General features: G+C 59.7%; 224 protein-coding genes (1 of these 224 only partly in view). 131 read left to right on the top strand and 93 right to left on the bottom strand.

Annotated features, from left to right (window positions below):
• The 3 genes from ACEWMW_RS01120 to ACEWMW_RS01110 form a co-directional block, all read left to right on the top strand.
• Window positions 1-71, top strand: partial view of a sulfite exporter TauE/SafE family protein gene (locus tag ACEWMW_RS01120; RefSeq protein WP_409412050.1) — the end only. Its footprint begins 844 nt before the window's first position; 71 of the gene's 915 nt are visible here — the last part of the coding sequence; the start codon falls outside the window, past its left edge; its stop codon occupies window positions 69-71.
• Window positions 68-820, top strand: a complete 753-nt coding sequence (locus ACEWMW_RS01115; protein ID WP_409412049.1) for a TIGR02186 family protein — start codon at window positions 68-70, stop codon at window positions 818-820. Before ACEWMW_RS01120 ends, ACEWMW_RS01115 begins: the two co-directional genes overlap by 4 nt.
• 103 nt (window positions 821-923) lie before the next feature.
• The gene (locus tag ACEWMW_RS01110; RefSeq protein ID WP_409412048.1) at window positions 924-2693 is read left to right on the top strand and encodes an ATP-binding protein; all 1770 of its coding nucleotides are present in this window, start codon (window positions 924-926) and stop codon (window positions 2691-2693) included.
• Here ACEWMW_RS01110 and ACEWMW_RS01105 read toward each other — a convergent pair.
• Together ACEWMW_RS01105 and ACEWMW_RS01100 are read right to left on the bottom strand one after the other, a co-directional pair.
• The gene (locus ACEWMW_RS01105) at window positions 2690-3427 is read right to left on the bottom strand and encodes a 7-carboxy-7-deazaguanine synthase QueE (RefSeq protein ID WP_409412047.1); all 738 of its coding nucleotides are present in this window, start codon (window positions 3425-3427) and stop codon (window positions 2690-2692) included. The genes ACEWMW_RS01110 and ACEWMW_RS01105 overlap by 4 nt on opposite strands.
• Window position 3428: 1 nt before the next feature.
• The gene (locus ACEWMW_RS01100; RefSeq protein WP_409412046.1) at window positions 3429-6278 is read right to left on the bottom strand and encodes a valine--tRNA ligase; all 2850 of its coding nucleotides are present in this window, start codon (window positions 6276-6278) and stop codon (window positions 3429-3431) included.
• Window positions 6279-6500: 222 nt separating this feature from the next.
• Between ACEWMW_RS01100 and ACEWMW_RS01095 the strand changes: the two genes are divergently transcribed.
• Genes ACEWMW_RS01095 through ACEWMW_RS01080 form a run of 4 tightly spaced genes read left to right on the top strand, consistent with a single transcriptional unit; the run spans window position 6501 to window position 10095 of the window.
• Complete coding sequence (locus ACEWMW_RS01095; RefSeq protein ID WP_409412045.1) at window positions 6501-7613, top strand: ABC transporter permease; 1113 nt, start codon at window positions 6501-6503, stop codon at window positions 7611-7613.
• Window positions 7610-8524 carry an ABC transporter ATP-binding protein gene (locus ACEWMW_RS01090; protein WP_409412044.1) on the top strand — a complete coding sequence of 305 codons (915 nt, stop codon included), beginning with the start codon at window positions 7610-7612 and terminating at the stop codon, window positions 8522-8524. Before ACEWMW_RS01095 ends, ACEWMW_RS01090 begins: the two co-directional genes overlap by 4 nt.
• A gap of 10 nt (window positions 8525-8534) precedes the next feature.
• Window positions 8535-9482 carry an MlaD family protein gene (locus tag ACEWMW_RS01085; protein WP_409412043.1) on the top strand — a complete coding sequence of 316 codons (948 nt, stop codon included), beginning with the start codon at window positions 8535-8537 and terminating at the stop codon, window positions 9480-9482.
• Window positions 9483-9504: 22 nt separating this feature from the next.
• Entirely contained in the window at window positions 9505-10095 is a 591-nt protein-coding gene (locus ACEWMW_RS01080; protein WP_409412042.1) for an ABC-type transport auxiliary lipoprotein family protein, read from the top strand.
• A gap of 12 nt (window positions 10096-10107) precedes the next feature.
• Here the strand turns inward: ACEWMW_RS01080 and ACEWMW_RS01075 are convergent, their stop codons facing one another.
• The 5 genes from ACEWMW_RS01075 to crcB are packed head-to-tail and all read right to left on the bottom strand — an operon-like array spanning window position 10108 to window position 13205.
• On the bottom strand, window positions 10108-10803 hold the full coding sequence (locus ACEWMW_RS01075; protein ID WP_409412041.1) for an ATP12 family chaperone protein: 696 nt from the start codon (window positions 10801-10803) through the stop codon (window positions 10108-10110).
• On the bottom strand, window positions 10800-11009 hold the full coding sequence (locus ACEWMW_RS01070) for a hypothetical protein (RefSeq protein ID WP_409412040.1): 210 nt from the start codon (window positions 11007-11009) through the stop codon (window positions 10800-10802). Before ACEWMW_RS01070 ends, ACEWMW_RS01075 begins: the two co-directional genes overlap by 4 nt.
• A complete protein-coding gene (locus ACEWMW_RS01065) occupies window positions 11006-11656 on the bottom strand; it encodes an HAD-IA family hydrolase (RefSeq protein ID WP_409412039.1) in 651 nt (216 codons plus the stop codon). Before ACEWMW_RS01065 ends, ACEWMW_RS01070 begins: the two co-directional genes overlap by 4 nt.
• Window positions 11653-12798, bottom strand: coding sequence for an RluA family pseudouridine synthase (locus ACEWMW_RS01060; protein ID WP_409412038.1), 1146 nt, complete (start codon window positions 12796-12798; stop codon window positions 11653-11655). Before ACEWMW_RS01060 ends, ACEWMW_RS01065 begins: the two co-directional genes overlap by 4 nt.
• Window positions 12795-13205 carry a fluoride efflux transporter CrcB gene (crcB, locus tag ACEWMW_RS01055; protein WP_409412037.1) on the bottom strand — a complete coding sequence of 137 codons (411 nt, stop codon included), beginning with the start codon at window positions 13203-13205 and terminating at the stop codon, window positions 12795-12797. Before crcB ends, ACEWMW_RS01060 begins: the two co-directional genes overlap by 4 nt.
• Window positions 13206-13408: 203 nt before the next feature.
• On the opposite strand from crcB, the gene rpsU reads away from it, so the two are divergent.
• The 5 genes from rpsU to gatB all read left to right on the top strand — a co-directional run bounded on the left by rpsU (window position 13409) and on the right by gatB (window position 17666).
• The gene (gene rpsU / locus ACEWMW_RS01050) at window positions 13409-13609 is read left to right on the top strand and encodes a 30S ribosomal protein S21 (RefSeq protein WP_409412036.1); all 201 of its coding nucleotides are present in this window, start codon (window positions 13409-13411) and stop codon (window positions 13607-13609) included.
• A gap of 88 nt (window positions 13610-13697) precedes the next feature.
• Window positions 13698-14291 (top strand): FKBP-type peptidyl-prolyl cis-trans isomerase, encoded by a 594-nt coding sequence (locus ACEWMW_RS01045; RefSeq protein ID WP_409412035.1) that lies wholly within the window; start codon window positions 13698-13700, stop codon window positions 14289-14291.
• Between the two features lie 80 nt (window positions 14292-14371).
• Complete coding sequence (gene gatC / locus ACEWMW_RS01040) at window positions 14372-14674, top strand: Asp-tRNA(Asn)/Glu-tRNA(Gln) amidotransferase subunit GatC (RefSeq protein WP_409412034.1); 303 nt, start codon at window positions 14372-14374, stop codon at window positions 14672-14674.
• Window positions 14674-16170, top strand: a complete 1497-nt coding sequence (gene gatA, locus ACEWMW_RS01035) for an Asp-tRNA(Asn)/Glu-tRNA(Gln) amidotransferase subunit GatA (protein WP_409412033.1) — start codon at window positions 14674-14676, stop codon at window positions 16168-16170. The genes gatC and gatA overlap by 1 nt, the downstream gene beginning before the upstream one ends.
• Window positions 16167-17666 (top strand): Asp-tRNA(Asn)/Glu-tRNA(Gln) amidotransferase subunit GatB, encoded by a 1500-nt coding sequence (gatB, locus tag ACEWMW_RS01030; protein WP_409412032.1) that lies wholly within the window; start codon window positions 16167-16169, stop codon window positions 17664-17666. The genes gatA and gatB overlap by 4 nt, the downstream gene beginning before the upstream one ends.
• A gap of 60 nt (window positions 17667-17726) precedes the next feature.
• On the opposite strand, the gene ACEWMW_RS01025 is transcribed toward gatB, so the two are convergent.
• Window positions 17727-18032 (bottom strand): hypothetical protein, encoded by a 306-nt coding sequence (locus ACEWMW_RS01025; RefSeq protein WP_409412031.1) that lies wholly within the window; start codon window positions 18030-18032, stop codon window positions 17727-17729.
• A 74-nt stretch (window positions 18033-18106) separates the two neighbouring features.
• Window positions 18107-20290, bottom strand: a complete 2184-nt coding sequence (locus ACEWMW_RS01020) for an acylase (RefSeq protein WP_409412030.1) — start codon at window positions 20288-20290, stop codon at window positions 18107-18109.
• A 202-nt stretch (window positions 20291-20492) separates the two neighbouring features.
• On the opposite strand from ACEWMW_RS01020, the gene clpB reads away from it, so the two are divergent.
• Window positions 20493-23072 carry an ATP-dependent chaperone ClpB gene (clpB, locus tag ACEWMW_RS01015; RefSeq protein WP_409412029.1) on the top strand — a complete coding sequence of 860 codons (2580 nt, stop codon included), beginning with the start codon at window positions 20493-20495 and terminating at the stop codon, window positions 23070-23072.
• Between the two features lie 11 nt (window positions 23073-23083).
• Here clpB and ACEWMW_RS01010 read toward each other — a convergent pair whose 3' ends face one another.
• The 3 genes from ACEWMW_RS01010 to ACEWMW_RS01000 form a co-directional block, all read right to left on the bottom strand.
• A complete protein-coding gene (locus ACEWMW_RS01010) occupies window positions 23084-24079 on the bottom strand; it encodes a 2OG-Fe(II) oxygenase (RefSeq protein ID WP_409412028.1) in 996 nt (331 codons plus the stop codon).
• A 36-nt stretch (window positions 24080-24115) separates the two neighbouring features.
• Complete coding sequence (locus tag ACEWMW_RS01005; RefSeq protein ID WP_409412027.1) at window positions 24116-25945, bottom strand: tetratricopeptide repeat-containing sulfotransferase family protein; 1830 nt, start codon at window positions 25943-25945, stop codon at window positions 24116-24118.
• A 156-nt stretch (window positions 25946-26101) separates the two neighbouring features.
• A complete protein-coding gene (locus ACEWMW_RS01000) occupies window positions 26102-29092 on the bottom strand; it encodes a TonB-dependent receptor domain-containing protein (RefSeq protein ID WP_409412026.1) in 2991 nt (996 codons plus the stop codon).
• A 493-nt stretch (window positions 29093-29585) separates the two neighbouring features.
• Here ACEWMW_RS01000 and ACEWMW_RS00995 point away from each other — a divergent pair, with 493 nt between their 5' ends.
• Window positions 29586-30296 carry a 2OG-Fe(II) oxygenase gene (locus tag ACEWMW_RS00995; protein WP_409412025.1) on the top strand — a complete coding sequence of 237 codons (711 nt, stop codon included), beginning with the start codon at window positions 29586-29588 and terminating at the stop codon, window positions 30294-30296.
• Here the strand turns inward: ACEWMW_RS00995 and ACEWMW_RS00990 are convergent.
• Both ACEWMW_RS00990 and ACEWMW_RS00985 read right to left on the bottom strand, forming a co-directional pair.
• Complete coding sequence (locus ACEWMW_RS00990; RefSeq protein WP_409412024.1) at window positions 30293-32284, bottom strand: sulfotransferase; 1992 nt, start codon at window positions 32282-32284, stop codon at window positions 30293-30295. The two genes, ACEWMW_RS00995 and ACEWMW_RS00990, sit on opposite strands and share 4 nt — an antisense overlap.
• 128 nt (window positions 32285-32412) lie before the next feature.
• Window positions 32413-35493: a TonB-dependent receptor domain-containing protein gene (locus ACEWMW_RS00985; protein WP_409412023.1), complete on the bottom strand. Its 3081-nt coding sequence runs from the start codon at window positions 35491-35493 to the stop codon at window positions 32413-32415.
• Window positions 35494-35830: 337 nt separating this feature from the next.
• Between ACEWMW_RS00985 and ACEWMW_RS00980 the strand changes: the two genes are divergently transcribed.
• The 7 genes from ACEWMW_RS00980 (at window position 35831) to ACEWMW_RS00950 (ending at window position 41637) form a co-directional block, all read left to right on the top strand.
• Window positions 35831-37003, top strand: a complete 1173-nt coding sequence (locus tag ACEWMW_RS00980) for an acetyl-CoA C-acetyltransferase (protein ID WP_409412022.1) — start codon at window positions 35831-35833, stop codon at window positions 37001-37003.
• A 27-nt stretch (window positions 37004-37030) separates the two neighbouring features.
• A complete protein-coding gene (locus ACEWMW_RS00975) occupies window positions 37031-37816 on the top strand; it encodes an SDR family NAD(P)-dependent oxidoreductase (protein WP_409412021.1) in 786 nt (261 codons plus the stop codon).
• A 187-nt stretch (window positions 37817-38003) separates the two neighbouring features.
• A complete protein-coding gene (locus ACEWMW_RS00970; protein ID WP_409412020.1) occupies window positions 38004-38363 on the top strand; it encodes a hypothetical protein in 360 nt (119 codons plus the stop codon).
• A 7-nt stretch (window positions 38364-38370) separates the two neighbouring features.
• Window positions 38371-39456 (top strand): alpha/beta fold hydrolase, encoded by a 1086-nt coding sequence (locus ACEWMW_RS00965; protein WP_409412019.1) that lies wholly within the window; start codon window positions 38371-38373, stop codon window positions 39454-39456.
• A 1-nt stretch (window position 39457) separates the two neighbouring features.
• Window positions 39458-40027, top strand: a complete 570-nt coding sequence (locus ACEWMW_RS00960) for a GNAT family N-acetyltransferase (protein ID WP_409412018.1) — start codon at window positions 39458-39460, stop codon at window positions 40025-40027.
• A 205-nt stretch (window positions 40028-40232) separates the two neighbouring features.
• Entirely contained in the window at window positions 40233-41105 is an 873-nt protein-coding gene (locus tag ACEWMW_RS00955; protein ID WP_409412017.1) for a crotonase/enoyl-CoA hydratase family protein, read from the top strand.
• Between the two features lie 43 nt (window positions 41106-41148).
• Entirely contained in the window at window positions 41149-41637 is a 489-nt protein-coding gene (locus tag ACEWMW_RS00950) for a MarR family winged helix-turn-helix transcriptional regulator (protein WP_409412016.1), read from the top strand.
• Between the two features lie 94 nt (window positions 41638-41731).
• Here the strand turns inward: ACEWMW_RS00950 and ACEWMW_RS00945 are convergent, their stop codons facing one another.
• The 7 genes from ACEWMW_RS00945 to ACEWMW_RS00915 all read right to left on the bottom strand — a co-directional run bounded on the left by ACEWMW_RS00945 (window position 41732) and on the right by ACEWMW_RS00915 (window position 49085).
• Complete coding sequence (locus ACEWMW_RS00945) at window positions 41732-42742, bottom strand: type II secretion system F family protein (protein ID WP_409412015.1); 1011 nt, start codon at window positions 42740-42742, stop codon at window positions 41732-41734.
• 18 nt (window positions 42743-42760) lie between these two features.
• Window positions 42761-43732, bottom strand: a complete 972-nt coding sequence (locus tag ACEWMW_RS00940; protein WP_409412014.1) for a type II secretion system F family protein — start codon at window positions 43730-43732, stop codon at window positions 42761-42763.
• Window positions 43733-43810: 78 nt separating this feature from the next.
• Entirely contained in the window at window positions 43811-45088 is a 1278-nt protein-coding gene (locus ACEWMW_RS00935) for an AAA family ATPase (RefSeq protein ID WP_409412013.1), read from the bottom strand.
• Window positions 45089-45091: 3 nt separating this feature from the next.
• Complete coding sequence (locus ACEWMW_RS00930; protein WP_409412012.1) at window positions 45092-45739, bottom strand: CpaD family pilus assembly protein; 648 nt, start codon at window positions 45737-45739, stop codon at window positions 45092-45094.
• Window positions 45740-45753: 14 nt separating this feature from the next.
• A complete protein-coding gene (locus ACEWMW_RS00925; protein ID WP_409412011.1) occupies window positions 45754-47352 on the bottom strand; it encodes a type II and III secretion system protein family protein in 1599 nt (532 codons plus the stop codon).
• Window positions 47353-47393: 41 nt separating this feature from the next.
• Window positions 47394-48506, bottom strand: a complete 1113-nt coding sequence (gene cpaB, locus ACEWMW_RS00920) for a Flp pilus assembly protein CpaB (RefSeq protein ID WP_409412010.1) — start codon at window positions 48504-48506, stop codon at window positions 47394-47396.
• Window positions 48507-48593: 87 nt separating this feature from the next.
• Window positions 48594-49085: an A24 family peptidase gene (locus ACEWMW_RS00915; RefSeq protein WP_409412009.1), complete on the bottom strand. Its 492-nt coding sequence runs from the start codon at window positions 49083-49085 to the stop codon at window positions 48594-48596.
• A gap of 105 nt (window positions 49086-49190) precedes the next feature.
• Here ACEWMW_RS00915 and ACEWMW_RS00910 point away from each other — a divergent pair, with 105 nt between their 5' ends.
• The 3 genes from ACEWMW_RS00910 to ACEWMW_RS00900 all read left to right on the top strand — a co-directional run bounded on the left by ACEWMW_RS00910 (window position 49191) and on the right by ACEWMW_RS00900 (window position 51483).
• Entirely contained in the window at window positions 49191-50147 is a 957-nt protein-coding gene (locus ACEWMW_RS00910; RefSeq protein ID WP_409412008.1) for an alpha/beta fold hydrolase, read from the top strand.
• The gene (locus ACEWMW_RS00905) at window positions 50144-51244 is read left to right on the top strand and encodes an NAD(P)/FAD-dependent oxidoreductase (protein WP_409412007.1); all 1101 of its coding nucleotides are present in this window, start codon (window positions 50144-50146) and stop codon (window positions 51242-51244) included. The genes ACEWMW_RS00910 and ACEWMW_RS00905 overlap by 4 nt, the downstream gene beginning before the upstream one ends.
• 62 nt (window positions 51245-51306) lie before the next feature.
• Window positions 51307-51483: a YegP family protein gene (locus ACEWMW_RS00900; RefSeq protein ID WP_409412006.1), complete on the top strand. Its 177-nt coding sequence runs from the start codon at window positions 51307-51309 to the stop codon at window positions 51481-51483.
• 33 nt (window positions 51484-51516) lie between these two features.
• Here ACEWMW_RS00900 and rnhA read toward each other — a convergent pair whose 3' ends face one another.
• The 3 genes from rnhA to ispH are packed head-to-tail and all read right to left on the bottom strand — an operon-like array spanning window position 51517 to window position 53916.
• On the bottom strand, window positions 51517-51960 hold the full coding sequence (gene rnhA, locus ACEWMW_RS00895) for a ribonuclease HI (RefSeq protein WP_409412005.1): 444 nt from the start codon (window positions 51958-51960) through the stop codon (window positions 51517-51519).
• A complete protein-coding gene (locus ACEWMW_RS00890) occupies window positions 51957-52928 on the bottom strand; it encodes a homoserine kinase (protein ID WP_409412004.1) in 972 nt (323 codons plus the stop codon). The genes rnhA and ACEWMW_RS00890 overlap by 4 nt, the downstream gene beginning before the upstream one ends.
• Window positions 52929-52941: 13 nt before the next feature.
• A complete protein-coding gene (ispH, locus tag ACEWMW_RS00885) occupies window positions 52942-53916 on the bottom strand; it encodes a 4-hydroxy-3-methylbut-2-enyl diphosphate reductase (protein ID WP_409412003.1) in 975 nt (324 codons plus the stop codon).
• Between the two features lie 74 nt (window positions 53917-53990).
• On the opposite strand from ispH, the gene ACEWMW_RS00880 reads away from it, so the two are divergent.
• The 9 genes from ACEWMW_RS00880 to tatC all read left to right on the top strand — a co-directional run bounded on the left by ACEWMW_RS00880 (window position 53991) and on the right by tatC (window position 61305).
• Complete coding sequence (locus ACEWMW_RS00880; protein WP_409412002.1) at window positions 53991-54641, top strand: hypothetical protein; 651 nt, start codon at window positions 53991-53993, stop codon at window positions 54639-54641.
• 62 nt (window positions 54642-54703) lie between these two features.
• Entirely contained in the window at window positions 54704-56464 is a 1761-nt protein-coding gene (argS, locus tag ACEWMW_RS00875) for an arginine--tRNA ligase (protein ID WP_409412001.1), read from the top strand.
• A gap of 2 nt (window positions 56465-56466) precedes the next feature.
• The gene (locus ACEWMW_RS00870; RefSeq protein WP_409412000.1) at window positions 56467-57165 is read left to right on the top strand and encodes an SPOR domain-containing protein; all 699 of its coding nucleotides are present in this window, start codon (window positions 56467-56469) and stop codon (window positions 57163-57165) included.
• A gap of 87 nt (window positions 57166-57252) precedes the next feature.
• Window positions 57253-58272 (top strand): beta-N-acetylhexosaminidase, encoded by a 1020-nt coding sequence (gene nagZ, locus ACEWMW_RS00865; protein ID WP_409411999.1) that lies wholly within the window; start codon window positions 57253-57255, stop codon window positions 58270-58272.
• Window positions 58269-59075 (top strand): segregation and condensation protein A, encoded by an 807-nt coding sequence (locus tag ACEWMW_RS00860; protein WP_409411998.1) that lies wholly within the window; start codon window positions 58269-58271, stop codon window positions 59073-59075. Before nagZ ends, ACEWMW_RS00860 begins: the two co-directional genes overlap by 4 nt.
• Window positions 59072-59740 (top strand): SMC-Scp complex subunit ScpB, encoded by a 669-nt coding sequence (gene scpB, locus ACEWMW_RS00855; protein WP_409411997.1) that lies wholly within the window; start codon window positions 59072-59074, stop codon window positions 59738-59740. Before ACEWMW_RS00860 ends, scpB begins: the two co-directional genes overlap by 4 nt.
• A 60-nt stretch (window positions 59741-59800) precedes the next feature.
• Window positions 59801-60064: a twin-arginine translocase TatA/TatE family subunit gene (tatA, locus tag ACEWMW_RS00850; RefSeq protein ID WP_409411996.1), complete on the top strand. Its 264-nt coding sequence runs from the start codon at window positions 59801-59803 to the stop codon at window positions 60062-60064.
• Window positions 60065-60075: 11 nt separating this feature from the next.
• The gene (gene tatB, locus ACEWMW_RS00845; RefSeq protein WP_409411995.1) at window positions 60076-60501 is read left to right on the top strand and encodes a Sec-independent protein translocase protein TatB; all 426 of its coding nucleotides are present in this window, start codon (window positions 60076-60078) and stop codon (window positions 60499-60501) included.
• A gap of 6 nt (window positions 60502-60507) precedes the next feature.
• Window positions 60508-61305: a twin-arginine translocase subunit TatC gene (gene tatC / locus ACEWMW_RS00840; protein ID WP_409411994.1), complete on the top strand. Its 798-nt coding sequence runs from the start codon at window positions 60508-60510 to the stop codon at window positions 61303-61305.
• A 98-nt stretch (window positions 61306-61403) separates the two neighbouring features.
• Here the strand turns inward: tatC and ACEWMW_RS00835 are convergent, their stop codons facing one another.
• The 4 genes from ACEWMW_RS00835 to ACEWMW_RS00820 all read right to left on the bottom strand — a co-directional run bounded on the left by ACEWMW_RS00835 (window position 61404) and on the right by ACEWMW_RS00820 (window position 64692).
• Complete coding sequence (locus ACEWMW_RS00835) at window positions 61404-61619, bottom strand: hypothetical protein (RefSeq protein WP_409411993.1); 216 nt, start codon at window positions 61617-61619, stop codon at window positions 61404-61406.
• Between the two features lie 188 nt (window positions 61620-61807).
• On the bottom strand, window positions 61808-62023 hold the full coding sequence (locus ACEWMW_RS00830; protein ID WP_409411992.1) for a hypothetical protein: 216 nt from the start codon (window positions 62021-62023) through the stop codon (window positions 61808-61810).
• A 111-nt stretch (window positions 62024-62134) separates the two neighbouring features.
• Complete coding sequence (locus ACEWMW_RS00825) at window positions 62135-63793, bottom strand: amidohydrolase (RefSeq protein WP_409411991.1); 1659 nt, start codon at window positions 63791-63793, stop codon at window positions 62135-62137.
• The gene (locus ACEWMW_RS00820; RefSeq protein WP_409411990.1) at window positions 63790-64692 is read right to left on the bottom strand and encodes an NAD(P)-dependent oxidoreductase; all 903 of its coding nucleotides are present in this window, start codon (window positions 64690-64692) and stop codon (window positions 63790-63792) included. The genes ACEWMW_RS00825 and ACEWMW_RS00820 overlap by 4 nt, the downstream gene beginning before the upstream one ends.
• A gap of 87 nt (window positions 64693-64779) precedes the next feature.
• Between ACEWMW_RS00820 and ACEWMW_RS00815 the strand changes: the two genes are divergently transcribed.
• Together ACEWMW_RS00815 and ACEWMW_RS00810 are read left to right on the top strand one after the other, a co-directional pair.
• Window positions 64780-66033, top strand: a complete 1254-nt coding sequence (locus ACEWMW_RS00815) for a threonine ammonia-lyase (protein WP_409411989.1) — start codon at window positions 64780-64782, stop codon at window positions 66031-66033.
• Between the two features lie 148 nt (window positions 66034-66181).
• Window positions 66182-67027, top strand: coding sequence for an arginyltransferase (locus ACEWMW_RS00810; protein ID WP_409411988.1), 846 nt, complete (start codon window positions 66182-66184; stop codon window positions 67025-67027).
• A gap of 29 nt (window positions 67028-67056) precedes the next feature.
• Here ACEWMW_RS00810 and ACEWMW_RS00805 read toward each other — a convergent pair whose 3' ends face one another.
• From ACEWMW_RS00805 to ACEWMW_RS00790, 4 genes are all read right to left on the bottom strand, one after another.
• Window positions 67057-67626, bottom strand: a complete 570-nt coding sequence (locus tag ACEWMW_RS00805) for a fasciclin domain-containing protein (RefSeq protein ID WP_409411987.1) — start codon at window positions 67624-67626, stop codon at window positions 67057-67059.
• A 17-nt stretch (window positions 67627-67643) separates the two neighbouring features.
• Window positions 67644-68657 (bottom strand): hypothetical protein, encoded by a 1014-nt coding sequence (locus ACEWMW_RS00800; RefSeq protein ID WP_409411986.1) that lies wholly within the window; start codon window positions 68655-68657, stop codon window positions 67644-67646.
• Between the two features lie 118 nt (window positions 68658-68775).
• Window positions 68776-69393 carry a lysozyme gene (locus ACEWMW_RS00795; protein WP_409411985.1) on the bottom strand — a complete coding sequence of 206 codons (618 nt, stop codon included), beginning with the start codon at window positions 69391-69393 and terminating at the stop codon, window positions 68776-68778.
• An 89-nt stretch (window positions 69394-69482) separates the two neighbouring features.
• Window positions 69483-69956: a DUF3592 domain-containing protein gene (locus ACEWMW_RS00790; RefSeq protein WP_409411984.1), complete on the bottom strand. Its 474-nt coding sequence runs from the start codon at window positions 69954-69956 to the stop codon at window positions 69483-69485.
• A gap of 209 nt (window positions 69957-70165) precedes the next feature.
• On the opposite strand from ACEWMW_RS00790, the gene ACEWMW_RS00785 reads away from it, so the two are divergent.
• Entirely contained in the window at window positions 70166-72370 is a 2205-nt protein-coding gene (locus tag ACEWMW_RS00785; RefSeq protein ID WP_409411983.1) for an EAL domain-containing protein, read from the top strand.
• A 117-nt stretch (window positions 72371-72487) separates the two neighbouring features.
• Here the strand turns inward: ACEWMW_RS00785 and glnA are convergent, their stop codons facing one another.
• The 6 genes from glnA to ACEWMW_RS00755 form a co-directional block, all read right to left on the bottom strand.
• Window positions 72488-73897 carry a type I glutamate--ammonia ligase gene (gene glnA / locus ACEWMW_RS00780; protein WP_409411982.1) on the bottom strand — a complete coding sequence of 470 codons (1410 nt, stop codon included), beginning with the start codon at window positions 73895-73897 and terminating at the stop codon, window positions 72488-72490.
• Between the two features lie 80 nt (window positions 73898-73977).
• Window positions 73978-74316, bottom strand: a complete 339-nt coding sequence (locus tag ACEWMW_RS00775) for a P-II family nitrogen regulator (RefSeq protein WP_409411981.1) — start codon at window positions 74314-74316, stop codon at window positions 73978-73980.
• Between the two features lie 298 nt (window positions 74317-74614).
• The gene (locus tag ACEWMW_RS00770) at window positions 74615-75325 is read right to left on the bottom strand and encodes a hypothetical protein (RefSeq protein ID WP_409411980.1); all 711 of its coding nucleotides are present in this window, start codon (window positions 75323-75325) and stop codon (window positions 74615-74617) included.
• A gap of 113 nt (window positions 75326-75438) precedes the next feature.
• A complete protein-coding gene (gene argC, locus ACEWMW_RS00765; RefSeq protein WP_409411979.1) occupies window positions 75439-76365 on the bottom strand; it encodes an N-acetyl-gamma-glutamyl-phosphate reductase in 927 nt (308 codons plus the stop codon).
• A gap of 8 nt (window positions 76366-76373) precedes the next feature.
• The gene (locus ACEWMW_RS00760; protein WP_409411978.1) at window positions 76374-76715 is read right to left on the bottom strand and encodes a hypothetical protein; all 342 of its coding nucleotides are present in this window, start codon (window positions 76713-76715) and stop codon (window positions 76374-76376) included.
• A 77-nt stretch (window positions 76716-76792) separates the two neighbouring features.
• Window positions 76793-78181: a leucyl aminopeptidase family protein gene (locus ACEWMW_RS00755; protein ID WP_409411977.1), complete on the bottom strand. Its 1389-nt coding sequence runs from the start codon at window positions 78179-78181 to the stop codon at window positions 76793-76795.
• A gap of 86 nt (window positions 78182-78267) precedes the next feature.
• On the opposite strand from ACEWMW_RS00755, the gene map reads away from it, so the two are divergent.
• A complete protein-coding gene (gene map, locus ACEWMW_RS00750) occupies window positions 78268-79098 on the top strand; it encodes a type I methionyl aminopeptidase (protein ID WP_409411976.1) in 831 nt (276 codons plus the stop codon).
• A 25-nt stretch (window positions 79099-79123) separates the two neighbouring features.
• On the opposite strand, the gene ACEWMW_RS00745 is transcribed toward map, so the two are convergent.
• Together ACEWMW_RS00745 and ccmA are read right to left on the bottom strand one after the other, a co-directional pair.
• Entirely contained in the window at window positions 79124-79780 is a 657-nt protein-coding gene (locus tag ACEWMW_RS00745) for a heme exporter protein CcmB (RefSeq protein WP_409411975.1), read from the bottom strand.
• Entirely contained in the window at window positions 79777-80355 is a 579-nt protein-coding gene (ccmA, locus tag ACEWMW_RS00740) for a heme ABC exporter ATP-binding protein CcmA (protein ID WP_409411974.1), read from the bottom strand. The genes ACEWMW_RS00745 and ccmA overlap by 4 nt, the downstream gene beginning before the upstream one ends.
• Window positions 80356-80465: 110 nt before the next feature.
• Between ccmA and ACEWMW_RS00735 the strand changes: the two genes are divergently transcribed.
• Both ACEWMW_RS00735 and ACEWMW_RS00730 read left to right on the top strand, forming a co-directional pair.
• Entirely contained in the window at window positions 80466-81803 is a 1338-nt protein-coding gene (locus ACEWMW_RS00735; RefSeq protein ID WP_409411973.1) for an APC family permease, read from the top strand.
• Window positions 81803-82093, top strand: a complete 291-nt coding sequence (locus tag ACEWMW_RS00730) for a 4a-hydroxytetrahydrobiopterin dehydratase (protein WP_409411972.1) — start codon at window positions 81803-81805, stop codon at window positions 82091-82093. Before ACEWMW_RS00735 ends, ACEWMW_RS00730 begins: the two co-directional genes overlap by 1 nt.
• On the opposite strand, the gene ACEWMW_RS00725 is transcribed toward ACEWMW_RS00730, so the two are convergent.
• Together ACEWMW_RS00725 and ACEWMW_RS00720 are read right to left on the bottom strand one after the other, a co-directional pair.
• Window positions 82090-82893, bottom strand: a complete 804-nt coding sequence (locus tag ACEWMW_RS00725) for an SDR family oxidoreductase (RefSeq protein WP_409411971.1) — start codon at window positions 82891-82893, stop codon at window positions 82090-82092. The two genes, ACEWMW_RS00730 and ACEWMW_RS00725, sit on opposite strands and share 4 nt — an antisense overlap.
• 96 nt (window positions 82894-82989) lie before the next feature.
• Window positions 82990-83607, bottom strand: coding sequence for a DNA-3-methyladenine glycosylase family protein (locus tag ACEWMW_RS00720; RefSeq protein WP_409411970.1), 618 nt, complete (start codon window positions 83605-83607; stop codon window positions 82990-82992).
• Window positions 83608-83703: 96 nt separating this feature from the next.
• On the opposite strand from ACEWMW_RS00720, the gene ACEWMW_RS00715 reads away from it, so the two are divergent.
• The 24 genes from ACEWMW_RS00715 to ACEWMW_RS00600 all read left to right on the top strand — a co-directional run bounded on the left by ACEWMW_RS00715 (window position 83704) and on the right by ACEWMW_RS00600 (window position 109394).
• Complete coding sequence (locus ACEWMW_RS00715) at window positions 83704-84021, top strand: 2Fe-2S iron-sulfur cluster-binding protein (protein ID WP_409411969.1); 318 nt, start codon at window positions 83704-83706, stop codon at window positions 84019-84021.
• 75 nt (window positions 84022-84096) lie between these two features.
• Window positions 84097-85104 (top strand): cysteine synthase A, encoded by a 1008-nt coding sequence (locus ACEWMW_RS00710; RefSeq protein WP_409411968.1) that lies wholly within the window; start codon window positions 84097-84099, stop codon window positions 85102-85104.
• 42 nt (window positions 85105-85146) lie between these two features.
• Entirely contained in the window at window positions 85147-85500 is a 354-nt protein-coding gene (locus ACEWMW_RS00705; protein ID WP_409411967.1) for a hypothetical protein, read from the top strand.
• A gap of 7 nt (window positions 85501-85507) precedes the next feature.
• Window positions 85508-86239 carry a Gldg family protein gene (locus ACEWMW_RS00700; protein WP_409411966.1) on the top strand — a complete coding sequence of 244 codons (732 nt, stop codon included), beginning with the start codon at window positions 85508-85510 and terminating at the stop codon, window positions 86237-86239.
• Between the two features lie 345 nt (window positions 86240-86584).
• Window positions 86585-87076: a division/cell wall cluster transcriptional repressor MraZ gene (locus ACEWMW_RS00695; protein WP_409411965.1), complete on the top strand. Its 492-nt coding sequence runs from the start codon at window positions 86585-86587 to the stop codon at window positions 87074-87076.
• On the top strand, window positions 87073-88026 hold the full coding sequence (gene rsmH, locus ACEWMW_RS00690) for a 16S rRNA (cytosine(1402)-N(4))-methyltransferase RsmH (protein WP_409411964.1): 954 nt from the start codon (window positions 87073-87075) through the stop codon (window positions 88024-88026). Before ACEWMW_RS00695 ends, rsmH begins: the two co-directional genes overlap by 4 nt.
• Entirely contained in the window at window positions 88026-88547 is a 522-nt protein-coding gene (locus ACEWMW_RS00685) for a hypothetical protein (RefSeq protein WP_409411963.1), read from the top strand. The genes rsmH and ACEWMW_RS00685 overlap by 1 nt, the downstream gene beginning before the upstream one ends.
• A complete protein-coding gene (locus tag ACEWMW_RS00680) occupies window positions 88544-90265 on the top strand; it encodes a peptidoglycan D,D-transpeptidase FtsI family protein (protein ID WP_409411962.1) in 1722 nt (573 codons plus the stop codon). Before ACEWMW_RS00685 ends, ACEWMW_RS00680 begins: the two co-directional genes overlap by 4 nt.
• Entirely contained in the window at window positions 90262-91746 is a 1485-nt protein-coding gene (locus ACEWMW_RS00675; RefSeq protein ID WP_409411961.1) for a UDP-N-acetylmuramoyl-L-alanyl-D-glutamate--2,6-diaminopimelate ligase, read from the top strand. Before ACEWMW_RS00680 ends, ACEWMW_RS00675 begins: the two co-directional genes overlap by 4 nt.
• Entirely contained in the window at window positions 91743-93191 is a 1449-nt protein-coding gene (locus tag ACEWMW_RS00670; RefSeq protein WP_409411960.1) for a UDP-N-acetylmuramoyl-tripeptide--D-alanyl-D-alanine ligase, read from the top strand. Before ACEWMW_RS00675 ends, ACEWMW_RS00670 begins: the two co-directional genes overlap by 4 nt.
• The gene (mraY, locus tag ACEWMW_RS00665) at window positions 93191-94264 is read left to right on the top strand and encodes a phospho-N-acetylmuramoyl-pentapeptide-transferase (protein WP_409411959.1); all 1074 of its coding nucleotides are present in this window, start codon (window positions 93191-93193) and stop codon (window positions 94262-94264) included. Before ACEWMW_RS00670 ends, mraY begins: the two co-directional genes overlap by 1 nt.
• The gene (gene murD / locus ACEWMW_RS00660; RefSeq protein ID WP_409411958.1) at window positions 94261-95616 is read left to right on the top strand and encodes a UDP-N-acetylmuramoyl-L-alanine--D-glutamate ligase; all 1356 of its coding nucleotides are present in this window, start codon (window positions 94261-94263) and stop codon (window positions 95614-95616) included. Before mraY ends, murD begins: the two co-directional genes overlap by 4 nt.
• Window positions 95613-96845 carry an FtsW/RodA/SpoVE family cell cycle protein gene (locus ACEWMW_RS00655; RefSeq protein WP_409411957.1) on the top strand — a complete coding sequence of 411 codons (1233 nt, stop codon included), beginning with the start codon at window positions 95613-95615 and terminating at the stop codon, window positions 96843-96845. The genes murD and ACEWMW_RS00655 overlap by 4 nt, the downstream gene beginning before the upstream one ends.
• Complete coding sequence (murG, locus tag ACEWMW_RS00650) at window positions 96842-98017, top strand: undecaprenyldiphospho-muramoylpentapeptide beta-N-acetylglucosaminyltransferase (RefSeq protein ID WP_409411956.1); 1176 nt, start codon at window positions 96842-96844, stop codon at window positions 98015-98017. The genes ACEWMW_RS00655 and murG overlap by 4 nt, the downstream gene beginning before the upstream one ends.
• A complete protein-coding gene (gene murC, locus ACEWMW_RS00645) occupies window positions 98014-99435 on the top strand; it encodes a UDP-N-acetylmuramate--L-alanine ligase (protein ID WP_409411955.1) in 1422 nt (473 codons plus the stop codon). Before murG ends, murC begins: the two co-directional genes overlap by 4 nt.
• A 41-nt stretch (window positions 99436-99476) precedes the next feature.
• Window positions 99477-100403, top strand: a complete 927-nt coding sequence (gene murB, locus ACEWMW_RS00640; RefSeq protein WP_409413585.1) for a UDP-N-acetylmuramate dehydrogenase — start codon at window positions 99477-99479, stop codon at window positions 100401-100403.
• Window positions 100400-101395, top strand: a complete 996-nt coding sequence (locus ACEWMW_RS00635; RefSeq protein WP_409411954.1) for a D-alanine--D-alanine ligase — start codon at window positions 100400-100402, stop codon at window positions 101393-101395. Before murB ends, ACEWMW_RS00635 begins: the two co-directional genes overlap by 4 nt.
• Window positions 101388-102296, top strand: a complete 909-nt coding sequence (locus ACEWMW_RS00630) for a cell division protein FtsQ/DivIB (RefSeq protein WP_409411953.1) — start codon at window positions 101388-101390, stop codon at window positions 102294-102296. Before ACEWMW_RS00635 ends, ACEWMW_RS00630 begins: the two co-directional genes overlap by 8 nt.
• Window positions 102296-103576 carry a cell division protein FtsA gene (gene ftsA, locus ACEWMW_RS00625; protein WP_409411952.1) on the top strand — a complete coding sequence of 427 codons (1281 nt, stop codon included), beginning with the start codon at window positions 102296-102298 and terminating at the stop codon, window positions 103574-103576. Before ACEWMW_RS00630 ends, ftsA begins: the two co-directional genes overlap by 1 nt.
• A 131-nt stretch (window positions 103577-103707) precedes the next feature.
• Window positions 103708-105492: a cell division protein FtsZ gene (ftsZ, locus tag ACEWMW_RS00620; protein ID WP_409411951.1), complete on the top strand. Its 1785-nt coding sequence runs from the start codon at window positions 103708-103710 to the stop codon at window positions 105490-105492.
• Window positions 105493-105606: 114 nt separating this feature from the next.
• Complete coding sequence (locus ACEWMW_RS00615; protein ID WP_409411950.1) at window positions 105607-107061, top strand: SPOR domain-containing protein; 1455 nt, start codon at window positions 105607-105609, stop codon at window positions 107059-107061.
• A gap of 140 nt (window positions 107062-107201) precedes the next feature.
• Entirely contained in the window at window positions 107202-107708 is a 507-nt protein-coding gene (locus ACEWMW_RS00610; RefSeq protein ID WP_409411949.1) for a type III secretion system chaperone family protein, read from the top strand.
• Window positions 107709-107734: 26 nt separating this feature from the next.
• On the top strand, window positions 107735-108544 hold the full coding sequence (proC, locus tag ACEWMW_RS00605; RefSeq protein WP_409411948.1) for a pyrroline-5-carboxylate reductase: 810 nt from the start codon (window positions 107735-107737) through the stop codon (window positions 108542-108544).
• A 109-nt stretch (window positions 108545-108653) separates the two neighbouring features.
• Entirely contained in the window at window positions 108654-109394 is a 741-nt protein-coding gene (locus tag ACEWMW_RS00600) for a Bax inhibitor-1/YccA family protein (RefSeq protein ID WP_409411947.1), read from the top strand.
• Window positions 109395-109536: 142 nt separating this feature from the next.
• Here ACEWMW_RS00600 and ACEWMW_RS00595 read toward each other — a convergent pair whose 3' ends face one another.
• Window positions 109537-109737 (bottom strand): hypothetical protein, encoded by a 201-nt coding sequence (locus tag ACEWMW_RS00595; protein WP_409411946.1) that lies wholly within the window; start codon window positions 109735-109737, stop codon window positions 109537-109539.
• Between ACEWMW_RS00595 and ACEWMW_RS00590 the strand changes: the two genes are divergently transcribed.
• The 5 genes from ACEWMW_RS00590 (at window position 109736) to ACEWMW_RS00570 (ending at window position 114206) form a co-directional block, all read left to right on the top strand.
• Window positions 109736-110461 (top strand): hypothetical protein, encoded by a 726-nt coding sequence (locus tag ACEWMW_RS00590; RefSeq protein ID WP_409411945.1) that lies wholly within the window; start codon window positions 109736-109738, stop codon window positions 110459-110461. The two genes, ACEWMW_RS00595 and ACEWMW_RS00590, sit on opposite strands and share 2 nt — an antisense overlap.
• 95 nt (window positions 110462-110556) lie before the next feature.
• Window positions 110557-111615, top strand: coding sequence for a GTPase ObgE (obgE, locus tag ACEWMW_RS00585; protein ID WP_409411944.1), 1059 nt, complete (start codon window positions 110557-110559; stop codon window positions 111613-111615).
• Between the two features lie 45 nt (window positions 111616-111660).
• A complete protein-coding gene (proB, locus tag ACEWMW_RS00580; RefSeq protein WP_409411943.1) occupies window positions 111661-112785 on the top strand; it encodes a glutamate 5-kinase in 1125 nt (374 codons plus the stop codon).
• Complete coding sequence (locus tag ACEWMW_RS00575; protein WP_409411942.1) at window positions 112782-113705, top strand: NAD-dependent epimerase/dehydratase family protein; 924 nt, start codon at window positions 112782-112784, stop codon at window positions 113703-113705. Before proB ends, ACEWMW_RS00575 begins: the two co-directional genes overlap by 4 nt.
• A 111-nt stretch (window positions 113706-113816) precedes the next feature.
• A complete protein-coding gene (locus ACEWMW_RS00570; RefSeq protein ID WP_409411941.1) occupies window positions 113817-114206 on the top strand; it encodes a hypothetical protein in 390 nt (129 codons plus the stop codon).
• A gap of 64 nt (window positions 114207-114270) precedes the next feature.
• On the opposite strand, the gene ACEWMW_RS00565 is transcribed toward ACEWMW_RS00570, so the two are convergent.
• The 9 genes from ACEWMW_RS00565 to ACEWMW_RS00525 form a co-directional block, all read right to left on the bottom strand.
• The gene (locus ACEWMW_RS00565) at window positions 114271-115089 is read right to left on the bottom strand and encodes a phosphoadenylyl-sulfate reductase (protein ID WP_409411940.1); all 819 of its coding nucleotides are present in this window, start codon (window positions 115087-115089) and stop codon (window positions 114271-114273) included.
• A complete protein-coding gene (locus ACEWMW_RS00560) occupies window positions 115079-115507 on the bottom strand; it encodes a DUF934 domain-containing protein (protein ID WP_409411939.1) in 429 nt (142 codons plus the stop codon). The genes ACEWMW_RS00565 and ACEWMW_RS00560 overlap by 11 nt, the downstream gene beginning before the upstream one ends.
• The gene (locus ACEWMW_RS00555) at window positions 115500-117131 is read right to left on the bottom strand and encodes a nitrite/sulfite reductase (protein WP_409411938.1); all 1632 of its coding nucleotides are present in this window, start codon (window positions 117129-117131) and stop codon (window positions 115500-115502) included. Before ACEWMW_RS00555 ends, ACEWMW_RS00560 begins: the two co-directional genes overlap by 8 nt.
• Window positions 117132-117134: 3 nt before the next feature.
• Window positions 117135-117434 carry a DUF2849 domain-containing protein gene (locus tag ACEWMW_RS00550; RefSeq protein WP_409411937.1) on the bottom strand — a complete coding sequence of 100 codons (300 nt, stop codon included), beginning with the start codon at window positions 117432-117434 and terminating at the stop codon, window positions 117135-117137.
• On the bottom strand, window positions 117431-118189 hold the full coding sequence (cobA, locus tag ACEWMW_RS00545; RefSeq protein WP_409411936.1) for a uroporphyrinogen-III C-methyltransferase: 759 nt from the start codon (window positions 118187-118189) through the stop codon (window positions 117431-117433). Before cobA ends, ACEWMW_RS00550 begins: the two co-directional genes overlap by 4 nt.
• Window positions 118190-118310: 121 nt before the next feature.
• Window positions 118311-119384, bottom strand: coding sequence for a mechanosensitive ion channel family protein (locus ACEWMW_RS00540; protein ID WP_409411935.1), 1074 nt, complete (start codon window positions 119382-119384; stop codon window positions 118311-118313).
• Window positions 119381-120595: a cystathionine beta-lyase gene (metC, locus tag ACEWMW_RS00535; protein WP_409411934.1), complete on the bottom strand. Its 1215-nt coding sequence runs from the start codon at window positions 120593-120595 to the stop codon at window positions 119381-119383. The genes ACEWMW_RS00540 and metC overlap by 4 nt, the downstream gene beginning before the upstream one ends.
• A gap of 2 nt (window positions 120596-120597) precedes the next feature.
• Window positions 120598-121443, bottom strand: coding sequence for a sulfurtransferase (locus tag ACEWMW_RS00530; RefSeq protein ID WP_409411933.1), 846 nt, complete (start codon window positions 121441-121443; stop codon window positions 120598-120600).
• 44 nt (window positions 121444-121487) lie between these two features.
• Window positions 121488-122246 (bottom strand): hypothetical protein, encoded by a 759-nt coding sequence (locus tag ACEWMW_RS00525; RefSeq protein WP_409411932.1) that lies wholly within the window; start codon window positions 122244-122246, stop codon window positions 121488-121490.
• An 82-nt stretch (window positions 122247-122328) separates the two neighbouring features.
• Between ACEWMW_RS00525 and ACEWMW_RS00520 the strand changes: the two genes are divergently transcribed.
• The 3 genes from ACEWMW_RS00520 (at window position 122329) to ACEWMW_RS00510 (ending at window position 124013) form a co-directional block, all read left to right on the top strand.
• Window positions 122329-122628: a hypothetical protein gene (locus ACEWMW_RS00520; protein ID WP_409411931.1), complete on the top strand. Its 300-nt coding sequence runs from the start codon at window positions 122329-122331 to the stop codon at window positions 122626-122628.
• 93 nt (window positions 122629-122721) lie between these two features.
• A complete protein-coding gene (queF, locus tag ACEWMW_RS00515; protein WP_409411930.1) occupies window positions 122722-123180 on the top strand; it encodes a preQ(1) synthase in 459 nt (152 codons plus the stop codon).
• 26 nt (window positions 123181-123206) lie between these two features.
• Window positions 123207-124013 carry a DUF1499 domain-containing protein gene (locus ACEWMW_RS00510; RefSeq protein WP_409411929.1) on the top strand — a complete coding sequence of 269 codons (807 nt, stop codon included), beginning with the start codon at window positions 123207-123209 and terminating at the stop codon, window positions 124011-124013.
• A gap of 3 nt (window positions 124014-124016) precedes the next feature.
• Here ACEWMW_RS00510 and ACEWMW_RS00505 read toward each other — a convergent pair whose 3' ends face one another.
• Entirely contained in the window at window positions 124017-126158 is a 2142-nt protein-coding gene (locus ACEWMW_RS00505) for an FAD-dependent oxidoreductase (RefSeq protein WP_409411928.1), read from the bottom strand.
• 237 nt (window positions 126159-126395) lie between these two features.
• Between ACEWMW_RS00505 and ACEWMW_RS00500 the strand changes: the two genes are divergently transcribed.
• Genes ACEWMW_RS00500 through ACEWMW_RS00460 form a run of 9 tightly spaced genes read left to right on the top strand, consistent with a single transcriptional unit; the run spans window position 126396 to window position 132833 of the window.
• Window positions 126396-127562 carry a class I SAM-dependent methyltransferase gene (locus ACEWMW_RS00500; RefSeq protein WP_409411927.1) on the top strand — a complete coding sequence of 389 codons (1167 nt, stop codon included), beginning with the start codon at window positions 126396-126398 and terminating at the stop codon, window positions 127560-127562.
• Window positions 127559-127930, top strand: a complete 372-nt coding sequence (locus tag ACEWMW_RS00495) for a hypothetical protein (RefSeq protein ID WP_409411926.1) — start codon at window positions 127559-127561, stop codon at window positions 127928-127930. The genes ACEWMW_RS00500 and ACEWMW_RS00495 overlap by 4 nt, the downstream gene beginning before the upstream one ends.
• Window positions 127931-127975: 45 nt before the next feature.
• A complete protein-coding gene (locus ACEWMW_RS00490; RefSeq protein ID WP_409411925.1) occupies window positions 127976-128668 on the top strand; it encodes a hypothetical protein in 693 nt (230 codons plus the stop codon).
• The gene (locus tag ACEWMW_RS00485; RefSeq protein WP_409411924.1) at window positions 128668-129810 is read left to right on the top strand and encodes a nitrilase-related carbon-nitrogen hydrolase; all 1143 of its coding nucleotides are present in this window, start codon (window positions 128668-128670) and stop codon (window positions 129808-129810) included. The genes ACEWMW_RS00490 and ACEWMW_RS00485 overlap by 1 nt, the downstream gene beginning before the upstream one ends.
• A complete protein-coding gene (locus ACEWMW_RS00480) occupies window positions 129798-130454 on the top strand; it encodes a hypothetical protein (RefSeq protein WP_409411923.1) in 657 nt (218 codons plus the stop codon). The genes ACEWMW_RS00485 and ACEWMW_RS00480 overlap by 13 nt, the downstream gene beginning before the upstream one ends.
• A 15-nt stretch (window positions 130455-130469) precedes the next feature.
• Window positions 130470-130784 (top strand): DUF1330 domain-containing protein, encoded by a 315-nt coding sequence (locus ACEWMW_RS00475; RefSeq protein WP_409411922.1) that lies wholly within the window; start codon window positions 130470-130472, stop codon window positions 130782-130784.
• The gene (locus ACEWMW_RS00470) at window positions 130781-131257 is read left to right on the top strand and encodes a VOC family protein (protein WP_409411921.1); all 477 of its coding nucleotides are present in this window, start codon (window positions 130781-130783) and stop codon (window positions 131255-131257) included. The genes ACEWMW_RS00475 and ACEWMW_RS00470 overlap by 4 nt, the downstream gene beginning before the upstream one ends.
• A complete protein-coding gene (locus ACEWMW_RS00465) occupies window positions 131257-131706 on the top strand; it encodes a VOC family protein (protein WP_409411920.1) in 450 nt (149 codons plus the stop codon). Before ACEWMW_RS00470 ends, ACEWMW_RS00465 begins: the two co-directional genes overlap by 1 nt.
• A gap of 53 nt (window positions 131707-131759) precedes the next feature.
• The gene (locus tag ACEWMW_RS00460) at window positions 131760-132833 is read left to right on the top strand and encodes a YeiH family protein (RefSeq protein WP_409411919.1); all 1074 of its coding nucleotides are present in this window, start codon (window positions 131760-131762) and stop codon (window positions 132831-132833) included.
• Here the strand turns inward: ACEWMW_RS00460 and ACEWMW_RS00455 are convergent.
• The gene (locus ACEWMW_RS00455; RefSeq protein ID WP_409411918.1) at window positions 132830-133306 is read right to left on the bottom strand and encodes an Lrp/AsnC family transcriptional regulator; all 477 of its coding nucleotides are present in this window, start codon (window positions 133304-133306) and stop codon (window positions 132830-132832) included. The two genes, ACEWMW_RS00460 and ACEWMW_RS00455, sit on opposite strands and share 4 nt — an antisense overlap.
• Window positions 133307-133407: 101 nt before the next feature.
• On the opposite strand from ACEWMW_RS00455, the gene ACEWMW_RS00450 reads away from it, so the two are divergent.
• Entirely contained in the window at window positions 133408-133644 is a 237-nt protein-coding gene (locus ACEWMW_RS00450) for a DUF6356 family protein (protein ID WP_409411917.1), read from the top strand.
• Here ACEWMW_RS00450 and ACEWMW_RS00445 read toward each other — a convergent pair.
• The 8 genes from ACEWMW_RS00445 to ACEWMW_RS00410 are packed head-to-tail and all read right to left on the bottom strand — an operon-like array spanning window position 133641 to window position 140830.
• Window positions 133641-134255, bottom strand: coding sequence for a VOC family protein (locus ACEWMW_RS00445; RefSeq protein ID WP_409411916.1), 615 nt, complete (start codon window positions 134253-134255; stop codon window positions 133641-133643). The genes ACEWMW_RS00450 and ACEWMW_RS00445 overlap by 4 nt on opposite strands.
• 24 nt (window positions 134256-134279) lie before the next feature.
• Window positions 134280-134894, bottom strand: a complete 615-nt coding sequence (locus ACEWMW_RS00440) for a VOC family protein (protein WP_409411915.1) — start codon at window positions 134892-134894, stop codon at window positions 134280-134282.
• On the bottom strand, window positions 134891-136084 hold the full coding sequence (locus ACEWMW_RS00435) for a CaiB/BaiF CoA transferase family protein (protein ID WP_409411914.1): 1194 nt from the start codon (window positions 136082-136084) through the stop codon (window positions 134891-134893). The genes ACEWMW_RS00440 and ACEWMW_RS00435 overlap by 4 nt, the downstream gene beginning before the upstream one ends.
• Window positions 136081-137001 carry a hydroxymethylglutaryl-CoA lyase gene (locus ACEWMW_RS00430; protein ID WP_409411913.1) on the bottom strand — a complete coding sequence of 307 codons (921 nt, stop codon included), beginning with the start codon at window positions 136999-137001 and terminating at the stop codon, window positions 136081-136083. Before ACEWMW_RS00430 ends, ACEWMW_RS00435 begins: the two co-directional genes overlap by 4 nt.
• Window positions 136998-137603, bottom strand: a complete 606-nt coding sequence (gene leuD / locus ACEWMW_RS00425; RefSeq protein WP_409411912.1) for a 3-isopropylmalate dehydratase small subunit — start codon at window positions 137601-137603, stop codon at window positions 136998-137000. Before leuD ends, ACEWMW_RS00430 begins: the two co-directional genes overlap by 4 nt.
• Window positions 137600-138982, bottom strand: coding sequence for a 3-isopropylmalate dehydratase large subunit (locus tag ACEWMW_RS00420; RefSeq protein WP_409411911.1), 1383 nt, complete (start codon window positions 138980-138982; stop codon window positions 137600-137602). Before ACEWMW_RS00420 ends, leuD begins: the two co-directional genes overlap by 4 nt.
• A gap of 4 nt (window positions 138983-138986) precedes the next feature.
• Entirely contained in the window at window positions 138987-139487 is a 501-nt protein-coding gene (locus ACEWMW_RS00415; protein ID WP_409411910.1) for a DUF3598 domain-containing protein, read from the bottom strand.
• Entirely contained in the window at window positions 139484-140830 is a 1347-nt protein-coding gene (locus tag ACEWMW_RS00410; RefSeq protein WP_409411909.1) for an alpha/beta fold hydrolase, read from the bottom strand. The genes ACEWMW_RS00415 and ACEWMW_RS00410 overlap by 4 nt, the downstream gene beginning before the upstream one ends.
• Window positions 140831-140919: 89 nt before the next feature.
• Between ACEWMW_RS00410 and ACEWMW_RS00405 the strand changes: the two genes are divergently transcribed.
• Genes ACEWMW_RS00405 through ACEWMW_RS00375 form a run of 7 tightly spaced genes read left to right on the top strand, consistent with a single transcriptional unit; the run spans window position 140920 to window position 147539 of the window.
• Window positions 140920-141603 (top strand): isochorismatase family protein, encoded by a 684-nt coding sequence (locus ACEWMW_RS00405; protein WP_409411908.1) that lies wholly within the window; start codon window positions 140920-140922, stop codon window positions 141601-141603.
• Window positions 141581-142486 (top strand): polysaccharide deacetylase family protein, encoded by a 906-nt coding sequence (locus ACEWMW_RS00400; RefSeq protein WP_409411907.1) that lies wholly within the window; start codon window positions 141581-141583, stop codon window positions 142484-142486. Before ACEWMW_RS00405 ends, ACEWMW_RS00400 begins: the two co-directional genes overlap by 23 nt.
• On the top strand, window positions 142483-143400 hold the full coding sequence (locus ACEWMW_RS00395; RefSeq protein WP_409411906.1) for a polysaccharide deacetylase family protein: 918 nt from the start codon (window positions 142483-142485) through the stop codon (window positions 143398-143400). The genes ACEWMW_RS00400 and ACEWMW_RS00395 overlap by 4 nt, the downstream gene beginning before the upstream one ends.
• The gene (locus ACEWMW_RS00390) at window positions 143397-144812 is read left to right on the top strand and encodes an aldehyde dehydrogenase family protein (RefSeq protein WP_409411905.1); all 1416 of its coding nucleotides are present in this window, start codon (window positions 143397-143399) and stop codon (window positions 144810-144812) included. The genes ACEWMW_RS00395 and ACEWMW_RS00390 overlap by 4 nt, the downstream gene beginning before the upstream one ends.
• Window positions 144812-145270: a hypothetical protein gene (locus ACEWMW_RS00385; RefSeq protein WP_409411904.1), complete on the top strand. Its 459-nt coding sequence runs from the start codon at window positions 144812-144814 to the stop codon at window positions 145268-145270. Before ACEWMW_RS00390 ends, ACEWMW_RS00385 begins: the two co-directional genes overlap by 1 nt.
• Window positions 145267-146511 carry a cupin domain-containing protein gene (locus ACEWMW_RS00380; protein WP_409411903.1) on the top strand — a complete coding sequence of 415 codons (1245 nt, stop codon included), beginning with the start codon at window positions 145267-145269 and terminating at the stop codon, window positions 146509-146511. Before ACEWMW_RS00385 ends, ACEWMW_RS00380 begins: the two co-directional genes overlap by 4 nt.
• 2 nt (window positions 146512-146513) lie before the next feature.
• A complete protein-coding gene (locus ACEWMW_RS00375; protein ID WP_409411902.1) occupies window positions 146514-147539 on the top strand; it encodes a zinc-dependent alcohol dehydrogenase family protein in 1026 nt (341 codons plus the stop codon).
• A gap of 73 nt (window positions 147540-147612) precedes the next feature.
• Here the strand turns inward: ACEWMW_RS00375 and ACEWMW_RS00370 are convergent, their stop codons facing one another.
• Window positions 147613-148212, bottom strand: a complete 600-nt coding sequence (locus tag ACEWMW_RS00370; RefSeq protein WP_409411901.1) for a TetR/AcrR family transcriptional regulator — start codon at window positions 148210-148212, stop codon at window positions 147613-147615.
• A gap of 50 nt (window positions 148213-148262) precedes the next feature.
• Between ACEWMW_RS00370 and ACEWMW_RS00365 the strand changes: the two genes are divergently transcribed.
• On the top strand, window positions 148263-148988 hold the full coding sequence (locus ACEWMW_RS00365; RefSeq protein WP_409411900.1) for a transglutaminase-like domain-containing protein: 726 nt from the start codon (window positions 148263-148265) through the stop codon (window positions 148986-148988).
• 65 nt (window positions 148989-149053) lie between these two features.
• Here ACEWMW_RS00365 and ACEWMW_RS00360 read toward each other — a convergent pair whose 3' ends face one another.
• From ACEWMW_RS00360 to ACEWMW_RS00330, 7 genes are all read right to left on the bottom strand, one after another.
• Complete coding sequence (locus ACEWMW_RS00360) at window positions 149054-150058, bottom strand: zinc-binding dehydrogenase (protein ID WP_409411899.1); 1005 nt, start codon at window positions 150056-150058, stop codon at window positions 149054-149056.
• A 10-nt stretch (window positions 150059-150068) separates the two neighbouring features.
• Window positions 150069-150791 carry a hypothetical protein gene (locus ACEWMW_RS00355; RefSeq protein ID WP_409411898.1) on the bottom strand — a complete coding sequence of 241 codons (723 nt, stop codon included), beginning with the start codon at window positions 150789-150791 and terminating at the stop codon, window positions 150069-150071.
• A 13-nt stretch (window positions 150792-150804) separates the two neighbouring features.
• Window positions 150805-151896 carry a nitrilase-related carbon-nitrogen hydrolase gene (locus ACEWMW_RS00350; RefSeq protein WP_409411897.1) on the bottom strand — a complete coding sequence of 364 codons (1092 nt, stop codon included), beginning with the start codon at window positions 151894-151896 and terminating at the stop codon, window positions 150805-150807.
• A gap of 65 nt (window positions 151897-151961) precedes the next feature.
• Complete coding sequence (locus tag ACEWMW_RS00345; protein ID WP_409411896.1) at window positions 151962-153512, bottom strand: FAD-binding oxidoreductase; 1551 nt, start codon at window positions 153510-153512, stop codon at window positions 151962-151964.
• Window positions 153512-154780 (bottom strand): MFS transporter, encoded by a 1269-nt coding sequence (locus tag ACEWMW_RS00340; RefSeq protein WP_409411895.1) that lies wholly within the window; start codon window positions 154778-154780, stop codon window positions 153512-153514. Before ACEWMW_RS00340 ends, ACEWMW_RS00345 begins: the two co-directional genes overlap by 1 nt.
• Window positions 154777-155484, bottom strand: coding sequence for a DUF3108 domain-containing protein (locus ACEWMW_RS00335; RefSeq protein WP_409411894.1), 708 nt, complete (start codon window positions 155482-155484; stop codon window positions 154777-154779). Before ACEWMW_RS00335 ends, ACEWMW_RS00340 begins: the two co-directional genes overlap by 4 nt.
• A complete protein-coding gene (locus ACEWMW_RS00330; protein ID WP_409411893.1) occupies window positions 155481-156515 on the bottom strand; it encodes a VOC family protein in 1035 nt (344 codons plus the stop codon). The genes ACEWMW_RS00335 and ACEWMW_RS00330 overlap by 4 nt, the downstream gene beginning before the upstream one ends.
• A 152-nt stretch (window positions 156516-156667) precedes the next feature.
• Here ACEWMW_RS00330 and ACEWMW_RS00325 point away from each other — a divergent pair, with 152 nt between their 5' ends.
• The gene (locus ACEWMW_RS00325; RefSeq protein ID WP_409411892.1) at window positions 156668-157348 is read left to right on the top strand and encodes a hypothetical protein; all 681 of its coding nucleotides are present in this window, start codon (window positions 156668-156670) and stop codon (window positions 157346-157348) included.
• Window positions 157349-157366: 18 nt separating this feature from the next.
• Here the strand turns inward: ACEWMW_RS00325 and ACEWMW_RS00320 are convergent, their stop codons facing one another.
• Complete coding sequence (locus ACEWMW_RS00320) at window positions 157367-158302, bottom strand: DUF1838 family protein (RefSeq protein ID WP_409411891.1); 936 nt, start codon at window positions 158300-158302, stop codon at window positions 157367-157369.
• A 130-nt stretch (window positions 158303-158432) separates the two neighbouring features.
• Between ACEWMW_RS00320 and ACEWMW_RS00315 the strand changes: the two genes are divergently transcribed.
• The 5 genes from ACEWMW_RS00315 to ACEWMW_RS00295 are packed head-to-tail and all read left to right on the top strand — an operon-like array spanning window position 158433 to window position 163301.
• A complete protein-coding gene (locus tag ACEWMW_RS00315; RefSeq protein WP_409411890.1) occupies window positions 158433-159257 on the top strand; it encodes an HpcH/HpaI aldolase/citrate lyase family protein in 825 nt (274 codons plus the stop codon).
• Complete coding sequence (locus ACEWMW_RS00310; RefSeq protein ID WP_409411889.1) at window positions 159250-159759, top strand: MaoC family dehydratase; 510 nt, start codon at window positions 159250-159252, stop codon at window positions 159757-159759. Before ACEWMW_RS00315 ends, ACEWMW_RS00310 begins: the two co-directional genes overlap by 8 nt.
• Before the next feature lie 21 nt (window positions 159760-159780).
• The gene (locus ACEWMW_RS00305) at window positions 159781-160965 is read left to right on the top strand and encodes an acyl-CoA dehydrogenase family protein (protein WP_409411888.1); all 1185 of its coding nucleotides are present in this window, start codon (window positions 159781-159783) and stop codon (window positions 160963-160965) included.
• Between the two features lie 15 nt (window positions 160966-160980).
• A complete protein-coding gene (locus tag ACEWMW_RS00300; protein WP_409411887.1) occupies window positions 160981-162198 on the top strand; it encodes a CaiB/BaiF CoA transferase family protein in 1218 nt (405 codons plus the stop codon).
• Between the two features lie 8 nt (window positions 162199-162206).
• A complete protein-coding gene (locus tag ACEWMW_RS00295; protein ID WP_409411886.1) occupies window positions 162207-163301 on the top strand; it encodes a CaiB/BaiF CoA transferase family protein in 1095 nt (364 codons plus the stop codon).
• Window positions 163302-163306: 5 nt separating this feature from the next.
• Here ACEWMW_RS00295 and ACEWMW_RS00290 read toward each other — a convergent pair whose 3' ends face one another.
• A complete protein-coding gene (locus ACEWMW_RS00290; protein WP_409411885.1) occupies window positions 163307-164101 on the bottom strand; it encodes a GntR family transcriptional regulator in 795 nt (264 codons plus the stop codon).
• A 13-nt stretch (window positions 164102-164114) separates the two neighbouring features.
• Here ACEWMW_RS00290 and ACEWMW_RS00285 point away from each other — a divergent pair, with 13 nt between their 5' ends.
• The 12 genes from ACEWMW_RS00285 to ACEWMW_RS00230 all read left to right on the top strand — a co-directional run bounded on the left by ACEWMW_RS00285 (window position 164115) and on the right by ACEWMW_RS00230 (window position 174464).
• The gene (locus ACEWMW_RS00285) at window positions 164115-165326 is read left to right on the top strand and encodes an MmgE/PrpD family protein (RefSeq protein ID WP_409411884.1); all 1212 of its coding nucleotides are present in this window, start codon (window positions 164115-164117) and stop codon (window positions 165324-165326) included.
• Entirely contained in the window at window positions 165323-166630 is a 1308-nt protein-coding gene (locus ACEWMW_RS00280; RefSeq protein ID WP_409411883.1) for an MmgE/PrpD family protein, read from the top strand. Before ACEWMW_RS00285 ends, ACEWMW_RS00280 begins: the two co-directional genes overlap by 4 nt.
• Complete coding sequence (locus ACEWMW_RS00275; protein ID WP_409411882.1) at window positions 166627-167991, top strand: phenylacetate--CoA ligase family protein; 1365 nt, start codon at window positions 166627-166629, stop codon at window positions 167989-167991. Before ACEWMW_RS00280 ends, ACEWMW_RS00275 begins: the two co-directional genes overlap by 4 nt.
• On the top strand, window positions 167988-169169 hold the full coding sequence (locus ACEWMW_RS00270) for an amidase (protein ID WP_409411881.1): 1182 nt from the start codon (window positions 167988-167990) through the stop codon (window positions 169167-169169). The genes ACEWMW_RS00275 and ACEWMW_RS00270 overlap by 4 nt, the downstream gene beginning before the upstream one ends.
• Window positions 169170-169172: 3 nt before the next feature.
• A complete protein-coding gene (locus ACEWMW_RS00265; protein ID WP_409411880.1) occupies window positions 169173-169481 on the top strand; it encodes an REDY-like protein HapK in 309 nt (102 codons plus the stop codon).
• A 1-nt stretch (window position 169482) separates the two neighbouring features.
• The gene (locus ACEWMW_RS00260; protein ID WP_409411879.1) at window positions 169483-170283 is read left to right on the top strand and encodes an SDR family NAD(P)-dependent oxidoreductase; all 801 of its coding nucleotides are present in this window, start codon (window positions 169483-169485) and stop codon (window positions 170281-170283) included.
• Window positions 170284-170408: 125 nt separating this feature from the next.
• Window positions 170409-171290, top strand: a complete 882-nt coding sequence (locus ACEWMW_RS00255; RefSeq protein WP_409411878.1) for a polysaccharide deacetylase family protein — start codon at window positions 170409-170411, stop codon at window positions 171288-171290.
• Window positions 171287-172042, top strand: a complete 756-nt coding sequence (locus ACEWMW_RS00250) for an enoyl-CoA hydratase/isomerase family protein (protein WP_409411877.1) — start codon at window positions 171287-171289, stop codon at window positions 172040-172042. Before ACEWMW_RS00255 ends, ACEWMW_RS00250 begins: the two co-directional genes overlap by 4 nt.
• Window positions 172039-172935, top strand: a complete 897-nt coding sequence (locus ACEWMW_RS00245; protein ID WP_409411876.1) for a VOC family protein — start codon at window positions 172039-172041, stop codon at window positions 172933-172935. The genes ACEWMW_RS00250 and ACEWMW_RS00245 overlap by 4 nt, the downstream gene beginning before the upstream one ends.
• Complete coding sequence (locus ACEWMW_RS00240; protein WP_409411875.1) at window positions 172935-173696, top strand: hypothetical protein; 762 nt, start codon at window positions 172935-172937, stop codon at window positions 173694-173696. Before ACEWMW_RS00245 ends, ACEWMW_RS00240 begins: the two co-directional genes overlap by 1 nt.
• The gene (locus ACEWMW_RS00235; RefSeq protein WP_409411874.1) at window positions 173693-174004 is read left to right on the top strand and encodes a YciI family protein; all 312 of its coding nucleotides are present in this window, start codon (window positions 173693-173695) and stop codon (window positions 174002-174004) included. Before ACEWMW_RS00240 ends, ACEWMW_RS00235 begins: the two co-directional genes overlap by 4 nt.
• A complete protein-coding gene (locus ACEWMW_RS00230; protein ID WP_409411873.1) occupies window positions 173997-174464 on the top strand; it encodes a hypothetical protein in 468 nt (155 codons plus the stop codon). The genes ACEWMW_RS00235 and ACEWMW_RS00230 overlap by 8 nt, the downstream gene beginning before the upstream one ends.
• Window positions 174465-174479: 15 nt before the next feature.
• On the opposite strand, the gene ACEWMW_RS00225 is transcribed toward ACEWMW_RS00230, so the two are convergent.
• The 3 genes from ACEWMW_RS00225 to ACEWMW_RS00215 are packed head-to-tail and all read right to left on the bottom strand — an operon-like array spanning window position 174480 to window position 177441.
• A complete protein-coding gene (locus ACEWMW_RS00225; protein WP_409411872.1) occupies window positions 174480-175070 on the bottom strand; it encodes a carboxymuconolactone decarboxylase family protein in 591 nt (196 codons plus the stop codon).
• Window positions 175067-176098, bottom strand: coding sequence for a YybH family protein (locus ACEWMW_RS00220; protein WP_409411871.1), 1032 nt, complete (start codon window positions 176096-176098; stop codon window positions 175067-175069). The genes ACEWMW_RS00225 and ACEWMW_RS00220 overlap by 4 nt, the downstream gene beginning before the upstream one ends.
• 8 nt (window positions 176099-176106) lie before the next feature.
• Complete coding sequence (locus tag ACEWMW_RS00215) at window positions 176107-177441, bottom strand: MFS transporter (RefSeq protein ID WP_409411870.1); 1335 nt, start codon at window positions 177439-177441, stop codon at window positions 176107-176109.
• A 272-nt stretch (window positions 177442-177713) separates the two neighbouring features.
• On the opposite strand from ACEWMW_RS00215, the gene ACEWMW_RS00210 reads away from it, so the two are divergent.
• Genes ACEWMW_RS00210 through ACEWMW_RS00195 form a run of 4 tightly spaced genes read left to right on the top strand, consistent with a single transcriptional unit; the run spans window position 177714 to window position 183344 of the window.
• The gene (locus tag ACEWMW_RS00210; protein ID WP_409411869.1) at window positions 177714-180188 is read left to right on the top strand and encodes a TonB-dependent receptor; all 2475 of its coding nucleotides are present in this window, start codon (window positions 177714-177716) and stop codon (window positions 180186-180188) included.
• Between the two features lie 13 nt (window positions 180189-180201).
• Window positions 180202-180762, top strand: a complete 561-nt coding sequence (locus ACEWMW_RS00205) for a cytochrome b (RefSeq protein WP_409411868.1) — start codon at window positions 180202-180204, stop codon at window positions 180760-180762.
• Between the two features lie 21 nt (window positions 180763-180783).
• The gene (locus ACEWMW_RS00200; RefSeq protein WP_409411867.1) at window positions 180784-181857 is read left to right on the top strand and encodes a PepSY-associated TM helix domain-containing protein; all 1074 of its coding nucleotides are present in this window, start codon (window positions 180784-180786) and stop codon (window positions 181855-181857) included.
• Window positions 181854-183344, top strand: coding sequence for a PepSY domain-containing protein (locus tag ACEWMW_RS00195; protein WP_409411866.1), 1491 nt, complete (start codon window positions 181854-181856; stop codon window positions 183342-183344). Before ACEWMW_RS00200 ends, ACEWMW_RS00195 begins: the two co-directional genes overlap by 4 nt.
• Here the strand turns inward: ACEWMW_RS00195 and ACEWMW_RS00190 are convergent, their stop codons facing one another.
• The 5 genes from ACEWMW_RS00190 to ACEWMW_RS00170 all read right to left on the bottom strand — a co-directional run bounded on the left by ACEWMW_RS00190 (window position 183345) and on the right by ACEWMW_RS00170 (window position 187625).
• Window positions 183345-184244, bottom strand: a complete 900-nt coding sequence (locus ACEWMW_RS00190) for an alpha/beta fold hydrolase (RefSeq protein ID WP_409411865.1) — start codon at window positions 184242-184244, stop codon at window positions 183345-183347. It abuts the gene before it with no gap.
• Entirely contained in the window at window positions 184244-184804 is a 561-nt protein-coding gene (locus ACEWMW_RS00185) for a VOC family protein (protein WP_409411864.1), read from the bottom strand. Before ACEWMW_RS00185 ends, ACEWMW_RS00190 begins: the two co-directional genes overlap by 1 nt.
• Complete coding sequence (locus ACEWMW_RS00180) at window positions 184801-185718, bottom strand: DUF1838 family protein (RefSeq protein ID WP_409411863.1); 918 nt, start codon at window positions 185716-185718, stop codon at window positions 184801-184803. Before ACEWMW_RS00180 ends, ACEWMW_RS00185 begins: the two co-directional genes overlap by 4 nt.
• Complete coding sequence (locus ACEWMW_RS00175; protein ID WP_409411862.1) at window positions 185715-186617, bottom strand: DUF1838 family protein; 903 nt, start codon at window positions 186615-186617, stop codon at window positions 185715-185717. The genes ACEWMW_RS00180 and ACEWMW_RS00175 overlap by 4 nt, the downstream gene beginning before the upstream one ends.
• Window positions 186618-186704: 87 nt before the next feature.
• Window positions 186705-187625, bottom strand: coding sequence for a LysR family transcriptional regulator (locus tag ACEWMW_RS00170; protein WP_409411861.1), 921 nt, complete (start codon window positions 187623-187625; stop codon window positions 186705-186707).
• Between the two features lie 102 nt (window positions 187626-187727).
• Here ACEWMW_RS00170 and ACEWMW_RS00165 point away from each other — a divergent pair, with 102 nt between their 5' ends.
• Window positions 187728-188783: an NADP-dependent oxidoreductase gene (locus ACEWMW_RS00165; protein WP_409411860.1), complete on the top strand. Its 1056-nt coding sequence runs from the start codon at window positions 187728-187730 to the stop codon at window positions 188781-188783.
• Here the strand turns inward: ACEWMW_RS00165 and ACEWMW_RS00160 are convergent.
• The 13 genes from ACEWMW_RS00160 to ACEWMW_RS00100 all read right to left on the bottom strand — a co-directional run bounded on the left by ACEWMW_RS00160 (window position 188780) and on the right by ACEWMW_RS00100 (window position 205603).
• Window positions 188780-190240 carry an aldehyde dehydrogenase family protein gene (locus ACEWMW_RS00160; protein ID WP_409411859.1) on the bottom strand — a complete coding sequence of 487 codons (1461 nt, stop codon included), beginning with the start codon at window positions 190238-190240 and terminating at the stop codon, window positions 188780-188782. The genes ACEWMW_RS00165 and ACEWMW_RS00160 overlap by 4 nt on opposite strands.
• The gene (locus tag ACEWMW_RS00155) at window positions 190240-190863 is read right to left on the bottom strand and encodes a maleate cis-trans isomerase family protein (protein WP_409411858.1); all 624 of its coding nucleotides are present in this window, start codon (window positions 190861-190863) and stop codon (window positions 190240-190242) included. Before ACEWMW_RS00155 ends, ACEWMW_RS00160 begins: the two co-directional genes overlap by 1 nt.
• A 29-nt stretch (window positions 190864-190892) precedes the next feature.
• Window positions 190893-192074 (bottom strand): FAD-dependent oxidoreductase, encoded by a 1182-nt coding sequence (locus tag ACEWMW_RS00150; RefSeq protein ID WP_409411857.1) that lies wholly within the window; start codon window positions 192072-192074, stop codon window positions 190893-190895.
• Window positions 192071-192634, bottom strand: coding sequence for a VOC family protein (locus tag ACEWMW_RS00145; protein ID WP_409411856.1), 564 nt, complete (start codon window positions 192632-192634; stop codon window positions 192071-192073). Before ACEWMW_RS00145 ends, ACEWMW_RS00150 begins: the two co-directional genes overlap by 4 nt.
• Window positions 192635-192687: 53 nt before the next feature.
• On the bottom strand, window positions 192688-194397 hold the full coding sequence (locus tag ACEWMW_RS00140; protein ID WP_409411855.1) for a thiamine pyrophosphate-binding protein: 1710 nt from the start codon (window positions 194395-194397) through the stop codon (window positions 192688-192690).
• Window positions 194394-195623, bottom strand: a complete 1230-nt coding sequence (locus tag ACEWMW_RS00135; RefSeq protein ID WP_409411854.1) for an MFS transporter — start codon at window positions 195621-195623, stop codon at window positions 194394-194396. Before ACEWMW_RS00135 ends, ACEWMW_RS00140 begins: the two co-directional genes overlap by 4 nt.
• Window positions 195620-196192, bottom strand: a complete 573-nt coding sequence (locus ACEWMW_RS00130; protein WP_409411853.1) for a cupin domain-containing protein — start codon at window positions 196190-196192, stop codon at window positions 195620-195622. The genes ACEWMW_RS00135 and ACEWMW_RS00130 overlap by 4 nt, the downstream gene beginning before the upstream one ends.
• A gap of 20 nt (window positions 196193-196212) precedes the next feature.
• Window positions 196213-196896, bottom strand: a complete 684-nt coding sequence (locus ACEWMW_RS00125) for a VOC family protein (RefSeq protein ID WP_409411852.1) — start codon at window positions 196894-196896, stop codon at window positions 196213-196215.
• Window positions 196886-198196, bottom strand: a complete 1311-nt coding sequence (locus ACEWMW_RS00120; protein WP_409411851.1) for a spinster family MFS transporter — start codon at window positions 198194-198196, stop codon at window positions 196886-196888. The genes ACEWMW_RS00125 and ACEWMW_RS00120 overlap by 11 nt, the downstream gene beginning before the upstream one ends.
• The gene (locus ACEWMW_RS00115; RefSeq protein ID WP_409411850.1) at window positions 198162-199010 is read right to left on the bottom strand and encodes a cupin domain-containing protein; all 849 of its coding nucleotides are present in this window, start codon (window positions 199008-199010) and stop codon (window positions 198162-198164) included. The genes ACEWMW_RS00120 and ACEWMW_RS00115 overlap by 35 nt, the downstream gene beginning before the upstream one ends.
• Window positions 199011-199034: 24 nt before the next feature.
• Window positions 199035-201239: a TonB-dependent receptor gene (locus tag ACEWMW_RS00110; protein ID WP_409411849.1), complete on the bottom strand. Its 2205-nt coding sequence runs from the start codon at window positions 201237-201239 to the stop codon at window positions 199035-199037.
• Window positions 201240-201315: 76 nt separating this feature from the next.
• Entirely contained in the window at window positions 201316-201978 is a 663-nt protein-coding gene (locus tag ACEWMW_RS00105) for a GntR family transcriptional regulator (protein WP_409411848.1), read from the bottom strand.
• Window positions 201979-202033: 55 nt separating this feature from the next.
• On the bottom strand, window positions 202034-205603 hold the full coding sequence (locus ACEWMW_RS00100; protein ID WP_409411847.1) for a hydantoinase B/oxoprolinase family protein: 3570 nt from the start codon (window positions 205601-205603) through the stop codon (window positions 202034-202036).
• A 112-nt stretch (window positions 205604-205715) separates the two neighbouring features.
• On the opposite strand from ACEWMW_RS00100, the gene ACEWMW_RS00095 reads away from it, so the two are divergent.
• From ACEWMW_RS00095 to ACEWMW_RS00005, 19 genes are all read left to right on the top strand, one after another.
• The gene (locus tag ACEWMW_RS00095; protein WP_409411846.1) at window positions 205716-206141 is read left to right on the top strand and encodes a hypothetical protein; all 426 of its coding nucleotides are present in this window, start codon (window positions 205716-205718) and stop codon (window positions 206139-206141) included.
• Between the two features lie 94 nt (window positions 206142-206235).
• Window positions 206236-206691: a MaoC family dehydratase gene (locus ACEWMW_RS00090; RefSeq protein WP_409411845.1), complete on the top strand. Its 456-nt coding sequence runs from the start codon at window positions 206236-206238 to the stop codon at window positions 206689-206691.
• A gap of 3 nt (window positions 206692-206694) precedes the next feature.
• Entirely contained in the window at window positions 206695-207591 is an 897-nt protein-coding gene (locus ACEWMW_RS00085; protein WP_409411844.1) for an HpcH/HpaI aldolase/citrate lyase family protein, read from the top strand.
• 13 nt (window positions 207592-207604) lie between these two features.
• Entirely contained in the window at window positions 207605-208396 is a 792-nt protein-coding gene (locus ACEWMW_RS00080) for an SDR family NAD(P)-dependent oxidoreductase (RefSeq protein ID WP_409411843.1), read from the top strand.
• Window positions 208389-209444 carry a phosphatase PAP2 family protein gene (locus ACEWMW_RS00075; RefSeq protein ID WP_409411842.1) on the top strand — a complete coding sequence of 352 codons (1056 nt, stop codon included), beginning with the start codon at window positions 208389-208391 and terminating at the stop codon, window positions 209442-209444. Before ACEWMW_RS00080 ends, ACEWMW_RS00075 begins: the two co-directional genes overlap by 8 nt.
• A 382-nt stretch (window positions 209445-209826) precedes the next feature.
• The gene (locus ACEWMW_RS00070) at window positions 209827-210018 is read left to right on the top strand and encodes a Flp family type IVb pilin (RefSeq protein WP_409411841.1); all 192 of its coding nucleotides are present in this window, start codon (window positions 209827-209829) and stop codon (window positions 210016-210018) included.
• A gap of 80 nt (window positions 210019-210098) precedes the next feature.
• A complete protein-coding gene (gene cpaB, locus ACEWMW_RS00065; RefSeq protein ID WP_409411840.1) occupies window positions 210099-210992 on the top strand; it encodes a Flp pilus assembly protein CpaB in 894 nt (297 codons plus the stop codon).
• A gap of 4 nt (window positions 210993-210996) precedes the next feature.
• On the top strand, window positions 210997-212388 hold the full coding sequence (locus ACEWMW_RS00060; RefSeq protein ID WP_409411839.1) for a type II and III secretion system protein family protein: 1392 nt from the start codon (window positions 210997-210999) through the stop codon (window positions 212386-212388).
• Complete coding sequence (locus ACEWMW_RS00055) at window positions 212378-212686, top strand: hypothetical protein (protein ID WP_409411838.1); 309 nt, start codon at window positions 212378-212380, stop codon at window positions 212684-212686. The genes ACEWMW_RS00060 and ACEWMW_RS00055 overlap by 11 nt, the downstream gene beginning before the upstream one ends.
• 29 nt (window positions 212687-212715) lie before the next feature.
• Complete coding sequence (locus ACEWMW_RS00050) at window positions 212716-214326, top strand: TadE/TadG family type IV pilus assembly protein (protein ID WP_409411837.1); 1611 nt, start codon at window positions 212716-212718, stop codon at window positions 214324-214326.
• Between the two features lie 2 nt (window positions 214327-214328).
• Window positions 214329-214850 (top strand): TadE/TadG family type IV pilus assembly protein, encoded by a 522-nt coding sequence (locus ACEWMW_RS00045; RefSeq protein WP_409411836.1) that lies wholly within the window; start codon window positions 214329-214331, stop codon window positions 214848-214850.
• Window positions 214847-215491, top strand: a complete 645-nt coding sequence (locus ACEWMW_RS00040; RefSeq protein WP_409411835.1) for a TadE/TadG family type IV pilus assembly protein — start codon at window positions 214847-214849, stop codon at window positions 215489-215491. Before ACEWMW_RS00045 ends, ACEWMW_RS00040 begins: the two co-directional genes overlap by 4 nt.
• 5 nt (window positions 215492-215496) lie before the next feature.
• Window positions 215497-216705 carry an AAA family ATPase gene (locus ACEWMW_RS00035; protein WP_409411834.1) on the top strand — a complete coding sequence of 403 codons (1209 nt, stop codon included), beginning with the start codon at window positions 215497-215499 and terminating at the stop codon, window positions 216703-216705.
• A complete protein-coding gene (locus ACEWMW_RS00030; RefSeq protein ID WP_409411833.1) occupies window positions 216702-218090 on the top strand; it encodes a CpaF family protein in 1389 nt (462 codons plus the stop codon). The genes ACEWMW_RS00035 and ACEWMW_RS00030 overlap by 4 nt, the downstream gene beginning before the upstream one ends.
• Window positions 218091-218093: 3 nt before the next feature.
• Complete coding sequence (locus ACEWMW_RS00025) at window positions 218094-219098, top strand: type II secretion system F family protein (protein WP_409411832.1); 1005 nt, start codon at window positions 218094-218096, stop codon at window positions 219096-219098.
• A 1-nt stretch (window position 219099) separates the two neighbouring features.
• Complete coding sequence (locus ACEWMW_RS00020) at window positions 219100-220071, top strand: type II secretion system F family protein (protein WP_409411831.1); 972 nt, start codon at window positions 219100-219102, stop codon at window positions 220069-220071.
• 1 nt (window position 220072) lies between these two features.
• Complete coding sequence (locus tag ACEWMW_RS00015) at window positions 220073-220822, top strand: tetratricopeptide repeat protein (RefSeq protein ID WP_409411830.1); 750 nt, start codon at window positions 220073-220075, stop codon at window positions 220820-220822.
• Window positions 220819-221277, top strand: a complete 459-nt coding sequence (locus tag ACEWMW_RS00010; protein ID WP_409411829.1) for an A24 family peptidase — start codon at window positions 220819-220821, stop codon at window positions 221275-221277. The genes ACEWMW_RS00015 and ACEWMW_RS00010 overlap by 4 nt, the downstream gene beginning before the upstream one ends.
• Before the next feature lie 361 nt (window positions 221278-221638).
• The coding region (locus tag ACEWMW_RS00005; RefSeq protein ID WP_409411828.1) for a beta strand repeat-containing protein at window positions 221639-224169 on the top strand (2531 nt) is incomplete at its 3' end.

The following is a 224169-nucleotide window of genomic DNA, read 5'->3' as shown; positions in this document are numbered from 1 at the left end:
TGGTGGCCTTCCGCATGCTCTTTGGCCTGGGCATCCAGCCAGATGAGATTTTCACGGTGGCGCCGCTATGAGGATTCTCCTCGCCATTATTGCACTGGTGTTTCTCACCGGGCAGCGCGATCCGATCCTGGTGCCGGAGGTTTCGCAGCACGAGGTCCAACTTAGGCAAGGCTTCTCTGGAACAGAGCTGCTGTTGTTCGGGGCGATCCTCGATCCGCAAGGCCAGCGCGCAGGGCAGGAATACGACATCCTGGTCGTCCTCAAGGGGCCGTCGCAGCAAATCCGTGTGCGCGAGAAAGAGCGCGTGGGCGGCGTCTGGATCAATGCGGAAACGAGCGATTTTCGCTCGGCTCCGGCGTTCTTCGCAGTCGCATCTTCTCGCCCAATTTCGGACATCGTCGACGACAAGACTGCCGCGATCTACGAGTTCGGGACAGATTACATCCAGCTGTCTCCCAGCGGCGTGATCGATCAGGAAGAGCAGGCCCGTTTTACCAATGGTTTGGTCGACTTGCGCGAGCGGCAGGGACTCTATCAGCAGGATATGCAGGGCGTGAAGATCAGCGAGCAGGTTCTCTACCAGGCCCGCATTGCATTGCCTTCCAACGTGCAAGCCGGGATCTACACTGCAGAAACCTTTGCTGTAACCCGCGGCCGGGTGATTGCGTCCGCAGTGGCCGAAGTAAATGTGCGCAAGGTGGGTTTTGAGCGCTTTGTCGAGGATGCCTCGCGCCAATACGCGCTCATTTATGGTCTTCTGGCCGTCGCCCTGTCGGTCGGCATGGGCTGGATGGCCGGGCGACTGTTCGCACTAATTTAGCGCCTTTCTCCAGCAACTTATTTGCCGCGCCAATCACCATTGACGCGATGTTAACTGTCTCCCGCTATCTCCGCTGAGCATTCAATAGGGGAAGTGCGTCGTCATGACAGAGATGGGCAAACAGTCCTTCGAGAAGACCACACCGGCATCGCCGGACCAGGTTCCGCAGCCGCCGCAAGGTCCACAGGACCTGGCGCCGCAGCAGCCTGCGCCGCAGGCTGAACCAGCTTCCGCAAGCGCAGCTGCACCCCAGGGTGAGCCGGTTTCGGACAATGCCATGCAGCCGATCGGCGTCGTGCTCGAAATCGCAGGTTCGGGCTCGCAGATTGCGCTCGATCTCCAGCGGCTCAACGAGTGCATGGAAGACGACGATCCCTCGATCGCTTTGGCCGGCCAGGTCGGCAGCCAGGTCAAGATCAAGGTGGGCGACAGCTGGCTTCTCGCCAATGTCCGCAACCAGCGACAGGATCGCAAGGCCAGCGGCGGCATCCTCGCGAACATCGATTTCCTCGGTGAGGGCCAGGAAGAGAAGCTGACGGGCCGTGTCCATGGCTTCCGCCGCGGTGTCACGCGCTATCCGGTCCCCGGAGCCTACATCTACCCGGCAACCACGCCCGATTTGCGGCAGATCTACGCCAGCGATGGCCGTGCGAACGTTCAGATTGGTAAGGTCTTCCCGACCAAGGATATCCGCGCCGGTCTCTATGTCGATGCCATGCTGGGCAAGCACTTTGCGCTACTGGGTTCTACCGGTACGGGTAAGTCGACCAGCGCCGCGCTGATCCTGCATCGCATCTGCGAGGCAGCGCCCGAAGGTCACATCGTGATGATCGACCCGCACGGGGAGTATTCGGCAGCCTTCAAGCAGACCGGCATGATCCTCGACGTTTCAAACCTGCAGATGCCGTACTGGCTGATGAATTTCGAAGAGCATTGCGAAGTGCTGCTGACGACCAAGGGCGATGAGCGCCAGGTCGATGCCGACATTCTGGCAAAGTGCCTGCTGCGCTCGCGTCAGAAGAACAGGCTGGCCGAAACGATGGGCAAGATAACCGTCGATTCGCCTATCCCCTACCTGCTTTCGGACCTTTCCGGCGCGATCCAGGATGAGATGGGCAAGCTCGACAAGGCCACTAACAGCGCGCCTTACATGCGGATCAAGACCAAGCTTGAAGAGCTCAAATCCGATCCGCGTTACCAGTTCATGTTCTCGGGCATGCTGGTGGGCGACACCATGGCCGAATTCATCTCAAAGATTTTCCGTATGCCGTCCGACGGCAAGCCGATTTCGATCATCGACGTTTCGGGTGTTCCTTCGGACATCACTTCGACCGTTGTCGCCGTTCTCAGCCGTCTTGTCTTCGACTTCGCGATCTGGGGCCGTGAGGAACAACCGCGCCCAATCCTGCTCGTTTGCGAAGAAGCACACCGCTACGTGCCATCGGAGAAATATGCCGACGATTCGTCGGTGGGCCGGATCCTCGGCCGGATCGCCAAGGAAGGTCGTAAATACGGCATTTCGCTGGGCCTCATTACGCAGCGCCCGTCGGACCTTGCCGAAGGCGTGCTTTCGCAATGCGGCACGATCATCTCGATGCGTTTGAACAACGAGCGCGACCAGGCATTCGTAAAGGCGGCCATGCCCGAAGGCGCGCGCGGATTCCTCGATTCTATCCCGGCGCTGCGCAACCGCGAATGCATCATTTGCGGCGAAGGCGTCGCCATTCCGATCCGAGTGAGCTTCGACAATCTCGAAGAGGCCAAGCGCCCGGCTTCGGAAGATCCGAGCTTCGTTGAGCTGTGGAGCAAGTCTGGCGGCGAAGAAGACATGGTCTACCGCACTGTCCAGCGCTGGAGAAGCCAAGGGGGCTAAGTCCCCCGTGTATCCCCGTAAAGATGGATATGCAGGCGATCCGACATCCGGAATCCATGCTTGAGGCATAGCGGCGCGAGCCATTCCTCCCTTTCGCGCAGCGTTGCACTGTCGGTGCCTTCGGGCATCAGGAAAGTGCGGCTGGCTGGAAAGCGGTAACGCGCTTGCAGCGCGAGCACCTCGTCCACATCCGAGGCTTGAGCGATCACGAATTTGAAGTAGGCCCGCGGATCGGCTGCATAGTCGTCCAGCCGCTCGGGGATCAGCGCGAGTTCGGCAGCATTGCCCGAATGCGCGAGCTTGGGGCTGACATTGTACTGGTCAACCCGAATGTCGACGTGGCTGGGCGGTTTGACCGTACCATTTGTCTCGATCTCGATTTCCATGTCCGGAAGAGCTGCCAGCAAGTCGGCGAGGGCAGCGGCCTGCATCAGTGGTTCTCCCCCCGTGATGACGAGGTGTTTCTGGCCTAGCGCAAGGATACGCTCGGCCACAGCGGTGGCATCGAGAGTTACCTGGTTGGCCTTGCGCCCGAAGGTCTTGCCATCGCGGTGAGGACGGTCATCTCCATCGAAATGCCACGTATAGGCGGTGTCGCACCACACGCAGGCAAGGTTGCAGCGCGAGAGGCGGACGAATGCAACGGGCATGCCCGCGCTCGGCCCTTCGCCTTGCAGGCTGGAGAAGATCTCCGGCCGGCCGGTATCATCGGTGGCAAGGACTAGCTGTGCCACATCATCCCAGCCGTGCCAGCGCCGCTTCTAGCCGCTCGACTTCTGCCGCATGATGCGCGTGATCGGCGCGGGCCTTTTCGACCGCTTCGGGCTTGGCGCGCTCGACGAAATTGGCATTGGACAGCCGCCCTTCGAGCGACTTGGCTTCCTTGGTCGAAGCTTCCAGCGCCTTTGCAAGCCGCGACTGTTCCGCCTCGACGTCAATGACCCCCTGAAGATCGACCAGCAGCACATCTTCGCCTACCGCGATTTCCATCGCCGGCTTTGGCGCAATCAAGGGCGTTTCCTCATCGCCGATCTTGCCGCACATCACGAAGGGACCGACGCGTGAAAGTCGTTCGATTGCTGCAGCCCCATTGCCGGTGAAAACCTTCATCGCAACCGGCGACGGGTTCTGGATCACCGCGCGCATTCGCTTGCTAGGAGGAATGCCTAGTTCGTTGCGGGCTGCTCGCGCATTGGTTGTAAACTCGATCATCCAGTTGACCGGGTCGGTCGCATCCTTGCTCACTTCGGCACGCGGGTTGGGCCATTTTGCTACGATCAGGTCGTAGCTTCGCTCACGCCCGCTTGTTTTGCCCTGGGCATGCCACAGCTCTTCGGTGATGAAGGGCATGAATGGGTGCAGCATGACCAAGATCTGGTCGAGCACCCATCCGGCGACCGTGCGCGTTTCCGCGATAGCTTCAGGCGAGGCGGGGGCTTGCTCGTCGTCATTGATCAGGACGGGTTTGATCAGCTCGAGATACCAGTCGCAGAAGCGATCCCAGGTAAAGTGATAGATTGTGTTGGCGGCGGCATCGAAGCGCAGCTCGGCCATCGCTTTATCGAGCGACTCGACGGTCTGCTGGACCTCGCCGATGATCCACTGGTTGACGGCCATACGCGCCTTGGGTGCGGCCAGCGTGGTGGATGCGCCGATCCCATTCGACTGGCAATACCGTGTGGCATTCCAGAGCTTTGTCGCGAAATTGCGATAACCCTTGATCCGCTGCTCGTCCATCTTGATATCGCGGCCCTGGCTTTCCATTGCCGCCATGAAGAAGCGCAGCGCATCGGCCCCGAACTGGTCGATCAGGCCGAGCGGATCGACCACGTTGCCCTTGGACTTGGACATCTTTTGTCCGTCGGGCGCGCGCACGAGGCCGTGGAGATAAAGCTTCTCCCACGGGCGTTCGCCCATGTTGTAATAGCCCCACATCATCATGCGGGCATCCCAGAAGAACAGGATATCAAAGCCGCTGATCAGAAGGTTATTGGGATAGTGGCGTTCGAGTAGCTCGGTCTTTTCGGGCCACCCCAGTGTCCCGAAAGGCCATAGGGCCGAGGAAAACCAAGTATCTAGGACGTCTTCGTCCTGCGTCAGCGCCACGCCTTCTCCGGCCTGCGCCTGTGCTTCCTCTTGGGTCGGTGCTACGTAGGCCTTACCCTCTTCGTCGTACCATGCGGGTATCTGGTGTCCCCACCACAGCTGGCGCGAAACGCACCACGGCTGGATGTTTTCCATCCAGTTGAAGAAGGTCTTTTCCCAGCTCTTCGGGACGATCTCGATCTCGCCGGATTTGACCGCCGCGATCGGCTTTTTCGCCAGTTCTGCGGCATTAACATACCACTGGTCAGTCAGCATCGGCTCGATCACCACGCCGCCGCGGTCTCCGAACGGCTGCATGATGCGCTTGTCCTCGACCGTTATCATCAGTCCTTCGGCTTCGATGTCCGCGACCACGCGCTTGCGCGCCTCGTACCGGTCGAGCCCCCGATACTCGTCGGGAACGAGGTTCAGCGTGTCGACTTCCTTGGCATCCCACGCAGCCCCGCCGGCAATCTCCTGCGCCCGCGCTGCCGCTTCCGCATAAGGCGCGCCGTCGCTGCGCATGGCGGCGACTTCGTCCATCAGGCGGTACATCGGGATGCCCCCTCGCTGCGCCACGCCGTAGTCGTTCTCGTCATGCGCACCGGTAATTTTCACCGCGCCCGAGCCGAATTCGGGATCGGGATAATCGTCGGTTATGATCGGGATGAGGCGGCGATGTTCCTTGGGGCCGACCGGTATTTCGCACAGCTTGCCCACGATCGGCGCATAGCGTTTGTCATCCGGATGAACCGCCACGGCACCGTCGCCGAGCATGGTTTCCGGGCGGGTGGTGGCGATCGAGATGTAGTCGCGCTCTTCTTCGAGCACCACATTGCCGTCCTCGTCGCGTTCGACATAGGTATAGGTTTCGCCGCCCGCCAAGGGATATTTGAAGTGCCACATGTGGCCATTCACTTCGCGGCTCTCGACTTCGAGATCCGAAATCGCGGTCTTGAGAGCAGGGTCCCAGTTTACCAGTCGCTTGTCGCGATAGATCAGTCCGTCTTTGTAGAGGTCGACGAATACCTTGAGCACCGCCTGGCTGAAATGCTCGTCCATGGTGAACTGCTCGCGAGACCAATCCATTGAGCAGCCCAGTCGGCGCAGCTGGCGGGTAATCGTCCCGCCGGACTGTTCCTTCCATTCCCAGATATGATCGTTGAATGCCTCGCGGCTCATATCGGTGCGCTTCACGCCCTGGCTGGCAAGATTGCGCTCAACCACCATCTGCGTTGCGATCCCGGCGTGATCGGTGCCCACCACCCACAGCGCATCCTTGCCGCGCAGCCTTTCGTAACGGATCACGATATCCTGCAGCGCGTTGTCGAGCGCATGGCCGATATGGAGCGAACCGGTCACATTCGGCGGAGGATTGACGATCGTATAGGGTTCGGCATCGGGCCGTTCGGGGCGGAAAAGGTCGTTTTCTTCCCAATGGGAGTACCAGCGCGCCTCGATTTCGGCGGGGTTAAAGGTGGTTGATAGTTCGTTGGTCATTAACTCGGTTCGCTCGCGCTCCCAGTCGGTGCCGGCCCTCTCCCCCCTTCCAACCATCCGATAGCCTTAAGGTTACCATATCGGGTGGTTGGAAGGGGGGAGAGCGCTGGAGCCGCAAATTACAGGCAAATTCCCATGCCAGCGCCTATTGTGCGATGCAACGAACTATTGTGACGCAAGCGCCTTGTGATTGGATGATTTTGCCAGCATACCTGCGCGATCATGCAAGGCGGGGCCGTATACGATATTGAAGAAACGGGGGATTCGTCCCCTCGACTGGTGCTATCCGGCCCTTACCTGATCTCGACAATCGGCGCGATCGACCAGGATTTGCTGGAGATTGATGCGGCGCTGCGATCGATCGATATCTCCCAGGTCCAGGAGATCGATACGGTAGGCGCCTGGATCATCTGCCGAATGGCGCGTGAGCATAATGCGGAGATCGAAGGGGCGAGCAACCGCGCTTCGCGGCTGATCGAAGCGGTCAGCCAAAGCAAGAGCAATGAGGAAATCCTCCCGCCGCACGTTAATCTGCGCGAGCGCGTGCCGGCCCGTGTCGGTGAACGCGCCTATGAAATGCGCGATGGAACACGCAGCGTCGTCGGGTTCCTTGGTGCGGTACTCATTGCTGCCGGTAGCCTGATCCGCAATCCCCGCCGCTTTCGCGTCAAGGCGCTGGTTCGCCAGATGGAACTAGTCGGCGTCGAGGCGCTCGGAATCATCGGCCTGATGAGCTTCTTGATTGGCATCGTCATCGCTCAACAAGGTGCGGTCCAACTTCAGCAGTTCGGGGCGGAAACGCTTACGGTCAATCTCGTCGGCCGGATCACCCTGCGCGAGTTGGGTGTCTTGATGACCGCGATCATGGTCGCCGGCCGCTCTGGCTCAGCCTTCGCCGCTCAAATCGGCACGATGAAACTGACCGAAGAGATCGACGCTATGCGCACGATCGGCATCTCTCCGCTGGAGGCGCTGATCATCCCGCGGATACTCGCAGTAACCTTCATGATGGTGCTGCTGGGCTTTTATGCTGCGGTTATGGCCATCATTGGCGGGGCGTTCATTTCGGAGATAGCACTGGGAATTCCGTTCTGGAATTTCCTCGAGCGGATCAAGGACGTAGTGCCGATCTACGATGTGTGGGTAGGGCTGATAAAAGCGCCGGTGTTCGGGCTGATTATCGGGCTGACCGGTTGCTACCAGGGCATGCAGGTGAAAGGGAATTCCGAAGATGTCGGCCTGCGCACTACCAAGGCGGTGGTGCAGGCGATCTTCGCCGTCATCGTACTCGATGCGTTCTTTGCGGTGTTCTTCACTGAGATCGGATGGGGATGAATAACGCCTCTTCCCCCTTCGCTGTTCGCGAAGAACACCGGCATGTGGAACGGTATCGCGGCGACCATCCGGTGGTTGTCGAGGGCCTGGTCAACCGCTTCGGCGAGCAGACAGTGCATGAAGATCTCGGCCTCAAAGTCAGGCGCGGCGAGATCCTCGGCGTAGTCGGCGGTTCCGGTTCCGGGAAGTCCGTGTTGATGCGTTCTATCATTGGGTTGCAGATCCCAAACGAGGGAGATGTAGAGGTCTTCGGCCGTTCGATCACCGATGCCGAGCCTGACGAGGTGATTGGTGTGCGCAATCGTTGGGGCGTATTGTTCCAGGGCGGCGCGCTGTTTTCGACGTTGACCGTAGGCGAAAATGTCCAGGTCCCGATCAAGCAGTTCTATCCCGAGATCGAAGACGATCTGCTGGAAGAGATTGCCCGTTACAAGGTTATGCTTTCCGGGCTCCCGGAAGAGGCTGTGAGCAAGTACCCGAGTGAGCTTTCAGGCGGTATGCGCAAACGCGCCGGGCTCGCCCGGGCGCTGGCGCTAGATCCGGAGCTGCTGTTTCTCGATGAGCCGACAGCAGGTCTCGATCCAATCGGTGCAGCCAAGTTCGACCAGCTTACGCGCGAATTGACCGACACGCTCGGGCTTACGGTCTTTCTCATCACGCATGACCTCGATACCCTCCACGAAATTTGCGACCGCGTTGCAGTGATTGCCGATCGCAAGGTGATCGCTATCGACACGGTGCCCAATTTGATGGCTCTCGACCATCCGTGGATCCAGGAATACTTCAATGGTCCGCGTGGTCGAGCTGCGCTGACTGCTCAGGCACTCGACGAATTGCGCCAGCACATGGACAAGCCCATCGCTGCGCAAGCGGTCAAAGCGTTGGACAACCCGCCGCAAGGCAAGGCATAGGGGTAACCGAATGGAAACACGGGCCAATCATGTCTGGGTAGGTGCGGTCACGCTGGCGTTGCTCGCTGCGCTGGCGCTGGCGATCGTATGGATCGCGGGCTGGGGCAAGGGCGCGCAGGACGAATACGACGTATTTTTCAAGCAGTCTGTCGCTGGGCTCGCCAATGGTTCGCAGGTGACTTTCGCGGGCGTGCCCGTGGGGCAGGTCAGCCAGATTCGGCTGTGGGACAAGGACCCCGAATTCGTACGCGTTCGCATGAAAATCGACGATGAAGTTCCGGTGCTGGTCGGTACTACCGCAACGATACAGGGCTCTTTCACCGGCGTTTCGACGATCCTGCTCGATGGCGCGCGCGCCGGAGCCGAGGCGATCACTTGCGAAACGACCGCATGTCCCGAAGGTGTTCCGGTCATCCCGCCCAAGCCCGGCGGCCTGGGTGAACTGCTTTCGAATGCGCCTTTGTTGCTAGAACGGCTGGCGACGCTTACCGAGCGACTGACCGAGATGCTGTCCGATCGCAACCAAGGCGAAATCGCGGGTATTCTCGCGAATACCAACCAGATGACCGCTGCGCTGGCCGATGCCGCGCCGCAGGTCGAACGGACCATGGCCGAACTCCAGATAACCCTGCGCGAGTCGAGCGAAGCGCTCGACCAGTTTGAAAAAGTCATGGCCTCGACTGATCAGATACTTAACGAGGATGGTCAGGCCTTGTCTCGCCAAATGCGCGAAACGTTGAAATCGGCTGATCAGGCCGCGAAATCGCTCTCGGCGACGCTCGAAGATACGCGCCCTGCAGCGCGCCAGTTGTCCGAAAGCACTTTGCCAGCAGCTGATGCTGCATTGCGCGATCTCAAGGCGACCAGCGCTGCGCTGCGCAACGTCACCGAGCGACTTGAAAACCAGGGGGCGGGAGCCGTGCTGAGCGGTCCGGCCTTGCCCGATTATAAGCCGTGATCCGGCAGGAATGGACAGTCCCATGATGCCCAGAGTCAAAACCGTCGTCGCCACGCTCTCGCTGGCTTCGCTTGCTGCTTGTGTCAGCCTGGGTAACGAGCCGCCCGACAGCCTTCTGACGCTGACGGCGAATACCAGCGTGCCTGCAGGGGCGAGCGCTGCGGGTGCGCCGGGCAGCGCTTTGGCCTTGGCCGAATTCGAGGCTCCTGCTGCAATCGACGTCGTGCGTGTTCCCGTAACGGTTAGCGAAAGCGAGCTCGCTTATCTCAAAGATGCGGTGTGGGTTGAGAAGCCCGCACGCCTGTTCCGACGCCTCGTTGCCGAGACGATCCGCACGCGGTCCAACCGTGTGGTGATCGACGGATCAAATCCAGGTTTGGGCGTTAGGGACGGGCTGAGCGGTACGATCCGTGAGTTTGGCTATGATGCGCCGACTTCCAGCGTGGTGATTGTGTTCGATGCTGTACGTCGTGGTTCCGATGCACAGATCATGACGCAGCGCTTTGAATCGCGTGTTTCGGGCATTCCCGCCGAGGTGGAGTTTGTTGGTCCGGCGCTCAACCAGGTAGCCAATGACGTAGCGGGGCAGATCGCCGACTGGATGGGCGAGTAAGCACCTTCAAGGTCAGGCTGTAGCGGCCCGCGCAAATTCCAGTGCTTTAAGAAAATCGGCCTGGCGCTTGGCGCGGCGCGCGGCGGCTTGTTCGTCGACACCCCATTGCTCGGCCTGCCAGTCCTCTTCGAGATTGGCCGCATTCCAAAGAGTTTCACCGTCTGCACCGGGCTCTAACGCTTGCAGCGCAACGCAAAGCGAAGTCGCGAGCGAGGCCATCGCGGTAAGCGCGGCCAGCGTGAATTCGTCCTCCCGCGCCATACGGCCCCGCAAGCGTTCGATGCTATGTTCGGGGTGGGATTTATGGACAATTCCGTGCACGCGCTGGAGCGTTATCCCTTCGCGCGCTTCGAAGGCTTCCAGAACCGGGTCCCACATCTCGCGTTGGCGATGGAAAAGGGGTTCGTCCGGTTCGGCACGATAGCAAAGCGTATCGGTATCGAGGTAGCTCAGTAGTTTGGCTATTGTCTCATCGCGCGAGGCTGAAATAGCGTCAATGGCCAGATCGGCGAGATCGCGAAGCGGCAAATCTGCGGCGCTAAACTCCTCGTCCATTCCTGCCCATTCCTCGGTAAGCAATTTGCCGAGCGCATTACTGGTGACCAGCTGGGGATTGCCCTTCTGGGTCTTCACCGGGCGTCCGTCGAGTGCGACCTGCCAGCCGCCTTCAACCTCGAGCAGTGTAACTTCGCGGTAGAAGCGCTTCATTCCGGCGGGCTCCGCCACCTACGGGCAAGTGTACGCGGAAGGAGGAAGAAGGTCGCGAGGCCGAGCACCGCAAGCAGGTAACCCAGCCAAACCGGAAACTCAGTATTACCGGCTGTAACGATGATTCCGAATATCGCCATCATCGCACCGCCAAAGCGGGCCAGGCTGATCATCAAGAAGCGGCCGGCAGCGGGGTCGTTACTCATCGCAAGAGCTCCATCAAATGGTCCATATCACCCGCCACTTCGCTCGCCCCATACTCGGCCAGCTCAGCAGGCGTGTGATAGCCCCAAGCCACGCCGATCGCGCGCACCGAGGCGTTGCGTGCCATTTCCATGTCGAAGCTCGTATCGCCGATCATTACCGCATCAGCTGCCTGAGACCCTGCTTCGAAAAGGGCGGCTTCCAGCATGGCCGGATGGGGCTTGGAAGGGTGGCCGTCCGAAGTCTGCAAGGATACGAACAGCTCGCGAATTCCGTGGGTTTCAAGGCATGCGTGGAGGCCGCGCTGCGACTTTCCCGTCGCCACGGCGAGCTGCCAGCCATCGGAATGAAGCGCGCGCAGAAGCGCTTCGATACCTTCATACAGCGGTTCGTTCAGGCGACCAGCCTGGCGGCGGGCAAAGAAGGTCTGCTTGTATGCTGCGACCACTTCGTCGGCCTTATCGTCAGCCAGCTCTGGCTCGAGGCGCCGGACGGCTGCAGGCAGGCTCAGGCCCACCAGGCGTCGCACTTCGTTCACGTCCGGTGCGCCCAGCCCGGCTAACGCGAACGCCTCCGCCATCGAATGGCAGACATCGGCCTGGCTATCGACCAGCGTTCCGTCGCAATCGAATACGGCGAGGCGGGTCACTTGCGCTTGCCCGCTGGCTTGCCTTTCGGCTTTGTCGGCTTTGAAGCTGCGCCGCGCGAGCGCCTTTCGCCGCGGCGCCCCTTGCGGACCTGCTTGGCATGCTGGCGCGCCGCCTGCTTCTTTTCCGCGCGGCTTTTCTCGGTTGGCCCGTCACCTGCGAGCGGGCTGGCATCGCTCATGCCCTCATCGAAACCGAGATGCTGCATGGTCTCGGCAAAATGTGAAGGCAGTTCGGCGGTGGCATCGAGCTTTCCGGCGTCCGGATGATCGATGATCAACCGCCGCGCGTGGAGATGCATCTTGCGGCTGACGCTGCCGGTAAGAAATGCGTCCTTGCCGCCATATTTGCCGTCACCGACGATCGGGTGACCGATCGCCTCGCAATGGACGCGCAGCTGGTGCGTGCGCCCGGTGAGCGGCTCCAGTTCGAGCCAAGCAGCGGACTTCCCGGCCTTATCGACCACGCGGTAGCGGGTCACTGCCCGCGCGCCGTCTTCCGTATCGACATGCATTTTTTCGCCGCCTGTGCCCGGTTGCTTGGCAAGTGGTGCGTCGATCGTGCCTTCGCGGACCTCGGGAACGCCCACGACCAGCGCCCAGTAAACCTTGCGGGCCGAACGGCCTGAGAAGCGGCGCGAGAAATAGGCGGCACTGCCCGGCGTGCGAGCGACAAGCAGCACGCCAGAGGTGTCCTTGTCGAGCCGGTGGACAAGGCGCGGTCGCGGATCATCTTCGCCCGGCGCAAAGGCATCAAGCAGCCCGTCGACATGTTTGGTTGTCTTGGTTCCGCCCTGTGTTGCGAGGCCTGGCGGCTTGTTGAGCACGATCGCGGCCTTGTCATCGCTGATCACCATGGCCTGCGCTTCGGCGATCTCGTCTTCGCTCAGCTCGCGGCGCTCACGCGGCTTGCGGCCCTGCTGCTCACCGCCCGGTGGCACCCGCAGCACCTGGCCAGCAACCAATCGATCTTCAGGCTTGGCGCGCCCGCCATCGACGCGGATCTGGCCGGTACGCGCCCATTTCGAGATGGTGCCGAAGCCAATCTGCGGCAGATTGCGTTTGAACCAGCGGTCCAGGCGAATTCCGTCATCGTCGGGGCCGACAGTAAATTGACGGACTTGTGCGGAGGACTTGGCCTTCATGCTGCAAGCCTCATGATGATGAGCCCGATATAGAGCGCGGTCAGCCCTGCGAGGATCGAGACCAGCGCGTAGCTCAAAGCGGTCATCGGCTCGCCGCGTTCGATCAGCATCATCATCTCGAGGCTGAAAGCGCTGAACGTCGTGAAACCGCCAAGGACACCGACTCCTAGCAGCAGCCGCATCTGCTCGCCATCGGTTGGCCCTTGCTTGGCCATCCAGCCGAACAGCAGCCCCATGGCGAGACTGCCGATGACATTCGCCGCGAGCGTCGCCCAGGGAAATGACATTACCGTTTGCGGGCCAAGCCATGCGGTCATCCCGCGGCCGAGTTGGTAGCGCAGGACAGCACCGATCGCACCGCCCAGGGCGACGTGAAGAGTTGCGGCGATCGGGGAAAGTGCGCTCATGCGCGGCTCCTTAGGCGCTTCGGACGCGGCTGGAAAGCCGCCTCGCACTGCCTTCAAAGCCTTGCAATAGCAGCGTTCCAGCGTTATGTGCGCCTCAGTTTCGGCCGATCCGTGACGGATTCGGCTCCTTTTTCGTTGATTTTTAACGGTGTAACCCGTGCGAATGCGGGACCGCGCCGATTGTTTTTAAGGTGTTGGAATTTATGCAAATCATCGTTCGCGATAACAATGTCGACCAGGCCCTGCGCGCGCTCAAGAAGAAGCTGCAGCGCGAAGGCGTCTATCGCGAGATGAAGCTGCGTCGCCACTATGAAAAGCCGAGCGAAAAGCGCGCCCGTGAAAAGGCTGCTGCCGTTCGCCGCGCTCGCAAGCTTGAGCGCAAGCGGTTGGAACGCGACGGCTAACAGCGAGATCGCTTGAACCGACAGCACCGTTAAGCCAAAGGGGCGTGGAAGCGATTCCGCGCCTTTTTGCTATCTAGGATCACCATACATGGCCGAAGTTACCCGCGTTCCCCTCCAGCCCATCGCCAAGGGCTCGCTTACCAAGCTGTGGCTGGGCGTGGCGATCGGCATACTGATCGGCTTTGGTCTGGCCTGGTTTGTGGTTCCCCAGGTCATGGCAACGGTCAACGGCGTGAAAATCGAAACGCTTGCGGAAGGCGTGGGCCCTAATCCCTCGGCTACCGACGTAGTGTTCGTGCGTTACAAAGGCACACTCGACGATGGTACCGTGTTCGACGAATCGCAGGATATCCCGTTGCCCGTCGAAGGTATTTTCCCCGAAGGAAGCCCGCTCCCGCTCGATCGCATGCTGCCCGGCTTCACCGAAGGCGCTCAGAAGATGCAAAAGGGCGGCAAGTACATCATGAAGATCCCGGCCGAGCAGGCCTACGGTGCCGAACCGCCTCCCGGCGCGCCGATCCCGCCCAATGCCGACCTCACATTCGAAATCGAACTCGTCGATTTCATGAGCGAGCAGGATTTCCAGGGGCGGTTGCAACAATTGCAGCAGATGATGGCGATGCAGCAGGGTCTGGGCCAGCAGCAAGGCGCCGAGGGACAACCGCCGGCGCCGGGGCAATAACCCTCTCTTCTTGAAGCCAAACGAGGCCGCTGCTAGCGAGTATTCGCGATTTTTCTGCAATTCTACTGAAGGACGCGGACATGTCCGTCGACAAAACCACCGTGGCGAAGATCGCCTCGCTGGCCCGGATCAAGATGGGTGACGAAGAGCTCGAACGCATGGTGCCCGAGCTCAACAATATCCTCGAATGGGTCGAACAACTGGGCGAGGTCGATACAGCCAATGTCGAACCGATGACGGCGGTAATTCCCAACGCCCTGCGCTTGCGCGATGATGTAGTCGATGCCGATCCCAAGACTGCGGGCGGTCGTCGCGATGATGTTCTCGCCAACGCACCAGCAGCCGAACACGGCTTCTTCGGCGTGCCCAAGGTGATCGAATAATGCCAGAGAACGCAAACGAGCTAACGAATCTTGGCGTCAAGGCGATCCGTGATGGAGTTGCCGGGGGCGAATTCACCGCGCGCGAAGTGGCGGAGGCCTTCAACGCCGCTGTCGCCTCTGCGAGTGAACTCAACGCTTTCATCGTGACAACGCCAGACAAGGCGCTTGAAGCCGCCGATGCCACAGATGCTAAGCGCGCGAAGGGCGAAGACCTAGGCAAGATGGGCGGCGTGCCGATCGGCATGAAGGACCTGTTCGCCACCAAGGGCGTGCAGACCACTGCGGCAAGCCACATTCTCGAAGGCTTCACTCCCCAGTACGAAAGCACCGTCTCGCAGAACCTGTGGGATGCAGGCGCAGGCATGCTGGGCAAGCTCAATCTTGATCAGTTCGCAATGGGCTCCTCGAACGAGACAAGCTATTTCGGCAAAGTCGCCTCGCCGTGGAAGAAGGACGGCACCAATGCCGCGATGAGCCCGGGCGGTTCTTCGGGCGGCTCGTCCTCGGCGGTTGCCGCGCGGATAGCGCCAGCTGCGACGGGCACCGATACTGGCGGTTCGATCCGCCAGCCCGCCGCCTTCACCGGCATTTGCGGGATCAAGCCGACCTATGGCCGCTGCAGCCGCTGGGGCGTCGTCGCATTCGCCAGCTCGCTTGACCAGGCGGGGCCGATGACGCGCAGCGTAGAAGATTGCGCGATCATGCTCGAGGCGATGGCCGGGTTCGATCCGAAGGATTCGACCAGCCTCGAAATGGATGTCCCAGCATGGGAAGCGGGGCTTTCCGCTGATCTCACGGGCAAGAAGATCGGCATTCCGCGCGAATATCGCATGGATGGGACCGATGCGGAAATCCTCGATAGCTGGGAGCAGGGCAAGGAGATGCTGCGCGATGCGGGCGCCGAGATCGTCGATATCTCGCTGCCGCACACGAAGTACGCGCTGCCCGCCTACTACATAATCGCTCCGGCGGAGGCTTCGTCCAATCTCGCGCGTTATGACGGGGTGCGCTATGGCCTGCGCGACCTGCCCGATGGTGCGGGCTTGCAGGACATGTACGCCGCAACGCGCGCCGAAGGCTTCGGCGATGAGGTCAAGCGCCGCATCTTGATCGGCACCTATGTGCTCTCGGCAGGCTTTTACGATGCCTATTACAACCAGGCGCAGAAGGTCCGTGCGCTGGTCGCACAGGATTTCGAGAAGGCTTGGGGCGAGTGCGATGCGATCCTCGCGCCAACTTGTCCGACAGCAAGCTTCCCGCTGGGCTCGCTCGATAAAGACCCGCTGACGATGTATTTGAATGACGTCTTCGCGGTGCCAGCCTCGCTTGCTGGTCTGCCTGCAATGAGCGTTCCGGCGATGGTGAACGGCGACGGATTGCCGCTCGGCCTACAAATCGTCGGCAAACCGTTCGACGAGCAGGGCGTGCTGAACGCCGGTCTCGCGATCGAACAGCGCGCCGAATTCGAGGCTAAGCCGGAGAGGTGGTGGAAATGAGCACGTACCGCATCCAGGGAGCAACGGGCGAATGGGAGGTCGTGATCGGCCTCGAAGTCCATGCGCAGGTCACCTCCAATGCCAAGCTGTTCAGCGGCGCCTCGACCGAATTCGGCGCGGAGCCGAACACGCAGGTCAGCCTCGTCGATGCAGCGATGCCGGGCATGCTGCCCGTGCCCAACCGCGAGTGTATCCGCCAGGCGGTGCGCACCGGCATGGCAATCGAGGCGCAGATCAACAAATACTCGCGTTTTGACCGCAAGAACTACTTTTATGCCGACCTGCCGCAGGGCTACCAGATTTCGCAGCTCTACCACCCGATTGTGGGCGAGGGGCAGCTGGTGATCGAGGCGGACGAGAAGGCCGGTATTCCCGAAGACAAGGTGATCGGGATCGAACGAATTCACGTGGAGCAGGATGCGGGCAAGCTGATGCACGACCAGCATCCGACCATGTCCTATGTCGATCTCAACCGCTGCGGCGTGGCGCTGATGGAGATTGTCTCCAAGCCCGACCTGACTTCGCCTGCCGAGGCCGGAGCTTATGTCCGCAAACTACGGTCCATCCTTCGCTATGTCGGCTCGTGCGACGGCAATATGGAGCAAGGCTCCATGCGCGCCGACGTCAACGTTTCGGTCCGCAAAGTTGGCGATACCGAGCTGGGCACGCGGACGGAGACGAAAAACGTCAATTCGGTCCGCTTTGTGATGGCCGTGATCGAAAGTGAAGTGCGCCGCCAGATCGATCTGATCGAGGATGGCGGAGAAGTGGTGCAGGAAACGCGCCTCTACGATCCGGATAAGAACGAGACGCGATCCATGCGCAGCAAGGAAGACGCGCATGATTATCGCTACTTCCCCGACCCGGACCTGCTGCCGGTCGAGCTGGAGGACAGCTTCCTCGAGGATTGCCGTGATTCGCTGCCCGAACTGCCCGATGCCAAGCGGCAGCGTTACGAGAACGAGCTAGGCCTTACGCCCTATAACGCGCGCGAACTAACTGCCGAGGTCGAGACCTTTGCGCGCTTCGAAACGCTGCTGGGCGTGGCCGCGGCGAAGATCGGCAAACCCGAAGCCAAGGTCGCGACACAAGTGGCGAACTGGGCGCTCTCGGTCGCTCCCGGCGTGATGAAATCGCTGGGCGACGAGGCGAAGGCAGACAACGCCACTGCCGAAGCGCAGGCAAGCATTCTCGCGATGCAGGACACAGGCGAGATATCCGGCGGTCAGGCCAAGGAAATTTACGAGATCGTCCTGCGCGATGGCGGCGACCCGGAGAAGATCGCGGACGAGAAGGGCCTCAAGCAGGTCTCCGACACCGGCGCGATCGAAGCGGCGATCGACGAAATCCTCGCGGCGAACGAGGACAAAGTCGAGCAATACCGCGGCGGCAAGGATAAGCTGTTCGGCTTCTTCGTCGGCCAGACGATGAAGGCGATGCAAGGCAAGGCTAACCCTCAGGTTGTGAACCAGATCCTGAAGGATAAACTGGGGTAAGCAAATCAAAAAGGCCGCCGGATCGCTCCGACGGCCTTTCCGTTTCAGTAACTCTGGCGTTTAGCCTTGGCGCTCGCCCGTGAGCGGCATGGTGCCGAAAGCGCCGGCATTGACGCCGCCGGTCAGCTGGTCACCTTCGACCGTTGCTTCGCAGTCGAGCTTCATCGGCATCGGCACGGTCATGTTCATAACCCAGGTCAGCTTGTTGCCGTCGATCTTACCTTCTTCGACATCCATCGATCCGGTTGCGCCCTGCATCGAACCGGTAAAGGTTTCGCCGTCGTCGCCGGGAACGACAGTGAATGTTCCCTTCTGATCACCCATCGGGCTCTTGGTCACGCAATCATAAGTTCCAGCAACAGACATCGTCTTCTCCTTCAGTAGATATCCTTGCCTGATCAATGGATCAGGTCGGCGTTGAGTTCCTGTTTACACGGGTGTCAGTTGGACTCAACCGTATATCGTCGTGCCGCGTTTGCCAGCACATTCTCGCGCCAGAAGTGCACCGGCTTGAGCTGCTGGTTCACATAAAGCTCCATCTGATCGGTGTAGTGCGGGCTTTCGGGCCGGGTCGTGGCAGCGCCAAAGGGCTGCACGCTTTCGGAGAAAACGCGCTCACCCGGGGGCCATTCGACAAACATGAGAAAGCTGTCGCCATGCACCAGTTGCAGGCGCCCATCGTCATCGACGCGCCAGATCGTCGAGGCCCGCAGCGTGTCAGAGCCACCGATGAGTGGCAGGTCGACATCGCCTTGCCGCAGGCGGAGCAGGTCCGATAATGGCGGATCGAGCCGTCCGAAATGTGTCTCGAGATGCGCTGTAGCCGCGGCGAGCTTCTCGCGCACGTCAGGCAGCGGCTTGTTCTGGTACTCCGCCGACATGAAATCCCTGAGAAGCAGATAGGCAAGCGCATCGGCGCGCCCGACATTGTCGGAGGTCAGATCCCATTCGGCCAAGAGTGCCTGAGCGCGCCCGAGCCCGGGATCATCGGACAAGTCGAGTGCAGCCACGTCGTCGAGCATGTCGGCGATGTAGCCTCGGCGCTCGTACGTCTTGTCGTATTTGATGCGCTCGAGATCTTGCCGATCAATCACCGGCGTTTCGCCCAGCAGCTTGGCAGCGCGCCACGCGCGATTGGTCGTTTTGTTTTCGACCCCCAGTTCCGGCGCGAAATCCTCCGCCCTCAGGTCATCGGCCTCGCCCGCGGCTGACCACGGCGCATTATTGGCATTGAACAGCCAGCCGCTCGCCGGATTGACTTGCTTAGGGACTTCGCTGAAATCGGCCGTGCCCTGCCAGATCAGCGAGCTGTCGTCGCCGGGGAGGACAGTGCGCCAGTTCGCGCCCTTCTTCCGATTCGGGAAGGCAGCATTGTAGATATAGGCGATATTGCCTTCCCTGTCGGCGTAGACCGAGTTAAAGGAGGGGATCTCCATTCGCGCCATAACTGCCTGCCATTGCTCGAAATTTTCGGCTTTCCCGAGGCGATAGAATGCATCTGCATATGCAATACTGTCGATCCCAGCATAACGGATCGCGAACCAGCCCTTGTCGTTCCGGATCACGGGACCGTGCGCGCTGCGAAAGAATTCGCGTTCGATCGGAAGGACGAGGGGGCCCAATTTTACCGGCAATCGCGCGGTCCAGCGTTCGAGCTCGCGCCATTCCCCGTCGAGCAGGTACCGGTATTCGTCACCGTCAATTCCGGGCGAGACCGCCACTTCCAGCTCATAGATATCGATCAGGTCAGGGCGATTGACCGTCCAGGTGAAGCCGAGGGTGCGGTTGTGACCCATGACGGGGTAGGGCGTGCCGACCAGGCTCGCACCGGCGAAATGCCATCCTTGCTCGCTCTCCACGACCAGCTCATACCAGGCGATACCGCCGCGCAGCGGCTGGTGTGTGTTCGAAACGAGCCGCGTGACGCCGTCGCCCGATCTTTCCGGTGCGATGGCGAAAGCATTGGATCCCGATAACGCGGCCATCTCGCCCCATGGCAATGGCCAATCGGTGCGCGCCTCCTTGGCATCCGCCTGCGGGATTGGTGGGCCGAACTCGGGCCGGAGTTCGTTTCCTTCGACAAGATCCAGGATGATGTTGCCGAGACCGTAAAAAAGCGGCTGGCGCAGCGCGAACCCCGCAGCGATGTCTTTGCCGTTGACCGGGAAGAGGTTGGCCAGCTTGATTTCTTCCGGATGGTCGCGGGCGTAGTCGTTCAGCCCGCTGGCATAAGCGTTGAATATCGCCTGCGTGTCTTGCGGCAGGTTGTCATAGTGGCGATCGGCCGTTCCGCGCGCGTCGAGCAGGTGATAAAGGTAATCGATGGCAGCGCCGTCAGGGCCGGCGATGGCTCCATAGCGCCCACGGGTCATTGCTGCGGTGTCCTGGAGCGTGAAGAAATCATCTTCCGCATGCGCAACCGCGATCCCGTAAGCGACATCCGCATCGGTTTTGCCGTAGATATGCGGCACGCCATAGTGGTCGCGCACGATCTCGGCCTTGTAGGCCTGCCGTGGCGGCTCTGCGGAGCGCTGTGCGAAGAAGGGCTCCCAGCTCGCCAGCGCGACAAACGCCGCGATCGCGAGCACGATCAATCCAAAGCCAATTCGACCCACCCAGCGCACTATCGAACCTCCACCCCAATCATTGCCGTCCAGCTTACACGAGCGTAACCGCAAGGGAAGACGCGCATTTTTGGGATCAGCCCTTGTGGTGTTGGCAGTGGGTCCCATATGCGAGTAACACACCGGAAAATTCCGGCCCAAAACCCTTGTGTTGCAGATTTGCAACACCATATGGGAGGTAAATTCGAATGAGGGAATCCAGATGAATCTCGAAAAGTTTACCGACCGCGCCAAGGGCTTCCTGCAAAGCGCGCAAACCGTAGCGATCCGTAATTCACACCAACGGATTACGCCTGTGCACCTACTCAAGGCGCTGCTTGAAGACAATGAAGGCATGGCCGCCGGGTTGATCCAGCGTGCCGGGGGTAATCCCGGCGTCGCGATCACCGAGGTCGACAACCTGCTGTCGAAGGTCCCTGCCGTTTCAGGTGGTGGCGCGCAGCAGACGCCGGGCCTCGACAATGACGCGGTGCGCATACTCGACCAGGCGGAACAGATCGCCGAGAAATCGGGCGATAGCTATGTCACCGTCGAACGGCTTGTGCTTGCGCTTTCGCTGGCGAAGACAACGTCCGCAGGCAAGGCGCTCGAAGCGGCCGGACTCAATCCAAAGGCGCTGGAGAACGCCATTACAGAGCTGCGTGGCGGCCGCACGGCGGATTCCGCCAGCGCCGAAGAGTCTTACGATGCGATGAAGAAGTACGCCCGCGACCTCACGCAGGCTGCGCGCGACGGCAAGCTCGACCCGGTCATCGGCCGCGACGAGGAGATCCGCCGCACGGTGCAAATCCTCGCGCGCCGAACCAAGAACAATCCCGCGTTGATCGGCGAACCCGGCACCGGCAAGACTGCCATTGCCGAAGGGCTCGCGCTGCGTATCGCCAATGGTGATGTGCCCGATAGCCTCAAGGGCCGCACGCTGATGGCGCTCGACATGGGCGCATTGATCGCGGGTGCGAAGTATCGCGGCGAATTCGAAGAGCGGCTCAAGGCGGTGCTCGATGAAGTGAAGGGTGCCGATGGGCAGATCATTCTCTTTATCGACGAGATGCACACGCTGATCGGGGCAGGGGCCTCTGAAGGCAGCATGGACGCTTCGAACCTGCTCAAGCCGGCGCTGTCGCGCGGAGAGCTGCACTGCATCGGTGCCACGACGCTCGATGAGTACCAGAAGTATGTCGAGAAGGATCCGGCGCTGCAGCGGCGCTTCCAGTCGGTCTATATCGATGAGCCGAGCGTTGAAGACACGATTTCGATCCTGCGCGGGATCAAGGACAAGTACGAGTTGCATCACGGCGTGCGCATCACCGATGGCTCGATTGTTGCCGCCGCGCAGCTTTCCAACCGGTACATCCAGAACCGTTTCTTGCCCGACAAGGCGATCGACCTGATGGACGAGGCTGCTTCGCGTATTCGTATGGAGGTGGAGTCGAAGCCGGAGGAAATCGAGAACCTCGATCGCCGGATTATCCAGCTCAAGATTGAAGAGCAGGCTCTCGGCAAGGAAAGCGACCAGGGATCGAAGGATCGCCTCGAAGCCTTGCGCAAGGAGCTCTCGGAGCTCGAACAGCAATCATCCGAGCTGACGACCCGCTGGCAGAACGAGCGCGACAAGATTCACGCCGAAGCGCGGATCAAGGAAGAACTCGATGCTGCGCGGCTGGAACTCGAGCAGGCGCAGCGTGCGGGCGATCTCGCCAAAGCGGGCGAGCTTTCCTACGGCAAGATTCCCGAGCTGGAGAAGAAGCTCGATGAAGCCGCTGGCCATACCGAAAATGCTTTGCTGCGCGAAGAAGTCACCGAAGACGATATTGCAGGCGTGGTTTCGCGCTGGACCGGCATTCCCGTCGACAAGATGCTCGAAGGCGAGCGCGACAAGCTGCTGCAGATGGAAGAAATTCTCGGCAAGCGGGTGATCGGCCAGTCGCAGGCGATTGAAGCCGTTTCCAAGGCCGTACGGCGCGCGCGTGCAGGATTGCAGGACCAGGGCCGTCCGCTTGGCTCATTCCTTTTCCTCGGGCCCACCGGCGTCGGCAAGACCGAGCTGACCAAGGCTCTTGCCGGCTTCCTGTTCGACGATGACGACGCGATGGTTCGCATCGACATGTCCGAATTCATGGAGAAGCACGCGGTTGCGCGTCTGATCGGCGCGCCTCCGGGCTACGTCGGCTATGATGAAGGCGGCGTGCTGACCGAAGCCGTGCGGCGAAGGCCCTACCAGGTCGTGCTGTTCGATGAGGTCGAGAAGGCGCACAGCGATGTGTTCAACGTGCTGCTGCAGGTGCTCGATGATGGGCGGCTCACGGACGGACAAGGTCGCGTGGTCGATTTCTCGAACACGCTGATCATCCTGACTTCGAACCTCGGCAGCCAGTTCCTCGCGAACCTGGGCGATGACGAGAAGGTGGCCGATGTCGAGCCGCAGGTGATGGATGTCGTGCGCGGACACTTCCGCCCCGAATTCCTCAACCGGCTGGACGAGATCATCCTGTTCCATCGCCTGGGCCAGGATCATATGGCGCCGATCGTTGAGATCCAGGTCGGCCGGGTGCAGAAGCTGCTTACGGATCGCAAGATCACGCTCGAGCTGACCGATGCGGCGCTACGATGGCTCGGCCGGGTGGGCTACGATCCGGTCTATGGCGCAAGGCCGCTCAAGCGCGCGGTGCAGCGCTACTTGCAGGATCCGCTGGCGGAGATGCTGCTGGAAGGCAAGGTGCCCGATGGCAGCACCGTGAGCATCGACGAAGGTGACGGCGAACTGGCGATAGTGGTGGGGTAGGAGAAAGCTCTCTAAAGTGGCCGGCCTTTCGGGCCCGAGAGGTCGAGCGGTCTTTCTCGAATCCATTTGGAAAGTATGGCTTTGCGTCCATTGGTCACGGGCAGCCCCGCGTGCCAGGCTTTCGGATTGGCTCGCCCCGAGTCGTCAAGGTTGTGAAAGAACAGAGCTTGCCCAAGCTTGCCGCGAAACTTCAGATCGATTCGGGGGAACTCGGTTTCACCACCCGCGAAATTATCTTCGATTGTTACCAGGAAGGTCATGATCCGCTGGTTGGTGTCGTGTGTCACCGCATCGGTGTGTAGCCTAAATTCCTCGCCGCGCTGATATGAAATAACCTGCAAGGGTTCCCCTTGCTCATAACTTGTTGCAGTCGCCGCGGCTATTCTGCGATTTATGGCATGCACGAAGGGGCGTTCGGCGACAAAGGGAAAACCGGTCGAGCGTGCCCGCCGAACCGGATCGCGCACGATTCTTCCGGTGCGAGGGTCTCCCACAGTAGCCGGCCTAAGCAGTGGATCGGCGAGTGCGTGGAGAAACTGGCATTCCTTTTTCGAGAGGAAATCCGGGATTGTTGCGATCCTGAATTCATTGCTGACCAGTTGACCAGTTGCCGCCTCACGCGGGTGTCCTTGGTCGTCGAGTTTCATATCCGAAATCAGTTCATACTCTCGACTGGCCATGGGATCATGTTTGGCTTCCGTCGAGAGAAGCGACAAGGCTTCCTGCCATCTCCGCCCGGATCCGCCTGCTCCATTCGCCAAGAGAGCCATAAAGCCCGCTGTCGCTTCCTTGCAGCCAAGCGAGGAAGCCTTTCCCAACAGTTCTCTCACGGCAGCCAAGTCTCGACGAATGATCTGACCCGATAGCCGCCAACTAGCAAGCATGGCGGCGGCATCGGCATTGCCGCCATCTATCTCTTTCTGCAGATACTCAACTGCATCAACAGCCTTCCCCGCCCGAGCCAGCGCATTCGCCTCGACAAGAGGGTCTGTAATGGGGCTTCTCATCTGGATGGTGCCAAAGGTTCGATGCGGATTGAAAACCTAGGCCGCATCGTCGGAGGCCAAACTTAACGGCACGTCGGGATAACTCGTGAGCACATCGCCCAGGGCATCCTTTAGCGGGCCGAGAAACGGTTCGTAGTTCTTCCACCGCTCCATCCCCTCACGATTGATGGGCGAGCGGACCTGTTCGGAACTCGGAGTGTAGACGGCGCGTTTTGTCTTGAAGAAGTTCAAACACGCTTCGTCGAAAGGCAAGCCGATATAGTCGAGCAAATCGCGGACAACGGTTTCCGTATCCTGCACCAAATCCTCGTAGATCACTCGATGAATTCGCCCCGGAAGAACCTCGTCAAAGTGAGCCAGTTGCCGGACGTATTCGCGGTAGAATTCGCCAATATGCTCCAGATCATATGAAAAGTTGATGCCCCAATTGAAGTGCTGGGAGAAGTTCGCAAATCCACAACCCAGCGGATGACGCCTGACATCAATGATCCTCGCGTTGGGAAGGATTGTGCGGATCAGTCCAATGAAGACCCAGTTGCTGGGCATCTTGTCGGTGAACATGGGGCGATTGGTGTGACGGACTCGCCTGGTGTATTCAATATAGTGTTCACCCATTTCCCGCGCTTGTTCCTGCGTCAGATGCGGAAGAACGTCTAACCAAGAGCCAGTGCTCCCGTTCGGATCGAGCGAAATCGCCATGCGCTCGATATCGTGCAATTCTTCTGTTCCCTCGATCTGCGGGTGGCTAGCGAGAATTTGCTCAACAAGTGTCGAGCCTGAGCGAGGCAAACTGACGATGAACACGGGATCTTTGGCTTGGGTGCCCCATTCATTGCGTTCGTTGAAGAATGATTTGTTAAAGACCGACTGGTTTTTATCAACGTGCCCCCGAATGCGGGCAGGATCATACGGAACCTGCTCCAATCTCGCTTTCGCACCAATCGAGTAAGCTTGAAAGGCCGAAGCGTATTGCTCCAAGTCGTCTAGCGCCTTTCCTAAGGCAAATTGCAGATGGATACGATCTTCGGCTTCCAGCCCCTCCGACTCCAAGGCCTCGCGAATGGAAGCAACATCATTGTGGTCGAATTCGACGGTTTTGAGGTTCGAGAGGCCCCACCACGCGAGTCCGTTCATGGGTTCTATCCGTAGCGATTTCCGATAGGCTTCGACTGCATCCTCTTGACGACCGATTGTCTTGAGCAAGAATGCGTGGTTTGCGTAACCGCGCGCATCCTCGGGATGGATGCGATGCAACTCTTCAAACGCTCTGTCAGCTTCATCGAACTTGCGTAATTGCTCGCACAGGGCTGCTCTTAGAGACAGGGCTGCAAGATGTTTCTGATCAATATCCAATAAGGACTCAATTGTCGCCAAGGATTCTTCGTATTTCCCTTGGTCTCGCTGGAGTTTTGCCAGGCTCTCGCGCGCCTCAACGTAGGTTGGGACCAAAACTATCGCACGTCGAAAGAGGTTCTCGGCCTCTTGCCGTGCGCCGCAGCGACTAGCAATTTCTCCCAGCATCAATGCAGCGGCGGGATCTTCCGGATCTCGCTTGAGATGCTTGCGGATTAAGACCTCGGCACCTTCCAGGTCGCCGGCCAGAAAATGCTTTTCCGCATCAACGAAAGATTGGCGTAGTAGTCCGTCGCGAACTGCCGCCAATTCAACAGTCGAGGCCTTAGCTGTGTTTCCGATGTGGCGAAGCGCACGCGCTTGCATTCGCCTTGCAGGTAAGAAATCCGGGTACGCCATTGAAATCTTTGCAAGGCGGTTAGCAAGCTCAACGGGCGCGTGGGCAAGCTCCGCAATTGTGCTTTGCAAGTCGCGGACAGCATTTTCATCCCAGGAACCTGCGATCTCGGTCACGATTACTCCTTGTGCGTCTATCCTCTGGCGCTCCGGCCAGGTCTAGAATTTAAATTTGCGCCGAATAAATAAAAACGGGGCGGACATCGCTGCCCGCCCCGTCTGTTGTCAAGTTCCTGATGGAACTGTCTACACCAAGATACAGACGATCTCCGATCAGAAACTGCGCGTCACGTTCAGGAACACCGAGCGGCCTACGATGTCATAGGCGCTCGACAGGAACCGGTTACCGATACGTGTGTACTGGCAAGCCGAGGACGGGCACGAAGAGATAGTCGGAGGCTTGGCATTGAAGATGTTGTTCATGCCAAGCGTGATCTGCGCCACATCTTCCCAGCGGTACTGGAACGAAATACCGTGTTCCCAATACTCTTCCGCCACCAAATCGACGTCTACTTCGCCGAGGAACGGAGCGGTTCTCCTGAAGTCTACGTCTTCACCGTATGCGAACACTTCCGAGTTCTGGCTCCCAACATAGTTTACACCATAGTTGATGACGAACTTCTCATTCGGGAATGTGTAGCGAGCGGTAAAATCTCCTACCCACTTCGGACCAGCGCCGAATCCCTGCGAGCCGAGCGTGCCATTGAAATCGAATGGCTCATTCTCTGCAAACCGCTGATAGATCTGGTCGATCATACGCGTTCCCCGCGCACGCAGCACCAGTTCGCCACCGGCAACGGGGCTAACTAGTCGGCCATCGAAATCGATGCCCACTGCTGCCCGCTGTGAGACGTTCAGATAAGGATTGTCGAAACGGTCGAGGTTCCCCCTCTGAGAGTCTGAAGCTGGAAGGCGCGGCGCGATCAGATCACATTCTGCGGCGTTCGGGAAGTCTGTCGATTCGTAGCAGCGGCTCAGGATCAGGGTCCCAAGCGTGTTAATTTCGCCACGAACCTTGAGATCCCAATAGTCGACCGCGAACGACAGATCTGAACCGCCAACAGGCACTGTCAGAATACCGCCGACTGAGTATGCACGCGAAGTTTCGGCATCAAGTGTCGACACGTTGCCCTTGGTGGTGACTTCCGGACCGGCAGTGGCAGTGAAAGCCAGCGCGGCTGCGTTTCCGAGAATCGGAGCAAGTTCCGACAAGCAGTTGTCATAGATTGGATCGCCGGGATTAAAGCGAGTGCCAAATTCAGAACACGGGTCGACACCAGACGGGAAGAAGCCAGTCTGGTCGGCTACGAACTGCTCGAAGAGGTTCGGCGCGCGGAACGACGTGTTGTAGCTAGCGCGGAACCGAATGAAATCATTCGGTGCCCACTGCCCCTTCACATTGTACGTGAAGTCCGATCCGAATGAACGGTACTTCGTGTAGCGCCCGGAAGCTTCCACCTGGAGCAAACGCGCAAATGGCTTGTCCACTACCAAGGGAATCACAATCTCGCCGAATACTTCGTCAAGCTTGTCCTTACCGGCGGTGATGCCTGAAGAACTAAAGTTGTACAGATTGGAAGTCTGTGCATCGATAGAAGGTACGGCGTTGATTTCATCTTCGCGGTGCTCATAGCCAAGAGCAACACCAACCGTGCCACCACCGGGAATATCGATCAGCGACCCATCAAGAATAATCGAGAAAGTGAGTTGTTCGAACTCGGTATTGCTCTCGTCTTCTTGCCAGAGATAGTTGTACTGGTTGGCCGGAATGGCTCCGTTCTGGAATGTACCGATATCGTATAAGTTGAACGGTACGCATGTCGAACCGGCAATAAATGCACCACCGGCATCGACGTTTGAGGCACATGTATAGGAACCACCTGCCCCTTCCGAATAGTCAGGAGCGACAACGATCAGTTCGCTTGGAGTGCCGGCAGGAGCCAGAGCCGTCTTAAGAGCATTGTTGAGACGGCTAAGCGTAACTTGGCGTTGTGACTGGAACCCCTCCGTTTTCGAGTACTGAAGATTTGCGTCGTAACGCCAATCACCAAGGCCGAGGTTACCTGTAAGTCCGCCATTCCAACGGAAGAAGTCGACTTCTTGGATCGACTTGGTCAGGCGATCGGGCTGAATGAATGGCACAAAAAGGTTGTATTGGTTGTCGGCGAGCGCATTCGGGAAAAACGGGCTTGTCGGGTAGCCAAATGCCGAAAGGGGAAAGCCAGCATAGCTACCGCCATAGATTTCAATATCCGGATCGACCTGTCCGAAGTCAATCGACAACTGTCGAGTAAATGAATAGCTCGACTCGCGACGGGTAAACAGGGCTTCAGTGTAAAGCTCCGCATCACCCAGCGCCCCGATCTCATATCCTGCGGCGAGGTAGCCAGTGTAGGTCTTGACCGGTGCCAAGACATCTTGCTGGAACTGAACCGGGTTCGGCCCAACACGGTCGAGCCCGTTTACTGGTGTGACATTGCCATTAAGGTCCCAGGTTCTGCGATCGAACACGAAGGTGTCGAAACTGAAGGCGAAGCCGTAACCGCTCGCGGTGCCCACGCCGCCATTGGCGGTATACGGGAAACACATGAGCCCAGCATCCTGATTGAAGAAATCGCGCGAACCGACTTCCTCACCTGTAGCAGGGTCGAAATATAGATCGCGAGGGCATTCGCCGAATGCCGAACGATCAGAAAGCTTCATGCCCGTCCGCTCGCGATACTCTGCCGAAAGAGTTACATAACCGCGATCGAAGGTCTTACCGGCAACAACTGAGCCGCGATAAGTCCGTCCGCCGCCGCCGTGGGCAATAGGCTGGTCGGTGAAAAAGTCGAGGCTGACGCCGTCAATTTTCTTGTCGGTGATGATGTTGATCACACCTGCAATAGCGTCTGAGCCGTAAATCGAAGAAGCGCCTTCGCGCAGGACTTCGGTGCGGTTTATAATGGCGCTAGGCAACACGTTGAGATCTGCAGTAACAAGCTCTGGCCCAACACCTGCTGGCGCCAAGCGACGGCCGTTGAGCAGCGTTAGGGTACGTGCCGCGCCGAAGCCGCGCAGACCGACGGTTGCTGCAGCGGTACCGCCCTCGGAAACGAAGCCGAGAAAAGAGCCATTGATCTGCGAAGTACCAGAAGTGACGGTAGAACCTTGCAGGATGTCAGCCGTCGAAGTCGCACCTGCGAGAACCGCATCTTCACGCGTGAAGACGTTAATCTGGCTGGCAGTATCGAAGTTGTCGCGACGAACACGAGAGCCGGTCACCACGATGGTGCCGGTGTCTTCTGATACCTGAGTGTCATCAGCGACCGATACTGGCTGCTCGTCTTCCGCAGCGTCTTGAGCAAGTGCTGGAGACGCGAGCGATAATGCGGCAAAAGTTGAGATGCCGGCGCCCACAAGAAGCTGCGTTTTTGTGCGCGATCCGAGTCTATTGGTATTTTTCATGTTTTTCGAGTCCCCCTCGAACGGCCTCTAACCCCGGGCCGCTGGTTTAAGTACAAATAGCAAGTCCCATCCGCGAAAACGCAGATTTGCTACCTCGCGTGATGGGCAAGGCAGGAAATGATCGCAATTGAAATCTGTTTTGGGCTGCAAACCCCCGGCGGCGTGTGGTGATCTGGCAACACAAGTGCGTAGTTGCGCCTAAGGAACAGTGGATTTTTGATCTGATAGACTGATAAATGACAATTTTTGCCGAGAATGGCCTGCCAACGCGCAATCAGCTTAAATTGAACTATGTGGTGCGAATCGTCATATGAAACTCGCTATACTCGCTAAGTCGCCATCGCCAGATTCGGTATCCGAGTTCGCCAAGACCGGATCGACAGCGATCGATAATTTCCTGACCGATGATGCCGCTGAATCTTTGCTACTAGAACTGCAAAGTGTTGGTCGCTGGCAAGAGATATTCACTGGCAACGGCAAGACTTATGAAATGAGTGCAGCGGATTTCGAGGAGTTATCCGATGAACAGCGAGCAAATATCACGCTGCTGACTCATACCGCGGCCCTGGACGAGTTACAGTACCGTTACCGTTCGATACGGGTATCGGAGGATCCCGCCGAACGCGCCGACAGAGGGCTGGCGATCGATAAGTTCTCAGACCTAATGAATTCTCCGGCCACATTGCAGTATCTAAGGGGGGTGACCGGCCTGGAGGCGATCGATTTCGTCGATGCGCAAGCGACAGCGTATCGCGCGGGGAGTTTCCTCACCAATCACGATGATGACGTTGAAGGGAAAAACCGGCTCGCTGCATATGTGTTCAGCCTCACCCCGCATTGGTCCATGGATTGGGGGGGGCTTCTTCTGCTGGAGAGCGGCAAGTCAGTTTCGGGGTTTATACCCGCATTCAACAGTCTGCGGATTTTCAGCGTCCCGATAAAGCACTGCGTATCAGTTGTGGCGCCATGGGTCGAGGAAACACGCTATTCGATAACTGGTTGGCTGCGATATTCGAGCTAGTTTTCGAGCGACTCGTAGCCGAATTTTTCTATCCAGGGTTCTAGCACCGGCAGGATCGGCTCAAGGTGTTTGCGGTAGTTCTCCCACCGCCCGCTTGCACGTGTGTAGACCTTCTCGGTGACCTGAGAATAACTTGGCGTGCGAATGTACCCGCGGTCTTTTGCTGTCTTCTGATGGTCCAGAAGGTCGTCGGACCATTTTAGGTCAAGGAATTTCATGAGCGGGCGAAGCTCGCTTTCGAGATCTTCGACCATATCTTCATATCGGATTGTGTGAATGTCGAGGGGCATGACCGTGCGGCACTGCTGCCATTGGGCCATTGTCGCGTCGTAGAGCTTTGCTGCGTTTTCCAAAGTTAGGAAGCTCGACATGGCACGCGTGATACGGAAATTCTGCATCCAGCAGCTGAGTACAACATCGCACGGGTGCCTGAGCGTGAATATATACTTTGCGCCAGGGAATGCGCGATGAAGGTATGCTGCTCTGACGGTCATGAGCGGGTATTTGTCTACCAGTATCTGGTCGTGCGGCATGGGAGCGGTTCTCTCCAATTCCGCGAAATAGACCTGCCGTAGGTTACCAACTTCCTGGTGGCTCATTTGCGCTAGGTTTGCGATATCGCCAGCGGCATCTTCCAGTCGCGCAATCATGGCCTCTTCTTCGCGCACATGAAGCGACGAATGGCCCATCAAGATTGTGTCGAGAAGCGTTGTCCCTGACCGTAAAAATCCGCCAAGAAAAATCGGATCTTTTCGGTCTTCTATTCCGGCTAAATCACCCCAAGAATTGAACCATTCACTGGAAACCGTCTCGGTCCGCTTGCGGATGATTGCGCTGTGTTCCGTACCTTCAAATTCACGGGCTTCAGGCCTAAGCGCCATTGCAGCGTTCATTTTGCTGAATGCTTCGAAAGCCATGTCGAATTGGCCGAGCCTGTCAGCCGTCTTGCCAATAAACTCTTGATGCAGGACACCATCCACGAATTCCGGCTCGGACTCCCGCGCAAGTTCGAGTGCTTCCTGAAGCTTACCCTCCCGCTGCAATACGAGAGCTCGCAAATGGTCTACGTCAGGTCCAGAGAGACCTGCTTTATCAGCCTCTGCTATTAATCGCTCAAGGGTATCCAGTCTGTTGTCTTGCTCCATCAACAGGCCCAGATTGAGATACGCACGCAAGTTCTCTTGATCGAGTTGGATCGCCATCCGGTAAGCGTTTTCCGCCTCTTGGCGTAGTTCTAAAGCAGCATAGCAAGTTCCTATTTGATTGAATACTTCCGGATCACGGATGCCCTTGCGAGCGGCCTCGCTTAGCAATGGCAAAGCTTCATCGTGGCACGAGTATCTGACGAGTGATTTGCCGAGCTCGAACAGCACTTCGCCATCGCTTGGATCCAAGGATGCAGCCTCTCGAAACAGTTCAAGCGCCTCCTCAAATCGCTCTGCCGATGTATGCGCCCGCCCCAGGTTCATTGTGATCTGAGCTGATTTGGGTTCATTTTTCTTGGCGGAGGCGAGAGCAGTGATTGCATCATCTGCCCGGTTTGCTGCGATCAATGCGTTACCATAGTTGTTCAGAAGCTGAGCGTCGCCGGGTTGCTGCTTTAGGGCACTTGCGAAAAGCGCAACTGCTGCGTTCACTTTACCCGCCTCTTTCAACGCCAGAGCTCGCAGGTGGAGTGCCGCCGGCTGATCTCCCAACGGTTTGCAAATGGATTCGACTTTGGCGTGTTGCCCCGTCTGAAAGGCAGCTTTCGCGACATTGAAGCGGAGATCGGCATTATCCGGTGCCAAGCTGAGTGCTTTCTCCATGGTGCGCAAACCTGACTTGGGATCACCCCCTTCGGCTTGTGCGACGCCAAGAACCTGGAGGATTTGTGGATTCTTTGGATGAAGGCGCGCAGCTTGAGTTGCAAGTTTTTGCGCGGTCGCAAAATCTTGTCTCTGAATTGCCGCGACCGCCTGCTGCATTGTGGAGACGATGGAGTTCATATTTGACCCTACCGGAAGTTACGGTTGATCTGCGATGGTTAGGGAGGAGTTATAGAAAGGCAAAAGCCAAAATGAAGGGGGCGGACCGAAGCCCGCCCCCTAAATTGGTCAAATTTGTTCCAGAGTGACTAGAACTTCAGACGACCCGACACGAACACCCGACGACCGTAAATGTCATAGAGTGACGGATCGGTGCCTGACTGTGAGTTCGGGGCATATTCTTGCGGGCCCTTGTCGAACAGGTTGTTCACACCAAGACGGAAGGTCATCGGATCAACATTGAACTCGATTGCCGTGTCAACGTAAACTGCAGCGCTTGGTCCGGTGAATGATTCACCGATATACTGCACCGATGCACGGTTCTTCATGCCGTCGATATAGCGGATCCGCGTATCGAGCGAGATGTCTTCGGTCATGGCGAAGTCCATCTGGAGATTGGCTTTCCAACGTGGGAAGCTCGTACCCAGACCTGCACCGAAGTACGAAGCCGTATCGGCATAGTTGATTGTCACACCAGGCAGTTCTTCGACCTTGAAGTCGATCAGGTAGTTGACCAGCAGGTTGAAATCGATCTTCGATTCCGGACCGATGAACTCGGTCGGAAGGCTATAAGCCAGCTGAAGATCGAGACCTGAAGTCTTGAACTTGCCCTGGTTCTGGAAGGTGAAGTAGCCAGAGGCGTCACCACCGAGTGCCGGATCCAGAACGATCTGCAAGATGTATGGTACGCGGAAGAAGCCCGAACAGAAAGGACTGCTCGAATCGAGGCTTTCGTTTGTACCTGGAAGCAGACCGTAACAAGCCGCAATGATCACGTTCGGATCGGGCTGCAGGATCGCGTCAGTCACCTTGATGTTGTAGTAGTCAAGCGACCCGGCCAGGCCGAACGCGTTGAATACTGCACCAAGAGTGAAGGTTGTACCCTTCTCGGGTTTCAGGTCTGTATTGCCTGTATAGCCGAGGAAAACCTGACTACCCGGTGTCTGCTCATATACATCAACAGCAGTCTCGCTGAAGTTGGTGCCAAACGCAGCAGCATCGATACAGAGCTGGCGTGCAGCATCGCCACCGCTCTGGCGGAAGTTACTGCTTACCGAGCAAGGATCATAGAACTGCGGGAACGAACCACCGCCAGCAAACAACTCACCAAAGTTCGGTGCACGCACCGCACGTTGGTAGCTACCGCGAACGCGGAAATTGTCATTCACGTCGGCCGTGAAAGTTGCGCCGTAAGTCCAGTCGCTCTGGCTGTCGCCGTCAATGCCATTCTGGATGTCATTGAAGTCGCTCTTCGAGTTACGTGCAAGAAGCGAAACTTCCATGTAATCCAAGAAGCCATCAGAAACGAGCGGGATGTTCACTTCCGCGAAGAAGTCGGTGAACTTGTTCGTGCCTTCATCGTTCGTACCGGTGTTGAAGCCTGCGATCGGGCCGCTGAGCGAACCTGCATCGTAGAAGTAGTCAAACTTCCGCTGCTCCGCACCAATAACGACTGACAATGGACCAGCCGGGAGTTCGGTCACATCGCCAGCGATGTAGGCCTGATAGATCTCCTGATTGAACTCAGTCGTCGTAGAGGTAGGTGCAGACACGTAGTCGACACAAGCCTGCGATAGCGGTTGACCAGCACCGAAGGGATTGAAGCCGCCTTCACAGATCGAGACACCGCCATCCGGTGCTTCGAGCAGGTTTTGAACTTGCTGAACGTTGACGTTACCGTCGAGATCAACATTCTGAGTCGTGCGACCCTTAGAAGCATAGATCTCGTAACGCCAACCTGGAGCAAATTCACCGCGAAGGCCAACCAGGCCCTGGATGATTTCGTTATTGAAATTCTGCTGACGCAGACCGGTCGGCAGGAAGCGCTTTGCAATCGTGAAAGCTTCGGTCGGGCCAGAGCCAACGATGTTGGTATCATCGCCAGTGCGCGAAGCGAGCAGTGTCGCAAGGTCAGCCGGAATGAACGGGTTTGTCGTTGGTACCAGCAGAGCTGTCACGTTTGCACCCGGCTCAATCAGGCCTGATTTTGCCCGTGTCGAGTTAGTTCCAGTCAGGCTTTCAACCCGCGTGCCGATTGGTGTCGGTGCGAGCGCGGTTGCCGAGCTATACTCAACCCAAGAAGCCTGGGTGAATACCTCAATTGCATCATTGATCTCGTAGTGACCTGTCAGGAACGCGCTTGTGCGTTCGTAGGGCAGAACGAGGTAGTTGATGATATCGAAGTTGTAGGTGTAGAAATCCGGGAAGTAGTTGAGGTTCGGATTTGCAGCCGAGTCAACGCCATCGCGGAAGTTCGTTACATTGCGGTCACTGTTGAAGATACCGATACCGAAAAGTGAGCCATCGGTATTAAAGCCGATGCCCGTAGTCCCTGCAGCCGGAAAATCGGATGGGTCGGACCCATAGCTGGCGAACAAAGCGTCAATCGCGGCTTGGTCAAATGGGTTCGAACCGTCACGAACCGAGCCAGTCGGGAAGGTTCCGGTTGTAGAAGTAGCCTGAGCAGCGAAAGCGCGTTGCCCCTTAAGCATTGCTTCACGACTTGAGTGTTCGACGGCAAGTGCCATGTTACCGCGTCCGTCGGCAAAGTTGCCGCCGATCACGCCAGAGATCTGGTATTCTTCACCATCCCATTCATCAAGAACGTTCTGGTATGTGGCGCGAAGATCGACGCCTTCGAAGTCATCCTTAAGAATGAAGTTGGTAACACCTGCAAGAGCGTCCGCACCGTACACCGCACCAGCACCACCGGTAACGATTTCAACACGCTCAATCAGACCTTGTGGGATCGTATTGATGTCAACGCGCTGCGAGTTATCCGACACCATCGGACGGCGACCATTGAGGAGAACCAGGTTGCGGTTGGCACCAAGGCCACGCAGGTTGATGTTCGATTGGCCACCGTTGCCGGGATTGTTCGAAGTTGAAGTGCCGGCCGGGTTAACCTGCGGCAAGGTGTTCAGGTAGCTTTCAAGCGTAATGTCTGCCTGTTCAACGACCCGATCGCCTGAAACCACCGCAATTGGGCTGGCAGCTTCAAGGTTCGGGCGAACGATACGCGAGCCGGTAACGACGATAACTTCATCGGTGGCGATTGCATCATCGCTGGATGCATCCTGTGCGTCCTGAGCGAAAGCTGGAGAAGCCAGCATTGCAACACCCAAGGCAATCGGCGCAGTGCCGACCTTCAGGCTGGTCAATTTCTTCATGTAATGTACCCCATAAGTTTCACAGTGTTTTCAAGGCACTGCTTTGATAAACCAGAGGCCGATGGCTCGGCCCCGGGCAATACATTGCGCGCATAAATTGCAGTCCACGCACGCAAATGATTCAGTCCCAACAGTCCTGCTAGGCTGTGTCGCCACACTATGGAAAGGGAATGGGTAGTCTCCGATGAAATTACATGGTCGGCGTAACTTTGTTGCAACACTCGGTTCGAATCAGATTTTCGCGCGTTTTTTGCTAGTCGCGTCGCCATAGCGCTTGACCGGCTGACCGGCGGACAATAGCCCGCTGGCACAGATTGCATTTCAATTGGAGACCTTCATGCCTACCGCCTATATCGTCGATGCCGTAAGAACCGCTGGCGGACGCAGGGGAGGGCGCCTTGCCGGTGTCCATCCGGTCGACCTTCTGGCAAAGTCGCTCGACGCTATTGTCGAGCGTAGCGGGATCGATCCGGCGGGAATCGACGATGTGATCACCGGCTGCGTCACGCAGGCGGGCGAGCAGGCAATGCAGGTGGGACGCATGGGCGTGCTGGCTGCAAAGCATCTTCCCAATTCAACCCCGGCGGTGACGATCGATCGCCAGTGCGGCTCTTCGCAGCAGGCGATCCAGTTTGCCGCGCAAGCGGTGATGAGCGGGACGCAGGATGCCGTTATCGCGAGCGGTGTCGAAAGCATGAGCCGCGTGCCGATGGGCTCGAACGCGATGTTCCATATGAAGGAAGGCCTTGGCCATTACATGTCGCCCGAGCTCCAGGCGCAGTTCCCTGGGGTGCAGTTCTCGCAGTTCATGGGAGCGGAGATGATCGTCAAGAAGCATGGCTTCTCGAAGGACGATCTTGACCGCTTTGCACTTGGCAGTCACGAAAAGGCCATCGCCGCGACCAAGTCGGGCGCGTTTGATGCCGAAATCGTCCCCGTCCAGATCGAAACGCCTGAGGGCGAGGAAATGCACACGGTCGATGAGGGCATCCGCTTCGATGCGACGCTGGAAGGGATCGCGGGAGTCAAGTTGCTGAGCGAAGACGGCAGCATCACCGCTGCTTCGTCGAGCCAGATCTGCGACGGTTCCAGCGCGGTGTTGGTCGTGTCGGAAGAGGCGCTCAAGAAATACGGGCTCACGCCGATGGCGCGGATCCATAATCTCACCGTGACTGCAGGTGACCCGGTTATCATGCTCGAAGAGCCGCTGTTCGCCACCGACAAGGCGCTTGAGCGTGCTGGCATGAAGATCGACGAGATCGACCTTTACGAGGTCAACGAGGCTTTTGCGCCCGTGCCGCTCGCCTGGCTCAAGCATACCGGTGCCGATCCAGACAAGCTCAACGTCAACGGCGGCGCGATCGCGTTGGGCCATCCGCTTGGTGCGTCCGGCACGAAGCTGATGGCGACGCTGGTCCATGCGCTCAAGGCGCAAGACAAGAAATACGGCCTGCAGACGATGTGCGAAGGCGGCGGCGTCGCCAATGTCACCATCGTCGAAGCGCTCTAAATCACTCAAATCCAAGAGGAATTATTCATGGAAGTCAGCAGCAATACGCCCGCCATCGTTACCGGCGGGGCATCGGGTCTTGGCGAAGCGACCGCCCGCGCGCTCGCCGCAAAAGGCGCCAAAGTCGCCATATTCGACCTGCAGGAAGAGAAGGGCACCAAGGTCGCCGAGGAAATTGGCGGTATCTTCTGCGAAGTGAATGTGACCGACGAGGCCAGCGTCGATGCCGGGTTCGAAAAGGCGCGCGCTGCACACGGTCAGGAGCGTATCCTGGTAAATTGTGCGGGCACTGGCAATGCGATCAAGACGGCGAAGCGCGATCGGAATACGGGCGAGATCAGCCACTTCCCGCTCGATGCGTTCAACTTCATCATCCAGATCAACCTTGTTGGTACCTTCCGCTGCATCGCTAAGTCGGCGGCGGGCATGATGACGCTCGATCCGCTGTCGGATGACGGCGATCGCGGTGCCATCGTGAATACCGCCAGCGTTGCTGGTGAAGATGGCCAGATCGGCCAGGCAGCCTACTCCGCTTCCAAGGGCGGGGTTATCGGCATGACGCTGCCAATCGCGCGCGACCTGATGGGCGAGGGCATCCGTGTGAACACGATCCTGCCCGGCATCTTCAATACTCCGCTGATGAATGCAGCCCCGCCGCAGGTAAAGGAAGCACTGGCAGCCAGCGTGCCGTTCCCCAAGCGTCTCGGCCATGCGGAAGAATACGCCCATCTCGCCATGACCATGATCGAGAACGGCTACTTCAACGGCGAGGACGTACGCCTCGACGGCGCGATCCGGATGGCCCCTCGCTAAGGATATCCGTCGCTCCTGCGCAGGAGGGATCTTGATTCAAGCAATCGCCGCTCGTGCCGTGTGCACGGGCGGCGTTTTTCTTGGTTCTGGGCCGTTCTGCGTCAGCCAGAAGAATTGCGCATCGTCTTTGTGCGTGCCGCAGCGGCGATTTTGGGCTATGGATCTTCGTAAGCGGGAGAGGAATTGCATGGCCAAGGAAAACAATCCCATGGACTCGATGCGCAATGCGATCGGCGATCTGGAAACGCGGTTTGACGAAATGGCGAAGGCCGTCTTCGGGACCGAGGCGTTTGGGAAGGTCACCGGGAAGGCGACCGAGATCGGTGTGAAGGCGCAGAAACAGATGACCGACCAAATGTCGCGCAACCTGGAGTTCTTCAACATGCCAAGCCGGTCAGATGTGACCGCGATTGGTGAGCGCCTGATGAGCATGGAAGACAAGCTGATCCGCATCGAAACCGCGCTGGAGAAGCTGCTACCCGCGGACGTCAAACCCGCAGCAGGTCCGAAACGCACCCGCAAGCCGCCCTCCAAGTCCAAGGGCTAGCGCATCCGTGTCAGACGCCGACGTAGCAGAGCAAGAAGAACGATCGAGCAGCGCAATCCAGGCGCTCGTCGAACGAACGATCCAGCGCAACATCAAAGGCGTTGAGTATTTCGCTTCAGCAGCGCCGCCAGTGGGTCTCACGCCCAAGGACCGGATCCACAAACGCGGTACGCTTAACCTGTATCGCTACCAGCCGCTTGTCGAAGAAGTCTATCGGGTGCCCATCCTGATGGTGATGGCGACAACCAACAGGGGCTACGTGTTCGACGTTGCGGAAGAACACAGCTTCGTTCGGTTTCTGCTTAACTCAGGATATGACGTTTTTGTGATGGACTGGGACTACCCCCGGCCGGAAGAAAAGAGCCTGAGCCTGGATGACTATGCTTCCCGGTTCTTCGACGAATGCATCTTCAAGGTCCAGCAGGCATCTGGTGAGCAGGAAGTTTCGCTGGTGGGCTACTGCATGGGCGGGGTACTCTCGACGATCTACACCGCCAGCCACCCGGAAGCGCCGATCAAGAATCTTGCCTGCTTTACCACACCGATAGATTTTTCCGAGATGAAGATCTTTTCGCACTTGTCACAGCGCAAGTATTTCGACGTCGATCACCTGGTTGACAGTGTCGGAAATGTGTCTCCCGAAATCCTCCAAGTTTCATTCGACATGCTGCGACCGTCGGGGCGAGTAGCGAGCAATCGCGTCTTGTGGGACAACATGTGGAACGATGATTTCGTGGGATTTCATCGCAAGATGGATCGCTGGGCGAATGACATGCTGCCGCTCGCTGGCGAGTATTTCCGCGATACGGTCAAGAAGCTGATGTGGGACAACCAGTTGCTCAACGGAAAATTGGTCGTCGATGGCCGAACCGCGAACTTGTCGAACATCAAGGTGCCGCTGTTCCATGGTGTGGCGCTGCACGACCACATAGTGCCCTACGAGGCGAGCAAGCATCTAGTCGAGTTGGTAGGCTCAGAAGACAAGGAAGAACTGGTGATGAAGGGCGGGCATATCAGCCTGATTGCCGGTCCTAATGCACCGCGCCGGATGTGGCCCGCGCTCGACCACTGGCTAGCGGAAAGGTCCGTATAGAATGATCCAGAACGTCACCCTCAAAGGCGTCGAATTTGAACTGCGCGAATTAACCGCTGCGGACCGGAATACGGTGCTGGCATTTGCCGCTGCGCTGCCCGCGCACGACCTGTTGTTCCTTCGGCGCGATATCACGCAGACCAAGGTTGTCGAAGCGTGGATCGCCGCGACCGAGGCTGGTGCCTTCACCACGCTCCTTGCAGAACATGAAGGCGCGGTTGTCGGCTGCATTGCGCTTTATACCGACCCGTTGAGCTGGTCTCCACATGTAGGGGAGCTCCGCGTCCTCGTGGCGGACGAGGTACGCAAGCACGGGCTTGGGCGGTGGCTTGTGGAACAGGGGTTCCGCATTGCGCTTGATAAGGGGCTCAGCAAGCTCACGGCCCAGATGACGATTGACCAGAAGGCTGCGATTACCGTGTTTGAAGAACTCGGCTTTCGGGGCGAGGCCTTGCTCAAGGACCAGGTGAGGGATGCGGATGGCAAAATGCATGACCTGGTCGTGCTTGCCTGTGATGTCGCAAACGCCTCGGCCCGGATCGAAGCATATGGGATCGGTGAGAGCGCCTGACTTCGAGTTGGTAATGAAAGGCTGGATACGGCGCGCGCCTTTCCTACCCGGCCGGCACTGCGCTATCCAAATCGCCCATGATCAACGCGAACTCATCACGCTATGCCTTTGCTCCAAGCGCAGCTTGTAAGCACGCCTTTTTCCGGCCCATGGACAGTGCTCCATGTGCTCCATCCAGTAGGATTTCCCGAAGGGAGAGACCCATATGACAGACTACAACCAGATCAAGCTCGACAAGGCTGACGGCATTGCCACGCTTACGCTGCATCGTCCGGAGAAGATGAACGCCTTCACCCGCACGATGATGGACGAGATGATCGCGGCGATGGATGACACCGACGCCGACGATGACGTGCGCGCGCTGATCATCACCGGTGAAGGCGAGCGCGCTTTCTGCGCCGGCGCTGACCTGACGCCGGAGGGCGGCGGGCATGTCTTTTCCGATCCAACGCCGGTCGATGACCTCTCCGATAGCCGCGTGCGTGACGGGGGAGGGCGGCTGACGCTGCGCCTGTTCCAATCGAAGAAGCCGCTGATCGGCGCCTGCAATGGCGTGGCAGTGGGCGTGGGCGCAACGATGCAGCTGCCTTTCGACATGCGGCTGTGTTCGGACAATGCTCGCTTCGGCTTCGTATTCGCACGCCGCGGGATCACGCCCGAAGCATGCTCGAGCTGGTTCCTGCCGCGGCTGGTCGGCATGCAGACTGCGCTCGAATGGTGCATGACGGGCCGAATCTTCGACGCGGGAGAAGCCAAGGATCGGGGTCTCGTCCGCTCGGTCCATGCGCAAGGCGAGCTGATGGACGCGGCGATCGGGATAGCGCGCGAGATTGCCGACAACACCTCTGCCGTGTCGGTCGCGATGACGAGGGCAATGCTGTGGGATCTCGGCGCTGCCGGCCATCCGATGGATGCGCACAGGGTCGACAGCCGCGCGATCTATCGCCTCAGCCGGAGCGCGGATGCGAAGGAAGGCATCGCCAGCTTCCTCGAGAAACGCGCGCCTCAATACCCCAATACGGTCAGCCAAGATATGCCGGATTTCTATCCCTGGTGGGAAGAACCTGATTACAAATGAAAGCTACTTGCTCTCTGGTCGAAGCGCTCTTAACCCATAGATGATGCCTGAGGATAACAATCACCCGACCCGCCTGGCGGATTTCCTGCCGTACCAGCTTTCGATCACGTCCAATGCCGTCAGCTCGCGCATCGCCGACGAGTATCGTGCACGGTTCGGGCTGAGCGTGCCCGAATGGCGCGTCATGGCGATCCTCGGCGATGCCGGAGCGCAAACTCAGCGGGATCTCACCGCGACCACTTTAATGGACAAGGTTGCAGTCAACCGTGCGTGCAAGGTGCTGGAGGACCGCGGGCTGGCATCGAGGCAGCCTAACGAACTCGACGGGCGCTCTCACCATCTCGACCTCACCGAAGCCGGACGCGTCATGCATGGACAGATCATGCCCATTGCTGAAGCGATGGAAGCGGAAATCTTTGGCTGCCTGAGCGATGACGAGCGTGGGCAGTTCAGCGAAATCCTGGGCCGGGTGCGCCAGAGCTCGGGCGATCTCGATCCGGATTCGATTCTCGATCATCTCGGCCCTGAGTAGGGCGGCGATCCGATAACGAAGAAGCCGGACCGCTTGAGCGATCCGGCTCCCGTTTCCCGGTCCCCCCAAAGCGGCCGGAGTTTGTTTCGTTAAGCTATCCGCGTCCCGGTTTGGCCGCGAAGGCATCTGCGATTGAGCAGGCTGCCGGACCAAGGATCACGATGAACAGCACCGGCAGAATGAACATGATCAGCGGAACCGTCATGATTGCCGGCAGACGCGCTGCCTTTTCTTCGGCGCGCATCATACGCTCGTTGCGGAATTCGGCCGACAGCACGCGGAGCGCGGAGGCCAGCGGTGTACCATAACGTTCGGTCTGGATCATGGTCGTGACCACGCCGCGTACCGCTTCGAGATCGACGCGATAGGCGAGGTTGTCGAAAGCCTTCTTGCGCTCGTTGAGGAACGAGAGTTCAATCGCCGTAAGGGCGAACTCGTCGCCCAGCTCGGGATAGGCACGGCCCAGTTCCTTGGCGACGCGGTTGAATGCGGCGTCGACTGTCAGACCAGCCTCGGCGCAAATGACCAGGAGGTCGAGCGCATCCGGCAGGCCCTTGCGGATCGCATCGGAACGCTTGTTCGCGCGGTTTTGCAGGAACAGTTCGGGTCCCTTGTAGCCCAGGATAGCCATGCCCGCGAAGCCGGCGAAGCGCTTGAAATCGCCCCAGCCCGGGAAGACCTCGGAGACGTAGAAAAGATAGAAGCCAACAGCACCCAGAACGATCGGCAGCACAAGGCGTGCACCGATCACGAAGACGGCCAGTTCCTTGTTGCGAATACCGGCGTGAGCCAGCTTCTGCTGCACTACTTCGATCTGGCTTTGCTGGAGGACTTTCATCCCCTTCAGCGTGTCCTTCACCTTGTCAGTAGTGTCGGTACGGCGAACCAGGCTTTGTCGCTTCTTCGCATTGGCGGTGACAATGCCTGCCTTCAGCTCGTCGCGGCGTTCATTGAGCGATTTGACGCGCTTGGCCATCGGGTCTTTCACCGTGACAGCGGCATACACCGCCATGATCATCGCGAAGGCGGCGATCCCGGCAAGGATCGTGCCAACGAGGATGACGTCGAAGCCAAGAAGCGTAGGGCCGGCCGGGTTATCGATCATTGTCTGTGTCCGTCCTGCTCAAATTTCGAAACTGACCATCTTGGCCATGATGAAGGCGCCGATGCTCATCCACACCATGCCGCCGAGTCCGGCCACAATCAGGCGATCATCCTCGAAGAAGCCATTGATATAGCTCGGATTGATCCACCAGATCAGGGTGAAGACGATGAAAGGCAGCGCACCCACGATGTAGGCTGAGGCCTTCGATTCCGAGCTCATCGCGCGGATCTTGAGCTTCATTTGGGCACGCTTGCGCAGCACGTCGGCAAGGTTGGAAAGCGTTTCGGCAAGGTTACCACCGGTTTCACGCTGGATTGCCAAGGTGATGCAGAAGAAGTTGAACTCCGGAATATCCAGTCGGTCGGCAGTTTCCTGCAGACCTTCTTCCATGGTCCGGCCGACCTTGATCCGGTCAACGACAGCTTTGAACTCTTCGCCAACAGGCCCTGGAATTTCCTGGGCCACCACTGCCAGCGTCTCGGTCACGGGCAAGCCGGAACGAAGACCACGAACAAGCAGCTCGATCGCATCGGGAAACTTGGTGTTGAAATTGGTGGTACGCTTCTTGATCGCCATGCCGACGACCATGTGCGGAATGCCAAGACCTGCAAACAGGCCGACAACAAGCGAAAGTAAGAGGGCATTGGTCCGCAGGAACAGCGCTACCGTTACCAGCAGCACGATCCCGATCGATGCGTAGGCATACTGTTGCAGCGTCCAGCCTTTGCCGGTCCGGTCGAGCCTGCCGACCAAGGCTTCCAGCCGCGAGGCCGAGCCTGCGACTCTGTGCATCTTTGGCTTGCGCGACGCGATGGCCTTCTTGAGCTGTGATTCCACCTTGGCATCGGTGCTTTCCGAATGCCTGTAACGGACGGCCTGAAGGCGACGCTGGCTCGACTTGGCCGCCGAAGGGCCGGAGTAAGCCAGGTAGCCAATCACCAGCAGCGTGGTGACTCCGCCAACCAGAAGGATGAGCTGAATGGTGCTCATGCTGTTTTCCCGCCTCTTCTTCTCAGTTGCACATGGATCGGCCGGATTGACCTGAGGTCAGATCCGGCCATTTCCGGCTTATTCCGCGTAGGTTTCTTCGACTGCGCCCTTGTCCTTTTTGGCCAGGAGCGATTTGATGTCGAAAGAACCGAGCAGCGACTTCTTAGCTGGCTCGCCGCCGCTTTCGCCGTCGCCAGCACCGATGATACGGTCGGCGATCTGGCGCATGACGCCTGTCACCTTGCTGTTGCGATTGGCTTCGGCAAAGGTCTGGCCAAGCTTCGCAGCATTGGTTGCACCCTTCACGTCATATGGCATGACAAAGTCGATCTCGCGCTCAATCGAGGCTTCGAAATCGGCCTTGCTGATCTCTCCAGCGCCCGACTGAACTTTGTTGGCGACAACGATCGGAATCGCGTGCATCGCGTTGGACTTCAGCCAGGAGAGAATACGGATCGTGTCGCGGGCAGCAGCCAGCGTCATTTCCGTCGTCACCACCACGACATTTACGTCGGAGAGGAGATGAGGGAAGTTAATCAGCATGTTACGCGGCATGTCGACAACGGTCATCGAGAATGCCTGGCGGAACTCTTCTTCCAACTGAAGGAAGGCCGCGCCATCGGTCATCAGCGGTGAGTTGATCGGTGCCTCGGCCGAAAGGATCGCGAGATTATCGTTCGCGCGGATCATGGCGCGTTCGATGAACAGACCATCGATCCGGCTCGGATTGTCGATCGCATCGGTAAGACCGCGGCCCGGCTCGAGATCGAGTGCCAGTGCGCCAGTGCCGAAATGGATGTCCAGATCGAGCAGGGCGGTTGGAAGGCTGTGGTCGGCCCCGAACATCCATGCAAGCGAAGTTGCAAGGGTCGATGCGCCGACACCGCCGCGGGTGCCGATGATGGCGGTCGAGATGTGGTGCTTGGCCACGTCTGGATCGCTCGATTTCGGTGCAGCGAACACGGCCTGGGCCTGGTTCAGTGCGTCACGAACCTGATTGGCCGAAAGCGGCTTCAGCAGGTAGTCGTGGATGCCGCTGGCAAGCAGATCGCGATAAAGACGAACATCGTTCACCTGGCCGATGGCAACCACCACTGTGCCGGGTTCGCAAACCTCTGCGAGGGCGTTGATATCGTTGAGCGGGTCACCGCTTTCCGACAGATCGACCATCAGGATGTTCGGGCTGGCGCTGACCGAAAGCGACTGGACAGCGTTACGAAGGCCACCCTTGTTGCATTTCTCAGGCTGCCATCCGAGTTCGATAGCCACCGGGCGAAGGATGTCCAGAGACGTCTCGTCGCAGATGTAGGCAGCAAACGCGTCGCGATTGCCAGCTGGTGAAAAGGGCGCGTTCATGACTTAGTTCCCTTCGCTCGTAGTATTCTGGGTCAGGCCACCGGTGCCGGTAGGAGCCTGTTCGCGGTAACTGTCGATAGCCTTGGTTGAACTCATCACGACGGTCTCGCCGGTGCCCTTCTGGCCACGGATGAGATCTTCGGGATTGGCGACCATGGCAGCCAGGTTGCCGTTCACGGCGCAGCCGTAATTCGCGTAGGTGCCATTGTTGTAATTCATGTCGCTGGTGGTCGACCAATCGGGACATCCAGGAACGGAGGCTTCCGACCGGGTCACGACGACGCGAACCTGTCCCGGGCTAACTTGCCCGCTGGTAACCGGTGCCCCCTCGCTGACGATGATTCCGTCGCGCCCGGCGATTGTGTTGACCGACTCATAAGTCGCACGGCTGGCCATCGGATCGTCAATCGAGACGCGGTCGCCATAGCGAAGATCCATGGCTTCGAACCATTCGGCCAAGCGACGCTGCTCGCTGATCGACAGCCCGTCGGGTCCGCTGCTCAGATCGAGCGTGTAGTTGGTGCGTTCGACGACCGGCTGCTTGACCGAGTTCAGCTGACGGTTCTGCGGCATCGTGTTGCACGCGCCGAGAGCCATGCTGAGCGTGACGGCGAGCGCCCCCGCCAGTTTGCTTTTGCTTGCAATAGGCATTGTACTCACCTTCCTCAATTCAGGCTGAAGCCAGGCTTGGCAGCGGCGCTACCAATCTCAGGCCGATTCTTGGCTTCCGGAGTGGCCATGGCCATTGCCGGAAGTTCGTTTCCGGGTGCACCTTCAGGAGCGTTGTGCGAGACCTGCGGAGCAACTGCTTCATTGTCCCGTGCGGTCGGAACCGGGCGCGATGCCCCGCTCACACCGTCATTATCCTGGAATGCGAACGTCTGTTCCGTCATCGTCGGGATCTGGAACCCGTCCGTCGGCAATTTAATGTCGTTCGCGTTGACCGGCGACACCAGATACGGTGTCACTACGATTACCAGTTCGGTTTCACCCTTCTGGAAGTTGGTCGAGCGGAACAGGTTGCCGAGGATCGGCACATCGCCGAGGCCGGGAGCCTTTTCGAGTGAGTTGTTCGCCGAGTTCGACAGCAGGCCTGCAATCATGAAGCTCTGTCCCGAGCCGAGCTCGATCGTCGTTTCTGCACGGCGGACGGTCAGGGCAGGGATAACGAAGCCGTTAACCTGAACTGCACCTTGATTGGTCAGCTCGGATACCTCTGGACGAACACGCAGTGAGATTCGGCCGTTGGCCAGAACTGTAGGCGTGTAGGCCAAGCTAACACCGTACTTCTTGTATTGGATCGTGGTCGTACCCAGGCCCCCGCTTTGGGGGATCGGGAACTCACCGCCGGCCAGGAAGTCAGCTGTTTCGCCAGACAAAGCGGTCAGGTTTGGCTGTGAAAGTGTTGTCACCAGGCCCTGGGTTTCCGCAAGATCAAGCGCTGCCGCGATATCGATGCCAAGCAAGCCACCAAAGCCGCTCAGGGTCGTGCCTGATTCAAGCTGGTCGATGATGGTGTAGCCGTCACCTTCAAAATTCTGACCCGTCGCGGTACCAAACGGAGTAAGCCGCTGTCCGGTAACGGGATCGAAGAAACGCGGCTGGAACTGTGCGACTGCACCGCGGCCCTGTCCAACACCAAATTGGAAACCACTCGACGTATCGACAGTAGCTAGGTTCGCGCCAATAGCACGAACCAGCGAGCGGCTCACCTCAGCAAACTTTACCTGCAGGTTGACCTGCAGCGGCGTTGCCATCTTCAGGCGGCTGATCACATTGGTGCCTTCGCCGGTGAATGCCTGTACCAGGCGTTCGGCCTCGGCTGCGTCTTCAGGCGCGGCAACCGTTCCAGTCAGAAGCACCGTGTTGGTGCCCATGGTGGAAACATTGACCTTGGCTTCCGGCATCGCGAGCGTCAGCATCTGATCGATGCTATCGATGTTTGAACCGACGCGGATGTTGGCAGCCCAGATGACGGTGCCGGCAGCGTTGCTGGCATATACAGTGGTCTGGCCGCCCGCCTTGCCGAAGACATAAAGCTGGCTGCGCGATTTCACCTGCACATCAGCAACGCCTTCGTTGGCGATAAATACGTCCGACATATTGCCCGGTACCGTGACCAGTTCGCCGCGTCCGATCGACAGGACGATATCCTGCGATGGGCTCACGACAGACTGGGCCGTTGCGGTGGTCGTCGGCATGCTTGCGAGCGGCGCGAGCGCCAGGCTGGCAAGCAGCACTTTGGTGGTAAGACGACGTTTCATGGTTTTGCCCCCTGAGTTATTCGCTGTGGTGGTCACGGCGATCACCGGACGTTCATTTGCATGGCGGCGCTGGAAGCCTGGGCAGCCTTGCCCGCTCCAGCAGCCTGTTTGGCGAGGAAACCGGCGGTTGCGCCCGAGATAGCTGCTGCGCGCGAGCCGTTGCTGGCTACCGGAACAACCTGGGTCTGCTTGCCGCGAGTTACGCGAACACCGGGGCCGGAATACTGTCCCGAGGGCGCAGCGACGCTAGGAGCCGAACCGTTGTTCGACGATCCGCCACTGCGACCCTGTGCGGGCTTCGATGCACGCTGGAAGCGCGAAACATCAGCACCGGTGACATAAGTTGACTTGCTGTCGATTGGACGGCCCATAGCTTCGCGGATCAGACGCTCTTCTTCTTCCGGTGTTGCGTTGTCGGGAAGAGTGATGTCACCGGCAGCAAGAGCTGCTTCCAGTTCGCCTTGATTGTCGGCCAGCGAACGCAGCGAGAGGCTGAGCGTGCCGATTGTCTGGGCAACAGCGACCTTTTCCGCGATCTTTGGTGTCACTTCGAGAGTGACAGTGCGGAAGGCCTTGACGACAGTCTGACCATCAACGGTCTTCTGTTCGGTTTTCTGGTCGGTTGCGAGTACACGCATATTGTGCAAGATCGTTTCCGAAGCTTTCAGAGCCTGGCCTTCGCCCTTAACCGACTGGGTCAGGACGATGTCGACGCGGTCACCCGGGAAGACGAAGCCGGCCACACCGGTTTTAGCGGAAACAGGAATGGTTACGGCGCGCATGCCTGGGCCAAGCGCCGCAGCAAGGAAGCCGCGATCGCCAGGGCTCACGAGTGAACCCTGGGTCACCGGTTCGCCGGCCGTGACGGGATGACGAACGACCGTACCAAGTAGCTTGGTCATGTCGGCTTCGCCATCAATGAAATAGACATCCTGCACCAAGTCTTCCGGCCACGCCTGGAAGCCCAATGCGTCAGCCGTAATGATGGTGCCTGTCGGCAGAGTGCGCTGCGCAACCAGGACCTTGGGTCCCGTCTGCACTGCAGCTTCCGCAGCAGGAGCTCCCGCTCCAGCGAACATACTCCGGGCTACCAGTGCCGTACCGATCGCGATGACCAGTGCTCCCAGCAGCAGAACCAGCTTCTTCCTGTCCATGGCTATTAAGCCCCCTCATTGGCTCGGCACACTTTCCGAGCGATCATGGTTTTCGTGCTTAAGACCGAATTGGTTAAGATCGGGTTGTCAGCCCGCTACGATCCCTTGACCTGCCAGCGGCAGATAATTCGTTCCAAGCACCCAAAGTCCCCCGATCGCGATGGCAACGCCGTATGGTACGGCGATGCGATCCCGCTGCCGGCGCATGACGTGCCAGCTACCAACAGCAATGGTCAGCACACCGCCGACCAGGGCCATCACGATCACTATCTTCAAAAAATCTGCCGGTACGATCCATAGCGCCAGCGCAGAGAGCAGCTTTACGTCGCCGCCTCCCATCCAGCGCAGTGCGAACAGCACGGCAAGAAAAGCGAACACCCCCAAAGCGACACCCAGCTGGATTGCCACGCCCGGCCACAGGCTCAGCCCGCTGGCCCACCAGTAAAGCGGTGCGGTGAGGGCGATACCGGCAGTAAGCCAATTGTCTATTTGACGGCGGTGGATATCGGTCGCAGCCGCATAAAGCAGCGCGATTGCCAATGCAGCAAGCAGCCCGTACTGGAAAAAATCGCTCGGCATTGTACCCCCCGAAACCCCTTCGGTGGGCTTGCTACAGAGTAGTGCTTACTAAAAAGTAACCAACCGCAGGAGGATGGTATTAGCCAAGGAGAAGCAGGCGAGAGCGTGGTGATCGACCGTCGCAAGATTCCTTCCCATGCGGAAGAGTCCCACTGGCAGGCAGGGGATGGTCACTCGATCCGCCGGATCGATTGGCCCGGTGCAGCTGGTGAAGACGGAGAGAGGCAGCGCGGTTCAATACTGTTCTTCCCCGGCCGAGGTGATCACTACGAAAAATATCTCGAATCTCTGGAAGAATGGCATCGTGATGGTTGGCGGGTCACGGCATCGGATTGGCGCGGGCAGGGGGCCTCGGGCAGGTTGGGCGCCGATGCGGTAACTGGCCATATCGCCGACTTCTCGATGTGGATCGATGACCTGGCGCATCTCTGGAAGCAGTGGAAAGCTGAAACGCCGGGCCCGCACGTGCTTGCCGGACACTCGATGGGTGGGCATTTGGGGCTACGCGCAGTGGCCGAGGACCGGGTTGATCCTGACGCACTGGTGCTATCCGCGCCCATGCTGGGTTTCACAGGTCAGTTCCTGCCCCTCGCATTGATGCATAGCTCAGCCAAGCTGATGTCCTCGCTCGGTGATCCCAAGCGTCCGGCGTGGAAATGGAGCGAGAAGCCGGGCGAGATACCTGCTGCGCGGGCAAAATTGCTGACCCATGATGCGGATCGCTATGCCGATGAGGCGTGGTGGCGCGAACATCGGCCGGAACTGGTTATGGGGCCGGGTAGCTGGGGCTGGGTCGAGCGCGCCTATGCTTCGATGCGCGGCCTGATGGATGGTCCATTGCTCGAGAAGGTCCAGACGCCAGTTTTGGCGCTGGCCACCTCGATCGACAAGCTGGTAGACATAGGTGCGATCCGCACCGCGATGCGACGCTTGCCTAAGGGCGAGCTTATTGAATTCGGAGATGAGGCCCATCACGAGATCCTGCGCGAGATTGATCCGGTGCGCGACCGGGCAATGGCTGCCGTTAGCGAGTTTCTCGGACGGGTCGTACCGAAGCAGTGAGTCCTCGCAGTTTCGACTTTGCGATTGTCGGAGCCGGCATGGCGGGAGCGAGCCTTGCTGCAGAGCTCGCGCCGTACGCCTCGGTGTTGCTGCTCGAAGCCGAATCGCAGCCGGGCTACCATGCCACGGGCCGTTCGGCCGCGTTCTGGGACGAATGCTATGGCGGCCCACACGTTAATCCGCTTACCTTGGCATCGGGTCCTTTCCTGCGCGAGCATGGCCTGCTCAGCCCGCGCGGCGCAATATACATCGGGCGGGCCGCGGATTCTTCGATGCTGGATGCCTTCATGGAGGAGTTCCGCGAAACCGGTGCCACTATCGAGCGCGTCGATCAGTCCTTCATGCGAAGCAAGATTGCCGGGCTCTCAGCGGAGTGGTGCGATGCTGTCTGGGCGCCCAAATGTGCCGATATCGATGTCGCCGAATTGCACTCACATTATTTGCGAGCGGCCAGGACCGCAGGTGCGGAGATTGTCCCTCGCGCCCGGTTGAACAGCGCGGAGTGGCGTGCAGGCTTTTGGCGTCTGGGGAGCGACCAAGGCGGCGAGTGGCGCGCGGCCAACCTGGTCAATGCCGCAGGCGCATGGGCTGATGATATTGCGCTCATGGCAGGTGTCGGGCCGCTTGGTATCAAGCCCTACCGGCGGACGGTTGCGCAACTGCGGACAAACCCGCCGACTGCGCCCGATCTGCCGCTCACCATCGACATTGGCGGTTCCTTCTATTTCAAGCCGGAAAGCGGCAAGCTGTGGCTCAGTCCACACGATGAAACACCCAGCGCACCCGTTGACGCCGCTCCTGATGAACTCGATATCGCAAAGGCGATCGCTGCGTTCGAACTGGTCGTCGATTGCGAGATCGAAGCAGTGGAGCACAAATGGGCTGGATTGCGCAGCTTCGCTCCTGATCGCATTCCCGTGCTGGGGAGGGATCCGCGGCGCGATCGCTTCGTGTGGTTCGCAGGTCAAGGCGGCTTCGGTATCCAGACAGCTCCGGCTGCTGCCCGTATGATAGCGCAAGCGTTGCTGGGCCACCCAAGTGACACCATGACGTCGTCAGTCGACTCCGAAGCCTACACTCCTGGGCGCTTGCTCTAGCCAATCGAAATTTGGCTGCTAGTGTGGGTCGCGAATCCTAGCAGAGAGAAGGGAGTGCGACCGTGGGTCACCATTTCGAAATTTACAAAGACAAGAAGGGCGAGTTCCGCGTCCGCTTCAAATACAACAAGGAAATCATGTTCTCGACCGAAGGCTATTCGAGCAAGGATTCGGCCAAGAACGCTATCAAGTCGATACAGAAGAATGGTCCCGGAGCGGACGTAGTCGACAACAGCTAGGTAGTATTACAACTGTTCAGCGAAAGGCCGGTGTCACTCTGTGGCGCCGGCCTTTTCTGCTTCCCTGCTGGCGAGCTGGTCCACTCGTTCGTTCTCGGCGTGACCCGAATGGCCCTTCACCCAATGCCAGCAAATCCGATGATGATCGGTCGCGGCATCGAGCGCTTCCCACAGGTCGGCATTCTTGACAGGTTTCTTGCCCGCCGTAATCCATCCGCGCTTTTTCCAGCCATGGATCCATTGGGTGATCCCGTCGATCACATATTTACTGTCCGAATATAGCTCGATCTCGCACGGCGTATTCAGCGCTTCAAGCGCTCTTATGACGGCGGTCATTTCCATGCGATTGTTGGTTGTCTCTGGTTCACTTCCAGACAGTTCTTTTTCGTGTTTGCCCATGCGCAGCAGTGCGCCCCAGCCGCCCGGGCCGGGATTGCCCTTGCAAGCTCCGTCAGTAAAAATTTCGACCTGCTTCACGAGAATATCTCTCCACCGCGGGAGCGATAGGTCTCTAGTCTTCGCATGAAATCCATCGGATCCTTACGTGTGACGAGCGCGTCATGCGGCGTTTCGAGCCAATCTTCTGCGCGGCTCGCAACGAACCGAAGGCATGCACCTTGGGCAAGTACGGGAAGTGCGTCGCGCTCCTCTTGAGAAAGCGAACGCACTGATTCGTATCCCTCGATGAGCGCTTCGCCGACATCTTCGTGGAATGTACTCCCGCCTCGCTCAAATGCCCATGCGGCGTGGGTCACAGCCAGATCGTAAGCCATCGCGTCGCTGCAGGCGAAATAGAAGTCGATCATGCCCGAGACATTGCTTCCGATCATCAGCACATTGTCAGGAAAGAGATCCGAGTGAATTATCGATTGCGGCAATTGCTCGGGCCCTGAAGCTGCCAAATCATGGGCAATCGTGATTGCTGGTGGCAGTGCCGGATCGATACCGGAAAGTGCTTCCGCACCGCATTGCGAGAGGACCTTGGCACTGCTCATAATGCCCAAGCTATTCGGACGCTGGGTGGGAAAATCTTTCGCGGCGATATGCACCCTGGCCAGGGCCTCTCCGACCGATCTCGCCTGGTCGACCGTCGGATGATCGACCGAGACACCCGGCAAGAATTCAATCAGTGCAACCGCCTTGCCATCGATCATGCGATAAGCGGCGCCTTCGCGATCATGGATTGTGCGCGGGACTGGACAGTCATGTTCGGACAAGTGATCGAGTAGGCCAAGGAAAAATGGCAGATCCGCATAGTCAATCCGCCGCTCGTACATGGTGAGGATAAATCGCGCTCCAGCGGCGTCGGCGCCAGTGGTTTCGATCAGCCAGTTACTGTTCGAAACGCCCTCGGCGATGCCCTTCGCCGATGTAAGGGTGCCGACGTCGTAGTGAGCAACGAGTTCGTCCAGATCTTTCGCGGCGAGATGGGTATAGACGGCCAATGCCTGCTCCGGCCTAGTCGACGAGCTGTCGCGGCAGTTTGAAAACCATTTTTTCGACCGTGCTGACAATGGTGCGCTCTTCGATAGTGCGCCATTTCGCCAACATGTCGACAACCTCTCGCACCAAAGCTTCGGGCGCGGACGCGCCGGCGGTCAGGCCGATCGTTTCGACGCCTTCAAGCCAAGTAGGATCGATTTCTCTGCCGCGCTGAATGAGGCGGGCATCGGTACCGCAGCGCTGCGCCACTTCGACAAGGCGTAGTGAGTTTGAGCTATTTGGCGCACCAATCACCAGCACCAGGTCGGCTTCCGGTGCAATCTGTTTGACTGCAGCCTGGCGGTTCGATGTGGCGTAACAAATGTCTTCTGCTTTCGGACCAACGATCTGGGGAAAGCGCTGCTCCAGAGCGGCGATAATTTCCGCCGTGTCATCAACCGAAAGCGTGGTCTGGGTGAGGAAGCCCAGCGGAGTTCCCTCATCGAATGGTAGGTTTGCAACGTCCTCGACTGTCTCGACCAAGGTCATCTCACCCTTGGCGACTTGCCCCATGGTACCGATGACTTCGGGATGCCCAGCATGGCCGACAAATATGATGTGGCGGCCCTTCTCGATTTGACGCTCTGCCTGACGGTGAACCTTGCTTACCAGCGGGCAGGTCGCGTCGAGGTAGTCGAGCTCGCGTCGCTCGGCCTCGGCGGGCACCGATTTGGGGACACCATGGGCGCTGAATACGACCGGCGCGCCATCGGGCACCTCGTCAAGCTCCTCGACAAAGATGGCGCCCTTGGCTTCCAGACCTTCTACAACATAACGGTTGTGGACGATTTCATGGCGGACATAGACGGGCGCGCCATAGCGCTCGATCGCGCGCTCGACGATCTCGATCGCACGGTCCACGCCGGCGCAAAAGCCGCGCGGTGCGGCGATCAGCAAGGTCAGCGCCGGGCGCGTCTGGGCATCGGACGGGGATTGCAAGGGAGCGTTCATATCTGGCCCACTAGCGCTTTGCTGCGAGCCTCGCTAGGGCCACAACGAGCAAAAGTTCAAAGGACGCTTCCGCAATGAAATCCGCTACCCGCTTGTTCTCCTGTCTAGCAATTGCAGCCGCGCTTGCTGGGTGCGCGCGCGAAGGCGAGCTGGTGCTTGCTGACGGTGTCGGCATCACGGCGGTTCGCTCGACGTGTCCGGCAGTCGGCGTTCCAGACTACACGGGTAATATTACCACATTCCGCAATGCCGGATCGGTTACGGCGGACAATATCGATGTGGTGGCCAACATCACCAACCTGCGCAGTACCTGCGATGATACGAGCGAGCGGGTCTACACCAATGCGACATTCGATGTGCTGGCACGGCGCACGGATGCGCGCGGTAACCGTACAGTCCAGCTGCCATATTATTCTACGGTCGTTCGCGGCGGATCTTCGGTTGTGACAAAGCGGATCGGAACGGTCACGCTGAATTTCGCCGATGGGCAGGAGCGCGCACAGGCAAGCGGCGTGGCCGGAGCGTTCGTCAATCGCGCCGAAGCAACGCTGCCAGCCGAAGTGCGCGAACGCATCACACGGCGACGCAGGCCCGGGGATCCGGACGCAGCCCTTGATCCTTTGGCGGATCCCGAAGTTCGGGCCGCAGTAAACCGAGCGAGCTTTGAGCTACTGGTCGGATTCCAGCTGACACAGGACCAGCTCGCCTACAACGCCACTCGATAAAGGGACCTGCGCCGGGCGCTAGCCCTTCCGCAATGCCGGGAAACAGGCTAACCGCGCGCGCCATGGCCCAGACGGAATCTTCAGCTATGCAGACAGTGCATGCCGCTTTTGCGGACAAGATCGACGCAGCACTAGCGGCGCTTGAAGCCGATGGTGCGCTTCCGGCGGGCACATCACGTGCGAATGTGACCATTGAGCCGCCGCGCGATACCTCGCACGGCGACCTTGCGACCAATGCAGCGATGGTGCTGGCCAGGGTGGCTAAGACCAATCCGCGCGAACTGGCCGGCAAGCTGGTTGAGAAACTGGCAGCAGATCCAGAGATCGATAGCGCCGATATCGCCGGGCCCGGTTTCATAAATCTGCGGCTGGCCGACGATGTCTGGCGCGACGAGCTCACCGCGATCGCGGCGCTCGGAGACGACTATGGCAAGTCAGAGATCGGTGCAGGCTCACGCGTCAACGTTGAATATGTTTCCGCCAATCCAACCGGTCCGATGCACATGGGTCATTGCCGCGGAGCGGTTGTCGGTGACGCGCTAGCGCGGTTGCTCGAATGGGCAGGGCACGACGTCACTCGCGAATATTACGTCAACGATGCGGGCGGTCAGGTCGATGTGCTCGCGAGGTCAGCTCACCTGCGCTACCGCGAAGCATTGGGCGAAGATATCGGCGAGATACCCGAAGGCCTGTACCCGGGTGAATACCTTAAGGCGGTCGGCGAATATCTCGCCAGCGAATTGGGCGAACGGTATCAATCGGCTCCGGAAGAAGAATGGCTGGCGATATTTCGCGCCGAAGCGGTCGAGCAGATGCTCGCTGTAATCAAATCTGATTTGGCATTGCTGGGTATCCATCACGATCTGTTCGCATCGGAGGCAGCCTTGCAGGCTGCGGGCAAGCCCCAAATAGCCGAAGCTTGGCTGCGGGAGCACGATCTTGTTTATGACGGGGTTCTCGAAGCGCCCAAGGGCAAGACTCTGGAAGACTGGGAGGCGGTCGAACTGCCGCTGTTCCGCTCGACCAGATTCGGCGATGATCAGGATCGCCCGATTCGCAAGTCGGACGGAAGCTGGACATATTTCGGGGCCGACCTTGCCTACCATATGCAGAAGGCAGACAGCGCCGATGCTCTTATTGACATTTGGGGGGCGGATCACGCCGGTACGGTCAAACGGATCAAGGCGGCGGTTGCGGCGCTTTCCGAGGGGCAGGGCAAGCTGATCCCGTTCGACGTCAAATTGGTGCAGATGGTCCAGCTCATGCGTGGCGGTGAGCCGGTCAAGATGTCGAAGCGTTCCGGCAATTTCATCACCATCGCCGACATGGTGCGCGAAGTGGGTAAGGACGTGGTGCGCTTCACCATGCTGACCCGCAAGCCCGAAGCGCAGATGGAGTTCGATTTCGCCAAGGTGGTCGAGGCTTCGAAGGACAATCCCGTATTCTATGTGCAGTACGCGCATGCACGTATCAGCTCGACCTTGCGCAAAGGCGCCGCCGAAGGGATCGAGCCATCGGGCGAGATGCTCGACTTGTTGGGCCCGGAAGATCTCGCTCTGGTCAAGCAGGCGGCACAGTTCCCACGCCTGCTCGAAGCTGCTGCCCAGGCGCGCGAACCGCACCGGATCGCCTTCTACCTCTATGACCTCGCCGCCGAATTTCATGCCTTCTGGAATTTGGGCAATGATCGCCCCGAATTGCGCATCATCCGCAGCGAGGCCCCGGATTTGACCGCTGCGCGGCTTTTCCTCGCCGCCCAAATCGGGCAAGTAATCCGCAACGGCCTCCATGTGTTGGGTGTCGAGGCGGTTGAGGAGATGTAGGCATGGCCGCGCCGCAAGGCTTCGGTGAGGACGATCGCGAAGAGCTTTTCGCATCCGAGCAGCTTGTCCTGACCGATGGAGATGACGAGCGCCTGCCGTGGCTTGAAGCCAGCGATTTCGACGATGAAGAGCGCGGAATTGATGGCGGCCGGCTAGCTGGTTTTGCGCTGCTCTTGCTGTTGCTCGGCGGATCGGTTGGAGCTGCCGTGTGGTGGTTCACGCAAGGAGAAGCGAGCGCGGAATTGCAACCCGAAGGCACGGTGATTGCGGCACCTGCAGGTCCCTACAAGGTTCGTCCGGCTGACGCCGGCGGCAAAACATTCGAAGGTACGGGCGACACGAGTTTTAAAGTCGGAGAAGGCCAAAGGAGCGAGGGCACATTAGGCGCCTCGCCCGAACCAACGCCCAGCGCCGCACCGGCCGACGAACCTTCGCCTATTCCATCGGAGAATTCTGAACCGCCCTCAGGCCCGGTTGTGCAGGTCGGCGCCTACGCTACGCGCGCCAGTGCGCAGGAAGGTTGGCGCACACTCATGCGGCAGACCGACAAGCTCAACGGGGTAAAGCACCGGATCGTCCAAGGCACAGCCGATATCGGTGTAGTCTATCGCCTGCAGGCTGTGCCCGGAGACCTTAACGCGGCTCGTCAACTTTGCGCTGCGCTCAAGAATGACGGAGTGGCGTGCCAGGTTAAACTCTGAGCCGCGCAACTCGTCGTTCTATTTTCCACATCGCCAAGGCCCGATCCGCTTGCGAACCCGGCGCTTTCCTGCGAATCTTCCCCTGTGATGACGCCCGCTATATTCTCCATGTCAGGAGCCGCGCTAACGGCTGACGAACGCGCGTTCTTCGCCGATGCCGATCCGGCAGGGTATATACTGTTCAAGCGCAACTGCGCCGATCCTGATCAGCTACGGGCATTGACCGACTCCCTGCGCGAACTGCATGGCCGCGAGCGGTTGTTCATTTGCATCGACCAGGAAGGCGGCCGCGTGGCACGCCTGCGTGCGCCGCAATGGACCGACTATCCTTCAGGCGAGGCGTTTGATCGGCTCTACCAAACCGCTCCAGCCAGCGCGATCGAGGCAGCCCGCAGCAACGCCGAAGCAATGGGTCGCGAACTGGCCGCCATGGGCATCACGGTGGATTGCCATCCGCCGCTAGATGTTCGCCAGCCGGGCGCTCATGACGTAATCGGTGATCGTGCTTTGGGCAGCGACCCGATGCAGGTTGCAGCATTGGGCCGGGCAATACTCGACGGATTGGCGCGCGCCGGGGTTGCTGGCTGTGTCAAACATATGCCGGGCCATGGCCGTACGACTACGGATACGCACAAGGAAATGCCCACGGTCACTGCCGCAGAAGAGGAACTCGAAACCGATCTTGCGCCATTCCGTGCACTGTCAGACACGCCGATAGGAATGACCGGTCATTTGCTGTTTACCACGTGGGACAAAGAGAATCCGGCTACGCTTTCGCCGTTCATTATCAATGAGATAATTCGCAAGCGGATCGGTTTCGATGGCCTTCTGCTGACAGATGATATCGACATGGAAGCGCTTTCCGGTACCATCGCCGAGCGAGCTGAACGCGCCCTCCAGGCAGGATGCGATCTTGTGCTCAATTGCTGGGCGAAGATGGATGACATGGTCGCGATAGCCAATGTCGCCCCTGCGATGCGCGAGCGCACACTCGAGCGGCTGGATCGCGCGATGGATGCCTGCCTATTCGATGCCGAGAGCGTCGACCGCTCCGAATTGCTCGCCAAACGCGATGCCTTGCTTGCCCTGACCGAGGCCACGGCATGACCGACGAAGGCCTGCTGTTTGATGCCTCCGACACTGAGGTCGACGAGGAATGGACCGGTGTTGCTGGTGCAGCGGGGGAAGATTCGGCGCTCTATCTCGAGCTGGACGGCTGGGAAGGGCCGCTTGACCTGTTGCTTGATCTCGTACGCAGGCAGAAGGTTGACCTGCGGCAGATATCCATCCTTTCCCTTGTGGATCAGTATCTGACATACATCGAGCGCGCGGAGGCATTACGCCTCGAGCTTGCGGCCGACTATCTCGTGATGGCGGCGTGGCTGGCTTATCTCAAGTCTGCGCTGCTGCTGCCAAAAGATGAGCAAGACGAGCCAAGTGCGGAAGAACTGGCGCTCAAACTGCAACTGAGGCTCCAGCGGCTTGGCGCGATGCGCGAAGCGGGTGCGCGGTTGATGGCTCGTGATCGGATCGGCCGCGATACTTTCTTGCGTGGAGATCCCGAAGGATTGCGGATCGATCGCAAGACGCAGTGGACTTGCGATTGGTACGCGCTGGTCCAGGGCTACGGGCAGGTCAAGGCGCGCACCGCGCCGGCGATCCACATGGTGCGCGAGCGGGCGATCATGTCGCTCGATTCGGCACTCGATCGGGTTTCGGCGATGCTCGGGGTGACGCTTGACTGGATGGAACTGGAAGAATTCCTTCCGCCGCAGGCCGATGCGCAGTTGCGCCGTTCGGCGTTAGCATCGAGTTTTGTTGCGGCTCTTGAACTTGCCCGGCTGGGCAAGGCAGAGATCGCCCAGGAAGAGGCGTTCGGTGCAATGAGATTGCGCAGGATTACCTCATGAGCAAGGATGACCTTTCGCGCGCAATCGAGGCAACACTATTCGCATCGGAAGAGCCGATGTCGATCGACTCGCTTGCCGGACATTTGGGCGATGCCGAAGTTCCGGCGGTGCGTGAAGCATTGCAATCGCTGGTAGAGCATTATTCCGATCGCGGTGTCCATCTTGTCGAGCGCGGCAAGCGCTGGCATTTCCAGACCGCACCCGAACTTGCGCATCTTTTGCGACGCGAGCGAGAACAGGTTCGGCGGCTGAGTCGCGCTGCAACCGAGGTGCTTGCCATTGTCGCCTATCACGAGCCTGTCAGCCGTGCTGAAATTGAATCGATCCGCGGTGTCCAAACCTCGAGCGGGACGCTTGATGTGCTCATGGAAGCGGGCTGGGTGCGGGTTGCAGGTCGGCGTGAAGTACCGGGGCGACCGGTTATTTACGCAACGACACCGGACTTCCTCGCGCATTTCGGACTCGATTCGCGGCGTGATCTCCCGGGCATCGACGAACTGCGAGCAGCAGGCCTGCTCGATCCGGTCGATGAAGCTTATGACGCGCTGACGCAGGATGAGGCTGAAGAGAGCGCCGACACCGAGGATGATCCGGATACCGAGGAGGATTCATTGACGGAACCGGCCACGAATGAGGCTGAGCCGCAAGCTGCATCTCAGGAGTGACTGGCGCCGAGGAGCCGGAACCCCTATATTGCTATCGAACAATAGCTTGAGAGTATTCACATGAGCCTAGGTCCCTGGCAGCTGATCATCATTGCCTTAGTCATCCTCGTGCTATTTGGCCGGGGGCGGATTTCCGAAATGATGGGCGATTTTGGCAAGGGAATCAAAAGCTTCAAGCAGGGGATGTCGGAAGAGGAAAAATCTCCCGGTGAAAGCCCAAGGATCGAATCGTCGCGCGAGGATGTCCAGGCAAGCGGTCAGTCCTCGGCTTCGACCGAAACCGAACCGCAACCGCGTACGCCCCCACCTGACACGCGGAGCTAGGGAAGGCTCGCATGTTCGATATCGGCGCCAGCGAGCTGCTGGTGATCGTGATAATTGCGATCATCGTTATCGGCCCAAAGCAGCTACCGCTCGCTTTGCGCACTGCCGGTAGGTGGATTGGCAAGATCCGCCGTGTATCCACCCATTTTCGCACCGGCCTCGATGCCATGGTCCGCGAGGCCGAAATGGAAGACATGGACCGCAAATGGAAAGAGCAGAACGACGCAATAATGGCCAAGTACCCGGCCGTGGACTCGGCTGATCCCGCCTCCGCAGGGATTGACGATAGCGATCAGATGACGCCGATCGTTCCGCCAGAGGACTCAACGCACGGTGGGGAGTCTGGCTCGGCAAGGGAAAGTCGCAACGAGCCTGAAAAGACCGAGGCCAGCGACGAGCCATCGCTTCCATTTGATGGTCAGAAGAACGCAGGCTGATTGCCGATGCCACTCAAGCTCAACGATATCGACGAGACACAGGCGCCGTTACTTGACCACCTGGTTGAGCTGCGCACCCGGCTAGTGAGATGCGTTGCGGCCTTGATGGTCGCTTTTGCATTCTGCTTCTATTTTGCCGACCCGATCCTCGGGTTTCTTATCCAGCCGCTCAAGAATGCATTCCCGGAAGGGGAGGGGCAGCTAATCTTCACCAAGCTCTACGAAGTCTTCTTCGTGGAGCTCAAGGTTGCTCTGTTTGCCGGATTCTGCCTTAGCTTCCCTATCATCGCAAACCAGCTGTGGGCGTTCGTCGCGCCGGGGCTCTACGCGCGGGAAAAGAAGGCATTCTTGCCATTTCTGCTGGCGACCCCGCTCCTGTTTATCGCCGGCGCCTCTCTGGCCTATTTCGTCGTGATGCCAACGGCGTTCCGCTGGTTTCTTGGATTTGGCGGTGAGGCTGGCGGATTGGAGATCGAAGCGCTTCCCGCTGCAGGCGATTATCTCGGGCTGGTCATGCAGTTCATCCTGGCCTTCGGGATCAGTTTCCTGCTGCCGGTGCTGCTTCTGCTGCTCAACCGCGCTGGGATTGTTACCCGCGAACAACTTGCCGGGGCACGGCGCTACGTCATCGTCGGCATCGCCATCATTGCGGCCATAGTGACGCCTCCAGATCCGGGTTCGCAGCTTATCTTGGCAGTCCCGATGTTGTTGCTCTTCGAGGGCTCGCTGCTCATCATGCGGGTGACCGAGAAGCGGGCGAGTGCGAGGAAGGCTGCCAGCGAAGAGGAGTCGATTCAAGGCTAAGCTCCTCGGCTCGTGCTACTCGGAATGATCATATTTAGGATTGCGGATACAAAAACGGGGCCCGCAGGCCCCGCTTTCAATTCGATATAAGCTGTCGCTTATGCGCTGATCGGATCGTCGTCGCCGCCGTCGGCAGCAATGATGATGCCAGCGATGATAGCTGCGGCAGCAAGAATGCCGAGGATGGTACCCGTACCACCTACTTCGCTTTCAGCTTCAGCCGGAGCAGCGTTCAGCGAAACGCTTTGAGCGGCAGCCGGTGCGGTTGCCAGAGAAACGGCAGCAGCAGCTGCAGCAAGAGTACGGAACTTCATCTTCTTTGTCTCCTTCAGAGATCTCTGCGATTGATCTTCATGTTCTTTCTAGGGAATCGCCACAATACTGACAAGCCCCTTTTGGTTCATCTCGCCTCTCGCAGAACGAAAATTGGCTCGATTCGCCTTCAATTCGGTCGATTAGGGCAGCAAGGTTTACAAATTGTTGCCGGAAAGCCGCACTTTTGTCACGCGCTTACCGGGTCGTCATCTTCCGAAAGCAACAGAATTGAGGCCGCTATGATCGCAATTCCAAGGTAGAAAATGAGGTTGGGACCGCCCAATTCGCTTTCTTTCGAAGCGGCTGTAGCGTCCCGGGCTGATTGCGATTCTGCTTGCTGGGCCGCAACCGGTGCTGCGGCAAGGGTGAGGGCAGCAGTTGCAAGGGCAATTTTCTTGAGCATTACTATCTCCATTCGGGCTGGCGAATCTGATCGACCAGCCAAGCTGACGGTAGCCTTAATTGAGGCATGAGCTTAATTGAACCTCCGGGATCTTGCTTAGCCCCAGCCTAGTCATTCTGCCTTTTGCCATGCAACCGTGCCATCAAGCCAGGTCTGGAGCACTCGCGTATTGCGAAGCTCCTGAATACTGGACGTAAATGGATCGCGATCGATCAGAACGAAGTCGGCGCGTTCGCCTGGAACCAAACGTCCGAACCTGCCATCCGCAAAACCGGCAAAGGCCGCATTTGCGGTGAAACTCTGCAAAGCTTCTACCAGCGATACCGATTGCGCCGGGTACCATCCGCCAGCCGGCTCGCCGCGGTCATCGGTGCGCGAGATCGCTGCGGCGATGCCGGCCCAAGGATCGGGATTTTCCACCGGAGCATCCGATCCGAAAGCGATCAGGCCACCGGCATCGATAATGCTGCGCCAGGCATAGGCACCGTCGAGGCGCGCCGGCTCCAGTCGCCGTTCTGCCATGAGGCGATCCGAAGTCTGGTGGAGCGGCTGCATGGAAGCAATGATTTCGCTCTTACCCAGCCGATCGATGTCAGCCGGATCAAGGATCTGCACGTGCTCGATCCGCCAACGGCGATCACCGGGAAAGCTTTCAGACAGTTCCTCGATAGCCGAGATGACTTCGGCATTGGCCGCGTCGCCAATAGCATGCGCCGCAACCGGGTAATTGCCCAGTGCAGCACGGCTGATGAGGTTGCGCAGTCTCGTAGGAGAAATCGCCGGAATCCCCCGGTTGCCGGGATCGTCTGCATAGGGCTCGCTGAGCCATGCGCCGCGCGAACCCATGGCGCCGTCCAGAAACAGCTTCACACCCGTGAGCCGCAAACGGTCATTATACAGCCACGGACGTTCGCCCACACCGCCGATGGTTTCGAAGAGGTCGGGATCCTGAGCGTAGACCATTACCCGCATGCGCAGAGAATCCAGATCACCCGCTCGCCGGAACGTCATCCACTCCTCGAGGCTGGTGCCCATGTCGGCCACCGCCGTTATCCCGTAGGACAAGAGGAGTTCTTGCGCCTTGGCGAGCGCGAGGTCGAGTTCGGCTGGCCGGGGTGCAGGTATCGCGCCTGTTCCTAGCGCCATGGCCTTGTCGACCAGTATTCCTGATGGGGTCTGCGTACCCGGCAGGCGTTCGATCCTGCCTCCCTCGGGATTCTTGGTCGTACTGCTAATCCCGGCCCGAGACAGCGCGACACTGTTCGCCCAGATCGCGTGCGCGTCGACTCGTTCGAGCCAAATCGGCCGGTCGGCGACAATAGCGTCGAGCTCGGCTGCAGTTGGGAATCGTCCCAGCCCCCACTTCTCATGATTCCAGCCGGTGCCCAAGATCCATGGCCGGGAAGGATTCTCGCGCGCGAACTTTTCGATTTCGCCAAGCGCTTGGTCGAGCGACTCGGTTTGCGACAGGTCGAGCGTCATTTCCGCGAGGCCAATCTCGATCACATGCGCATGGGAGTCTATCAGTCCCGGCAAGAGCGTTTGGCCTTGGCCATCAAACCGGAAATCGGTGCGCTTCGGTAAATCCTCTCCGCGATCGAAGACCTGTTTGATTTTTCCGTCATCGTCGATCCACAAGGCGACGAACTGATCGAGCTCACCGTTCTCATCAATCGTATAGCCGTTGACGTTGTCGACCAGCACATCGGCGTGGGCTGGGCCGGTGAAAGCGAGCGTCATGGCGATAGCGCCCTTGACCAGCATCTTCATTGCGATTTTCCTTCTGGCAGGCGGCGGATCAGGGCGCTTGTATCCTGCCGCCCTCCGCCCATCGCCTGTACATCGGCGTAGAACTGATCGACGAGTGACGTGATGGGCGTTTCCAATCCGAGCCGCTCGCTTTCCGCCAAGGTGTATGCAAGATCCTTGCGCATCCAGTCGATCGCGAATCCGAAGTCAAACTCGCCCTCGACCATCGTTTTCCAGCGATTCTCCATCTGCCAGCTTTGTGCGGCTCCCCCGGAGATGGCCTCAAGCACCTTGTCCGCATCGAGCCCGCTGGCCTGGACCAGCCGGATCGCCTCCGACAATCCGCCCAGCACGCCGGCAATGCACATCTGGTTGGCCATCTTGGTTGTTTGCCCTGCGCCCGCAGCTCCGACATGGACAATCCGCGCGCCGTAGCTTTCCATAACTGGCCGTGCCCGGTCCATTGCTTCGGCAGTGCCGCCGCACATGATGGCGAGCTTGCCATTCTCGGCACCGGCTTGCCCGCCTGAAACAGGCGCATCGATTGCGGTGAAGCCTCTGTGCCTTGCTTCTTCATCCAGCCGCCGGGCCATATTGGCCGAGACTGTGGTGTGGTCGATGAAGAGGGCCCCGGCGCGCGTGGCTTCAAAAGCTCCGCCCGGCCCGATGGTGACTTCGGCGAGGTCCTCGTCATTCCCCACACAGGTGATCACGACTTTCGCACCTTCCGCGGCTTTTGCCGGTGTGTCGCACAACCTAACGCGCGAACCTTGGGGTCCAAACCGCTCCTTCCACTCATCGGCCCTTTGACGAGTCCGGTTGTATATCCGAAGCGGATAGCCCCTTGCCGCAAGATGCCCCGCCATCGGGCCACCCATCACGCCGAGGCCGATGAAGGCGATAGTTTCTTTGGTCTTCATGGGTCGCGCTCGTTAAGGCAAGCTTCGCGTGATGCAAATGCTTTCGCGATTGCGGATCGGGATGAGGCCCCCTACTGCAGCGCGGCTATGAACAAGAGCCAGCCCCTACCGGCCAGCGATGCCGCGCAATCCGAACTTTCGATCGAGACCGTGAGGGCGGCGGCGGACCGTATTGGCGATGCGATTGTGCACACGCCCTTGCTCAAATCGCAGACCCTGTCTTCGATTGCCGGGGCAGAGATCTGGCTTAAGTTCGAGAACCTCCAGTTCACCGCGGCTTACAAGGAGCGCGGCGCGCTCAACGCCCTGCTGCACCTGACCGAGGAGCAACGCAGCAAGGGCGTGATCGCCGCGTCTGCGGGCAATCATTCACAAGGACTGAGCTATCACGGTACAAGGCTGGGCGTACCGGTCACGATTGTGATGCCGCGCACCACGCCCACGGTGAAGGTGATGCAGACCGAAAGTGTCGGCGGCAATGTGGTGCTCGAAGGCGAAACCTTTGATGACGCCTATGCCCATGCTCTCAAGCTCGAGCAGGAGATGGGGCTCACCTTCATCCACCCTTTCGATGATCCGATTGTCGCATCGGGGCAGGGAACCGTCGCACTCGAAATGCTCGAGCAGGAATCGGATTTCGATTGCCTGGTCGTCCCGATCGGCGGCGGCGGATTGATCTCGGGCATGGCGACCGTGGCCAAGGCGCTCAATCCCGATATCGAGATCATCGGCGTCCAGGCGGCACTGTTCCCATCTATGTATGCGCATGTGAAGGGCAAACAGATGGACTGCGGCGGAGATACGCTGGCCGAAGGCATTGCTGTGAAAGCGCCGGGCAAGTTCACGTCAGGAGTGATCGCCGAACTGGTGGACGATATATTGCTGGTAGAAGAGAACGCGCTCGAAAACGCTGTCTCGCTATTGCTCCAGATTGAGAAGACCGTGGTCGAGGGCGCGGGCGCTGCCGGACTCGCGGCTGTGCTGGCCAATCCGGATCGCTTCGCCGGCAAGAAGATCGGCCTGGTGCTATGCGGCGGCAATATCGATACCCGCCTCCTCGCCAATGTGCTGCTGCGCGACTTGGCGCGTTCGGGCAGGCTCGCGCGGCTGCGGATCCAGTTGCAGGACCGCCCAGGAGCTTTGTTCAAGGTGATGCGTGAGTTTGACGAGCACAACGTCAACATTATCGAGATTTACCATCAGCGGATTTTTACCGGGTTGCCCGCGAAAGGTCTCATTACGGACATCGAATGTGAGGCCCGCGACCGCGACCAACTCGATTCGCTGATCGCTGCTTTGCAGGCTCGTGGCTATGCGGTGAGCCTTGTGGAGCTGAATTAGCCACAGGCTGCGTCCCAAAATTGTGCAGATTCATAAGTGCTTAACCATAGTTCATGGTTAAGAACCTTTTATCATCCGCCTACTTTCTGCATATAGTCTCCTCACACGCTTGCTGGCGAACCACTTGGGAAGAGGACGATAATCAGCTGTGACGGCCCCAATCCGCTTTCCGCGCTTCTTCGTTACCAGTCCCGCTCCGTGCCCATATCTGCCCGGCAAGGTAGAGCGGAAGGTCTTCACAGAGCTGAAGGGTCCGCATTCCGACCAGCTGAATGAAGCTCTGGGACGGATCGGTTTTCGCCGCAGCCAGACTGTCGCGTACCGGCCAAGCTGCATCGATTGCCAAGCCTGTATATCGGTGCGTGTCGTGGCACCGGAGTTCCAGCCTTCATCAAGCCAGAAACGCCTCCTCAAGCGCAACAGTGATCTTGTCGCGACCGAGTGCCGCCCGTGGGCGACCGATGAGCAGTTCGACCTCCTCCAACGCTATCTCGGCGTGCGCCATCCCGGCGGCGGCATGGCGACGATGGAGGAATCCGATTTTGCCGACATGGTCGAGCACTCTCCCGTTTCCAGCACCATGATCGAGTATCGAGAGCCATCTGTCGGCGGACGTCCCGGCAAGCTGGTGGGTGCATGTCTTACCGATGTGCAGGCCGATGGCCTCTCGATGATCTACAGCTTCTATGATCCCGATCATGAATCGCGCGCCGGTCTCGGCAACTTCATTATCCTTGAGCACATCCGCCGCGCCGCAGAGCACGACCTGCCCTATGTTTATCTCGGCTACTGGGTCGAGGGCTCAGCGCGGATGCAATACAAGGTGCGTTATCGTCCGCTCGAACGCCTCACCCGCGATGGGTGGGTGCGGATGAGCCCGCAAGAGCAGGACGCGCGGATCGCTGCAGCGATGGCCCCCGGCCAGCCGAAGAGTGATCCGGGTCACAAGCCGGCTAAGGACGCGACACAGCAGCCATTCCAGCTGGTCGAATAAGGTAAATTTGGGCCTAAGAGCGCGCGCTCCTATTCCGCCGCTGCGGGTGCCTCTAGCAGTCCGTCAATCGGGATAACCACGCCATTGCTTCCGGCCTCCGCCTGACCGGCGACACGCACTAACGGGCCGTCGCCCGAGCTGACGCTGAGCCCACCGTCATTCGCGCTGAATGTCGCGAGGCCGCCGCCCAGCGTGCGCATTTCGACCGAACCGCCGTTCTGCTCGATCGCTTCGGTGATCGACTCAACAGTCAGGTGGCCGGGCACAACGTGATCGCGCAGCACGGCGATCAGGAGCGGCCTGTTCTCTTCGCTCAGCAACTCATCGCTGCCTTCCAGTGCTTCGAAAGCCGCATCGGTGGGAGCGAGGATGGTGTAGCTGCCGGGGCCGTCGAACACCGTGTCGAGGCCGGCGCCCGACAATGCCGAAGCGACGGTAGAGAGATCATCGTTCCCGCCAATGATCGAAGCGATCGTATCATCGACCCGGTCTTCGCTGGTGGTGCCGGGTTCAATTGCATCTTCGGAGCAGGCGGCAAGTCCCAGGGTTCCGATTGCAAGCGCGACCGGCGCGATGAGTCGTGCTGAAAAACGTGTCATATCGTGGTTCCGCTTTCCTAGATGAGAAGTTCGATGGCAGCCGCGACGAGCCGGGTTTCCGGATCGACCTGGTAGATGTAGCCATCCGAATAGCGGTAGTGCGCATCGGGGCGATCGTAGTAGCGATCGCGATAGCTGTAAGGCACATTGTAGACGCCATACCCCGAAGGCATTGGCTGGCCGACGCGGATGTCATCACCCGTCAGCAGTGCTGCGACCGAGGTGATCGCTGCTGTTTCGGGATCGACACGGTAAAGCACGTTATCGGCATAGCGGTAGCCCCGCGGTTCGAGCCCATAATAGCTCTGATAATAGTTCGGCACCGGGGCAGCTTGATAGTAACTTGGCCAGACATTGCCGATACCAAGCGCGCCGCCGAGCAGCGGGATAAAGGCGTTGACGAGATTGTTCGAGCCCATCCGCATCAGGTAGCCGTCATTGTAGTAATAGCGGCCGTCACGCAGTCCGCCGAGGCCGAACAGCGACGGACGATAATATCCGCTGCCGTAATAGCCCTGCTTCTTGGCCTGGCCCGGGGGGACGCAGGGCGGGTTCTTTTTGCGCAGGCCAGGAGGGCAGCCATCGATCAAGCCGCGATTGCTGGAATAGGGCAGCCGCGCCACGCGGTCGAGCAATCCGCCATCGCGGTCACGCCCGCCGCGATAATCGCGGTCATCGTAGTCACGTCCGCGATTGGCATTGCCCTGGCCTTGTCCGCGATTGCCGCGATAGTCTGAGCTGTTGCCCTGGCCTTGATTGCCGCGGTCGGCCTTGCCCGAACCCTGACCCCGGTTGTCACGGTCATAATTGACGCGGTGTGCCTGCGCCCCCCGGTCCTTCTTGCCCTGATTGGCGTCGGGTCCGCCGCGCTTGGCGTTGCCATTGCCTTTGTCTTGGCCCGGTCCGCGGTCGACTTGCGCCGACTGGCCCTTGTCCTTGCCGTTACTGTTGCCCTTACCCTGACCGGGCTGGGCATAAGCGACTGATGTGGCCATGGCGATGGCCGCCACTCCTGCAATGATGGTACGCATCTGCAAATCTCCTATTGCCGCTCCAACGTTTGATAGACCGAATATTTCCCGCAAAGCTAGGCGTGCTGCGCTTCCCAATCGGCGAATGAGCTTCGTTAATCGCGGGGCAAGAGACCGCTCAGCCATAGAGCGCCGCTTCGGCTTTTCTGCGTTTCACAAGACCTTTCAGTACCTTGCCGTCATTGTAGATCCAGCGGGCGAATTCGCGCGCTGCTTCTGCGTGATCGCCGCGGCGGTGAAGTTTGGTCAGCGTTGCGCGCGCGATTGCTCCCGTATTGTAATGAAACGAGACCAGCGCATCGAATTGGGCTTGGGTAGTTGGTGCATCGCCCAGCGCAGCAGAGACGTCGGCGGCGTGGAGTTCGAGGTCACGTTCGAGGCGTTCGTCGCATTGCTCTTGTGTCCAAACAGTCCCGGGGCCGATATCAGGTCCGGTAGCGCCCCAGCCGATCGTCCACGGTGTACCGTCGGAGCTGCCGGGATCGGGATAGGCTTCGACCAGCCCGTCATGGCGCTTTCGCGCGCAGCCTTCGAAGCGCTTGATAAGGGCGATGCCTGCGGGCGTGATCTTTCGCGAACTCCTACTCGATGGAGCACATGGAGCACTGTCCATGGGGCCAATATTCATGGCGTCCAAGGCGTGATCAATCCGCACGACTTCGGACTGCCTCAAGCCGCGCCCGAGAAGGTCGCGGACGGTATCGAACAGGGGTTTGCGGTTGGTGTCGGTGTGCATGAAAGGCCTCGCAGAATGGGAAAGGGAGGCCGGAGGACTAAGCAGGATTGGGCGAAGTAGGAAAATGCCTGCGCGCTACGAGAGACTTCTCAGGGAATCGCGAACTCGCTCGCGTCATGCGCGCCGGCTGTTTCCTCATATCCGCCCGCCTGCCACGCGACAGTGAAGGCACCGGCGGCGAGCACAAGTAGCGCAATCATCGGCCGCCAGGGATGATGCCGCCCCTCGATATCAGCGCGTTCGGGATTGCGCGGATCATACCGCATCATCACCGGCACGTTGATGTCGCCTTCCTTGTCCTCGAACACAGTCGAGCTTTGCACTTCGAATTCGCCTTGCGCGCCGGCCTGAAAGCGCACGACGGGCGCGTAGGATACGGTGTCGTCAGTGGTGCGCTTGTGCCAGCGGATGATCGTGCCGCCAGCACTCTCTCCGCCCATCAACCGGATTGCGCGGTAAGTCAGCCCGCCAGCACCCGCGACCAGCGCCAGACCCAAGAGGCTGAACACCGTAGCGGGCGTATGGGCGAACAGGCGCGCGAAGACGTCGGCAAGCTCGGGCATGACTTATGCTTAACACAAGACAGGCCGCGCGATGAAGATCTTGCGGGACAAGGCTGGGAAGAACCCCTCGAAGCCCGTCCCATTGCAGGCGGATTGGCTAACGTTTGTGAAACGATTTTTTGTTAACACTTGGCATGAATAAGACAGCGATTTGACCAAGCGATTGATTTTGCAACCAAAGGCAAAGAGCACACATTAGGGAACGAAAGATGGGCATTAAGCTCACCGTGAAATCAGGTCGCAGTGAAACGGTACCAATGCAGAATGTTGGATACAGCCCGAGCGAGCTTGGCCCGGAGATTCTCTCGCAGGTCGAGGCATCCGGCGTAGGTTCTTTTTGGGCAACCGATGAGCATGGCAACCTGGTGTATCTTTCCCCGGGTGCTCTCGCGTCGCTTGGTGGTAGTGCGGGCAAGCTCCTTGGCGCTCCGATCGCGACAATCTTCGTCGATGCTGAAGACGATGAAGAGCAAACCAATATCAGACCGCTGAGCTTCTCGGTCGTTTCAAAATCGAAGATCGAAAATCAGATCGTGCAGGTTCAGGCGCCTTCGGAAGTCGATAGCGGGCGTCAGAATCCACGCTGGTGGCGCATCTCGGGCACGCCGTTTTTCGATCAGGACGGAATATTTCGCGGCTACCGCGGCAATTGCGTCGATATCACGCTCGAATATCGGCACCAGCAAGACGTCAATCGTCAATCGCAGTTTGACGAGTTGACCGGATTGGCCAACAGGCGTCGCCTCAACGGGCGCCTCAAGACGATCCTCAGCGCCTACCAGGCGGCGGGCCGGAGCTGTGCGCTGATGATGCTGGACCTGGACCGTTTCAAGCAGGTCAACGATACCATGGGCCACCCGGCCGGGGATGAATTGCTCAAGCAAGTGGGTGACCGCTTGAAATCGCTCGTCAAGGATCGCGGTGAAGTCGGTCGGTTGGGCGGCGATGAATTCCAGATCATCCTGCCGGACTTTGATGACCGCGGAGAGCTTGGCAATCTGGCTAGCCGCATAATCCAGTTGCTGTCGCAGCCCTACTCCATCAACGGTCGCCGAGCGATGATCGGCACTTCGATCGGCATCGCGATTGCACCTTACGACGGACTTGAAACCACCGATTTGAACCGCGCGGTTGACCTCGCGCTTTATGCGGCAAAAGAGAGCGGACGCGGCACATACCGCTTCTACACTGCCCAGCTCCGTGAAGAAGCTGCACGGGGAGCAGATGTGCAGGACCAGCTACGCGACGCTCTGGAGAAGGGCGAATTCAAGCTCAATTATCAACCGTTGGTCAATCCGCACGACGGTAACGTGAAATGCTTCGAAGCCCTCATGCGTTGGGATCGGCCGGGAGCCGACAATATTTCTCCTGCCGTATTTATTCCCATTGCCGAGCAATCCGATCTTATAGTCAAGTTGGGCGATTGGGCACTGCACCAGGCGTGCATGGATGCGACAAAATGGCCCGATAGAATCCGGCTGGCCGTGAATGTCTCGGCCAAGCAATTTATGACTGCCGATTTCTGCAAAGCCGTGGACTCGGCGCTGCGGAAAAGCGGGCTCAATCCTTCTCGGCTCGAGCTTGAAATTACCGAGAGTGTATTTGTCGGCGAAGTCGATTCCGTCGACACTACATTCGCAAAACTCAAGAAGATGGGCGTACGCCTCGCGCTGGACGATTTTGGCACCGGCTATTCATCACTGGGATATTTGAAGCGGGCCCCATTCGACAAGATCAAGATCGACCAAAGCTTCGTGCGCGGCTGCACCGAAAGCGGCGACACCAATCCCGCCATCATCTCTGCAATTGTCGCGATTGCAGGTGCTCTTGGCATGGAAACCGTTGCCGAGGGCGTCGAAGCCATGGACGAGCTCGAGCTGGTTTCAGAGCGTGGAGCAGACCTCGTCCAGGGCTTCATATATTCGAAGCCAATCCCGCAGGAGGATCTGATCGAACGGTTCGACAAGGGCCTGCACAGCTTCACTCCGGATGGCCCGCCACGCTATCGTTCCGATCGCTATACATCGTATCGCAAGGTCGGTCTGATCCACGAGGATCACTACTACGACATCATGCTGCGCAATATCTCGAAATCGGGCGCCCGGATCGAGGGGCTGGCGGACGTTCCCGTGGGAACCAAGGTCGTTCTCGACCTTGGAGGAGGCCAGTTGGCCGTTGCCAAGGTCGCGCATTCGACTCCGACAAGCCAGGGCGTGGAATTCGAAGTGCCGCTCGTCAACGATGGTACCAATGGGCTGGTCACAAGCAGGAGGGTTTCGCCCTATGCGCTTGCGGAAGCCGGTATGCCTCTGGCTGCATTGGGACCGGGCTCGTATCCGATGTCCCAGGTCGAAGATGGGGAAAAGCTGCCACCAAAATTCGTCCAGCTTGAACTGGGAAGCAGAGCGGCCTGAGCCGGTAAACTGCCGACATCATCCAACGCCCCGGCTGACTGTAGCTAGCCGGGGAGGGGTACGAAAAAGGCCGCCCGGTTTCCCGAGCGGCCATTCTGTTTTCCGAGATTGAACAAATCAGGACGAGTAATACATGTCGAACTCGACCGGGCTCGGCGTGGTCTCCCAACGCATCACATCTTCCCACTTGAGTTCCATGTAGGCGTCGATCTGGTCTTTCGAGAAGACGTCGCCCTTCAAGAGGAATTCGTGATCGGCTTCGAGCGCTTCGAGCGCTTCGCGCAAGCTTCCGCAAACGGTCGGAACTTCAGCGAGCTCTGCCGGCGGCAGGTCGTAGAGGTTCTTATCCATCGCGTCGCCCGGGTGGATCTTGTTCTGGATCCCGTCGAGGCCCGCCATCAGCAGTGCTGCAAAAGCGAGGTAGGGATTGGCCAGTGGATCGGGGAAGCGGAACTCGACGCGCTTTGCCTTGTCGCCCGCACCATAGGGGATGCGGCACGATGCCGAACGGTTGCGCGCCGAATAGGCCAGCAGCACGGGAGCTTCAAAGCCCGGCACCAGGCGCTTGTAGCTGTTGGTGGTCGGATTGGTGAAAGCGTTGAGCGCCTTCGCGTGCTTGATCACGCCGCCGATGTAATGGAGGCAGGTTTCCGACAGGCCGGCATAGCCATTGCCCGCGAAGGTCGGCTTGCCGTCTTTCCAGATCGACATATGGGTGTGCATGCCTGAGCCATTATCTTCCTTGATCGGCTTGGGCATGAAGGTCGCGGTCTTGCCATATGCATGGGCAACCTGCTGCACAACGTACTTGTAGACCTGCACCTGGTCGGCGGTGGTGACCAGTTCTGAGAACGTGATGCCGAGCTCGTGCTGGGAAGCGGCCACCTCGTGGTGGTGCTTGTCCATGTTGAGACCCATCTCGAGCATCGTCGAGACCATTTCGGCGCGGATATCCACTGCCGAATCGACCGGCGCGACGGGGAAGTAACCACCCTTGGCGCGCGGACGGTGGGCCATGTTGCCCATCTCGTATTCCTTGCCGGTGTTGGTCGGCAGCTCGATGTCGTCGATCATGTAGCCCGATCCGGCATAGCCGTCTTCGAAGCGCACATCGTCGAACATGAAGAATTCGGGTTCGGGGCCGACATAGATCGTGTCACCGATGCCGGTCGACTTGAGGTAGGATTCGGCGCGTTTGGCGGTCGAACGCGGGTCGCGACCGTAGAGGTCCCCGGTCGATGGTTCGACGATGTCGCAAAACAGGATCAGCATCGGAGTGGCCGAAAACGGATCGATGTATGTCTGATTCAGGTCCGGTCGCAGGATCATGTCGGATTCGTTGATCGCCTTCCAGCCTTCGATCGACGAGCCGTCGAACATCAGGCCGTCTTCCAGCGCATCTTCGTCCAATACGCCTGCAGTCATGGTGAGGTGCTGCCACTTGCCCTTGGGATCGGTGAAGCGCAGGTCGACCCATTCGATTTCTTCGTCCTTGATCTGTTTGAGGACGTCTTTCGCATTCGACATTGTAGTGATTACTCCAGCATTGGGGTTTGGGTTGCGCTCACCAGGCCACGGGCCGGGCAGAGCAGTTGGCGGGATGCGGCCTAAACCGCGTCGTCGTCTTTTTCTCCGGTGCGGATGCGCAGGGCGCTTTCGATCGGGGAAACGAATATCTTGCCATCGCCGATGCGGCCGGTTTGTGCGGCAGCGGCGATAGCTTCGACGGTGCGTTCGGCGATCTCGTCGCTGACGATCACTTCGAGCTTCACCTTGGGCAGGAAGTCGACGACATATTCTGCGCCGCGGTAGAGTTCGGTATGGCCTTTCTGGCGGCCGAAACCCTTGGCTTCGGTGACGGTGATGCCGGACACGCCGATTTCGTGCAGCGCTTCCTTCACCTCGTCCAGCTTGAACGGCTTGATGATCGCTTCGATCTTTTTCACGACGCTAGACGCCCCTGCAGTTCTGGCCGGTCCGTGCCAAGAATATCAGGCAGGCCGGCGTATTGTTGGATCCAATGCTAATTCTAATCCAAGAATCGTGCCAAAGTTCCGTTTTGGGGCGGAAGTAATTCAGACCGTGAGCGAAATGTTGGATTCGCAGCGCTTTTTGTAGGCGCTCAAGCGGTAGCAAAGCTGGTCGGCACGCCGGTCGTCTACTTCGTCGCCCAAACGCTAGGCACTGCTGCCTAAAATTTGTGCATGGTGTAGGTGGCAAAGCAGGTGGATTCAACCGATCAGTTTAGGGCCAGACTGGATAAAGCAGTTGCTGAGCGTCCCCTGGGTCTGATTGGAGATGATGCGCTTGCGCGTTCTGCTTATTCGCTGGAAGCCATCTCGCATCAAGTTGTGGGAACTGTCCTTGAGATCTCCAGTGAGAAATCGCATAATGCGCATGCCGTAGAGCCTGAGTGACCGTAAAGACGCGACTAATGAGTTCATGAACCTTTGCGGCGGTTTCTTCGTGTTCAACATCAAAGCTGAGCGAGCGAGGTTCCCCGGCCTGCGCAGATTTTAGGGCGGGTCGTTTGTCGATGCGTCTGATGTCGCTTTCGTCAAGTATCCATGCGTCGTGAACGATCCGGTTTCGACGGCTTGCCAGCTCGCCACGCGCTCTTGTCAAAAGGCCATCAATCCATTCGTGCCATTCGGTCGGGATTTCTATGGTGTGAAGCAATTGGCTCAGCATGTTGCATCGCGCGCCAGTATTGTCACTGCGAATACAGGCAACTTGTTCGGTAGGGCAATCAAGGATCGGCTCAAACATCTGGTCTAGGGCGCGGTCAAGCCACGCCCATGAAGAGCAGAGCTCTCCAACCGCTTTCGTATACTCGCTGGCCCCCTCAAGGGGTATCAATGTTCTTTCTAAAATGGCTTTCATTACCTTGATCTGCTCGGGAGAAGCGTCTTCCGGTTTGAAGCCAAAGAATTCTTCTATAAAGTCACGTTCCATGACAGACACCAATCAATGCAAAGAGGACGAAGTGCTCAAGCGGATGCTGAAGACACCGCCTAAGCCGCACAAGTGAAAACCTCGAAATATACGACTGAGAGCGCTCAGTCTTCTTAGAGTCGCAAGCCCGTTGTTTCGGGCAAGCCCGCCATCAGGTTAAGGCTCTGGACCGCCGCGCCGCTGGCGCCTTTGCCGAGGTTGTCGAGCCGCGCAACGAGACGCGCCTGGCTCCCGTCCAAATTGCCGAAGACGAACAGTTCCATCCGGTCGTTCGGCTGGGGCGATGACCGCAGCAGCAACTCGCCGTCTTTGGGCTCATGGCCCATCACGACGATCCGGCTCTCGCCATAGAAATTGGCCAGCCACTCGCGCATGTCTTCAATCGATCCGGTACCGGTCATAGCGGCGAGCGGAAGCGGCACTTCCACCACCATCCCGCGATGGGCCGGGATCACAGCCGGAGTGAAGAGAGGCGCGGCGCTCAGCCCGCAGCGCTGCTGCATCTCGGGCACATGCTTATGACCCAGCGTCAGCGCATAGCCGCGCCAGGCAATGTGGGTATCGGCTTCGAACCGTTCGATCAACGCATTGCCGCCGCCCGAGTATCCTGACACGGCATTGCAAGTGTAGGACCAGTCGGCGGGCAACAGTCCTGCGCGAACCAGCGGCGCGACCAATGCGATGAAGCCGGTCGAATAGCAGCCCGGATTCGAGACCCGGTGGGCATCGGCGACAGCGGTATGGCCGGAGACTTCGGGAAAACCATACACCCAGCCAGGGGCGGTGCGGTGCGCTGTCGAGGCGTCGATGACCCGCGTGTGTTGATTGTCGATCAATGCAACCGCTTCGCGCGCGGCTTCATCAGGCAGGCACAGGATCGCAAAATCTGCTTCGTTGAGCGCCCCGCGCCGCGCCTTCGCATCCTTGCGCTTGTCATCCCCGAGCACGATAAGCTCGAATTCTTCTCGCGGGGAAAGCCGCTCGCGAATTTCGAGGCCGGTGGTGCCAGCGGCACCGTCGATAAACACACTATGAGTCATGTGCTGGCTTATGCAGCAAGCGCGGCGGTGCGGAAATAGCCCGATGGCCCTTCCGGCCCGGCACAGGCCCAAATCCAGTCACCGGCCACGTCGAGAACTTCTACCTGTGCGCCGGGTTCCAGCGCTTCACCCTGTTCGGAATCATCGTTCGGCTGGAGCAGGAACTGTGCTCCGCCGGGGCCGATCTCACGAGTTTCGGGGATCACATAGTGCGCCGCGAGGAAGCGGTTCGCCAGCGCGACATGCGCCAGATCGCCGCGCAAAGGCAGCGTGCCGGGCGCAGGCTTGGTGATCGGGCCGGTTAGCCCGATGATGCCTTCTGGCAATCCATATGTGCCGCTGTCGCTCATTAGCGGATCATTGCCCCTCTTTTCGTGAGCGCGCGCTTAGCTGGTGCCCGCGCCCCTCGCAAGGAGCGGTATAGCATTCAATCCTTGCCGAAGCGTTCGCGCAACATATGGAAGGATGCGCGCAGGCCCAGCGCTTCGCCGCCCTTGGGGCGCCCCGGTTTGGCTGTGGGGCGCCAGGCGAAGGTGTCGAAATGCGCCCAATCCACCCCGTCCCCGACGAATTTGTCGAGGAACAGGCCGGCGACGCTCGCCCCGGCAAAGCCGGTGTTATGCGTATTGTTGGTATCGGCGATGTCGGATTTGAGCCACTCGGCATAGCTTTCGGGCAGCGGCAGCCGCCAGCACTCGTCATCCACCGTCTTGCCCGCTGCGAGCAGCGCGTCGGCGGTCTCGTCCTTGCGCGCCATCAGCGCGGGGAAATCCGGGCCAAGGGCAACGCGCGCCGCGCCAGTCAGCGTAGCGAAATCGATGATCAACTCGGGCTTTTCCTCGCTCGCGCGGGTGAGCGCATCGCCCAGGATCAGCCGCCCTTCGGCATCGGTATTGCCAATCTCCACCGTCAGTCCCTTGCGGCTCTTGAGAACATCACCGGGGCGGAAGGCATTGCCTGCAATCGCATTCTCGACTGCGGGAACGAGCAGGTGCAGCCGCACGGGCAAGTGCGTCTCCATCACCAGCCCGGCCAACGCGATAGCGTGCGCCGCGCCGCCCATATCCTTCTTCATCAGCAGCATGCCGGAGGCGCCCTTGATGTCGAGCCCGCCCGAATCGAAACATACGCCCTTGCCAACAATCGCCAGCACCGGGTCTTTCTCCTTGCCCCAAGTGAGGTGCAGGTGGCGCGGCGCGTGCTTGCGCTCGGCAGCGCGGCCCACCGCATGGACCATGGGGAATTCCTGCTCCAGCGTGTCGCCGCGCGTTACCTCCAGCTTCGCCTTGAAACGCTTGGCAAGCGATTCGACTTCGGCTTCGAGCGCGGCGGGGCCCATGTCTTCCGCAGGTGTATTCACCAGATCGCGCACCAGCGAGACCGCGCGCGCTTCCGCCAGCGCGAGGTCGATCGCCTTGGCCTCTTTCGTCAGGAGGATGCGCGGGCCTTCGTCATCCGTTGCATCCTTGTAACGCCGGAACTTGTATTGCGCGCACTGCCAGCCGTGCGTTGCCGCGCCCGGATCGCCGTCAGCCAGGCGGTAAATGCCCGCGGGAAGCGCCTCGCCCAGCCGGGCCATGCACCAGCTGGTGAGCGCGGTGGGATCCTTGACCCCGCCCGCCGCAAACCAGTCGTCCCCATCGGGAATGATGGCGGTCTGGCCCGCGCTGCCATCAAACTTCTGCGCCTTGAGCGCGGAGCGTTGTCCAGCGCTCAGTTTCTTCGCCCAATCATCGACCCCGTCCTTGTTGACGAGGTGGATATCGGTCGCAGTTTGCCCCTTGTCGGGCTGAATCAGATCGTTCTTGGTGCTCATGGCGTCCTATTGCCCGCACGATACCGCGCTGTCACCTCTCCTGTGCACTCTCGCATTTTCGCCCCGGTATCGCTACATGAGCGCGCATGACCGAATACCAGGCAATTGACAGCGAGCAGACCGTCTACCGTGACGGCACCATCAAACTGCATGGCGAGGAAGGCTTTGCCGGCATGCGCAAGGCCGGGAGGCTGGCTGCGCAGATCCTCGACGAGCTGACGAGTTTTGTGGAGCCGGGTGTCTCTACCGAAGCGATCGACGACAAGGTGCGCGAGATGACGCTCGATGGCGGGGCTGTGCCCGCGACGCTAGGCTATCGCGGCTATACGCATAGCTGCTGCATCTCGATCAACCATGTCGTGTGCCACGGCATCCCTTCGGAGAAGGTGCTGAAGGAAGGCGACATCGTCAACATCGATGTCACCCCGCTGCTGGACGGCTGGCATGGCGATACCAGCCGCATGTTCCTCGTCGGCGATGTGCCGCTGAAGGCCAAGCGGCTGGTTGATGTGACGCATGAATGCCTGATGCTGGGGATCGAAGCGGCGTCGCAGCCCGGCGCGCGGCTGGGCGATATCGGCGCGGCGATCGAAGCGCATGCGCGGCAATACCGCTACGGCGTGGTGCGCGATTTCTGCGGCCATGGGCTGGGGCGGCTGTTCCACGATGCGCCCGAAGTGGTCCATGCGGCGAAAGCGGGGACGGGGCCTGAGCTCAAGCCCGGCATGTTCTTCACCATCGAGCCGATGATCAACCTCGGCCGCCCGCATGTGAAGCTCTTGAATGACGGCTGGACCGCGGTGACGCGCGACAAGTCGCTATCGGCGCAGTTCGAGCACTCGATTGGGTTGAGCGAAAACGGCGCGGAGATCTTTACCGAAAGCCCCAAGGGGTTGCACAAGCCGCCTTATCTTTGATCGCCCTCTCGACTTCATCCATACATTAACCTTCTCGCGCGGCCCGGATAGCCGCGCCACCCGCAAAGGGCGCAATCGCCACCAGCACTAGGCTGATCGCGCCGGTAAAGCCGATTCCGCCCAAATCTCCGCGGGCCAGCGCGCCTGCCGCAAAGATCAGCAGCGGCACGGCGAGCGGAATCAGCAGCAATCCGCCCAGCGCGGCTCCGCCCCGCAGGCTTGCCGTAAGCGCAGCGATCATCACGCCGATGGCCGCCAAGCCCGGTGTTCCTGCCAGCAGGCCGAGCAGCAGCAGACGCATCGTGTCGCCTTCAAGGTTGAGCAGCGCGGCGGCCGGAAATGCGGCGAGGATCAGCAGTGGGCCGAAGCTCAGCCAATGCGCCAGCAGCCGCACCGCGATCACCGCCTCTTCAGAAATGCCGCGCAGCGCCAGCTGGTCGAATGTCCCGCGCTCGAGATCGGGCGCGATCAGCCGGTCGAGCGGCAAGATGCTGGCGAGCAGCGCTGCGACCCAGATCACGCCTCCGCCCGTGCGCGCGAGCAATTGCGGATCGGGTCCAACCGCAAAGGGATAGAGCATCGCCACGGCAAGGAAGAAAAGCAGCGGCAGCACCGCGCCGCCGCGCGATCCGCCGAGCAGCAATTGGCGCAGATCGCGCCTCAAGAGCCTCGCCAGCGTCATGGCGCGTAGTCCCCAATCGCGATGGTTTGACCGCCCGGCAGTGCAATCGCCTGATGCGATGCGACCAGCGCAATTCCGCCGCCCGCGCAGTGTTTCGCCACCAACCGCTCGACCAGTGCGGTGCCCGAGGTATCCAGCCCGTTGAGCGGCTCGTCGAGCAACCAGATGGCTGCGTCTTGCCCCGCCAACCTAGCGAGCGCGGCGCGCTTCTTCTGGCCGGTCGAGAGAAAGCGCACCGGCACATCGAGCAGCTCGTCCAACTCCAATTGCTGCGCCGCCAAAGCGATGTCCGCGCCGTCCAGCCCGGCCCAGAATTCCAGCGCGTCGCCCAATGGCAATTCAGGATCGAGCGCATGCCGCTCATCCACCATGCCGATGCTGCCGGAGCACTCGACTGCGCCTGCCATGGGGCGCAGCAATCCGGCGGCGATCCGCAGCAGGCTCGTCTTCCCGCAGCCGTTCGGCCCGGTGACTTGCAGCGCCTCGCTCGCAGCCAGGGCGAACGACATCCCCGCAAACAGAACGCGGTCGCCCCGGCGGCAGGCAAGGTCGGTTGCGGAGAGGCGCGCGTCCATGGGCGAGGGCGATAGGCGGGGATGAACGCAGTGCCAAGATCGAAAGCCCTTGTGCGGCTGGCAGTTACCACTCACAAGCTTGCCTGGAACGCTGCCTAAGGGGGAATGGCATGTCATCTGGTTCCAATAAACTTCTGCGCGTGCTGGGCCTCGCATTCGGGCTGGCTGCCGTTGTGGGCAGCATTGTCGGGCAAGGTATATTGCGCACGCCCGGCATCGTTGCCGAAGCGACCAGTTCGCCCGCGGTTATCATCGCGATCTGGGTGACTGGAGCCATGGTCGCGATTATTTCCGCATCGGCTTTTGCCGAGCTGGGTGCAGCGATCCCGCGCGCGGGCGGGGCATACGCCTTCATATATCGCGCGTTCGGCGAGAAGTTGGCGGTACTCGCCGCCTTCACTTTGCTGCTGACTTACCTGGTCTCGATCTCGATGCTCGCGCTGGTCACCGGCGAATTCATGGTCCGGCTGGGCATGGGTGGAGGTGGGTGGTCGGATGTCGAGCTAGGGCTGGGCGTAATCCTACTGTTTGCCATCCTCAATGCGCTGGGGACGCGCACGACCGGCGGCAGCCAGATCGTTTTCTCGGCAATCAAAGGCATGATTCTGATAGGATTGGTAGTGGCGCTTTTTTCCGGTTCTCCGGCAGAAGTGCCAGTGGAAACGCAAAACCAACTCTTGCGCAATGGCTGGTTGCCACTGGGCACCGCGTTGTTGGTCGTTGTCGGTACGTACAATGGCTGGTGGGACGTCGTGTTCTACGGCGAGGAGATTGAGAACCCCGGTAAACAGATCCCACGTGCGCTGTTCGGGGGGATCATCGGCGTTGCCGTACTCTACCTGATGATCAATATCGCCATGCTCTATGTCATGACACCCGACCAGATGGCCGGCTCCAAGCTGGTCGCGGCGGACGCAGCGGGGATCGTGTTTGGCGAGCAGGCCGACTACTTGCTGACCTTGTTCGGGGTCCTTTCAGTGGGCGCGATCGGCAATCTCATGACCATGACCAGCACCCGGCTGGTGTATGCTTTGGCGCGCGCACAGATTCTGCCTCAGTTCATGACTTATGTGGACAAGCGTGGAACACCGATGCCGGCCATGCTCTTCGCGGTGCTGGTAGCGGCGGCGTTTATCCTGATCGGCGGCTATGAAGAGATTTCATCGCTTGGGATATCGATCAACCAGGGCATCACTTTGCTCGCAATCATGGCCGTGATCGGCCTGCGCAAGAGCGAGCCCGATCTCGAGCGCCCTTTCAAGACGCCGTGGTATCCCTGGACAATCATTGTCGCTGTCGCGCTCAACACCATTTTCTTGCTGATATTTGTCGCCCAGGATCCATGGTACGGCGTTTCTGGCTTTGTACTGGTTGGTACTCTCTGGGTGATATATATCTTTGTGCTCAAGCGCCGAGCGGTGCTCGAACCCATTGAAGAGGAAAACTGATGTCTGTTGCCGAATTGACCGAAGACGAACGCGATGCGTTGCTGGCGAGCCATCCGGATTGGTCACTCGCGCGCGAGGGCAAGGCGATTGAGCGCACGTTCAAATTTGGAGACTTCTCCGAAGCTTGGGGTTTTATGAGCCGGGTCGCGCTGATCGCCGACAGCCAAGACCACCATCCCGAATGGTTCAATGTCTACAACAAGGTCGAGATCACGCTGACCACGCATGATGCGGGCGGATTGTCAAAGCGCGATGCCGATATGGCAATCGCGATCGAGAAGCTGTTCTAAAGGTCCCCGCCGACGCCTTGTTCGCGCATCTGCTTGCGCACTTTTCCGGGCAGCCAGCGCTTGAGGAACATGAGACGGCCTGCGGTTTTACCGACCGTATAATGCAGGTTATCGCCGTGGACCGCGTCCCACACCACTTTGGAGACATCGCTGACCGGTGAGATCTCCGCGCCCGCGTTGGCGAGGTTTTCTTTCATCGACTGGTTGGAATCTTGCAGCGTCTGCTCGATCAGCGGTGTATCAATAAAGCCGGGGCAGATGGCTGCGACTTTGATACCGTCCTCCGCCCACTCGGCATCCAAGCTCTCGGTCAGTCCGCGCACGCCCCATTTGGTCGCGCAATAGGCGGCAAGACCCGGAGCGCCGACGATCCCTGCTAGGCTGGCGGTATTGATCAGTGCCGAGCCCGGAGCGGTCTTCTTAAGATGTGAATGGGCGGCCTGTGCGCCGTAAATAACCCCGTTGAGATTGACCGCGAGCATCTGGTCGATTTCACCCTGAGGGTTTTCGATCAGTGGGCCGCCATTGGCAATTCCCGCATTGTTGAACACCACATCGATCCGGCCGCCGGCCGCAATCGAAAAGGCATTGAGCGCTTCATCCCAGGCTTCGCGATCGCGCACATCCAGCCGGTGCATGTGGGTGAAGCCGTTGTTGATCATGTCGCGAGTGACACGCATCCCGTCTTCATCGATATCCGCTAGGCCAACGAACCAGCCCCGCTCGGCAAAATAGATCGCGGCATCGCGTCCGATCCCTGAACCGCCGCCAGTGATGAAGATGGATTTGCGTTCCGACATGCTGAAATTCTCCCTCTTGGGGCGCGTGCCTAACGCGTGTTAACACGCTTGTCAGTATGGGAATGTGTTGTTTGTTGCCGGGCCGGAGCCGAAATCCTATAATGCCGAATTGTTATAGCAGTGCCAGGTGAAGATCGCCGCCGCGCCGCGATGCGGGCTCCATTCCCCGGCCAAAGCGCGCGCTTCCTTCTCCGACGGGCGTTCCTTCAGTCCGAGCAATTGATGCATGCCTGCCTGTACCGCCAAATCGCCTGCCGGGAAGATATCTGCGCGACCTTCGGCGAACAGCAGGTAGATCTCGGCGGACCAGCGCCCAATGCCCTTGATCCGGGTCAGCTCTTCAATCGCATCTTCATCGTCGGCCGGAAGGTTGTCGATATCGAGCGCGCCGCTTGTCACCAGCTCGCATAGTGAGCGGGCATAGCCCTGCTTCTGACGCGAGAGACCGCAAGCGCGCAGCGTATCGAAATCGCGCGCCAGTAATTCTTCTGCGTGAATCTCTTCACCCAGCTCCGCCTCCAGCTTGTTCCATACCGATGCGGCCGCAGCGACGCTGACCTGCTGGCCGACGATCGTGCGCAGCAAGGTTTTGTATCCTGTTGGCCGGATGCGCGGCTCGGGATAGCCCACTACCTCGAGCGCCTTGGCGAAACCGCTCTCCCGCCCGGCAACATGATCGATCCCTGCGCGCAATTGCTTCTTCGTTAGACCCAAATTGATAGCCTTCCCTCACTTGCCAAAACGGCTCGTAGTGCTTAGCAGCCGCGCGCAAAGCCTGCGAGGCTAAAGCTGCAATACAGGAACGCATTGATGCCAAAGCTTACAGTAGTTGACCGGAGCGGTTCAGAATCGACGATCGAGGTGGAAGATGGCCTCACCGTGATGGAAGCCATCCGTGACAATGGTTTTGACGAACTGCTCGCGCTGTGCGGCGGTTGCTGTTCGTGCGCTACCTGCCACGTGCATGTCGATCCTGCACATCAGGACAAGCTGCCAGCTATGAGCGAAGACGAAGACGACCTGCTCGAAAGCAGCGATCATCGCAATGAGACTTCGCGCCTGTCCTGCCAGATTCCGTTCAATGACGATCTGGACGGTCTCAAGGTCACCATCGCCCCGGAAGACTAAGGCGGAAGACTGAGTTCTAGACCGACAAGTCCATCTGCGTTGCACCCCGGTGCGGCGCGCCCTAATTCGTCTCATATGAAAACATCGCTCGATCTTATCGGGAACACGCCGCTCGTCCTGCTGAAGGGGCCAAGCGAAGAAGCCGGCTGCGAAATCTGGGGCAAGTGCGAATTCATGAACCCGGGCGCGTCGGTTAAGGACCGCGCTGCGCTCTATATTGTTCGCGAAGCCGAAGCGTCAGGGGAGCTTCAGCCCGGCGGCACCGTGGTTGAAGGTACGGCTGGCAACACGGGGATCGGGATCGCGCTGGTCGCCAATGCGCTCGGCTACCGCACGATTATCGTGATGCCCGACAACCAGTCGAAGGAGAAGATGGACACGCTGCGCGCGCTGGGTGCGGAGCTGGTAACCGTTCCACCGACGAAATATGCCGATGCCAACCACTTCCAGCATGTATCTCGCCGCCTGGCGGAAGAAACGGAGGGCGCGATCTGGGCCGGGCAGTTCGACAATACCGCCAATCGCAAGGCGCATATCGAAGGTACTGCGCCTGAAATTTGGGAACAGATGGATGGCAAGGTCGATGGCTTTACGTGTGCAGTGGGTACAGGCGGAACGCTTGCGGGCGTGGGCATGGGCTTGAAGGAGCGCGACGAGAAGGTCACGATCGCGCTAACCGATCCGCATGGCGCTGCGCTCTATAACTACTACGCACATGGCGAATTGAAGGCCGAAGGATCATCGGTGGCCGAAGGAATCGGGCAGGGCCGGATCACGGGCAACCTCGAAGGCGCGCCGATCGATGCGCAGTTCCGCATTTCCGATGAGGTAGGCCTCGAATGGGTCGCGCGGCTGCTGCGCGAAGAAGGGCTATGCCTCGGCCTTTCAAGTGGGATCAACGTTGCAGGAGCCATCGCGCTGGGCAAGGATCTCAAGGCGAGAGGACTCGAAAATCCACGCGTCGCGACGATCCTTTGCGACACCGGGTTTCGCTATCTTTCCTCGCTCTACAATGCGGATTGGCTGGCGGAGAAGGGACTCCCGGTGTTTGACTGGCTTTCCGGAGCAAGGCCCGCCAACTGATTGCCGGATTGACTAGCGAGGCGGAGCGGCTAGCTTTGTCGCATGGCAAGCAATCCGAAAACCCCGCCATCTGAGTATGCGAATCTGACGCCCTCGGTGCCGCTCGCCGGCTCGCCCGATGACGCGATGCAGCGCCTGCGAATCGGCCTTGGAGGTCTTTTGGGCATCGTCATTTTGCTGGGGCTTGCTTCGCTGATCTTCGAACGCGCCAACCAGATCGAGGCGGCAGCCGTGCCCGAAGCTGCATCCACGGTCGAGCCTTCGGAACCAGCGCCCAAAAGCGACCCGCTGGCGGATTCGGGTATCGTGCCCGACCTTCCCTCCGAACCGACCGGCGGCGCATCACAGCAATCCGCTATCATGCCCGAGCAGGGCAATGATCTTCCGGCGCAATAGGCTCATCATGATCTTGAGCGCAGCGGCCTTGCTGGCCGGCGCGATGCTGTGGTTCTCGCACGAGGAGGGAACCCGTGGCGAGCCTTCTGCCAGTGGCGAACTGCCAGCGCTCGGCCTTATGACCACGCTTCCGATATACTGGAACGAGGCGGCTTCGATCGACGAAATGCTCGGCGATGATGCGCAGCAGCATTGGGCGCGTACTGCGCTCGAACAGGAATTCAGGCTGCTGCCGCTCGACACGCTGTCGGACCAGGGCGGACTCGATGGAGTCGGTTTCCTGCTGCTGGCCCAGCCACGGGCCCTGTCGCCTGAGGAGAATGTCGCGCTGGACGAATGGGTGCGCGCTGGCGGGAAGCTGCTCCTGCTTGCCGACCCGTTGCTGACGGGGGAATCGCGTTTTCACATCGGGGACCGGCGCCGGCCGCAAGATGTCGCGCTGCTTTCTCCGATCCTGGCGCGTTGGGGACTGGAGCTTGAGTTCGATGAAGCACAGGATGGAGCCGAGCGCATCGTGACCGACGGAGAGATAACGTTCCCCGTCCGGCTAGCAGGAAGCTGGCGCGCGTCCACGGGCGAATGCAACGTAGCGGCGGTCACCGTGATCGCGCGCTGCACTATTGGCAGCGGTCAGGTTCTGGCTATCGCTGATGCCGCCATCCTGGAGCTTGATCACCATGAGTCAGACAATTCTGACGCGCTAGGCCAGCTTGTCCGATTGGCGTTCGACTCGCCGTGATCGCCATCCACGGGAAATCGCGGGAGAAGGGCGACATTAGCCGGGCATTTCCCGGATTATCCGTGCAATTGCGGAGGTTTGGCTTGGCAAAGACATAAATTTGCAATCTTTGCGTTCCTGAAAAATATCAATTAATCAGTTGTTTACCAAGTTATCCCGTAAAATCCCGCAATTTTCCCTTTCATCCCCCAATCTACCCAGTTAAAACAACATTCCATCGGACAGATTGTCGCGTCCCGAGTCCCAGATATCGGGGCAGGGTGCCCGTGAGTGTGCACGGGTGCCTGCGGGGAGGCTGTGTCCGGAAAAGAGGCCCTAACAGGGGAAACGGGCGAGGTGACGGGAGTGTCTTTCGGAGGTTACAGTGGTCAGGCCTACTCGCCCGCGGGCGATAAGGGTCGCTTCACTCTGCCTCCACTCTTCCGCAAGGCGGTTCGCGAATCGAGCGAAGGCCGGATCCTCTGCCTCGCAAAACATGATCGCTGGGACTGCCTCACCGGGTTTGGCCTCTCGCGCAAACCCGAACTTGAAGACCAGCTCGATCGCGAAGAAGAGCGTGCCATCCGCACTGGCAGTGACTTCGATCGCGACATGCGCGCAATGCACCTCTTCGGGTTCTCCGAAGTTCCTTTTGACGACAGCGGACGCTTCGTCATGCCCGAGCACTTGCGCGATCTCGCCGGGATCGAAAGCGGGCTTTACTTCCAGGGCGCCGGACGCTTCTTCACCATTTGGAACCCCGATGCGCTGCAGGCGATGGGCCCCGATTGGGCGCCCGCGCAAGCCGCTTGCGCCAGCCTGCTGGCCGAGGCCGAAGCCAAGGGGAAGCGCAAGTGACCCTCGCACATTCTCCGGCTCCCCACATTCCCGTACTCCTCGATGAAGTTATCGCTGCCCTATCCCCGCAGGCCGGCGATGTGATTGTTGACGCTACTTTCGGCGCGGGTGGTTACACGAGGGCCCTGCTTGATGCAGGCGCCACCGTGCATGCATTCGACAGGGACCCCGATGCCATCGCTTCGGGTCGCACCTGGCGTGAGACGGAAGAAAATCCGCCGCGCCTGATCCTGCACCCGCGCCGCTTTTCCGAAATGGTTTCCTCGCTCGCCGAGGTAGGCGTTGCGCAGGTCGATGGCGTGGTGATGGATATCGGCGTGTCTTCGATGCAGCTCGACCAGGCCGACCGCGGTTTCGCTTTCTCGCTTGATGGCCCGCTCGACATGCGCATGAGCCAGGAAGGCGAGAGTGCCGCCGATTTCCTCAATTCCGCCAGCGCCGATGCGATTGCCGACGTGCTCTATACTTACGGCGAGGAACGTCAGTCGCGCCGCGTTGCGCGTGCTATCGTTGCGGCCCGTCCATTGGAAACGACCGGCGATCTCGCCAGGGCCGTACGCAAGGCCCTCGGCCACAAACCGGGCGCGCCCAAGGATCCCGCGACACGCAGCTTCCAGGCGATCCGCATTCATGTGAACGGCGAACTTGATGAACTTACCGCTGCGCTAGGCGCGTCCGAACAATTGCTTGGTGAAGGCGGCAAGCTGGCGGTGGTGAGCTTCCATTCGCTTGAAGACCGGATCGTAAAGCGCTTCCTGCGTGAAGCCTCGGCCAAATCAGCAGGCTCGCGTCACCTGCCGCAAACCGCCACCGCTCCTGCTCCCTTCGCGCAAGTATCGAAAGCGATCCGCGCCAGCGAAGCAGAGACCCAGCGCAATCCCCGCGCTCGCTCAGCCGTCTTGCGCCACGCCACCCGCACAGCAGTTCCGGCCCGGCAGGAGGCCGCGTGATGGTGCAGGGCAGCCGCATCCGCCAGATCGGATGGGCCGTTGCGCTCACGATTTGCTTCGGCATTTTTGCCGCGCTGACTTTCCAGGTGAATTCGGTGAAGAGCGAAGTGCGCCTCGCAGAACGGCATATCGTCGCGCTCGAACGCGAAAAGCTGCTGCTCGAAACCGAGTTCCAGGCCCGCGCCAACCAGCAGCAGTTGGCCGACTGGAACGCCATCGAATTCGGTTACAAGGCTCCGCGTGCGGACCAGTACATCGCCGGCGAGCGCCAGCTTGCCAGCCTCGGCGTACCGACCGGTGTCGGTGCTCCAAGCCCGATCCGCGTTGCACGAGCGCCCGACAGTGAAGAACTGGGAATGCCTGAGATGGTTTCGCCAGTTTCCGGTCGGCAATTGCTCGGCGCCGAACCGGATCAGCCGGTTTCCCAAGAGCGTGAAGCGAACTCTGTCGCATCGGAGTTTGCCCGTGCTTTCGGTGAGACAACTCCCCTCGTCGCCCGGGTCGCAGAGGTCGTCGAATGAATGCCGTGACGGTGAGCACCGCGATCACAACCGGTCGGGTGCAACTTGTCAGTGTCCGCCGCAAGTCGCTCGATATCGCGCGCTGGCGCGTACTGTGGATCGCGATCCTATTCGCCTTCGTCGCCATCTTGGCGATCGGGCGCATCTTCTACCTGGGCTTCAACGACAAGGCGGTCACGACCACCTCGCTCGAGGAGGCGTTGCTGCCACCGCGCGGCGAGATTACCGATCGCAACGGTGTCCCGCTTGCGCGCGCATTCCCCGCTTATGCCTTGTGGTTCAATCCCGAGGCGCTGGGTGACGATGGCGCGCCGCTGGTGAAATCACCCGAAGTGGTTGCGGCAAAGCTGGCGGCGATCTTCCCTGATATGGATGAGGCCGAGATTGTCGCACGCCTCACCTCTGGACGATCGGGCTACCTGCGCCGCCGCGTCTTACCCGAAGAGGCCAATGCGGTGCAGGCAATCGGCGAGATCGCGCTCGAAATGCCGCAGGAAACCGACCGCCATTACCCCCAAGGCTCGATGGGGGCGCATGTTCTCGGTTTCGTTGCCGCCGACGGCCATGGCCGGGTGGGCATGGAAGCAGTGCTCGACGACTATCTGCTCGATCCCGCGACACGCGGCCAACCGGCTGCTCTTTCGATCGATATGCGCGTGCAGGGTGCGCTCGAAGATGAATTACGGCGCGGGATGCTCGCGGTGAATGCCGCTGGTGCTGCCGGTATCGTGCTCGATGTTGAAACCGGCGAAGTGCTTGGCCTTGCCAGCCTGCCCGAGTTTGATCCCAACCGGATCGACGCAAAGGGCGAAAAGGCGATGTTCAATCGCGTGACCAACCAAGTCTATGAATTGGGTTCGACCTTCAAGCCGCTGACAGTCGCTGCCGCGATTGATGCCGGCGTGGTCACCGATGTCAGCCGCCACTGGGATGCGCGCCCTCTCAAGGTCGGCCGATTCACAATCAAAGACATGAAGCCCAAGGGTGAGACGCTGAATGTGCCCGCGGCGCTGATGTATTCCTCGAACACGGTCACCGCCCGCATAGCAGATGAACTGGGGCCGGAACGCCTGCGCCGCACGCTTATCGATCTCGGCATGAACGAGCGGCCCTATATTGAGCTTCCCGCGCGCGGCTTCCCGCTGTGGCCGGGCGACAACTGGCGGCGGTTGCGCACGATGACGATCGGTTATGGCCACGGTATTGCCGTGACACCCCTGCATCTCGCCAGCGCATATGCCGCGATGGTCAATGGGGGGATCTGGCGCCCGGCAACCTTGCACAAGGTCGCTCCGGGCGAAGCTAGCAAGGGGCGCCGCGTGTTCAAGGCTTCGACCTCTTCGCGCATGCGTCAGATGCTGCGCATGACTTCCATCTACGGCACGGGCCGGAGCGCCGATGCTCCCGGTTACCGGATCGGCGGCAAGACGGGGTCTGCCGAGAAACCAGGACAAGGCGGCTACAAGCGGACGACGCTGATCTCAACTTTCGCTGCCGCGTTCCCGATGGACCGCCCGCGCTATGTCGTGGTGGCCATGCTCGATGAGCCCAAGGGCACTGTGGCAAGCTCATTCCAGCGCACTGCCGCTTGGAACGCGGCACCGATAGTCGGCAAGCTTGTGCCGCGGATCGGACCCATTCTCGGCGTCCAGCCCGATACTTCGCGCGATGTCGACATCAGCGACCTTCGTCCTCTGGTAAAGGGGGATGATAATTGAAACTGGGGCGGATCGCAGCGGGGGCGGGGATCGATTGCGGGGACTGTGGCGAGGCCAACGTCACGGGCTTTGCTATAGACCACCGCAAGGTTGCACCGGGCACTGTATTCGGTGCTTTCGAAGGCGCGCGCGTCAACGGCGAGGAATTCATCCCAGCCGCTATCGAAGCGGGTGCCGTGGCAGTGGTTGCGCGTCCGCAGGCCGAAGTCAGCGGCGCAGTCCACATCGCCGATCCCGAACCGCGCCGGGCGTTTGCTAGTCTGGCCGCACAATTCTTTTCCCCGGTGCCGGAGACGATTGTTGCGGTCACCGGTACCAATGGCAAGACTTCCACTGTCGAGATGACTCGTCAGCTCTGGCGCATGGCAGGTGAGCGCGCCGCGTCGATCGGTACACTGGGTGTGACCACACCCGATGAAAGCGTGTCGACCGGGCTGACCACGCCCGATATTGTCACATTCCTTTCCAACATGACCGGGTTGGCGCGCGAAGGCGTCACGCATGTCGCCTACGAGGCATCTAGCCACGGGCTTTCGCAATTTCGCAATGAAGGTGTGCCCGTTTCGGTTGCCGCCTTCACCAATTTCAGCAGAGATCACCTCGATTATCACGGAACGATGGAAGATTACTTCGCGGCCAAGATGCGGCTCTTCAGCGAGGTCACCGGAAAAGATGCCACAGCGATCATCTGGTCGAACGGCGATGACTGGTCTCACAAGGCTATCGAGCATGCGCGTACTTGCTGCGCGCGCGTGCTCACTCTGGGCGAGCAAGGCGATTTCATTCGCTTGCTCGCCCACAAGCCTACCCAGCTGGGTCAGACCATCACCATCGAGCACGATGGCGAGACACGCGATTGCACCTTGCCGCTCATTGGCGACTACCAGGCTGCCAATGCGTTTACCGCTGCGGCGCTGGTGATTGCATCGGGCGGCGATGCGAGCGCAACGTTCGTCAATCTTGCGCGGCTACAACCCGTGCGCGGAAGGCTCGAGCGGGCCGCTATCGCGCCGAGCGGTGCACCGATTTACATCGACTACGCCCATACGCCCGAGGCGCTGGAAGCCGCGATTACTGCTCTGCGTCCTCACGTGGAAGGACGCTTGATTGCCGTATTCGGCGCAGGCGGAGACCGCGATCAGGGCAAACGCACGCCGATGGGCGAAGCGGCTGCTGCCAATGCCGATCTTGTGATCGTAACGGACGATAATCCGCGCGGCGAAGATCCTGCTGCGATCCGGCGCGAGGTCCTCGCGGGTGCTGGCAAGGTTGCGCGCGAGATCGGCGACCGGCGCGAAGCCATTCAGGCTGGCATCAGCGAAGCCGGAGCACAGGATATCGTGCTCATCGCCGGCAAGGGGCACGAACAAGGGCAAATCATCGGGTCGGGAGAGAATATGCGGGTGTTACCCTTTGATGATGTGGCAGTGGCCCGCGAATGCGCGGCCATGCAATCAGCCGGCGCAGGAGGCGCTGCATGAGCGCGCTGCTCAAATGGCCGATAACGGCGCGTGACAGTCTCCCGCTTGCGCTGTGGAGCGCCCGCGAGATCGCCGCAGCGACCGGCGGCGAGGCCAATGGCGCCTTCCAGGTATCTGGGGTCGAAATGGATTCGCGCGATGTGCGTCCGGGCGATCTGTTCGTGGCACTCAAGGGCGAGGCGATGGACGGCCACTGCTTTGTCGACGCGGCTTTTGCCAAAGGCGCAGCAGCCGCATTGGTCAGCGAACCTGTTGATGGTCCGCATGTTCTGGTCGCAGACACTACTGAAGCCCTGGAGGCGCTGGCTAACGCTGCGCGCGGCCGTGCCGAGGCGGTCCGGATCGGGGTGACCGGATCGGTCGGCAAGACCGGGGTGAAGGAAGCTATTTTCGCAGCGCTTGACCGTTCGAGCCGCGGCGCAGCGCATCGCTCGGTGCGTTCCTACAATAACCATGTCGGCGTGCCGCTCAGCCTTGCGCGGATGCCCGCGCGCAGCAAATTCGGTGTCTTTGAAATGGGCATGAACCATGCCGGCGAGATTTCCGGGCTGACGGCGCAGGCGAAGCCGCATGTGGCAGTTGTGACCACGATCGCACCCGCGCATATCGAGAATCTTGGCAGCATGGAGGCGATCGCCGATGCCAAGAGCGAGATCTTTGCAGGCCTGGTCGAAGGCGGAACTGCCGTAATCCCGGCTGACAGCGAGTATTTCGAGCGCCTCAAGAGCCATGCCGAGAAATCGGGTGCCAAGGTGGTATCCTTCGGCCGTGCCGATCACGCCGACGTGCGGCTGCTCGATGCTATCCCGATGAGCCATGGCGGAACGCTGGTCACCGCAACGCTTGGCGATGCGCGCTTGTGCTTCACTGTAGCCGAGCCGGGCGATCACTGGATCAGCAATGCGCTGTGCGTTGTTGCGGCGGTTCGTGCTGCCGGGGGCGACCTTGGTGCAGCAGGGCTTGCGCTGGCTGAGATGGGCGGCCTCAAAGGTCGCGGTGCGCGTCACAGGATCGGGGCTCCAGGCGGCAATGCGCTGCTGATCGACGAAAGCTATAACGCCAATCCTGCCTCGATGCGGGCGACCCTGCGTCAACTGGGCCAAACGCCCGCCACACGCCGCGTCGCGGTGCTCGGCAGCATGAAGGAACTGGGCGACTTCGCCGCCAAATTCCACGCCCAGCTGGCCGAGCCGATTTACGAGGCGAAGGTCGACTTCGCGGTGCTGGTGGGAGAGGAGATGCGGGCGCTTGCACGCGAGTTGGGGAAACCTTCCGCGCATCCGCTTGGCAACCCCCTGACCTTCGCGCATTGCAACAGCCCAGACGAAGCGATCGAGCAGCTTGAGGAGTACGGGATCACCGCAGGTGACGCCGTGCTGGTAAAGGGGTCGAACTCGATCGGGCTGGGCGCGCTCATTACCCACTTTGTGGGCCGGGAAATCTAATGCTCTTTTTGATCGCCGAATGGTTGGGTTTCGATGGTGTATTGAACCTCGTGCGCTACCAGACGTTCCGCGTCGGCGCGACGCTGATCACGGCGCTTTTTATCGGGCTGCTGATCGGCCCGAAGTTCATCAACATGCTGCGCGTGCGCCAGGGCAAGGGACAACCGATCCGCGAGGATGGGCCGCAAAGCCACCTCGCCAAGCGCGGCACGCCGACCATGGGCGGATTGATGATCCTCGTCTCGCTAGTTCTGTCGCTGCTCTTGTGGATGGACCTTTCGAGCCCGCTGGTCTGGGCCTGTCTCGCCGTTACGACCGGGTTCGGGTTGATTGGCTTTCTCGATGATTACGACAAGGTGTCCAAGGCCAGCCATAAGGGTGTCTCGGGCAAGGTACGATTGCTGCTTGAATTCGTAATTGCAGGCGCGGCCGCATGGATCATCGTGAGCGAGATCGACACCACCTTTGTCTACGTACCATTCTTCAATAATCTCGGTTTCGAGCTGGGCCCGATCTACTATCTCTTCGCCGCCACCGTGATCGTTGGATTTGGCAATGCCGTGAACCTGACCGATGGGCTTGACGGGCTGGCGACCATGCCGGTGATCATCGCCGCGGGCACCTTCGCGCTTATTGCTTACCTTGTCGGCCGCGTCGATTACTCCGAATATCTCGGCATTCCCTATGTCGAGGGGGCGGGCGAGCTGGCGGTATTCTGCGGCGCGATCATGGGGGCAGGGCTTGCTTTCCTGTGGTTCAATGCGCCTCCGGCCGCCGTGTTCATGGGCGATACGGGGTCGCTTGCGCTGGGCGGAGCGCTGGGAGCAGTGGCCGTCGCAAGCCATCACGAGATTGTGCTGCTGATCGTTGGCGGACTGTTCGTGGTCGAAACCGCCAGCGTCATCATCCAGGTGTTCTGGTTCAAACGCACGGGCAAGCGCGTCTTCCGTATGGCCCCGATTCATCACCATTTCGAACAGCTGGGCTGGAGCGAAAGCACCGTGGTGATCCGGTTCTGGATCGTCTCGATCGTGCTCGCGCTGGCCGGATTGGCAACGCTGAAGCTGAGATGATTACCTCTCCCGCCTTTTCCGGAAAAAAGTACGCTGTGCTCGGCCTGGCCCGCTCGGGCTTTGCGGTCGTTCGGGCGCTGGTGGCAAGCGGGGCCGAAGTCACCGCGTGGGACAGGCAAGAGGACGCGCGCGCCAAGGTCGAAGGACTGGTCGAACTTGCCGATCCGCTGGAGCAGGACCTGACCGGATACGCCGGGGTCGTGGTCTCACCGGGAGTGCCGCTCAACACGCATCCCATTGCGGGCCATGCGGCGAAGTTCGGCGTTCCGGTGATCGGCGATATCGAACTCTTTGCGCAGGCGCGGGCGGACCTGCCGGCCCATAAGGTCGTCGGGATCACCGGGACCAATGGCAAATCGACCACGACTGCGCTGGTGCATCATATCCTGAAAGAGGCGGGCGTGCCGACGCTGATGGGCGGCAATATCGGTATCCCGATCATGGAGCAGGAGCCCTTGCCTGAAGGCGGGGTCTATGTGCTCGAACTGTCGAGCTACCAAATCGACCTGACGCAAAGCCTCGATTGCGACGTTGCTATGCTACTTAACATCACGCCCGACCACCTCGATCGGTATGATGGAAGCTTTGAGAATTATGCCGAGGCCAAAAGTCGCCTGCTATCCATGCAGAGCGAAGCTCACTACGCTCTGGTAAACTGGCAGGGATTTGAAGCCGGGACAATTCGCGTCGGCAAGTCGGGTTTCAATTGCATAGTCCCGGCAGCAACTGATGCACAGGTGAATTGGCCTTCATTGCAGGGCCCCCACAATGCGGAAAATGCCGGAGCAGCAATGGCGGCATGTGCATGGCTAGGCTTGAGCGTAGACCCAATCGAAAAGGGCCTCCGCAGCTTTACCGGCCTCCCGCACCGCATGGAGCTTGTCGCAGATCACAACGGTGTCCTCCTCATCAACGACTCCAAGGCAACCAACCAGGCGTCCACCGCTCCGGCGCTCGCCGCCTATCCTCACGATCCCGGCATCAACGATGGCGCGCCGCGTATCCACTGGATCGTCGGCGGTTTGCCCAAGGAGCCGGGCCTGCGGGAATGCGCGCAGCACATTGACAATATCGCCGCCGCCTACACGATTGGCGAGGCAGGACCTGCTTTTGCCGACGAACTCGAAGGCCAAGTCCCCGTCAGACGCACCGAAATGCTGTGCGAAGCGGTCAAGCAGGCAATGGAGGCCGCGCGTCCGGGCGAAGTGGTGTTGCTCTCGCCGGCCTGCGCCAGCTTCGACCAGTTCAAGGATTACGAGCAACGCGGCGACCAGTTTCGCGATATCGTCACCGCGCTCACCAGCGGCGAATACGAGAATAACACTGCGCCCTGCTGCGAGGTGGCATTGTGAATATCTCGCAGCCCTACCTCCCACGCGCCGGTGAACGCGCGCCGCGCCGCGAGAAATTTCGCGGATCGCGCCGGTCAGAGCTCAAGATCTGGTGGCGCGAGATCGACCGGGTGTTGTTGATCCTGGTCCTGATCCTGATGGCCGTCGGGACAATCGCAGTCGCCGCCGCCTCGCCAGCAAGCGCGGACCGGCTATCGACTGCGGCCAAGACGCTGCCCGAATTCTATTTCTACTGGCAGCACATTATCTGGCAATTTCTGGGGCTCGGTGCCCTGATCGGTGCCTCGATGCTGACCCGGGAAAATGCGCGCCGCGTGGGTATCGTGCTGGCCGTTTCCATGTTTGTCGCCCTGCTGGCCGTTCCCGTGCTTGGCGCGGAAGTCAACGGCTCGCGGCGCTGGATCAACCTCGGCATGCGTTTCCAGCCATCCGAGTTTCTCAAGCCGGGGTTTGCCATTTTCCTCGCCTGGGTGCTCTCTTGGAAGACACGCGATCCCAATATCCCGGTGCTGGGCATCGCCTCATGCTGCATGGGGCTGGTGGCTGTATTGCTGATGCTTCAGCCGAACCTTGGCGATACGATGCTGTTCGGCGGTGTCTGGTTCGTGCTGGTGCTTCTCGCCGGTGTGCCGGTGAAACGGTTGGCATGGCTTGTCGGCGGCACTTTCGCGCTGCTGACTGCGACCTATTTCCTTTACGATAACGCGCGTCACCGGATCGATGACTTCCTGTTTGGCGGTACGGCGTTCGACCAGGTCGATCTTGCCAGCCGGACCTTGCTGGCAGGCGGATGGACTGGGAGCGGGCTGTGGCTTGGCATCCGCAAGATGAACCTGCCCGAAGCACATACGGACTATATCTTCTCGGTCATCGGCGAAGAATTCGGCCTGCTGATCTGTGCGCTGGTGGTCCTGCTTTACCTTGCGATCCTGGTGCGCGTCCTGGTGCGGCTGGTCGACGAGGAAGACTTGTTCACGCTGCTCGCCGCAGCCGGGCTTGTCACGCAGATCGGCGGACAGGCTTTCATCAACATCCTCGTCAACCTGCAGCTATTCCCATCGAAGGGGATGACGCTGCCGCTGGTGAGCTATGGCGGTTCATCTACGATCGCCGTGTGCCTTACTGTCGGCTTGCTGCTCTCGATCACGCGGCGTAACCCGTTCTTGCGGCGCGAGACTCCGGGTCTTGTCGCATTGCTTGAATCCAAAGCGAAGGACCGGGGAAAATGAGCGGTCCCAATCGCCATTATGTACTCGCTGCGGGCGGGACGGGCGGGCACCTGATCCCCGCGTTCGCGCTGGCGACCGAGCTGGAACGGCGAGGCCATCACGTCGCGCTGATCACCGATGAACGCGGGGCCAAGATCCCCGGCAAGCCAGACTTTCTCCCCGCGCACGTCCTCCCAGCTGGTCGGATTACCAAGAACCCGCTCAGCTGGTTCAAGGGTCTTGCTGCGATCCTCGAAGGGCGGCGCATGGCATTGCGGCTGTTCGAAAGCTTCGAACCGAGCGCGATTGTCGGCTTTGGCGGCTACCCCGCATTCCCGGCGCTACTTGCTGCGACCAGCGCGGGCGTTCCCAGTGTCATCCACGAACAGAACGCGGTGCTCGGAAGGGTCAACCGGATGCTCGCGGGGCGGGTCAATGCCATTGCCACGGCTTGCCCTGATGTCGAGCGTTTGAAGCACAAGTATATCGAGAAAGTCCATCTGGTCGGCAATCCGGTCCGCGCTGATCTGCTTGCGCTGCGTGATGAGCCTTTTCCTCCGTTCTCGGATGATGGCTTGCTGCGCGTGCTGATTACCGGCGGAAGCCAGGGCGCGAGCGTGCTCAGCCTGATTGTGCCCGATGGTCTCTCGATGCTCCAGCCTGCGCTGCGCCAGCGCCTGCAGGTAACGCAGCAGTGCCGACCCGAAGACCTCGAGGCGGTGCGCGAGCGCTACCGTACCCACGATATTCCCGCCGAATGCGCGACCTATTTCGAGGACATGGCAGCACGGCTTGCCCATGCGCACCTGTTCATCGGGCGAGCAGGCGCATCGACCATCGCCGAACTCACGGCAGTCGGGCGACCGGCCATCCTCGTTCCGCTGCCCATCGCGACAGACAACCACCAGGCTGCCAATACTCGCGAAATGACCAAAGCGGGTGGTGCGCGCGCGATCAAGCAGGATAACTTCACCGCAAAGGAGCTGGCCAAGCAGCTGCAGGCGCTGGCGCAGGATCCTGCTTCGCTTGCCAACGCCGCTCATGCCGCATGGAACTGCGGCCGGCCCAAGGCAGTGAAGGACCTAGCGGACCTGGTCGAAAGCTTCGGCGGAGCCTCGATGATGGATGTCATCCGGCTGGCTGACGAACCGATTGGCGAACGATCGCGCGGGCTGGCAGGAGACCCGGCATGAAGGGTGTGGGTACGGATATCGGGACGATCCATTTCGTCGGCATCGGCGGGATCGGCATGTCCGGGATTGCCGAGGTGATGAACAACCTCGGCTACACAGTCCAGGGCAGCGACATCAACGAAAGCGCGACTGTCGAGCGGCTGCGTTCGCAAGGTATCGCGGTCAAGATCGGGCACGAGAAAGAGAATGTCGAAGGTGCGGCGGTAATCGTCACCTCGACCGCAGTCCGCCGGACCAATCCCGAAGTCGCGCATGCACTGGAAAACCGTATTCCGGTGGTACGGCGCGCCGAGATGTTGGCCGAGCTTATGCGGCTGAAGAACACGATTGCCGTGGCCGGAACGCATGGCAAGACCACAACTACCAGCATGATCGCCGCACTGCTTGACGCGGGCAATGTCGATCCCACGGTCATCAATGGCGGGATCATCGAGCAGTACGGCTCGAACGCACGTCTGGGCGATTCCGACTGGATGGTGGTCGAGGCAGACGAAAGCGACGGGAGCTTCCTTCGGCTCGACGGCACTCTTGCTGTTGTCACCAATATCGATCCCGAACACCTCGATCACTATGGTGATTTCGACGGCGTGAAGGACGCCTTCGTCGAGTTCATCCATAACGTGCCATTCTATGGAGCGGCGGTGCTGTGCATCGATCATCCCGAAGTACAGGCGGTGATTGGCAAAGTGCGCGACCGCCGGGTCGTGACCTATGGCTTTTCGCTCCAGGCCGACATTTGCGGTGTGAACGTCCAGCCGGAAGAGGGCGGCAACAGCTTCGACGTCATCGTCCGTCAGCGCGGCGAGGAAGACCGCCGGATCGAAGGCGTGAAGCTCCCGATGCCCGGACGACATAATGTCCAGAACGCGCTCGCGGCAATCGCGGTGGCGATCGAGATGGGCTGCTCGGACGAGGTGATCTGCAACGGCTTCAGCGAGTTCGGCGGTGTTCGCCGGCGCTTCACCAAGGCCGGCTCCTACAATGGCGCGACCATAATCGACGACTATGCGCATCACCCGGTCGAGATTGAGGCCGTGCTGTCGGCCGCGCGCGAATCCGCCGAAGTCTCTGGCGGCAAGGTATTCGCTGTGGTCCAGCCGCATCGCTTTACTCGGCTGCGCGATCTGATGGATGACTTCCAGAGCTGCTTCAACCAGGCCGACCAGGTCTATGTCGCTCCGGTTTACACCGCAGGCGAAGATCCGATCGAAGGTGTGGATGCGGCAGCGCTGGTGGCCGGTCTCAAGTCGCGCGGCCATCGCGCGGCAGCGGAAATCGCCGATCAGGATGTTCTGGCACAGGAACTGGCAGGCCAGTTGGGCGCTGGCGACTATGTCGTGTGCCTTGGCGCGGGCGACATCACGAAATGGGCTACAGGGCTCGAAGCCGGTCTCGCCAAGGAAGGCGCAGGCGGATGATGTCGACCCAGCCCGATGACTGGCCGATGCTCGACGATGGCATGGCGCCCGGTTCGGAAACCGAGGCGATCTCCGCCGATCTCATTCCAGTCGGCAATATTCGCGGCAAGCTGACGCGTGGCGCGCCGCTGGCCAAGCTGGTCTGGTTCAAGACGGGCGGCAATGCGGACTGGCTGTTCGAACCCGAAGATCTCGACGACTTGCGTGGTTTTCTTGAGGGGTTGCAGGGTGATCTATCGGTAATGGCGCTTGGTCTGGGCTCCAATCTGATTGTGCGCGACGGCGGCGTGCCTGGCGTCGTGATCCGCCTTGGCAAGCCGTTTGCGCAGGTCTTGGACAAGGGCGATCACGTGCTGGAGTGCGGCGGCGGGGCGAGCGGAATCCTCGTCTCATCAACCGCGCGCGATGCCGGAATTGCGGGACTCGAATTCCTGCGCGGGATTCCCGGCACAGTGGGCGGTTTCGTGCGCATGAACGGCGGCGCTTATGGCCGAGAAGTTGCCGATGTTCTGATCGATTGCGACGTCGTCATGCCCGACGGCAACTTCGTGAAACTTCCCGCTGCGGACCTGCAATACACATATCGCCATTCCGCCTTGCCCGAAGGTGCTGTTGTGGTGGCGGCGCGGTTCCAGGGCGAACCGGGGGATCCCGAGGAAATCGGCGCGGAGATGGACCGGATCGCCGAGGCGCGCGAGCAATCGCAACCGCTGCGGACCAAGACCGGAGGGTCGACTTTCAAGAATCCGGAAGGCCACAAGGCCTGGCAACTGGTCGACGCTGCCGGGTGCCGCGGGCTGACGATGGGCGGCGCGCAGGTTTCCGAGAAGCACACCAATTTCCTCATCAACACCGGCGATGCGACGAGCGCCGATATCGAAGGTCTCGGCGAAGAAGTGAAGCGGCGGGTTTACGAGAATTCGGGCGTGCAGCTCGAATGGGAGATCCAGCGGGTGGGGCGGCCATGAGCGACTTTCTTGATCGCAAGCTCCACATTGCCGTCCTGATGGGCGGTTGGGCCAATGAGCGTGAGGTCTCGCTGATGTCGGGCGAAGGTGTCGCCAAGGCGCTCGAAGAGCGCGGCCATCGTGTGACACGGATCGATATGGACCGGCAGGTCGCCGCGCGCATTGCCGAAGCCGCACCCGATGTCGTCTTCAACGCGCTCCACGGTGTGCCGGGCGAAGATGGAACGGTCCAGGGCATGCTCGACCTGATGGGCGTGCCCTATACCCATTCCGGTGTCGCTACGTCTGTCATCGCCATCGACAAGGAACTGACCAAACAGGCACTGGTGCCGCACGGAGTGCCGATGCCTGGTGGCCGCATCGTCAGGAGTACGGACCTCTTTGAGCGTGATCCGATGCCGCGGCCATATGTACTCAAGCCGGTCAACGAGGGCTCCTCAGTGGGCGTTGCCATCGTCACCGACGAAAGCAATTTCGGCAATCCGATTGCGCGCGGCTCGATAGGGCCGTGGCAACAGTTCGAACAACTACTGGCCGAGCCCTATATTCGCGGCCGCGAACTGACCAGCGCAGTGATCGATACGCCTGATGGCCCGCGCGCGCTGGGCGTCACCGAACTGGTCATCGAGAGCGGCTTTTACGACTACGAGCACAAATATACGGACGGCGTGACAACGCATGTTTGCCCGGCCGATGTCCCGGAGCGGATCGCGCGCCTTTGTGAGAAATATGCTATTGATTCGCATAGGATTCTCGGGTGTAGGGGAACTAGCCGGACCGATTATCGCTGGGATGATGAGCTTGGGGAGGACGGTTTGTTCGTGCTTGAAACCAACACCCAACCGGGGATGACACCGCTCAGTCTCGTGCCTGAACAGGCAAAGCAGAATGGAGTAGAATATGGCGAATTGGTCGAAATGATCGTCGCCGCCGCATTGCGCGATCACGGGGCAAACTCTGCCAAAGATTCTAGGGGCATGGGCAATGGCTAAACTCAAACGTTCGGGAAAGACGGTCCGGCGCGCAGCAGCCGCGCGCGGCCGTTCGCAAACCCGGCGCAAGGCAAAGGCGAAAACCTCTTCGGTTCTCGACTCTGCGATTGCACTCTTGCCTTTCACCGAAGAGCAAATCCAGCGCATCTTCCTCGCGATCATCCTGGGCGGTGCCGTGGCACTGGCTTGGTTTGTTGCCAGCCTTGCCGGTGTCCCGGCGATGGCACAGCAGCAGATCGCACACCTCGCCTCCGATGCGGGCTTCGAAGTGCGCCGCGTACGCGTGACCGGGGTTGACCGGATGAACGAGCTCAAGGTTTATGAGCGTGCGCTGGCGGAGCGGGACCGGCCGATGCCGCTGGTCGATCTCGAAGCGCTGCGCAGTGAGATGCTGGCGCTAAGCTGGGTTTCCGACGCGCGCGTTTCGCGCCAGCTGCCCGATACGCTGGCAATCGATATCGTAGAACGCGTCCCGCATGCGGCGCTGGAAAAGCCCGGCCGTTTCGTCCTGATCGATATTGACGGAAACGAGCTGGAAACGATCAAACCCGAAGCCGCCAAGACCATGTTGATGCTCTCTGGCCCCGGCGCGGCCCGGCAAGCGCGCGGCCTGGCCAAGCTGCTTGACGCAGCGCCTGCGCTTGAGCCGCAAGTGGCCGCAGCCGAATGGGTCGGTAACCGCCGCTGGAACCTCACCTTCAAGACCGGACAGATGCTCGCCCTCCCTCATGGCGAGGATATCGCCGCCACGGCGCTGGTTTCCTTCGCCCGGCTCGATGGAACCAACCGGCTCCTGGGCGGGAAGGTCGCTACTTTCGACATGCGCGTGCCGGAGCGCATATACATGCGGATTCCCGGACGCGCGCAGGAAGTCATGAGCGCAAGCGAGGGCGGCAGCTGATGGCAACGCCGCGGATCGCACGCGTCTTCGGAGCCGTGAATATCGGTTCATTCCGTGTGTCGGCCATGATCATGGGGGTCACGGAAACGGGCGAAATGATTGTCCTGGGTTCGGGCCACCGCGAAAGCCGCGGGATCAAGCGCGGTTATGTGACGGATATTGCAGCGGCGACATACGCAATTCGCGATGCGGTGGAACGCGCCGAAAAAAATGCCGGGACCAGCGTATCGAGCGTGTGGATCGCTTGCGCCGGTGCGGGGCTTTCGAGCGCGATCAGCAAGGTCGAGATCGATATCGGTGGCAGACGGATCGAAGAAGAAGATATCGAACAGCTACTGGTGGCGGCGCGCGAAACCATCGATCCCGATGGCCGCATGGTGCTGCATGCTCTGCCTGCGCATTACACGCTCGACGGAGCACATGGGGTCGCCAATCCCAAGGGGCTGCATGCCGAGGCGCTGGGCGTCGATATCCATGTGATGCTGGCCGAAGGCGCACCGGTGAAGAACCTTATCGAAGCGGTCCAGAATGCGCATCTCGATGTCGAAGCGGTCGTCGCGGCGCCGCTCGCGGCGGGATATGCCTGCCTGACGTCAGAAGAGCGTGAGCTCGGTGTCGCGCTGGTGGAAATTGGCGGCGAGGTGACCAATGTCTCGGTTCACGCTGGCGATATGCTGGCCGGAATGAAGACCATCCAGTTCGGTTCGAACGACATCACCGACGCAATCGCCTCAGCGCTTGGCATCCGGCGTTTTCAGGCAGAGCGGCTGAAATGTGTGGCTGGATCGGCGATTGCGAGCCCGTCCGACCATCGCGAGATGATCCCGGTCAATGGTCCGGGGGATGAAAACGCCGGCCCGATCGCTCGCGGGGCCGATGATCGCAACCGCATTCCGCGCAGCGAGCTCGTTTCCATCGTGACCGGTCAGTTGTCGCAGCTTACCGACGAGATCGGCCGCGCGCTCAAGCCTCTTGGTTTCTCGGCGCGGCGCGGGGGCCAGATCGTGCTTACCGGCGGCGGCGCAGAACTCGCGGGCATCGCCGAGTTTGCCCAAAGCGCACTGGGATGCTCGGTGAGGGTGGGCAAGCCGCCCGCACTGCGCGGCCTGCCCGAAGCGCATTCGGTGCCCGGATTCGCTACGCTGGCGGGGCTTTGCCTCTATGCCGCAGACGATCCGGTCGACATCCGCTCGATCGGGCCAAGCTACCAGCAAACCACCCGCTATTCGGGTGTTGAGCTAGCAAATCGCGTGTGGCGCGCGGTTAAGGAGTACTTCTGAGTGCCAACTACGGCCAAACTCGGCATTATGTTTGTGGATAAGGCGACGCCCGCTATCCGCCGCGTTAACTCTTTGTGCCAGATTAGCGGGCAAATAACGTCCGCGCCCAAGATTCCGCAAAGGAAAACCTAATGAGCATTAATATCGGCCCCGCTGAAAGCGATGAGCTCAAGCCTCGCATCACGGTAGTCGGCGTCGGTGGCGCAGGCGGAAATGCCATCGCCAACATGATCGCTGCAAACATCGAAGGCGTCGAGTTCCTCGTCGCCAATACCGATGCGCAGGCATTGACCAACGCGGCTACCGACGCGCGTATCCAGCTGGGTCCGGATATCACCGGCGGACTGGGTGCAGGCGCGCGGCCCGAAGTCGGCAAGGCCGCCGCTGAAGAAACAGTCTCCGATATAGAGAAAGCGCTCGAAGGCGTGAACATGTGCTTCATCGCGGCGGGGATGGGCGGCGGGACCGGCACCGGCGCTGCACCCGTAATTGCCGAAGCAGCCCGGCGGATGGGCGTGCTGACGGTGGGTGTGGTTACCAAGCCGTTCCTGTTCGAAGGCTCGCGCCGCATGAAGGCGGCGGAAGCCGGGATCGACGAGCTGCAGAAGCATGTCGATACGCTGATCGTCATCCCGAACCAGAACCTGTTCCTTGTCGCCAAGGCGGAAACGACATTCAAGGAAGCGTTTATGCTGGCGGACGAGGTCCTGCAGCAGGGCGTCCGCTCGATCACCGACCTGATGGTCATGCCCGGCCTGATCAATCTCGACTTTGCCGACGTGCGTTCGGTGATGAGCGAAATGGGCAAGGCAATGATGGGCACCGGCGAAGCCGAGGGCGACAACCGCGCACTTGAAGCTGCCGAGCATGCCATTTCGAACCCTCTACTCGACGGTGTGTCGATGCAGGGCGCTAAGGGCGTGATCATTTCGATCATCGGCGGCGAAGACATGAAGCTGCTCGAAGTCGACGAGGCCGCCAACCACATTCGCGAGCTGGTTGACGAAGATGCGAACATCATCTGGGGTTCGGCATTCAATCCGGAGCTCGAGGGCAAGATCCGCGTCTCGGTCGTGGCGACCGGGATTGACCAGTCGGCAATTCCTGAAGCGAGCGACCAACGCCCGTTCTCATTGAGCGGTGGGCGAGTGCCCAAGCGTCCTGCGCTCGATCTTGCGAATGAGCTTCCTGAAGAGCCGGCACCGGTCGAGGAAGAACCGTTTGAGCTCTCCGAATCCGCTCCCGCCGAGCCCGCCGAATTGGCGTCGGAAACCGAAGGCGAAGATGTGTTGGCTGAAAGCGAGCCGGTTCCGCTCAATCTCGGTTCAGCCGAAGATTATGCCGAGGACGATGAAGAGTTCGATGATGTCGATGACATCGTAGATCCACTCGCAGGGCTTCGCACGGAAGAAACCGAACGTTTCGACGCGGATCAAGAAGACGGATTGGCTGATCCGGCCGACGATTCCGCCCATACCACCATAGCAGAAGAAAGCGGGTTTGGTTCTCCGCCTGAGAGCGAAGCGGAGCCGCTCAACCTCGATAGTTTCGCGGACGAAAGTAGCGATGATTCAAATGAATTGCTGCTCGGCAGCGATGATATCGCCGAAGAAGAAACCCCGCTCCAGACCAAGCAACCCGGTCGCAGGCGAGGATTGCTTTCCGGCGATGACGCCGCAGGTGCCGCTGCTGCTGGCGGTGCGGCAGGAGGCGTGTCAAGTGGTGCAGAGGGTGCAGCAGCGCCAGCGGGCGGCGCTCCGTCAGGCGATGAGTCGGGTGCAGGCAGCACATTGTTCGAGCGCATGGCCAATCTCTCGCGCGGCACGGGCACTGAGGACGAGGAAGAGGATGAGGACGACGATGACAGCTCCTCGCTCAGCATTCCGCGGTTTTTAGGCCGTCAAAACAACCAATAGCCCAGTGCGAGCTGGCAAGCAGTAAATCGGCCAGCCAGCTTCGCTCGTCTACGCGTGTGAACGGAACATCCGGTCGTGGCTTGCCGGATGCCGAACAAGGTGACTAGACGAACCATGATGGCTCCCGACAGATTCAAACAGCTTCTCAGCGTCCGCCTGCTTGCAGGAGCGGCGTTATTGGCCTTGAGTGCACCTGCGGCGTCACAGCCGACAGGCGAGTCCGGCTCTCCGACCGCGCGCGAAGTCTCGCAGCTCAATGCCGCGCTGCAGCGACTGGCGCGTAATCCGCAAAGCGTGGATGCGCTGATCGATGCGGGTACAGCCTCCCTCGATCTGGGAGATATCGACGCTGCGATCGGCTTTTTTGGCCGAGCTGATGAGCTATCTCCAGGCAATCCGCGGGCCAAGCTTGGCATGGCTTCGGGTTTCTTGCGTTCCGAGCGACCGATAGAAGCCCTGCGCCTGTTCGGCGAGGCAGAGCAGGCAGGTGTCTCGTCCGACCGGTTGGCGGGCGACCGCGGCCTTGCGTTCGATCTCGTTGGTGAGAATCAGCGGGCGCAGGAACAATATGGTATCGCCTTGGGCCAGGCACGGAATGCGCGCATCATTCGCCGTCTGGCGCTGAGTCACGCGATCGCCGGCCAGCGTAAGCAGTTTGAGGATACTTTGCTTCCTCTCCTGCAGCAGCGCGACCTTGCCGCCTATCGCACGCGCGCTTTCGGCTTGGCGATTCTTGGAGAGCATGAGGAAGCGCAGCGCATTGTAGAAGCAGTGATGCCGCAGAACATGGCAAGCAGGATTTCGCCTTACCTGCAATTCATGCCGCAGCTTTCCAAACCGCAACAGGCCGCGGCGGCAAACCTTGGTCGGTTTCCGCGAACTGGCGAAATCGGCTTGGTCGGCAGTCAGCTGGCCGAATCGGCCCAAGCGGGCAGTGCGGCTACGCGAAGGGCAGAGGCAAGCCTAACGCCGCAGGGCACGCCATTGGGACAGCAAGCTGCCCCGCAGCCCGCACCTCAATCGCGTCCTCAGGTTCAGCAGACGCCCACCACCCATATCGCGAGCCAACCCGTGACCCAAGGCTTGCCGCCGCGACTCGCTCAGACCAATTCAGGGCAGTCATCGCGGCTGGCGCAGGTTATTGCCGGGCAGGGCACAACTTCAGGGGCCAAGGTCGTATCGGGCGTTACCGTGTCGGAAGCCTTTTCTGCGCTGGACACAGCACCCACTCCGGTTGCTCGGAGGGGAGCGGTGGATATCACCACGATTGCACCCCGGCGGGAAACCGCCATTCCCGATCAGCCGGAGCGCCATTGGGTTCAGGTCGCCACGGGGCAGGATCTCTCGGCGCTCAAGTTCGATTGGCGGCGATTGGCACGGCAGGCCCCGGAGATCTTGGGCGGTTTCACACCGCACACGGTCCCTTGGGGGCAGGCGAATCGCCTTCTTGCCGGACCCTATGATTCCTCGGCTGAAGCACAGGATGTCGTTAACCGATTGAAAGAAAAGGGTATCAACACCTTTTCTTATACTAGCCCTGAAGGGCAGGCGATCCGCGAGCTGGACTGACCTGCAGGCCGATTTCGGTGTTTTGCACAAGCTTTGAACAGCGCAGAGTACTTCTCAACAAGGGCGATCAATGCGCGCGTTGCCAAGCGAGTGCTTAACAATGCATCCACCCTATCGATGACAATTCACGGATCCCAGAAATGAGAACGGCTGAAGAGCCATATGCCGGCGACGATGACGCGGCCCCGCTCGATATGCTGGCGGCGCTGTTCGAAGCGCGGGGCTGGCCATGCCAGGTCGAATCCGAAGAAGAGGTGGTTGGCGAGATCCAGGGAAGCTGGGCCAAGTACCATCTGCGCGCGATCTGGCGGATGGATGACAATGTCCTCCAGGTCATCTGCCTCCCCGATATTCGCGTGCCGCAGGAAAAGCGCAAACCGACTTACGAGCTGCTCTCGCTTGTGAACGAGCAGCTTTGGCTTGGGCATTTCGATATCTGGTCGAATGGCAATGTCCTGCTGTATCGCAATGCCACCATGCTCGGCGATGAGGGGTTGCTGAGCCTGTCGCAGGCGCAATCGCTGGTGGAAATCGCGATCGATGAGTGCGACCGCTTCTATCCGGCCTTCCAGTTTGTGCTGTGGGGCGACAAGTCGCCGCGCGGGGCGCTCGAAAGCGCGCTTGTCGACGCTGCCGGAGAAGCCTAACCCCGCGATGATTTGAGGGGATGGCGATGAGCCAGTTCGAGAAAATCCTGATCGTTGGGCTCGGCAACATGGCCGGCGCAATGCTTGATGGCTGGTTGGCAAGCGGACTTGATCCGGCGTGCTTTGTTGCGGTGGATCCCGCACGCGATTCTGCGCCGGAGGGGGTCAGGCTATTGCGGGATTTGCCGCGACACGAGCAATTCGATTGCATCCTGCTCGGCGTCAAACCGCAGTTGCTGGACGAGGTCTCCGGCGGTCTGGAATCGCTTTCGCGTGATGCGACGATGATTTCCATCCTTGCTGGCACCGAACTTTCTACTCTCCGCACGCATTTCCCGCGCGCCGCCGCGATTGCGCGGGTCATGCCCAATCTTGCCGCGGCGCTTCGTATGTCGGCGACGACGCTCTATTGCGAAAGGGCAGATGAAGCGGGACGGGCAGGGATCGATGATCTGATCGGCAGGCTGGGCGCAACAGAATGGCTCGAGCGTGAAGACCAGTTCCATGCAGTCACTGCACTTGCCGGATCGGGACCAGGCTTTGTCTACCGCTTCATCGAAACGCTTGCCAAAGCGGGTGAGGAACTTGGTATTCCATCGGAACAAGCCGAGCGACTCGCCAAGCAGATGATCGAGGGCGCAAGCGCGCTTGCCGCGCGATCCGACCACTCCCCGGCCGAGCTCGCACAGCGCGTCGCGAGCCCCGGCGGGACCACGCAGGCTGGCTTGGATGTGCTCGATGCAGAGGGCGCCTTGCAGGCCTTAACCACCGAATGTTTGCGCGCAGCGCATGATCGTAGCATTGAAATGGCTGAAAATTCGAAGAAAAATGGTTAATTGCAATCGGCGCAACTCATTCCGGTTTTGCTTGAAATTCGGCCCCATCCACCCGATATTGTCCGGGTATCGGCCCGCTGGTGCGGCCGACAACAGGAGTTGACCTAAAATGGCCAATTGGAACGAACCCCGCCAGTCGCAGACGGGATTCGAAACTGCGCAATCTCGCGGTGATCTTGCCGGCGGCGTCTCATTCGACGCGGGCCTGCGCAAGCACATGCTCTCGATCTACAACTATATGGCTTCGGGTATCTTGCTTACGGGCGTTATTGCCCTGGTTACGGCAAGCACCGGCCTGGCGCTGACATTCGCAAGTGGGCCGCTGATGTGGTTGGTGGCGCTCTCACCGCTCGCCATCGTGTTTGCGATGAGCTTCGGTGCGAACCGCTTTAGCACTCCCACGCTCCAGCTGATGTTCTGGGGCTTTGCAGTCCTCATGGGCCTCTCGCTGTCGACGATTTTCCTGGTCTATACGGGTGAATCGATTGCCGCGACGTTCTTCGCCACAGCAGGCGCTTTCGCAGGGCTGAGCCTGTTCGGCTACACCACTAAGAAAGACCTGTCTGGCATGGGCACGTTCCTGGTCATGGGCGTGATCGGCCTGATTATCGCGATGGTGATCAACATGTTCATGCAGTCATCGACAATGGCACTGGTGATCAGCTTCATTGGCGTGCTCATTTTCGCCGGTCTTACGGCTTATGATACGCAGCGGCTCAAGCGCGAGTACCAGGTCGTGCAGGGAACCGAGTTCGCCGGAAAGGCGATCATCATGGGGGCGCTGAGCCTCTATCTCGATTTCATCAACATGTTCCTGTTCCTGCTCCGCTTTATGGGCAGCCGCGAATGATCTGCCACTGCAGATAGTCGCATAAAAGACTCACTTTATCGTGCCCGGGGCGCATTGTGCGCTCCGGGCATTTTTTTTGCTTTCAGCGATGCTAGGAATTGCGCTTAAGCTCTGAGTAAGGGTGGATAGGCGAGTTTCGCCATCACAGAAGCGGGAGGAACGCGGTCGCAATGTATGTAACGTGGCAGAATATCAGGTTAGCCGCCGTAGTAGGAGCTTTGGCGACAATTGCGGCATGTGCCCCGCCGCCGCCTCCACCGCCCCCACCTCCACCGCCACCACCGCCGCCGGCGGTAGTGATTCCACCGCGTCCCATGCCGCCGATGGGTGCGGTGGGAACCATGGTGATTCCGCGTTTGGGCGCGGATGGCGTGCGCCAGACGGTCAATGCCAATCTCACGCCCGCGCAGATGACGTGGAACCTGCGTTCGGCGCTCAATGTTGCCGCGCTCAATTGCCTCGACATGCGGCACGCGGGAATCCTGCCGAATTACAAGACATTCCTGGAGGCGCATTCGCGCGATTTGCGCACGACCAACCGAGCACTGGCCGACGAGTTTCGCAAGAAGCATGGCTCTGGTTATCGCGACGTGCAGGATTCCTACATGACGCAGGTCTATAACTACTTTGCCCTGCCGCCTGTCCAGGATGCTTACTGCGACATGGCACTGACAGTAAGCAACGAGCTGGCGCTCGTGCCAAAAGGCGAGCTGGGAACCTTCTCGGCCATGGCGTTGCAGCGCATAGAAGGCGTGTTCGAAGACTTTTTCTCGTCATATGAGCAATACCGTGTCGATCTCGCAGCGTGGGATGCGCGTTACGCAGGTACCGTTCCTGGACCCACTACCTCACGCTATCGCACTTACCTCGACGCGGCGGGCACCTCTTCGGCCTCGGTTCAGCCAGTCGAGACAGTCCAAGTCGCACCTTCGACTGCGGCTCCCGCTGCACTGGACGGCCCTATTGTTCAGGCAGCACCTTCGGGACTTGCGGTCGAAGTCGAGGCTGCGACCGATACGCCGGTTAATACGGGTGACGTCTTCGGACCAACGCTTACCGAAGAATAGCAGGCAGATCTCGAATCAGAGCGAGGGATGCCTATATCCCGGCAGTGATCGCGTCCGCACGCGACATCCGTACTATTTGTCGCTAGGGCGCTGCCATGCATTTCCTCGATCAGGCCAAGATATTCATTAAGTCCGGCGCGGGCGGCCCAGGAGCGGTCAGCTTTCGGCGTGAGAAATATGTCGAATATGGCGGGCCCGACGGAGGCGCCGGCGGCAAGGGCGGGGATATCGTCTTCGAAGCGGTTCCCGGCCTCAATACGCTGATCGACTTTCGTTATGCGCAGCATTTCAAGGCGTCGCGCGGCAGCCACGGCATGGGCAAGGACCGCACTGGCGCAGGGGCCAAAGATCTTGTGATCAAGGTTCCGGTCGGCACGCAGGTACTGTCCGAGGACAAGGAACAGATACTCGCTGATTTTACCGAGGTCGGGCAGCGCATGGTCTTTCTTGAAGGCGGGCAGGGCGGACGTGGCAATGCCAGCTACAAGAGCTCGACCAACCGCGCTCCGCGCCAACATCAGCCGGGCGAGCCGAGCGAAGAAATGTGGGTCTGGCTCCGGCTGAAATTGCTGGCTGACGTTGGTCTTCTAGGCCTGCCCAATGCGGGCAAATCGACCTTTATCAACCAGATCACCAACACCCGCGCCAAAGTGGGCGATTATGCTTTTACCACGCTCGTGCCCAAGCTTGGCGTGGTGCACCACAAGGGCCGCGAGTTCGTCTTGGCCGATATTCCCGGATTGATCGAAGGCGCCGCCGAAGGGGCGGGCATTGGCGATCGCTTTCTAGGCCATATCGAGCGGTGCCGGGTGCTGATCCACCTTATCGATATTGCCGGTGAGGATCCAGCGGTCGCAATGCGAGTGGTGGAAGGCGAGCTTGAGGCCTACGGCGAAGGCCTCACCGATAAGCCGCGTCTCGTCGCGCTCAACAAACTCGATCTGGCCGATGAAGAATTGGCCGAGGGATTTGCTGAGGAACTTCTTGCAGCGGGCGCGGATCGCGTATTCGCAGTGTCTGCTGCGACTGGTGCGGGGATCGAACCCCTGCTCGATGCGGTGCTGTCATATTTGCCCGAACAGACTTCTACCGAAACTCATGGAGCAGAGGTCGAAGCGGAAGAAGAGACCGAAAACTGGTCGCCGCTCGATTAAGAGCATGCTTCAAATGCGTCTCACTCGTCTCTAAGACCTGCAAGCATGGCGATCACCGCTCTTTCCCAGCTCCTCCAGGCCCGACGGATAGTGGTCAAGGTCGGCTCGTCCTTGCTCATCGAGGCGGGCAAGCCCCGCGATTGGTGGCTGGATTCGTTGGCCCAGGATCTCGCGGCAATTCGCGCCGAAGGTCCGGAAGTCATTGTCGTCTCATCTGGTGCGATTGCGCTGGGTGCGGCCCGGCTAGGCATGCCGCAAGGGGGGCGCAGCAATCTGGCCGACGCGCAGGCGGCAGCCTCGGTAGGGCAGGTGGAATTGGCGCGGTTGTGGTCGCAGGCGCTGGATGAGCACGAGCTGATCGCAGCGCAGATGCTGGTGACGCTCGGCGATCTTGAAGACCGGCGGCGCTATCTCAATGCTTCGGCAACGCTCAACCGTTTGCTGGCCGCAGGCGTTGTCCCGGTGGTGAACGAGAATGACAGCGTTGCGACAGAGGAGATCCGCTTTGGCGATAATGACCGGCTGGCGGCGCGTGTAGCGCAGGCTGCAGGCGCGGATACTGTACTGCTGCTGTCCGACGTCGACGGGCTCTATGATCGCGACCCAATGCAGGATGGTGCGCAGCTGATTGCGCAGGTTGACGGGATCACACCGGAAGTTCTCGCCATGGCATCGCGCGGTTCCTCCTCCGGATTGGGTTCGGGCGGAATGGCATCCAAGCTTGAGGCAGCGCAGATTGCCGAGCGCGCCGGAATCACCCTGGCGATCATCAACGGCAAGCACGAGTCCCCGATCGCCAATGCAGTCGATGCCGATGTTGGGACGGTGTTCTTGCCTCGGCGCAGTGACGATGCGCGCAAGGCGTGGCTCGGCGGGCGTATCGCTCCATCGGGCGTATTGACGGTTGATGCGGGCTGCGCGCGGGCGCTCGAAACGGGCGGAGCCAGCCTGCTGGCAGCAGGTATCACAGCTATCGATGGCAAATTCGATCGCGGCGATCTGGTCGAGATACGCGCCGAGGATGGCCGCGTCATCGCCAAGGGCCTGTGCGAATATAGCGCGGCAAACTGCCATGCGATCAAAGGCATGCGCGAAGATCAGCAGGCCGAGGTCTTGGGCCATTCACCGCGTCCGGCGGTAGTCCACCGTGATCACTTGGTGATGCTGTGACGCCTGATACGCCGATCGCGCTGACCGGCGGGACGGGTTTCGTCGGGCAGGCTGTATGCGATCTGGTCGAAGAGCAAGGTCTGCGAGCGCGGGCGTTGGCGAGACGCGTTCCGGATGCGGATCGCAAGGGGATCGAATGGCTGGAGGGCGACCTTGCCAATCCGCATGCACTCGCTACGCTCTGCGAAGGCGCGGATGCAGTGATCCACATCGCGGGGCTGACCAATACACCCGATCCTGAGCAATTTGACGCGGTGAATGTGGCGGGAACACAGGCTGTTCTCGATGCTGCGAGAGCAAACGGCATCAAGCGCTTCATTCTCGTCTCCTCGCTTTCCGCGCGCGAGCCCAAGCTATCGCGCTACGGGGCCTCCAAGGCCAAGGCAGAGGAGCTGGTTCAGGGCAGCGGTCTCGACTGGACCATCGTGCGCCCGCCCGCAGTATATGGCCCGCGCGATATCGATATGTTTGAACTGTTTCGCTCCGCCAAATGGGGCGTCGTACCTCTGCCGCCTTGCGGCGCGACATCGATCATTCATGTGCATGATCTGGCACACCTGCTCCTCAATCTGATACCCAATGTGCCTTCGCTGCGGCGCAAGATCTTCGAGCCTGATGATGCGCGCGAGGGCGGGTGGAGCCACAAGGAATTGGGCAAGGCAATCGGCGAAGCGATGGGGCGAAGGGTATTCGCGCCGCACTTGCCAGCATCCGTCCTCCGCGCGGCGGCGGGCGTCGACCGAATACTTCGCATGGACAACGCCAAGCTTACGCCCGACCGTGTCGGCTATATGACGCATCCAAACTGGATTGCTCGCTCCGATCGGGCAGTGCCGGTTGAAGTCTGGCAGCCGCGCATTCCAGGAGTCGCCGGGTTGAAGCAGACTGCTGAATGGTACCGCGAGAACGGCTGGCTCTGATTTTGCCAAGTTGCGCGCCCGCCCAGGAAGTGTCAGGGGTCACACAGGGACATTGGATTGAACTGGCGGCAATGGCCGTTTTCATGAGCCATGTCTTATAGGGGGAATACTATGAAGAAGCTCATTGCTGTTGTCACTTTGGCAGCGCTCACCGCGTGCTCGTCGGCTGAAGAAGCGGCCGAGACAGAAGAGGTCGCTGAAGAATCACAGATCATGGCCGCCGATGGCAAGCCCTCCTACGGTACTTTCACCGTTACAGATCCCGATGGATCGGTGCTTACCGAAGTCGTCATTGAAGACGGAACCTTCACCTCCACCGACGCGGAAGGAGAAAGCGTTACGGGGACCTGGGTCCAGAAGCCGGGTGAGTTTTGCACTACGGTCGATGCCGAGGGCGCAGAAGAGCGTTGCTTCTCAGAGATGGTCAACGATGAAGGCGTCTGGCTATCGACTGACCCGGACGACGGCACTGTCTCAATCGTCGAGCGTATCGAAGAATAAGCCTATCGACCGATCAGAGTGTCCCGGTAGCGCCTTATTCGCTGCCGGGGCTTCTCGCGTTGGCTTAGAGGAACGGCTCGTAGCCCGGCGGTAGCTCGCCATCATCGCCAAGCGGTGTGTGAATGCCGCATTCGGTCTTGTCCCAGCCTTTCCAGCGGCCGGAGCGCGGGTCTTCACCCGGCTTGACCTTGCTGGTGCAGGGCGAGCAGCCGATCGAGGGATAGCCTTGCGCGATCAGCGGGTGGCGCGGCAATTGATGCTCTTCGAAATATGCGGCAATGTCCTCGGCGTTCCAATCAATCAGCGGATTGATTTTGAGCCGACCTTGCTCGTCGGATGTATCAATTTCGAAACGCGGCAGGTTCGCGCGAGTGTCTGACTGGAACGATTTGCGGCCGGTAAAGCTACCATCGAAGTTTGACAAAGCCTTTGCCAGCGGGATCACCTTGCGGATCTCGCAGCAACCATCCGGGTCGTAGGACCATCTAAGGCCCGTCTCGTCCTTTTGCTGCAAGGTCCCCAAGTCGGGATAGAGGTTTACGAGATTTGTCAGCCCGAGCCGCTCGACCAGATCGTCGCGATAGGCGAGGGTTTCCGGGAAATGCTTTCCTGTTTCGAGGAACAATACCGGAAGCGATGGGTCGACCTGGGCAATCAGATGCAGCAGCGCGGCACTTTCCGCGCCGAAGCTCGATACGACTGCAATATCGCCGATTAGATTATCCTCGATGACCGACTGCAGCATCTCCCGCGTGCTGGATCCGCGAAACATGCGGTTGAGACGGATCGCATCTTCATCGTTGAAGCGCGGGCCGGTATTGAGCCGGTCGACTACTCGCGCGTCTGGGCGAATGGGATCGGCCTCGGCCAAGTCAGCCACCATGCCTCAAAGTCCAGATCGGGGTGCGATCATCCGCGGCGCTCTGGTAGACTTCGGGCCAGCGCGAGAGAGCTGTCTCGACGTCATCGGCATTGAATTGCTGGTCCGGATCGAACGCATCGAAGCCACAGCGCTTCATATAGGCGATCTGGTCGACCAGCACGTCGCCAACCGCGCGCATCTCGCCCTCATAACCGGCCTCGCGCAGCACGCGCGCCGCCGAATAGCCACGCCCGTCGCCGAAGGCAGGGAAGTTGACTTCAATCAGCCGCAAGCGATCCAGATGCGGGATCAACTCACGCGCGTCATCGCCCGGCTCGATCCGCACTGCAGCGGCGTTGGACTGCTCAAGAAACGCGTCAACCGTGACCTGCGCATGATCAACCGGTTCGTCATCGCGAAAGCGAAGGATATCAGCCATACAGCGCCTCCTTGAAAGGATCCATTCCGATGCGGCGATAGGTGTCGAGGAAGCGTTCGCCGTCCTCGCGCTGATCGAGGTAAATGTCGGTCACCGTTTCTACCGCTCCGATGATCCCTTCTTCGTCGAAGCCGCGGCCGGTTATCTTGCCGAGTGCGGTATCCTGGGCCTCGCTACCGCCCAGCAGAAGCTGGTAGTTCTCGATGCCCTTCTTATCGACGCCAAGGATGCCGATGTGCCCGGCATGATGGTGCCCGCAGGCGTTGATGCAGCCTGAAATCTTGAGCTTCAGTTCTCCCAGTGCATCGGTCTTGCCGCTTGCAGCAAACCGTTCGGAGATTTTCTGGGCCAACGGGATCGAACGCGCATTGGCGAGCGTGCAGTAATCAAGCCCGGGGCAGGCGATAATGTCCTCGATAGTATCGAGATTCGGCGCGCCCAAGCCTGCTGCATCAAGCTTGGTCCACAGCGCATGGAGATCGGCGATCTTTACGTGCGGTAGTACAACGTTCTGCGTGTGCATCACGCGGCACTCATCAAAGCTGTAGTCCTTCGCAAGCTCGGCTATCAGGTGCATCTGCTCGCTCGACGCGTCACCGGGGATGCCGCCCACCGGCTTGAGGCTGATAACGGCGGAGACATAGGCATCGTGCTTGTGGCGCACGGTGTTGCGATCGACCCAGAGCGAGAAATCGGGATCTGAACGGTCGATAGCCTTGGGGCCATCTCCGAAAGCCGGGTCCTCGAAATAGGTCTTGATGCGCTTGAGTTCGGCCAGCGGCGGCTCGACCCCTTGCTCGAGAAGGTGTTCGAATTCTTCCTCAACCTGGCGTTTGTATTCTTCCGCACCCAGTTCGTGGACGAGGATCTTGATCCGCGCCTTGTACTTGTTATCGCGCCGCCCATGGCGATTGTAGACGCGCAGGCAGGCCTCGGAGTAGGTCACCAGCTGGTCGAGCGGGACGAATCCGCGGATGCATGGCGCGATCATCGGGGTGCGGCCCATGCCGCCGCCAACATAGAACGCAGCACCCAGTTCGCCCTTACGGCTCTGGACGATCTGGATACCGATATCATGCAGTTTCATCGCCGCGCGGTCAGTATCCGAGGCAATTACAGCGATCTTGAATTTGCGGGGTAAATAGCTGAATTCCGGATGGAAGCTCGACCATTGACGCAGAAGTTCTGCGTAGGGACGCGGGTCGACCAGCTCGTCGGCAGCGGCTCCGGCGAAGTGATCCGAGCTGATATTGCGGATGCAATTGCCGCTGGTCTGGATCGCGTGCATTTCAACCTTGGCGAGATCGGCGAGCAGGTCGGGCGCCTCTTCCAGCTTGATCCAGTTGTATTGAATGTTCTGCCGGGTGGTGAAGTGACCATAACCGCGGTCATACTTTTCGGCGATATCGGCCAGCGCATGCATCTGCGCCGAGTTGAGCGTGCCATATGGAATGGCAACACGCAGCATATAGGCGTGAAGCTGCAGGTAGAGCCCGTTCATCAGCCGCAGCGGCCGGAATTGCTCTTCGCTGAGTTTGCCTTCGAGGCGGCGTTTGGTCTGGTAGCGAAATTCATCGACCCGTGTATCGACCATCGCCTGATCGTAATTGTCGTAAACGTACATGGCTTAGATAACCCAGTTGCCGATTTCGGGATCGGCTGGTTTGAGAGTGAGATCGGGGCGCACGGTCGGCCCCAGCGCACGGATGCGCTCCTTGATATGGCCGGGGCGGGGCGTGCCGTTCTCGTCGCGTTCGGCATCGATGATATATGGACCGTTGACGCGCCGCGCGGCTTCCTCGCGCTTGGCGATGGCTTCGGCCTCATCGCCCGCATCAACCGCTTCTTCGATATGGATTGACCAGTCATAGCCGGTCCACCATGTGACGGCGCCGCTCTTGAGGTCGTTGCCGGTGATGATCTTCATTGTGCGGCCTCCTTGGCCAAGGCTGCGACGGATTGATCGCCGCGTGACGTCACGTCACCAATGATTATGAGAGCGGGACTTCTGACCTGCTCAGCTTCGACCAGGCCAGGCAGGCCAGCAAGCGGTGCACGCAATACGCGCATGTTCGAACGCGCTGCATTCTCGATCACGGCGACGGGCATATCCGGCGCGAGTCCGTCTTCCATCAGCTTCTCGGCGATCTGCGGCGCAGTCTTCACACCCATATAAATCACCAGCGTGCGTCCCTGTCCGGCTAAGCCAGCCCAGTTCTGGTCCTTGAGGCCCTTGCACTGCCCGGCCACAAAGCTGACAACGCTTGCGGCATCGCGGTGGGTGAGGGCGATCTGAGCCGCTGCTGCGGCGCCATTGGCAGCTGAGATACCCGGTACAATCTCGACCGGCACGCCCGCTTCCTTGGCTGCTTCAGCTTCTTCTCCGCCGCGCCCGAAAATCAGTGGATCGCCGCCCTTGAGCCGCACAACATCGCGGCCAGCCAGCGCTTCGCGAACGAGAAGCGCGCAGATATCATCTTGCGGCAGGGTGTGCTTCGAGCGCTGCTTGGCGACCGAGATAAGCTCGGCATCCGGACGCGCCATGGCAATGATTGCCTGGTCGACGAGGCCGTCATGCACGATGAGCTCCGCACGCTCGATCAAGCGCGCTGCGCGCAAGGTCAATAGGTCGGGGTCACCCGGCCCAGCGCCGACAAGGTAGATGGTGCCTGCTTTTGCCATTTGGGTGAGATGGGCCGATGGCTCGCGTGGCGCCAGCGAGAATGGGTGTGCTACCGGGTAGCAGAGATTTTGAAATCGCCGCTTCCAGCGATGGAAGCAGAACTATTGTAACTTCCCGGAACTACTTCCTGTCATCGAGACGTTGTGAAATAGCGGCGATAAGCTGTTCTACCTGCGCATTATTTCGCAGATTGAGATCGCGCTGCGGGAACGGAATCTCGACGCCGTTATCCTGGAACAGCCACCACAATTCTTTCAGCACAGCAGACCGAACATTGCCTACCCCATCCTCTGGATCACGAATCCAGCAGTGGATGACGAAGTCCACCGAGCTATCGCCATAGCCGCTCAACCATGCGGTAGGCGGGGGAGACTTGAGCACGCGAGGGACTGCTTTTGCAGCCTCCATCATCAGCTCTTCAGCCTTTTTGATATCGCATGTGTAGCTCACGCCGACCGGAATCTGAATGCGCACATTGCGCGAGGAGTAAGACCAATTTTCGACCTGGTTGATCATCAGGTTTTCATTCGGGATGAGGTATTCCTTCTGATCCCGCGTGACGATCGAAACAGCGCGGATGCCAATCTTGCGGATCTGACCGAAGGTTTCGGCGCCTGCTGTATCCGCCACCGCGATCACATCACCCGGCTTGATCGACTTATCCATCAGCAAGATGATCCCGGCGATCAGGTTCCCGAATGTCTTTTGCAGGCCGAAACCGATGGCCAGACCGAATGCTCCCGAAAATACTGCGAGCGCAGTTAGGTCGATGCCCAGCAGGTCGATGCCGACGAAGAACGCCAGCCCCCAGATCACGATCGTGATCAATTTCTCCGACAGAAGCTTCTGCGTGTCATCAAGCTTGGTGAGACGTCCGATGAAAGATTTCAGGACACCGGTGAACATCCAAGCAAAGAAAATGACCAGGGCGACTGTACCCAGCACCACGATCGCGTCCCATGCTGAGATATGCATGTCGCCCAGATCGAATGCCATGGCATCGAGCGTCTCTACCATGTCGCCCATGGTGCCACCCTTCTCGGTGACTGCATCCTTGAGATCGGCGGCAGCCGAAACCGGATCTTCGGGCCGAGCTTCAGTGGCTACGGGTTCGGGGCTCGGCGCAGCCTCGATGGCTTCGCCTTCCGCACCCTCAGTGGTAGGGGTTTCCGGTCCGGTCGCTTCGGCGCTCATGCATTCCCCATCGTTTGAAAGGCATTGTCGAGGTCCTCGATCAGATCAACTGGGTCCTCAAGCCCGATCGATAGCCGTATGGCAGCGCCACTGCCACCCCCCAGCTCTGGCAGAGGCCAAGGCATGATCGAGCGGCACTTGTCGGGGTGCATTGGGAGTGCAAGGCTTTCGAAGCCACCCCAGCTGTACCCGATCCCGAACATGGACAGCGTGTCGACCAGCACATCCCGCTGTGCAAGTGAAGCATCCTTCAAAACAAAGCTGAAAAGGCCGCAGGCGCCAGTGAAGTCGCGTTGCCAAAGCTCATGACCGGGCGCGCCGGGCAATGCGGGAAACTGGACCAGGGCGACGTCATCGCGCTGATCGAGCCACTTGGCGATTGTCAGCGCGCTATGGGTACCACGCTCCAGTCGGACACCCATGCTGCGCAAGCCTCGCAGCGCCAGTGCGGCATCGTCCGGGGATACCACATTGCCGAGCTGCTGGCCCGTCAGACGCAATCGCTGATACCAGCGCTCGCCTGCTGTCGCTGCGCCCATCATCAGGTCTGAATGACCGCCCACATGTTTGGTCAGAGAAACGATCGAAATATCGCAGCCGCGCTCCAGCGCCGGAAATCCGAGCGATGTCGCCCAGGTATTGTCGAGCAGGCTGACGGCCCCTTTTTCGCGCGTGATAGCGGCTAGGGCGGGGATGTCGCTAATTTCCATCGTCAGGCTGCCGGGGCTTTCGAACATGACTGCCTTGGTCTTGTCAGTGAAAGCTGCGGCAAAGGCCTCGTGATCGAGCGGGTCGAAGAAGCTGTGCGTGATACCGAAACGCTTCAGCAGACCCATCGCCATTGTGCGGGTCGGCTCGTAAGCGTTGTCGGTAACAAGATAGTGATCGCCCGGAGACAAAACCGCCATGAGCGACTGCGCGATCGCGGCCACGCCGCTGGGATAAAGCACTGTGCCGAACGCACCCGGCTCAAGCTCGGTCAGCGCCTCAGCCAGTGCCCATTGCGTCGGCGCGCCGCGCCTGCCGTAGAAAAACTTCCCGTCTTCGTTGGTTTCGAAGCCTTTCCGCTGTGCGGCGACATTGTCGTAGAGATGCGTGCTCGCGCGCCAGACAGGTGGATTGACAACCGCCCCGGTCCACTCCTCGCGGCGGCCGGCTGTGACCAGTTTGCTGTCGGTCTTCAGGTCCGCGCGCTTCTTACCTTTTGCCATGATTAGCGACCCGCTCCAGCAGCATTGGGAGTTTCCGGGTCCGCACCCCATTCGCTCCAGCTGCCATCATAGAGCGCGCCGCCCGGCTTTCCGATCAGCTCGAGCGCAAACAACAGGACGCTTGCGGTAACCCCGCTACCGCAGGTTGTCGTAACTGGTCTGGCCAAATCAATTCCCGTTTTCACAAAGGCTTTCTTGATGTCAGCTTTTGGCAGGAAAGTTCCATCCGGAGCAAACAACAAATTGAAGGGGAGATTGTGGGACCCGGGGATATGCCCGGTCGGCAAGTTGTGGATCGTGTCCTCGACTTCGCCGGAAAACCGCCCTGCATCGCGTGCGTCAAGGACCTGCTCTGAGTCAGTTGCGATGTTCGCCAGCATATCTGCCTTGGTCCGGATACGCGAGGACGGCTCTCCTGTATCGAATTTCCCGCGCGGATTGTCTGCAGGTCCTGTTTCCAGATCCCTGCCTTCGGCCTTCCACTTTGCAAGTCCGCCGTCGAGGATCGCCACCCGGTCCACTCCGTAGTGGCGCAGCATGAACCACGCGCGCGCCGATGTTTTCACCGCGCTGTCATCGTAAAGCACGATGCGGTCGCCTGAATTAACGCCAAGGCTACGCAGCCGTTCGCCCAATTGGTCGCGCGTGGGGATCGCGTTGGGGACGCTGGAATCGACATTCTTGAGGCTCGGAAGATCGAGGAAGCGAGCGCCTGGAATGTGGGCGTGCAGATACTCAGCCCGGGGGTCGCGTCCGGCATTTGGCAGGTGCGCCGTTGCGTCCAGTATCACCAGGTCCGACGTACTGCATTTTTGGGCCAGCCAATCGGTAGAAACGAGCATATCCATGGCGCCGGGACTAGCTCGCTCCGTCACCTGCGTCGAGAGGCCATTCAGTCGATGGAGCGCTGGCCGATCTGCGAATACGTTTGAGGCTGCTCGTCGATCCGGAAGGGCTGGAGCTTTCCGCCGACCTCGGTGGGCAGCATGCCGATCACGAAAGTCTGCACTTTCGGGGCACCATCGTAGCCCTCGATCCGCAGGCGGACGAGCGGGACGTAGAGCGGCTCTCCCTGCCGCGCGAGGGCGAGTTCGGCGACGGGCAAGGTCAGTTTGCCGGACAGATCTTTGGTCTGCTTGCCCGAAAGCCTTGCAACTTCATGGAGCAAAGGGAGTTCACTTTGGCTGTTCGCTACCTGCTGCGTAAGCGGAACTCCGCCACGAGCGGTAATCAGGTCCCCGCTCACCCCGAGCCTTTCGATCATGGCAAGCGTCTGGTTGGTGATCGCGAGACGATAGTTCAGCGTCAGATTCATCACGCTGCGACTGAGCGAAACTGCTTCCAGCTTCAGCGCGATGCCACCGATCGAGGGTGGCGTGACGGTATCGCTTGTGGATGGCTTGGCGACAACCGGGCGCTCGATTTCTGGTGGCGACGTAATCGCCGAGCGACGTGAACGCCAGTACCATCCGGCCGCCACCAATGCGGCGATGATACCAAGGGCCCACGGCCAATAGTCGTACCATGAGGCTGCACCGCCAATCTCTCCAGATTCACCGGGTTCAGCAGGCAGCTGTGATGGTTGCGCAGGGGCGGGTGAGAAATCGAACGCGCCTTGCGCGGATGAAGGAGCGCCCGTCTCGTTTGGCACGGGAATAGGAAGCGATGGCTCCGCGGTCGGGCTCGCCGTCGGCCGCGCATCAGGCGCAGGGGTAGCGCCCTGAGCGGGGCGCGTGGAAGCCGCTGCGCTCGTCGGTCTGGCTTCAGGCGTGGGCCGTGCCGCCGGTGTCGGCGTGGGAGAGGGCTGGGGCGTCGGCGTATTAACCGCGCGCGGCGGGCGGGCGATGATTCCCGAATCGTCGACGGGGCCCTGCGCCGCCGGCGTGCTTGGCGTTGACGAGGGATTTGGCGGTAGCTGGAAATCCTGCACCGCCTGCGCAGCAAGCGGCGCTGCGCCAAGCAACGGCGCCAGCGCTACGGCAAGCGCGAATAGGATCGGTCGGATTACAGTCATGGTCGATTGGATGAAGTAGGTGCTTTAATGGCTGGGGCGCTGAATAGGTACTGAATCGGCGAAACTGAAGCCGCAGCTTGCGGCGGAGCGCACTTCGTTGCATCAGCGCGGCATGGCAGACACACCTTCCACCACTCATCTGGGCCAGCAGAGCAGCTTGCCCGATTCTCCCGAACTGGCGCAGCTGGACTATGTGCCCAACCCACGCGAGGGCACGACCTACCTGGTACGCTTTGCCGCGCCTGAGTTTACGTCGCTGTGTCCGGTCACAGGGCAGCCCGATTTCGCGCATCTCGTGATCGACTATGCGCCGGGTAAAACGATCGTCGAATCGAAATCGCTCAAGCTCTTCTTGGGTAGCTTCCGAAATCACAGCGGCTTTCACGAGGATGTAACGGTGGGCATTGGGCAGCGCCTGGCAGCGGAAATGAAGCCTCAATGGTTGAGGATAGGGGGCTACTGGTATCCGCGCGGCGGAATACCGATTGATGTCTTCTGGCAGAGCGGTCCGCCGCCCGAAGAATTGTGGGTCCCGGATCAGGGCGTGGCTTCCTACCGCGGAAGAGGCTAGGATAGCCGTCAAGGGAGACTATCGAGATGACCAAATCCTATCGCTTGGCGCAGGTCGCGCTTGTGCTGGCCGTACTGCTTCCAGTGTGGTTCATGGTGGCTGCGCTTGGCACAAAAATAGGGCTGTGGGGCTGGCAAACGGGCCTCGGGACGATGAGCGCACAGATCGGCCCGATCATGATGGGCGCGGTTGGTCTCTTGGCCCTGATCGCGCTGATCTGGTGCTTGGTGAAGCCGCCGCGCAAGGGTTGGCTCTTGGCGTTGGTCGCCCTGCTGATCCCCGCGATCATGATGGTGACCGCAGGCGGGATGCGAGATCGCGCGGGTGAAAACCCGATCCACGATGTCTCCACTGACGCTGTCGATCCGCCTACCTTCTCGCAGGCTTTGGTCGATATGCGCGCAGAGAACGAACTCAATCCGATCCGAGATTACAGCGCGGTCCTGCGCGATAGCGGGCCTTGGGGCGACAATGCATTCCCCGATGTGGCCGATGAAACGCACACAAGCCTGGTGCCGCAGCTATATCCCGACCTCGAGCCGCTCGTAGTCGATGCTTCAGCCGAGGATGCACTGGTCGCCGCGCAAGCCGCGATGATGGAAAGCGGCTATGACAATGTCTTCAGCACACCCGACGAGGGCCGTGTGGAAGGTGTATCCGAAACATTCTGGTACGGCTTCAAGGACGATGTGGTTGCACGCATCCGCACTGCTGAAAACGGCACTGTGATCGATTTCCGCTCGGTCAGCCGGGTGGGGCTGTCCGATCTTGGGGCCAATGCGGACCGCATTCGCGAGCTTCGTGCGGCGGTGGCTGAAAAGCTCGGGGCCTGAAGCTCAGCCCCGACGCCAGCTGAAGTAACGCTCGACGATCTTCAGCAAGCCTTCGGGCTTATTGGCCTTTTTCCATTCGCCCGCAGCGAATTTGTTGGCTTCTGCCAGCGTGGGATAGGCATGGACCGTACCGAGGATCTTGTTGAGGCCCAGCTTGTGCTTCATCGCCAGCGCATATTCAGCCAGTAATTCTCCCGCGCGGGCACCGACTATTGTCACGCCGAGGATCTTGTCCTTGCCCGGCGGGGTCAGGACTTTGACGAAGCCCTGTGTCTCGCTTTCGGTGATCGCACGATCCAGATCGTCGAGTTCGTACTTTGTCACTTCGAATTTGATGCCCTGTTCGCTGGCCTCTGTTTCGCTGAGGCCGACGCGGGCGACTTCGGGGTCGAGATAGGTCACATGCGGGATCACGCGGTAATCGGCGCGGAATTTCTTGAAAGTTCCGAACAGCGCGTTGACGCTGGCGAACCACGCCTGGTGGCTGGCGACATGCGTGAACTGGTAAGGCCCGGCGACATCGCCGCAGGCGAAGATGTTGGGAAACTTGGTGGCGAGGAAATCATCGGTCACGACGGTGCGGTCGGTGTCGATCCCGAGCTTCTCTAGGCCATAGCCTGTCAGGCGCGCCTTGCGCCCTACAGCGACGATGAGCGCATCATAGGGCACTTCGCGTTCCAGCCCGCCTGCCTCGACAATCAACGTGTTCCCGCCTTCTACGCGGATCGCATCGTGCTCGGTCAGCAGGTTCACCCCTGATGCCTCGAGCGCGCGCGTCGCGACTTCTGCAGCGTCCTCATCTTCGCGCGAAAGCACGCGTTTGCCGCGTTCGACCTGCGTCACTTTGGCGCCAAGTCGCGCCAACGCCTGCGAGAGTTCGCAACCGATCGGCCCACCGCCAAGGACAGCTATTCGCTGCGGAATGGTTTCAAATTCGGACAAGCGGTCCCACAGGTCTTCGCTGGTCATATAGCCGCTATCTTCGATGCCCGGGATGGGCGGAACGACGGGTTCGGCTCCGGCGGCAATGATAATGCTGCGGGTCGTGAGCCGCTGCGTTCCGCCGCCGTTGAGCGCCACTTCGACCGTCCACGGATCGATGATGGTCGCGTAACCCTTGAGCACATCGACACCGAGCCCCGTATAGCGCTCGACGCTGTCATGCGGTTCGATAGTGGCGATGATGTTCTTCACGCGGCGCATCGTTTCGCCGAATGGGACCGCGGGTTCCACGGGTTTGAGGCCATAGTCATCGGCATGGCGCATCTGGTGCGCGACATGCGCGCTCTTAATCAGTGCCTTAGAAGGAACGCAGCCTGTATTGAGGCAATCGCCGCCCATCTCGTGCGCCTCGACCAGCGTGACCTTGGCTTTGACGGTGGCGCCGATCAGTGAGCTTACAAGCCCGGCCGAGCCCGCGCCGATAACCACCATATTGCGGTCGAAAGACTTGGGCTTGTTATAATCGGCATAGACCTTGCGGCGCTTGATCACGCTCATGATACCTTTGCCGATCCACGGCGCGAGGCCAAGCGCGACGAAGCTGCCGATGAGTTCGGGCGAGACAATGTCGCCCAGCGATTCAACGTTGGCCAACTGCGTGCCAGCGTTGACGTAGACAATCGTGCCCAGCAGCATTCCGAGTTGGCTGGCCCAGAAGAAAGTGAAGACCTTGATCGGCGTCAGGCCCATCAAAAGGTTCACTGCAAAGAACGGGAAAGCAGGGACCAGTCGCAGCGAGAAGAGATACATCGCGCCGTCTTTCTCGACCCCGCGATTGATCGCGCGCAGGCGGTCGCCGAACTTCTGCTGGACCCAATCGCGCAGGATGAAGCGGGCAGAGAGGAACGCGAGTGTCGCTCCAATGGTCGAAGCGAAAGACACGAGGATTGTGCCGACAACCAGCCCGAACAAGTAACCTGCTGCCAAGGTCATGATCGCCGCGCCGGGAAGGGACAGGGCGGTCACCGCGACATAGACCAAGAAGAACAGCCCGATCGTGAGGGCGGGCCGCTCGGCGTAGAAGGCGTCGAAGGCTTCCTGCTGCGACTTGATGAAATCGAGCGAAAGATACTCGCTCCCGCCAAACAGGAAGAAGGCGGTGATCGCACCGACGATCAATGCAAGCAGAATAATCTTTTTCAAATGAGGTCCCCTGTGGGCTGTCTAGCCACCTTTCGCCCGAACTACACATGATGTTACACAGCACTCTGGCGATTGGCGATAGTGCGCGGGTCGAAGAAGATCGCTTCTCTGAAACGTGGCGATCCACCTTCGACGTTGACACGACTCGAAGGATCAGCCAAATTTGTCCGGACAAATTTGAGGTAGATCATGTCTAGCGACCTTCCCCCACCGTACACCGCGTTGACGCGCCATCCAATGATGCCGCGCACTACGCATGATGAAACCGCGCGGTTCAACTTCCTCACCCACTTCAATCGCCACCTTTCGGGGCCTTTGGGGAGCGGAAACAGGAACGCCTATGAAAAGCGTGTTCTGCCGAAGTTCCGTGTCGAGAATGGCCGCGATCCGGAGCATCGCTACGAAATCCGCGATGCGATGGGCCAGGATCCGTGGCATCGGATGTGGTCAGCCTTGAAGCGAAATTCGATGGAAATGCGTCAGCATACCGGACGGCAGGTTGTACTGCGTCAGCTCGACGAGCTCGATGCGATGGCCAAGCAGTTCAACGAGCATTCGGGCCTGCTCGAGCTCGATCCCTCGATCGAACAACCATATTACCAGACTGCGGTGGACATCCACTGCCAGCCTGGCGGCTATCATGGCGAAGAACGTCCCGGAGATGTCACGGTGGGCGCCAATTACGATGTCGGCATGTTTGCTACAACCGGCGGCGCACTGGGCGGCCTTAATGATGGCGGCGGGCAAGCCATCGTCGAATGGATCAAGAAGGAACGGCCGGATTGGCGGCCGCGCCGGATCCTCGACATCGGCTGCACCGTGGGCCACAATGCCGTGCCGATCGCGCTGGCTTTCCCCGATGCCGAGGTGATCGCCATCGATACAGCGGCGGCATCGCTGCGCTATGGCGCGGCGCGTGCAGCAGGGCTTGGCGTGAAGAACATCAAGTTCGTCCAGGCCAGCGGGGAAGACCTTTCGCGCTGGGAAGATGGCTATTTTGATTGGGTTCAAACGACCATGTTCTTGCACGAGCTTTCAGCCAAGGCCCTGCCGCAGATCTTGGCGGAGTCCAATCGCGTGCTCGCGCCCGGCGGGTTGATCTTCCATATCGAGCAGCCCGAATATTCCGATGAGATGCCGCTGTTCGAGCAGTTCATGCGCGATTGGGACGCATTCAACAACAACGAGCCGTTCTGGTCCGCGATGCATGCCCTCGACATGAAAGATGAAATGGCCAAGGCAGGCTTTCCCAAGGATAGCCAGTTCACGGTCGGCGTGCGGGCCGTGGTCGATCCGGAAATCTTCCCGCCTTCGCCGGATGCGGAGGAAGAGGACTACGGCCGCGCCGCGATCTGGAACGCTTATGGAGCGTGGAAACCGGCTGCGCAGGCACAAGCAGCATGACAGACAACGGCGACCGGGGGATCGACTGGGTCGAACGCTCGGGCAAACGGGCGAAGGGCCGCCGCCCGGAATTCTTCGAAGATCCCGCGGTCGACCGGCTCTATTCTATGACGCTGGCGCTCGCGGCCGAAGTTTCGGCCTTGCGCGAACGGCAGGATACGGTCGAACGGCTGCTTAACGAGAACGGGACGCTGAGCCGCGCTGATATTGAGGCTTACGAGCCCGACAAGGCGGCGGCGGACGAGCGCGGCCTCGCCACCAAGGCCTATGTGGCGCGGATCATGCGCGGCTTCCAGCAGGCGGCCGAAGCACTCGAAGCCGATGATCCTCCGATTATGGACTGGGTCGAAAAACTCTCGAAGGACTAGGATTTTTGGCGTGACGCGATAGCGGCGCCTATTGGGGAGGGGTATATGGAATTCCTGATTGCAAATGAGCTGTCGATCCTGCGGTGGATACATATCCTCGCCATGGTCTATTGGCTGGGCGGCGAATGGGGGGTCTTCCAGACCAGCTACCATGTGACCAATCGCGAGCTCTCTTTGGAAGAGCGCAAGCGGCATATGGAAACCGCCTACCGGATCGATATCCTCGCCCGAACCGGGATTGTTCTCTTGCTCCCGCTTGGCCTGCATATGGGTAAGCTGTTCGGTTTCATTCCGATGCTCGACGGTGCGGGCATTTGGTGGATGTGGCTGTTCTTCGCGATCTGGCTGGCGATGACCTGGACCGCGTTCATCAAGCGCGAGACCGACATCGGGATCAAGGTAACGCGGCTCGAAGAACTGCTCCGCTATCCCTTGATCGCGGCGATTTTCCTCTTCGCATTCATGGCCATTGGCGGCAGCGGACCCGTCGAGACGGGCGAGGGCAACCATTGGTATCCGTGGAAGATGATCCTCTACGCATTCGCGCTGTGCATTGGCCTGTTCCTGCGGCTGGTGATGCGCCGCTGGACCGAGCGTTTCCGCATCCTTGCTGCCGGACCCAATGCAGAGCAGGAGGCCGCGCTAGAACGCGAGATCGGGCAGGCCCGCCTTGCCGCCTATATCTACTGGATCACCATTGCCTCGGTCTGTTTCCTTGGCGCTGTGAAACCGTTCTGATGGCCGGTATTGACCGGCGCAAGCTGCTGGGCGGCGGAGCCGGTCTTGCCGCCGCTTCGGCCATCAATTGGACGGCCTTCGCGAGTTCGACATCTGCGTCTGAGGGCGACAACATCGCCATGCGTTCGGACGGGACCTACGACGCCGTCCCCTTGGCGAAAGAAAGCATTTCCATTGCCGTGGCGCAGACGCGCGTGGTGCCGGTTGAGTTGAGCAGCGTTGCGCAGACCCGCAAGGCCAATGTCCAGCACATGCTCGACGTGATCGACGCTGCGAGCGGCTTTACGGGACCAAAGGACCTCATCCTGTTCCACGAGTTTCCGATCACGGGTTACAGGCATGTTTGGGACCTGGACGATGCGCGTAAAATCGCTATCGAGATTCCCGGTCCGGAGACCGATATGCTTGCCGCCAAGGCGCGCGAATACGGAACCTGGCTGGTGTTCGGATCCTATGTACGTGATCCTGACTGGCCCGGCCGGTTACTCTCGATCACAACGATCATGGACGACAAGGGCTCGATCGTCGCCAAGGACTGGAAGGCGCGCAATCTCAAGGGTTTTTTCCCGGGTGGGCGCGAGCTTTTCACTACCACGATCTACGACGTGCTCGACCAGTATATCGAAATGTATGGGCGCGATCATGTGGTGCCAGTGGTCAAGACGCCGCTGGGCAATCTGATAACAAGTTCTTCGCAGTTGGAGCCGGAACTGTTTCGTGCCTTTGCAATGAAGGGTGCCGAGATCTTCCTGCGTACCGCGACTGGCAATTTCAACGAGCTCGATATCCGTGCGTGCTCGATGTACAACCGTGTCTACACGGCGATTGCCAACAATTCCGCATCGCCGGAGAACAAGTACTACTTGCCGGATTCCAACCCCGGCCATGCCGGGATCGTCGGACCTGACGGCGAGTTCATCGCGCAATCGGAAACCGACAATGAAACGCTGGTATACGGCAGCATTCCGATCAAGTCTTTCCGCGCGCGTCATCGCCAGCCGATTGTGCATAGCGAGCTGGTGATGCCGATCTTCGAACAATATCGCTCGCCTTACGGCCCCAATCTGATCGCCGATTATCAGCCAACCGACACGCTCGACGCCGGTCGCTACCTGCGCTCCAAGACACGTTGGGCACGTTGACCTATGAAGTGCTACTCGCCGCGCATATCGCGGTTCTGGGTTACTGGCTCGGCGCGGACTTGTGCATCAACAGCGAGTATCGCTTCATTACCCATCGCGCGGATCTCGCGTTCGAAGCGCGCGATGCGATGACCGATCACCTCATGGATGTCGATCAGCATGTCCGCTATGCGCTGGTGCTGCAGGTGATGCTCGGTATGATGCTCGCCGCAGAGCTGGGATTTGTCGATGACCGGCTGTTCTGGCTCATTCCTGCCATTGCGGCGCTGTGGATCGCCTTGATTGAAACGGCGCACCGCAAACGTAAGTCTGCCATGGGGAGCAAGCTGGCGCGACTCGACCGGGCAATACGCTATCTCGTTGCTGTCCTTCTGGGCGCCGCCGCCATCGGCCTGTTCTTCCAGCTGCCCGACTGGCTCCGATTGAAGCTGGGTCTGTTCGCCCTGTTGATCGGCTGCGGCGTGGTGATCCGCTTCATGCTCATGCAGCACGACCGCGACTGGAGCCACATGCGCAGCGAAGGGCCGAGCCCTCAATACGAAGCGCGTATCCTGGCCACCTATCGCAGGGCCACTTCAGTGTTGTTGCTGCTTTGGCTCTGTGTTGGCGGAATCGTCGTGCTGGCGGTCTTCAAACCATTCTAGAAACAAGGAAACAGTATGCCTGCGTACATGATCGTCACAGCCAAGATATCTGACCGGGATGCCTTCATTCAGGGATACGGGTCGAAGGCCGGAGCGCTGGTCGAGCAATTCGGCGGCAAGTACGTCCTGCGCGGACCAGGAGCGCAGCTTCTTGAAGGCGATTTTGGTGATGGGGCTTCGATGGTGATCTCCGAATGGCCGGATAAGGAAGCCGCGCTCGAATTCTGGAACAGTCCTGAATATGCCGAGGCAAAGGCGCTGCGGCAGGATATCTCACAATGCCAGGTGCTACTGATCGAAGCGCCCAGCTTGGCGGAGGCTTACGCATGACCGACATTATCAAACGCACCACGTTGATCGTTCGCGATGCCGAAAAGGCAGCGCAATGGTACGAAAACGTCTTCGGCATGACTCGCTGGATGGACACTCCCTTCACATTGTCAGGAGAGCAATTGGCTGCGGGCGAGGCTGGTGACCAGACGCGGCTCGTGATCATGAAAGCGCAGGATGACGTTATCGGCATGATCGGGCTGCTGCAGTGGGTGGATCCAGTGCGTGACGATTTGCCCGATGCAATTCCTGACAGGATAGCCTTCGGAACCCCGGTATTCGTGGTGGCATCGCAAGATACGCGCGGTGCGCTCGAGCGGGCGCGGGCGGGCGGGTCCAAGATCTATTGCGAGCCGCGCGATTGGTCGGTCACCGGGGCCGACGGCAAGGTCAAGGACATGCTAGGTGCCAGCTTTTGGGACCTCGACGGCTATTTCTACGAGGTGAACCAGGTAGTGAAGGTGCATGATTGATGAGTGAGAAACCACCCGTACGCTTCCAGCGTGCCAATTTCGTCGTTGCCGATCTCGACAAGGCACTCACCTTCTATGAAGGCGTGCTTGGTTTCGAGGTAACCTACCGAAAGGGTCACAATCCAGAAAGCTATTCGATCCCCGTGTTCGAAATCCCCGATGGAGCTGAACTCGGTTTCGCAATCCTTTCGCTACCCGGCCAACCGCGCGTGATGGCATTGAGCGAGATTGCCGCAATCGATCTGGAACCGGTGCCGCATCCGCGCCGCGGAGCGATCGTGCTGGAGACGCAGGACCCCGACGCAGTGATGGCCGCATCGCGCGAATTGGGCCTCAAGGTCTATGACGAAGGCGTGCTTGAAACGCATGACGGACGGATCGGTCGTGAAATCGGCATTGTCGATTTCGACGACAATCTGGTTGTGATTTACCTGATCCCTGACGCATAAGCACGTAGTTCGGCGCGCATTTGCGGCGCGCCCGGGCAAGCGGGGGAGATCATTTGGACAAGCCGAACCAAGGCTTTTACGCCGGCGATCTGTTTGGCGAGATCTACCAGGCGGAAGTCGTCGAGGCGCCGGCCAAGGCGAAACCGATTTCCGCCTATCTGCCGGGCATGGTCGTAGTCGGCACGGCATCGCTCGCGGCGGGCTGGCTGTCCGAACATTACGATTTCCCTTTGATCCTGCTGGGGCTGCTTATCGGGCTCGCCCTGAGCTTCCTCGCCGAGGACGAACGAACCGCGACTGGTCTCGACTGGGTTTCTCGCCATTGCTTGCGGGTGGGCATCGTACTGCTCGGCTTGCAGGTGACGTTCGTCCAGGTGGCTGCACTTGGCTGGACCAGTTTTGGCGGTTTGCTCCTGGTGATGGGAGCGAGCTTTGCCGCAGCCATGCTGGCGGCGCGATTGTTTCGCCAAAAGGCGGAATCGGGTGTGCTGGCAGGGGGAGCAACCGCAATCTGCGGAGCGTCTGCGGCGCTTGCACTCTACGGCGTTATTGGGCGCGACCGGCTCGACCAGGCGCGCTTCTCGGTCACCCTGGTGGCGGTCGCGATCGCCAGCGCCATCGCTATGGCGAGCTATCCCGTGATCGCTGCCAGCCTGGGCATGAGCGATGCGCAGGCCGGTTTCCTGATTGGTGCTTCAGTGCACGACGCGGCGCAGGCAATCGGGGGAGGCTATGCGTATTCCGATGCGGCGGGTGCAGACGCGACAATCGTCAAGCTGGCGCGAGTTGCTTTGCTCGCCCCGATCGTGGCGCTGGTCGCGTTGTGGATCGGCAATCGCGACGCCACCACAAAGACGCGCTGGAAAGCGCTGGCCGTCCCTTGGTTCATCCTCGCATTTTTTGGTCTTGTGGCTTTAAACAGCATGGTCAACCTGCCCGCGACTTGGGCCGAAAATGGCCTCGATCTCTCCAAGACACTGCTGCTCTTGGCGGTGACAGCCACGGCGATCCGATCCCGGCTGGGATTGCTGCTGGAGACCGGCTGGCGAGCGTTGATGCCGGTTGTCTTCGCGACGCTCGCTTCTTCGCTCGTCGCGCTCCTCATCGCCTTGTGGTTGCTCGGCTAGTTCGGATTGGGGACCGCAGTGGTGTACTTCAGCTCTTCCATAGAAAAAGTGGATGTCACGTCCGCAAGCCCTGGAACCCGGCCAATCAGCCGCCGGTAGATCCGGTCATAATCGGCAATATCGCGCACTCTCAGCTTGAGCAGGTAATCGATATCGCCCGCCATCCGGTGGCATTCGATGATCTCGTCGATCGCGGCGATGCCACGCGAAAATGCGTCGAGCCATTCAGGATCATGACGATTGGTGCGGATGGTCACGAAGACAGTAGTCTTGGTGCCGATCTTCTCCGGATCGACGAGCGCGACGCGTTTCGCGATGATGCCTTCGTCTTCCATCCGCCTGATCCTGCGCCAGCATGGATTGGATGAGAGGCCGACTTTTTCGCCAATCGCGTGCACCGGCAGCGAGGCATCCTGCTGCAAGATATCCAATATGGCCCAGTCAAGAGCATCAATTTTGATATTATCACTCATTTCTGGATGAAATTTGCACATTATGGAGGGAATAGCCAGTAATTTGGGAGAAATTTGGTCCAAACTTGGTCTACATACCCTGTAAATCATAGGAGCCCGGAATGATCATCAAAGCCTTTACCGAACACCCCGAGTCTGTTGGTGAGACTTATGGCGAGCATTTCGTGCACGCATCCAGCTTCGGTATCCGGATGATCCTCGGCGGGTTTGCCTGCATGCTCCACGGGATTTTGCCGTTCCTGTTCGTCAAGACCGGCAGCAACCAGATCCAGACGCTTCACGGCAAGATGATCGTCAACCGCTCCAAATTGCCGCAGCCGCTCGACTTCGTGATCTAGCGCTTCACGATCTGGTTGATCTCGATCAGGTTTCCATCGGGATCGAACAGGGTGCACCCCATAACGTGCAATTCCCCGCTACCATTGCGGCTGGGGAACACCTGCAAATGCGGTTCGGCATTGATCGTAACGCCGGGCACCTCGGCCGCGCGGGCACAGCGCCCTTCGATATCATCGGTGTTCATCACGATGACTACCCCGCCAGGCAGCATGCGCGTGGGGTAGGGGCCTGGATCGGGCAGTTCCGGATCGGTCCATTGCAGCATGCCGATCATCCCAACCCATGGATCATTGGCGCTGAGCAGCGCGAAGCGCGCCTTGTCGTCTGGTCCACCTGCAGGAATGGCAATCCCGGTCATGGTGGTCGGATTGTTATAATTGAGGCGCAATCCCAACACGTCACGGTAGAGTTTCAGTGAGTTATCAATGTCGCGCACGATAAGCGTGGTGCGGCGAACATCGGTGGGTATCTGATCCTGGTTGGCGGACAGCCCCGGCGCGACCTTCTGCGGAGCAGCTGCTGATTCCACTGTGTTGGCGTGTTGCTCACCATGGGGCACGCTCATGCAGCCGCCGAGCGCTAGAACCAAAGCCAAACCTAACTTTTGCATCGGATTACTCCTGCTTGCCGCTGCTCAATCGAGCAGCTGGTTTATCTCCACTGCGATTCCGTCGGGATCGAACACATTGCAGCCGCGCACGCGGATATCAGGGCCTCCACCGCGTCCGGCGTAAGTCTGTAGGCGGGTCGGACCGGTCATGATTACGCCCTCGACTTCCACTGCGGCAGTGCAGCGCGCAGCCGCATCATCGGTGTTCACGACCAATACCGAGGCTCCAGCGCCCAATCGCGTGGGATAAGGATCGCCCGCGTCCGCGAGCGGAGGTTCGAGCATCTGCATCAGGCCGATCCAGCCGACGAACGGGTCATTGGAATTGAGCAGGACAAGCCGCGCTTTTGTCCCCGGTTCGCCAACCGGCAAATTGACCCCCGACATGGTGATCGGCGCGTCATAGTTCACTTTCAGCCCGAGCACGTCGCGATAAAAGGCGAGGCTTTTCGCCATATCCCGCACGACGATGGTGAGGCGGCGAACATCGGTGGGTATCCGCTCACTAGTATCCACCCCGTCCATCGAGCTTGGACCGGAACCCGTGGATTTCGCGGAGGTTTTGATCCGTTCGCCGGGTTGGTGCGCCACGCAACCAGCGAGCAAGAGTGCGATGGCCAGGGTCGTTGCGCTTCTCACGCGCTCTCGCTCACCGATCCTGCTGCGATCAGCGCATCGATCTTGTCCGTATCGTAACCCAGCGAAGCAAGCACCTTGCGCGCGTCCTTGCCGGCGGTGGGCAGCTGCTGCGGCGATCCGATCCGCTGCCCGCCCATCTCGAGCGGAACAGTGGGCAGGCGGACCTGCTCACCGCTATCGAGCGTCACGTCCTCGAGGCCGCCAGCGGCAAGCTGCGGATCGTCGAACAGGTCTTCCGGCCTGCCGATCGGTGCAAACGGCAGGCCGGTGCCATCAAGCTTTGCGATCACTTCGTCGCGAGTCATCTTCGAGAACATCTCGCGAATGCTCGGCAGGATCTGCTCCCGCGCCAGCACGCGCTGGTTGTTTTCGCGCAGAGATTCGTCGGCCCAAAGCCCGTCTAGTCCGAAGAGCTTGCAGAACTTTTCCCACAGCGCGTCGGTCACCACGCCAACGAACACAGGCTCGTCCTGCGTCTGGAAAACATCGTAGATCGCCCAGGCCGATACGCGCGCGGGCATGGGGGAGGCGGGCGTTCCCGTGACGGCATATTGCGCCATGTGCTGGCCAACGAGATAGGCGGTCGTCTCGTAAAGGCTGGCCACGACCTTCTGGCCCTTGCCTGTGCGGTGGCGCTCTTCCAGCGCGGCGAGGATGCCGATCACCCCGAACAGGCCGCCGGTCACATCGATCACACTCGCACCCGCGCGCAGCGGTTTGCCGGGCGGGCCAGTCATGTAAGCGAGGCCGCCCATCATCTGCGCCACTTCGTCGAGCGCGGTGCGGTTTTCGTATGGACCGGGCAGAAAACCCTTTTCCGAACAGTATATCAGCCGCGGATTGGACTGGCTCAGTGTCTCGTAATCGAGGCCCAGACGGTCGAGTGCGCCGGGCCGGAAGTTTTCGATCAAAACATCTGCGCCGCCGATCAGATCTTTGGCAACCGCGAGGCCCTCTGGGTCCTTGAGGTCGAGGCAGATTGATTGCTTGCCGCGATTGTACATCGGGAAGTAGCCCGCGCCCGAACCCAGCAAGCGCCGCGTCCTGTCGCCGCCGATCGGCTCGACCCGCACGATCTCCGCGCCCAGGCCGGCGAGTATATGTCCGACGGTCGGCCCCATTACCATGTGGGTGAATTCGACGACCTTGATCCCGGCAAGGGGAGCCGGAGCGGATGACGCTGACGTCATGCCGCCACCCGCTGGTCGTAGTCGAGCATAGGTCCGGCATCGGGCGTGAAGCCGTAAAGCGGCTCACCGGGCAGCGCTTCTTCAAGGATGGGGCGGACCTGGAGAAGTTTCTCGAGATCGATGCCCGTGTTGAGGCCCATGGAATTGAGCATCAGCACTAGGTCCTCGGTCACGATATTGCCCGATGCGCCGGGCGCGAAGGGGCACCCTCCGAGGCCGCCCAGCGAAGAGTCGAACGTGGTGATGCCTTCTTCCAGACCGGCGACAACATTCGCCAACCCCAGCCCGCGCGTGTTGTGGAGATGCAGCGTGGTGACCATCTCGTCCCCCACCGCGCTCTTGACCTGCTTGACCAGCCGCCGGACCTGCGCCGGATCGGCATAGCCGGTGGTGTCCGAAAGGCCGATTTCCTGCGCGCCTGCAGCGACAGCCTTCTCCGCCAGCCTTGCGACATTGGCCGGATCGACTGCGCCTTCGATGGTGCAACCGAATGCGGTCGCAAGCCCGACGACGAAATGGATGTCGTGCTCCTTGGCGATGGCAGCCGCCGCAGCGATCTCTTCGAGCATCGCAGGGTGGTCCTTGCGCACATTCTTGACCGAATGCGTTTCGCTCATCGAGAACGGGATGCTGACCGATTGCACGCCTGCATCGGCGGCGCGCTGCATGCCCTTGGCGTTGGGCACGAGCGTGACGACGGTTAGCCCCTCAATTGTATTCGCGAATTCGACCAGCTCGGCAGTGTCGGCCATCTGCGGGAGCAGCGCGGGCGGAACGAAGCTGCCGACTTCGATTTCGCTAACGCCCGCAGCAGCCTCGGCCGCGATCCAGCGCTTCTTCGCTTCGAGCGGCATAATCCGGTCGATCGATTGCAGCCCGTCGCGCGGGCCCACTTCCGAGATGAGAATGTCCGTCATCGTTCACCTTCTAAATAAACATGGGGCCGCGCCGTGCGATCGCGATCCAGCCATTGCTCGATATCACCGCGATGCTGGAGGGTAATATCAATCACGTCGAGCCCTTCGACCAGCATCTCTTTCTCTTCGCCGTCAATTTCGAATGCATGGGCAGCGTCGCCGCAGCGCAACTTCTGCGCCGGGAGGTTGATGTGCAGTTCCTGCCATGCCATTTTCTCGATGAGGTCACGGTCCAGCACGATTGGAAGGATGCCATTGCGAATGCAGTTGTTGCGAAAAATCGGCGCGAATGTCGGCGCGATCACGCAGCGGATGCCATATTCGGCCAGTGCCCACACAGCATGTTCGCGGCTCGATCCACAGCCGAAATTGGTCCCGCCCAGCAGCACTTGCGCGCTTGCCGCTTCGGGCTTGTTCAGCGCGAATTCCGGATCAGGTATACGTGCGATCGCATCGCTGTAGCGCCACGGGGCAAACATGCCTTCGGCCAATCCGGTGCGCCCGGTGGTCTTCATCTCACGGCTCGGGATGATCGTATCGGTATCGACATTGTCGATCAGGATCGGCACCGCGATACTCTCTATCGTGCGCAGCGGTGTCATGCGGGTTCCCTTTTGCGGGTGAACTCGCGCGGGTCGGTGATCGCGCCGCGAATGGCGCTGGCGGCGACTGTTGCAGGGCTGGCGATATGCGTGCGGATGCCCGGACCCTGACGGCCTTCGAAATTGCGATTGGTGCTGCTGATCGTGCGGCTGCCTTCCGGGAAGCCCTCGCCGCCGGAATAGAAGCAGAGCGAGCAGCCGCTCATCCGCCATTCGAATCCCGCATCGATGAAGACCTTGTCGAGGCCCTCTTCCTCAGCCTGTCGTTTCACGCTCAGCGAACCCGGAACAACCAGCGCTTTCCTGATCCCCGGCGCGATCTTGCGCCCCTTGAGGATGGCGGCAGCGCTTCGAAGGTCCGAAATCCGGCTATTTGTGCACGAGCCAAGGAACGCGGCATCGACGGGGGTCCCTGCGATGGGCGCACCTGCCTGCAGACCCGCGTAGTCTAAGGGTTTCTGGGGGGCGTCTAACGGTATCTCGCCGTTTATGGCGATGGTCTGTTCGGGGGAAGTTCCCCAGCTGACCATAGGCGCGAGGGTGGAAGCATCGATGGTGAACTCCGCATCGAAAGCCGCGTCGTTATCGCTGGTCAGGCCTTGCCAATACTCCCCTTCGAACGCAGCCGGCGCGTAACGCCGCCCAGCGAGATAGGTGAAGGTCTTGGTATCCGGCGCGATCAGCCCGGTCATCGCGCTGAATTCGGTCGCCATGTTACACAGCGTCATGCGCGCTTCCATGTCGAGCGCTGCAACAGCTTCACCTGCGAATTCAACCACATGGCCTGCGCCGCCGCCGGCACCATAACGCGCGACCAGCGTGAGGATCATGTCTTTCGCTGTGACCCCTCCGGCCAGCTCGCCAGTATAATTCACGCGCATGCTTTTCGGGCGGGCCATACGCAATGTTCCGGTTGCCATTGCATGTTCGGCTTCGGATGAGCCGATGCCCCAGGCCAGCGCGCCGAACGCGCCTTGCGTGCAGGTATGGCTATCAGGCGCGACCAGCGTGACGCCGGGCAGGACGATGCCCAGCTCGGGTGAAATCACATGGACGATGCCTTGATCGCGGTCGTTGACGTCGAACAGCGTGATCCCCGCTTCCTTGCAGGCCGCGCGCGTTTCGGTGATGAAGGCCTCGCCGCCTTTCATCAGCGTGACATCGCCGCGCCCGATGCGGGTATCGACGATATGATCCATCACGGCGAAGACACGGGCCGGGTCCATCACCTTGCGACCCATTTCGGCCATGCGTGAAAGTGCAGCTGCACCCGTCCGCTCATGCAGGAATACGCGGTCGATCGCGATCAGGTGCGCGCCGCCGGCCGTCTTGGCGACGTGGTGCGTGTCCCAGATCTTTTCGAACAGCGTTTGGGCCATGAGCTCAGGCGGTTTCCTTCATCTCGGCTTCTATTTTGCGCCAGTCACGAGTGACCAGCTTTTCCTGGATGCAGGTGCGAGTTTCCAGCAGGCCATTGCGGATCCAGTGCCACGTTCGGCAGCGATTCTCGCCATCGTCCGAGAGCTGGATCATCTCGTAGAGATAGAGGTCGGGATCGCCGGTGCGCTGCCAGTATAGCATCATAGTGCGATCGAATTTGTCCAGCTGAACGGCAGAGCACCAGCCCTGGATCAGGTCGTTATCCCACCACAGTCTCCCGTTGCGATACTCGGCGGGGAAATCGCGGATTTCCTTGCGGCCATCGTCCCAGGTATAGTGGTTGGTCTGGTGGTAGAGATGCGGGCCGTCGTCTGGAATGCGGCAGATCAGGCGGCTGGCGTGCTCGTCGACCTTTTCGTTTTCGGCATCGAAATAGGCATAGGTGCCATCCCACACGCCTTCGTGGCGGGCGAGCAGGGGCATCTGGTGGCGAATGTCGATCACTGTGTCTGGCCTTTCTTTCTTGCGACTAAAGCATCATGCCATTGCCGCGCTGCGGCGCCGGCACGCAATCTTGCACGCGCGCGAAGCGCCAACGCGGCGGGCTCCAGCGCCTCTTGGTTGACCGGAATCGCGTTGTCCCTGCTGGCAACATACCATGGTTTGAAGAAGACTTCTGCGCGCGCTGCTCCCCATGCGCGCTGCAGGTGTTCGCCAAATCGATGCGGAGAGACATCAGGATAGAGCAAATCGGTATCACCTTGGGGCGGCGTAGCCCAGACGATTTCGCTCGCGCCCAGTGCATCGGCCGCCTGCTCGACCGACAATGCAATGTCGCCGACATCATCGGACAGGCCGTGGCCGGGCACATCGATCGCGATTTCATCCGCGCCCGGATCTGACAGTTCGTCTGCGGGGGCATGGGTGATCAGCCGCCTGGCGCCTGGTGTGCCGCGCCAATGGATAAGCGCGTCGCCGACAGACACCCAGCCTTCGGTCGGGTCTTCAGGCAAATCGGGCGAGTCGCCTGGTGCAGCATGCTGCTGAAGGAATGCGAGACTGGCCGCTTGCTGGTCGGAAGGTGTTTTAACTTTCCTTGCCGACCAATTCGCAGGCATCTCGCCGAGCCTATCGATATGCGGCTGCAGCGGATCGCCTTGGTATGCGGTGATCAGCACCGGCGGGGTCGGAGCGTCAGCATCGGGAATGTCGCGCGGCGCGCGCAGCACCGCGCCGTAACCGGCGCGATAAGCACTTCCGGAGTCAAGCAGGCACGTGACGGTTAGACTGGCCCGCTCGAGATCGGAATGGGGACCAGGCAGACGTGCTTCATCTCGCGTATCGAACCACGGAAAGAACCAGCTCTGTTCGAGCACACGATTCCACAGCCACGCCAGATGTTCGCCATAGGCGCTTGGGCGGAATTCAGGCAGGTAGCTCTCTCCGAAGATCCGCATCTCGTCGTCGGTCCAGATCGCATAGCCACCCACTGCGAGGCAGGAGAAAAGCTTCGGATATCGCTTCACAGCCCCGACCAGGATGATACCGCCCGAATGGAAGCCGTAGGCGGCGCATCCAGCGATGCCCATCGCATTTACGAATTCGGCCAGTGCATCGGCGAATTCGCCGATCTCCGGCTCACCTGAGAGCGGGTCTGACTGGCCAAAGCCTGGAGTGTCGGGCGCGATGCAGGTGAAGTGTCCGCCCCATTCCCGCATGAGGGGTTCGTACTCTTTCGAACTCGTTGGGCTCTGGTGCGCCATCAGTAGGACCGGACCATTGCCGCTGCGGCGATAGTGGACCTTGCGCCCGGTTTCGGGGATGGTGAGGATGTGGCGTGTAATCATCGTCGATAATTTGTCCGGACAAATTTTACTCGACAAGCCTCTACGCGTGTTTATTGTCTCCTGTCAAAGTGGAATCGGAGCAAAAATTGATGAGCGAACAGCTCGGTACGAAGATGGTCGAAGACGGAAAGACGGCCAGGCAGATCTTCGAAGAGGTCATGGCCAATCCGGCGCGCAAGAAGTTCGGTTTTGGCGAGAAGCTGGCGATCGTGAATGTCGATGTGCAGCAGGCTTATACCAGGCTCGACATGTTCAAGACCTCTTATGAAACCGACCCCCGGCAGATCGAATATCTCAATACGATTAGCCGTCTCGCGCGTGAGCGCGGAATGCCGGTGATTTGGAGCCGCGTTGCCTACAAGGATGACGCGGGCGATGCCGGGGTTTGGGGCACACGTACCAATACCGAGGATTCGCTCCAGAACATCAAATACGACAGCGAACGCCACCAGTTCGATCCCCGCTGCGAGATCGATCCACACGACCTGACCTATACCAAGCGCATGCCGAGCGCCTTTTTCGAAACGTCGCTGGCAAGCTATCTTACCTTTCACCGCGTCGATACGGTCGTGGTGACGGGGGGCTCGACTTCGGGCTGCGTGCGCGCGACGGCGGTGGACTCGCTCAGCCATGGCTATCGCACCATCGTCCCGATCGAGACCTGCGCCGACAAGCACGAAAGCTATCACTTCGCCAATCTGACCGACCTGCAGCTCAAATATGCCGATGTCGAACCGGTGCAGGCGGTGATTGACTGGCTGGAGGCGCGCTGACGTCATGCAGGAAGGCGCGTCCGATCCCGGTCTCTACGACTATCATCCGTACAAGAACCGCAAGAAGATCGTCTGGCCCGAAGGCAAGACTTGCGCCGTGTGGGTCGCGCCAAACCTCGAATATTACGAGGTCGATCCGCCGGTAAATCCGCACCGTAAGCCCTGGCCCAAGCCGCATCCGGATGTGGTCGGCTTTTCCTACCGCGATCACTCCAACCGAGTGAGCCACTGGCGCATGGCCGAGGTGATGAGCCGGCACGGCTTTCCCGGCTCGGTCAGCCTGTCGGTCGCGTTATGCGATCATCACCCCGAAGTGGTGCAGGACGGGGCCGAGCGCGGCTGGGAGTTCTTTAGCCACGGCATCTACAACACACGTTATTCCTATGGGATGGACGAAGCGCAGGAACGCGCGATCATCGAGGACTCGATCGAAACCGTGGAGCGCGCAACCGGCCAGCGTATCCGCGGCTGGCTCGCCCCGGCGCTGACGCATACTCCGCGCACGCTCGATCTGATTGCCGAGTACGGGCTCGATTACACCTGCGATCTCTATCACGACGACCAAGTGCAGGAGGTGAAGGTCGCCAAGGGCAAGCTCGCCTCGATTCCCTACAGCCTCGAAGTCAATGACCATTACGGCTTCAACGTATATGGAATGGCGGGCCGCGAATATGCCGATAGCCTGATCCGTCAGTTCGAACGGCTGGCGAGCGAAGGTGAGCAATCCGGCACTGTCATGTGCATTCCGCTCCACGCTTACCTCATTGGGCAGCCGCACCGGATCGGTCCGTTCGAGGAGGCTTTGCGGCATATCGCCAATGATCCGCGCTGCTGGAAAGCGCGTGCGGGAGAGATCATCGATAGCTGGAGGGCGCAGCAATGAGCCTCGATCCCTCCTATACCCAATATCCGCATCGGGGCGAAGGCTACGACCATGATCTCTACGAATGGTCGAACATCCACGCACGCGAGCCGGTACGCTGGCCAGGCGACAAATCCGTTGCCGTCTCGGTGATGGTGAACCTCGGATACTTCCCGATCACGCCGGAGGATAAACCGTTCCGCGCCCCCGGGCATATGGTCACGCCCTATCCCGATTATCGTCATTACACGGTGCGCGATTATGGAAATCGGGTCGCCGTGTTCCGGATCCTTGATGCTTTTGCTGGGCCCGGGATCACTGCCAGCTTCGCGATCAACGCCGCGGTTGCCGAGCGCTACCCTGAACTGATTGAAGCAGTGAAGGCGGGCGGTCACGAGATCGTTGCGCATTCGACCGATATGAACGGCACGATAGCTTCCTCGATATGCGAGGAGGAAGAGCGCGCACTGATCGCCGACGCCCTGTCGCGGCTGGAGATGGCAGCAGGCGTTAAGCCAAGCGGCTGGCATTCGATCGCCCGCTCGCAGAGCTTCCGCACGCTCGATATCCTCAAGGAACATGGCCTTTCGTGGTGCGCCGACTGGGTGAACGACGAGCTGCCCTATCGCTTTAGCAACGGGCTGGTTGCGCTTCCCTCCAGTGTCGATCTCTCCGATCAGCAGATCGTCGCGGCGCAGCAGCATTCGGCGGAAGCCTGGGCGCAGATGATGCGCGATGCGTTCGACTGGCTGGCGCAGGAAGCGGCGGAGCAATCATCGGCGCGCGTATTGCCGATGCAACTGACGCCTTACATCATGGGCCAGCCGTTCCGGATCGAAGCGCTGGAGGAACTGCTGGGCGATTTGGCGGGCCGCACCGAGGCGTGGTTCGCGACCGGATCACAGATTGTTGGCGCGTGGGAGCAGCAGCAATGAAGGCAATCAACCCTCGCACCGGCGAAACTGACTATGAGTTCGCGGAAAGCAGCCTTGGCGAAGTAGCCGCCGCTGCGCAGCGCCTTCGGGATCGGCAAGCCGATTGGGAGAAAAAGGGGCCGGAAGCGCGGGCCAAGGTGCTTGTCGCGATGGCCGAAGCGGTGGAAGCGCGGTCGGCCGATATTGCCGATGCGCTTGCCATCGACACCGGGCGGCAGGCAGTGGCGCGGATGGAGGCCTTTGGTTTCGCGGGCAGCTTGCGGCGCTGGGCCGCGCGCGGGCCAGAACTTTTCGCCGGACTGCCGCGCGATCGCAGGCCTTCGGCAACGCCGGGGGTCGAGCTGGAAACGCGCTATTCCGCCTATCCGCTGTTCGGAGCCATTGCGCCGTGGAACTTCCCCGTTATCCTCAGCCATATCGATGCCAATGCAGCGCTGATGGCGGGTTCGGCAGCGCTGGTGAAGCCGTCGGAGATCACCCCGCGCTGGGTCGAGCCGATGCGCGAAGTGCTTGCCCAAGTCCCTGAATTACCGCTCGAATATGTCATGGGTGGGCCGGAAGTGGGCCAGGCGTTGATCGAGCAGGTGGACTATGTGTGCTTTACCGGCTCGACCGCTACGGGTCGCAAAGTCGCCGAAGCGGCGGCGCGCAACCTCATCCCCGCCAATCTTGAACTGGGGGGCAAGGATCCGCTGATTGTTACGGCCAGCGCCGATCCGATCTGGGCCGCACAGGTCGCTTTGCGCGCCTCTATCGTTGCGACCGGGCAGGCCTGCCAGTCGATCGAACGGATCTACGTCGCGCGCGAAATTGCCGAACTATTCCTGGAGGAACTGGTGCGCGGGGCCGAAGCGGTCGAACTGGCATATCCCGATCCGGGCAAGGGCCACCTGGGGCCATTTATCTTCCCTCCGCAGGCCAGCAAGGTTGCTGAGCAGATCGATACAGCGCACGCCGCGGGTGCGAGGGTGCTGACGGGCGGCGAGGTTGAGAACCACGGCGGCGGGGCATGGATGCGCCCGACTATCCTCACCGATGTCACACCCGACATGGCGGTCATCCGCGAAGAAACCTTCGGGCCGGTGCTGCCGGTCATTGTCTATGACGACATCGGCGATGCGATCGCGCAGGCCAATGACACCACTTACGGCCTGTCTGCTGCGGTGCTGGCCGGATCGCTCGACGAAGCCGCCGAAGTGGGCGCGCAGATTGATGCCGGGGCGATCAGCCTGCAGGATGGTGCGATGACCTCGATGGTCAATGATGCGACCAATATGTCGCGCAAGACCTCGGGCCTTGGTCCCAGCCGGATGGGCGATGAAGGCATGCTGCGGTTCCTGCGCCAGCAAGCACTGATCCGCCGCGTTACCGAAGCGCCCACCATCGAAGCCTATGCCGAGGACGCGCGTTAGTGGGCAATCGCGCAGAGCTCGAAGCGGTGATGCCCGCGATGCTGCTCCATGAGGGATGGTGGGACGGATGGTATCGCCACATCGATTCCGACGGCACTCCCATCGATGCGCACAAGGTCAAGACGCATTGCGAATTCCCCGACAGCGGCGAATGGCATTACATCCAGCACAACTGGCTTAGCTGGGAAGACGGCAGCGAGGCGACGTACGAATTCGGCGGCAGGCTGGCGGGCGACAAGCTCGTCTGGGAGACCGATCGTTTCGGCGGTTATGGCTGGCAAAGCCATGAAGACACGCTGATGCTCAAGCTCGACCGGCAGGATGAGCCCGAAGCCTATTACATTGAAATGATTGCGATTGCAGCCGATCGCCAGACCCGCTCGCGAACCTGGGAATGGTTCAAGAACGGGCGGCCCTGGAAGTGGACGCTATGCAACGAACACAGGATAGAACCGTGAGCATAATTGCATCGCTTGCCCTTGCAGCCAGCCCTAACGGAGCACTTGCCGAGGAGGCTGGGCACACTGAAGCTGCGGCTTGCGATGATCCCGTCATCATGGCGGTCATGGGCCCGACGCACGACCGCGAGCGCATGATTGCCTATGCCCAGGCGATCGCTGCAACGGGCATGTACCAGCGCCTCGGGGCCTATTACCTCAACGGCTTCCCGATAGCTCATTTCGAAGGTGAAGCGCCGGAGAACCACGCGCTCTTGCTGGTGCGCTTCCCCTGCCTCGAGAATGCCAAGGCCTTCTGGTATTCGGATGAGTATCAGAATAACATCGTGCCGATGCGGCAGAACCCTTCGGCGGGCGATTACCTCGTGCGCGTCTATCCGGAAATAGCGCTGCGCGAGGACATAGTCGGCAAGGTCGGCTCCAACGCCTACATCGCGGAATTCAACGGCAGCTCAATTCCCGATGTGCCGCGCTATGCTGATCCGGCGGATCTCGTGATCGGCGCCGATGCCGACGATATCGAACCGCATGATTACAATACGGGATGGGCCGACCGGGTGCTGCTGCGCGAAGGCGACAAGGGTGATTACGTCGCCCGCATCACGGTCAAGAGCGAGCGCGGCAACACATTCGGCAAGCTGCCGCGTAATTACCAGGTCTATGTCCTCAACGGTGAGCTCACGCTGGCGGGCTTTACGCTGGGCGGCGGTGATTTCCTCCATCTGCCGCAAGGCTCCGAGATGGGTGCAGTCTCCGGAAAGCCCGGTACGACCTACCTCCTGTTCGGCGATGCACCGCAGGAGAATGCGCCCGAGCCCGATGCGCCGCTGGTGTCTCGCGGTACGGAAGTGGACTGGCGCCCCGGAACGGTGGCGCAGGATGCCGGCGAGGAAGTGGCGCTCTACATCAAGCCGCTGTGGACCGATGAGGAAACCGGCGCGCGGGTCCATCTGGTACAAAGCGCGGCGGGCGTTGCGGTGCCGTGGGAGATTCATCCGGGCGTGGAGGAAGCTTACCTGCTCGAAGGCGATTACCACCTCAAGGAATGCCTGCCCTCGGGCCTCAAGAGCTTCGACTACAATCCCGGCGGCTATCTCTACCGGCCCGGCGGGCTGATGCATTCGGGCCCGGATTCGACCAGCAGCGCGGGCGCAACCTGGCTCATCCGCACCCAAGAGAAATTGACCGCGGTGTTCTATCCCTATTGTCCATCGGCACCCGTGCCCGAAGAAAGCGAATAGATATGAAAATTTGGCAGATCGGCAGCGGCAACGACATCGACAGCCTGCACCAGGTCGAGGTCGACGATCCCGTGGCCGGTCCGGGAGAAGTCGTGGTCAAGGTTATTGCGGCGGGGCTCAATTACCGCGACCTGATGATCATTCGCCACCAATATGGCGGCGCCAAAGCGCCCGATCGGGTCCCGCTGTCAGATGGTGTCGGCGTTGTGGAATCGCTCTGCGAAGGCGTCGAGGGTCTCGCCGCCGGCACCCGCGTCATCACGCCGCATTTCGTCACCTGGCTGGAAGATGTAGGCTACAATTACGGCATTTTTGCGAAGGATCTTGGCGTCACCGCCAATGGCTGGCTGGCAGAGAAGATCGTCCTTCCTGCGGCGGCGGTTGTGCCGCTTCCCGATAGCGTTTCGGACGAAACGGCGGCGACGATGGCGGTCGTCGGCGGCACGGTATGGCATGCGATGGTCGCATTCGGCGGGGCCGAGGTGGGCAAGTTGGTCCTGGCACAGGGGACTGGCGGCGTATCGGTGTTCTCGCTGCAGCTGGCCAAGGCACTGGGCGCTGACTTCGCGATTACGTCTTCAAGCGAAGAGAAGCTCGCTCGCGCGAGAGAGATGGGCGCGGATTTTACTGTCAACTACCGCGAGCGTGAAGACTGGGCCGCAGCGCTGCTTGAGGCAACCGGCGGACGCGGCGCGGACGTTGTGGTCGACACGCTGGGCTTTCCCGCACTCGGCCAGACAGTCGCAGCAACCGCCGTCAATGGTCGGATCGGGACATTGGGCGCGCTTTCGGGCACGCCGCAGGACACGGCGAGCGCCAGCCAGGGCGAGATCATCGGCAAGAACATCACCATCAAGGGGATCGCTTCGGGCAGCCGCAATATGCTCGGCCAGGCGCTGGACGTGGTCGCGAGCAATGATATCGAGATGATTATCGACCGCGAATTTGCATTCGGCGATGCGCCGGAAGCCTACCGCTACCTCGATAGCGGTGCGCATATGGGCAAGGTGATGATCAGGGTCGGATAGGCCGAATGTCCGCTAACGACCCAATTGCGGACGTTTGTCGTTCAGGAAGTCGCGCCTGACACTTGACGTTGGACTAGGTGGTGTCCGCGCCCGGCGAAACAACGATCTCAACTGCCCGATGGATACGCGCGCGTATCGCGGGTAATTCTCTTTCTTGTGGGGGCAAGTGCCCCCTCATACTCAATAGACCGTGAATCAGCGCCCAAAGCGCAAAAGCGCCTTCATGGGCTGATGGGTCGGAATTGTTTTTTGCAATTGCTCGCGAGTAGGCGTCTGCAAGATGAAGGAATGCCGTCTTCGCGCCTTCGCGCGATCCGTTCGATGGCGAGAAGTCCGATCCTTCAATATCGAACATGAGGGCGTAACGGCTTGGTTGGGCCGCCCAGAAATCGATGTATCGGTCAATCATCGCGATGAGGCGATCGTAAGGATCCCCGTTCGAATCGCCCTGCGCGACATGCGCAGCAAGGTCCTCAAAGCCGTGTAGATACAGTGCATCGAGAACGCCGTCGCGGCTGCCGAAGGCCGTATAGACTGCCATAGTCGATACTCCCGCCTCAGCGGCAATTCTGCGAACCGTCAAATCACGCAGATCGCCATCCTCGAGCAGCCGGATCGCCGCATCTAAGAGCTCATCGTGTATTTTTCCGGAACGTCGGTAAGTCTTGTTCATTTCAATAACACTGTTATAGCGTTGTTATCGTCGACAACACAACAACGAATATGGAGCAAGAGAGCGTGACCTCAAAATGCAGAACGGTCAAAGGTGTAATCTCGGAACTGACCCAAGAACACGGAAGCGACAAGGCGCTTGCGATCGCGATCCACGACTTCGTTCGAGACGAGATCGCTTTCGGCTTTACGCCCTATTTCGACGCGGCCTCTCCCGCGACCACGCTCAAGCTAAAAGTTGGACATTGTAATCCTCAGGCGCGCCTGGTCGTCGCCTTGTTCCGCGAAGCCGGTTTCGAAGCGCGGTTTCAACCAGTCACAATTTCCGACGAGGTACTTCGCGGCGCTGTGTCGGCTGTGCCGCGACTTTCGCATGTCTTTGCCGAGGTTCGAGTCGATGGTAAATGGGTGCGACTGGACAGTTACATTGCCGATCCTGCCTTGCGGACAGCGGCTGTGGAGCGTCTGGAGTGCGAGCAGAGAGTATTGGGCTATGGCTGCCACGTATCGGCGACGGGCAAGTGGGACGGGAAGAGTGATAGCTTCTCGCAAGTCGCGACGCCCGATCTCATCGAGGAACTTCACGAGCCTGTTAGCGAGATTGAAGATTTCTATCGCTCAGACAAATATCTTCATCGAGGTGGACCGCTAACTTTCGACACGATGTTCGCGCTTGGCCGACCGCTGCCGGACTTGTTTATGACCGTTATGAATCGTCGACTGAACGCGCTTCGAGAATCGAGGCCGGGGCAGCTTTCGAGCCAAATCAGCCGGTAGCAGACTGTCCGCTACCCACCCATTTGCAGACGTTGATCGACAAGGTGAAGATTGAGGGTAACGCCCTAGAATTCGAGCGCGACTTTACCCATCGATTCTCCGGCTCCCAGTCGCTCGACAAGCTCGGGGACAGCATCGATCCCGCGCATGCCGTGATCATCGATGGCGACGCTGATTTTCCCTTGCCGGTGGAGCTCCAATACAGCCTCGCGCGCGGCCGGCCATAGTTCGGTCAGCAATCCGTTCATGAAGGCGTGGACCGAAGCGCCCTTGTAATAGAGCTTGTGGCCGATGCGCGGCGATGTGACCTGCTGTGGCTCGCCCTCCATGTCGCTTGCCCAGCCGCTGATCACGCAGCGTCCATGCGTCGCCAGGTTATCGATGAAAGCGTCGAAGATCGGACCGCCAACGGTGTCGAGCGCGACGTCGATCCGGTCAGGGTATTCCGCCGCGAGGACTTGCGCCACATCTTCGGATCGGTAGTCGATGACCCGGTCCGCGCCGAGCGAGCGGACGAACTCAGCCTTTTGCGGGCCGCCGCAAATCGCCACCACATGGCACCCCAACGCCTTGCCGATCTGCACATCGAGATGGCCGAGGCCGCCCGCCGCAGCGGAGATAGCCAGCACTTCACCCGATTTGAGCTCGCCCGTGTGGGTGAGGCCCAGCCAGGCAGCCACGCCCGAAGAGGCGAGTGCCAGATGGCTGCTATCGGCTCGCGTTATGTTGACGAAACTCTCGACCGGACCGAGCGCGATTTCGCGGTAACCGTTGCCGAACCGAGTGCTCGCCACCGCGTCGCCCACCGCGATGCCCGTTACTCCAGGGCCAATTGCCTCGACTTCGCCCACCGCCTCGACCCCGGTGTAGAAGGGCGGGCTGAGCTTGACGAAATCGACCAGGTTGCGGGCACATTGTGTATCGAAAATGCCATTGATGCCGCACCACCTGTTGCGGACCCTGATTTCACCGGGACCGGGATCGGTGATAGGCAGCTCCACGATGCGCGTGGCTTCGGCAAAGCTGTCGGCGAAGCGGAACTGTTCGATCGCGCGGTAGCTATCGACCATCGACCGGAGCCTATCGCTCCAGCTCGACCAGCTCGTAGCGGTTCATCATATAGCCGTCGATCGAGCCATAAACGAGCACGCTGTCGTCATCGGCGGTGACCCACATGTCGAAATCGGGATGGGTTACGCCGCCCATGCCTTCGTCGCTGTCATCGACATAGCGATAGCGGCGGCACTGGAAGGTCCCGGCTTCGACCGTCTTCTCCTCTTCGCCGACATATTCCATCGTCATTTCGACTTCGGCGATTTGCGGCGGGGTTGCGCCGCGATGATCGGGCGAGGGGAGGAAGAAGCGAAGCTTGCGTTTGTGCGGGCCCTGGCTGGTGTCCATCAAGCGGGTGGAAAAGCCGTCGCCGACAACGGGATGCGTTCCGAAAGCATCAAACTCGCCGGCGTCACGCGTTTCCGAATTGCGACCGATCGAGGGGCCGAAGCTCTCGCACGTGATCTGGTCGTTCGCCTGGTCATAGCGCATCCAGCCCGAGCCGAGGAACTCATCGCCCAGCGTAAGGTGGACGAGCAGGTTCTGCGGTTTGCGGTCCGGCCCGATATGGCAGATGATATTGCGCAGCACCGTCGGATCGGGTTCCTCGATCTCGCATTGCGCGCTCATGATCACCGAACCATCGGCGTGATGCGTGAAATTGAACCATTCGCGCCCGCGCTCCTGGCCTTCCATGCCTTCCTTCATCGAGGTGTAGCGGATTTGTCCGCGGACATTTCTGTGTATCATGGCCGACGCTCCATCAGATGATCCCTGCCTTATCCAGTCTTTCAATCACGGCCTCTTGCGCGCGCCTGAAATAGTCGCGCTCGGGCACCGCGGAGTTGCCGCCCTCCATCATGCCGTTGGGGCGATGGAAATCCTGCGCCGCAGCGGCATAGGCTTGCGCAAACAGGTCGGGCCGCTGGCGCGCTAGATAATTGGTCATTGCCGGGGTGCGGCGTGCCTCGCGCAAAGCCCCGAGATCGATCGTGGCAAAAGCGGTGAAGGTCTCGCCGTCATTGCTTTCCGCGACAACCTTGCCCTTGAAATCGACGATGCTCGAATTGCCCTCGGCACTGTTGAGCGGCAGCGTGGTGCCGCTAATCCCTGCGGTGTTCGCCGAGACGACATAGGCCATGTTCTCGAAAGCGCGCGCCTGCTTCGCTACGTCCTTGTTGGTGGCGAGTGGCGAGCCGACTTCGCTTGAGCAATGGACGAAGATCTCGGCCCCGCGGAAGGCGAGTGCGCGCGCAATCTCGGGATAGAGGATCTCCTCGCTTGCGATCGCGGCGATGCGGCCGATCTCGGTATCGGCCACGGGGAAGACGCCTTCCAGCCCATACTTGTCGAGATAGGCATCCCACACATCGTGCGGGCTTGGCGCGAACATCGACACCAGCCTGCGATAACGTAGCACCACATCACCCGATGGCGCGACGAGGAAGCTTGTCTGGAAGTAGAAATCGGGGAAGGCCTCGTCGGTTTCGTAGGCATTGCCCGCGATATGCATCTTGAGCCGCTGCGCCATGGCGCCCAGCGCTTCGTATTCCGCACCGCCCGCTGCAAAGCCGACCTTGGCGGCGAAGTCCGGGATCGTCACCGGGCCGGGATAGGACGTGAAGAGGTATTCAGGCAGCACCGCCAGCTTCACGGGATGGCCCGCATACTGTCCGATGAAGATCGAGGCGCTGCGGATCTGCGGCTCGATATCGGCGATATGCTGCTGGATCGCGGCGCGCGCCGAAGCCGCGTCGGGATGCTTGTCGAGCGCGCGTGCGGTGAGCTGCATCGCGACGGCTGAGTAGGTATGGGGGCTGCTCACATTCTCTCCCGTTTCAATTGCGCTGGCCACACCCGGTGCAAGCCCTGCGCATATTCCTGCTGCTATCGCCCGCCTGCGGTCGAGAGCAAATCCTGTCAAAGCCCAAGCGATCCCGGGTTCATCAGCCCGCGCGGATCGACCTGACGCTTGATCGCGCTGAGCAGGGCTTTCGCCGCCGGATCGAGGCTGTCCTGATAACGATAGGCGCGCCCGATCTGGAGATGCGCCGCCTCATGCTCGAACATCAGGTCGATCATCTGCTGTTTAAGGCGCTGTGTAACCGCGCGGCCTTCCGGATTGTCATCGAGTTTGGGTAAGCGCGATAGGTGCGCATCCTCGACCGTGTCCTCGATCACGGGATTGCGCGCATCGGGCCAGTAGAGACACGGCTCGATCACTACACCTGCGCCGCCGACCGCTGCAACGAGCGTGCCGAAATGGATGCCCTGCGCGTCCATCTCTGCGGCATTGTCGGCAAAGAATTGCGAAATCGCTGCATAGAACCGGGGTGCCTGCGAGTGGCTGAAGAGCCCGTGGATCGGGGCCCAGCGCTCACCGTCTGGCCCCAGCATCGAATTGAGCGGGACGAAGGGATTGGCGCGCACGATCTTGGGAATGGTGTTCTCGACCTCCTCGCCGCCATGCGACAGCGCGAGAGAGCGGGCATGCGCGCAATCGGCATCGGCAGAAGCTTGGTTGCGGCCCTCGGTCATGACATGGAGCGAGAAGTTCGCATCCTTGAGGAAATCGCGTCCGGCCAGCGCCACCTTGGCGCCTTCCTTGAGCGCCTTGAGGACCGAGCCCTGCTTCTTCATCATGCCGACCAGTTGCTTGGCGTCGCCGGCGAGGCTGTCACGCTTCATCCGAATGGCATTGAGGTGTGGATCAAAGCCGAAGCACTCAGTCGCGATCCCGGCGCGCTCGATCGCCGACATCGCGCCAAGGACCTCTTCGTGCGTATCGAAGCCGAAGCTGGCGAAAGCGTTGGCAGCCGCTTCGGGTACCAGGTTCAAGGTGATTTCCGCCTTGATGCCCAATGCGCCCGTATCGGCGAGGAACAGCCCAGTGAGGTCGGGGCCATAGGGCCGAGCGAAATCCTTGCCGAGCTTCATCAGCGTGCCGTCTGCGAGAGCGATTTCGAGCGAAAGGCAGCTCAGCGCAGCTGTGCCATGCCGCCCCGTACCCCAGAAGATCGCATTCTGGCTCATCCCGCCGCCTACTGTCGCCTTGAGACCCGAAAGCGTGCCCCACATCGGCGTGCGCAGCTTGTGATGCGACAGGCGTTCATACAGCGCAGCCCAAGTGCATCCTGGCTCGACCCGTACGTACATGTCGGTGTCATTGACTTCGAGGACCCGGTTCATCTTCGCGAGGTCGAACAGCACGGCGCCGGGCTGGTCGGACGTCAGGCCGCCAGTGTAGCTCATGCCCCCGCCGCGCGGGACAACCGCATGGCCCGCATCGGTCGCGATCCTGATCGCTGCTGCCAACTGGTGCTTGTCCGCCGGACGGACCACTGCGGCGAGATCGGCACCGCGCGAGTAGATATCGTGCGCATAGAAATCGAGCGAAGTCTCGTCAGTGAGGACTTCTGCGCCGCTGGCGCCCAATTGATCGGCGAATGTCTGTTCTACAATTGTGGCCATCACGCTGGCTCCATCACTGCGGTTTCATCTTCTTCGGGCACGGTCAGCTCCGGATACTTGCCAAGCAGGAGCAGCAGTCCGCCGCCGACCACAAAGCCGCCAATCGCGATGGTCAGGATCGGATTGAAGCTGCCCGTCGCATCATAGACCATGGCATAGACGATCGGCGAGATGGCCGAGAACATGCCAAACGGAAGGTATAGCATGCCGTAGATCTTGCCGTAATGGGCCATGCCGAAATAGCGCCCGGTCAGATAAGCGATCAGGTCACTTTCTGCTCCGGCCGCAAAGCCAAGCAGGAAACCTGCAAATGCTGCGAGCGGGAGCGATAAATTGTCGCCCAGCAGGATGATGCAAGTGATCGCCGGGAGGCACAGCAAGGGGAAGGCGACAAAGCCCTGCCAGAAACGGTCCAGCATCAGCCCGGTGATGATGCGCCCCGAGAAAATACCGAGCCCCAGGATTCCCATTACCGTTGCGGCAGACGACGGTTCGATGCCGCGATTGCCGAGGATGGTGGGCATGTTGATGAAGGCACCGCCGAACGAGAGCGCGATAAGCGCGATCGACAGCCAGATGCAGTAAAAGCGATAATCGCGCAGTGCGGTCTTGAGCGTGACTCCCGTCAGCTGGCCGGAGTCGTTCGAGATACCGGCGGGGCGCTCGTCCATTGTCGGTTCGCGAAACAGGAGGAACGCGATCACAAGAGCGCTCATCGGCAGGATCGCGACAATCGCGAACATGGCGCGCCAGCCGTAGTTCTCGATCGCCCACACCGCGAGCTGCGGCACGACCATGGCGGCAAGGCTGGTGCCGAGGAGCAAAATGCCCAGGGCCAGGCCGCGGTTCTTGAAGAACCACAGGTTGATCGCGCGGCTCCAGGTCACCGGGGTTGAACCGATACCGACAAGGCCAACCACGACCCACAGCGAATAGTAGATGTAGAGCGTCGAGGGATCGCTGCTCGCGGGCGTGAGCGAAATCGCAGCGAAAGACACGCCGAATGCGAACAGCGACCAGAGCGCAACGGGCCTGACGCCGAAGCGGTCGGCCAATGCGCCGAACACAGGAGCCAGAAGCGCGGCGATCACGCCGAAAATGGTGATCGGAGTAACAGCTTGTGTCTGCGTCCAGCCGAACTCGGATGTGACCGGTCCGACGGTAAAGCCGATGACGTTATACGGCACCGGCGAGGCACCGCACATGACGCCGAGCATGCCGGCCAGCAGCACCTTCCAGCCTTGCGAGAATTCACCCTTGGATTTCATTCCCGCAATTCCTCCAGTTCGAATAATCCGTCCATGTAGCCTGCTACGGTCCCGCGAACATAGATGAAATCGCCATCGCTCGTCAGCCAGAAGTCGTAGGGCGGGTGATCGTTGACGATCCCCACCATCTCGAAGCGGTGGCAGTTGAACGTGCCAGCTGGCACCGTAATGTCCTCGATACCCTTGTAGCGAAAGCCGCTGGTAGAGACCTCGATCTCCGGACCGGTCGCACCGAGATGATCGAGGCTATGCACCGGATTGCGGCCCCAGAAATGCTCGCTGCCTGCACCTTTCTCGAGCGGATAGGAGGCGGCCAACCAACCATCACCCAAGAGCGCATGAATACCGAAGCCGCGCGTCGGGCGGTCGATTTCTTCGCGCTGTGAAATCCGCCCCTTTTCGTCGGTCCAGCTTTCGCCCAGCGCATAGCCGTCCTCGAAGCGAAACCAGCCAGAGCCAGTAAAGCGGCCGTGGTTCAGGATCCGCACGTAGGCATCGAGCGGCTGGAAGCCGGGATCGACAGCCAGAGTGCTGTCGCGCACCACATGACGGCCGTCGAGTTCCATTTCGCAATGGGCCACCAGCGTGCGATTGCCGTCATGGTCGCGGGTGAAAGACCAATCCTCCATACCCCAGGCATCGCCGGTCGATGCCTTGCGATAGGAAATGCGGCCTTGGCGGCGGGAGAGAGGCGTAAAGCTCACTGGGCGCGATAGAATTCAGTAATGTTGCCGTCGGGATCGCGGATCGCGAACAGGTCGACCGGGCCCAGGCCATCGATCCGCACGCCCTTTGCTTCGTAGGCAGCAGTCAGACCTTTGCTCTCAAGTTCCGCGCGGTAACCATCCAGATCCCTGACTGGATAGCGCACCGAGATATGTCCGAGGTTGGGAAGCGAGGCGCGGTCGGCGTGGTCCGCTCCAGTGAAGCCTTCGATCTGCATCACTTCGACGCGGCCAGTCTCGCCTGGGAGACTGGGCTGCAAAGCGGCGGCACCGCGCTTGATATCGGGGGTGTAGTTGAGCGGGATGCCGAAGTTGGACGGCGTGGGATCGGCAGGCTCGCTATTGCCGGAGAACAGCGTGTCGAAGCCCAGGGTCTCTGAGTAAAAGCGCTCCGAAACATGGCGATCGCGCACCATGCGCATGGAATTGAATGCCTGGCTGATCCGCCCTACCGGGAAATCGGCAAAATCGGGGCTGATCCGCTCATAGACTGCCAGGTTGATACCATGTGGGCCGACTAAGACGATATTGCGCAAGTCCGATGTTCCGAACTGGAATCGCACCGGCTCGCTTTCCGACCACCAGCCAAGCTTGAGCGCGCGTGCGAACAGGTCGGGAATATTATCCGAGCGGACCATGACCGAATAGATCCCGCCCGTGTCCCACGCGCGTGCGCCGATACGGATCGGCTTCTGTTCTACGCCTGACAAGCGAACGAAGCGGATACATCCGGTGTCAGCTTTCGGTGCACACCATAGCTCGAAGCGGCCGGAAGCCTCTTCGGAGAGCTTCCAGTAACGCAATTCGCTCTCATCCATTTCGCCGGAAAGTCGCAGCTGCCAATCGCCCACTTCGCGGAACAGGCGAGTGGCCGGTTCGAAATCGGAGACACTCGCGATCGCCTCGGTCCACGGCTCGACGCCGTGATCCTTGGCCTCGGCATGGGCCGTGCCGGGCGCAATGATGGCCAGGCTCGCGGCAAGAAATGAGAATATCCTGGTGAGTTTCATCACGCTCGCGCCAAATTGGGAATGGAACTTTTTTGCGCAAAGATTTGTCCGGACAAATTGCTTGCTTGTCAAGCGGGCATTTGCGAAGATCATCGCCTAATAGCGCTCTCGGCGATGCTGCGCGGCGCGCTTGTCTTGCGGGGAGAGACACTATGGAATTCGCCCAGGCCGCTTATCCGACGTTGGTCTACGTCCACCTCTTGTTGTTCGTCTTCTGGCTGGGGGCCGATGCGGGCGTATTCATGCTTGGCCAGGAATTCCGGCGGCGTCACAAATACGAATTGCCGACCCGGCTGGTGCAGCTTCAGATGCTCGTCAATCTCGATATGGTGCCGCGCACGGCATGGGCACTGATGGTGCCAATCTCGATCACGATCAGCGCAGGCGGCGGTTGGTGGGAGGTTCCTGCATGGATGTTCTGGGGTAGCTGGGTGGTCGGAGCGGCCTGGCTCTGGCTGGTGTGGGATGCGCACCTTCACGATCAGATGCCGCGTGCGGCGCGTGATCGCAAGATCGAGTGGATCTTCAAGATCGGATTGACGCTGTTCTACCTGTGGCTCGGGACCGCTTCCTTGCTCACGGGCGATCCAATCGCGCCCACCTGGCTTGCCTGGAAAGCGCTCATGTTCGGGCTGATCTTTGCTGCCGCGATCATGATCGATGTGGCGTTCAAACCGGTCGGGCCGCTACTCGGCAAGCTGATCGCCGAAGGCTCTTCTGATGAGACCGAGGTGCCGCTGCTGAAGACCATGAACCGCACCCGGATTTGGGTGTGGATCGTGTACCTCATGCTCTTCGCAACGGCCTACCTCGGAAACGTGAAGCCCATCTAGGCGCCGGAACGGCGGGCGTCAGTGCCCGCCGCCGGAACTGTCCGAATGGCCTTCTGCCGCACGGCGCTGATCTTCGAGCAACTTAAATTTCGTCCAAGTCGTCTCGTTACGGCGCGTATCGTCCGCCGGCGGAGCATCTTCATAGATCGGATAGTTCTCGCGAATCTCATTCTTGAGAACGTCTGGTAGTTCCTCGAAACCGCCCGGTAGCTTGCGGCCCATCGCATTGAATACCATCAATCCGGGCCGCGAACCCATCTTCATCCACGGTGCCCACTGCGAAATGCGGACCCAGCTGACCATGGGATAAGCGGGCCTTGAGCTGTCGAACAATTCGTCTTTTAGTGCGGCGAAATCGAAGATCTCCATCGCGTGGTACATGTTGCCGACATATTCTTGATATTCGCCTGCAAGCGGGTTGGTGTAGAAGAGCGGCACTTCGAACGGCATGAAGACATAGGGGCCTTCTTCGCGCAGCGTTGGCAGGCGGAAAGGCTGGCCACTGGACGAAACAGCGAAGCTGGGTCGCTGGTTCACTGGATCGTTATAGATCTGCATCACGTCGACTGTTTCGCCAGTGTATGGATTTTCCCATTCATCCACCACTTCGCCGGTTTCGGGATCGAGCATCAGCATGATCTCACGGCTGATCAGCCGCCAGCCCGTGCCGCGTTCGGGATCCTCAACCGAGACGCAGCGGCGGATATTCATACCTTCGCCTCTGAAGAGCAGCTTGTCGCGCTGCCCCGGTGAACGACCGTAGATATTTCCAGACCAATGGTAGACTGCGGTATCGCCATCCTGGACACCGCATTGGATGCGCTTGGAGATTTCCAGCGCATCGACCGGATCATTCGGATCGAGCATGTGATCGTCGGCCTGTGCAGGCGCTGCTGACAATGCCAGCGCGGCGGCTGATGCAGCCAAAGCGGTCTTAGTAATGGTACGGAACATCTGGTAGCTCTCCCTATCAAGTCCGAAAATTTGTCCGGACATAATGACGATTCTTGCTTGACTTTAGATTTGTCCGGACAAATTGTGAAGCCGCATTCTTTAAAGACCCCATTTGGGAGCCCTCATTTCCGTGTTTGCCTGCAACAGCATCCTCTTTGTGCCCGGCTCGAGGCCGGAACGTTTCGCCAAGGCGGGCGCTGCCGGCGCGGGGCTGGTGATTATCGACCTGGAAGATGCTGTCGGTCCGGAAGGCAAGGATACGGCTCGCAGGTCGGCGCTCGACCATGTGGCGGAAGCGGGCCAAGGCTTCGCTATCCGGATCAACGGCTTGATGACAGCCGAAGGAGTGCGCGACCTCGGCGCGATGACCGCGGTGGAGATCCTGCCAGACATCCTGATGGTGCCGATGGTCGAATCCGCTACCGAACTCGATATCATCGCCGGCGCGCTGGGCGAGCGGTGCCCTGCGCTGATCCCGCTGATCGAAACCCCGCGCGGGCTGCGCGCGGCGCTGGAAATCGTCAGCCATCCCAAGGTTTGCGCCTTGATGTTCGGTGGAGCGGATTTCTCCGGCGAGTTGCAAGTCGCGGTATCGTGGGAGCCGCTTTTGGCGGCGCGCCAGCAACTGGTGCTCGCCTGCGCCGAAGCGCGCAAGCAGCTGATCGATGTGCCTTACATCCATCTCGACGATGAGGATGGCCTCAGGCGCGAGTGCGAACAGGCGCGCGCGATCGGGATCACTGCCAAGTCTGCCATCCATCCCAAGCAAGTCTCGGTGATTGAAACCGTCTTTGCGCCCACGGATGAGCAGATCGCCGAGGCCAAAGAGGCGTTGCAGGTTTACGAAGAAACAGGCGGAAAGGCCGTGCGGCACAGGGGACGCATGCTCGAAGCGCCAATGATCAAGACATATCGTGCGATACTCGCGCGCAGTGAGGGGCAAAAGAATGCGTGACGCTTACGTCGAAGTCTCACCCGGCCGATTCCGGGAGGTACAGGGCCGCTACTTCGAGGATTTCGAAGTCGGCCACATCTATGAACACCGCCCGGGTCGCACCATCACCGATGCGGACAATGTCTGGTTCACTCTATTAACGATGAACACGCATCCCGCGCACTTCGATTACGAGCTTTCCAAGAAGACCGAGTTCGGCAAGCCGTTGGTCGTCAGTCCGCTGACCATCGCGATCATGACCGGCATGAGCGTCTCCGATACCAGTGCCAAGGCGATCGCCAATTTGGGCTGGGACGAGGTCCGCATGACGCATCCGCTATTCGTAGGCGACACGATCTATTGCGAGAGCGAAGTGCTCGAGAAGCGTGAAAGCAAGAGCCGCGAAGGGCAGGGTATCGTAACTTTCAAGACCACCGCGACCAACCAGCACGGCGATGTGGTGAGCCACTACAAGCGCTCGGTTCTGGTCTGGAAGCGCGGCTTCGGCAATCTCGACGACTGATTTAAATCCAAGGATAAACTAATGGCAACCGCCGCAAAATTCGAAGACCAGATCCGCACCATCGATCCGGATGAAGAGCGCGCTTTCATGGACGCGATCGACCGCTGGCTCGAACGCGAGGTGATCCCGGTGATCCAGCACCACGATCATGGCGATATCTGGCCTGAAAAGCTGGTCGAGCAGATGGCGGAGATGGGCCTGTTCGGAGCCACTATCGGGCAGGAATATGGCGGGCTGGGCCTGCCTGCGACGACCTATGCCAAGATCGTGATGCGCATATCCAGCTACTGGATGGCGATTACCGGCATCTTCAATTCGCACCTGATCATGGCGGCAGCGGTTGAGCGGTTCGGTACGCTCGAGCAGAAAGCCAAGTGGCTGCCCAAGTTCGCGACAGGCGAGATTCGCGGCGGTCTGGCGCTGACCGAACCCAACGCAGGGACCGACCTGCAGGCTATCCGCTCGGTTGCGGTGCGCGACGGCGACGATTACGTGATCAACGGAACCAAGACCTGGATTTCGAATGCGCTGAATGGATCGTGCTTCGCCATGCTGGTCAAGACCGATCCTAAGGCCGAACCTCGCTACAAGGGCATGAGCCTGTTCATCGCCGACAAGCGGGATGGCCTCACCACCGGCAAGAAGTTCGACAAGCTGGGCTACAAGTCTATCGATAGCGCCGAGCTGATCATGGAAGACTATCGCATCCCTGCCGACCAGCTGATCGGCGGCGTCGAGGGACAGGGCTTCTTCCAGGCGACCGGCGGGCTCGAACTGGGCCGGATCAATGTTGCAGCGCGCGGCGTGGGCCTTGCTGAAGGATCACTTCGGCTGGCGACAGAATATGCCCAGCAGCGCGAAACCATGGGCAAACCGATCGCGCAGCACCAGGCGATCCAGCTCAAGCTTGGCGAGATGGTCACGCGCGCCCGCGCTGCCCGCTTGCTGACGCTCGATGCTGCGCAGGCGTATGACCGCGGCGAACGCTGCGACAAGGAGGCTGGTATGGCGAAATACTTCGCCTCCGAAGCTGCGGTCGACAACAGCCAGGAAGCGATGCGGGTTTACGGCGGCTATTCCTACTCCAAGGAATACGACATCGAGCGCTACTACCGCGATTCCATGCTGATGTGCATCGGGGAAGGAACCAACGAGATGCAGCGCATCATCATCGCCAAGCAGCACGTCAAAGAAAACCAGATCTGAGGTAAGGGGGAGGGGATGCACCTGCCGTTATCCGGATTTCGGGTTATCAGCGCCGAACAATACGGCGCCGGGCCCTATGGCACGATGTTCCTTGCCCAGATGGGAGCTGAAGTCATCAAGATCGAGCCGCCCGGCAAGATCGGCGAGGATGGCACGCGGCGCGGCGGCGGCGATACGGCGCGCCACGTCGGCCCGCATTTCCTGCGCGAGAACGAGAGCACCTATTTCCAGAGCTTTAATCTCAACAAGAAATCGCTGACGCTCGATTTGAACAGCGAACAGGGACAGGAAATCCTGCACAGGCTGGTCGCATCAAGCCACGTTGTTGCCAACAATATGCGCGGGGACCTGCCCGCAAGGCTGGGCCTCACTTACGATGCGCTCAAGCAAATCAATCCGGCGATCGTTTGTGCGCATCTCTCGGCCTATGGCCGCGACAATGAACGGGCCAAATGGCCCGGTTATGATTATCTGATGCAGGCCGAAGCGGGCTATTGCCAGCTCACCGGCGAACCGGGCGGCGAACCGCAGCGCATGGGCCTCTCGATGGTCGATTTCATGACCGGGACGATCTTCTGCATTGGCCTATTGGGCGCGCTGGTCGATGCCCAGCGCAGCGGCAAAGGCCGAGACGTTGATACCGACCTGCTCTCGGCAGCGGTGCACCAGACGAGCTATCCGGCGATCTGGTACATGAACGATGGCGACGAGACGCAGCGTACGCCGCGCTCCGCCCATCCGAACGCCACACCCAGCCAGATGTTCAAGGCCAGCGATGGCTGGATGTTCGTGATGTGCCAGCTGCCCAAGTTCTGGCCGATCATGCTGGAGAAAATCGGGCGCGAAGACATGCTCGATGATCCACGCTTCGCCAGCAATGCCGATCGCCTCGCCAATCGCGACGCGCTGACCGAGGTGCTCGACGAACATTTTTCCCGGGAAACAATGGCGCATTGGCAGGAATTGCTCGCCGGCTTCGTGCCGGTTGCTCCGGTGTATGAGCTGGGCGCTGCGCTGGACAATCCGTGGCTCGAGACCATCGGTATGCGAGATCAAGTTGTTCACCCTGACAAGGACGACCTGCAAGTGCTCGCAAGCCCGATCAAGCTTGATGGCAAGCGGCTGCCCAATCGCGCTGCGCCGTTGCTCGGTGCAGACAGCGAAGACCTGCTCGGAGAACTCGGCTATGATGCAAGCGAGATCGCTGACCTGCGATCGACCGGAGTAATTTAAACGCCATCATGGGAAAGCTTTCCGGCATCACGGTAGTCGACCTTTCGCTGTTCCTGCCGGGACCGATGATGACGGTGATGATGGCCGACCAGGGCGCGCGCGTGATCAAGGTCGAGCCGCCGGCGGGGGATCCCGCGCGTGAACAGTCTCCCTTCGATCGTTACGATGGTGCCGAGCAATCGGTATGGTTCGCCAATCTCAATCGCGGCAAGGAATGCCTTGCGCTGGATTTGAAATCGGATGCGGGCCGGGTGCAACTAACCGAAGCGATCCGTTCGGCCGATATCTTCGTCGAGGGATTCCGCCCCGGCGCAATGAAGCGACTTGGTTTCGACTATGACGCGGTAAAGGCGATCAAGTCCGACATAATCTATTGTTCGATCTCGGCCTTCGGGCAGGAAGGTGCGCTGGCGCATCACCCGGCCCACGACATGGCAGTGCAGGCGCTAGCCGGATTTCTGGCCGTCAACGACGGGCCAGACGGTACGCCCGTCGTCCCCGGCGCGCCATCGGCTGACATGGCGGCGGGTCTTACCGCGCTTTCGGCGACCCTGATGGCACTGGTCGCGCGAGACCGCACGGGCGAAGGCGCCTATATCGACTGTGCGATGTTTGACAGCCTGCTGCCCTGGTGCGCGCATACCGCAGGCACCGCGATTGCGGGCGGCAAAAGCCCAAAATCTGCCAGCCAGCGCTCGCTAGGCGGCGCGGCATTCTACCAGGTCTACAAGACTTCGGACGGCAAGCATGTCGTTCTCGGCGGACGCGAGCTACACTTCGCTAGCAACCTTCTCACAGCACTTGGCCGCGAAGATCTTTACGATCATGCTGCACGCGATGCGGGAGAGCAGGGCGAGCTGATCGCCTTCCTTCGCGAAACGTTTGCCACCAAGTCTCGCGACGAATGGGTTTCGTGGTTCAAAGACAAGGATGTGGCTTTCTCGCCCGTACTCGATTTTCGCGAAGCTTTCGACGAACCGCATGTCGCCGAGCGCGGCTTGCTGGTTGAAACCGAAGACGGCGGCAATCACATAGCTCCATCGATCCGTTTTTTGGGCGAAGATTGGTCGCCCGGCGCAGTGCCGGAGCTCGGCGGGAAATGAGCGTTTTAGTCCTCGACGTCGATATGCATCGAGTAGGCAAAGCGATCGCCGGGATGGTAGCTCACCGAAACTTCGAAGGCGTTGCCCTTGGGATCGACATAGCAACGCAGAATGCGCAGCACGGGGCTATCTTCTTCCACTTGAAGTGCATCGGCGATGACGGAGCAGGCGGCAATTGCCTGGATTTCCTGGCTCACCTTGCCGATCCGGACACCAGCGATCTTCTCGATCTGCGTGAACAACGTGCCGCTGTCGAGGACGACGCGATCGACAGTGTCGCCCAGTCTCTCATGAAAGAAAGCGTCGGTCAGAGCGATCGCCTGATCGCTATTGCTATGCGTCCGGACGCCTCTGAAACAGCGCCAGTCGCCCGACGTATCTTCCGCAAGTTGCTCAGCAATATCTTCGGGGAGCGGACCGTTGCCGTGTTCGGCAAAGTTCACCTGGCTATCGCGGGCGTATTGCAGGAGCTCGCCGACATTGGAAAGTGGCTGGTGCAAGGCGCCGCCGCGCGCAGCAGCAGGTTGCACGGTGGTGCCCGAACCGCGCTTGCGGGCGATCAGACCTTCGGCCTGGAGCCTGCGCAGAGCTTCGCGAACCGTAAACCGGCTGACATCGTAGCGCTTGCACAGCTCGTTTTCGGTCGGAAACGGAGTCCCCTTGGAATATTGATCTGCCAGGATCTCTTCGCGCAACTCGCTCGCCACCGCGACATAGCGCGGGATCGGCTTGGTGGAAACGGGTTGGTTTGCTGCGGCCAAGGGCCAATCCTCCTGAGTGGCAAGTGCGGGGGATGCCATGGCTGACCCCCTGTTGCCAGAACTTGTCCGGACATTAGCGCGGCCTATCGGGAAAAGCGAGAGGACACGTGCACGTCTTCACTTGCTAGATTGGTTGGCTTGTGTCGCCGGTGCACGCCAGACCGAAGCTGGCCAGCTTGGCAGCGTGATTTCGCCCTATGGCTGGGAGAAAGCGACCTATCTCGGCAATGTTCTCGAAATGGACGATGTTCACCGGACCGCGTTGCTTCATCCGGGTCCGGTGATTTGGCCTGCCGCTCTGAGCCTTTCGAGCGCGGACTTTGAGTCCTGTCTCGATGCAGCGGTACGCGGCTATGAGGCGATGATCGCGGTGGGTGCGGCGCTCGACGCGCATCACTATGCGCATTGGCACCCGACCGCGACTGCGGGCGTGTTCGGAAGCGCGGCGGCATTCGGTTCGTTGATCGGCTTCGCTCCGGTCGAATACGAGAATGCGCTGGGCAACGCTGGATCGGTAGCCGGCGGGCTGTGGCACCTGCGCCATGATGATGTGCTGACCAAGCAGTGGCACATATATCATGCCGTGCGAACCGGCCGCGATGCGGCAATGCATGTCCATCGCGGGGCGACCGGGCCCAAAGGTATTCTCGACGGGCCGCAGGGGTTGTTTTCCGCGATGACCGAGACGCACGGGGGACTGGCAAGCAATGGTGACGGCTGGCTGCTCGAGCAGGTCAGCTTCAAGCCCTGGGCCGCCTGCCGCCATGCGCATCCGGCCATCGATGCCGCGATGGAATTGCGTAAAGCGAGCAAGCTCGAAGCGCCATTCAGGGTCGAGACCTATGCAGATGCGCTGACTTTTTGCGACCGACCTGATCCCAAAACCGAGCTGGATGCGAAATTCTCGCTGCAGCATTCGATCGCCGTCGTGGCGGATGGACGCGACGCACGGCCCGAAGACTTTACGATGGAAGCCGTGGCGGCGCTGGCAGACTTGCGGGCGCAGGTCGAAGTCAGCGAAGACCCGGCGATCACTGCGCGCTATCCGGTACACTTCGGTGCACGGGTGAACGGATTGGATTTGGTCGACACGCTGGGCGATCCGGAGCGCCCCGTGGGTGAACAGGCAATAATTGCGAAAATGGAGATGCTGGGCGCCTGGGGCGGATTGAAGTCTGCACAAAGCGAACGTGCCATTGCGCTGGCACTCGAAGGCGATGACGCGCCGGCGATCGCCGCACTGCTGGAGGAATGGCTGGCATGAATGCAGTGAACGCCATTTGCGATTTCGCGACCAACCCGCCCGCTCTTCCGGTGCAGGCGCGCGCGGATGCCGAGCGACTGCTGGCCGATACGCTGGCCGGGGGTGCGGCAGGTGCGCAGTCGCCTGAGGCGCAAAAGCTGCGGCAGGCGCTAGGCGTGTGGGGCGATAACTCCGACGCGCGGCTGCTCGACGGTTCTGGCTATGCGCCTGCGCCGTCCGCCGCCTTCTTCAACGGCTTTGCCATCCATTGCCTCGAATGGGATGCGGTGCACGAAGGCGCGGTGGTCCATGCACTGTCGACAGTCACGGCGGCGTTGCTGGCGGTGTCGGACCGCAAGGGCGGCAGCGAGCCGGACGATTTTCTCAAGGCGTTGGCTATCGGCGTCGATATCGCCAGCGGGATTGGCCTTTCCGCGACTGGCCCGATGCATTTCTTCCGGCCCGCCACTGCAGGCGTATTCGGAGCGGCGCTAGGATGCGCATGGCTGGATGGCCTTCCGCGTGAAAAGTTTCCCGATGTGATGGGCCTGGCATATTCGTTCGCCAGTGGGACGATGCAGGCGCACGTTGAAGCCTCGATTGCCTTGCCGTTGCAGATTGCCAATGCGGCCCGGGCGGCGGTTACCGCACTCGATCTCGCCAAGGCCGGGATGAATGGTCCGCATGATGTTTTGGACGGGCCGTTCGGCTATTCCAAGCTCATCGAACCGCTCGATCTGGGCCGATATACCGACGATCTGGGGCAGGTCTGGCGGATTGCCGAGATCTCGATCAAACCATTCCCCTCGGGCCGCGCGAGCCATGGGGCGCTTGGCGCTCTTCAGGCGGTCCGTTCCGAACACGGCATTGGTCTCTCCGATGTGAGATCGATCAAGCACTACGCACCCCCGCTCATCAAGCGACTGGTCGGAAGGCCCTATCAGGCCGATATGTCAGCGGCTTACGCGCGGTTGTGCCTACCCATTCTAGCGCCCTTGATGCTGCGCGATGGCGTGATCGACCCCGCGCTGTTCGAGGATAGCTCGCTGCATGATCCGGCGCTGGTCACGCTGGCCGAGCATGTCAGCGTCGAGCTTGACGGCAAGGAGGATGGCAACGCCATGGTACCGCAGCGCATTGTCGTCGACTTGGCCAATGACGAGACCATCGAGCGCGAGATTCCGGCTACGTTGGGCAGCCCAGCAGCACCGATGAACGCCGAGCAATCGGCCCAGAAATACGACCTGTGCCACCGTCTGGCTGGTACGGCAGTCGACAGCCGGATTTTCGATAAACCCCTTGTTTTTGCGACGGACCCTGCATGAGCTTTCCCACCTATTTCGAAGCCTATGATCACCAGCAGATGCTGCGCGACTATCCGGTCGGTGCGGAGTTCGTCGCGCGCTACAAATCGATGAGCCGCGATGAATTGTTCGCGCTCCAGGATGCGCAATTCCGCAAGCTGATGCAGCGCGGCTGGGAGATCCCGTTCTACCAGCGGCTATGGGGCGCCAAGGGCATCGAGCCGGGCGACATCCAGGGCCTCGCCGATATCACCAAGCTGCCAGTCTACGACAAGTCGGATCTGATGGCCTCGATCGCCGCACATCCACCATATGGCGATTTCGCCGGATTGGGCGGGCCTGATCGTGCGCCTTCGGTGTTCCACACCACCAGCGGCACTACGGGCAAGCCGCAGGTTCTCATCTTCGGGCCAAAGGGTCGCGAAGTGGGCAATCTGATGGTCGGCAGGATGTATCGCTGGATGGGACTGGAAAGCGACGACGTGGTCCATTCGGTCTATGGCCACGGCATGATCAATGGCGGGCACTACATCCGCGAAGCCGTGACGCGTTACACCAACTCGATCTTCCTTTCCGCCGGGACCGGAATCGAGACGCGCAGCGTCAATCAGGTCCAACTCATGGCCGATTTCGGTGTCAGCTGCATAGTTGGCTTCGTCGATTATATCCGCAAGCTCGCCGGAACCGCTGAGGAACTGGGCCTGTTCGACAAGATCAATATCAAGATGATTATCGGGCATCTCGGCGCAGAGGACCGCTCCGCCACAGAAGCGGCATGGCACGGCGCCAAGGCATATGACTGGTACGGCGTGGGCGACACCGGGACGATTGCGGGCGAGGGGCCCGATCGCGACGGCATGTATGTCTGGGAAGATGCGCAATATCTCGAATTGCTCGACGTGGACGAGGGCACTACCATCGCAAAGGGCGAAACGGGGGACATGGTCGTGACCTGTCTTTACAAGGACGATGTCGCCCCCTGCATTCGCTTCAATACGCATGACATCACGCATGAACTCGACGGGCAGGGCGAGATCGCGTTCAAACGGATCGCCGGTTTCCGCGGTCGCAGCGACAACATGGTCAAACTGCGCGGGATCAATGTGTTCCCGCATGCGATCGGCGCGATCATCGAAAACCGTCCCGACCTGACCGGCGAGTATGTCTGCCATCTCACGCGTGACGGCAGTGGCCGCGATTCGATGCGCGTGACGCTGGAAAGCAAGGGTGGGACCGACCAAGGAGCGCTTGCCGAAACGCTGAAGCAGGGGCTGGGCGTCGAAGTGGACGTGGCGCTGTGCGAACCCGGCGGTACCGCCAAGGTGACCGAGATCGATACCCGTCAGAAGCCGCTGCGCCTGATCGACGAGCGCAAATTGTGATCGATTTCGACGCACTCGAGCGCGTCAATGCGCCGCTCAACGCCTTCAGTCATTTCGACCGAAGCGCGAAGGGGGGAGAGGGTGTGCTTGCCGGTGTCACGATTGGGGTCAAAGCTAACATCGCGGTCCAAGGCATGCCATTCCATGCCGGGATGGAGACCTTCCGTGATCGGATCGCGGAAAAGGACGCCGAAACCGTCGCCAAGCTGCTTAGCGAAGGTGCGGCGATTATCGGTATTCTCAATATGGAAGAGGCAGCACTCGGCTCGAAGACCGATAACCCGCATTTCGGGCAAGTCATCAATCCGCATAAAGCCGGCTATTCGCCCGGCGGCTCTTCGGGCGGCAGCGGAGCAGCGGTGGCTGCGGGCCTGTGTGACGCGGCGCTCGGCACCGATACCATGGGTTCGGTCCGCATTCCGGCAGCACATTGCGGAGTCTATGGCTTCAAGCCTGCGACCGACCGGGTGAGCCAGGATGGGCTCGAGCCGGCTGACCCGCAGCTCGATGCGATTGGCCCGCTTGCGCGCGACCTCGACATGCTTGAGCGTGTTTCGCGCGTGATGAGCGAATTTGGGGAAGCGGCCATCGAAGGCTCGGGAGCGCAGCTGGCAAACCACGGTGTCAAACTCGATTCTGCGGTTGCCGAGGCCTTCTCGCATGCGCTGGGCCAGCTGGATCACGTGCCCGCCAGCGTCGAACTGCCGGACAAGAACTCGCGCATCCGCTTTGCCGGCTTCATCCAGGTCTCAAGATATCTTGCCGACGCGATCGGCTCGCTCCACGGATTGTCCGATCACCTCAGAAAGCTCCTGACTTATGGCCCGAAACGCGCTGAAGGTGATTGGGCGGAGGACCAGCAACTGCTCGAAAAGACACGCGATGCCGTGCGGGTCATCGTGGCGCAGCACGGCTTCCTGATCATGCCGACCGCGCCGAATGCCCCCTTCGCCCACAGTGACAAGGAACCGGCAGGGCAAGCCGACTTCACCGGACTTGCCAATTTTGCCGGACTTCCCGCCATTAGCCTGCCGATGGGCTGGACCGATGACCGATTGCCGCTCGGCGTCCAAATCGTCGCGCAATCTGGAGCAGAAGCGGGCCTGTTCGCACTTGCTCGCCAACTTGATGCCAAACTTGGTGCCTATCGTGCACCGCAACCCCTCGCAGGAGATTGACCGATGCGTATCATAGTTCCCTTCAACCTGAAGCCCGGCACCGATGTAGCGGAGTATGAGGAATGGGCCCGGGACAAGGACGTCCCCACCGCATCCGCGCTTCCGTCGGTCACCAGCTTCACCGTGCATAAGGCGACCGGGCTGTTCGGCGATCCTGATACGCCGCCGCCGTACCAGTATTTCGAAGTGCTCGACATCACCAACATGGATGACTTCATTGCCGATGTGTCTGATCCGGCGTTTCAGGAGAAGGCCGCACCGTTCCAGGAATATGCCGACGGGCCGCAATTCATCCTGACCGAGGACATTTAAGATGAGCAAGTTTGTCGGCAAGACAATCGTCGTTACGGGATCGGGCAAGCACAAGGGCCTCGGGCAAGGAGTTCTGCAGGCCTTTGCGAACGAGAAAGCCAACTGTGTGGTATCGGACTTAGTGATCGACGATGAGGCCGAAGAGGTCGCTGAAGAACTGCGCGGTCGCGGGGCGCAAGTCGCCACGGTGGCCTGCAATGTGTCCGACGTGGAGCAGTGCCGGAACCTGATCGCCCAGGCGACCGATGCATTCGGCGGGGTCGACATTCTCGTCAACAATGCCGGGATCGGCTTCAAGATGAAGCCCATCCTCGAAGTCGATACTGCGGACGAATGGGATCAGGTGATAGCGGTGAATCTTTCTGGCGCTTTCTATTGCTCGCAGGCTGCGGCGCGGCAGATGGTTGAGCAAGGCAAAGGCGGACGGATCATCAACATCGCCTCGCAAGCCGCGAAAACGGGCTTCCCGCACCTGCCCGCCTATGTCTCATCGAAGCACGGCATGGTGGGCCTCACACGGGCCAGCGCAGTCGAGTTGGGCGCGCACGGCATCACCGTCAACGCCGTGTGCCCGAACCATGTCACCACCGCACTGGGCGCGGAGCAGAACGAGTATTTCTCGAAGCTGCTGGGGTTCGACACGGTCGAGGCCTATCTCGAAAACATGAGCGCCAAGAACCCGATGGGCCGCCCTGGTTTGCCGAGCGACACCGCCGCGGCCTGCCTGTGGCTGGCGAGCGATGAGGCATTCTATGTGACCGGTGAGGCGCTGAACGTGAGCGGCGGCGAGGAGATGCACTAGTTTACGGTATCCGGTTCCGGCCCTCTCGCCCTCCCAACCACCCGAGTTGATGACAGCCACGCTATCGGGTGGTTGGGAGGGCGAGAGGGCCGGAACCTCCCGAGCGTGAGCGAGCAAGGAACCTTATGATACAAGAAGAACGGATCGACTGGCCGGACAACGCCAAGATGGCGCTGAGCGTCGTGGTCAATGTCGAGGAAGGCAGCGAGATGACCATCGCGCGGGGCGACCGAGGGATGGAGCCGGTCGACGAGCTGGGTGTCTTCGTGAAATCGAAGATGCGCAATTACTCGAACGAGTCGAACTATCTCTACGGGATCAAGGCTGGTGCGCCGCGCATCGTCGCCCTGCTGCGCAAATACGAAATGATGGCGAGCTGGACCGTCGCTGCGCTCAGCCTCGAGAATCACCCCGAAATTGCCGAGACAATTGTCGATTTGGGCCATGAGCCGATCAGCCATGGCTGGCGCTGGGTACACCAGTTCAAGATGGATGAGGATCAGGAACGCGAGTTCATCCGCAAGGCGGTCGAGAGTATTGAGAAAACCTGCGGTGTTCGCCCCTATGGCTGGCTGTCGCGCTACCTCCTTACCGACAACACGCGGCGGCTGCTGTCCGAAGAAGGCTTCACCTACCACATGGACGATTACTCGGGTGACGTCCCCTTCTGGGATAAGAGCACCGGGCCCGGCAGCCCTGGAGGGAAGCCGATGTGCATCGTGCCCTACCAGCTCGACAGCAACGACATGAAGATGTGGACCGATCCGGCGCTCACGCCGCATCAGTGGCTCGATTACGCCAAGTCCAATTTCGACCAGCTCTATCGCGAAGGCGCGCGCGGCAATCCCAAGATGATGAGCCTCGGCTTACATCTGCGGATCATCGGCAGGCCGGGGCGGATCTGGGCGCTGGAAGAGTTCTTCCGCCACGTGCGCGACCACGACGATGTCTGGATCACCACGCGCAAGGCGATCGCCGATCACTTCATGGAAAACCACCCGGCATGACGCTGCGCCTCGAAATCGAGGGCCAGACGGCTCACCTTCTGATCGACCGGGCGGACAAGCGCAACGCTTTCAACATGGAGATGTGGCAGCAACTGCCGAGCTTGCTGCGGCAGATCGCTGCAAATGACCGGCTACGGCTCTTGATCCTGCGCGCTGCCGAGCCCGGGCCGTTCTGCGCCGGCGCCGATATCAAGGAGCTGCTCGCCAACAAGGATGACCCGCAGTGGCGCGCAGCGAACCAGGCGGCGATCAACCGCGTCCAGCATGAACTCGCGCGCTTTATTTTGCCGACGATCGCATTCGTTGAAGGCGACTGTGTCGGCGGCGGCTGCGGACTGGCGCTCGCATGCGACCTGCGGGTCGCGACAGCCAAGGCGCGCTTCGGGATTACGCCTGCCAAGCTGGGCCTCGTATATCCGCTTCACGACGTGAAACTGCTGACCGATCTGGTTGGGCCGGGGCAGGCCAAGCGAATCCTCTACACTGGCTCCCTCCTGGATGCCGACGAGGCGCAGCGGATCGGCCTGATCGAAATGATCGCTGACGAGCCAGCAGAGCTTGCCGAGGCGATCCTCGCTGCGAGCCCGCACTCGATCAAGGAAACCAAGAAGTTCGTCCGCCGCGTGCTCGACGGGCAGGTCGAAGACGATGAAGCGACACTGCGCATATTCGGCGAGGCATTCACCCTCTCCGATTTTGCCGAGGGCACTTCAGCCTTTGTCGAGAAACGCAAACCGGAGTTCGGAAAATGACGATGAAGCAGGGAACGATCATCGGAGGCATCGTGGCGGTGCCGGATATCGATACGGCTCTGGAGGACTATCGCGAGCGGCTCGGTTTCGAGCTGGTAGAGGATGGCTGGGTCGGCGAGGAGCTGGCCGGTAGCTGGGGCTGCCCGGGCAATGCGAAATCACGCATGGTCACCCTGCGACCGAGTAGCGGCGCGCATTGCTTTTACCGCCTGGTCGAGCAGCCGATCCCCGAGAGTTTCGTACCCACAACCACCTACGGGTGGGGCAGCTACGAGATCACTTGCCTCGATGTCTTCGGCTGGCCGGACCGCATCGCTGGCGGCGGGTTCGACATTGTCGGCGAGCCGAAGGAAATCCCCGGCATGCCCTACTTCGTGGCCATGCAGGTGCATGGGACAGGCAAGGAAATGCTCTACTTCAATGAGGTGCGTTCCAACACGCCGACGAGCGACCTGCCCAAGGCGGGATCGCAGATGGATCATATCTTCATTGTGATCCTCGCGACGCCCGATCGCGAAAGCACGGTCGAATGGTATCGGACAAAGCTTGGCCTGGATGAGGGCGAGACCTATGTGATCGCCTATTCGATGATTAACAATGCCTTCGGGCTGCCGCCCGAAACGCAGTCCTCTATCACCATGGTGCAGAAGGACCGGATGCCGATCGTCGAAGTCGATGACTTTCCCGACCAGGCAAAGCCGCGACCGCGCGCAGATGGCCAGCTCCCGCCCGGCAATTCGCTGGTGAGCCTCGCGGTGAAAGATCTCGATGCCTGCGATCTTAAGTGGATCGAAGCGCCTGCCTTGCGTGATGGCGCGATCTATGCCGGCAAGCGCAGCGCGACCACGCTGGGCCCTGCCGGTGAGTTGCTGGAATTGGTGGAAATCGCCTGATGAGGGCTTTGCTCTTGTGCCTTGCTTCGGTGTGCGTGAGCTTCGCTGCGCCGACAATCGCAGATGAGCCGCCTTCGCCGCGCGCCATTATAGAGCGTGCGCTGGCTGCGCATGGCGGCGATCACTGGCTCGATCCAGGCACATTGGTACTCTCGGGCCACGCCGAATTCTACGATCCGAAGACCGGTGAGGTGCGTTCGTGTGCGGATGATTATCGGATGTGGCGCGAGATGGATCCCGGCCGCACTGTGGCGCATGGCGCCGACGGCAAGGTGCGGATCGTAGCGAAGTCCGGCGATCGCGTCATCTTCGAAGTTGGTTATGATGGTGAGACCACCTGGACGCAGGACGGTATCCTGCCCAAAGCGCAGGCGGATGCCTATTGGGCGACCAATTTCGGCTTCGGGATCATCCGCTCGGCATTGAACGAAGGCTTTACGCTTGAGCGCGCGCCACCGCGCGACATCTCAGGCCACATGGTCGAGCTGGTGCGGATCATCGATCTGCAAGGCCAGAGGACGCTGTTCGGCTTCGATACCGCCAGCGGTTTCATCCGCTACATTGGGTTTGACAGTCCGCGCGGCTGGCACGAGCGAACCTACGACGACTTCGTCCGCCTTCCCGAAAGCGGCTGGGTCCAGGCGCGAGAAGTGACGCTTTTCTACGACGGCGTGAAGAGTAACACGGTCTATTGGCGCGAGGTCGAAACAGGTGTGGCTGTCGATCCGCTGGTATTTACCCCGCCGCAGGAGAACGAATGATGCCGCTCTACGCATTCTATTGCCGTGATGGTGAGCAGGGCACGGCGCTGCGCAAGAAGCTACTGACCGAGCATCTCTCCCATGTCGAAGACCATATCGATTCCTTCGCGGTCGCCGGCCCGCTCAAGCAGGGTGACAAGACCATAGGTTCGCTGCTTGTGATCAAGGCTTCAGACGAGGCAGATACGCGGGAAATGTTCGAGGCAGATCCCTATTTCGGTGCGGGCGTATGGCAATCGATTCGCTGCGAACAGTTCCTTGGTGTGGCCGGAGACTGGGTAGGCGGGGCGGCCTGGAAAAATGGCTGAGGATATAGCCGCGCGCTTTGACGGCTATTCGCAGGCCTGGGCGAACTTAGCCACGGACGGCATTGCCGGTTTCTGGGCGCAAGAGAGTTTCCATTTCTACAAGGCCGAAGAAGTCGCTGCCGTTTTCACGGCGTTTGACGACCTGCTGTCCTATTGGCGCGGCAACGAAGGGCTGCATGAAGGCGCGGAACTCACATTCACTGACGTGCAGGATCTCGGCATTCCCGGTCCAGCGCGTCTGGTCAGCTGTAAAATGGACTGGAAAATCGGTTTCCGGCCTGACGCGACCGATGCCAATGGAGCGCGCTTCCGGCACGCGGGCAAGGCGATGGCGGGTTGGAACCACGTGCTTAGTTTGTGGGAAGAGCAGGGCGGCGAGTGGTGTCTCACTGGATGGTGCGAGGTGCCCGACGCTGCGCCCCTGTACCTGACAGAGTTGTATTACCGGATGGCCCAGTAGCGCGCCGTAAACCAATCAGGATTTGTGCGCCCCGGCCTCCCAACCATGCGGGGCCAGCTTAGCCTCGGCGAAGGCGGTGGGAATGTCCTCGAGATCGGTCGCCAGCGTGTCGTTCCAGCGATTGAGGAAACCGAACATGGCGATCACTGCCATTATCTCGACCTGCTGGCGCTCGCTATAGTGTTCGCGCAAGCGTTCGAAATGCGTATCGGTTGCGCGGTTGGGCTGCCCACCGGCAGCGAATGCGAGCGAGAGCAGCGCCTTTTCGGCCTCAGAGAACGCATCGCTACTTTCGAAATCGTAGAGCGCGTCAATCTTCGCTTGCGGTACGCCTTGCTCGCTTGCTCCATGCGCGGTGTGAGCCTGGCAATAGCGGCACCCTGCGGCGAGGCTTGTCGCATGACCGATTAACCTCTTGGTGGCATTGTCGATTTCGCTGTCGCCGTAGATTGTGCTCACAAGGTCGCGGAATGCCGTCAGCAACTCAGGCCAATGCGCCATGGTGAGCACAGAGTTGGGAATATAGCCCATGAGATTGCGCGCGAACTCGGCGTTCTCATCGCCGCCGAAGGCATCGGCTGGAGCTAGCGGAGCAATGCGTGTCATTCGGTTTCATCCAGCGTGACGTCAGGCGTGGTGTTGTCCATGTCGCGCCACAGCTTCCAGCCGCCGTCTTGCCACTTGTAGATCAGCAAGGCGCGGCCGGCAGAGCGGATAGGCTCATCGCGTCCTGGTACCTGAACGGCCATGCGATAGGGCGAAGTGACAAAACCATAGGGGTAGTCGACTTGCACGTCTTCCGGCTCGAATTCGAAGCTGGTCTTGGCACCCTGATCGGCGAAGCGGCGCAGGTAGCGTACGATCGCGTCGGCATCCTTCAAGGCCGGGGCCTTGTCGGTCATCAGCCAGACATCGTCGGAGTAGAGTGCGCGCAGGGCTTTCCAGTCCTGAGCCTGCAAGGCGGCGTTCCATTCGGCCCCTGCCGCGGCGAGACTTTCTGCGGTCGCGCCCATTGCCTCATCGTCGCGCGTGCAGCTGCCCTGCAGCCAGCGCAGATTGAGACCCACGCGATCGGAATCGGGTCCTGCCCAGCTGTAGGACGTTGCCCGCTCGGCATGGTCTCGGTGTGCGTAGATTACCAGCGACGGGGCATTGGAGCTGCCCTTCGCCCAAGTCACATTGCGCAGCCGCATAGTTGCTTCGGGCGCATCGCCGCCGCCGACTTTTACCTTGCCGCCCTGATCGAAGACCGCGAGATTATTCTGGAAAGACCAGTCGTCGCTACCATCCGGCTTTGCGGCAAATTTTCTCACCGAGAACCAGCATTTGAACGGGCGGGCAAGGCGCAGTTCGCTGCCGCTCACTTCCCATCCGCCACCGCTACGCTTGTTCAGGCCGGGGAGGGGGATCGACTGCCAGTCTGCCTGCGCTTCACCGAACGCATCGATCGGCTGCCAGCGCCCGTCATCCGCGATTCGGAATGCCATTTCGGGCGGCGTCTCGCGCCCTTCTTCCTCGGCGAAGGAGCGATCCTCGACATTGGTCCAGATGCCCGGCGTAAGCGGCGTTTGTGCCTGCGCCGGCATGGCCATTGCAATGAGCGGAAGGAGCAAGATGCGCATGGTTTGTCTCATTATGTCTGTCAGGATTTGGCGACGCCGAGCCGGGCCAGCTGCTCGCGATAGAGCCGCCGGGTCATCGGCATGAGCGCCAGCGGCAGGATCGCGAAGATGATCGGCACCATCGCTACGGCATATCGCAGGTTCTCTTCGCCGAATACGAGGTTGGAGAGGTATCCCGTCACGATCGGGCCAAGCGAGCCGAACCAGCTGATGCCCAGATAATACAGCGCCACGATCTGGCCGCGGATTTGCGATGGGGTGATGGCCAGCAGCGCCGTCACTCCGATGGCAGAGACAATGCCGATACCGACTGTGTTGATGCACAGCACTGCATAGGCAAGCTCAGCCGACGGCATGAAGTAGGGGATTACGCCCGAAGGGATCATGATGAAGAAGCCGATATAAAGGATCTTGAGCGGTGCATCGATAATGCCCTTGGCGCTCTGCCGGTCGGACAAGGCGCCGAAAATCATCATGTTGATCGGGCCGATAATCAGCAGCGCGATGCCATTGATCAGCGCATACTTCTGCGCGCTCCAGCCCCAAGTACGCTCGAAAGTAGAGGGCAGCAGGCCCTGGCTATAGGCCATCGCCGTCATCGCGCAGACGACCAGGATCACGCCCGCATAAAGTGCGAAGTTCTTCCAGAGGTAGCGCAAGGCATCGCCGAAGCCGCTGCCGGTGACAGTATCTTGTGATACCGGCACCGGGCGGCGGACGGGTTCTTTCATGAACAGGAAGCCGAGCGCCAGAATGATGCCGGGAAGGCCGACCACGATAAGGGTAAAGCGCCAAGGCGAGAGCTCACCAAAGAATGGCAATGACTGGCTTCCGCCCGATGCAGCCCAGGCAATGATCCCCGCGCTTAGTAGCGATGCGATACCGGCACCCACGGGCAGCGCGCTGGAGTAGAAAGCGATTGGCTTACCGCGCTTTTCGGGCGGGAAGGCATCTCCGATCATGGAGAATGTCGCGGGGCTGAGCGTCGCCTCGCCAACACCCACGCTCATTCGGGCAATGAAAAGCTGGACGAAATTCTTGGCCAAGCCGGTGGCGACAGTCGCTGCGGACCAAAGGGCGATGCCGATCGATACAATCCAGACCCTGCGGCCGCGATCAATCAGCCAGCCCATGAAAATGCCGACAAAGCCGTAGATGATCGTGAATGCGCTGAGCAGCCAGCCGATCTCGATATCGGTGAGCTCGAACTCAGCCTTGATCGGCTCGACCAGCAGGCCGAGAATGTAGCGGTCAACGAAGCTGAAGATGTAGGCAATCGTCAGCATGATGACGAGGAACCAGCCGGCTCCCGCGGAGGGCCAAGGCTTCTCGGTATTCGCTGCGGCTTCTGTCATTCAAATCCCTAACCAGGCGGTGCGGCAAAATGGCCACACAATTTCTCCGGTTTTAACGGAGAGAGAGGGGGACGGCTTGCTCGCCTATCACACATGGTATACCAAATGTCCGGACAAATTCGAGTCATCCTCGGCGCTTGTCAGCGCAATGATGAAGCGGGTCAATGGGATTAAAATCATTTATCAAATTCTAAATTGAATAAATTGGACTTTGGTGAGCCGCAAGGCACGGTGTATTTCACGAGCGCAACGCTCAAGGGAGGAAAGTTACGATGAAGAAATCGCTATTGATGGCGAGCGTAGCCGGTCTGGCTGCAGCACTGCCGATGCAGGCGCAGGCACAGGATGCCGATGACCAGGCAGGTGCCGATAGCCGCGAAACAGGTGGCCCGGTGATCGTTGTGACCGCGCGTAAGCGCGAAGAGAACTTGATCGATGTACCGCTCGCGATCACTGCAATTGGCGCTGAAGAGATTGATGAAGCCGGGATTGACAACATTTCTGATGTTGCATTGCAAACTCCAGGCTTCTCGTTCCGTCAGGGCTTTGGCCGTACCGGCGGCGGCGAGGGCGGCGCGAGTGTTCGCCCAGCCATTCGCGGCATGTCGAATATCCTTGGTGCAGCGAACGCAGGCTTCTTCGTCGATGGAGTTTTCGTTTCTGGCAACATCACGAGTTACCAGCTCGAAAATCTCGAGCGCGTGGAAGTCATCCGCGGACCGCAGTCGGCGCTTTATGGTCGCCAGACCTTCGCCGGTGCTATCAATTTTGTGACCCGCAAGCCTGACAACGAATTCCGCGCTGGTGCGGAAGTCACCGTGGGCCAGTACGATCACCAGGAAGTATCGGGCTTTGTTTCGATACCGCTGCAGGAAGATGTGGCCGCGCTTGAATTGAACGGGCGTTATTACAGCTTTGGCGGGGACTATGTGAATGCCGACAATGGCGAACGGGACATCAATGACCAGCAAAGCTGGAACGTCGGTGCGAAGTTCCGCCTCACGCCCGGCGATAATCTCGAAGCAATTCTGGGCGTAGCTTACGGTGAAGACCGCGACAAAGGCTATGCGACTTACAAGTTCGGTTCGGAGAACCTGAATTGTTTTCTGCCCGAGATTTCCGGAAATTATCAGCCATTTTTCTTCCTTCCTTCCTTCACTATTCCGGTGAATGAGAATCGCTCTAGAGGATATTTCTGTGGTGAGATTGAACAGGGCGATCGCGAACTCGCCTATAACAACGATGAGCTCGAAGAGCTTGGTTATCGCGGTCTAACGCGGAACTATTTCCGGAGTGATCTGACCCTGAACTATTACTTCGACAGTGACTGGCAGTTGACTTCCATCACTGCCTTTAACGGGTCGGAGAACGTCAACGGTTTCGACAACGACCTCTTCCCGACCGATACTCCCAGCCTCTCCATCGGCGGTTCCAGAACTCACGACTTTAGCCAGAATGTGCGATTGCTTTCACCTCAGGACGCTCGCATCCGTGGTTTGGCTGGTGCATACTACTTCCGCCAGCGTGATGGCGAAGGGTTCAACATCAACACCTCTTGGACCTCTGCCGAGCTGGGCAACAAGTATCGCCTCGATTCAGCGGACGGCGTCAACAACTGGGCCGTGTATGGGATGCTCGAGTTCGATGTGACGGACCAGCTCACCATAAGCGCCGAAGGTCGGTACCAGGAAGACGAAATACTTGCTTCGGACGAAAGTGACGGTGATTCGCCCGCAATCACAGCGCCTACCAATCTGCGCAGCGAAACATTTACGGCGTTCCTACCTCGTTTTACCGCCAAGTTCGAAGTCAACCCGAACCTCAATATCTATGCGGCGGTTGCCAAGGGCAACAAGCCGGGCGGCTTCAATGATCTTCCGAGCGACGGAACAGCGGCTTCGGTCGCCGATTTGGTTGCAAGGGGCATCGAGACGTTCGATGAAGAGCAGGTCTGGTCTTACGAGCTCGGCACCAAGGGTCTGATCCCGGGCACGAGTTTGAGCTTCAATGTGGCGGGGTTCTACCTCGATTGGACAAGCCAGCAGCTGACGCAATCGCAGCCCTACGAAAGAACACAGGGCGACTTCTCGACCGTTCCGTTCATCGTAAATGCCGGCGCATCGGAGATCAAAGGTCTAGAAGTCGAGGTATTCGGACGTGTGACCGATTGGCTCGATGTTCGAGTTGGTTACGCTTATAACGACGCCACTTTTAAAGACTTCTATGACGAGAATACTGAAGAGCTGCTCGACACCGATGGCGAGCCAAGTTTTCTCGATGTAGACTTCACCCAGCCTAATCCGGCAGACACGGATGGACCTAACGGCCAGGTGGCGGGCAATCGTCTGCCGCAAACTCCCGTCCATCAGCTGAATTTGGCTGGAACCGTGCGCTTCCCGGTTAGCGACAATGCCGAATTTTTCCTACGGAATGATTTGGCTTACGAAAGCAATCGCTATGCGCAGGTGCATAATCTCGCGCGGACCGGTGATAGCTACAACTGGAACATTCGCGCAGGCGTCGAGTTCGGCAATCTGACGGTGACGGGTTTCGTCGACAACGTGCTTGAGGACAAAACTCCCTTAGTGATCACAAGGTTATTCGACTTCAATCGCGGCATGCTTGTGCCTTCACCGGGTAGGACAACATTCGGACGACCGGATAGCCGCTTCACCTTCTTCCGCGACTTCATCGTCGGTGCCCCGCGCAAGCGGCAGTTTGGCCTGACCGTCAACTGGAGATACTAAGAAGGCAGCGCTGATGGCGCTATCGAACACGGAAACGCGATGGGGCGCGGTCAGCAAGTGGCTTCACTGGCTGATCGCGCTCCTCATTATCGTGGCGTCGCTGATCATGTGGCACGCCAATGACAGCACCTACTGGTTCAAGTCGAACGTCAGGATCTTCCTCGAGTGGGTGCACTGGCACAAGGCGCTGGGGCTGATCGCATTTGCCCTGATCCTGTTCCGGCTTTGGTGGCGCCGTCGCCAGCCCGTCCCGCAAACCGATGACCTGACCGATTTCGAAGAGCGCTGGAGCAGCCGCGTCCATTGGGCATTCTACGCCCTGATGATCGCCTTGCCGATTACCGGTTGGCTCAGCTCGAGCCTGTTTGGCAGCACGGTCAATGTATTCGGCCTGTTCGTCATTCCGCCGATCACTCCGGAGAACAAGGAGCTGGTCGGACCATTCTACTGGGCGCATTTTGTGATGGCCTGGGCGCTGACCGCCCTGGTGGTTTTCCATATCGGCGCGGCGCTCTATCACCACTTTGTGAAGAGGGATCGGGTGCTGAAATCGATGCTGCCCGAGCAAGAGTGACGATGGGACAGGGGTAAGGATTTGGCAAGCAATCCGAAAGTATCGCGCGGTGTACGGACATGGCATCGGCGGTTTGCGCTGCTGCTGGGCATTTTCCTTATTTTCCAAGGCGTATCCGGCGCTGTCACGCAATACCGTTTCCTGTTGATCGGTGAGACGCAGGAGGGGTATTCTGCGCCCGTGATCGGGAATGCAGCTACGCCCGACGAAGTCATAGCGATCGTCAAGCGTGACTTGCCCGAATTCCAGTCGGCGCATGTGATGTATCCCAGCGATTCCGCGCCAGACACCGCGGTGATGGTGATGGGCGGATACGACAAGACCAAGATGGACATGTCGCGCATGGTCACGGTCGACCAGTACAGCGGCAAGGTTCTGGCCGAGATGCCGTTGATGGAGAGCACCGGCTGGGTTGGACTGATTACGACATTGCACAAATGGGAATGGAGCAATCTGGGCCGCGTGCTGATCACGATCATTGGCCTGGGTTCGATGGCGATCTGTATTCTTGGCATGTGGCACTATCGGCAGACGCGCAAGGTCACGCCGAAGAGCTGGCTGGTGCGCTGGCATCGCAAGGCGGGACTGTTTGTCGGCACGGTGATATTCATGACCGCGATTACCGGTACGGCGATGAACCTGTTCAACTGGTACGAGAAGGAAACGGGTGTCCTCGTCACCGCCACCAATATGCGCGAAGCGATGATGTTGGAGGAGGTGCCGCCGATCAAGGTCGAATTGGCCGAAGCAGCGCAAATCGCCCTGAAGGCGTCTGGTGCCGAGCGGTTCGGCGCATTCTCCGAAGCCGGGCCGCATGCTCGCCAGCACTGGTTCGCCATGACCACGCCGCAGCTGCGTCGGATCGATGTGCTCGTGCATCCGCAGACTGGCGAGGCAACGATCAAGAACACCGGATTGATGGAAGGCGGCGATGGCCTGCGCAACTGGCTCTATCCGCTCCACACGCTCTATGTCGTGGGCGAAGTCGGCGGGATCATCGCGACTATCTGCGGCATCGCGCTGCTATTTTGGGGCGTGAGCGGTTTCCTTATCTGGCGCAGGGGTCGGCGGCTGCGAAAATCGCAAAAGGCATGACCTTTCCCAAGGCGCCCACGTACCGCCTCCTGCGGTCGATCCACAAATGGGCCGGGCTCGTCGCAGCGCTGTGGCTGTTTGTGATGGGCGTGACCGGCGTTGTGCTCGATCATCACGAGTGGCGCTGGGTCAGCCAGAACAGCGTGCCATCGAGTTGGACGTCTGACCGGGTCGAATACCTCGTCCCAGGAACGGTCATGCGTCATATCGCGGTCGAAGACGGACGGATCGTTGGCGGCTCGGAGCGCGGTGCGTGGTATTCCGACGATGGCGAAAACTGGTCGGATATCGATTTCGACGGGCTGTCCGGCCAACCGCAAGTAACAGGTATTGCCGACCTTGGCGGCGAGGGCTTTGCCCGAACCTATCTCGCCAGCGATGAGGGCATCTGGGAACTGTCGGCCGACGGGACGAAGGCGGCGCGCATCGGCTTGCCGGGCGAGCACCTGACGTCGATCAGCGAGGGACATGGCGCTGATGAGCTGATGGTCGTTGCCGACATGAGCGACATTCTCACCTTTGACCTTGCCGGCGGCGACTTGACGCCCGTCAATCTCGAGGAGAACGTCACGGGACTATCGCCTGAGGTGAAATTCCATCGCTTCATCATGGATATCCATTTTGGCCGCGCTTTGCTGCCGGGCAATTGGGGCATCTGGCTCAACGATCTGGGCGGGGTCGCGATGGCAGTCCTCTCGCTCACCGGGATCCTTTACTGGTTCGTGACGCGGCGTGGGCGGCGCAAGTTCATGACGATGAAGACGCAGCGCAGATGGATGCAGTGGCTGTTCCGCGCGCACGCTCCGATCATCGGCCTGCTTGGCCTTGTCCCCTTGCTCTATATTTCGATCAGCGCGATCCCGCTCAACCACATCTACGGTTTCCTCGACTGGGCTGACGGCAAGACCGTCGCTCGGGAATCGCTGCCATCGGCCTACCAGCTGGCGAGTTTCGATCACCAGATAGACGGCGTGGCGGCCTGGCCGGGCGAACCGGGCCGGATATCCATCGCTACGAGCCACGGTTTGCTCGAAACCACCGACAACGGCCAGAGCTGGGCGACAGACCTCAGCGTGCCCGTCGAGGGCGGCGCGCCGGGTGCCAATATCTTCCGGGTCGGCGATACGATGTTTGCTGGCTTTGGCGGCGGGCGCAATTTCTTGCGCGAGGCGGATGCGGACGAGTGGAGCCAGCTGGAAGGAACCAGCACCGCCATCACCAGCGCCGCGCGCGATGGCGAGCAGGTCTATGTCAAGAACAGCCAGCAGATCTACCACGCGCCGACATTCACATCCCCGATGGAAGAAACGGGGACGGCGTTCACCAACGCTGCGCCCGGCACCACTCTGTTCCTGTTCCTGATCGATGTACATTTGGGGCTCGTCATCCACAGCGAGTTCAAATGGGCGAATGATCTCTTCGCGGTACTCGCGATTATCCTGGCGCTGAGCGGCCCAGTGATGTGGCTCAGGAGAAAGTGGATTTGATTAGGCGTTGAGGAAAGCGCGCGCCGGATCGGCGATGCGCTCGGGCGTAGCGTCGAAAAGCCCATAGGCCAGATCAGGTAGTTCGATCAGCTGAGCGGCCGGGATCACTTCTGCCGCAGCGCGGCTTTGCGGATCGAGGCCGTCATGCGGCGCGATCACCAGCACGGGCTTGTCGATCGATTGGAGCTTCTCGGTGAGGTCGATTTCGAGCGCGGATAGCAAGGCCCATCCGCCCCAACGCCCGGCCCGCTGTTTCTCCGAAACCAGCCGCGCAACATCGTCCCAGCTCTGGCCTTCGGGCCGCGCCTTGAACGTCCCCTCCCACATCGGCGGGAGGTGCGAGCCGTCTTCGGAATATTCGTCGTTGTAGCCGCGCGGCCGATCGATCTGCTCGACCAGTCCATTGCGCCGTTCGTCGCCGAAATAGGGCATCGAAACCAGCACGGTCTTGCGCACCATGTCGCGGCGAGCCGCAAGGTCGGCGGCAATCGCCGCGCCCGTATGGTAGCCGAGCAGGTCGAACGGGCCGCCATATTCGCGCAGCAGCGCATCGAGAATGGCGTCGCCATAGGCTTCCAGCGGAGGACGCTCGGCGGGCCGATCGGATTCGCCATAGCCGGGCGTATCGGGTGCGATGACCATGCGATCGCGCGCCATCACCGGCAGGAAATGGTCGAACATGCGTCCGGACAGCGCGGTCTGGTGCAGTGCGACGAGCGGGGGTGCGGTGATTTTCTCCGGGTCCGGCATCGCGACGCGCAAGTGGATCTGACCGAAAGCGCCGCGGATATAGCGCCGAGTGATGCCTTGGGGCGCGGGTTCGGGCAGTGCATGCAGGCGCGTGAGGGGGAGGGCGGCAAGACCGGCTCCAATTGCAGAAAGTATCGCCCTGCGATGCATCAGTTGAGCCTTTCGGTCAGTTCCACGAGGTGACCGTCAGGATCGTACACCATTGCAAAGCGCGCGTCCCATGAGTCGGTGACGCTCTGGATCGGCACGGTCTCGATCTCTTTGTGGACTGCGTAGCCGTTCGCGACCAGCTGGCGGAAGATCTCGTCGAGACCTTCGGCTTCCACCATCATGATCGCATCGCCATGGCGCATTGCCGGCGCGCCCGCTTTTCTCGCTTCGCCATATTGCAACAGACCAATCATGCCGATGTAGGGATGCTTGCCCTTCATGATCACGAAGCGGCTCGGATCGCCAGCCTTGGTGCCTTCAACCGGCAGGCCGCTCTCAGAGATCTTTCCCGGTTGCCCGACATACCATTGCTCGAAACCGATGATCTCGTAGAAGCGGATCGATTTTTCGATGTCGTGCGTCAGCAACGTTGCCCGGCGTAGCACGGTGCCTTCGCTTGCGCCGCTCTCTGCAACGGGCGCTGCAGCAGGCGTTTCGATCGAAGCAGCGCAGCCGGCCAGCGCCAGCGGAGCCAGCGCGGCCAGAGCGACTGTCCTCATTCGGCGGAATCTTCGACAGCAGCTGACACCGCTGCCCGCAGCGAATCGATGATCCGCTTGGCGACCGTCCAGCTCGTATCGTTGGGCCGATCGTCATTGACCGGAGGCGGCGCCGCGTAGACCGGATAATTCTCGCGAATTTCATTCTTCATCTTTTCCGGCATCTCGTCCCAGCTGTTGAGACGCAGGCCCCCCGTATAGAATACCAGCAGTCCGTCGCGGCTGCGCATCTTCATCCACGGCATCCAGCGCGAGATACGGCCCCAGCTGATCACACTGTCGACCACATGCGGAGTTTTCGCGTCGGCAATATCGTCGATCGGTGCGGTCCAAGTCAGGAATTCTGACGCCTGATAGTTATTACCGACGTACTCTTGGTATTCGCCCGCGAGCGGGTTGTCATAGAACAGCAACGCAGCGCCGCCGCCCTGATAGGCGTAGCCATCGACGATCGTCGGCGTGAAAGTGGCGCGGGGAGTTCCGTCTTCACTCCGCGACCAACTCGGACGACGCGAGTTTACCGGATCGTTGGCGACGTGGATCACATCTACCGTCTCTCCGGTCCATGGGTTCTCCCACGTGTTGATCACTTCGTTCGTTTCCGGATCAAGATAGAACATCACTTCGCGGCTGACGCTGCGCGAGCCGACACCGCGAACGGGGTCTTCGAAAGCTTCGCACTGGCGTGTGTTCATCGCCATCACATTGAACAGATGCGTGTCCTTTTCGCCAGGCACGCGGCTGTAGACTGTGCCTTCCCAGTAATAGACCGTCGGATCTTCCGTCTCTAGCGAGCAGAACATCTTGGTGCCCATCCGGAACGCGTCATCGGCGTCTTCGGGATCGAGCTGCGCGGCAGCGGGCGAGGCGAGGAGCATGGCTGCTCCGGCAAGGGTAAATACGATCTTGCTCATTGTCCGTCCTCCGCTTGGCTGGCTTCCATCATCTTGCGGAAGACTTCCCAGCTGGTTTCATTGGGCCGCGCATCATCGACCGGCGGCGGAGCGGCATATTGCGGATAGCGCTCGCGCAGAACCGAGAGCAGTTCTTCGGGCAGGTCGTCGATTGAATTAACGCGTCCGCCAACAGTGGCGGTGTAAATCACGCCGTTGCGGTCTCCCATCTTCATCCATGGGAGCCAATTGGAAATGCGCGACCAGCTGATTGAGTGATGGTCGACCGTGGGGTCATCAGCATCGAAAAGGTCTTCGGCGTAGAAGAAGTCGTTACCCATCTCCATCGCGTGATACTTGCCGCCGACCCAGTCCTGGTACTCGCCGCCCAACGGATTTTCGTAGAACAGCGGCGTATTGCCCCCGCGCAGTGCGCGCCCGTTGATTACCCAGTACTCGGTCTTCAGCGGCGTCCCATCCGCGCGGTAAGCGAAAATCGGATTGCGCATGTTCACCGGATCATTGGCGACATGGATCACGTCGAGCTCTTCCTTGGTCCACGGATTGGTCCAACTGTCCATGATTTCACCGGTTTCGGGATCGGTGTGGATCATGATCTCGCGGCTGACAGAGCGGAAGCCTTCGCCGCGCTCGGAATCGGCGACCGTCGTACACTGGCGGATGTTCATGCCTTCGAGGCCGAAGAGCTTGCGATCCTTTTCGCCTTCGACGCGGCTGAACATAGAGCCAGTCCACCAGTAGATTACTGGTTCGCCGTCATTGAGCGAACAGATCGACTTGCGCATGATTTTGAGCGCATCTTCCGGATCGTTCTGGTCGAGCTGTTCGGCCTGCGCGTTGCCCGGCAATGCCAGAATTGCGGCTGCCGCCAGTGAGGCGGCAAATTTTTTGCGGATCATGTTGTCTCCCTTCCCGCTTTGCCAACCAGAGTGCGCGAGTGCCGACTGCGGGTCCAATTTATAATATTGCGAAACCCATATGTTCACCTAATACGTGGGGGCGGCCATTTTCGCTTCAAGTTTTTCGAGAAATAGGCGCACACCGGAAGATGGGCGTTTCACCCGCGAGGTAACTGCGCGGAGCGGCAGTCGCCAATCCAGTCCTGCTGGCGATACGTCTGCTAGGAGGCCGGCAGAAATGTCGCGCGCGACCATTGGTGCTGGTAAGACGGTGACAAATTGGTCCTGCATCAGCATGTCGCGGACAAGCCCGATATTGCGGATATCCAGCGCGGGGACGGGCGGTACTAGGCCCGCTTCCTGGAATGCTTTCCTCCATGCGGGGAGGTTCGCATCGATGTTGCCGATCTGAATCCATTGATGCTCGGTTAGGTCATGCATCGCTACTTCATCGCGCCCAGCGAGCGCGTGTCCGCCTCCCGCCACCACAATCAATTGGACCGAAGTGAGCGGGATAATGTCGAGCGTCGGCTCCTTGTCTGATTCATTGATAGTACCGATGAAGGCGGAAAATTCCCCGCTATGCAGGCGTTCTGCCACCGCAGGCAGGACCGCGCGGCCGATATGGATCTCCAGCTCGGGGAATTCTTCGACCATTTCGCTCAGCACCTCGCTCACCGCGAGGCCGACCGCGCTCGGCGCCATGCAGATATCGAGCCTGCCCACCTTGCCGCTTTCCAGCGCAGTAATCTCCTCGCGAACCTGTTTGATCTCGCGCAACACGCGGTGAGCCGTAGTGAGCATTAATTCGCCGAAATCGGTGAATGTCACTGGCCTTGTCCCGCGCTCGACCAGAGATACGCCAAGCGCCTCTTCGAGCTGCGAGATCGCAATGCTGAGCGCCGGCTGCGTGATCCCGAGCGTTTCGGCAGCCGCCGTGAACGACGCCTTCTCCTGCAAGCGCGTGAGATACGTCAGCTGCCTAAGGGTGATTTCCATCTCTGCCATGAGAGGTGGCTAAATTGGATTTATACTTCTGTCAAAACTATAAATTGGACGATATGAACGCGCGGAACTTAGCGTGACTGCCGGGTAGGGAGAAAACGGTAGATGCTGGACCTGGCGAAGCTGCAAAACCGGCATTGGACGTTGGCGGAGCGTCCTGTTGCGGGAGTCGAAGACAGGCATTTCCGGCTCGAGACCTCGCCGGTGCCGCAGCCGGGCGAAGGCGAATTCGTGGTGCGAACATTGTTCCTGTCGCTGGCGCCCGTCATGCGGCGCTATATGATCGACGGCGCGGGAATTGAGCCGCCTATGGCGATTGGCGACACCATGTATGGTCGCGGGGTGGGCGAGGTGGTCGCTTCCAATAATCCCGATTTCGCAGTCGGGGATTGTGTGCACGGCAAACTGGGCTGGCAGGAGTTCGCGCTGACCGATGGCGGCGAAGACAAGCTGATGTTCAAGGTTAGCGAGCGGGGCGTGCCGCCTTACCTATTTCTCGGCGCGCTCGGGATTACGGGTTACTCGGCCTATTTCGGTTTGCTCGATATCTCGCTCCCCAAGGCAGGAGAGACAGTGCTCGTGTCAGGGGCCGCAGGCGGCGTCGGCTCGGTGGTCGGACCGCTTGCCAAGCTGCACGGGTGCCGGGTGATCGGTATTGCCGGGAGCGACGAGAAATGCGCGCTGCTTACCGACAGGTTGCGCTATGACGCGGCAATCAATTACCGCGGTGGCAATATCGAAGAGGCTATTGGCGCGGCCGCTCCCGATGGGATCGACGTTTTCTTTGACAATGTCGGCGGCGAGATTCTCGATGCCGCGCTGATACACCTCAATCGCTACGCGAGGATCACAAGCTGTGGTCGCATCTCGCAATATATCGACGACGACTATGCTCTCAAGAACTGGGCTCTGATCGGTGGCAACCGGGCCAAGCTCGAGGGCTTCTTTGTCTACGATTACCGCGACCGTTTCAGTGAAGCCGAGCGCGACCTGGCCAAGTGGCACCGCGAAGGCAAATTGCCAGTCTTGGTCGATATCGTGGAAGGGCTCGAAGCCATGCCGAGCGCCTTGATGCGGCTCTATGACGGGGCCAACGTTGGAAAGCAGGTGGTCAAAGTTGCGGACCCGCTTTTCCTCCCGAAGGATGCCGCCGCTGCTTAACCCATGCCCAGCTTAGCAATGGGGAAATCGCGCAGCGGGATGGTCACCACCTTTTCCTCGGTGAAAAGGTTGCGGCTTGATAGCCCTCCTGTCCGCCCGACTCCGGAATTCTTGTAGCCCCCGAAAGGAGCGCGAAGATCACGCGCCAGCGGTGTATTCACCCAGATCGTGCCCGCCTTGAGCGCATCCTGCGCGCGCATCACTGTCGGCATGTCATCGCACCACAGATAGGCGACGAGGCCGAATTCGCTTTGGTTGGCGATCTCCAGCGCCTCGTCGATTCCTGAGAAGGTCAGGAAGGTAGCGAAGGGGCCGAAGATTTCCTCCTGGCACAGCGGTATCGAGTTGTCGGATGCCCGCGCCACCGTGGGGGCGACGTAGTAGCCCTTGTCGAAGCCTTCGGCGCGCTTGCCGCCGGTAAGGATGTCCGCTCCTTCGGCAAAGCTCAGCACGCGGTCATATTGCGCCTTGCTGATGACAGGGCCGATTTCGGTCTCTGGATCGCGCGGATCGCCGACCTTGAGGTTCTCTGCCCGCGTGACGAATTTCGCTATGAAGTCCTCCGCTATCTCTTCGTCGACCAGGATGCGCGAGCCGGCGAGGCATTGCTGGCCGTTATTGGAGAAGATGCTCACCAGCGCGGCATCGAGCGCGCGCTCGAGATTGGCCTGCTTGGTGATGATATTGGCCGATTTGCCGCCCAGCTCGGCGACGTATTTCTTGAGGTTTCCGCCCGCGGCGCGCGCGATATGCCGTCCAGTCTCGGTGCCGCCGATAAAGGCGATGACATCGATATCGGGATGCCCCACTAGCGCTGCGCCGGTCACCGGCCCGCGCCCGTTGACGAGGCTTACAACGCCGTCGGGAATGCCGGCCTCGCTCATCAGCTCAAGGAGCGGCACGAATTCGAGCGGGGTCAGCTCGCTCGGCTTGAGGATGCAGCAATTGCCGAAGGCGAGCGCGCCTGCCATCTCCATCGTCGCGAGTGCCAGCGGCGCGTTCCACGGTGCGACCAGCGCGGCGATGCCGACCGGCTCGCGGCGGACAATGGTGAGGAAGGGCGCTTCCTGTTCGTAGCTTTCGTTGGGGACCTGCCCGATGAAGTCGGCGAAGAATTCGAAGTTGGCCGCTGCGCGCATCACATGGCGCTCGCGGATCTGCTTCATCGGCAGCCCCGCATTGCGGCATTCGCGCTCGGCCAGGTCGTCGGCATTGTCGCGGATCAGCTGGGCAATCCGGCGCAAGACCTGCTGGCGGTGGCCGACCGGCGCATTGCACCATTCCCCTTTGGCGAAAGCGGCGCGCGCGGCGGCGACGGCGCGGCCCACTTCGGCTTCGCCCGCCTCGGCGATTTCGGCGACCTGCGTTTCGTCGATAGGCGAGATGACAGGCAGGCGCTCCTGCTGCGCGACCGCGACCCATTGGCCGGCGATGTAACTGGTGCAGGTCTCGATCATTATGAGGCTCCGGTGAAGGTGATCATTGCCTGGGCAAGGCAGTAATTGGACGAGAGGATCGGCGGGCTGCCCGCCGGGTTGATCAGCGATGCGGTGGGCATACCAGTCCCGGACAGCAGGATCGCATCTGGCCGCGCGTCGCGCGCACGGGCGAGAGCAGGGCGCGCCTCGCTTCCGTCGAGGTTGTAGATGTTGCGCGTGTCGGCAGAACCGATCTCGACGCGGGAGTCGAACACCACCTTGTGCCCGGCATCCTGCCAATAGCGCAGCCCGGCAGCATGGATCGGCTCAGGGTAGGGCGAGATCACCGCAAGCTTGCTTACACCTTTTGCGGTAAGTTCCCGCCTGATGACGCCCGATGCCCACATCACCGGGATGTCAATCTCTGCGGAAATCGCGTCCTCGCGCTCGCGCCCGATCAGATAGCTCGAAGCGGTGCAGGCAAAGGCTATTCCGGATAGCTTGAGACCGCCGAACTGCTCAAGCGCCCGTGGCAATTCCTCGGCATATTCGACGAGGCGGCCTTGCGAATCGCCTTCCTGGCCGACCAGTCGCCCGACGAGGTAATCACATTCGGCGGGGAGCAGGCGGCGCATCTCGCGCTCGACCGTGGGATTGGCCATGGGGGTGAGAAGGGCAATGGGCGCCTTGGTCACTGGATCGTCTCCGCCTGCCGCAATCCCTCGATCATCGAACTCTTGAGCAGGTAATCGCGGGCCTGCTCCGGATCATCGCAGATCGCTTGGAGCTTCGCCAGTTCGGTGCGGCGAGCAGCGGGATCACGCTCCTGCATGCGGGTGCGATTGCGATGCGCCTGCTTGAGGATCTGCTCTTGCGCGATCGCCTTGCGGCGGCGCGAGTAGCGATCAAGCAGGGCATCGTCACCGCCGCTCAGGACTTCAGTCAGCGCTTCGGCCAATGCAAATGCGTCATGTACCCCGCCGTTCATGCCCATACCGCCCGAAGGTGAATTGAGATGCGCAGCATCGCCTGCCAACAGCACGCGGCCTTGGCGGTAGGTCTCCACGATCCGGTTATGGATCCGGTAGGGGCGGATTTCGTCCACTTGATAAGGGCTCTCTTGTGGGACGATGCGCTGCAGCTTGGTCTCAATAGCTCCTGGCGCGAGCGCTTCCTCTTCGCTTTCATGCGGGTCCGAATAGAGGCTGCAGCGCCAGATGTCCGGCAGTCGCAATAGGCTGAAAGTGCCGTGGTTGGACCAGCAATAGTTGACGTTGGAGAGTCCATCGATGTGATCGTGGAACGGAAAATGCGTCGTCGCCAGAATGGTCGTTTCGGGGTAAGTGAACCCTTCGAACTCGAAGCCGCAGGTCTTGCGCACCACGCTGCGCGCGCCATCGGCGCCGATCAGGAATGTGCCGCGATATTTCTCGCCATTCGATCCGGTAGCCGTGACGCCGTCCCCATCCTGCTCGAGACTCTTGACCGCGCAGCCGCGCACCAGCCCGATATTCGCGTCGGCCCGCGCTTTCTCTTCAGCCAATGCGCAGAGCGTCGTCTGTTCGCATTGCAGGCGGAAAGGATAGCGGGTGTCTTCGGCGATATGTGCAAGGTCGAATAGCGCGCGTTCGCCCGTTTCGTGGATTCGGATCTGCCAATGCGGCGTGACGAGTCCGCGTTCGACCAACGGCTCGGCAAGCCCAAGCGTATCAAGCATCTCCAGCGTGGGCGGGTGGAAAGTCGAGGCGCGCAAGTCATGCGGCGGCACTTCCTCGGCTTCAAGTATCACTGACTTCACCCCGAGCGCGGAAAGCCGCAGCGCTGCCGACAGCCCGACCGGCCCCGCGCCAACGATGACGACTTCGGCGCTCAAACCCCAGCCTCGGGTTCTGGTTTTGGCTCGGGCGGTATGACCTGCACCACGTGCATCCGCACACCATCCGGATCGAGGATCACCAGCTCGTATTCGGTACCCCGCTTTGTCTGGGTCTCGACCGGCGCAACCGGCATAATCGCGCCAAATGCCGTGGCCCGTTCAACTAGCCCGTCCATATCGTCGGTCCGCATCGCGAGCATCGCCTGTCCGGCGGCGATCGAATTGTCGTTCGGCATATTTGCGTTCGGAATATCGTCGCGCCCTTCGATCGTCAGCAAGCCGATTCCAATGGTACTCACATCTTGGCCGTCGATCTGCTTGTCACTGCGCAGGATGATGAAGCGTGCCTTCTCCTCCGGCTCAAGGCCAAGTACGATGCGGTTGGTCGGATGCTCGATATCGCCGTCGAACACGACATCGTAGCCCAGCACATCGCGATAGAATCGCACCGAGCGTTCGATATCAGCCGGGATCACGCAAAAGCGGATCAGCGCGACATTGGGGCGACCGTCAGGCGCTTCGAGAGCCTGATCCTGCGCCAAGGATGGAGTGGGCATCGCACAAGCGAGTGACAATGCGCCAAGAGCGAAAAATGGTTGCCACAGCCCAGTCATTTGAAGTCCTTTCCTGCGGCCAGTGCTGACTTGCCTTCTTCTAGATCGCTGAACAGGATTGAGCTCGCGAGCGAACCAGTCTTGAGTTCCGCCCCGGCTGCCGGATCGATCTTCACGTCGAGCAGGGCGGGGCCGTCCTGTGCAAACAGCCAGGAAAGGCTGTTTTCGAGATTGGTCACGTCCGCGCACGTCTGCGATGCGAGGCCGAATGCCTCGCCAAGGCTGGCATAGGGCAATTCGCCCAGCTCGGTGTTGATCGTGCGCCCGATGGCCTGCTCCTGCCCGTGCGCCTCGGTGCCCCAGGCGGCATCATTGCCGATTATTACCTTGAGATTGAGGCCTGCCAGTGCGGCTGCATGCAATTCGGCGGGGTAGAAGCCAATCGACCCGTCGCCGGTGGCGAGGATGACGGGACGGGGCGCGGAATCGCTGCCCGCCAGTTCCCGCAACGCCGCCGCCGCGCCAATCGCGAGTGCGGTACCCGATCCCATCGCGCCGAGCGGAAAGTGGTCCATGAAGCCGCCTGCGGTGTTCACGCGGTACGCTCCATAGAGCCAGTTCTGCATGTCGGCTCCGTCGCCGACCAACAGGGCATCTGGTGGCCGCGCCTCTTCGATTACGCGGGCGAGGGCTAGCGGATGCGAAGCGCCGTCGGTCTCTCGTCCCAGCGTATCGAGATAGCCGTCCTTTGCTGCTAAAGCAGAGGCGAACCAGCCCGCGTCCCACCTGCGCGACGATTTCGCCAGCAGCGCTTCAATCGTCGCGCCTGCATCGCCTTGCAGCGCTGCATCGGTGGGGCGATTTCGATTGAACGCATCGCCCCAAGCGTCGATCTGGATGAATTTGGCGTCTTTCGCGAAGCGCGGCGGTAGCCCGAAACCAAGACGCTGGGTCAGAACTTCGCCCACGACTAATATGCAGTCGGCCTTATGCACTTCGCGTTGGGCATAGGGCCACGACCAGCCTTGTGTGTGATTCTCCATCACAAGGCCGCGCCCCGTGCCGTTGCCAAGGACCGGGACACCACGCTTGGCAAGCTCGCGGAGAGCATTTCCTGCGCGAGCGCGAAAGGCACCAAGGCCCGTAATCGCCACAGGGCGCTCGGCAGTATCAAGCAATGAAGCAGCTTTACCAAGCGCCGCTTGATCTGGCGTGGGCACCTCGATTTCGACCGGCTTGGCTTCACCAGCCCCCACGTCTTCCCGGAAGAAATCCTGCGGGATGAACAGCACAACAGGCCCGGGCCTGCCGCTGGTCGACTTTTCGATTGCCGAGCGCAGCGAGCCTCCCAGATGCGCCGCGCTGGGCACTTCGGCGACCCATTTGCACACCGGCCGCACGATATCGAGCTGCGCCCTTGCAATGATGTCTTCCGGCTCGAGAAATCCGCCCGGCGGGATAGCCGCAAGTACCACGACGGGAGAGCCGATCGCCTGCGCCACCGCCAAACCCGGTACGGCATTGGCGAGGCCTTGGGGGCTCACGATCATCGCGATGCCGGGGCGCATGGGGCGCTGGTCCGCCAGCGCGCGGGCATAGCCGTCTGCCGCACCCACTGCGCCGCTTTCATGGCGGTTGGAGATGATTGCGAAGCCGTCACGATCGAGCGCGTCGAGCAGATAGGTGTGCGAGGCTCCAGCGAGCGAGAAAACCGTGCCGATGCTCTGCGCGCGCAATTGCTCTGTTATGACTTCGGCGCCGGTCATGCGGCGGCTTCCGGTGTCCGGCTATCCTTCAGCAATGCGGCCATGAACGTCGCCGCTGTGAGGATCGCCATCGCTCCCCAGATCGCGGCGGAGTAACCTCCTGTCTGGTCATAGGACCATCCCGCCAGCGGCGATGCGCTGGCCGTGACCGGCACCATAGCGAGGTTAGTCAGTCCAAGCGCCTTGCCATAGCTCGCTTCGCCGAAATGCTGGGCGACAATCAGGCCCCACAGCGGCAGCATGCCGCCTGTCGATAAACCCAGCAGGAGGCAAGCAACGCCCAGCGAGAAGGTGGTGTCGACGAACAGCAGGATCGCGAAGCTGGCGACCGTCATCGCTAGCGCGCCGACGAACAGCCACTTGGCCGCGATCTTCTCCGCCAAGGTCCCGAAGGCGAGCTTGCCCGCCATCGAACTCAGCGAAAGGAGCGAGACCATGCTGGCCGCGACAAGCGCACCAATTCCGACGCCATCGGCGAATCCGGCGAGATTGTTGATGAGGGCGAAGTAGGTCGCGATCTTGAGGCCGACCGCAATAGTGATGATCCAGAAAGCGGGCTTCGCCAGTATTGCGGGAGTGGAGAGCGCAGCTGCGGCGGTTTCCCCTCCATCTACCGTCGTCTGCGCAAATTCTACTGTCTTTTCTTCCTTATCTGGACGGTCGCGCACGGTGAGCAAGATGAGGACCGCCAACATCGCGGCCGTCGCCATTCCGCATATCATTGCAGCACCTTGCCAGCCTTGAATCTCGGCCAGCGTCACGAATAGCATAGGGAATACAAAGCCGCCGAGCGAAGTGCCCAGTGTGGAAAGGCCCATCGCCCGCCCACGCCGTTTCTCAAACCAGCGGGTGATAAGCGTGGCACTAGTAATCTGCCCCAGCAGCACATTCGCCAGCGGCAAGATCAGCGCGTAGATCGCCCAGACATGCCAGATGGTTGTCGCCGCAGGCAGCAGCGCAAAGCCGAAGCCCAGCATGGCTGCGCCGAAGAGCATCAGCCGTTTGACCGATCCGCGATCGACCAGCCATCCGGCGACCGGGGCAAAGCCGCTCGAAGCCAGCGACAAGAATGTTGATGCGATCATGACTTCGGCGCGCGACACGCCAAATTCGCGCTCAAGCGGCAACGCCAATGCCGAAAATCCGTAAATCAGCAGGCCAGCCTGCGCCATTTGTGAGGCAACGGTTGTGCCCGCGACGGTCCACCCGCGATAGATGCCGCTCATTCGCTCGCCTCAACGCCTGCGCCGGTTCGCTCGCCCGTCAGGATGATGCAGAGCAGCCGTGCCGGAGTATTGCCGGTATTGACCCAGCTGTGGTTGTTGCCTGCCTGGATCAGCAATTCGCCGGGTTTCATCGGGATTCGCTCGCCGCCTTCGAGCACGAGGTCGACCTCGCCTTCGAGCAGCACGATGTAGTCCATGCTGTCGAGCTTGTGGATGGGCACTTCGTCGAGGCCCGAGCCGACCGGAAGATCGGCATAATAGACGCTGGAGCCAATGAATCCGTCGCGGTAGCCGTTCTCGGCAGTCGCACCCTTGTCTTCGGATACCGGGATCGGGACGGGCAACTGCCTCGTCTCCCACAGGCGCACGACGCGCGACCCGTTGAGCTCTAGGACATTCGCGCTCGGGCCGTCGTCCAGCACGACCGCGCGCCCGTCGCTGTCTTCGGTAGTGATGATCCGCCGCAAGGGTTCGAGCTCGCCGGCTTCATCCTGCGCAGGCTGCGGCACCTCTTCGCATGCTATCAGTGCGAAACAGATAAGGGCCGCAATCCATCCAGTTTGTCTCATCCCATTCTCTCCCGCGACGCTCAGCCGCACGCCTCCAAGGTCAGCTTTAGCAGATCGGTGCCCGTGTCGGTCACTATTGTGCACCCGCGCGGCGGCAAGTCCTGATCAAGCTTGATCTCGGGCGCAGCATCCGGGCGGCCGACTGCCAACCTGGCAAGCGGCGAGTAGTCAGATCCCATGGCGATACGCTTCACGCGGCGCGCACCATTCGCGTGATTGCCCAGCTCGCTGGCGAATACCGTTTCCGGATTGCGGTGCTCGACTTCGGCGATGATGGCGCGATCGACCAGGCCCTCGATTGGGAACCAGCGAAAACGGGCGGTCGTGTCGCCTGACTTGAGGGCTACGGTGCGCGACGCGTCATTCACCGGCCCGCATGCGATCCCGGCATCCGTCAATGCCGCCTGCCGCGCTGTCGCATCATCGCATTGCATCACGATGATCCCGAGGCAGGCTCCGTCCTCCAATATCGGCCACAGGTGGTTGTCATGCCCCTTGATCGGCGCGCTAATCTCCAGATAGAAATTCTCGAATACGCAATGCGCGCTGACCTGGCCCATGGGACCGTCCGTGCCTCGCAATTCGACCGGGTCACTGACCTTGAGTCCATCGTTACGAAGAGCGGCAACCACAGGCGCGACATCGCGAACGGCTAAGCCCAGATGATCGATCCACAGATCGACAAGCGGATTGTCACTCGCCATGCGGCATGGTCCGGCGCGCGGTGAAGATCAGCGGCACCGCGATAAGTGTGGCTGCGCCTCCCACAATCGCCATGGCCTCGCCGATCCGCATGCCTTCACCCCCCAATACATGGTCCGATATGGCTGCGACCAACGTTCCGCCGAGGCCGATGCCGGTGAGGTTCACCACCAGCAGGTAGATCGCGGAGATGCGTGCACGCAGCCTTTCGGGTGTCGCCAGCTGGAGGGAGATGACCGCGAGGCCAAAGCAGAATGCCGAAAGAAAAACGACCGGCGCCAGCATCGCGAGGCTGAGCGCGGCAGACGGCATCATCGGAGCGCTCGCGGCAAAGGGCACAAGTGCGACGCTGGCGAAAATCGCTGCGGTTAGCGCGCCGCGTCCGTCCCCGCGAGAAAGCAGCTTGTCGGCCACGCGTCCGCCGATCAGCATTCCGCCGACCCCTGCGAAAAGTACGATCAGGCCTAGCCATCCGCCACCAGTTGCCTTGTCCATCGCGAAATTGCGCAGGAGGAATTCGGCAGTCCAGGCGAGATAGCCATTGAAGGCCATCGTAAGCATCGAGAACCCAAAGAAATGGCATAGGAGGAAGGTCTTGTGACCGCCCATCCAGCCAATGATCGGCGGTGATTGCGAGGGATCGGGTGCCGAACCGACGCGCCGGCTCTCGGGCAGCAGGAACCAGCATAACGGCGCGATAACCAGGCCCGGAGCGCCAGCGATCAGGAACACCTGTTGCCACCCCTTGAGCTCGCCCAGGAACCCCAGATCGAGTGGTGGTGCCGATCCTAGAGTTTCAACCAACACGCCGCCGATAGCGAAACTCAGGCCGATCCCGAGGTAGACGCCGGAGCTGTAAATCGTCAGCGCAACGCCGAGCTTTTCCTTCTTTGTGGTCTCGGAAATGAGTGAGTAGGCAGCGGGCGAAAGCGCCGCCTCGCCCACGCCCACGCCCATGCGCGCGATGAACAGGGTGATAAAGCGCGAAGCGAGACCGCAGGCCATAGTCATCAGGCTCCACAGCGCGATGCCGAGAGCGATGATCTTGGGACGGTCGCCGCGATCGGCCCACCAGCCAAGCGGAATGCCCAGCGTGGTATAGAATAGTGCGAAGGCCAGCCCGCCGAGCAGACTGAACTGGGTGTCCGATATGCCTAGGTCGGCTCGGATCGGACCCACCATCAGCGCTATAATGGTGCGGTCGATGAATGACAGCACATAGGCAGCGGTGAGCAGTGTGAGTGCTACCGCGCTGGTGCGGGTGACCTCAGGCGAGAGGGCGTTCGGTGAAGGGCTTGGCATGTTTTCTCAGCCGCTCGGGGAGTTGCGGATTGTAAGGTGGATCCCAGCTGAAAGGCTTTTTCTCGGTATCAAAGATATTGTCGAGCGGCCCGTTCACTGTGCGAACGAAGAGCATGTAGCCAACGTCGGTTCCGGCGGGTCCGTGGTAGACGCCTTCGCGCCACCAGCAATATCCGCCCGGACCCATACGTCCGCAATCGCCCCAGACATAAGTTCCGGCGAGGCAGAAGAGCTCCTCGACCATTGAGTGGGTCCATTGCGGCTTTGCCATTCCGGGCGGCACGCGGTGCGGCGGCGACATGTAGAGGAAAGAGGTTTCTTGCGTATAGGGATCGGTCCGCAATGGCTTGATTGCGACACCCGCAGACAGCTGCGGATCGACGAGGCCCGGATCCCACTCCGTCGGGAGGGGATCGACATGCTCGACCAGCAGTTTGGGATCGTGTGGTTCCTCAGTCTCGCCCAGTTGATACTGGGGGGCATCGTAGAACATCGTCAGCAATTTGGCGCCGTCCGAAGTGCTCGCCGAATTGCGAACATATCCGGCGGGGAAGAAGCCGTAATTATGCATCCCATAGGAGATGCCATTGATCTCGATCTCACCCTCGATGACGAGGAATTCCTCGTGCGCCGTGCAATGCTCCGGACCATCTGCGCTCCAGCCGGCGGGATATTCGACGACCACGGTCGCATCCGTCCCCGCCTCGTCGATAGACAGCACCTTGGATCGCAAGCCCGGGCGGGTGCCCGAATAGAGCCCCTCATCCCAGGGAATGTCCTGCGCCATCACGAAGAGCGTGTGTTCTCTTGCCATCTTTTCGACCCCTCCCGCTAGCGCTCAGAAATCGAAGATGGCCTGGATCCCGATCTGCCGGCCCTGCGCAGGATAGCCCAGCGCATTGCCGATACCCAGCGTATCCTTGGCCGGGTCCGATGTCGACGTGAAGCGCACAACGTTAGCGAAGTAATCCTCGCCGGTGAGGTTCTTGCCGAAGACGGCGACTTGCCAGCGACCATCGTCCGAGCCCACCCCAAGACGTGCATCGACCAATGTCAGCGCGCCGTTCGAGGCGACGTCCTCGTTGAACTGGCTGAAAAAGGTCCGGCTTGTATGCGTGGCCCGCGCTGATGCGAACACCACCATGTTAGTTCCGAGGTCGCCCTCGTAGTCGGCGCCGCCCACGAGCTTCCATTCAGGCGCATTGCGCAGCTGGTTGCCCGAGACATCAACCACATTGGTATCGCCTGTCGGCGTGCGGCCGAAGGGCGAGAGAAAGTCCTCATACTCCGCATCGAGATAACCCACGCTTCCCACCAGCGTCAGGCCGGGCGCGGCACGGACAGTGCTTTCCAGCTCGAAGCCGTTGATCTTGGCCGACGCTGCATTGGTGACGACGGTAAATCCGTTGATGAAAGTCGAGACCTGCAGGTCCGAATAGTCATAGTGGAAGACCGAACCATTCAGACGCATGCGCCCGCCCATCAGCTCGCTTTTGACGCCAGCCTCATAGGACCAGACGAATTCCGGATCGAACGGAGCGTTGAGATCGTAAGAATTGAGGCCGCCTGATTTAAATCCGCGTGATGCGGTGGCATAAACGAGTATATCTTCATTCGGCTCAAACTCGATGCCGAAGCGCGGTGTCCAGGCATCCCATTTTTGTTCTACGTCGCGGGTTGCAACCGGATTGTAGGAACCGCCGCCAAAAAGGCCGTCGGCATTGGGGATGATTGCAAAGCCGGTGAGGTCGTCTTTCTTGTCCTCGCTGTAGCGGATCCCGGCGATGATGCTGAATTGTGGCGTGATCGCCAGCGTCGCATCGGCGAAAAGCGCGTAGGATTCGGTTTCCGTCATTGCGGGAAGGATAAAGCTGCGGGGTGAGGGCACCCCGCCAATACGCGGCAGGCCGAGAACCCCGTTGTTGTCCTCTTCCAGATAGAATGCGCCCACCACGGCGCGCAGCGCTTCGCTGTTGTAGTTAAGCCGCAACTCCTGTGTGAACGACTTGTAGTCGCGAATGAATTGCGTGCGGGTGATGTCGACCTCGGTGCCGTCCGTATTGAACAGGAATTCCTGGTCGAAGGTGCGGTTGGCGGTTATCGAGGTAAGCGACAGGTTGCCGCCCAGATCGACATCGAGTTGTGCGACAACGCCGGTCGTGTCCCATTCGTCGAAAGTGGGCAGATCATTGCGGGTCTCGCCGAACTCGGTCGGCGCTGCGCCGAGCGTCTCGGCGAGGCCGAGGTTGTCGAGCGGACGGATCGAGGTGTTGCCGCTCTCCATGCGGGTATGGTCAACCACAACCTTGATGTCGACATTCGGCCCAGGGGCAAATGTGACCGTACCGCGAACACCCAATACATCTTGGTCGTCTATGTCGTTGGTCCCCGCGGGATCGAGGTCATCGGTAAAGCCATTGTCTTTCGACCAACGCACGGCGAGCCGGGCGCCGAAGATGCCATCGTCATCAAGCGGGCCGCCCACGGCAGCTTCGATTTCCTTGCGGTCCCAACTCGAATAGGAAAGCCGCAGGCGGGCGTCGAATTCATCGCCGGGTCCACGTGAGATCATGTTGATCACGCCGCCGGTCGCGTTGCGGCCATATAGCGTACCCTGCGGGCCGCGCAGTACCTCGACCCTCTCAAGGTCGAAGAATTGGGTCGAACCGAGTTCGAAACGGCCAACATAAGCGCCATCGATATTGAGTGCGACGCTGGGGTCACTGGCAGAGCCTTGGATGTCAGATCCAATGCCGCGCAGGTAGATAAAGTTTTGTCCGCCGGCGCGAGAGAAGGAAAGGCCGGGCGTTTCCTGAGCAATCGATTCGATTGTCGCTTGCTCGTACTTGGCGAGGTCTTCGCCCGAGATTGCAGTGATTGCGATCGGGACGTCCTGCAGGTTGTCAGCCCGCTTTTGCGCTGTGACAACGATCTCACCGAGTGTGTCTTCCGGTGCGGCCTCTTGCGCCACCGCGGGCATAGCCGTGCATACTGCCATGGCGGAGACACCAAGGCTGAGCGAACGTAAAATACTGGTTGCCATGATTTGGATCCTCCCGAATTCGGGGACCCATTACCGCCCTTTGGTATACCAAGTCAATATTTGGTATACCAAACATTTACGCCCCTGGTAGCGCGGCGTCCTCTTCGAACTGGTCAATCCCGATGTCGCGACCCGATCCAACGTGCGTTGCCATTTCTTCTCTTGCGCCAGAAGGGTCACGAGCGGCGATCGCGTCGACAATTTGCTTGTGGTGCGAAAGCGAACGCTGGAAATCATCCTTTGAATAGCGGCGCATGAGCGAAGCGAGCCATCTCAGACTCACGGTCTGGCGCAGCATCTGCGCAATTCGATCGTTCCGCGCAGCTTTGGCGATACCATCATGGAATTGCTGATCGAACCTGGCATAGGCGGCGGCCACATCGCTCGGCTCATTGTCGAGAAGCTCCTGCATTTCTTGCAGCATGAGCCGAAGGTTCTCGACGTCTTCGGGCGTTGCTTTCTCGGCAGCCAGGCCCGCAACATGTGTTTCAAGTATCGAACCGAGTTCAAAAATCTCGGCAAGTTCCTTGGCGCTGTAGCTTGAGACCACAATCGAGCGTCGTGGTTGCATCTCTGCAAGTCCGTCTGCGACCAATCGGCGCAAGGCCTCGCGGATCGGGGTGCGACTGATTCCCATTTGCGCGCAAAGGTCGCGCTCTTTCAGCGGCGCTCCTGGCTTGAGCTCGCCTTCGAGGATCTGCCTGCGGATTTCATTGTAGCTGTGGTCGGACGAGATCATGCAGGCTAGGTCCTATCGTCAAACTTGCGAATTGTGCAAGCTGGACTTGCTACGCTTAATCTGACTCCCGACCAAAACCCCCTCCGCCCGGGGTCAATATGACGAAGCGATCGCCGGGTTGCATTTGGGAGGACCCGCAAGCTGGCAAGTCTTGCCGGTTGCCATCAACTCGCTCGATCCAGTTTGCTCCCGGCATTGCATCGCTACCACCGGCGATGCCGCGCGGTGGATGCTCACGCCGGTTGGCAAGGATATTTGCGCGCATGGGCTCTAGGAAGGTGATAACACGCTCGACCCCGTCGCCGCCCCGGTGTTTTCCGTCACCACCTGATCCCTTGCGGATGGCAAATCTCTCCACTCTGACGGGGAGGCGTGTTTCGAGGATTTCAGGGTCTGTCAGCCGGCTGTTGGTCATATGCGTCTGGACAGCGCTGGTTCCGGGGTGATCGGGTCCCGCGCCGGACCCACCCGCAATAGTCTCGTAGTACTGATGGCTTTCATTGCCGAAGGTGAAATTGTTCATTGTCCCTTGGGCGCAGGCAAGGCGTCCGGTGGCGGCAAATAACGCGTCAGTGACGACTTGGCTGGTCTCGACATTGCCTGCCACGACTGCCGCAGGGTGGGTCGGCGAGAGCATTGACGCTTCCGGGATAACAAGTTCAACGGGACGAAGGCAGCCATCGTTCAGTGGAACGGCATCGTCGATTAGCGTGCGCAGGACATAGAGGGAGGCAGCTCTGGCGATCGAACGCGGGGCGTTGAAGTTGTCGGACAGCTGCGCGCTGGTGCCGGTGAAATCGAACACCGCGCTACGATTGTCGCGGTCGACTTTGATCGCGACCTGTACCTGCGCGCCATTGTCCATCGGATATGTGAAGGCGCCACCCTCCAGCGTGCCGATCAAGCGGCGGACGGCTTTTTCGGCGTTGTCGAGAACGTGCCCCATATAGGCGGCAACGGTTTCGCGCCCGTATTCGCCTGCGGTGGATGCCAGCAATTCGGCACCTCTGGTGCAGGCGGCTAGCTGGGCGCGCAGGTCTGACAGGTTGCGATCAATATTGCGGGCGGGCAATTCTCCCGCGGAAAAGGCCCCGCGAAGTTCCGCCTCGCAAAATCGTCCCTCGTCGGCGAGCAGAAGGTTGTCGAGCAGGACGCCCTCTTCGTCGATAGTGCGGCTCTCGGGCGGCATCGAGCCCGGCGCAATCCCACCGATATCGGCATGGTGCCCGCGCGCTGCGACAAATGCGTCGGGTAGTTGGCTAACGTCATTGTAGAACACCGGCACTATCACCGTAATGTCGGGCAGGTGCGTGCCTCCATGATAGGGATCGTTGAGGACATAGGCGTCGCCGCGCAAGATACCACGACCGTCCCTTGGCGTTTGATTCTCGTCGCAGCCCCGCGCCTCGATTATCCTTCGGATCGAATCCCCCATACTGCCGAGGTGCACCGGTATGTGCGGTGCATTGGCGATTAGCGCACCGCTCGCGTCAAAAATCGCGCAGGAGAAGTCGAGCCGCTCCTTGATGTTGACCGAGGTCGCCGTCGATTGGAGGATCAGCCCCATTTCTTCGGCAATGACCATGAAGCGGTTGTTGAAGATCTCAAGCTGGATCGGATCGACTTCGGTTCCCGAGGCCAAGCGGGCGGGGCGGGGTGTGCATCGTGTCAGCACCAGCGAACCTTCATCTGCCAGCTCGGCTTGCCAACCGTCTTCAACCACTGTGGTCGAGCCGGGATCGACGATCAGGCACGGGCCCTCGATCGCATCGCCATGGCCCATATCCGCGCGAATAAAAGTCCGCCAACTTCCGCTTGGTTTCCCGGTCACCGACAGGGGGACGGGCGCGATATCGTCTAAGCCTCCGACCTTCCCGTTGGCCTCGACACTTAAGGCATCAACGATGATCTCGGCCTCGCCTTCGCTATAACCGAAGCTGCGGCGATGTTGCTCGCGGAAGGCAGCGTCCATGTGCTCGAAGGAGTCGCAATCGATCGTCAGTGTGCTGTCACTTCCGGAAAAGCGCAACCTGGCTCGGCGGATCAGCTCGACGCGCTCGGCCGGAACTCCCTGGCCAAGTAAGCTTTCGCTGGCTGCGCGAGATAGTTCGTCCAGTTCGGCACCAAAGCCATCCTTTAACGAGCGTAACAGGCTGCGTTCCCGGATCGCCTTGAGGGGCGCAAGTCCAATGCCTTGCGCTGATAGCAGGCTTGCCAGCGGCGGTACCAGCACCCGGTTGATACCGATCTCGTCGGCAACACGCGCTGCATGCTGCCCGCCCGCGCCGCCAAAACTTACAAGGGCGTATCGCGTGACATCATGGCCGCGCGCCACACTGATTTTGCGGATGGCGTTGGCCATATTGTTGACCGCGATCTCCAGAAATCCGCTTGCGATATCCGTAAGCGAAATCGGATTGGACAGCTCTTGCGCGATCTCAGAAAGCCTCGCTTCCGCTGCCAAGGGGTCGAGCGACCGCAGGCCATCGTCGCCAAACACGTGCGGAAAGAATGCGGGATCGATCCGGCCGAGGAATAGATTGCAGTCGGTAACCGTGAGCGGCCCGCCTCTGCCATAGCATGCCGGGCCCGGGCTTGCCCCTGCGCTTTCGGGCCCAACTCTAAAGCGTGACCCGTCAAAAGAGCAAATCGATCCGCCACCAGCGGCCACGGTGTGGATTTTCATGGATGGAGCGGCAACACGCACTCCGGCGATCACGCCTTCGTCGGTTAGTTCGTAGCTACCTGCATAATGCGCGACATCGGTACTGGTGCCGCCCATGTCGAAGCCGATGAGGCGCTTTTCTCCCAGTCCTCTTGCTGCATGCACCATTCCGACCACGCCGCCTGCAGGCCCGGAAAGGATTGCGTCCTTGCCCCGGAATGCTGCGGAATCGGCAAGGCCGCCATTCGATTGCATGAAGGTGAGCTTGTCATGCGGTGGAAGGTTGGACCTGAGATCCGCGATATAACGATCAAGCACAGGCGAGAGATAGGCATCCACCACCGTGGTATCGCCGCGCGGTACAAGCTTGATCAGCGGAGACACTTCATGGCTGGCGCTTATCTGCGAAAACCCGATCTCTCGGGCTAACTCGAGCAATGCCTGTTCATGCGCGGGGTTAAGCCAGCCGTGCACAAGGACAATCGCGAGTGAATCGATGCCCTCATCGCGGATCGTCTGTAAGAGTGATTTCGCAGTGTCTCGATCTAAAGGAACCAGAACTTCGCCTGCGGCATCAAGGCGCTCGTCAATCTCGATCACTGTGGCGGGCAATTGCTCGGGCAGGATGATGTGACGCGCAAATATCTCGGGCCGCGCCTGGTTTCCGATTCGCAATGCATCGGCAAACCCGCGCGTTGTGACCAGTGCCAGTCGCTCTCCCTTGCGCTCAAGCAAGGCATTGGTGGCAACAGTTGTCCCAAGGCGGATCTCCGCAATAGGACCTTGGCCGTGCTGTGCCAGGAGCCGCCTCACCGCCTCGCTTGCCGCATCCTCGTAGCGCCCAGGATCTTCGGACAGCAGCTTCTCCGTAACAAGCTTCCCAGCAGGAGTCGTCGCGACAACGTCAGTGAAAGTGCCGCCGCGATCGATTGCAAACCGCCATGCCTGTGTGCTTCTCATGACCCGGCTCATAATCCAATCGCTGACGAGAACAATTGCTCATGGCCCGCGCGGCTTTCGTTTGGACGAGGATTGCAGTATACGGTGCATACAAAGGGACAGGTCGCACGCCATGAAGTCAGAATATTTTCGCAAGCTTCGCATTCTTCCTGCACTAACCGTTGCATTGGTTCTTTCTGCCACCGCCTTGGCGCAGGAACGGGTGATCCCCTCCGATGAAGCCAATGCGCTCGATCCGCCCCGGGCATGGGATTGCACGCGGATCGTTCCGGAATACCGCGCCTGGCTCGAAGCGGGTAACACGCCGGACACATGGCGATATGTCGGACCCACCTACCGCGACGTTGCTGATGGAACACGTTACAATTGGGATGATTGGCTTGCCTGGCATGACCGTGCCTGCCCGGCCGTTGTTGCAGCGGACGCGGCAATGCCAGGGAACGCTGCGCTTATCGGCGGTGTTGTAGGGGCGCTGGGTGTGACTGGCCTAATCGCAGGCTCTGGCGGCGGCGGCGGAGGCAATGACAGCCCTGGCTAATCGTCGGCTAATCTGCCCAATTCTTTCTTATTGCTGTTGACGCGTCACGTTGTGCTTGAGAAGGCGGGCGCGCTACTAATCGCGGGGAGGACGCATGGCGGGGGTCTGGTTTGACGAACTCGAAGTGGGGCAGGTGTTCGATCACGCGATCCGGCGGACCGTGACCGAAACGGACAATCTCCTCTTCACCACGATGACGCACAATCCCGCACAGCTTCATCTTGATGCCGAATACATGAAGGACAGTGACTACGGACAGGTGCTGGTCAACTCCTGTTTCACGCTGGGCCTGATGGTTGGCGTTTCGGTTGGCGACACCACATTGGGCACTGCGATTGCCAATCTTGGCTGGGATGAAGTGCGCTTTCCCAAGCCCTTGTTTGTCGGCGATACGCTGCGCATCGAAACCGAAGTGATAGAGTTGCGAGAGTCCAAATCGCGTCCCGAGGCAGGCATCGTCACCTTCGCCCATCGCGCCTACAACCAGCACGGCGATCTTGTAGCGAGTTGCAAGCGCTCCGGCCTCCAGCACAAGCGCCCGAAAGGCTGACCGATGGATCGACCTATCCGGTCATTGCTGTTTATCCCTGGGGACAGCGAGAAGAAGATCGCCAAGGCACCCGATTGCGGCGCCGATGTGGTGATTTTCGATCTCGAGGATGCGGTTGCGCCGGAAAACAAATCCGCCGCGCGCGAGCTTGTGTTTGAAACGCTGACGCAAACGGTCCCGGAACATCGCGCCATGCAATACTGGGTTCGGGTCAACCCGCTTGATACGGGAATGACCAAAAGTGATCTTGCTGCGGTGATGGCGGGGCGTCCTGACGGGATCGTCCAGCCAAAGACCGATGGACCCGGTTGCGTGCGCCAGATCTCCGACATGCTGGACGCGCTGGAGCGCGAGCACGGTATTCAACCAGGTTTGACGGGCATCATCCCGGTAGCGACTGAGACGGCGCGCGCGCCATTTCATCTGGGCGAGTTTGCCGATGCCGGATTGGACCGGCTGGTTGGACTGACCTGGGGCGCAGAGGATCTGGCCACCGCAATTGGTGCGAGCGGGAACCGGCTACCCGATGGCCAATGGCACGAGACGTTTCGCATGGTTCGCTCGCTCACGTTGCTGGCGGCGCACGCTGCAGAAGCACAGGCGATCGATACACTTTATGCCGATTTCCGTGACCTCGAGGGCCTGAAAGCGGAATCGGAACTATCGCGCAGCGAAGGATTCTCGGGGCGTCTCGCCATTCATCCGGCACAGGTTGCCGTGATCAATCAAGCCTATTCACCTTCTCTCGATGATGTGGCGCACGCAAGGGAAGTGATCGCAGCATTCGCAAACAATCCCGGTGCCGGAACTGTTGGACTGGATGGCAAGATGCTCGACATTCCCCACCTAAAGCAGGCGGAACGGATCATGGCGCTTGCCGATGCCTATGGAATAGTTTGAGAGGAAAGCCGCTTTGACCGATTTCGCATTACCACATGTATCGCATGATCTCTCGGGACGTGTCGCCTTGGTAACGGGAGCGTCCTCCGGATTTGGCGAGCGCTTTGCTCGCGTGCTGGCGGCGCAGGGCTGCAAGGTGGTGCTGTGCGCAAGAAGGCTTGAGCGCTTGGAAACGCTGGCTGACGAGATCAAGGCGGACGGCGGCGAGGCGCTGGCCGCCCAAATGGATGCGACCGATACGAATTCGATCTTCGCAGCGATCGACGCTGGCCATGCGGCATTCGGGACGATCGATATCTTGGTCAACAATGCCGGTATCCCCGACGCCCAGCGCGCACACAAGATGTCGGTCGAGCTGGTCGACCAGGTGTTAGGCGTGAACCTGCGAGCGCCGTGGTTGCTCGCGACCGAAGTCGCCAAGCGACTGATCGCGGCCAAGAAGCCAGGCAATATCGTCAATATCTCCTCGACAGCTCATTATAGTTATAGGGGAGGTGGGGCGGCCCTCTATGCCGTGACCAAGACCGCCATTGCGCGCATGACCGAAACGCTAGCGGTGGAATGGGCATATGCCGGCATCAACGTGAATGCGATTGCGCCCGGAATGTTCGTCACCGAGATGACCGATGGCATGTTTGAGCGGATCGGCGACCAGAGCGAGAATGTCGTGAGGCAACGGATCCCCGTGCCGGCACAGCTCGATTCCACGCTTCTCTATCTGGTTTCGCCCGCGAGCGAATGCGTGACGGGTGCGATCATCAAGGTCGATGATGGCCAAAGCGCGCAAATGTTCCTGCGTGGATAAGACCGTGGGCAGATTGTCCGATGTTGTCGGTGCCCCGCTGCGCCAACCCTCGCTATTGTGGGGCTATATTGTGATAGCCCTTATCGCGATCATCTCGACCTTCGGGATATCAGTGTATCGCTCGATTTATCGGCTTGAAACTAGTGAGGGTTCACCCCTTTATATCTATGTATCACTCGTATTGATCGTTTTGGCAACGATCATGAGGCCACTCTTTTTAGTCGCACGGCTCCATCCTGAACCGCTTCGGCAATTGCGACTGGATCTCGCTCGGTACAAAGGCTGGATTGCGAGCAGTGTGCTGGCGATGTTGGCAATCCCACAAACACTGCAGTTTTCGAGCACAATGAAGCAGACGATACCGCAAATCATGCCATTCTACGCGGACGAGGCAATCATCAGTCTTGAGTATGCGATCTTGGGAGTAGACGCCTGGCAGATCACGCATTCCTTCCTGGGAGAATGGTCGACGAGGCAAGTCGATCTGCTTTACGGGCTTTGGCATCTCGTCAATATCTCCTTGCTGGTATGGCTCGTTGTAACGATGAACCGTCGTTTCCAGGTCCAGGCAATATTGACGTACCAACTAATCTGGATTCTCCTCGGTGGGGTGATGGCGACCCTACTTTCGTCTGTGGGTCCGTGCTTTTTGGAGGAGCTCACTGGCGATCGTCGGTTTGCCCCGCTGATGGAGCGATTGGGAGCGCTCAACGACACCGAACAGCTCCACTCCTTCACCGCCATGGGATATTTGCTGGCGAGTAGGGGGACCGATGCCTTCGGCTCCGGCATCTCTGCAATGCCGTCCCTGCATGTCGCCATCGCCTTCCTGACGATGCTCGTCGTAATCAATCAAACACGACTGTTGCTGATAAGACTCACCGCAAGTGCATATTTTGGTATAATTTTGATCGGGTCGGTCCATCTTGGTTGGCACTATTTGCTCGATGGATTGGCAGCCATTCCACTGGTTTTGTTCATCTGGTGGGCTTGCGGAAGAATGGCCCGATGGCTCGATCGCGGAGCGGTATCCGAATCACTGAACTAGCGCGCTATGTTATGGCCGCCCGACTCCATGGGGAGTTTCAATCGATTCCCATAGGCTTGGCAAAGCAACGCTCACTCATTAACCAAGAAAAATCAAGATTCTAGGCCTTTAAATACCTGATTTCCAAAGATAATCGAGTATTGGTTTATGGATCGTTGACCAATCGGGGGTTAATGGCGATTATCTAGTCATCCAAAGGGGCAGCAGCAACTTAACCGGTTGCGGGTCGCACAGGGTTTAAGCGTCTGAAAAGACACGCAATCCGTTAAGAAGCTCCATGGAAAATGGCTAGCCGGAAATAGATGCCGGAGCCTGTGTTTGAACAACAAAACTAATCATCGCTCTCAATTGTGGGAGCAAACTAACTTTAGGGATATGTGTCATGAAAAACTTCTTCAAGAAATTCGCCGCTAACGAATCTGGTGCTTCGGCAGCAGAATACGCTCTGATCCTGGTGATCATCGGCGTTGCAATCGTTCTCGGCGCCATCACCCTCGGCGCTTCGATCGGTTCGGCCATGAGCGCCGCAGCAACCTGCATCGACAACGGAACCAGTGCTTCTTGCAACTTCTAAGTCTTTGCTGACAAAGGGCCCGTCCTTCGATATGAAGGGCGGGCCTTTTTAGTCGAGGCGGGTTTCACGGGGGGGTATTCGTGAACAGACGGAATATAATTGTTCTCGCGGCGGCGGCCCTATTTGGGTTGGTCGCCGTTTTTATTGTCAATACCTGGTTTTCCGGTGTTGAGGAGCAGCAAGAGAGGTTAGCGGCGGAAACGCCTTTGGCCAAAGTAGTTGTAGCTTCACAGCCTATGGAATTCGGTGCTCCGCTTACGCAGGAGAATATTCGGCTGGTCGATTGGCCATCGCGGTCTGTTCCCCCCGGAGCGTTTAACAACACGGAAAGCGTCTTGAACGGTACCCGTGTGGCACTCAGGCCAATTCTTGTCGGCGAGCCTATTCTGGCTGAGCGTGTTTCCGGTACTGATGGCAGGGCAGCTATATCCGCCAACATCCCTGAAGATATGCGCGCCATGACTATTCGGGTAAATGAAATTACCGGGGTCGGCGGGTTCGTCGTTCCAGGTGATGTTGTCGATGTTATCTTAACGCGGCAGATGCAAGGCGAAGGTGCCACGAGCGCAGACGTGGTCAACGCGGTGATCCTTGAAAGTGTTCAAGTTCTTGCGATCGACCAGCGGTCAAACGAAAAGGACACATCCCCCAAGGTCGTCAATGCGGCGACTGTCCTCGTTTCGCCATATGATGCGCAGAAACTAATCCTTGCAGCGCGGCTTGGATCGCTGAGCCTAACGCTGCGCAACATCGAAGATCAGACAACGGGGGCTACGACAATGGTGACCGGGCGTGAGATCGCCGGTTCAGGTTTCTACGTCCCAGCGCGCAACAATCCGCAGCCGGCAGCAGCTTCGGGCGGAACAGGATCCACTGGTTCGGTCGCCGCCCCGGCATATCGCGGTCCAACCATGACGGTTGTGCGCGGAGTGGATGGTACAGATTATAGGGTGAAGCGTTATGGCCGCAGGTAAGTTAATGCGACACGCAGCAATCATGCTGGCAGCTTGCGCACCGCTCGCGGTGGCAGCACCAACCTTGGCGCAAAGTGAAGGGCGCTCGCTGCATGCGGGTACTCTGGAGGTGCCACTCAATAAGAGCCAGATCGTCAGTACAGACAGGGCGATTGCCCGTGCAATGATCGGCAATGCCGATATCGCCGACATCCTTCCGGTTACCGATCGATCAATTTATGTGCTGGGCAAGTCTTTCGGGACAACCAGCCTGACGCTTTACGATTCCACCGGGCGCGTGCTCACGATCATGGATATCGCTGTTGGTCCTGACGTAGAGGGCTTCCGCGACCAGGTTGTGATGCTCATCCCTGGCCAACAGATCGAAGCGCACATTTCCGGTGGCTCGATGGTGCTGACAGGATTGGTTTCGGATCCAGGCGCGATCGATCGAGCTATGCAATTGGCTGGGACCTACGCCGGTGATGATGTGGTGAACCTCATTTCGCTTGGGGCAAGCCAGCAGGTCATGCTCGAGGTGAAGTTCGCGGAAATCAACAAGTCTGCCGGCAAGGAGTTGGGTTTCCGGCTTTTGGGCGGAAACGACAGCGGTAACTTCGGAACGGTGATCGGCCCCGGCGCACAAGCCAATGCCGCGTTCCCGGTAGTAGACGGCCTCAATCTCGATGAGATCAACAACAGCTTCGGCGTTGCGGGTCGCACTGGCATAGGTCTGTTAGGGCTTACAATCGATGCTTATGTCGAAGCTCTTGAAGCAAAAGGATTTGCCAAGACCTTGGCAAACCCGACCCTAATTGCTTTATCGGGCCAGACGGCATCATTCCTGGCGGGCGGTGAGTTTCCCATTCCTGTTGTTCAGAATGGCGATAGCGACGCTATTTCCGTCCAGTTCAAGCCCTTCGGTGTCAGCTTGGGTTTCACCCCAACGGTTCTGGGTGACAAGGTCATCAATCTTGTCGTGGAGCCCGAGGTTAGTTCGATTGATAGTAACGCTTCGGTCGCTCTGGGCGGGTTCAGTATTCCCGGTGTTCAGACCCGCCGGGCCAGTACTACGCTCGAACTCAGGGATGGAGAAAGCTTTGCGATCGCGGGCCTCATCCAGCAGGACATGAGCACTTCGGTCAGCCAGGTTCCTCTGTTGGGATCGCTTCCGATTATCGGCAGCTTGTTTCGTTCAACCCAGTTCCAGAAGGGTGAGACGGAATTGCTCATCGTGGTAACACCGCGTTTGGTTGCGCCAATCAAGCCTGAGCAGGTTCGTCTCCCGACCGATGCGGTCAAGGACATGAACGAGCTCGAGTTGTTCCTGAACGGAAGAACGCATGAGATGAAAGAACCGGCGCCCGATACAAATAGCGCGGCAATCGTGAGTGATGGAGACGATTATGAATATTGATCGCAAGCGTATCATGGTGATTGCCGGAGGATCGCTGTTGCTAGGCGGCTGCGCTATTGATCCCGAGACTGGCGATTTTGTCCAATACGAGATGGGTGAATCGGTCAAACAGACGATGATGGCGCAGGTCATCGATCCCGATCCGGAGTATGATACTCTGGTGCCGGAGACCAGCGGTGAGCAAGCCGCCGATGCGATTGAACGCTATCGCAACGACGCCGTGAAGCAGCCCGAACGGCAGGGAATTACTGCTGGAGGCGGAAGTGGAAGTGGAAGTGGCGGAGGCGGACGAAACTAAGGCCGCCGCCTGAACAATGGACGGACACAATGAAGCAAAGGGTAACTAGCGAGCTTCGCAAGAACGATAGCGGTGCTGTCGCCGCGACCTATGCTCTTTCCCTCACAGCTCTTGTCGCCATTGCCGGAGTTGCATTTGACTACGCCCGATTGGCGGGGATGGACAGCGAACTCCAGAACGGCGCCGATCAGGCTGCACTGGCTGGTGCAACGCAGTTAGACAAAGAAGATGGTGCGTGCGCCCGCGCGACCAATGCGGCGATTGCGCTGCTGAATAATGAAACCTTGCTCGCCAACGACATCGGCGAGCGTAGCGTTCAGATCAACAGTGGCAATGTGATCGCGGTCGCTGACGATACGTGCACCGGCACGACCGGTGTCATATTCTGGCAAGACAAGGCAAAAACAACCCCGGCGACTACTGACGAAACGGCGGGATTCATAGAAGTAAGGGTGGACGCGCGAATCGCCGAGTACGCCTTCACTCCGGTGGTCGGGGCACTGAATTCCGGCAATGTCGATGCCGCCGCGATGGCCGGTCTAGGCTCATCGATTTGCAAGGTCCCGCCATTGATGATCTGCAGCCCTACGCCGGGCGCGCCTTTCCTCGCTGAAAACCGGGTTGGTTGGGGTGTAAAGGCCACAGGCCATGGCGGTGCAAGTTGGGCACCTGGTTCGTTTGGTTTTCTCGAGGTTGGTAGTGGCCAGACGGCAGACCTTGTAAGAGCGCTCGCTTATGGGGATGCCAATCTGGATTGTTCTCCAATAGATGGGACCACAGTTGAGCCGGGCAATGCTCAAGATTTGTTTCGCGCGATTAATACTCGATTTGATATTTACGACTTTTCGTCCGGAGCAGGGACTACACTCGGCCCATGTCTTGGTGGGCTATGTCCTCCTGCGCCCAATACGACCAAAGACCTCGTCAATACGAATACAAACTTTAATGGCAACAATGCATGCAAAATAGGTAATAGCGGTTGGAAATTGCCCACTAATAGATTTTCACCTGCTGCGAGAGACGTAGGTACAGAAACAGTCGACACGTTGCACGATGCTGATGGCTTACTCGATGCGATTGGACTGACCCGTGATCTTTGCCACTACAACAGTTACAATACGGCATGCAATTCTTTGACTGGCCTTACAGGCTTGGATGAGGATCCTGAATCAAAGTTTGGACCGGGCAACTGGGCGCGGGGAGACTACTTTGGGTTGAACCATGGTACCACCCCTTCTGCATTGGGTGCGCAAAACTGGACCAGGTATCAAACATATCTCTGGGAACAGGGGCTGTTTGGGACGGGGGGAAGCCCTGCGAACCCAAGTCCTGCAAATGGACAGCGCCCGGCTCCCGTTTGCCAGCCAGCGAGCACCGGAGATATAGACAGGAGGCTACTGACTGTCGCGATTGTCTCGAATTGCGAGGATATAAACCCAAGTGGCAGTGTCATAATCGAAATTGACGAGTGGGTCGAAATGTTCCTCGTTGAACCGATTGTTGACGATACAACCGAGAGGGCAAACGGAAGAGATCAAGACGTCGTATATATGGAAGTCGTCGGACCATCCACGGTTGGAGACGACGGCGGCGGTGGGGTGCAAAATGTGCGCCGCGATGTGCCCTATTTGGTGGAATAGCGATGATTAGTCGCGAATTTCTTGAATGTCGTAAAGGCGCGGCAGCTGCCGAACTAGCGCTGCTCCTGCCTCTTATGGTCGTAATTTTGTTCGGCATGTTTGAGGGTGGCTATTTTCTTTATAACGAGCACAAGGTCGTTAAAGGGGTGCGCGATGGTGCACGCTATGCGGCACGCCAGCCCTTTTCAAAGTTTGTCTGTGGCGGGGGCACAACCCTCTCAGATACGGCACTTGAGACCTCGATCGAGAATCTTACACGTTCCGGCTACCCTTCTGGTGACAATCCAACGGTCATTGGCGCTGACAACCCTACCATTCCTGGTTGGGACAATAGCGAAGTTACGGTGACTTACACATGTAATGGCGCGACAAACACGGGCCTCTATACAGATATCAGTGGTGGTGCACCGATTGTGACTGTCTCGGCTAATGTCCCGTACATGCCACTCTTTGGAGTCATTGGATTTGATACCTCAAGTCTGAGTTTGAAGGCTGATTCCCAAGCAGCGGTGATGGGCCTATGAATCGTATCTTATCTTTCATTCGAGATTCTCGTGCGGCTGGTGCGGCGGAGTTCGCGCTCGTATTACCACTTTTCCTTATTTTCCTGCTCGGCTCTATAGACGCTGGTCGCTACGCTTGGGATTTCAATCGCGCTGCGAAAGCCACGCAGACCGGTGCACGTTGGGCGGTGGTTACCGATATCATTCCTGGGGGCGATGCTGCGGACAGTCTCGAGAATTACAGCTACGCCATAAATGGGATCACTCCACAGGGCGAAGTTGTTGAGCTTGCGGATTTCCCAGGCGTGACATGCACATCATCTGGCGGCGTGGCATCCTGTACATGCAAGCCCGGTGGTACATGTAATTTCTCGGTAGCTGTTGACACTGCCGCACAAGAGGATTGGAATCGTCTTGTCGGACGGATGCGGCAAATTTACCCGGCGATCCAATCGGATAACGTCCGGATCGACTACGATTGGTCAGGTCTGGGATATTCTGGTGATCCGAATGGTCCCGATGTGGCACCACTTACAACAGTGTCCTTGCAAAATATGCAGTTTCAGCCACTCACTCTCCTGCTTTTTGGAGGCACCATCGGAATCCCAGACTCGGCGTACTCGCTGACGATGGAAGACGGTGATGGCGATTTTTCGAATTGAGGAATATGATGGGCGAGCAACAATATCCGATTGAAAAGCAGGAGCGAACACAGCTTCGTTTTCCTGAACGGCTGACAATTGTCGGTTCGCAGCCGCACATTGATCGCCTTGTTGCAAATCTGAGCGACGAGGAGCGAGGAGAACTTTCTCTAACGGCACTCGACCTCGAAGCACCCCTTCCGGACGGGATTCTTGAACGTGCAAGCTGTATCGTCATTGAAGTCGATCCTGCGGTTCGTGCCTCGCTAGATCGCATCGAAGTGATCGCGCGCAAGGCGCCCAATTTGCCGCGTATTGCTGCGCTGGCCAATGCTGATGTGTCGCTAATTCGCACACTCATCAAGCAGGGAGTTGCTGATGTAGTCTCCCTGCCATTTGCGCCCGACGAAATTCTTCAGGCTTCGATTTCGGCCGCCGAGGACGAAGCGCGTGCATCGAGGAAACCCGTCAAGGAAGCGCCGGTTATAGCGGTCGTACGCGCTGTCGGCGGAAGCGGTGCAACGACTATCGCTACGCACCTCGCAGACGAGCTGGGGCGTGAGAAAAGCTCAGAGCGTGGTGCATGCCTGATCGATCTGGATGTGCAATACGGTGCTGCAGCGTCCGCAATCGGACTTTCGCCTCGTCGCACACTGCATGACTTGCTGGTTGCAGGCGATCGAATGGATGCTTCCTTCCTACGCGCAATCGCGCTGGAAAAGAGCCCTCATTTAGATGTCATCGCAGCCCCTGACGAAATCGTGCCGCTCGAGACAATTGAAACCGATTATCTCCTCAAGGTAATAGACATCGCAAAACGCGAGTATGACTATGTCGTGCTTGATATGCCATCAAACTGGACAAGCTGGAACCTATCGACCGTTCTGGCCGCTGACGAAATCCTGATGGTTGTGGAGCTCAACATTGCCAGCCTGCGCCAGGCCAAGCGTCGGATCGAGCTGTTCCGATCTTTCGGAGTCGATCCGAAGCGTATTTCTGTGGTGGTCAATCGGGTGGAGAAAAAGCTTTTCCGAACTATTGGGCTCGACGATGTCGCGAAAACGCTCAATCTTGATGTGCTTATTGGGATGACGCGTGAGAATGAGCTGCTCATCACCGCTCAGGATCAAGGGCAGTTTGCCCGTCAAATCCAGCGTAAAAGCAAATTTGCCAACGATGTAGTTAAGCTGGCTGACATTGTCGCGGGTCGTTGCGGGCAGGAGCGATTGTCATGATCTGGCAGGTGAAGAAACGCATCGATGAGGCCGAGAACGAGATCGAAGCGCTTGAAGAGACTGCGCTGGAGAAACAGCCTGTCCACCTGCACGAGCCGCTTTCAGCCGAAGATCGGCGCATGCTCGAGCTTAAGGTCAGCACACATCGTAAGCTCATCGACCGCATCAATCTATCGCTGCTCGATAAACTTTCTGCCGAGCAAATCCGCGAGGAAGTTGGCGATCTGGTTGCCGAAATTCTTGTTGAGGAGGATGCGGCGCTCAACGCGCGCGAGCGCTCTCAGCTTGTAACCGAAGTCTTAGACGAGCTTTTGGGCCTGGGGCCGCTCGAGCCTCTCCTGAAAGATGACTCGGTCACCGACATACTCGTCAATGGTCATCAGATGGTGTTCGTTGAACGTAACGGATTGCTCGAACGAACCGGTACGCAGTTCCAGGACGAAAAGCACCTTCTGCGCATCATTCAGAAGATCGTCAGCGCTGTCGGCAGGCGGGTTGATGAATCCTCGCCTTTCGTCGACGCCCGCCTGGCAGATGGTTCGCGTGTCAACGCGATCGTGGCGCCGCTTGCAATCGATGGTTCCCTACTTTCCATTCGCAAGTTTTCGAAGCGCCCGATTAGTATCGAGCGCCTGATTGAACTCGGGAGCATGCCCGAAGTTGTCGCTGAGGTTCTTCAGGCAATCGTGAAGTCGCGTCGGAACGTTCTGATTTCCGGGGGTACTGGCTCAGGCAAGACGACAATGCTCAATGCTCTTTCTTCCTTTATCGATGAGAACGAGCGCATCGTCACAATTGAGGACTCGGCTGAACTTCAACTGCAGCAAGAGCATGTTGCGCGCTTGGAAACACGTCCTCCGAATATCGAAGGCAAGGGCGAAGTTACACAGCGTGACCTCGTCAAGAACGCGCTGCGTATGCGTCCTGATCGCATCATCGTTGGCGAAGTTCGCGCCGGCGAGGCGTTCGACATGTTGCAGGCAATGAACACGGGCCATGATGGTTCGATGACAACCGTGCATGCCAACACCCCGCGCGATTCGCTTTCCCGTGTCGAACAGATGATCGGAATGAGCGGGATCGAAATGTCCTCAACCTCGGCACGTGCCCAGCTGGCATCAGCTGTCAATGTGGTAATACAGGTTGCTCGCCTCGCCGATGGGCGCCGCCGCATGGTCAGCCTGTCTGAGCTCACAGGCATGGAAGGCGACACGGTTTCCATGCAAGAGATATTTCGCTTCAAGATGATGGGGCGCGGCGAGAATGGCGAGGTGCTTGGACAGCATGAAGCTACGGGAATCCGACCGAAATTCCTTACTGTGGCTGCAGATCATGGTATCGAGTTGCCAGGCGACATATTCCGTCCGCAGGTCAATCTGGGTTAACATATGCTCGACAATGATATCGTAAGAGTATTTCTTCTGCTGGCGGTATTCGCGTCGGTCTTTCTCCTGCTTCAAGTTGTCTTTCGGGCTACGGCTGACACAACTGTTCACCTGAACGCGATCAACAAACGCCTGAGGATGATCCGGCAGGGTACGAAGCGAGAGGATGTGATCGCAGAATTGCGACGCAACGATCCTTTGCGCGATGTGCAGGGTGAAGGATTCTTCGTTGGTCTCAACAGAAAATTTCGCCAGATGCTTATGATGGCCGACGTGCCGTTTGGGCCGGGTCAGGTCATGTTGGGTATGGCGGTTGTCTTTCTCGTACTAACAATCCTGATTGCACTATTTGCCTCTTTGGCCAATTTCCCGCTTTCATTTGGGGTAATGCAATTGGTGCTTGCTGTTGCGGCCGCTTTCTCAATTGGCATCCCGTTGTTTATATTAAGTTTCTTGGCTCACCGCCGACGCAAGCGGATGCAAGATCAGTTCCCGGTCGCGCTCGACATTTTTGTGCGCGCACTTCGATCAGGACATCCAGTTTCGGCTGCGATCGAGCTTCTGACCGAGGAGATGGAAGATCCGATCGGCTCACAGTTTGGTCTCGTCGCAGATGAGGTTTCTTACGGCGCAGATCTCACGGCGGCACTCCAGTCTATGGCAGAGCGCTGGGATATGGACGATATTCGGATGTTCGTGGTGTCCTTGTCCCTTCAGAATGAAACCGGCGGTAATCTTGCTGAAATTCTTGAGAACCTCTCTGATGTGATCCGAGAGCGAGCCAGCCTCTACATGAAAGTCCGCGCCCTTAGTTCTGAAGGACGAATGACCGGGTGGATCCTTGGCGTTCTTCCAATCGTACTCTTCGTTATGCTATTCATGATGAATCCACCTTTTTATCTCGACGTCGCTCTTGATCCGATATTCTTCATCGGATTCCCGCTCTTGATCGCTTGGTACTTGTTCGGGATTTACATGATCCGCCGCTTGATCGACTTGAAAGTCTGACATGCTCGAGTTTTTCGCCAATAATGATGTCGCCCGTCTGGCTTTCCTGGCCCTGGTTTTCGCTCTTGCAATGGGGATCGCGGCATTTGGAATATCGCGCGTCAATCAGAGAGCGGTCGTGCGCAGCGAGTTAAAGGAACTCTCTGGCTCAGGCGCGATGGCTCAGCGCGAGCGTCTGACTGAGCAGAAGGACAGCGCATGGTCCAAAGTTGCAGATCGCATTGAGAAATCGGGTCTGAATCTGGCAGATACACAGGGCGACAAGCTGCGTAACAAGTTAATCGCAGCGGGATTTCCATCCCCAGCGGCCCCGCGAATTTTCACATTGGTCAGGTTTGTGTCGGTAATTGCCTTACCGGCAATCTATTTTCTCATCGCAAGCTTGAGCAATACCAAACAAACGACACCACAAATCATGTTGTGGGGTTTGTTGCTCGGAGTGGTTGGGCTCTATTTCCCTAACTTGTTAGTGACTGCCCGAGCTGACCGGCGCCGAGAAGAGATCATCAATGGCTTTCCCGACTGTCTCGACCTCTTGCTGGTATGTGTCGAAGCTGGCCTTGGTCTGGAAGCTGCGCTCGACCGCGTAGGCCGCGAAATGGTCGGTTCGCATCCGTTAGTTGCACAACTGCTGTCGCAGGCAACACTGCAGATGCGCGCCGGGGCCGCGCGAGAAGATGCTTTACGACAGATGGGGCAATCGAGCGGTGTCGACGAGATAAAGAGCTTCGCAACTCTGCTGATCCAGTCTGATCGACTGGGAACCAGTGTCGCTCAAACATTGAGAGTATATTCATCGGAGATGCGCGAGAAGCGGCGCATGCGTGCCGAAGAGAAGGCTCACCGCCTTCCCGTTCTGATCTCGATTCCGCTGGTTGTCTGCATGTTACCGACAATGATCGGTGTTCTTATGCTACCGGCAGTTGTACGAACGATAAGAGTTCTGATACCTGCTTTCGGAGGAGGGGGCTGAAATGAAAACCACATCCACCATCGCGTTGACTTTGACCTTGGGACTTACACTCTCTGCTTGTCAGGCAATATTCGGGCCGCGCACGGCGCATCTAGATTCCGCTGGCCAGCCCCAAATAGCTGAGCACCAAATTAACCCGGCACTCGATCAGGGTCGGCAGTTGCTCAAGGCGGGCAGGATTGCTCAAGCGGTCGAGTTGCTGCGCGTGGCACAACGTGATCCCTCGAGCATGGCCGAAGCAAGCAACGGCCTGGGCGTGGCCTATGCCAAGCTGGGTCGGCATGACCTTGCCGATCGCTATTTCAAGATGGCTCTGTCGCTTGAACCTTCTGATACGCGTTTTGCTGCCAACATGATCCGCCTTCAGCGGGACTATGATCTTTTGACCAAGCGTCAGGAAGAGGCGGTACGCCTCGCCAAGAAAGCGGAAGAGGTGCGCCTTGCTCGTCTGGCCCGTGTTGTCGATCAGGGCCGGATCCAGCGCGTTTCGCGGGGCCAAGTGGCAATCCGCACCCATTCTGCAGCATCTGATGCCGCCCCCAAGACCGAAGTGTTCGCTATGAACGCACGGAATGGCGCGGAAAGTGCTCCGCGACCGGAGGTAAACGTTGAGGTGGGAGTCGAGTCTAACGATGAGACCACGTCGAGAGGCTATCCGGTCACAATCGATTTCAAGCGTAGTCTCAGGCCTCGCGCGAATTCAACCGACAGTCAGAATCAGTATCCGGTTCGAGTTTACATCGGCGCATGATTGAGCAGGGTTTGCTGGCTGCGATCTTGGCCATCGCAGCGGGCGGAGCTGCATGGGATATTGCCAAGAGGCGAATTCCCAACTGGCTTTGCGCATTGCTTGCGTTGGTGTGTGCCTTGTACAGTTTCCAAGTTTTCGGAATTGTTGGCCTAGGCTGGGCTGCTCTGCACAGCGTCATCGCATTGGTGATTGGAATGGGTCTGTTTGCGATCGGGGCTATAGGAGGCGGTGACGCCAAGTTCTATGCAGCGGGAGCACTCGCGCTCCAATTGAATCAGGCCCTAGCAATGTTTGCGGTCACCGCGTTCTCTGGCCTAGTGGTCCTGATTGTGATGGTTTTGGGTAGACGCTTTGTCGCCCGAAGCGGATACGCCCCAGCCGAGTTGCGCCGAATGCAACTACCCTACGGGGTGGCAATTGCTCTCGGATTGGCAATCACGTTACTGCGTTTCTAGAGCTGTCTCAGCACGGGACGGTTTTGAACCGGGAAACGTGGTTAGCGAAAAGTTAACGTTCCCTCGAAAACCGCAGTATTCCGCCAAAAATGAGATTCGAGCTTTCAAACCACTGGTTTCCCTTGATGGTTGTTGATTATGGTAAATGTCCTTGAAACTAATCGGATTCCCTGTTCTTCTGTCATCCATAAAGGGACGGGAGCCAACCGAGTCGCGGTTTGAGTTGAATTCGTCCCGATAAAACGGTCGCCGCTATCAACAAGATCGCCTGAACAGGGCGCTGGTGCTCTGTTCGATCTCGATAGTGGTGTTCGCAATCCGCTGCAGGTGTTCTGCAGCCGAACGATGGGATGAGTTCGACATGAACTATGAAGGCACGAACGAGAACTTCGCGCAGGACAATTCCGGTGCAGAGAACGCTTCCGGGAACGGGGCTAACGTTGTTACGCTCTCTGCTGGTGCGGACAATGTGGTTGTACTGCCCGCGGACGCGACGCTGGACAGCATTCGTGCTGATGGCCGCGATCTGCTGATCGAAGGCGAAGACGGTGTCGTATATCGTATTGCCGATGGTGCTATCGATGTTCCACTGATCGTGGTTGACGGTGTTGCGGTTCCTCCGATGAACCTTGCAGCCTTGCTCGTTGGTGCTCAGCCTGATGCAGGTCCTACTCCCGGTGCGAACCCGCAGAGCTCTGGCGGTAATTTTGCCGGTGACGAAGGCGAGATCCAGCCTGCCTTCGACCTGGGCAATCTTCTTCCTTACACGGAGCTCGCCTTCCCCGAGCCGGAAGACGAGGAAATCATTCCTGACCTCGCTGACGAGCCTGTCGACATCGTCATCGAAACGCCTAACAATCCAGCTGGCGTCGACAATGCAATCGCTGAAGTTGACGAAGCCGGTTTGCCTGCGCGGGGCGAAGAACCGGAAGGCACTGATGAGCTTTCGAATGTCGAAACCACTTCTGGGACGATTATCTTCAGTACGCCTGATGGCCTGGCTTCGATCTCGCTCGACGGGGTGGAAATCACCAGCGTTGGACAGACCTTTGCCGGCACATACGGCACTCTCACGATCACCAGTATCGATCTCGCCTCTGGCACAATCGGCTTCAGCTACACGCTGGAAGATAACACACTCGATGATGCGGAAGTCGACAGTTTCGTCGCCACCGTTGTCGATACCGATGGTGATACTGCCGATGCGACCCTCAACGTTACAATCATTGACGATGAGCCGCAGCTTGCACCCGATACAGATACCGTCGCTGCTGGCACTTATGGTCCGGAAACTGGCAATGTTCTGACCGGCGAAGGCACCACCAGCGGCGCTGCAGGTGCTGACCAGGTTGGCGCTGATGACGCTGAAGTTACAGCTATCGCAAGCGATGCCGGCGGCACTGTTCAGCTGGCAGAAGGCAGCGCTCAGATCACTGGCGACTATGGTACACTCACCATCTTTGCCGATGGTAGCTACAGCTACGTTCGGGATGCCGGCACTCCTGGCGGCGTCACTGAGACATTCACATACACTGTGACCGATGGCGATGGAGATGATCCGAGCACTACGCTCACGATCGACATTGAAAATCTCACCACCACCATCTCGATCATTCCGGATCCTGAAGGTGGCACTGAAGTCGACGAAGCTGGCCTGCCTCCGCGCGACGGCGATGAGCCGGTTGGCTCTGGCGAGGGCCAGGACGGCGATCCGAACAACAACAGTGATCCTAGCGAAACAGTTACGGGTACTATTACTTGGGTGGATGGCGACGATCCCAATGTCATCGAGATCGATGGTGTTGTGGTTACAGGACCGGGCCAAGAGATCCCGATCGAAGGCGGTACGCTCACGATCATCACTTTCGACCCTGACGCGAATGTAATTGAGTACAACTATACGCTCGACGACAATACTGCCGGCGACGATACTTCGGCAACCTTTACGGTGACTGTCACCGACGTCGATGGCGATACCGCCTCTGACGACATAACTATTGATATCATCGACGATGTTCCGACGGCAGTGAATGACACGGACAGCCTGACTGAAGGCGGTCCGATCACGGCCACCGGCAATGTGATTACGGATGCCGAGGCGAATGGCGACAATGGCGCGGACACTGTCGGTGCAGACGGTGCGCAGGTTCAGACGCCGGGTGTCTTCAACGGCACATATGGCGACCTGACGCTGGGAGCGGATGGTGAGTACAGCTATACACTGACGCCGTTCGGCATCGCCACGCTGGCAACGCTGGGTGACGGCGAGAGCCTGCCTGATGAAGTGTTCGACTATGTTCTGGTTGACGGGGATGGTGATACCAGCCCTGCGACGCTGACGATCTCGTTGAACGGTGAAGACGACGATGTGACCATCAACGGTCTTGACGGTCAGGCGCCAGAAGTATCGCTTGACGAGGACGATCTGGCCAATCCTGGCGATGACCAGGGTTCCGACCAGTCTGATCCGCTGACCAAGGGCGGCAACTTCGAGGTTGTCTCTCCCGATGGTCTGGACGATGTCCAGGTGAACAGCGTGGACGTGGTTATCGACGGTGTGTTCCAGGGTTCAACCGAGGTTGCCAATGACGGCGTATACTCGGTCACGATCACTGGCTGGACTCCGGTCTATGCGATCCCGGGCGACGATACGACGCCTGTTGTGAGCGCAACGTTTACCTACAGCGCGACCTTGCTCGACAATACGTTGGCTCACACGGGCCTCGATGATGCGGCATTGGTCAACATGCTGAGCGTGACGGCTGACGATACGGACGGCTCGAGCGACAGTGCGGTTCTGGACGTCGAGATTGTTGACGATGTTCCGACGGCAGTGAATGACACGGACAGCCTGACTGAAGGCGGTCCGATCACGGCCACCGGCAATGTGAT

The sequence above is a fragment of the Litorerythrobacter xanthomarinus genome (assembly GCF_046254955.1).
Lineage (GTDB): Bacteria > Pseudomonadota > Alphaproteobacteria > Sphingomonadales > Sphingomonadaceae > Qipengyuania_C.
This window is presented reverse-complemented; position numbering and strand designations above follow the sequence as displayed.

Excerpts from the sequence above, each read along its gene's own strand:
- ACEWMW_RS01115 (WP_409412049.1), top strand. The coding sequence starts at position 68 with ATGAGGATTCTCCTCGCCATTATTGCACTGGTGTTTCTCACCGGGCAG.
- ACEWMW_RS01110 (WP_409412048.1), top strand. The coding sequence starts at position 924 with ATGACAGAGATGGGCAAACAGTCCTTCGAGAAGACCACACCGGCATCG.
- ACEWMW_RS01100 (WP_409412046.1), bottom strand. The coding sequence starts at position 6,278 with ATGACCAACGAACTATCAACCACCTTTAACCCCGCCGAAATCGAGGCG.
- ACEWMW_RS01095 (WP_409412045.1), top strand. The coding sequence starts at position 6,501 with ATGCAAGGCGGGGCCGTATACGATATTGAAGAAACGGGGGATTCGTCC.
- ACEWMW_RS01090 (WP_409412044.1), top strand. The coding sequence starts at position 7,610 with ATGAATAACGCCTCTTCCCCCTTCGCTGTTCGCGAAGAACACCGGCAT.
- ACEWMW_RS01085 (WP_409412043.1), top strand. The coding sequence starts at position 8,535 with ATGGAAACACGGGCCAATCATGTCTGGGTAGGTGCGGTCACGCTGGCG.
- ACEWMW_RS01080 (WP_409412042.1), top strand. The coding sequence starts at position 9,505 with ATGATGCCCAGAGTCAAAACCGTCGTCGCCACGCTCTCGCTGGCTTCG.
- ACEWMW_RS01075 (WP_409412041.1), bottom strand. The coding sequence starts at position 10,803 with ATGAAGCGCTTCTACCGCGAAGTTACACTGCTCGAGGTTGAAGGCGGC.
- ACEWMW_RS01070 (WP_409412040.1), bottom strand. The coding sequence starts at position 11,009 with ATGAGTAACGACCCCGCTGCCGGCCGCTTCTTGATGATCAGCCTGGCC.
- ACEWMW_RS01060 (WP_409412038.1), bottom strand. The coding sequence starts at position 12,798 with ATGAAGGCCAAGTCCTCCGCACAAGTCCGTCAATTTACTGTCGGCCCC.
- crcB (WP_409412037.1), bottom strand. The coding sequence starts at position 13,205 with ATGAGCGCACTTTCCCCGATCGCCGCAACTCTTCACGTCGCCCTGGGC.
- rpsU (WP_409412036.1), top strand. The coding sequence starts at position 13,409 with ATGCAAATCATCGTTCGCGATAACAATGTCGACCAGGCCCTGCGCGCG.
- ACEWMW_RS01045 (WP_409412035.1), top strand. The coding sequence starts at position 13,698 with ATGGCCGAAGTTACCCGCGTTCCCCTCCAGCCCATCGCCAAGGGCTCG.
- gatC (WP_409412034.1), top strand. The coding sequence starts at position 14,372 with ATGTCCGTCGACAAAACCACCGTGGCGAAGATCGCCTCGCTGGCCCGG.
- gatA (WP_409412033.1), top strand. The coding sequence starts at position 14,674 with ATGCCAGAGAACGCAAACGAGCTAACGAATCTTGGCGTCAAGGCGATC.
- gatB (WP_409412032.1), top strand. The coding sequence starts at position 16,167 with ATGAGCACGTACCGCATCCAGGGAGCAACGGGCGAATGGGAGGTCGTG.
- ACEWMW_RS01025 (WP_409412031.1), bottom strand. The coding sequence starts at position 18,032 with ATGTCTGTTGCTGGAACTTATGATTGCGTGACCAAGAGCCCGATGGGT.
- clpB (WP_409412029.1), top strand. The coding sequence starts at position 20,493 with ATGAATCTCGAAAAGTTTACCGACCGCGCCAAGGGCTTCCTGCAAAGC.
- ACEWMW_RS01010 (WP_409412028.1), bottom strand. The coding sequence starts at position 24,079 with ATGAGAAGCCCCATTACAGACCCTCTTGTCGAGGCGAATGCGCTGGCT.
- ACEWMW_RS00995 (WP_409412025.1), top strand. The coding sequence starts at position 29,586 with ATGAAACTCGCTATACTCGCTAAGTCGCCATCGCCAGATTCGGTATCC.
- ACEWMW_RS00990 (WP_409412024.1), bottom strand. The coding sequence starts at position 32,284 with ATGAACTCCATCGTCTCCACAATGCAGCAGGCGGTCGCGGCAATTCAG.
- ACEWMW_RS00985 (WP_409412023.1), bottom strand. The coding sequence starts at position 35,493 with ATGAAGAAATTGACCAGCCTGAAGGTCGGCACTGCGCCGATTGCCTTG.
- ACEWMW_RS00980 (WP_409412022.1), top strand. The coding sequence starts at position 35,831 with ATGCCTACCGCCTATATCGTCGATGCCGTAAGAACCGCTGGCGGACGC.
- ACEWMW_RS00975 (WP_409412021.1), top strand. The coding sequence starts at position 37,031 with ATGGAAGTCAGCAGCAATACGCCCGCCATCGTTACCGGCGGGGCATCG.
- ACEWMW_RS00970 (WP_409412020.1), top strand. The coding sequence starts at position 38,004 with ATGGCCAAGGAAAACAATCCCATGGACTCGATGCGCAATGCGATCGGC.
- ACEWMW_RS00960 (WP_409412018.1), top strand. The coding sequence starts at position 39,458 with ATGATCCAGAACGTCACCCTCAAAGGCGTCGAATTTGAACTGCGCGAA.
- ACEWMW_RS00955 (WP_409412017.1), top strand. The coding sequence starts at position 40,233 with ATGACAGACTACAACCAGATCAAGCTCGACAAGGCTGACGGCATTGCC.
- ACEWMW_RS00950 (WP_409412016.1), top strand. The coding sequence starts at position 41,149 with ATGCCTGAGGATAACAATCACCCGACCCGCCTGGCGGATTTCCTGCCG.
- ACEWMW_RS00945 (WP_409412015.1), bottom strand. The coding sequence starts at position 42,742 with ATGATCGATAACCCGGCCGGCCCTACGCTTCTTGGCTTCGACGTCATC.
- ACEWMW_RS00940 (WP_409412014.1), bottom strand. The coding sequence starts at position 43,732 with ATGAGCACCATTCAGCTCATCCTTCTGGTTGGCGGAGTCACCACGCTG.
- ACEWMW_RS00935 (WP_409412013.1), bottom strand. The coding sequence starts at position 45,088 with ATGAACGCGCCCTTTTCACCAGCTGGCAATCGCGACGCGTTTGCTGCC.
- ACEWMW_RS00930 (WP_409412012.1), bottom strand. The coding sequence starts at position 45,739 with ATGCCTATTGCAAGCAAAAGCAAACTGGCGGGGGCGCTCGCCGTCACG.
- ACEWMW_RS00925 (WP_409412011.1), bottom strand. The coding sequence starts at position 47,352 with ATGAAACGTCGTCTTACCACCAAAGTGCTGCTTGCCAGCCTGGCGCTC.
- cpaB (WP_409412010.1), bottom strand. The coding sequence starts at position 48,506 with ATGGACAGGAAGAAGCTGGTTCTGCTGCTGGGAGCACTGGTCATCGCG.
- ACEWMW_RS00915 (WP_409412009.1), bottom strand. The coding sequence starts at position 49,085 with ATGCCGAGCGATTTTTTCCAGTACGGGCTGCTTGCTGCATTGGCAATC.
- ispH (WP_409412003.1), bottom strand. The coding sequence starts at position 53,916 with ATGAACGCTCCCTTGCAATCCCCGTCCGATGCCCAGACGCGCCCGGCG.
- ACEWMW_RS00880 (WP_409412002.1), top strand. The coding sequence starts at position 53,991 with ATGAAATCCGCTACCCGCTTGTTCTCCTGTCTAGCAATTGCAGCCGCG.
- argS (WP_409412001.1), top strand. The coding sequence starts at position 54,704 with ATGGCCCAGACGGAATCTTCAGCTATGCAGACAGTGCATGCCGCTTTT.
- ACEWMW_RS00870 (WP_409412000.1), top strand. The coding sequence starts at position 56,467 with ATGGCCGCGCCGCAAGGCTTCGGTGAGGACGATCGCGAAGAGCTTTTC.
- nagZ (WP_409411999.1), top strand. The coding sequence starts at position 57,253 with ATGACGCCCGCTATATTCTCCATGTCAGGAGCCGCGCTAACGGCTGAC.
- ACEWMW_RS00860 (WP_409411998.1), top strand. The coding sequence starts at position 58,269 with ATGACCGACGAAGGCCTGCTGTTTGATGCCTCCGACACTGAGGTCGAC.
- scpB (WP_409411997.1), top strand. The coding sequence starts at position 59,072 with ATGAGCAAGGATGACCTTTCGCGCGCAATCGAGGCAACACTATTCGCA.
- tatA (WP_409411996.1), top strand. The coding sequence starts at position 59,801 with ATGAGCCTAGGTCCCTGGCAGCTGATCATCATTGCCTTAGTCATCCTC.
- tatB (WP_409411995.1), top strand. The coding sequence starts at position 60,076 with ATGTTCGATATCGGCGCCAGCGAGCTGCTGGTGATCGTGATAATTGCG.
- tatC (WP_409411994.1), top strand. The coding sequence starts at position 60,508 with ATGCCACTCAAGCTCAACGATATCGACGAGACACAGGCGCCGTTACTT.
- ACEWMW_RS00835 (WP_409411993.1), bottom strand. The coding sequence starts at position 61,619 with ATGAAGTTCCGTACTCTTGCTGCAGCTGCTGCTGCCGTTTCTCTGGCA.
- ACEWMW_RS00830 (WP_409411992.1), bottom strand. The coding sequence starts at position 62,023 with ATGCTCAAGAAAATTGCCCTTGCAACTGCTGCCCTCACCCTTGCCGCA.
- ACEWMW_RS00825 (WP_409411991.1), bottom strand. The coding sequence starts at position 63,793 with ATGAAGATGCTGGTCAAGGGCGCTATCGCCATGACGCTCGCTTTCACC.
- ACEWMW_RS00820 (WP_409411990.1), bottom strand. The coding sequence starts at position 64,692 with ATGAAGACCAAAGAAACTATCGCCTTCATCGGCCTCGGCGTGATGGGT.
- ACEWMW_RS00815 (WP_409411989.1), top strand. The coding sequence starts at position 64,780 with ATGAACAAGAGCCAGCCCCTACCGGCCAGCGATGCCGCGCAATCCGAA.
- ACEWMW_RS00805 (WP_409411987.1), bottom strand. The coding sequence starts at position 67,626 with ATGACACGTTTTTCAGCACGACTCATCGCGCCGGTCGCGCTTGCAATC.
- ACEWMW_RS00800 (WP_409411986.1), bottom strand. The coding sequence starts at position 68,657 with ATGCGTACCATCATTGCAGGAGTGGCGGCCATCGCCATGGCCACATCA.
- ACEWMW_RS00795 (WP_409411985.1), bottom strand. The coding sequence starts at position 69,393 with ATGCACACCGACACCAACCGCAAACCCCTGTTCGATACCGTCCGCGAC.
- ACEWMW_RS00790 (WP_409411984.1), bottom strand. The coding sequence starts at position 69,956 with ATGCCCGAGCTTGCCGACGTCTTCGCGCGCCTGTTCGCCCATACGCCC.
- ACEWMW_RS00785 (WP_409411983.1), top strand. The coding sequence starts at position 70,166 with ATGGGCATTAAGCTCACCGTGAAATCAGGTCGCAGTGAAACGGTACCA.
- glnA (WP_409411982.1), bottom strand. The coding sequence starts at position 73,897 with ATGTCGAATGCGAAAGACGTCCTCAAACAGATCAAGGACGAAGAAATC.
- ACEWMW_RS00770 (WP_409411980.1), bottom strand. The coding sequence starts at position 75,325 with ATGGAACGTGACTTTATAGAAGAATTCTTTGGCTTCAAACCGGAAGAC.
- argC (WP_409411979.1), bottom strand. The coding sequence starts at position 76,365 with ATGACTCATAGTGTGTTTATCGACGGTGCCGCTGGCACCACCGGCCTC.
- ACEWMW_RS00760 (WP_409411978.1), bottom strand. The coding sequence starts at position 76,715 with ATGAGCGACAGCGGCACATATGGATTGCCAGAAGGCATCATCGGGCTA.
- ACEWMW_RS00755 (WP_409411977.1), bottom strand. The coding sequence starts at position 78,181 with ATGAGCACCAAGAACGATCTGATTCAGCCCGACAAGGGGCAAACTGCG.
- map (WP_409411976.1), top strand. The coding sequence starts at position 78,268 with ATGACCGAATACCAGGCAATTGACAGCGAGCAGACCGTCTACCGTGAC.
- ACEWMW_RS00745 (WP_409411975.1), bottom strand. The coding sequence starts at position 79,780 with ATGACGCTGGCGAGGCTCTTGAGGCGCGATCTGCGCCAATTGCTGCTC.
- ccmA (WP_409411974.1), bottom strand. The coding sequence starts at position 80,355 with ATGGACGCGCGCCTCTCCGCAACCGACCTTGCCTGCCGCCGGGGCGAC.
- ACEWMW_RS00735 (WP_409411973.1), top strand. The coding sequence starts at position 80,466 with ATGTCATCTGGTTCCAATAAACTTCTGCGCGTGCTGGGCCTCGCATTC.
- ACEWMW_RS00730 (WP_409411972.1), top strand. The coding sequence starts at position 81,803 with ATGTCTGTTGCCGAATTGACCGAAGACGAACGCGATGCGTTGCTGGCG.
- ACEWMW_RS00725 (WP_409411971.1), bottom strand. The coding sequence starts at position 82,893 with ATGTCGGAACGCAAATCCATCTTCATCACTGGCGGCGGTTCAGGGATC.
- ACEWMW_RS00715 (WP_409411969.1), top strand. The coding sequence starts at position 83,704 with ATGCCAAAGCTTACAGTAGTTGACCGGAGCGGTTCAGAATCGACGATC.
- ACEWMW_RS00710 (WP_409411968.1), top strand. The coding sequence starts at position 84,097 with ATGAAAACATCGCTCGATCTTATCGGGAACACGCCGCTCGTCCTGCTG.
- ACEWMW_RS00705 (WP_409411967.1), top strand. The coding sequence starts at position 85,147 with ATGGCAAGCAATCCGAAAACCCCGCCATCTGAGTATGCGAATCTGACG.
- ACEWMW_RS00700 (WP_409411966.1), top strand. The coding sequence starts at position 85,508 with ATGATCTTGAGCGCAGCGGCCTTGCTGGCCGGCGCGATGCTGTGGTTC.
- ACEWMW_RS00685 (WP_409411963.1), top strand. The coding sequence starts at position 88,026 with ATGGTGCAGGGCAGCCGCATCCGCCAGATCGGATGGGCCGTTGCGCTC.
- ACEWMW_RS00680 (WP_409411962.1), top strand. The coding sequence starts at position 88,544 with ATGAATGCCGTGACGGTGAGCACCGCGATCACAACCGGTCGGGTGCAA.
- ACEWMW_RS00670 (WP_409411960.1), top strand. The coding sequence starts at position 91,743 with ATGAGCGCGCTGCTCAAATGGCCGATAACGGCGCGTGACAGTCTCCCG.
- mraY (WP_409411959.1), top strand. The coding sequence starts at position 93,191 with ATGCTCTTTTTGATCGCCGAATGGTTGGGTTTCGATGGTGTATTGAAC.
- murD (WP_409411958.1), top strand. The coding sequence starts at position 94,261 with ATGATTACCTCTCCCGCCTTTTCCGGAAAAAAGTACGCTGTGCTCGGC.
- murG (WP_409411956.1), top strand. The coding sequence starts at position 96,842 with ATGAGCGGTCCCAATCGCCATTATGTACTCGCTGCGGGCGGGACGGGC.
- murC (WP_409411955.1), top strand. The coding sequence starts at position 98,014 with ATGAAGGGTGTGGGTACGGATATCGGGACGATCCATTTCGTCGGCATC.
- murB (WP_409413585.1), top strand. The coding sequence starts at position 99,477 with ATGGCGCCCGGTTCGGAAACCGAGGCGATCTCCGCCGATCTCATTCCA.
- ACEWMW_RS00635 (WP_409411954.1), top strand. The coding sequence starts at position 100,400 with ATGAGCGACTTTCTTGATCGCAAGCTCCACATTGCCGTCCTGATGGGC.
- ACEWMW_RS00630 (WP_409411953.1), top strand. The coding sequence starts at position 101,388 with ATGGCTAAACTCAAACGTTCGGGAAAGACGGTCCGGCGCGCAGCAGCC.
- ftsA (WP_409411952.1), top strand. The coding sequence starts at position 102,296 with ATGGCAACGCCGCGGATCGCACGCGTCTTCGGAGCCGTGAATATCGGT.
- ftsZ (WP_409411951.1), top strand. The coding sequence starts at position 103,708 with ATGAGCATTAATATCGGCCCCGCTGAAAGCGATGAGCTCAAGCCTCGC.
- ACEWMW_RS00615 (WP_409411950.1), top strand. The coding sequence starts at position 105,607 with ATGATGGCTCCCGACAGATTCAAACAGCTTCTCAGCGTCCGCCTGCTT.
- ACEWMW_RS00610 (WP_409411949.1), top strand. The coding sequence starts at position 107,202 with ATGAGAACGGCTGAAGAGCCATATGCCGGCGACGATGACGCGGCCCCG.
- proC (WP_409411948.1), top strand. The coding sequence starts at position 107,735 with ATGAGCCAGTTCGAGAAAATCCTGATCGTTGGGCTCGGCAACATGGCC.
- ACEWMW_RS00600 (WP_409411947.1), top strand. The coding sequence starts at position 108,654 with ATGGCCAATTGGAACGAACCCCGCCAGTCGCAGACGGGATTCGAAACT.
- ACEWMW_RS00590 (WP_409411945.1), top strand. The coding sequence starts at position 109,736 with ATGGTGATTCCGCGTTTGGGCGCGGATGGCGTGCGCCAGACGGTCAAT.
- ACEWMW_RS00595 (WP_409411946.1), bottom strand. The coding sequence starts at position 109,737 with ATGGTTCCCACCGCACCCATCGGCGGCATGGGACGCGGTGGAATCACT.
- obgE (WP_409411944.1), top strand. The coding sequence starts at position 110,557 with ATGCATTTCCTCGATCAGGCCAAGATATTCATTAAGTCCGGCGCGGGC.
- proB (WP_409411943.1), top strand. The coding sequence starts at position 111,661 with ATGGCGATCACCGCTCTTTCCCAGCTCCTCCAGGCCCGACGGATAGTG.
- ACEWMW_RS00570 (WP_409411941.1), top strand. The coding sequence starts at position 113,817 with ATGAAGAAGCTCATTGCTGTTGTCACTTTGGCAGCGCTCACCGCGTGC.
- ACEWMW_RS00565 (WP_409411940.1), bottom strand. The coding sequence starts at position 115,089 with ATGGTGGCTGACTTGGCCGAGGCCGATCCCATTCGCCCAGACGCGCGA.
- ACEWMW_RS00560 (WP_409411939.1), bottom strand. The coding sequence starts at position 115,507 with ATGGCTGATATCCTTCGCTTTCGCGATGACGAACCGGTTGATCATGCG.
- ACEWMW_RS00555 (WP_409411938.1), bottom strand. The coding sequence starts at position 117,131 with ATGTACGTTTACGACAATTACGATCAGGCGATGGTCGATACACGGGTC.
- ACEWMW_RS00550 (WP_409411937.1), bottom strand. The coding sequence starts at position 117,434 with ATGAAGATCATCACCGGCAACGACCTCAAGAGCGGCGCCGTCACATGG.
- cobA (WP_409411936.1), bottom strand. The coding sequence starts at position 118,189 with ATGGCAAAAGCAGGCACCATCTACCTTGTCGGCGCTGGGCCGGGTGAC.
- ACEWMW_RS00540 (WP_409411935.1), bottom strand. The coding sequence starts at position 119,384 with ATGAGCGCCGAAGCGACCGGACCGGAAACCCCTACCACTGAGGGTGCG.
- metC (WP_409411934.1), bottom strand. The coding sequence starts at position 120,595 with ATGGCAAAAGGTAAGAAGCGCGCGGACCTGAAGACCGACAGCAAACTG.
- ACEWMW_RS00530 (WP_409411933.1), bottom strand. The coding sequence starts at position 121,443 with ATGGATATGCTCGTTTCTACCGATTGGCTGGCCCAAAAATGCAGTACG.
- queF (WP_409411930.1), top strand. The coding sequence starts at position 122,722 with ATGGCAGACACACCTTCCACCACTCATCTGGGCCAGCAGAGCAGCTTG.
- ACEWMW_RS00510 (WP_409411929.1), top strand. The coding sequence starts at position 123,207 with ATGACCAAATCCTATCGCTTGGCGCAGGTCGCGCTTGTGCTGGCCGTA.
- ACEWMW_RS00500 (WP_409411927.1), top strand. The coding sequence starts at position 126,396 with ATGATGCCGCGCACTACGCATGATGAAACCGCGCGGTTCAACTTCCTC.
- ACEWMW_RS00495 (WP_409411926.1), top strand. The coding sequence starts at position 127,559 with ATGACAGACAACGGCGACCGGGGGATCGACTGGGTCGAACGCTCGGGC.
- ACEWMW_RS00490 (WP_409411925.1), top strand. The coding sequence starts at position 127,976 with ATGGAATTCCTGATTGCAAATGAGCTGTCGATCCTGCGGTGGATACAT.
- ACEWMW_RS00485 (WP_409411924.1), top strand. The coding sequence starts at position 128,668 with ATGGCCGGTATTGACCGGCGCAAGCTGCTGGGCGGCGGAGCCGGTCTT.
- ACEWMW_RS00475 (WP_409411922.1), top strand. The coding sequence starts at position 130,470 with ATGCCTGCGTACATGATCGTCACAGCCAAGATATCTGACCGGGATGCC.
- ACEWMW_RS00470 (WP_409411921.1), top strand. The coding sequence starts at position 130,781 with ATGACCGACATTATCAAACGCACCACGTTGATCGTTCGCGATGCCGAA.
- ACEWMW_RS00465 (WP_409411920.1), top strand. The coding sequence starts at position 131,257 with ATGAGTGAGAAACCACCCGTACGCTTCCAGCGTGCCAATTTCGTCGTT.
- ACEWMW_RS00455 (WP_409411918.1), bottom strand. The coding sequence starts at position 133,306 with ATGAGTGATAATATCAAAATTGATGCTCTTGACTGGGCCATATTGGAT.
- ACEWMW_RS00450 (WP_409411917.1), top strand. The coding sequence starts at position 133,408 with ATGATCATCAAAGCCTTTACCGAACACCCCGAGTCTGTTGGTGAGACT.
- ACEWMW_RS00445 (WP_409411916.1), bottom strand. The coding sequence starts at position 134,255 with ATGCAAAAGTTAGGTTTGGCTTTGGTTCTAGCGCTCGGCGGCTGCATG.
- ACEWMW_RS00435 (WP_409411914.1), bottom strand. The coding sequence starts at position 136,084 with ATGACGTCAGCGTCATCCGCTCCGGCTCCCCTTGCCGGGATCAAGGTC.
- ACEWMW_RS00430 (WP_409411913.1), bottom strand. The coding sequence starts at position 137,001 with ATGACGGACATTCTCATCTCGGAAGTGGGCCCGCGCGACGGGCTGCAA.
- leuD (WP_409411912.1), bottom strand. The coding sequence starts at position 137,603 with ATGACACCGCTGCGCACGATAGAGAGTATCGCGGTGCCGATCCTGATC.
- ACEWMW_RS00420 (WP_409411911.1), bottom strand. The coding sequence starts at position 138,982 with ATGGCCCAAACGCTGTTCGAAAAGATCTGGGACACGCACCACGTCGCC.
- ACEWMW_RS00410 (WP_409411909.1), bottom strand. The coding sequence starts at position 140,830 with ATGATTACACGCCACATCCTCACCATCCCCGAAACCGGGCGCAAGGTC.
- ACEWMW_RS00405 (WP_409411908.1), top strand. The coding sequence starts at position 140,920 with ATGAGCGAACAGCTCGGTACGAAGATGGTCGAAGACGGAAAGACGGCC.
- ACEWMW_RS00395 (WP_409411906.1), top strand. The coding sequence starts at position 142,483 with ATGAGCCTCGATCCCTCCTATACCCAATATCCGCATCGGGGCGAAGGC.
- ACEWMW_RS00390 (WP_409411905.1), top strand. The coding sequence starts at position 143,397 with ATGAAGGCAATCAACCCTCGCACCGGCGAAACTGACTATGAGTTCGCG.
- ACEWMW_RS00375 (WP_409411902.1), top strand. The coding sequence starts at position 146,514 with ATGAAAATTTGGCAGATCGGCAGCGGCAACGACATCGACAGCCTGCAC.
- ACEWMW_RS00370 (WP_409411901.1), bottom strand. The coding sequence starts at position 148,212 with ATGAACAAGACTTACCGACGTTCCGGAAAAATACACGATGAGCTCTTA.
- ACEWMW_RS00365 (WP_409411900.1), top strand. The coding sequence starts at position 148,263 with ATGGAGCAAGAGAGCGTGACCTCAAAATGCAGAACGGTCAAAGGTGTA.
- ACEWMW_RS00360 (WP_409411899.1), bottom strand. The coding sequence starts at position 150,058 with ATGGTCGATAGCTACCGCGCGATCGAACAGTTCCGCTTCGCCGACAGC.
- ACEWMW_RS00355 (WP_409411898.1), bottom strand. The coding sequence starts at position 150,791 with ATGATACACAGAAATGTCCGCGGACAAATCCGCTACACCTCGATGAAG.
- ACEWMW_RS00345 (WP_409411896.1), bottom strand. The coding sequence starts at position 153,512 with ATGGCCACAATTGTAGAACAGACATTCGCCGATCAATTGGGCGCCAGC.
- ACEWMW_RS00340 (WP_409411895.1), bottom strand. The coding sequence starts at position 154,780 with ATGAAATCCAAGGGTGAATTCTCGCAAGGCTGGAAGGTGCTGCTGGCC.
- ACEWMW_RS00330 (WP_409411893.1), bottom strand. The coding sequence starts at position 156,515 with ATGAAACTCACCAGGATATTCTCATTTCTTGCCGCGAGCCTGGCCATC.
- ACEWMW_RS00325 (WP_409411892.1), top strand. The coding sequence starts at position 156,668 with ATGGAATTCGCCCAGGCCGCTTATCCGACGTTGGTCTACGTCCACCTC.
- ACEWMW_RS00320 (WP_409411891.1), bottom strand. The coding sequence starts at position 158,302 with ATGTTCCGTACCATTACTAAGACCGCTTTGGCTGCATCAGCCGCCGCG.
- ACEWMW_RS00310 (WP_409411889.1), top strand. The coding sequence starts at position 159,250 with ATGCGTGACGCTTACGTCGAAGTCTCACCCGGCCGATTCCGGGAGGTA.
- ACEWMW_RS00305 (WP_409411888.1), top strand. The coding sequence starts at position 159,781 with ATGGCAACCGCCGCAAAATTCGAAGACCAGATCCGCACCATCGATCCG.
- ACEWMW_RS00300 (WP_409411887.1), top strand. The coding sequence starts at position 160,981 with ATGCACCTGCCGTTATCCGGATTTCGGGTTATCAGCGCCGAACAATAC.
- ACEWMW_RS00295 (WP_409411886.1), top strand. The coding sequence starts at position 162,207 with ATGGGAAAGCTTTCCGGCATCACGGTAGTCGACCTTTCGCTGTTCCTG.
- ACEWMW_RS00290 (WP_409411885.1), bottom strand. The coding sequence starts at position 164,101 with ATGGCATCCCCCGCACTTGCCACTCAGGAGGATTGGCCCTTGGCCGCA.
- ACEWMW_RS00280 (WP_409411883.1), top strand. The coding sequence starts at position 165,323 with ATGAATGCAGTGAACGCCATTTGCGATTTCGCGACCAACCCGCCCGCT.
- ACEWMW_RS00275 (WP_409411882.1), top strand. The coding sequence starts at position 166,627 with ATGAGCTTTCCCACCTATTTCGAAGCCTATGATCACCAGCAGATGCTG.
- ACEWMW_RS00265 (WP_409411880.1), top strand. The coding sequence starts at position 169,173 with ATGCGTATCATAGTTCCCTTCAACCTGAAGCCCGGCACCGATGTAGCG.
- ACEWMW_RS00260 (WP_409411879.1), top strand. The coding sequence starts at position 169,483 with ATGAGCAAGTTTGTCGGCAAGACAATCGTCGTTACGGGATCGGGCAAG.
- ACEWMW_RS00255 (WP_409411878.1), top strand. The coding sequence starts at position 170,409 with ATGATACAAGAAGAACGGATCGACTGGCCGGACAACGCCAAGATGGCG.
- ACEWMW_RS00250 (WP_409411877.1), top strand. The coding sequence starts at position 171,287 with ATGACGCTGCGCCTCGAAATCGAGGGCCAGACGGCTCACCTTCTGATC.
- ACEWMW_RS00245 (WP_409411876.1), top strand. The coding sequence starts at position 172,039 with ATGACGATGAAGCAGGGAACGATCATCGGAGGCATCGTGGCGGTGCCG.
- ACEWMW_RS00240 (WP_409411875.1), top strand. The coding sequence starts at position 172,935 with ATGAGGGCTTTGCTCTTGTGCCTTGCTTCGGTGTGCGTGAGCTTCGCT.
- ACEWMW_RS00235 (WP_409411874.1), top strand. The coding sequence starts at position 173,693 with ATGATGCCGCTCTACGCATTCTATTGCCGTGATGGTGAGCAGGGCACG.
- ACEWMW_RS00230 (WP_409411873.1), top strand. The coding sequence starts at position 173,997 with ATGGCTGAGGATATAGCCGCGCGCTTTGACGGCTATTCGCAGGCCTGG.
- ACEWMW_RS00225 (WP_409411872.1), bottom strand. The coding sequence starts at position 175,070 with ATGACACGCATTGCTCCGCTAGCTCCAGCCGATGCCTTCGGCGGCGAT.
- ACEWMW_RS00220 (WP_409411871.1), bottom strand. The coding sequence starts at position 176,098 with ATGAGACAAACCATGCGCATCTTGCTCCTTCCGCTCATTGCAATGGCC.
- ACEWMW_RS00215 (WP_409411870.1), bottom strand. The coding sequence starts at position 177,441 with ATGACAGAAGCCGCAGCGAATACCGAGAAGCCTTGGCCCTCCGCGGGA.
- ACEWMW_RS00210 (WP_409411869.1), top strand. The coding sequence starts at position 177,714 with ATGAAGAAATCGCTATTGATGGCGAGCGTAGCCGGTCTGGCTGCAGCA.
- ACEWMW_RS00205 (WP_409411868.1), top strand. The coding sequence starts at position 180,202 with ATGGCGCTATCGAACACGGAAACGCGATGGGGCGCGGTCAGCAAGTGG.
- ACEWMW_RS00195 (WP_409411866.1), top strand. The coding sequence starts at position 181,854 with ATGACCTTTCCCAAGGCGCCCACGTACCGCCTCCTGCGGTCGATCCAC.
- ACEWMW_RS00190 (WP_409411865.1), bottom strand. The coding sequence starts at position 184,244 with ATGCATCGCAGGGCGATACTTTCTGCAATTGGAGCCGGTCTTGCCGCC.
- ACEWMW_RS00185 (WP_409411864.1), bottom strand. The coding sequence starts at position 184,804 with ATGAGGACAGTCGCTCTGGCCGCGCTGGCTCCGCTGGCGCTGGCCGGC.
- ACEWMW_RS00180 (WP_409411863.1), bottom strand. The coding sequence starts at position 185,718 with ATGAGCAAGATCGTATTTACCCTTGCCGGAGCAGCCATGCTCCTCGCC.
- ACEWMW_RS00175 (WP_409411862.1), bottom strand. The coding sequence starts at position 186,617 with ATGATCCGCAAAAAATTTGCCGCCTCACTGGCGGCAGCCGCAATTCTG.
- ACEWMW_RS00170 (WP_409411861.1), bottom strand. The coding sequence starts at position 187,625 with ATGGCAGAGATGGAAATCACCCTTAGGCAGCTGACGTATCTCACGCGC.
- ACEWMW_RS00165 (WP_409411860.1), top strand. The coding sequence starts at position 187,728 with ATGCTGGACCTGGCGAAGCTGCAAAACCGGCATTGGACGTTGGCGGAG.
- ACEWMW_RS00160 (WP_409411859.1), bottom strand. The coding sequence starts at position 190,240 with ATGATCGAGACCTGCACCAGTTACATCGCCGGCCAATGGGTCGCGGTC.
- ACEWMW_RS00155 (WP_409411858.1), bottom strand. The coding sequence starts at position 190,863 with ATGGCCAATCCCACGGTCGAGCGCGAGATGCGCCGCCTGCTCCCCGCC.
- ACEWMW_RS00145 (WP_409411856.1), bottom strand. The coding sequence starts at position 192,634 with ATGCCCACTCCATCCTTGGCGCAGGATCAGGCTCTCGAAGCGCCTGAC.
- ACEWMW_RS00140 (WP_409411855.1), bottom strand. The coding sequence starts at position 194,397 with ATGACCGGCGCCGAAGTCATAACAGAGCAATTGCGCGCGCAGAGCATC.
- ACEWMW_RS00135 (WP_409411854.1), bottom strand. The coding sequence starts at position 195,623 with ATGAGCGGCATCTATCGCGGGTGGACCGTCGCGGGCACAACCGTTGCC.
- ACEWMW_RS00130 (WP_409411853.1), bottom strand. The coding sequence starts at position 196,192 with ATGAGACAAACTGGATGGATTGCGGCCCTTATCTGTTTCGCACTGATA.
- ACEWMW_RS00125 (WP_409411852.1), bottom strand. The coding sequence starts at position 196,896 with ATGGCGAGTGACAATCCGCTTGTCGATCTGTGGATCGATCATCTGGGC.
- ACEWMW_RS00120 (WP_409411851.1), bottom strand. The coding sequence starts at position 198,196 with ATGCCAAGCCCTTCACCGAACGCCCTCTCGCCTGAGGTCACCCGCACC.
- ACEWMW_RS00115 (WP_409411850.1), bottom strand. The coding sequence starts at position 199,010 with ATGGCAAGAGAACACACGCTCTTCGTGATGGCGCAGGACATTCCCTGG.
- ACEWMW_RS00110 (WP_409411849.1), bottom strand. The coding sequence starts at position 201,239 with ATGGCAACCAGTATTTTACGTTCGCTCAGCCTTGGTGTCTCCGCCATG.
- ACEWMW_RS00105 (WP_409411848.1), bottom strand. The coding sequence starts at position 201,978 with ATGATCTCGTCCGACCACAGCTACAATGAAATCCGCAGGCAGATCCTC.
- ACEWMW_RS00100 (WP_409411847.1), bottom strand. The coding sequence starts at position 205,603 with ATGAGAAGCACACAGGCATGGCGGTTTGCAATCGATCGCGGCGGCACT.
- ACEWMW_RS00095 (WP_409411846.1), top strand. The coding sequence starts at position 205,716 with ATGAAGTCAGAATATTTTCGCAAGCTTCGCATTCTTCCTGCACTAACC.
- ACEWMW_RS00090 (WP_409411845.1), top strand. The coding sequence starts at position 206,236 with ATGGCGGGGGTCTGGTTTGACGAACTCGAAGTGGGGCAGGTGTTCGAT.
- ACEWMW_RS00085 (WP_409411844.1), top strand. The coding sequence starts at position 206,695 with ATGGATCGACCTATCCGGTCATTGCTGTTTATCCCTGGGGACAGCGAG.
- ACEWMW_RS00070 (WP_409411841.1), top strand. The coding sequence starts at position 209,827 with ATGAAAAACTTCTTCAAGAAATTCGCCGCTAACGAATCTGGTGCTTCG.
- ACEWMW_RS00060 (WP_409411839.1), top strand. The coding sequence starts at position 210,997 with ATGCGACACGCAGCAATCATGCTGGCAGCTTGCGCACCGCTCGCGGTG.
- ACEWMW_RS00055 (WP_409411838.1), top strand. The coding sequence starts at position 212,378 with ATGAATATTGATCGCAAGCGTATCATGGTGATTGCCGGAGGATCGCTG.
- ACEWMW_RS00050 (WP_409411837.1), top strand. The coding sequence starts at position 212,716 with ATGAAGCAAAGGGTAACTAGCGAGCTTCGCAAGAACGATAGCGGTGCT.
- ACEWMW_RS00045 (WP_409411836.1), top strand. The coding sequence starts at position 214,329 with ATGATTAGTCGCGAATTTCTTGAATGTCGTAAAGGCGCGGCAGCTGCC.
- ACEWMW_RS00040 (WP_409411835.1), top strand. The coding sequence starts at position 214,847 with ATGAATCGTATCTTATCTTTCATTCGAGATTCTCGTGCGGCTGGTGCG.
- ACEWMW_RS00035 (WP_409411834.1), top strand. The coding sequence starts at position 215,497 with ATGATGGGCGAGCAACAATATCCGATTGAAAAGCAGGAGCGAACACAG.
- ACEWMW_RS00030 (WP_409411833.1), top strand. The coding sequence starts at position 216,702 with ATGATCTGGCAGGTGAAGAAACGCATCGATGAGGCCGAGAACGAGATC.
- ACEWMW_RS00025 (WP_409411832.1), top strand. The coding sequence starts at position 218,094 with ATGCTCGACAATGATATCGTAAGAGTATTTCTTCTGCTGGCGGTATTC.
- ACEWMW_RS00020 (WP_409411831.1), top strand. The coding sequence starts at position 219,100 with ATGCTCGAGTTTTTCGCCAATAATGATGTCGCCCGTCTGGCTTTCCTG.
- ACEWMW_RS00015 (WP_409411830.1), top strand. The coding sequence starts at position 220,073 with ATGAAAACCACATCCACCATCGCGTTGACTTTGACCTTGGGACTTACA.
- ACEWMW_RS00010 (WP_409411829.1), top strand. The coding sequence starts at position 220,819 with ATGATTGAGCAGGGTTTGCTGGCTGCGATCTTGGCCATCGCAGCGGGC.